The organism is Streptomyces sp. NPDC001493, assembly GCF_053597235.1.
The window spans coordinates 167605-390589 of sequence record NZ_JBSFHV010000003.1 but is presented as its reverse complement, the minus strand read 5'-3'; the positions used below and the strand labels follow the sequence as shown (position 1 = coordinate 390589).

General features: G+C 71.3%; 235 protein-coding genes, 1 tRNA gene and 3 pseudogenes (1 of these 239 cut by a window edge). 148 read left to right on the top strand and 91 right to left on the bottom strand.

Annotation, left to right across the window (positions count from 1 at the left end; all coding sequences use genetic code 11):
- The first annotated feature begins 72 nt into the window (after positions 1–72).
- The gene (locus ACWCWD_RS07220; protein WP_450770831.1) at positions 73–1524 is read left to right on the top strand and encodes a peptidoglycan D,D-transpeptidase FtsI family protein; all 1452 of its coding nucleotides are present in this window, start codon (positions 73–75) and stop codon (positions 1522–1524) included.
- A 79-nt stretch (positions 1525–1603) separates the two neighbouring features.
- Here the strand turns inward: ACWCWD_RS07220 and ACWCWD_RS07215 are convergent, their stop codons facing one another.
- Both ACWCWD_RS07215 and ACWCWD_RS07210 read right to left on the bottom strand, forming a co-directional pair.
- Complete coding sequence (locus ACWCWD_RS07215; RefSeq protein ID WP_450770829.1) at positions 1604–2434, bottom strand: glycoside hydrolase domain-containing protein; 831 nt, start codon at positions 2432–2434, stop codon at positions 1604–1606.
- 204 nt (positions 2435–2638) lie between these two features.
- Positions 2639–4126, bottom strand: a complete 1488-nt coding sequence (locus tag ACWCWD_RS07210; protein WP_450770827.1) for an NCS2 family permease — start codon at positions 4124–4126, stop codon at positions 2639–2641.
- 234 nt (positions 4127–4360) lie between these two features.
- On the opposite strand from ACWCWD_RS07210, the gene ACWCWD_RS07205 reads away from it, so the two are divergent.
- A complete protein-coding gene (locus ACWCWD_RS07205; protein WP_450770825.1) occupies positions 4361–4936 on the top strand; it encodes a SigE family RNA polymerase sigma factor in 576 nt (191 codons plus the stop codon).
- On the top strand, positions 4936–5646 hold the full coding sequence (locus ACWCWD_RS07200; protein WP_450770824.1) for a hypothetical protein: 711 nt from the start codon (positions 4936–4938) through the stop codon (positions 5644–5646). Before ACWCWD_RS07205 ends, ACWCWD_RS07200 begins: the two co-directional genes overlap by 1 nt.
- 136 nt (positions 5647–5782) lie before the next feature.
- Here ACWCWD_RS07200 and ACWCWD_RS07195 read toward each other — a convergent pair whose 3' ends face one another.
- The 14 genes from ACWCWD_RS07195 to ACWCWD_RS07130 all read right to left on the bottom strand — a co-directional run bounded on the left by ACWCWD_RS07195 (position 5783) and on the right by ACWCWD_RS07130 (position 23473).
- Complete coding sequence (locus ACWCWD_RS07195; RefSeq protein ID WP_450770822.1) at positions 5783–7108, bottom strand: pectate lyase family protein; 1326 nt, start codon at positions 7106–7108, stop codon at positions 5783–5785.
- Positions 7109–7215: 107 nt separating this feature from the next.
- Positions 7216–8040 carry a rhamnogalacturonan acetylesterase gene (locus ACWCWD_RS07190; RefSeq protein WP_450770820.1) on the bottom strand — a complete coding sequence of 275 codons (825 nt, stop codon included), beginning with the start codon at positions 8038–8040 and terminating at the stop codon, positions 7216–7218.
- A gap of 139 nt (positions 8041–8179) precedes the next feature.
- A complete protein-coding gene (locus tag ACWCWD_RS07185; RefSeq protein WP_450770818.1) occupies positions 8180–9514 on the bottom strand; it encodes an ABC transporter substrate-binding protein in 1335 nt (444 codons plus the stop codon).
- A gap of 62 nt (positions 9515–9576) precedes the next feature.
- Complete coding sequence (locus ACWCWD_RS07180; RefSeq protein ID WP_450770817.1) at positions 9577–11589, bottom strand: pectinesterase family protein; 2013 nt, start codon at positions 11587–11589, stop codon at positions 9577–9579.
- A 345-nt stretch (positions 11590–11934) separates the two neighbouring features.
- Positions 11935–13485 carry a family 43 glycosylhydrolase gene (locus ACWCWD_RS07175; protein WP_450770815.1) on the bottom strand — a complete coding sequence of 517 codons (1551 nt, stop codon included), beginning with the start codon at positions 13483–13485 and terminating at the stop codon, positions 11935–11937.
- The gene (locus ACWCWD_RS07170; protein WP_450770814.1) at positions 13482–14309 is read right to left on the bottom strand and encodes a DUF6807 domain-containing protein; all 828 of its coding nucleotides are present in this window, start codon (positions 14307–14309) and stop codon (positions 13482–13484) included. The genes ACWCWD_RS07175 and ACWCWD_RS07170 overlap by 4 nt, the downstream gene beginning before the upstream one ends.
- Entirely contained in the window at positions 14306–15466 is a 1161-nt protein-coding gene (locus ACWCWD_RS07165) for a Gfo/Idh/MocA family protein (RefSeq protein ID WP_450770812.1), read from the bottom strand. Before ACWCWD_RS07165 ends, ACWCWD_RS07170 begins: the two co-directional genes overlap by 4 nt.
- A 6-nt stretch (positions 15467–15472) precedes the next feature.
- The gene (locus tag ACWCWD_RS07160; RefSeq protein WP_450770810.1) at positions 15473–16381 is read right to left on the bottom strand and encodes a carbohydrate ABC transporter permease; all 909 of its coding nucleotides are present in this window, start codon (positions 16379–16381) and stop codon (positions 15473–15475) included.
- Entirely contained in the window at positions 16378–17307 is a 930-nt protein-coding gene (locus ACWCWD_RS07155; RefSeq protein ID WP_450770809.1) for a carbohydrate ABC transporter permease, read from the bottom strand. The genes ACWCWD_RS07160 and ACWCWD_RS07155 overlap by 4 nt, the downstream gene beginning before the upstream one ends.
- Positions 17308–17437: 130 nt before the next feature.
- Complete coding sequence (araD, locus tag ACWCWD_RS07150) at positions 17438–19165, bottom strand: L-arabinonate dehydratase (protein ID WP_450770807.1); 1728 nt, start codon at positions 19163–19165, stop codon at positions 17438–17440.
- Positions 19162–20064 carry a dihydrodipicolinate synthase family protein gene (locus ACWCWD_RS07145; RefSeq protein ID WP_450770805.1) on the bottom strand — a complete coding sequence of 301 codons (903 nt, stop codon included), beginning with the start codon at positions 20062–20064 and terminating at the stop codon, positions 19162–19164. Before ACWCWD_RS07145 ends, araD begins: the two co-directional genes overlap by 4 nt.
- Before the next feature lie 26 nt (positions 20065–20090).
- The gene (locus ACWCWD_RS07140) at positions 20091–20768 is read right to left on the bottom strand and encodes a GntR family transcriptional regulator (RefSeq protein ID WP_450770804.1); all 678 of its coding nucleotides are present in this window, start codon (positions 20766–20768) and stop codon (positions 20091–20093) included.
- A 546-nt stretch (positions 20769–21314) separates the two neighbouring features.
- The gene (locus ACWCWD_RS07135) at positions 21315–22517 is read right to left on the bottom strand and encodes a hypothetical protein (RefSeq protein ID WP_450770803.1); all 1203 of its coding nucleotides are present in this window, start codon (positions 22515–22517) and stop codon (positions 21315–21317) included.
- A complete protein-coding gene (locus ACWCWD_RS07130; protein WP_450770801.1) occupies positions 22514–23473 on the bottom strand; it encodes a 5-dehydro-4-deoxyglucarate dehydratase in 960 nt (319 codons plus the stop codon). The genes ACWCWD_RS07135 and ACWCWD_RS07130 overlap by 4 nt, the downstream gene beginning before the upstream one ends.
- Positions 23474–23728: 255 nt before the next feature.
- Here ACWCWD_RS07130 and ACWCWD_RS07125 point away from each other — a divergent pair, with 255 nt between their 5' ends.
- The gene (locus ACWCWD_RS07125) at positions 23729–24538 is read left to right on the top strand and encodes an NAD-dependent epimerase/dehydratase family protein (RefSeq protein ID WP_450771016.1); all 810 of its coding nucleotides are present in this window, start codon (positions 23729–23731) and stop codon (positions 24536–24538) included.
- 136 nt (positions 24539–24674) lie between these two features.
- A complete protein-coding gene (locus ACWCWD_RS07120) occupies positions 24675–25913 on the top strand; it encodes a TerD family protein (protein ID WP_450770799.1) in 1239 nt (412 codons plus the stop codon).
- A gap of 161 nt (positions 25914–26074) precedes the next feature.
- On the opposite strand, the gene ACWCWD_RS07115 is transcribed toward ACWCWD_RS07120, so the two are convergent.
- On the bottom strand, positions 26075–26305 hold the full coding sequence (locus ACWCWD_RS07115) for a hypothetical protein (protein WP_266703095.1): 231 nt from the start codon (positions 26303–26305) through the stop codon (positions 26075–26077).
- Positions 26306–26780: 475 nt separating this feature from the next.
- Between ACWCWD_RS07115 and ACWCWD_RS07110 the strand changes: the two genes are divergently transcribed.
- From ACWCWD_RS07110 to ACWCWD_RS07100, 3 genes are all read left to right on the top strand, one after another.
- Positions 26781–29369 (top strand): S8 family serine peptidase, encoded by a 2589-nt coding sequence (locus tag ACWCWD_RS07110; protein WP_450770796.1) that lies wholly within the window; start codon positions 26781–26783, stop codon positions 29367–29369.
- On the top strand, positions 29369–32323 hold the full coding sequence (locus ACWCWD_RS07105; RefSeq protein WP_450770795.1) for an FG-GAP repeat domain-containing protein: 2955 nt from the start codon (positions 29369–29371) through the stop codon (positions 32321–32323). The genes ACWCWD_RS07110 and ACWCWD_RS07105 overlap by 1 nt, the downstream gene beginning before the upstream one ends.
- An 85-nt stretch (positions 32324–32408) precedes the next feature.
- Complete coding sequence (locus ACWCWD_RS07100) at positions 32409–35774, top strand: ATP-binding protein (RefSeq protein WP_450770793.1); 3366 nt, start codon at positions 32409–32411, stop codon at positions 35772–35774.
- 60 nt (positions 35775–35834) lie between these two features.
- Here ACWCWD_RS07100 and ACWCWD_RS07095 read toward each other — a convergent pair whose 3' ends face one another.
- The 3 genes from ACWCWD_RS07095 to ACWCWD_RS07085 all read right to left on the bottom strand — a co-directional run bounded on the left by ACWCWD_RS07095 (position 35835) and on the right by ACWCWD_RS07085 (position 39893).
- Positions 35835–37319, bottom strand: a complete 1485-nt coding sequence (locus ACWCWD_RS07095) for an alkaline phosphatase PhoX (RefSeq protein WP_450770792.1) — start codon at positions 37317–37319, stop codon at positions 35835–35837.
- 197 nt (positions 37320–37516) lie between these two features.
- Positions 37517–39022, bottom strand: a complete 1506-nt coding sequence (locus ACWCWD_RS07090) for a hypothetical protein (RefSeq protein ID WP_450770790.1) — start codon at positions 39020–39022, stop codon at positions 37517–37519.
- Between the two features lie 181 nt (positions 39023–39203).
- Positions 39204–39893 carry a DUF4232 domain-containing protein gene (locus tag ACWCWD_RS07085; RefSeq protein ID WP_450770789.1) on the bottom strand — a complete coding sequence of 230 codons (690 nt, stop codon included), beginning with the start codon at positions 39891–39893 and terminating at the stop codon, positions 39204–39206.
- A 233-nt stretch (positions 39894–40126) separates the two neighbouring features.
- Here ACWCWD_RS07085 and dapA point away from each other — a divergent pair, with 233 nt between their 5' ends.
- The 3 genes from dapA (at position 40127) to ACWCWD_RS07070 (ending at position 44637) form a co-directional block, all read left to right on the top strand.
- On the top strand, positions 40127–41020 hold the full coding sequence (dapA, locus tag ACWCWD_RS07080; RefSeq protein WP_450770787.1) for a 4-hydroxy-tetrahydrodipicolinate synthase: 894 nt from the start codon (positions 40127–40129) through the stop codon (positions 41018–41020).
- 211 nt (positions 41021–41231) lie between these two features.
- On the top strand, positions 41232–43175 hold the full coding sequence (locus tag ACWCWD_RS07075) for a S53 family peptidase (protein WP_450770785.1): 1944 nt from the start codon (positions 41232–41234) through the stop codon (positions 43173–43175).
- A 280-nt stretch (positions 43176–43455) separates the two neighbouring features.
- Positions 43456–44637 carry a PP2C family protein-serine/threonine phosphatase gene (locus ACWCWD_RS07070; protein ID WP_450770783.1) on the top strand — a complete coding sequence of 394 codons (1182 nt, stop codon included), beginning with the start codon at positions 43456–43458 and terminating at the stop codon, positions 44635–44637.
- Between the two features lie 35 nt (positions 44638–44672).
- Here ACWCWD_RS07070 and ACWCWD_RS07065 read toward each other — a convergent pair whose 3' ends face one another.
- Together ACWCWD_RS07065 and dapD are read right to left on the bottom strand one after the other, a co-directional pair.
- Complete coding sequence (locus ACWCWD_RS07065) at positions 44673–45857, bottom strand: zinc-dependent alcohol dehydrogenase (protein WP_450770782.1); 1185 nt, start codon at positions 45855–45857, stop codon at positions 44673–44675.
- Between the two features lie 137 nt (positions 45858–45994).
- Complete coding sequence (gene dapD, locus ACWCWD_RS07060; protein WP_450770781.1) at positions 45995–46993, bottom strand: 2,3,4,5-tetrahydropyridine-2,6-dicarboxylate N-succinyltransferase; 999 nt, start codon at positions 46991–46993, stop codon at positions 45995–45997.
- A 195-nt stretch (positions 46994–47188) separates the two neighbouring features.
- On the opposite strand from dapD, the gene ACWCWD_RS07055 reads away from it, so the two are divergent.
- Both ACWCWD_RS07055 and ACWCWD_RS07050 read left to right on the top strand, forming a co-directional pair.
- Positions 47189–48430 (top strand): DUF7847 domain-containing protein, encoded by a 1242-nt coding sequence (locus ACWCWD_RS07055; protein WP_450770779.1) that lies wholly within the window; start codon positions 47189–47191, stop codon positions 48428–48430.
- A gap of 188 nt (positions 48431–48618) precedes the next feature.
- The gene (locus ACWCWD_RS07050; protein ID WP_450770778.1) at positions 48619–49086 is read left to right on the top strand and encodes a molybdopterin-dependent oxidoreductase; all 468 of its coding nucleotides are present in this window, start codon (positions 48619–48621) and stop codon (positions 49084–49086) included.
- A gap of 58 nt (positions 49087–49144) precedes the next feature.
- On the opposite strand, the gene ACWCWD_RS07045 is transcribed toward ACWCWD_RS07050, so the two are convergent.
- The 11 genes from ACWCWD_RS07045 to ACWCWD_RS06995 form a co-directional block, all read right to left on the bottom strand.
- Entirely contained in the window at positions 49145–49510 is a 366-nt protein-coding gene (locus ACWCWD_RS07045; protein ID WP_450770777.1) for a VOC family protein, read from the bottom strand.
- Between the two features lie 73 nt (positions 49511–49583).
- Positions 49584–51617, bottom strand: a complete 2034-nt coding sequence (locus ACWCWD_RS07040) for a phosphocholine-specific phospholipase C (RefSeq protein ID WP_450770776.1) — start codon at positions 51615–51617, stop codon at positions 49584–49586.
- A 233-nt stretch (positions 51618–51850) separates the two neighbouring features.
- Positions 51851–53197, bottom strand: coding sequence for a hypothetical protein (locus tag ACWCWD_RS07035; protein WP_450771014.1), 1347 nt, complete (start codon positions 53195–53197; stop codon positions 51851–51853).
- Between the two features lie 214 nt (positions 53198–53411).
- Entirely contained in the window at positions 53412–53750 is a 339-nt protein-coding gene (locus ACWCWD_RS07030; protein ID WP_266703120.1) for a metal-sulfur cluster assembly factor, read from the bottom strand.
- Positions 53747–54202, bottom strand: coding sequence for a Fe-S cluster assembly sulfur transfer protein SufU (sufU, locus tag ACWCWD_RS07025; RefSeq protein ID WP_327175108.1), 456 nt, complete (start codon positions 54200–54202; stop codon positions 53747–53749). The genes ACWCWD_RS07030 and sufU overlap by 4 nt, the downstream gene beginning before the upstream one ends.
- Positions 54203–54228: 26 nt before the next feature.
- Positions 54229–55497: a cysteine desulfurase gene (locus ACWCWD_RS07020; RefSeq protein WP_386889279.1), complete on the bottom strand. Its 1269-nt coding sequence runs from the start codon at positions 55495–55497 to the stop codon at positions 54229–54231.
- A complete protein-coding gene (sufC, locus tag ACWCWD_RS07015; protein ID WP_266703126.1) occupies positions 55494–56258 on the bottom strand; it encodes a Fe-S cluster assembly ATPase SufC in 765 nt (254 codons plus the stop codon). Before sufC ends, ACWCWD_RS07020 begins: the two co-directional genes overlap by 4 nt.
- Before the next feature lie 7 nt (positions 56259–56265).
- Positions 56266–56583: a bifunctional 3-phenylpropionate/cinnamic acid dioxygenase ferredoxin subunit gene (locus ACWCWD_RS07010; protein ID WP_327175110.1), complete on the bottom strand. Its 318-nt coding sequence runs from the start codon at positions 56581–56583 to the stop codon at positions 56266–56268.
- On the bottom strand, positions 56583–57764 hold the full coding sequence (gene sufD / locus ACWCWD_RS07005) for a Fe-S cluster assembly protein SufD (protein ID WP_450770773.1): 1182 nt from the start codon (positions 57762–57764) through the stop codon (positions 56583–56585). The genes ACWCWD_RS07010 and sufD overlap by 1 nt, the downstream gene beginning before the upstream one ends.
- Positions 57765–57835: 71 nt before the next feature.
- Positions 57836–59257 carry a Fe-S cluster assembly protein SufB gene (gene sufB, locus ACWCWD_RS07000; RefSeq protein ID WP_266703132.1) on the bottom strand — a complete coding sequence of 474 codons (1422 nt, stop codon included), beginning with the start codon at positions 59255–59257 and terminating at the stop codon, positions 57836–57838.
- On the bottom strand, positions 59254–60021 hold the full coding sequence (locus tag ACWCWD_RS06995) for a helix-turn-helix transcriptional regulator (protein WP_450770772.1): 768 nt from the start codon (positions 60019–60021) through the stop codon (positions 59254–59256). Before ACWCWD_RS06995 ends, sufB begins: the two co-directional genes overlap by 4 nt.
- Before the next feature lie 173 nt (positions 60022–60194).
- On the opposite strand from ACWCWD_RS06995, the gene ACWCWD_RS06990 reads away from it, so the two are divergent.
- From ACWCWD_RS06990 to ACWCWD_RS06980, 3 genes are all read left to right on the top strand, one after another.
- Complete coding sequence (locus tag ACWCWD_RS06990) at positions 60195–61121, top strand: ABC transporter ATP-binding protein (protein ID WP_450770770.1); 927 nt, start codon at positions 60195–60197, stop codon at positions 61119–61121.
- Positions 61118–61885: an ABC transporter permease gene (locus ACWCWD_RS06985; protein WP_450770769.1), complete on the top strand. Its 768-nt coding sequence runs from the start codon at positions 61118–61120 to the stop codon at positions 61883–61885. Before ACWCWD_RS06990 ends, ACWCWD_RS06985 begins: the two co-directional genes overlap by 4 nt.
- Positions 61886–61975: 90 nt before the next feature.
- Positions 61976–62983 (top strand): COX15/CtaA family protein, encoded by a 1008-nt coding sequence (locus ACWCWD_RS06980; RefSeq protein WP_450770768.1) that lies wholly within the window; start codon positions 61976–61978, stop codon positions 62981–62983.
- Between the two features lie 75 nt (positions 62984–63058).
- Here the strand turns inward: ACWCWD_RS06980 and ACWCWD_RS06975 are convergent, their stop codons facing one another.
- Both ACWCWD_RS06975 and ACWCWD_RS06970 read right to left on the bottom strand, forming a co-directional pair.
- Positions 63059–63424, bottom strand: a complete 366-nt coding sequence (locus tag ACWCWD_RS06975) for a hypothetical protein (protein ID WP_450770766.1) — start codon at positions 63422–63424, stop codon at positions 63059–63061.
- 101 nt (positions 63425–63525) lie between these two features.
- Positions 63526–64479 (bottom strand): heme o synthase, encoded by a 954-nt coding sequence (locus tag ACWCWD_RS06970; RefSeq protein ID WP_450770764.1) that lies wholly within the window; start codon positions 64477–64479, stop codon positions 63526–63528.
- Positions 64480–64882: 403 nt separating this feature from the next.
- On the opposite strand from ACWCWD_RS06970, the gene tkt reads away from it, so the two are divergent.
- Genes tkt through pgl form a run of 5 tightly spaced genes read left to right on the top strand, consistent with a single transcriptional unit; the run spans position 64883 to position 71514 of the window.
- Positions 64883–66970 carry a transketolase gene (gene tkt, locus ACWCWD_RS06965; RefSeq protein ID WP_450770762.1) on the top strand — a complete coding sequence of 696 codons (2088 nt, stop codon included), beginning with the start codon at positions 64883–64885 and terminating at the stop codon, positions 66968–66970.
- 35 nt (positions 66971–67005) lie between these two features.
- A complete protein-coding gene (gene tal / locus ACWCWD_RS06960) occupies positions 67006–68124 on the top strand; it encodes a transaldolase (protein ID WP_450770760.1) in 1119 nt (372 codons plus the stop codon).
- Between the two features lie 5 nt (positions 68125–68129).
- Positions 68130–69662 (top strand): glucose-6-phosphate dehydrogenase, encoded by a 1533-nt coding sequence (zwf, locus tag ACWCWD_RS06955; protein WP_450770759.1) that lies wholly within the window; start codon positions 68130–68132, stop codon positions 69660–69662.
- Positions 69659–70735 (top strand): glucose-6-phosphate dehydrogenase assembly protein OpcA, encoded by a 1077-nt coding sequence (gene opcA / locus ACWCWD_RS06950; RefSeq protein WP_450770757.1) that lies wholly within the window; start codon positions 69659–69661, stop codon positions 70733–70735. Before zwf ends, opcA begins: the two co-directional genes overlap by 4 nt.
- Entirely contained in the window at positions 70732–71514 is a 783-nt protein-coding gene (gene pgl / locus ACWCWD_RS06945; protein WP_450770756.1) for a 6-phosphogluconolactonase, read from the top strand. Before opcA ends, pgl begins: the two co-directional genes overlap by 4 nt.
- A gap of 113 nt (positions 71515–71627) precedes the next feature.
- Here the strand turns inward: pgl and ACWCWD_RS06940 are convergent, their stop codons facing one another.
- Entirely contained in the window at positions 71628–72173 is a 546-nt protein-coding gene (locus ACWCWD_RS06940; RefSeq protein WP_450770755.1) for a hypothetical protein, read from the bottom strand.
- 220 nt (positions 72174–72393) lie between these two features.
- On the opposite strand from ACWCWD_RS06940, the gene ACWCWD_RS06935 reads away from it, so the two are divergent.
- The 3 genes from ACWCWD_RS06935 to ACWCWD_RS06925 all read left to right on the top strand — a co-directional run bounded on the left by ACWCWD_RS06935 (position 72394) and on the right by ACWCWD_RS06925 (position 75104).
- A complete protein-coding gene (locus tag ACWCWD_RS06935) occupies positions 72394–72765 on the top strand; it encodes a VOC family protein (RefSeq protein ID WP_450770753.1) in 372 nt (123 codons plus the stop codon).
- A 309-nt stretch (positions 72766–73074) separates the two neighbouring features.
- The gene (locus ACWCWD_RS06930; protein WP_450770752.1) at positions 73075–73785 is read left to right on the top strand and encodes a peptidase inhibitor family I36 protein; all 711 of its coding nucleotides are present in this window, start codon (positions 73075–73077) and stop codon (positions 73783–73785) included.
- Between the two features lie 2 nt (positions 73786–73787).
- Entirely contained in the window at positions 73788–75104 is a 1317-nt protein-coding gene (locus tag ACWCWD_RS06925; protein WP_450770751.1) for a phosphodiester glycosidase family protein, read from the top strand.
- Here the strand turns inward: ACWCWD_RS06925 and ACWCWD_RS06920 are convergent.
- From ACWCWD_RS06920 to uvrA, 14 genes are all read right to left on the bottom strand, one after another.
- Positions 75080–76696: a PH domain-containing protein gene (locus ACWCWD_RS06920; RefSeq protein WP_450770750.1), complete on the bottom strand. Its 1617-nt coding sequence runs from the start codon at positions 76694–76696 to the stop codon at positions 75080–75082. The two genes, ACWCWD_RS06925 and ACWCWD_RS06920, sit on opposite strands and share 25 nt — an antisense overlap.
- Entirely contained in the window at positions 76693–77196 is a 504-nt protein-coding gene (locus ACWCWD_RS06915; protein ID WP_450770749.1) for a PH domain-containing protein, read from the bottom strand. Before ACWCWD_RS06915 ends, ACWCWD_RS06920 begins: the two co-directional genes overlap by 4 nt.
- A gap of 4 nt (positions 77197–77200) precedes the next feature.
- The gene (gene pgi / locus ACWCWD_RS06910; protein WP_450770748.1) at positions 77201–78853 is read right to left on the bottom strand and encodes a glucose-6-phosphate isomerase; all 1653 of its coding nucleotides are present in this window, start codon (positions 78851–78853) and stop codon (positions 77201–77203) included.
- Positions 78854–79086: 233 nt separating this feature from the next.
- Positions 79087–79422, bottom strand: coding sequence for an RNA polymerase-binding protein RbpA (locus ACWCWD_RS06905; RefSeq protein WP_266703170.1), 336 nt, complete (start codon positions 79420–79422; stop codon positions 79087–79089).
- A gap of 109 nt (positions 79423–79531) precedes the next feature.
- Positions 79532–79768, bottom strand: a complete 237-nt coding sequence (secG, locus tag ACWCWD_RS06900) for a preprotein translocase subunit SecG (protein ID WP_266703172.1) — start codon at positions 79766–79768, stop codon at positions 79532–79534.
- 153 nt (positions 79769–79921) lie between these two features.
- Entirely contained in the window at positions 79922–80698 is a 777-nt protein-coding gene (gene tpiA / locus ACWCWD_RS06895; RefSeq protein WP_266703174.1) for a triose-phosphate isomerase, read from the bottom strand.
- A 5-nt stretch (positions 80699–80703) separates the two neighbouring features.
- Complete coding sequence (locus tag ACWCWD_RS06890; RefSeq protein ID WP_450770747.1) at positions 80704–81915, bottom strand: phosphoglycerate kinase; 1212 nt, start codon at positions 81913–81915, stop codon at positions 80704–80706.
- Positions 81916–82026: 111 nt separating this feature from the next.
- Complete coding sequence (gap, locus tag ACWCWD_RS06885; protein ID WP_266703178.1) at positions 82027–83037, bottom strand: type I glyceraldehyde-3-phosphate dehydrogenase; 1011 nt, start codon at positions 83035–83037, stop codon at positions 82027–82029.
- Positions 83038–83482: 445 nt separating this feature from the next.
- Positions 83483–84472, bottom strand: a complete 990-nt coding sequence (gene whiA, locus ACWCWD_RS06880) for a DNA-binding protein WhiA (protein WP_266703180.1) — start codon at positions 84470–84472, stop codon at positions 83483–83485.
- Positions 84463–85497, bottom strand: a complete 1035-nt coding sequence (locus tag ACWCWD_RS06875; RefSeq protein ID WP_390964157.1) for a gluconeogenesis factor YvcK family protein — start codon at positions 85495–85497, stop codon at positions 84463–84465. Before ACWCWD_RS06875 ends, whiA begins: the two co-directional genes overlap by 10 nt.
- Positions 85494–86477 carry an RNase adapter RapZ gene (rapZ, locus tag ACWCWD_RS06870; RefSeq protein WP_450770744.1) on the bottom strand — a complete coding sequence of 328 codons (984 nt, stop codon included), beginning with the start codon at positions 86475–86477 and terminating at the stop codon, positions 85494–85496. Before rapZ ends, ACWCWD_RS06875 begins: the two co-directional genes overlap by 4 nt.
- Positions 86474–88663, bottom strand: coding sequence for an excinuclease ABC subunit UvrC (uvrC, locus tag ACWCWD_RS06865; RefSeq protein ID WP_450770743.1), 2190 nt, complete (start codon positions 88661–88663; stop codon positions 86474–86476). Before uvrC ends, rapZ begins: the two co-directional genes overlap by 4 nt.
- Positions 88664–88756: 93 nt before the next feature.
- Positions 88757–89185, bottom strand: coding sequence for a Rieske (2Fe-2S) protein (locus tag ACWCWD_RS06860; RefSeq protein ID WP_450770741.1), 429 nt, complete (start codon positions 89183–89185; stop codon positions 88757–88759).
- A gap of 279 nt (positions 89186–89464) precedes the next feature.
- Positions 89465–92503 (bottom strand): excinuclease ABC subunit UvrA, encoded by a 3039-nt coding sequence (gene uvrA / locus ACWCWD_RS06855; RefSeq protein WP_450770739.1) that lies wholly within the window; start codon positions 92501–92503, stop codon positions 89465–89467.
- A 176-nt stretch (positions 92504–92679) separates the two neighbouring features.
- On the opposite strand from uvrA, the gene ACWCWD_RS06850 reads away from it, so the two are divergent.
- Together ACWCWD_RS06850 and ACWCWD_RS06845 are read left to right on the top strand one after the other, a co-directional pair.
- Positions 92680–93369 carry a maleylpyruvate isomerase family mycothiol-dependent enzyme gene (locus ACWCWD_RS06850; RefSeq protein WP_450770738.1) on the top strand — a complete coding sequence of 230 codons (690 nt, stop codon included), beginning with the start codon at positions 92680–92682 and terminating at the stop codon, positions 93367–93369.
- 10 nt (positions 93370–93379) lie between these two features.
- Positions 93380–94036 (top strand): MBL fold metallo-hydrolase, encoded by a 657-nt coding sequence (locus ACWCWD_RS06845; protein WP_450770736.1) that lies wholly within the window; start codon positions 93380–93382, stop codon positions 94034–94036.
- Between the two features lie 115 nt (positions 94037–94151).
- Here ACWCWD_RS06845 and ACWCWD_RS06840 read toward each other — a convergent pair whose 3' ends face one another.
- From ACWCWD_RS06840 to ACWCWD_RS06820, 5 genes are all read right to left on the bottom strand, one after another.
- Positions 94152–95186 carry a TerC family protein gene (locus tag ACWCWD_RS06840; RefSeq protein WP_450770735.1) on the bottom strand — a complete coding sequence of 345 codons (1035 nt, stop codon included), beginning with the start codon at positions 95184–95186 and terminating at the stop codon, positions 94152–94154.
- Positions 95187–95584: 398 nt separating this feature from the next.
- Positions 95585–97534 carry a TerD family protein gene (locus ACWCWD_RS06835; protein WP_450770734.1) on the bottom strand — a complete coding sequence of 650 codons (1950 nt, stop codon included), beginning with the start codon at positions 97532–97534 and terminating at the stop codon, positions 95585–95587.
- Positions 97535–97799: 265 nt separating this feature from the next.
- On the bottom strand, positions 97800–98378 hold the full coding sequence (locus ACWCWD_RS06830) for a TerD family protein (protein WP_450770733.1): 579 nt from the start codon (positions 98376–98378) through the stop codon (positions 97800–97802).
- Between the two features lie 150 nt (positions 98379–98528).
- The gene (gene uvrB / locus ACWCWD_RS06825) at positions 98529–100670 is read right to left on the bottom strand and encodes an excinuclease ABC subunit UvrB (protein ID WP_450770732.1); all 2142 of its coding nucleotides are present in this window, start codon (positions 100668–100670) and stop codon (positions 98529–98531) included.
- 39 nt (positions 100671–100709) lie between these two features.
- On the bottom strand, positions 100710–101615 hold the full coding sequence (locus tag ACWCWD_RS06820; protein ID WP_450770731.1) for an MHYT domain-containing protein: 906 nt from the start codon (positions 101613–101615) through the stop codon (positions 100710–100712).
- 459 nt (positions 101616–102074) lie between these two features.
- Between ACWCWD_RS06820 and ACWCWD_RS06815 the strand changes: the two genes are divergently transcribed.
- Positions 102075–102620: a methylated-DNA--[protein]-cysteine S-methyltransferase gene (locus ACWCWD_RS06815; RefSeq protein WP_450770729.1), complete on the top strand. Its 546-nt coding sequence runs from the start codon at positions 102075–102077 to the stop codon at positions 102618–102620.
- 65 nt (positions 102621–102685) lie between these two features.
- Here the strand turns inward: ACWCWD_RS06815 and ACWCWD_RS06810 are convergent, their stop codons facing one another.
- Positions 102686–103333: a uridine kinase gene (locus tag ACWCWD_RS06810; RefSeq protein WP_450770727.1), complete on the bottom strand. Its 648-nt coding sequence runs from the start codon at positions 103331–103333 to the stop codon at positions 102686–102688.
- Positions 103334–103396: 63 nt separating this feature from the next.
- Positions 103397–104068: a winged helix-turn-helix transcriptional regulator gene (locus ACWCWD_RS06805; RefSeq protein WP_450770725.1), complete on the bottom strand. Its 672-nt coding sequence runs from the start codon at positions 104066–104068 to the stop codon at positions 103397–103399.
- A gap of 84 nt (positions 104069–104152) precedes the next feature.
- Here ACWCWD_RS06805 and ACWCWD_RS06800 point away from each other — a divergent pair, with 84 nt between their 5' ends.
- Positions 104153–105364: a pyridoxal phosphate-dependent aminotransferase gene (locus ACWCWD_RS06800; RefSeq protein WP_450770724.1), complete on the top strand. Its 1212-nt coding sequence runs from the start codon at positions 104153–104155 to the stop codon at positions 105362–105364.
- A 30-nt stretch (positions 105365–105394) separates the two neighbouring features.
- Here the strand turns inward: ACWCWD_RS06800 and ACWCWD_RS06795 are convergent, their stop codons facing one another.
- From ACWCWD_RS06795 to ACWCWD_RS06770, 6 genes and pseudogenes are all read right to left on the bottom strand, one after another.
- Positions 105395–106045: a TMEM175 family protein gene (locus ACWCWD_RS06795; RefSeq protein WP_450770722.1), complete on the bottom strand. Its 651-nt coding sequence runs from the start codon at positions 106043–106045 to the stop codon at positions 105395–105397.
- Between the two features lie 482 nt (positions 106046–106527).
- Positions 106528–106614, bottom strand: a pseudogene (locus ACWCWD_RS06790).
- Between the two features lie 34 nt (positions 106615–106648).
- Positions 106649–107380, bottom strand: a complete 732-nt coding sequence (locus ACWCWD_RS06785; RefSeq protein ID WP_450770721.1) for a DUF7873 family protein — start codon at positions 107378–107380, stop codon at positions 106649–106651.
- 84 nt (positions 107381–107464) lie between these two features.
- Positions 107465–108748, bottom strand: coding sequence for an SWIM zinc finger family protein (locus ACWCWD_RS06780; RefSeq protein ID WP_450771012.1), 1284 nt, complete (start codon positions 108746–108748; stop codon positions 107465–107467).
- A gap of 89 nt (positions 108749–108837) precedes the next feature.
- Positions 108838–111786, bottom strand: a complete 2949-nt coding sequence (locus ACWCWD_RS06775) for a DEAD/DEAH box helicase (protein WP_450771010.1) — start codon at positions 111784–111786, stop codon at positions 108838–108840.
- Between the two features lie 332 nt (positions 111787–112118).
- Positions 112119–113186 carry a slipin family protein gene (locus ACWCWD_RS06770; RefSeq protein ID WP_450770720.1) on the bottom strand — a complete coding sequence of 356 codons (1068 nt, stop codon included), beginning with the start codon at positions 113184–113186 and terminating at the stop codon, positions 112119–112121.
- A 267-nt stretch (positions 113187–113453) separates the two neighbouring features.
- On the opposite strand from ACWCWD_RS06770, the gene ACWCWD_RS06765 reads away from it, so the two are divergent.
- On the top strand, positions 113454–113816 hold the full coding sequence (locus tag ACWCWD_RS06765) for a hypothetical protein (protein ID WP_450770719.1): 363 nt from the start codon (positions 113454–113456) through the stop codon (positions 113814–113816).
- Between the two features lie 26 nt (positions 113817–113842).
- Here the strand turns inward: ACWCWD_RS06765 and ACWCWD_RS06760 are convergent, their stop codons facing one another.
- Positions 113843–114940, bottom strand: coding sequence for an ADP-ribosylglycohydrolase family protein (locus ACWCWD_RS06760; RefSeq protein ID WP_450770717.1), 1098 nt, complete (start codon positions 114938–114940; stop codon positions 113843–113845).
- Positions 114941–115122: 182 nt separating this feature from the next.
- Between ACWCWD_RS06760 and ACWCWD_RS06755 the strand changes: the two genes are divergently transcribed.
- Complete coding sequence (locus tag ACWCWD_RS06755; protein WP_450770716.1) at positions 115123–115416, top strand: DUF6343 family protein; 294 nt, start codon at positions 115123–115125, stop codon at positions 115414–115416.
- A 35-nt stretch (positions 115417–115451) separates the two neighbouring features.
- On the opposite strand, the gene ACWCWD_RS06750 is transcribed toward ACWCWD_RS06755, so the two are convergent.
- The 4 genes from ACWCWD_RS06750 to ACWCWD_RS06735 all read right to left on the bottom strand — a co-directional run bounded on the left by ACWCWD_RS06750 (position 115452) and on the right by ACWCWD_RS06735 (position 119199).
- Positions 115452–115820, bottom strand: coding sequence for a tetratricopeptide repeat protein (locus tag ACWCWD_RS06750; protein ID WP_327175157.1), 369 nt, complete (start codon positions 115818–115820; stop codon positions 115452–115454).
- A 98-nt stretch (positions 115821–115918) separates the two neighbouring features.
- A complete protein-coding gene (gene coaE, locus ACWCWD_RS06745) occupies positions 115919–116539 on the bottom strand; it encodes a dephospho-CoA kinase (RefSeq protein ID WP_450770715.1) in 621 nt (206 codons plus the stop codon).
- Between the two features lie 88 nt (positions 116540–116627).
- Positions 116628–117566, bottom strand: coding sequence for a PAC2 family protein (locus ACWCWD_RS06740; protein ID WP_450770713.1), 939 nt, complete (start codon positions 117564–117566; stop codon positions 116628–116630).
- 106 nt (positions 117567–117672) lie between these two features.
- Complete coding sequence (locus ACWCWD_RS06735; protein ID WP_450771008.1) at positions 117673–119199, bottom strand: flavin monoamine oxidase family protein; 1527 nt, start codon at positions 119197–119199, stop codon at positions 117673–117675.
- 366 nt (positions 119200–119565) lie between these two features.
- Here ACWCWD_RS06735 and ACWCWD_RS06730 point away from each other — a divergent pair, with 366 nt between their 5' ends.
- A complete protein-coding gene (locus ACWCWD_RS06730) occupies positions 119566–120528 on the top strand; it encodes a right-handed parallel beta-helix repeat-containing protein (RefSeq protein WP_450770711.1) in 963 nt (320 codons plus the stop codon).
- A gap of 208 nt (positions 120529–120736) precedes the next feature.
- Here ACWCWD_RS06730 and rpsA read toward each other — a convergent pair whose 3' ends face one another.
- Positions 120737–122245, bottom strand: a complete 1509-nt coding sequence (gene rpsA / locus ACWCWD_RS06725) for a 30S ribosomal protein S1 (RefSeq protein ID WP_390964112.1) — start codon at positions 122243–122245, stop codon at positions 120737–120739.
- Positions 122246–122678: 433 nt separating this feature from the next.
- Here rpsA and ACWCWD_RS06720 point away from each other — a divergent pair, with 433 nt between their 5' ends.
- Entirely contained in the window at positions 122679–123491 is an 813-nt protein-coding gene (locus ACWCWD_RS06720; protein ID WP_450770709.1) for a class I SAM-dependent methyltransferase, read from the top strand.
- Positions 123492–123845: 354 nt separating this feature from the next.
- Positions 123846–126398 (top strand): ATP-dependent helicase HrpB, encoded by a 2553-nt coding sequence (gene hrpB, locus ACWCWD_RS06715; protein ID WP_450770708.1) that lies wholly within the window; start codon positions 123846–123848, stop codon positions 126396–126398.
- Positions 126399–126695: 297 nt separating this feature from the next.
- On the opposite strand, the gene ACWCWD_RS06710 is transcribed toward hrpB, so the two are convergent.
- The gene (locus ACWCWD_RS06710) at positions 126696–128423 is read right to left on the bottom strand and encodes a lytic transglycosylase domain-containing protein (RefSeq protein WP_450770707.1); all 1728 of its coding nucleotides are present in this window, start codon (positions 128421–128423) and stop codon (positions 126696–126698) included.
- Positions 128424–128787: 364 nt separating this feature from the next.
- Positions 128788–131499 (bottom strand): DNA polymerase I, encoded by a 2712-nt coding sequence (polA, locus tag ACWCWD_RS06705; protein WP_450770705.1) that lies wholly within the window; start codon positions 131497–131499, stop codon positions 128788–128790.
- Between the two features lie 155 nt (positions 131500–131654).
- On the opposite strand from polA, the gene ACWCWD_RS06700 reads away from it, so the two are divergent.
- Positions 131655–133928, top strand: a complete 2274-nt coding sequence (locus ACWCWD_RS06700; RefSeq protein WP_450770704.1) for an FdhF/YdeP family oxidoreductase — start codon at positions 131655–131657, stop codon at positions 133926–133928.
- Positions 133929–134022: 94 nt separating this feature from the next.
- Here the strand turns inward: ACWCWD_RS06700 and mptB are convergent, their stop codons facing one another.
- A complete protein-coding gene (gene mptB / locus ACWCWD_RS06695; protein ID WP_450770702.1) occupies positions 134023–135519 on the bottom strand; it encodes a polyprenol phosphomannose-dependent alpha 1,6 mannosyltransferase MptB in 1497 nt (498 codons plus the stop codon).
- 272 nt (positions 135520–135791) lie between these two features.
- Between mptB and ACWCWD_RS06690 the strand changes: the two genes are divergently transcribed.
- The 6 genes from ACWCWD_RS06690 (at position 135792) to ACWCWD_RS06665 (ending at position 142666) form a co-directional block, all read left to right on the top strand.
- Positions 135792–136262 carry a PaaI family thioesterase gene (locus tag ACWCWD_RS06690; RefSeq protein ID WP_450770700.1) on the top strand — a complete coding sequence of 157 codons (471 nt, stop codon included), beginning with the start codon at positions 135792–135794 and terminating at the stop codon, positions 136260–136262.
- A gap of 605 nt (positions 136263–136867) precedes the next feature.
- Positions 136868–138094 carry a branched-chain amino acid ABC transporter substrate-binding protein gene (locus ACWCWD_RS06685; protein WP_450771006.1) on the top strand — a complete coding sequence of 409 codons (1227 nt, stop codon included), beginning with the start codon at positions 136868–136870 and terminating at the stop codon, positions 138092–138094.
- A 111-nt stretch (positions 138095–138205) separates the two neighbouring features.
- A complete protein-coding gene (locus ACWCWD_RS06680; RefSeq protein WP_450770698.1) occupies positions 138206–139135 on the top strand; it encodes a branched-chain amino acid ABC transporter permease in 930 nt (309 codons plus the stop codon).
- A gap of 5 nt (positions 139136–139140) precedes the next feature.
- On the top strand, positions 139141–140946 hold the full coding sequence (locus ACWCWD_RS06675) for a branched-chain amino acid ABC transporter permease (protein ID WP_450770696.1): 1806 nt from the start codon (positions 139141–139143) through the stop codon (positions 140944–140946).
- A gap of 5 nt (positions 140947–140951) precedes the next feature.
- Complete coding sequence (locus tag ACWCWD_RS06670) at positions 140952–141953, top strand: ABC transporter ATP-binding protein (protein WP_450770695.1); 1002 nt, start codon at positions 140952–140954, stop codon at positions 141951–141953.
- On the top strand, positions 141950–142666 hold the full coding sequence (locus tag ACWCWD_RS06665) for an ABC transporter ATP-binding protein (protein WP_386889372.1): 717 nt from the start codon (positions 141950–141952) through the stop codon (positions 142664–142666). Before ACWCWD_RS06670 ends, ACWCWD_RS06665 begins: the two co-directional genes overlap by 4 nt.
- A 131-nt stretch (positions 142667–142797) precedes the next feature.
- Here ACWCWD_RS06665 and ACWCWD_RS06660 read toward each other — a convergent pair whose 3' ends face one another.
- Positions 142798–143454 carry an ANTAR domain-containing response regulator gene (locus tag ACWCWD_RS06660; RefSeq protein ID WP_450770694.1) on the bottom strand — a complete coding sequence of 219 codons (657 nt, stop codon included), beginning with the start codon at positions 143452–143454 and terminating at the stop codon, positions 142798–142800.
- Positions 143455–143550: 96 nt separating this feature from the next.
- Here ACWCWD_RS06660 and ACWCWD_RS06655 point away from each other — a divergent pair.
- Together ACWCWD_RS06655 and ACWCWD_RS06650 are read left to right on the top strand one after the other, a co-directional pair.
- Positions 143551–143633, top strand: a tRNA-Leu gene (locus ACWCWD_RS06655).
- 86 nt (positions 143634–143719) lie between these two features.
- Positions 143720–144508: a helix-turn-helix domain-containing protein gene (locus tag ACWCWD_RS06650; RefSeq protein ID WP_450770693.1), complete on the top strand. Its 789-nt coding sequence runs from the start codon at positions 143720–143722 to the stop codon at positions 144506–144508.
- 7 nt (positions 144509–144515) lie between these two features.
- Here ACWCWD_RS06650 and pyk read toward each other — a convergent pair whose 3' ends face one another.
- On the bottom strand, positions 144516–145952 hold the full coding sequence (pyk, locus tag ACWCWD_RS06645) for a pyruvate kinase (RefSeq protein WP_450770692.1): 1437 nt from the start codon (positions 145950–145952) through the stop codon (positions 144516–144518).
- A 377-nt stretch (positions 145953–146329) separates the two neighbouring features.
- On the opposite strand from pyk, the gene ACWCWD_RS06640 reads away from it, so the two are divergent.
- Positions 146330–148153 carry a bifunctional metallophosphatase/5'-nucleotidase gene (locus ACWCWD_RS06640; protein WP_450770690.1) on the top strand — a complete coding sequence of 608 codons (1824 nt, stop codon included), beginning with the start codon at positions 146330–146332 and terminating at the stop codon, positions 148151–148153.
- 176 nt (positions 148154–148329) lie between these two features.
- Here ACWCWD_RS06640 and ACWCWD_RS06635 read toward each other — a convergent pair whose 3' ends face one another.
- The 5 genes and pseudogenes from ACWCWD_RS06635 to ACWCWD_RS06615 all read right to left on the bottom strand — a co-directional run bounded on the left by ACWCWD_RS06635 (position 148330) and on the right by ACWCWD_RS06615 (position 154975).
- On the bottom strand, positions 148330–149739 hold the full coding sequence (locus ACWCWD_RS06635; protein WP_450770688.1) for a lysine N(6)-hydroxylase/L-ornithine N(5)-oxygenase family protein: 1410 nt from the start codon (positions 149737–149739) through the stop codon (positions 148330–148332).
- Positions 149736–151178 (bottom strand): pyridoxal phosphate-dependent decarboxylase family protein, encoded by a 1443-nt coding sequence (locus ACWCWD_RS06630; RefSeq protein ID WP_450770686.1) that lies wholly within the window; start codon positions 151176–151178, stop codon positions 149736–149738. The genes ACWCWD_RS06635 and ACWCWD_RS06630 overlap by 4 nt, the downstream gene beginning before the upstream one ends.
- A 282-nt stretch (positions 151179–151460) precedes the next feature.
- On the bottom strand, positions 151461–153956 hold the full coding sequence (gene pepN / locus ACWCWD_RS06625; RefSeq protein ID WP_450770685.1) for an aminopeptidase N: 2496 nt from the start codon (positions 153954–153956) through the stop codon (positions 151461–151463).
- Between the two features lie 114 nt (positions 153957–154070).
- Positions 154071–154184 (bottom strand): annotated as a pseudogene (locus ACWCWD_RS06620) (chorismate mutase); the annotation flags it as partial.
- Between the two features lie 254 nt (positions 154185–154438).
- Positions 154439–154975, bottom strand: a complete 537-nt coding sequence (locus ACWCWD_RS06615) for a helix-turn-helix domain-containing protein (RefSeq protein WP_450770681.1) — start codon at positions 154973–154975, stop codon at positions 154439–154441.
- 204 nt (positions 154976–155179) lie between these two features.
- Between ACWCWD_RS06615 and ACWCWD_RS06610 the strand changes: the two genes are divergently transcribed.
- The 15 genes from ACWCWD_RS06610 to ACWCWD_RS06540 all read left to right on the top strand — a co-directional run bounded on the left by ACWCWD_RS06610 (position 155180) and on the right by ACWCWD_RS06540 (position 163008).
- Entirely contained in the window at positions 155180–155389 is a 210-nt protein-coding gene (locus ACWCWD_RS06610; protein ID WP_450770679.1) for a helix-turn-helix domain-containing protein, read from the top strand.
- Positions 155386–155652, top strand: coding sequence for a hypothetical protein (locus ACWCWD_RS06605; protein WP_450770678.1), 267 nt, complete (start codon positions 155386–155388; stop codon positions 155650–155652). Before ACWCWD_RS06610 ends, ACWCWD_RS06605 begins: the two co-directional genes overlap by 4 nt.
- 89 nt (positions 155653–155741) lie before the next feature.
- Entirely contained in the window at positions 155742–156173 is a 432-nt protein-coding gene (locus ACWCWD_RS06600) for a hypothetical protein (protein ID WP_450770676.1), read from the top strand.
- Positions 156170–156931 carry a hypothetical protein gene (locus tag ACWCWD_RS06595; RefSeq protein ID WP_450770674.1) on the top strand — a complete coding sequence of 254 codons (762 nt, stop codon included), beginning with the start codon at positions 156170–156172 and terminating at the stop codon, positions 156929–156931. Before ACWCWD_RS06600 ends, ACWCWD_RS06595 begins: the two co-directional genes overlap by 4 nt.
- Positions 156928–157464, top strand: coding sequence for a hypothetical protein (locus ACWCWD_RS06590; RefSeq protein WP_450770673.1), 537 nt, complete (start codon positions 156928–156930; stop codon positions 157462–157464). The genes ACWCWD_RS06595 and ACWCWD_RS06590 overlap by 4 nt, the downstream gene beginning before the upstream one ends.
- Positions 157461–158297 carry a hypothetical protein gene (locus tag ACWCWD_RS06585; protein WP_450770671.1) on the top strand — a complete coding sequence of 279 codons (837 nt, stop codon included), beginning with the start codon at positions 157461–157463 and terminating at the stop codon, positions 158295–158297. Before ACWCWD_RS06590 ends, ACWCWD_RS06585 begins: the two co-directional genes overlap by 4 nt.
- Before the next feature lie 97 nt (positions 158298–158394).
- On the top strand, positions 158395–158751 hold the full coding sequence (locus ACWCWD_RS06580; RefSeq protein WP_450770669.1) for a hypothetical protein: 357 nt from the start codon (positions 158395–158397) through the stop codon (positions 158749–158751).
- Positions 158748–158936: a hypothetical protein gene (locus tag ACWCWD_RS06575; RefSeq protein WP_450770667.1), complete on the top strand. Its 189-nt coding sequence runs from the start codon at positions 158748–158750 to the stop codon at positions 158934–158936. Before ACWCWD_RS06580 ends, ACWCWD_RS06575 begins: the two co-directional genes overlap by 4 nt.
- The gene (locus ACWCWD_RS06570) at positions 158933–159430 is read left to right on the top strand and encodes a hypothetical protein (protein ID WP_450770665.1); all 498 of its coding nucleotides are present in this window, start codon (positions 158933–158935) and stop codon (positions 159428–159430) included. The genes ACWCWD_RS06575 and ACWCWD_RS06570 overlap by 4 nt, the downstream gene beginning before the upstream one ends.
- Positions 159431–159573: 143 nt before the next feature.
- The gene (locus tag ACWCWD_RS06565; RefSeq protein ID WP_450770663.1) at positions 159574–159918 is read left to right on the top strand and encodes a hypothetical protein; all 345 of its coding nucleotides are present in this window, start codon (positions 159574–159576) and stop codon (positions 159916–159918) included.
- Positions 159918–160643 carry a 3'-5' exonuclease gene (locus tag ACWCWD_RS06560; RefSeq protein ID WP_450770661.1) on the top strand — a complete coding sequence of 242 codons (726 nt, stop codon included), beginning with the start codon at positions 159918–159920 and terminating at the stop codon, positions 160641–160643. Before ACWCWD_RS06565 ends, ACWCWD_RS06560 begins: the two co-directional genes overlap by 1 nt.
- A complete protein-coding gene (locus ACWCWD_RS06555) occupies positions 160640–161467 on the top strand; it encodes a PD-(D/E)XK nuclease-like domain-containing protein (RefSeq protein WP_450770659.1) in 828 nt (275 codons plus the stop codon). Before ACWCWD_RS06560 ends, ACWCWD_RS06555 begins: the two co-directional genes overlap by 4 nt.
- A 10-nt stretch (positions 161468–161477) precedes the next feature.
- Entirely contained in the window at positions 161478–162440 is a 963-nt protein-coding gene (locus ACWCWD_RS06550; protein ID WP_450770657.1) for an AAA family ATPase, read from the top strand.
- On the top strand, positions 162437–162808 hold the full coding sequence (locus tag ACWCWD_RS06545; protein ID WP_450770655.1) for a hypothetical protein: 372 nt from the start codon (positions 162437–162439) through the stop codon (positions 162806–162808). The genes ACWCWD_RS06550 and ACWCWD_RS06545 overlap by 4 nt, the downstream gene beginning before the upstream one ends.
- Positions 162805–163008, top strand: coding sequence for a hypothetical protein (locus ACWCWD_RS06540; RefSeq protein ID WP_450770653.1), 204 nt, complete (start codon positions 162805–162807; stop codon positions 163006–163008). Before ACWCWD_RS06545 ends, ACWCWD_RS06540 begins: the two co-directional genes overlap by 4 nt.
- A 2-nt stretch (positions 163009–163010) precedes the next feature.
- Here ACWCWD_RS06540 and ACWCWD_RS06535 read toward each other — a convergent pair whose 3' ends face one another.
- Entirely contained in the window at positions 163011–163262 is a 252-nt protein-coding gene (locus ACWCWD_RS06535; protein WP_450770651.1) for a hypothetical protein, read from the bottom strand.
- A gap of 181 nt (positions 163263–163443) precedes the next feature.
- Between ACWCWD_RS06535 and ACWCWD_RS06530 the strand changes: the two genes are divergently transcribed.
- From ACWCWD_RS06530 to ACWCWD_RS06445, 18 genes are all read left to right on the top strand, one after another.
- On the top strand, positions 163444–164073 hold the full coding sequence (locus ACWCWD_RS06530; RefSeq protein ID WP_450770649.1) for a WhiB family transcriptional regulator: 630 nt from the start codon (positions 163444–163446) through the stop codon (positions 164071–164073).
- Entirely contained in the window at positions 164073–164534 is a 462-nt protein-coding gene (locus tag ACWCWD_RS06525) for a hypothetical protein (RefSeq protein WP_450770647.1), read from the top strand. Before ACWCWD_RS06530 ends, ACWCWD_RS06525 begins: the two co-directional genes overlap by 1 nt.
- 751 nt (positions 164535–165285) lie before the next feature.
- Positions 165286–165591, top strand: coding sequence for a hypothetical protein (locus ACWCWD_RS06520; RefSeq protein ID WP_450770645.1), 306 nt, complete (start codon positions 165286–165288; stop codon positions 165589–165591).
- Entirely contained in the window at positions 165591–166250 is a 660-nt protein-coding gene (locus ACWCWD_RS06515) for a zinc finger domain-containing protein (protein ID WP_450770643.1), read from the top strand. Before ACWCWD_RS06520 ends, ACWCWD_RS06515 begins: the two co-directional genes overlap by 1 nt.
- The gene (locus ACWCWD_RS06510) at positions 166247–166684 is read left to right on the top strand and encodes a hypothetical protein (RefSeq protein WP_450770641.1); all 438 of its coding nucleotides are present in this window, start codon (positions 166247–166249) and stop codon (positions 166682–166684) included. The genes ACWCWD_RS06515 and ACWCWD_RS06510 overlap by 4 nt, the downstream gene beginning before the upstream one ends.
- On the top strand, positions 166681–166947 hold the full coding sequence (locus tag ACWCWD_RS06505) for a WhiB family transcriptional regulator (protein WP_450770639.1): 267 nt from the start codon (positions 166681–166683) through the stop codon (positions 166945–166947). The genes ACWCWD_RS06510 and ACWCWD_RS06505 overlap by 4 nt, the downstream gene beginning before the upstream one ends.
- Complete coding sequence (locus ACWCWD_RS06500) at positions 166944–167231, top strand: hypothetical protein (RefSeq protein ID WP_450770637.1); 288 nt, start codon at positions 166944–166946, stop codon at positions 167229–167231. Before ACWCWD_RS06505 ends, ACWCWD_RS06500 begins: the two co-directional genes overlap by 4 nt.
- A complete protein-coding gene (locus ACWCWD_RS06495) occupies positions 167231–168061 on the top strand; it encodes a phosphoadenosine phosphosulfate reductase (protein ID WP_450770636.1) in 831 nt (276 codons plus the stop codon). The genes ACWCWD_RS06500 and ACWCWD_RS06495 overlap by 1 nt, the downstream gene beginning before the upstream one ends.
- Positions 168062–168157: 96 nt before the next feature.
- Positions 168158–168526, top strand: coding sequence for a hypothetical protein (locus ACWCWD_RS06490; RefSeq protein WP_450770635.1), 369 nt, complete (start codon positions 168158–168160; stop codon positions 168524–168526).
- 74 nt (positions 168527–168600) lie between these two features.
- Entirely contained in the window at positions 168601–168849 is a 249-nt protein-coding gene (locus ACWCWD_RS06485; RefSeq protein ID WP_450770633.1) for a hypothetical protein, read from the top strand.
- Positions 168849–169664, top strand: a complete 816-nt coding sequence (locus ACWCWD_RS06480; RefSeq protein ID WP_450770631.1) for a hypothetical protein — start codon at positions 168849–168851, stop codon at positions 169662–169664. The genes ACWCWD_RS06485 and ACWCWD_RS06480 overlap by 1 nt, the downstream gene beginning before the upstream one ends.
- Positions 169661–169903 (top strand): hypothetical protein, encoded by a 243-nt coding sequence (locus ACWCWD_RS06475; RefSeq protein WP_450770630.1) that lies wholly within the window; start codon positions 169661–169663, stop codon positions 169901–169903. Before ACWCWD_RS06480 ends, ACWCWD_RS06475 begins: the two co-directional genes overlap by 4 nt.
- Positions 169903–170319, top strand: coding sequence for a hypothetical protein (locus ACWCWD_RS06470; RefSeq protein ID WP_450770628.1), 417 nt, complete (start codon positions 169903–169905; stop codon positions 170317–170319). The genes ACWCWD_RS06475 and ACWCWD_RS06470 overlap by 1 nt, the downstream gene beginning before the upstream one ends.
- 65 nt (positions 170320–170384) lie before the next feature.
- Complete coding sequence (locus ACWCWD_RS06465; protein WP_450770626.1) at positions 170385–170762, top strand: hypothetical protein; 378 nt, start codon at positions 170385–170387, stop codon at positions 170760–170762.
- Positions 170763–170852: 90 nt separating this feature from the next.
- A complete protein-coding gene (locus ACWCWD_RS06460; RefSeq protein ID WP_450770624.1) occupies positions 170853–171482 on the top strand; it encodes a hypothetical protein in 630 nt (209 codons plus the stop codon).
- Positions 171483–171559: 77 nt separating this feature from the next.
- Positions 171560–171844 carry a hypothetical protein gene (locus ACWCWD_RS06455; protein ID WP_450770622.1) on the top strand — a complete coding sequence of 95 codons (285 nt, stop codon included), beginning with the start codon at positions 171560–171562 and terminating at the stop codon, positions 171842–171844.
- A 109-nt stretch (positions 171845–171953) separates the two neighbouring features.
- Positions 171954–172145 (top strand): hypothetical protein, encoded by a 192-nt coding sequence (locus ACWCWD_RS06450; protein ID WP_450770620.1) that lies wholly within the window; start codon positions 171954–171956, stop codon positions 172143–172145.
- Positions 172146–172225: 80 nt separating this feature from the next.
- Complete coding sequence (locus ACWCWD_RS06445) at positions 172226–172579, top strand: hypothetical protein (RefSeq protein ID WP_450770618.1); 354 nt, start codon at positions 172226–172228, stop codon at positions 172577–172579.
- 4 nt (positions 172580–172583) lie between these two features.
- On the opposite strand, the gene ACWCWD_RS06440 is transcribed toward ACWCWD_RS06445, so the two are convergent.
- Positions 172584–172802, bottom strand: coding sequence for a hypothetical protein (locus ACWCWD_RS06440; RefSeq protein ID WP_450770617.1), 219 nt, complete (start codon positions 172800–172802; stop codon positions 172584–172586).
- Between the two features lie 106 nt (positions 172803–172908).
- Complete coding sequence (locus tag ACWCWD_RS06435; RefSeq protein ID WP_450770616.1) at positions 172909–173196, bottom strand: hypothetical protein; 288 nt, start codon at positions 173194–173196, stop codon at positions 172909–172911.
- Positions 173197–173359: 163 nt separating this feature from the next.
- Here ACWCWD_RS06435 and ACWCWD_RS06430 point away from each other — a divergent pair, with 163 nt between their 5' ends.
- From ACWCWD_RS06430 to ACWCWD_RS06245, 38 genes are all read left to right on the top strand, one after another.
- Entirely contained in the window at positions 173360–173665 is a 306-nt protein-coding gene (locus ACWCWD_RS06430; protein ID WP_450770614.1) for a hypothetical protein, read from the top strand.
- Positions 173665–173832 carry a hypothetical protein gene (locus ACWCWD_RS06425; RefSeq protein ID WP_450770612.1) on the top strand — a complete coding sequence of 56 codons (168 nt, stop codon included), beginning with the start codon at positions 173665–173667 and terminating at the stop codon, positions 173830–173832. Before ACWCWD_RS06430 ends, ACWCWD_RS06425 begins: the two co-directional genes overlap by 1 nt.
- Before the next feature lie 74 nt (positions 173833–173906).
- Positions 173907–175049: a hypothetical protein gene (locus ACWCWD_RS06420; protein ID WP_450770610.1), complete on the top strand. Its 1143-nt coding sequence runs from the start codon at positions 173907–173909 to the stop codon at positions 175047–175049.
- Positions 175046–175195: a hypothetical protein gene (locus ACWCWD_RS06415; protein ID WP_450770608.1), complete on the top strand. Its 150-nt coding sequence runs from the start codon at positions 175046–175048 to the stop codon at positions 175193–175195. Before ACWCWD_RS06420 ends, ACWCWD_RS06415 begins: the two co-directional genes overlap by 4 nt.
- Positions 175196–175203: 8 nt before the next feature.
- Positions 175204–175776, top strand: a complete 573-nt coding sequence (locus tag ACWCWD_RS06410) for a hypothetical protein (RefSeq protein WP_450770606.1) — start codon at positions 175204–175206, stop codon at positions 175774–175776.
- Entirely contained in the window at positions 175773–176375 is a 603-nt protein-coding gene (locus ACWCWD_RS06405; RefSeq protein WP_450770605.1) for a hypothetical protein, read from the top strand. Before ACWCWD_RS06410 ends, ACWCWD_RS06405 begins: the two co-directional genes overlap by 4 nt.
- On the top strand, positions 176372–177187 hold the full coding sequence (locus ACWCWD_RS06400; protein WP_450770604.1) for a hypothetical protein: 816 nt from the start codon (positions 176372–176374) through the stop codon (positions 177185–177187). Before ACWCWD_RS06405 ends, ACWCWD_RS06400 begins: the two co-directional genes overlap by 4 nt.
- Before the next feature lie 78 nt (positions 177188–177265).
- Positions 177266–177415 carry a hypothetical protein gene (locus ACWCWD_RS06395; protein ID WP_450770602.1) on the top strand — a complete coding sequence of 50 codons (150 nt, stop codon included), beginning with the start codon at positions 177266–177268 and terminating at the stop codon, positions 177413–177415.
- A 351-nt stretch (positions 177416–177766) separates the two neighbouring features.
- Positions 177767–178111: a hypothetical protein gene (locus ACWCWD_RS06390; RefSeq protein WP_450770601.1), complete on the top strand. Its 345-nt coding sequence runs from the start codon at positions 177767–177769 to the stop codon at positions 178109–178111.
- Positions 178112–178185: 74 nt separating this feature from the next.
- Positions 178186–178749, top strand: a complete 564-nt coding sequence (locus ACWCWD_RS06385) for a VOC family protein (protein WP_450770600.1) — start codon at positions 178186–178188, stop codon at positions 178747–178749.
- 100 nt (positions 178750–178849) lie between these two features.
- Positions 178850–179290 carry a helix-turn-helix transcriptional regulator gene (locus tag ACWCWD_RS06380; RefSeq protein ID WP_450770599.1) on the top strand — a complete coding sequence of 147 codons (441 nt, stop codon included), beginning with the start codon at positions 178850–178852 and terminating at the stop codon, positions 179288–179290.
- A 99-nt stretch (positions 179291–179389) separates the two neighbouring features.
- Positions 179390–179614, top strand: a complete 225-nt coding sequence (locus tag ACWCWD_RS06375; protein ID WP_450770597.1) for a helix-turn-helix domain-containing protein — start codon at positions 179390–179392, stop codon at positions 179612–179614.
- A gap of 71 nt (positions 179615–179685) precedes the next feature.
- Positions 179686–180162, top strand: a complete 477-nt coding sequence (locus ACWCWD_RS06370; protein ID WP_450770595.1) for a hypothetical protein — start codon at positions 179686–179688, stop codon at positions 180160–180162.
- Positions 180163–180179: 17 nt separating this feature from the next.
- Complete coding sequence (locus ACWCWD_RS06365; protein ID WP_450770593.1) at positions 180180–180464, top strand: HNH endonuclease; 285 nt, start codon at positions 180180–180182, stop codon at positions 180462–180464.
- Positions 180465–180477: 13 nt separating this feature from the next.
- Positions 180478–180870 (top strand): hypothetical protein, encoded by a 393-nt coding sequence (locus ACWCWD_RS06360; RefSeq protein ID WP_450770591.1) that lies wholly within the window; start codon positions 180478–180480, stop codon positions 180868–180870.
- Positions 180871–180887: 17 nt separating this feature from the next.
- Positions 180888–181328: an AAA family ATPase gene (locus ACWCWD_RS06355; RefSeq protein WP_450770590.1), complete on the top strand. Its 441-nt coding sequence runs from the start codon at positions 180888–180890 to the stop codon at positions 181326–181328.
- A gap of 242 nt (positions 181329–181570) precedes the next feature.
- Positions 181571–181786: a hypothetical protein gene (locus tag ACWCWD_RS06350; RefSeq protein ID WP_450770589.1), complete on the top strand. Its 216-nt coding sequence runs from the start codon at positions 181571–181573 to the stop codon at positions 181784–181786.
- The gene (locus ACWCWD_RS06345) at positions 181746–183275 is read left to right on the top strand and encodes a terminase (protein ID WP_450770588.1); all 1530 of its coding nucleotides are present in this window, start codon (positions 181746–181748) and stop codon (positions 183273–183275) included. Before ACWCWD_RS06350 ends, ACWCWD_RS06345 begins: the two co-directional genes overlap by 41 nt.
- A complete protein-coding gene (locus ACWCWD_RS06340) occupies positions 183269–183424 on the top strand; it encodes a hypothetical protein (RefSeq protein ID WP_450770587.1) in 156 nt (51 codons plus the stop codon). The genes ACWCWD_RS06345 and ACWCWD_RS06340 overlap by 7 nt, the downstream gene beginning before the upstream one ends.
- Positions 183421–184752, top strand: coding sequence for a phage portal protein (locus ACWCWD_RS06335; RefSeq protein ID WP_450770585.1), 1332 nt, complete (start codon positions 183421–183423; stop codon positions 184750–184752). The genes ACWCWD_RS06340 and ACWCWD_RS06335 overlap by 4 nt, the downstream gene beginning before the upstream one ends.
- A complete protein-coding gene (locus ACWCWD_RS06330; RefSeq protein ID WP_450770583.1) occupies positions 184736–185485 on the top strand; it encodes an HK97 family phage prohead protease in 750 nt (249 codons plus the stop codon). Before ACWCWD_RS06335 ends, ACWCWD_RS06330 begins: the two co-directional genes overlap by 17 nt.
- 67 nt (positions 185486–185552) lie before the next feature.
- Positions 185553–186815, top strand: a complete 1263-nt coding sequence (locus ACWCWD_RS06325) for a phage major capsid protein (RefSeq protein WP_450770683.1) — start codon at positions 185553–185555, stop codon at positions 186813–186815.
- Between the two features lie 23 nt (positions 186816–186838).
- Positions 186839–187222: a hypothetical protein gene (locus ACWCWD_RS06320; RefSeq protein ID WP_450770581.1), complete on the top strand. Its 384-nt coding sequence runs from the start codon at positions 186839–186841 to the stop codon at positions 187220–187222.
- Complete coding sequence (locus ACWCWD_RS06315) at positions 187222–187440, top strand: hypothetical protein (RefSeq protein ID WP_450770580.1); 219 nt, start codon at positions 187222–187224, stop codon at positions 187438–187440. The genes ACWCWD_RS06320 and ACWCWD_RS06315 overlap by 1 nt, the downstream gene beginning before the upstream one ends.
- 12 nt (positions 187441–187452) lie before the next feature.
- A complete protein-coding gene (locus tag ACWCWD_RS06310) occupies positions 187453–188001 on the top strand; it encodes a hypothetical protein (protein WP_450770578.1) in 549 nt (182 codons plus the stop codon).
- Positions 188001–188471 (top strand): hypothetical protein, encoded by a 471-nt coding sequence (locus ACWCWD_RS06305; protein ID WP_450770577.1) that lies wholly within the window; start codon positions 188001–188003, stop codon positions 188469–188471. Before ACWCWD_RS06310 ends, ACWCWD_RS06305 begins: the two co-directional genes overlap by 1 nt.
- Before the next feature lie 25 nt (positions 188472–188496).
- Positions 188497–188721 carry a hypothetical protein gene (locus ACWCWD_RS06300; RefSeq protein ID WP_450770575.1) on the top strand — a complete coding sequence of 75 codons (225 nt, stop codon included), beginning with the start codon at positions 188497–188499 and terminating at the stop codon, positions 188719–188721.
- A gap of 3 nt (positions 188722–188724) precedes the next feature.
- On the top strand, positions 188725–189711 hold the full coding sequence (locus ACWCWD_RS06295) for a phage tail tube protein (RefSeq protein ID WP_450770573.1): 987 nt from the start codon (positions 188725–188727) through the stop codon (positions 189709–189711).
- 13 nt (positions 189712–189724) lie between these two features.
- Positions 189725–190237: a hypothetical protein gene (locus tag ACWCWD_RS06290; protein ID WP_450770572.1), complete on the top strand. Its 513-nt coding sequence runs from the start codon at positions 189725–189727 to the stop codon at positions 190235–190237.
- 9 nt (positions 190238–190246) lie between these two features.
- Positions 190247–190783, top strand: a complete 537-nt coding sequence (locus ACWCWD_RS06285; protein ID WP_450770571.1) for a hypothetical protein — start codon at positions 190247–190249, stop codon at positions 190781–190783.
- Between the two features lie 103 nt (positions 190784–190886).
- Positions 190887–194519, top strand: a complete 3633-nt coding sequence (locus ACWCWD_RS06280) for a hypothetical protein (RefSeq protein WP_450770569.1) — start codon at positions 190887–190889, stop codon at positions 194517–194519.
- Complete coding sequence (locus tag ACWCWD_RS06275) at positions 194516–196819, top strand: phage head spike fiber domain-containing protein (protein WP_450770568.1); 2304 nt, start codon at positions 194516–194518, stop codon at positions 196817–196819. Before ACWCWD_RS06280 ends, ACWCWD_RS06275 begins: the two co-directional genes overlap by 4 nt.
- 8 nt (positions 196820–196827) lie before the next feature.
- Complete coding sequence (locus ACWCWD_RS06270; RefSeq protein WP_450770566.1) at positions 196828–197250, top strand: hypothetical protein; 423 nt, start codon at positions 196828–196830, stop codon at positions 197248–197250.
- Complete coding sequence (locus ACWCWD_RS06265; RefSeq protein ID WP_450770565.1) at positions 197247–197744, top strand: hypothetical protein; 498 nt, start codon at positions 197247–197249, stop codon at positions 197742–197744. Before ACWCWD_RS06270 ends, ACWCWD_RS06265 begins: the two co-directional genes overlap by 4 nt.
- A gap of 62 nt (positions 197745–197806) precedes the next feature.
- Complete coding sequence (locus ACWCWD_RS06260; protein WP_450770563.1) at positions 197807–198592, top strand: peptidoglycan recognition protein family protein; 786 nt, start codon at positions 197807–197809, stop codon at positions 198590–198592.
- A gap of 2 nt (positions 198593–198594) precedes the next feature.
- Complete coding sequence (locus ACWCWD_RS06255; protein WP_450770561.1) at positions 198595–198858, top strand: hypothetical protein; 264 nt, start codon at positions 198595–198597, stop codon at positions 198856–198858.
- Positions 198858–199292, top strand: coding sequence for a hypothetical protein (locus tag ACWCWD_RS06250; RefSeq protein WP_450770559.1), 435 nt, complete (start codon positions 198858–198860; stop codon positions 199290–199292). The genes ACWCWD_RS06255 and ACWCWD_RS06250 overlap by 1 nt, the downstream gene beginning before the upstream one ends.
- Positions 199282–199614, top strand: coding sequence for a hypothetical protein (locus tag ACWCWD_RS06245; RefSeq protein WP_450770558.1), 333 nt, complete (start codon positions 199282–199284; stop codon positions 199612–199614). The genes ACWCWD_RS06250 and ACWCWD_RS06245 overlap by 11 nt, the downstream gene beginning before the upstream one ends.
- A gap of 178 nt (positions 199615–199792) precedes the next feature.
- Here ACWCWD_RS06245 and ACWCWD_RS06240 read toward each other — a convergent pair whose 3' ends face one another.
- Positions 199793–200143, bottom strand: coding sequence for a DUF6233 domain-containing protein (locus ACWCWD_RS06240; RefSeq protein ID WP_450770557.1), 351 nt, complete (start codon positions 200141–200143; stop codon positions 199793–199795).
- A gap of 76 nt (positions 200144–200219) precedes the next feature.
- On the opposite strand from ACWCWD_RS06240, the gene ACWCWD_RS06235 reads away from it, so the two are divergent.
- The gene (locus tag ACWCWD_RS06235; protein ID WP_450770555.1) at positions 200220–200396 is read left to right on the top strand and encodes a hypothetical protein; all 177 of its coding nucleotides are present in this window, start codon (positions 200220–200222) and stop codon (positions 200394–200396) included.
- A 1-nt stretch (position 200397) separates the two neighbouring features.
- Here ACWCWD_RS06235 and ACWCWD_RS06230 read toward each other — a convergent pair whose 3' ends face one another.
- On the bottom strand, positions 200398–200601 hold the full coding sequence (locus ACWCWD_RS06230) for a hypothetical protein (protein WP_450770554.1): 204 nt from the start codon (positions 200599–200601) through the stop codon (positions 200398–200400).
- Between the two features lie 43 nt (positions 200602–200644).
- Entirely contained in the window at positions 200645–200824 is a 180-nt protein-coding gene (locus ACWCWD_RS06225; RefSeq protein WP_450770553.1) for a hypothetical protein, read from the bottom strand.
- Positions 200825–200880: 56 nt separating this feature from the next.
- Here ACWCWD_RS06225 and ACWCWD_RS06220 point away from each other — a divergent pair, with 56 nt between their 5' ends.
- Positions 200881–201543, top strand: coding sequence for an HAD family hydrolase (locus tag ACWCWD_RS06220; protein WP_450770551.1), 663 nt, complete (start codon positions 200881–200883; stop codon positions 201541–201543).
- Here ACWCWD_RS06220 and ACWCWD_RS06215 read toward each other — a convergent pair.
- The gene (locus ACWCWD_RS06215) at positions 201524–202747 is read right to left on the bottom strand and encodes a helix-turn-helix domain-containing protein (RefSeq protein WP_450770549.1); all 1224 of its coding nucleotides are present in this window, start codon (positions 202745–202747) and stop codon (positions 201524–201526) included. The two genes, ACWCWD_RS06220 and ACWCWD_RS06215, sit on opposite strands and share 20 nt — an antisense overlap.
- Before the next feature lie 678 nt (positions 202748–203425).
- Here ACWCWD_RS06215 and ACWCWD_RS06210 point away from each other — a divergent pair.
- Positions 203426–203644 carry a hypothetical protein gene (locus ACWCWD_RS06210; RefSeq protein ID WP_450770548.1) on the top strand — a complete coding sequence of 73 codons (219 nt, stop codon included), beginning with the start codon at positions 203426–203428 and terminating at the stop codon, positions 203642–203644.
- A gap of 47 nt (positions 203645–203691) precedes the next feature.
- Here ACWCWD_RS06210 and ACWCWD_RS06205 read toward each other — a convergent pair whose 3' ends face one another.
- Both ACWCWD_RS06205 and ACWCWD_RS06200 read right to left on the bottom strand, forming a co-directional pair.
- On the bottom strand, positions 203692–203925 hold the full coding sequence (locus ACWCWD_RS06205) for a helix-turn-helix domain-containing protein (RefSeq protein ID WP_450770546.1): 234 nt from the start codon (positions 203923–203925) through the stop codon (positions 203692–203694).
- A gap of 115 nt (positions 203926–204040) precedes the next feature.
- Positions 204041–205120 (bottom strand): LuxR C-terminal-related transcriptional regulator, encoded by a 1080-nt coding sequence (locus tag ACWCWD_RS06200; RefSeq protein WP_450770544.1) that lies wholly within the window; start codon positions 205118–205120, stop codon positions 204041–204043.
- Between the two features lie 28 nt (positions 205121–205148).
- Between ACWCWD_RS06200 and ACWCWD_RS06195 the strand changes: the two genes are divergently transcribed.
- From ACWCWD_RS06195 to ACWCWD_RS06185, 3 genes are read left to right on the top strand one after another with little or no spacing between them, the layout of a single operon-like run.
- Positions 205149–205358 carry a hypothetical protein gene (locus ACWCWD_RS06195; protein ID WP_450770542.1) on the top strand — a complete coding sequence of 70 codons (210 nt, stop codon included), beginning with the start codon at positions 205149–205151 and terminating at the stop codon, positions 205356–205358.
- A gap of 41 nt (positions 205359–205399) precedes the next feature.
- A complete protein-coding gene (locus tag ACWCWD_RS06190; RefSeq protein WP_450770541.1) occupies positions 205400–205609 on the top strand; it encodes a hypothetical protein in 210 nt (69 codons plus the stop codon).
- A 12-nt stretch (positions 205610–205621) separates the two neighbouring features.
- Entirely contained in the window at positions 205622–206878 is a 1257-nt protein-coding gene (locus ACWCWD_RS06185) for a hypothetical protein (RefSeq protein ID WP_450770539.1), read from the top strand.
- A 50-nt stretch (positions 206879–206928) separates the two neighbouring features.
- On the opposite strand, the pseudogene ACWCWD_RS06180 reads toward ACWCWD_RS06185, so the two are convergent.
- Both ACWCWD_RS06180 and ACWCWD_RS06175 read right to left on the bottom strand, forming a co-directional pair.
- Positions 206929–207021, bottom strand: a pseudogene (locus ACWCWD_RS06180) (chorismate mutase); the annotation flags it as partial.
- 254 nt (positions 207022–207275) lie between these two features.
- Positions 207276–207812, bottom strand: a complete 537-nt coding sequence (locus tag ACWCWD_RS06175) for a helix-turn-helix domain-containing protein (RefSeq protein WP_450770681.1) — start codon at positions 207810–207812, stop codon at positions 207276–207278.
- 204 nt (positions 207813–208016) lie between these two features.
- Here ACWCWD_RS06175 and ACWCWD_RS06170 point away from each other — a divergent pair, with 204 nt between their 5' ends.
- From ACWCWD_RS06170 to ACWCWD_RS06100, 15 genes are all read left to right on the top strand, one after another.
- Positions 208017–208226, top strand: coding sequence for a helix-turn-helix domain-containing protein (locus ACWCWD_RS06170; RefSeq protein ID WP_450770679.1), 210 nt, complete (start codon positions 208017–208019; stop codon positions 208224–208226).
- A complete protein-coding gene (locus tag ACWCWD_RS06165) occupies positions 208223–208489 on the top strand; it encodes a hypothetical protein (protein ID WP_450770678.1) in 267 nt (88 codons plus the stop codon). Before ACWCWD_RS06170 ends, ACWCWD_RS06165 begins: the two co-directional genes overlap by 4 nt.
- A gap of 89 nt (positions 208490–208578) precedes the next feature.
- Entirely contained in the window at positions 208579–209010 is a 432-nt protein-coding gene (locus ACWCWD_RS06160; RefSeq protein ID WP_450770676.1) for a hypothetical protein, read from the top strand.
- On the top strand, positions 209007–209768 hold the full coding sequence (locus ACWCWD_RS06155) for a hypothetical protein (protein WP_450770674.1): 762 nt from the start codon (positions 209007–209009) through the stop codon (positions 209766–209768). The genes ACWCWD_RS06160 and ACWCWD_RS06155 overlap by 4 nt, the downstream gene beginning before the upstream one ends.
- A complete protein-coding gene (locus ACWCWD_RS06150) occupies positions 209765–210301 on the top strand; it encodes a hypothetical protein (RefSeq protein WP_450770673.1) in 537 nt (178 codons plus the stop codon). Before ACWCWD_RS06155 ends, ACWCWD_RS06150 begins: the two co-directional genes overlap by 4 nt.
- Positions 210298–211134: a hypothetical protein gene (locus ACWCWD_RS06145; protein WP_450770671.1), complete on the top strand. Its 837-nt coding sequence runs from the start codon at positions 210298–210300 to the stop codon at positions 211132–211134. The genes ACWCWD_RS06150 and ACWCWD_RS06145 overlap by 4 nt, the downstream gene beginning before the upstream one ends.
- A 97-nt stretch (positions 211135–211231) precedes the next feature.
- A complete protein-coding gene (locus ACWCWD_RS06140) occupies positions 211232–211588 on the top strand; it encodes a hypothetical protein (RefSeq protein WP_450770669.1) in 357 nt (118 codons plus the stop codon).
- Positions 211585–211773 carry a hypothetical protein gene (locus ACWCWD_RS06135; protein ID WP_450770667.1) on the top strand — a complete coding sequence of 63 codons (189 nt, stop codon included), beginning with the start codon at positions 211585–211587 and terminating at the stop codon, positions 211771–211773. Before ACWCWD_RS06140 ends, ACWCWD_RS06135 begins: the two co-directional genes overlap by 4 nt.
- On the top strand, positions 211770–212267 hold the full coding sequence (locus tag ACWCWD_RS06130; RefSeq protein ID WP_450770665.1) for a hypothetical protein: 498 nt from the start codon (positions 211770–211772) through the stop codon (positions 212265–212267). Before ACWCWD_RS06135 ends, ACWCWD_RS06130 begins: the two co-directional genes overlap by 4 nt.
- A 143-nt stretch (positions 212268–212410) precedes the next feature.
- The gene (locus tag ACWCWD_RS06125) at positions 212411–212755 is read left to right on the top strand and encodes a hypothetical protein (RefSeq protein ID WP_450770663.1); all 345 of its coding nucleotides are present in this window, start codon (positions 212411–212413) and stop codon (positions 212753–212755) included.
- Positions 212755–213480, top strand: a complete 726-nt coding sequence (locus ACWCWD_RS06120; RefSeq protein ID WP_450770661.1) for a 3'-5' exonuclease — start codon at positions 212755–212757, stop codon at positions 213478–213480. The genes ACWCWD_RS06125 and ACWCWD_RS06120 overlap by 1 nt, the downstream gene beginning before the upstream one ends.
- The gene (locus ACWCWD_RS06115) at positions 213477–214304 is read left to right on the top strand and encodes a PD-(D/E)XK nuclease-like domain-containing protein (RefSeq protein ID WP_450770659.1); all 828 of its coding nucleotides are present in this window, start codon (positions 213477–213479) and stop codon (positions 214302–214304) included. Before ACWCWD_RS06120 ends, ACWCWD_RS06115 begins: the two co-directional genes overlap by 4 nt.
- A 10-nt stretch (positions 214305–214314) precedes the next feature.
- A complete protein-coding gene (locus ACWCWD_RS06110; protein WP_450770657.1) occupies positions 214315–215277 on the top strand; it encodes an AAA family ATPase in 963 nt (320 codons plus the stop codon).
- Positions 215274–215645, top strand: coding sequence for a hypothetical protein (locus ACWCWD_RS06105; RefSeq protein WP_450770655.1), 372 nt, complete (start codon positions 215274–215276; stop codon positions 215643–215645). The genes ACWCWD_RS06110 and ACWCWD_RS06105 overlap by 4 nt, the downstream gene beginning before the upstream one ends.
- Positions 215642–215845, top strand: a complete 204-nt coding sequence (locus tag ACWCWD_RS06100; RefSeq protein WP_450770653.1) for a hypothetical protein — start codon at positions 215642–215644, stop codon at positions 215843–215845. The genes ACWCWD_RS06105 and ACWCWD_RS06100 overlap by 4 nt, the downstream gene beginning before the upstream one ends.
- A gap of 2 nt (positions 215846–215847) precedes the next feature.
- On the opposite strand, the gene ACWCWD_RS06095 is transcribed toward ACWCWD_RS06100, so the two are convergent.
- A complete protein-coding gene (locus ACWCWD_RS06095) occupies positions 215848–216099 on the bottom strand; it encodes a hypothetical protein (protein WP_450770651.1) in 252 nt (83 codons plus the stop codon).
- 181 nt (positions 216100–216280) lie between these two features.
- Between ACWCWD_RS06095 and ACWCWD_RS06090 the strand changes: the two genes are divergently transcribed.
- The 13 genes from ACWCWD_RS06090 to ACWCWD_RS06030 all read left to right on the top strand — a co-directional run.
- Positions 216281–216910 carry a WhiB family transcriptional regulator gene (locus ACWCWD_RS06090; protein WP_450770649.1) on the top strand — a complete coding sequence of 210 codons (630 nt, stop codon included), beginning with the start codon at positions 216281–216283 and terminating at the stop codon, positions 216908–216910.
- Entirely contained in the window at positions 216910–217371 is a 462-nt protein-coding gene (locus ACWCWD_RS06085) for a hypothetical protein (RefSeq protein WP_450770647.1), read from the top strand. Before ACWCWD_RS06090 ends, ACWCWD_RS06085 begins: the two co-directional genes overlap by 1 nt.
- A gap of 751 nt (positions 217372–218122) precedes the next feature.
- The gene (locus tag ACWCWD_RS06080) at positions 218123–218428 is read left to right on the top strand and encodes a hypothetical protein (protein ID WP_450770645.1); all 306 of its coding nucleotides are present in this window, start codon (positions 218123–218125) and stop codon (positions 218426–218428) included.
- The gene (locus ACWCWD_RS06075; RefSeq protein ID WP_450770643.1) at positions 218428–219087 is read left to right on the top strand and encodes a zinc finger domain-containing protein; all 660 of its coding nucleotides are present in this window, start codon (positions 218428–218430) and stop codon (positions 219085–219087) included. The genes ACWCWD_RS06080 and ACWCWD_RS06075 overlap by 1 nt, the downstream gene beginning before the upstream one ends.
- On the top strand, positions 219084–219521 hold the full coding sequence (locus tag ACWCWD_RS06070; protein WP_450770641.1) for a hypothetical protein: 438 nt from the start codon (positions 219084–219086) through the stop codon (positions 219519–219521). Before ACWCWD_RS06075 ends, ACWCWD_RS06070 begins: the two co-directional genes overlap by 4 nt.
- Positions 219518–219784, top strand: a complete 267-nt coding sequence (locus tag ACWCWD_RS06065) for a WhiB family transcriptional regulator (RefSeq protein WP_450770639.1) — start codon at positions 219518–219520, stop codon at positions 219782–219784. The genes ACWCWD_RS06070 and ACWCWD_RS06065 overlap by 4 nt, the downstream gene beginning before the upstream one ends.
- Positions 219781–220068: a hypothetical protein gene (locus ACWCWD_RS06060; RefSeq protein ID WP_450770637.1), complete on the top strand. Its 288-nt coding sequence runs from the start codon at positions 219781–219783 to the stop codon at positions 220066–220068. The genes ACWCWD_RS06065 and ACWCWD_RS06060 overlap by 4 nt, the downstream gene beginning before the upstream one ends.
- Positions 220068–220898 (top strand): phosphoadenosine phosphosulfate reductase, encoded by an 831-nt coding sequence (locus ACWCWD_RS06055; RefSeq protein ID WP_450770636.1) that lies wholly within the window; start codon positions 220068–220070, stop codon positions 220896–220898. The genes ACWCWD_RS06060 and ACWCWD_RS06055 overlap by 1 nt, the downstream gene beginning before the upstream one ends.
- A gap of 96 nt (positions 220899–220994) precedes the next feature.
- Positions 220995–221363, top strand: a complete 369-nt coding sequence (locus tag ACWCWD_RS06050) for a hypothetical protein (protein ID WP_450770635.1) — start codon at positions 220995–220997, stop codon at positions 221361–221363.
- A 74-nt stretch (positions 221364–221437) separates the two neighbouring features.
- Entirely contained in the window at positions 221438–221686 is a 249-nt protein-coding gene (locus ACWCWD_RS06045) for a hypothetical protein (protein WP_450770633.1), read from the top strand.
- Positions 221686–222501 carry a hypothetical protein gene (locus ACWCWD_RS06040; protein ID WP_450770631.1) on the top strand — a complete coding sequence of 272 codons (816 nt, stop codon included), beginning with the start codon at positions 221686–221688 and terminating at the stop codon, positions 222499–222501. Before ACWCWD_RS06045 ends, ACWCWD_RS06040 begins: the two co-directional genes overlap by 1 nt.
- The gene (locus tag ACWCWD_RS06035) at positions 222498–222740 is read left to right on the top strand and encodes a hypothetical protein (protein ID WP_450770630.1); all 243 of its coding nucleotides are present in this window, start codon (positions 222498–222500) and stop codon (positions 222738–222740) included. Before ACWCWD_RS06040 ends, ACWCWD_RS06035 begins: the two co-directional genes overlap by 4 nt.
- Positions 222740–222985, top strand: the 5' portion of a protein-coding gene (locus ACWCWD_RS06030; protein ID WP_450770628.1) for a hypothetical protein. The gene runs 171 nt beyond the window's last position; only the first 246 of its 417 coding nucleotides appear in the window; it begins with the start codon at positions 222740–222742; the stop codon falls past the right edge of the window. The genes ACWCWD_RS06035 and ACWCWD_RS06030 overlap by 1 nt, the downstream gene beginning before the upstream one ends.

The following is a 222985-nucleotide window of genomic DNA, read 5'->3' as shown; positions in this document are numbered from 1 at the left end:
GCCGCCTGAGAAATCGGTGAGAAGCGGCACAACCGGGAACATCCGCCGCTCCCCCGCTCGTCCCTCGACGGGATGAACAAGACGATCAGGCGCACTTCGGTCTTCTGCCTGCTCCTGGTGCTCGCGCTGCTGGCGCGGGCGAGCTGGGTGCAGGTGTACGACGCGAAGGCACTCGCGGAGAACGACAACAACCGGCGGAACACCATCGCGCAGTACGCGCAGCCGCTCGGTGACATCATCGTGGCCGGTTCCCCGGTCACCGGATCGCGGAGGACGGAGAGCGGAGATCTCGCGTACAGGCGCACCTACGAGGACGGCGCGCTCTATGCCGCCGTCACCGGCTACAGCTCGCAGGCGTACGGCGCCACCCAGCTGGAGGGCATCTACAGTTCGGTGCTCGACGGAACGGACGACCGGCTGAAGGACCCCGCCGACGTGATCACCGGCGAGCAGGCCAAGCCGGGCGACGTACTGACGACGATCGACCCGGACGTGCAGAAGGCCGCGTACGAGGCGCTCGGCGACGACAAGGGCGCGGCGGTGGCGATGGACCCGGAGACCGGCCGGATCCTCGGCATGGTCTCCACCCCGTCGTACGACCCGTCGACGATCAGCGGAACGACGGACCAGGACGCCTGGCAGAAGCTGCTGGACGACCCCGACAAGTCGCTGGTCAACCGCGCGCTGCGGCAGCCGCTGGCGCCGGGTTCGACGTTCAAGCTGGTGGTGGCGTCGGCCGCGCTGGAGAACGGCCTGTACGACTCCGTGGACCAGGCCACCGAAAGCCCCGACCCCTACACCCTGCCCGGCACCACGACCGTCCTGCGGAACGAGAGCGCCTCCGCGCCCTGCGAGAACGCCACCCTGCGCACCGCGCTCCAGTACTCCTGCAACAACGTCTTCGCCAAGGTGGCGGCCGACCTCGGCCAGGAGAAGCTGCGGGCGATGGCGGAGAAGTTCGGGTTCGATGTGGAGAAGCTCGACGTGCCGGTGCGCGCCTCGACGAGCGTGTACCCGGAGAAGATGGACAGCGCGCAGACCGCGCTCACCGGCATCGGCCAGTTCGAGGTGACGGCCACCCCGATGCAGATGGCGATGGTCTCCGCGGCGCTCGCCAACGGCGGTGAGCTGGCCGCCCCGCACATGGTCTCCTCGGTGACCGACGCCAAGGGCTCGCCGCTCCAGGAGTACGCGGACGGCGACACCGAGCGCGTGGTGTCGGAGCGGACCGCCGCCCAGTTGCGCAGTGCGATGGTGACGGTGGTCGAGGACGGTACGGGCACCAACGCGCGGATCGACGGCGCCGAGGTGGGCGGCAAGACGGGTACGGCCCAGAACGGCGTGGACAACGGGAACACCCCGTACGCCTGGTTCACCGCGTACGCCAAGGACGACGCCTCCGGCAAGGAGGTGGCGGTCGCCGTGGTCGTGGAGGACTCGGGGGCGGCCCGCTCCGAGGTCAGCGGCAACGGCCTGGCGGCGCCGGTCGCGCAGAAGATGATGAAGGCGGCGCTCGCGGGATGAGAACGGGCCGGCCCCCCTTGTACGGGGGCCGGCCCGTTCTCCGTACGGAGCGGGTCGAGCGGATCGCGCGGATCGCGCGTCAGCCGACGATGGCGACCGGGGCGTCCCAGGCGTCGCGGTCGACGGTCAGGGTGTAACCCCCGCGCGTCTCCTTGCTGTTGACCTTGTACTGGTGGGCCCGGCTGTGGTCGGTGAAGAGCGTCTTGGCCCACGGCCAGTCGGTCGTGGTGGTGGACTTGCCGTCCCAGAGCGCGTACCAGAGGTTGCCCGGCAGGTCGGTCTTGTTGGTCGCCGTGGCGATCGCCTTGGCGCTGGAGCTGCTGAAGCCGTAGAACCCGCCCCGGTAGGTCTTGGCGCGCAGGGTCTTGGTGAACGAGCGCACGTAGGTCAGGACGGCGTCGTTGCACGCCTTGTCCGTGATCGTGTACGGCTCCATGTCCAGGTAGATCGGGCTGCCGGCCTTCATGCCGAGCGCCGCGGCCTTGGCGACCGCGTCGTTGCCGTCCTTGACGCCGAGGGAGGCGGCCGTGGAAGCGGTCAGCTTCTCCGGGTTCGAGCTGGTCTGGCACGGCGGCTGGGCGCCCACGTAGAGCGGGATGAGCTTCCAGCCCGCGGTGTTGACCGACTTGACCCAGGACGAGGTCAGGTTGGGCTGGGCGCAGCCCCGGTTCTTGCCCCCGATGTAGACGGCGGCGCCGCCGTAGAACTTGTCGGCCTTCCACGCCTTCATCGCGGCGAGCGACGGCGCGGTGCAGGTGTCGAAGGCCTGGCCCGTGAAGGTCTTCTGCGCGGGCCAGGTGGTGGCCGCCATCGAGGTCTGGGCGACGACCCCGGATCCCACGACGGCGACGGTGGCCGCCGCCCCCCAGGCGATGTAGCGGCCCTTCTTGGACAAACGGTGCTTGGACAATCCCCCACCCCATTCGGATTCGTGCCTCCGGCCGCGAGTCCGTGCCCGGCGCGACCGGAGCGCGGCAGGAGCACGGAGGGCGGTGCCCGTGGACGGGCGTTCGGAGCGGGTGGCACGATATCCGACTTCACCGGCATGACCGGCGGCGGGTCCGCCCTTGACCGTGGGCGCCCGCCGCCGGGCGGCCGACTGTGCGTCAGGGACCTACTTCACGCCGAGCAGCTGCTCGATCGGGTCGATCGCGAAGTACACGACGAACAGCGCCGAGGTGGCCCAGAGCAGCCAGTGGACCTCCCGCGCCTTGCCGAGGGCCGCCTTGATGACGACGTAGGCGAGGAAGCCCGCGCCGATGCCGTTGGTGATGGAGTAGGTGAACGGCATGACGGCGATCGTCAGGAACGCCGGAATGGCGATCTCGTAGCTCTCCCACTCGATGTGCCGGACCTGCGCCATCAGCAGGAAGCCGACCGCGATGAGCGCCGGGGCCGCGGCCTGGGCCGGGACGACGGTGGCCAGCGGGGTCAGGAAGAGCGCGACGGCGAAGAGGGCGCCGGTGACCAGCGAGGCGAAGCCGGTGCGGGCGCCCTCGCCGACGCCCGCAGCCGACTCGATGTAGGCGGTGTTGGAGGAGGCCGAAGCGGCTCCGCCCACGGCGGCGGCCGCTCCGTCGATGAGGAGGACGCGGCCGATGTTCGGGACGTCGCCCTTCTCGTCGAGCAGCCCGGCCTCCTGGGAGACGCCGACGACCGTGCCCATGGTGTCGAAGAAGTCGCTGAGGATCAGGGTGAAGATCAGCAGGACGATGGTGACCACGCCGACCTGCTGGAAGGCGCCGAAGAGGCTGAAGGAGCCGACGAGCCCGAAGTCGGGGGCGGCGACGAGGTCCTCGGGAACCTCGGGGACGGTCAGGCCCCAGGCGGTCGGCGCGATGTCGGCGATCGAGTTGACCACGACGGCCAGCACGGTGCTGACGACGATGCTGATGAGGATGGCGCCCTTCACCTTGCGGGCCATCAGCGCGACGGTGAGCAGCACGCCGACGCAGAAGACCAGCACCGGCCAGCCGGTGAGGTGGCCGACCGAGCCGAGCTGTACGGGCGTCGAGCCGGTCTCGCCGGGGATGCGGGTGACGAACCCGGCGTCGACGAAGCCGATGAACGCGATGAAGAGCCCGATGCCGACGCTGATGGCCTGCTTGAGGGCGGGCGGGATCGCGCGCATCACGGCCTCGCGCAGCCCGGTGACGACCAGGACGCAGATGATGAGCCCTTCGAGGACGACGAGTCCCATCGCGTCGGGCCAGCTCATCAGCGGGGCGATCTGGAACGCGACGACCGCGTTGAGGCCGAGGCCCGCGGCGATGGCGAGCGGGAGGTTGCCGCCGAGCCCCATGATCGCGGTCATCACGGCGGCCACCAGCGCGGTGACGGTGACGAGTTGGGGCGCGGAGAGGTGGGCGCCGAACTTGTCCTCGGCCGAGCCGAGGATGATCGGGTTGAGGACCAGGATGTACGCCATCGTGAAGAAGGTCGCGAAGCCGCCGCGTATCTCGCGGGCGAGGCTCGATCCGCGGGCGGTGATCGCGAAGTAGCGGTCCAGCGCGTTCTTCGGGGCAGCGGTCCCAAGTGGTGCGGTTGCTGCGGGTACGTCGGGTGCCGCTGGTGCCTGTGGTGCTTCCGGCGTGTCCGGCATGGCGCTCCTCGGGGTGTGAGAGGTCTGCGGGGTTGAGTGACTGAATGCTCCCCCGTGGAAAGGGGGTTCAGGTTTTCGCCGTGTTACGCCTTACTTGGAGTGACACCCGCTTCACGGCGCTTCCGAGGTGCGCTGGTACGCTCTCGCACCGCTCGCACCCCTGGGTGCCGCTGAGGGAACGTACACAGCCACCGCGGTTCGCGTACAGGGATTCGAGAGCAGGGAGAGGTACCCGTGGGCACTGTGGTCGACGCTGCCGCTGCCGCCGAGTTCCATCAGTTCTTCGAGGCGCACTACGCCGAACTGGCCCGTCTCGCACATCTGTTGACAGGTGAGGCGGATGCGGCCGATGATCTGGCCGCCGACGCTCTGATGGCCCTCTGGCACCGCTGGGACCGGATGAGGGAGGCCGATCATCCCGTCGCGTACGCGCGCGGGGTCGTCGCCAACCTGGCGCGCACCCGGATCCGGGGCGCGGTCCGCGAGCGTCGCAGGATCGCACTGTTCTGGGCTCCGCGCTCCGGGGCCGGCGACGGGTTCGCCGTGGAGGATCCCGACGTGACCACCGTGGTCGACGTCCAAGAGGCCCTGCGTAAGCTGCCGTTCAGGAAGCGCGCCTGCGTCGTGCTGCGGCACGCGTTCGACCTGTCCGAGCGGGACACGTCGTTGGTCCTCGGGATATCGGTCGGTACGGTCAAGAGCCAGACCTCCCGGGGCCTGGCGGAGTTGCAGCGGCTGCTCGGCCCCGAGGCGGGTCCGGCTCCGGCACGGGTGGCCGTGGCGGGGCAGCCCGGCGGAGGAAGGCATTGATGGACGAGGATCTGCGGGAGCGTCTGCGCGGTGCGGCGCTGGAGCACCGCCCGGACCGCGAGCGGATGTGGGCGCGGGTCGAGCGCGGGATGCAGGACCCGCCGTCCGGACGCGTCGCCCGCCCGCCGCGCGCGCCGATGCCGAGGCTGCGGATCGCGGCGGCGACGGCGGCGGTCTGCGGGGTGCTCGTGGCGGTCCCGCTCGCCGTCGCGTGGACGGTCCGCGACGGCGGTTCCGGGCAGCCGGTGGCGGCCGCCCCGAGCCGTACGGGGACGGCGCCCGCCCCCTCCGGGGAGCGCGGCGCCCAGCTCCCGGCGGCGAACGGGCCGGTGTCCTCCCGGGGCATGGTGGACCCCGGGTCGAACGCGTTCTGGGCGCAGAGCGACGTGCTGGTGACCGCGTCCCGGCCGCTCACCTCCCTCACGGTGGAGCTGCGGGTCGCGCAGACCGGAGGGGTGGCCAAGACGGACGCGTGGACGTCCGGCCACAAGGAGGACTACACGGTCTCCACGGGCGAGGAGGGCGGCTTCCTCGTGTTCCGATGGACGCTGCGGCCGGGCCGTACCGCCCCGGCGACGACCCTCACCTTCGCGGGGCAGTACAACCACGCGGAGGGCGAACGCGACGCGAGCCGCGACGACTTCACCGTGCACAGCACCTTCGACACCGGTGTGTCGGCGAGCGGCGGGGTGTTCTCGCCCACCGGCTGAGCGGACCCGGCCCGAGGACGGACCGGGCTCGAAGACCGGCGCGGGAGAGGGCGCGGACCCGCACAGTCCGCACGCTCTCCCGCCGGTGGAGGTCCGCCCGGGCCGGCCGTCGGGCGGCGGCCCCGGGCGGACGGGGTCAGCAGTGGCCGCCGGCTCCGGCCTCGCGGTCCACGAGCGCGGGAACGGCGCGCGGCGAGTCGACCTTGGTCCGCAGGACGGGGGTCCAGCCGGCGCCCGAGGCGAGCTGCTCGGCGGGGACGCCCGCGTTGTGGACGGCGATCAGGTCGGTCTTCTTCCCGTTGACGTAGTTGTCGCCGGCCGTCAGCGGGGACTCCTTCCACTTCTTCAGGATGAGCGCCGGGTCGTGGTCCGCGGAGAGCGTGAACGCGTTGTGCTCGGCGACGAGCTGGGACTCGATGCCGATGCCGTAGGAGTAGCCGTACGGGCTGCCCGCCGTGGACACGAAGTGGTTGTTGTACGAGTCGACCTGGCCGAAGCGGACGCGCGGGGCCCGCTCCTTGAGGTTCTGGAAGAGGTTGTGGTGCAGGGTCACCCGGAGCTTGCCCCGGTCGGTGGCGCCCGCACTGTCGCTGTTGCCGATGAGCATCGTCTTGTCGTGGTCCTTGAGGACGTTCCACGAGACGGTGACCAGGTCGGCGCCGCGCACGATGTCGAAGAGCCCGTCGTGCTGCTGGTAGACCGTGCCGAAGTAGTGCGGCTGGGCCGAGTCGGGGCGGTCGCCGTCGCTGAAGGTGTTGTGGTCGACCCAGACGTGGGAGGAGCCGGTGACGACGAGGTTGTCGTACTCGGAGTTCCAGGCCCCGGTCTCGGTGTCGGTCGGGTCCCACTGCGGGAAGCAGTCGTAGGTGTCCTCGAAGGTCAGGTTGCGGACGATGACGTTGGAGACGTCCTTGATCTGCAGGCTGGCCCCGATGACGGTGGCGTCGTCGCCGACACCGATCAGGGTGGTGTTCGAGGGGACCTGGACGTTGACGGCCGCCGCCTGGAGGGCGGCGGAGGCGGCGCGGGCGTCCTCCAGCGGGCCGCTGGGCACGGCGTCGGTGCCCCAGACCGCCGGGTCGTAGGCGGCGAGGTACTTCTCCAGGGTGTAGCCGCCGGTGTAGTAGTCCTCGCAGCCGATGGGGGTGCCGTTCACGTCGGAGTTGCCGTGGACGGTCCCCGCGATCTTGACGATCTTGGGCGCGTCACCGGCGTCCTCGAACGCCGCGATCAGCTCCGCGCGGTTGGTCACCGTGTAGACGTGGTCGCGGGTGGCCGCCGAACCGCCGGTGGTCGAGCCGTCCGCGGCTGCCCAGCCGTCGTGGGCGGGCAGCACGGCGCGCTCGATCGGGTTCGCGTGCGGCCGGGAGGCGGCCTGGGCGGGCAGCGACACGGCGAGGGCGAGGGAGGCGCAGCCCATCACCACGGTGATGGCACGGATGTGACGCATGCGTGCGGGCATGGGATTCCTTCGTTCGTTGCGACGGATGGGGGTGGGGTGTGCGAGGGAGTGGGGGGACGGGCGGTGCGGGAGGTGGTGCCGTTGTCCGGTGGGGCGGAGATCGGGGGTCATGGCTGCGGCCAGGTGATCCACTCGGTGGGGACCGGGGCCCCGAGCCCGCGCACCTCGCCGGGCCCGAGCACGCGGGCGTCCAGAAGGGCGCGGGCGGTGATCCGGGCCACGTCGATGGCGCCGCGCGGCTGGAAGTGCGTGTTGTCCTGCACCCCGTCCGGGTAGTTGGGGGACTCCCCGGGCGCCTGCCAGTCGAAGTACTCCTGGGTGGCGTCCGGACCCAGCTGCTGCCAGCGGGCCAGGGTGAGCGCCTGGGCGTCGATCAGCGGGACGCGTTCCTCGGCGGCCAGGGCCCGCATGGCGGCCGGGTACTCGCCGTGGCTCGGCTTGGCGGTGCCGTCCTCGGCGAAGCGGCGGCGCTCGACCGGGGTGAGCAGGACGGGCCGGGCGTGGCGTGCGCGGGCAGCGGTGACGTACGTCCGCAGATGGTCCTGGTAGGTGGTCCAGGGGTCGGTGCCGCGCAGCGGGTCGGTGGTCTTCTCGTCGTTGTGCCCGAACTGGATGAGCAGGAAGTCACCGGCGCGGACGTCCCCGAGCAGGGCGGCGAGGAGCCCCTCGTCGATGAAGCTCTTCGAACTGCGGCCGTTCATGGCGTGGTTGGCGACCCGCAGGCCGGGGCCGAGGAAGAACGGCAGGGCCATGCCCCAGCCGGTCTCGGGCGCCGCGTCCGCGTACTTCTGGGCCGCCGTCGAGTCGCCGGCGATGTGCAGGGTACGGAGGCGGGGACGCCGTCCGGTGCTCTTCGCCGTCGCCGGTGTGGCGGCGAGGGCCAGCGGCAGGGCGGCCAGTGCGGCCGCGGTCCGTCTGCGGGTGAGTGACACGGTGTACCTGCCTCACTGGACGGGGGGAGGGAACGAGAGGGACGGGACGGGGTGGAGGGAGCCGGCGGCGGTGGGTGGTCCCGGGCCGCCGCCGGCCCCGGCATGCGGGGGTGGCGGGGTGCGGACGGGCGGGCGTGGATCAGCCGTTGCCCAGTTCCTTCCACTCCTTCTGGGCCGCGTTCAGCTCCTTGGCGAGCTTGTCCAGGAAGTCCTTCGCGGAGACCTTGCCGAGCAGCAGCTTCTGGAACTCCGGCTCGTTGTCGGCCTTGCTGATGTTGTTCCAGTCGGGCAGGTAGTAGGGCAGGTTCACGATCTTGGTGGAGCCGTCGGTGAGGGCCTTCGCGGCGAGCGCGGTCGGCTCGGACGCGGTGATCCACGGGTCCTGCGCGGCCTCGGTGTTGGCGGGGATGGCGCCGGCCGACTCGTTCCACTTGCTGTTGGAGGCGTGCGAGGCGGCGAACTCGATGAACTTCCAGGCGGCGGTCTTGTTCTTGCTGCTGCGGAAGAGGCCGAGCCCGTCGACCGGGTTGGAGACCTGGACGCGGGTGCCGCTGTCACCGATCGGGTTGGGGATGCCGGCGAACTTGTCGTTGCCGAGCGCCTTCACGTGGTCCTGGTAGGAGCCGAGGTTGTGGCTGAGCATCCCGATGGTGCCGGTGTCCCACTGCGCGACCATCTTGGTGAAGTCGTTGTTGACGTCCGCGGACGGCGTCGCCTTCTTGAACAGGCCGACGTACTTCTCCAGCGCCGCGACGTTCTTCGGGTCGTTGACCGTCGTCGTGTCGCCGTTCCAGAAGTCCGTGATGCCGGACTGGCCGTAGGCCGCGTCCAGGGCCTGGGCGATGGAGCCCGCCCCGCCTCTGATGGTGTAGCCGAACTTGTTGTTCTTGGAGTCGGTCAGCTTGTCGGCCGCCTCGTAGAACTGCGCCCAGGTGGAGGGGGCTTCCAGGCCCGCGGCCTTGAACAGGTCGGTTCTGTACCAGAGCGTTCCGTTGTTCGCGGAGGTCGGTACGGAGTACATGTCGTCGCCCCGGCCACCGGCGTCCTTGACGCTCGCGACCATGCCCTCGACGAGCTTGCCCTTCAGCGAGGACTTCTCGATCCGGTCCTGGACCGGCTCCAGCGCCTCCTGGGAGACGATGTTGGCGAGATAGGCGGTGCCCACGCCGCCCACGTCCGGCAGGCCGCCGCCGGCGATCGCGGTGTCGTACTTGGACTGCACGTCGGCGATCGGGATCGGGACGTACTTCACCTTGATGTCCGGGTTCTCCTTCTCGAAATCCTTGATGATCTCGGTCCAGATGGCGGTGCGCGGACCGCCGTTGTTGTCCCAGAAGGTGATCTCGCCCTTGCCGCTGCCCTCGGTGCCGGAGCTGCTGCCGTCGTCGCCGCAGGCGGTGGCCGTCAGGGCGAGCATCGCGGTCAGCGAGACCGCTGCCGCGGCGCGCCCCCGGTACTTCTTGAACATGGTCATGGTTCGGCTCTTCTCTGTGGGTGGGTACGGGTGTGCCGTGTACGCCGTGCAGGTGGGGGGCGTCAGCGCCGGCGGTGCGGTGCCCAGCCGTCGTCGCCCGCGAGGTAGTCGTCCACCTCGTGGAGCGCGGCGTCGGCCGGGGACATCTGGGGGCGGTCCGTGGTGGTGGCGGCGCCGGGACCGTGGGTCCGGTACTCGCTGAACCGGGCTTCCCGCCAGGGGAAGCCGCTCATGTCGGACCAGGGGCTCGCCTTGACGGCGGCGGGCAGCGAGGTCTCGCGGATCAGCACCTGGCCGATCGCGTCCGGGTTGCCGCTCGGGTGCCAGGGGCGGCCGAGGTGGAAGGTGCCCGCGGGGGCGTCGCTGATGACCCGGCTGCGGGTGATCAGGATGCCGTACGGGTTCTCCTTCCAGGTCGAAGCGGCCGTGATGTAGCCGTTGTTGGTGTCCGATCCCCGGCTGAGCGCCTTGATCACGGACTTCTCGACGACGGTGGTGGCGCGGCCGTAGAGGAAGTCGACGTCGCCCTCGACGTACGCGCCGGTGAGGTAGACGCGGGCCTTCTGGGTGAGCGCCGGGGTGTCGGTCATCAGGGTGTCCTGGTTGCCGAGGAACGCGGTGTTCTCGAAGGTCAGGCGGTCGCCGGTGGTCTTCACGGCGAGCGCCTGCTCGCCGCTGATCTCCACGGCGGCCTCGTCGAAGTCGTTGGAGAAGGTGAGGTTCTCGGCCGTGAAGTCGTGGCCCTCCACCAGGACGGTGGCGCTGCCGGTGGATCCCTGGGTGGTGCCGTCCGGCTTGAGTTCGCCCTGCGGGGTGTCGAAGACGATCAGGGTGTCGGAGCGGCTCCTGCCGGTGCCGACGAGGGAGACGTACGGCTGGTTCTTGCCGACGCGGACGTGCTCCCGGTAGGTGCCGGGCGCCAGGCGCACGGTGATCCGGCCGTCGTTGCCCTGCGGCACGGCGTCGACGGCCGCCTGCACGGTGGGGTAGTCGGCGGGGACCCGCAGCACGGTGTCGGTGCCGATGTCCTGCTGCGGGCCGGAGTCGCGGGTGACGATCCCCGGCACGTCGGCGGCGCGGTCCAGCCGGTACGGGTAGAAGGCGTGCGGGTCGAAGGCCGCGCCCCAGGCGTCGGTGCGGCCCGTGGTGTTCCTCAGGATCGAGCCGCGCTGGACGAGCTGGGCGGTGGCGTCGGCCTGGTACGGGTGCTGGACGTCCCGGTAGTAGCTGTTCTCGATGACCATCTTCGTGGCGCCGCGCGCCCAGTTGCCGTACGTCCACACCGGGTCGCCGTCCGCGACCTGCGCGGAGACGTAGTTGTTGTAGAGGTGGGCGTAGGCGCAGTTGTCGGCCGAGGGGTTGCGCTGCTTGGTACCGGTGAACCAGTTGTGGTCGATGGTGATCTCGGTGGTGACGTTCGTCGTCCAGCCGATCCCGAACGCTTTGTTGTGGTCGGCGAACTGGTTGTACGAGACGGTGATGTACCGGCTGTCCTTGCGGATGTCGAGCAGCCCGTCGCCCATGTGCGTGAAACGGTTGTGGTCGATCCACACGTGGTCGGCGGTGTCCATCTGGATGGCGTCGAAGTCCGTGGTCTTCCCGTCCCAGTCGCCCTCGATGTACGAGTCGCGGATGGTGAGGTTGCGGATGATCACGTTGTGGGTGCCGGGGTTCAGGTGGAGTTCGCCGTGGACGATCTCGGCCGTGTCCCCGACGCCGACGATGGTCTTGTCCGAGGCCACGTCGATGTCGTGGCCGAAGGGTTCGACGGCCAGCGAGCCGGCGACCCGGATGGTCCAGGGCCCCTCCGCCCCGGCGTACTTCGCCAGGTCGGCGTGGGTGGTGACGGTGACGACCGGGCCGCCCGCCCCTCCGGTGGTCCCGCCGGCCAGGGAGGCGAACCCGTGCGGGGTGTCGGACCAGGCGCCGTGCCGGGCGGAGGGGCCCGCGCCGGCCGGTGCGGATGCCGGGGCCGCCGCGGCTGCCGGGCTCGCGGGCAGGAGGAAGGACCCGGCCAGGGCGAGCACCGCGGCGAGCGTGCTTCCCCGGGTGCGCGAGGTACGGAGGTGCGTCATTGCGGCTCCCATACGTGCGGTGCAGATGTGTCCGTGCTGCGGTGCGGCGTGCCGTGCGGGCGGTGCGGGTGTGGCCGTGCGGGACGTGCGGCAGTGCGGCAGTGCGTGACGTGCGGCGGTGCGGCAGTGCGTGACGTGCGGCAGTGCGTGACGTGCGAGGTGCCGGTGCGAAGGTGCGTGACGTGCGGTGGTGCGGGGCGACCGGTGTGCGGTGGTGCCCGTACGTGCGACGGTGCGCGTACGGGCGGTGGCGCGGGTTCCTCGGGTGGTGCGGGTACGGCGGTGGTGCGGGTACGGCGGTGGCGCGGGTACGACGGTGGCGCGGGTACGACGGTGGTGCGGGGCCTAACGCGGGGCGGGGCCGGGTGCGGGGACGCCGAAGGCGGTGAACTCGGCGGTGCCCGCGGGGCCCGTACCGGCGGGGGCGGTGGCGAAGAGGCCGAGCAGGGCGCCGACCCAGCGCCACGGTTCGGCGGCGAAGACCTGGCCGGAGGGGCGGAAGCCGTCCCCGGTGTCGGCGTGGAAGCGGCAGCGGGCTCCGGCGCTCACCTCGACGCTGAGCCGGACCCGCCCCCCGGGTGCGGGGCGGCCCGGTGCGGCGTCCCGTTCGTGTTCGGCGACGCTCTCCGCGTACCGGTGCACGAACGACACCCCGCCGTCCTCGCCCCGTTCGAGGCCGATCCAGCTGAACGCGTCGCCCAGTACGGCGAGTCCGGCCTTGGCTCCGGGTACGTCGCTGCCGAGGGCGAGTTCCACCTCCACGGTGAACTCCTCGGCGGGCAGCCGCTGGACGAGTACGTTCGGCAGGGTCCGCAGGTCGTGGGCGTTCGGGGTGCGGACGCAGGCGAGGCGCAGCCCGTCCCCGGCGTGCTCGACGGTCCAGCCGGCCCGCGGGTTGGCGGTCCACTGCCACTGCCTGCCGTACCGGCCGCCGGGGAAGCCGTCGGCGAACGCCGGCGCCTCCACCGGCTGTTCGGGGGCGATCGGCTTGGCGTGCCTGAGGACGGGTTCGCCCTCGTCGCCGAGGACCGGCCAGCCCTCACCGTCCCAGCGCATCGGCTGGAGGTGGACCACCCTGCCGTACGCGCCCCGCTCCTGGAAGTGCAGGAACCAGTCCTCGCCCGCCGGGGTGCGGACCCAGCCGCCCTGGTGGGGGCCGTTGACGGAGGTGCGGCCCTGGGCCAGGACGACGCGTTCCTCGTACGGGCCGAAGAAGTCCTTCGACCGGAACGCGCCCTGCCAGCCCGTGGTCACTCCGCCGGCCGGGGCGAGGATCCAGAACTCTCCCTCGTGCCGGTAGACCTTGGGTCCCTCCAGGGTGAACCAGCCGGGGATCAGGTCCCCGTCGATCAACGTCGTTCCCTCGTCGAGGAGTTCACGGCCGTCGGCGCTCATGCGGTGGCCGGTGAGCCGGTTCTTGATCCCTGAGCGGGACTTGGCCCAGGCGTGCACGAGGTAGGCCTCGCCGGTCTCCTCGTCCCAGAGCGGGCAGGCGTCGATCAGGCCCTTGCCCGCCTTCACCAGGTGCGGCGCGCTCCAGGGGCCGCGTACGTCCTCGGCGTTGATCTGCTGGATGCCGTGGTCGGGGTCGCCCCAGAAGATCCAGAACCGGCCCGCGTGGTGGCGGATCGAGGGCGCCCAGACGCCCCGGTCGTGGCGCGGGACCGCGAAGTCGGCGGCCGGTTCCAGGGTGTCGAGGGCGTGCCCGATCAGGGACCAGTTGACCAGGTCCCGGGAGTGCAGCAGCGGGAGTCCGGGGGCGCGGCCGAAGCTGGACGCGGTGAGGTAGTAGTCGTCGCCGACGCGCACCAGGTCCGGGTCGGACCAGTCGGCGTCGAGCACCGGGTTGCGGTAGGTGCCGTCGCCGAGGTCGGCGGTCCAGGGTCTCGGGCTCACGCGGTCACCACCTTGCGGACGAGGGCCGCGGCCTCGTCGCGGCCGAGCTTCCCGTCCGCGACGACGGTGACGATCCGGCGGACGACGGTCGCGCCGGGCTCCACCGGCAGCCGGTCCTCGGCCGCGAGGGAGGAGCCGACGCCCGGGTACTCCTCGGTGCGGACGAACCACGGGTCGCGCCGGGTGTCCCCGGTCGCCCCGGCGAAGACGAGGGTCCAGCCCTCGCCGGCGAGGGCGAGCCAGTCGGCCCGGGCGCCGTGCACCGCCGCCTCGCCCTCGCGGGTGGCGCTGAACACCTCGGGTGCCCGGTCCTCCTTGGGTGCCCGCCAGAAGAAGCCGCCGTACCCGGCGCCGGGGCGGCCGTTGGTGGCGGGACTGCCGATGGACAGGGCGGTACGGCTCCGGTTGGTGAGGGAGAAGGAGAAGTCCAGCGCCCAGGCGGTGTCCGTCAGCGGGACGACGGCCACCGTGCGGTGCTCACGCAGCAGTTCGGTGCCGCCGGCCTCCCAGCCGAGCTCCTCCACGAAGCCGTCCGGGTCGCGGAGCTTCCACCCGAGGTGCCGCTGCACCCCGTGGTTGTCGAGCACGGTGGGGCCCTGGTCGCGGACGAAGGTGCGCCCGCCCCAGAAGTTGTACCCGGCGACGTCGGGCACGGCGACCGAGGCGCCGAGGTGGTGCAGGTGGTCGGCGGGGCGCTCCTCGGTGACGGGGGTGCCCCCGAGGGTGGTGACGGGGTGCAGGTAGGGGCGGCCGTCGTGGGTGTCGGGGCGGTGGCCGTAGCGGCCCACGGGGCGGCCCGCGCAGCTGAGGCGGAGCGTGGTCACGAGGCGCTCACCTCGCGGGAGCGGGCCCAGGGGACGCCGAGTTCGGAGAAGAGGGAGAGGGAGTCGGCGCCCGCGTCGACCACGGCGTCGATGCCCTTGACCACGCGCCGGGGGCCCTGGGTGGCGGGTTCGCTGTACCAGGCGTCGGCGGGCAGTGCGGTGGGCTCGGCTCCGGTGCGTACCGCCTCGACCACGCGCATGAAGGCGCCGGTGCGGTGCGGGGGGACCAGGAGGGGGGTGCCGTCGGTGAGGTGGGCGGCGAGGTTCTCCAGCAGGTCGGTGCGGCCGTGCACGGTCTCCTCGGGGCCGTGTCCGGCGCGCTGGAGGAGGACCCGGTCCTGCTTGTACCAGAAGGTGATCCGGCCCCGGTCGCCGTGGACGACGACGTACGGTTCGGCGGCGCGTTCGGCGCAGAGCGTGACGCAGACCGTGACGGTCAGGCCGTCGGCGGTGGTGACGCGGAGGCTGCTGGTGTCGTCGGCCTCGATGTCGTGGGCCCGGAAGAGCTCGGTCTCGATGTCGGCGACGTCGGCCGCGGTGCCCCGGTCCGCGAGTTCGAGGGAGGTGGCGACGGCGTGGGCGAGCGGGTTGGTGAGGACCCCGTCGACCACGTCGGCGCCGCCGAGCCGGCGGCGCCCGGCCCAGGGCGCGCGCCGGTAGTAGGCCTCCTCGCGCACCCAGGCGCCGGCCGCGCCGATTCCCCGGAGCGACCCGATGGCGCCGTCCGCGACGAGTTCGCGGATGGCGGGCACGGCGTGCGAGCCGAAGGACTGGAAGCCGATCTGGCAGGCGGTGCCCGCCTCCCGTACGCCGTCGCTCATCCGGGTGAAGTCGGCGAAGGTGGCCGCCGGGGGCTTCTCCAGGAGGAGGTGGACGCCGCGCCGCGCGGCGGTCAGGGCGAGGTCCGTATGGGTCGGGATCGGCGTGCAGACGACGGCCGCGCGGGCGCCGGTGGTGTCGAGCAGCGCCCCGAAGTCGGCGGACTGCTGGACGTGCTGACCGGCGAACGGTCCGAGTTCGGTCTCGGTCAGGGGGGTGAGTTCGCAGATCCCGGCGAGCCGGACGGTGCCCTGGCGCTGGAGGCGTTCGATGTTGGCGAGGTGCCAGCGGCCGTGGCCCCGGGCGCCGGCGAGGACGATGGGGAGGGGGGTGGTCATCGCGGGTCAGCCCTTCACCGCACCGGCGCTGAAGCCGGTGATCAGCCATTTCTGGATGAAGGCGAAGACGATCACCACGGGGACCGCGGCGATGACTCCGCCCGCGGCCAGCGCGCCCAGGTCGACGCTGTCCGCGCCGATGAGGGTGTTCAGGCCGACCGGGATCGTCTGCTTGTCCTGCTCGCTGAGGAACATCAGGGCGAACAGGAAGTGGTTCCAGCTGTGCACGAAGGCGAAGGAGCCGACCGCGATCAGCCCGGGCCGCAGCAGCGGGAGGACGACGGCACAGAAGGCGCGGAAGCGCGAGCATCCGTCCACCCAGGCGGCCTCCTCCAGCGTGACGGGCACGTTCTTGATGAACCCGCTGATGAGGATGATCGACAGGGGGAGCTGGAAGACGGTCTCCGCGATGACCACGCTGCCCAGCGAGTTGATCATCTGGAGGTTCTTGAAGATCTCGAAGAGCGGTACGAGCATCAGCGCGCCCGGGATGAACTGCGAGCAGAGCAGCGCCAGCATGAAGGCGCCCTTGATCTTGAAGTCGAAGCGGGCCAGGGCGTATCCGCCGGCCAGGGCGACGAGGGTGGTGGCGATCAGGGTGGCGATGCCGACGATCATGCTGTTCTGGAAGAAGACGGCGAAGCTGCGTTCCGTCCAGACCTTCTCGAAGTGCTCGCCGGTCATCGGCCAGGGCACCAGCGAGGTGGAGCCCGCGGGGCGGACGGCGAAAAGGAGCATCCAGTAGAACGGGATGAGCGTGAAGAGCAGATAGATGCCGAGGGGCACGTAGATCTGCCAGCGCGGGACGTCGTCGTACCCGCGCTCGCGGCCGCGGCGGCGGTTGCCGGCCGGGGGCGGCACGTCGACGGCCGGAGGCGGGGCGGTGCCGGTCTTCTCGGCGAGTGCGGCAGTCATTTGTGGTCGCCTCCGAACTTGCTCAGGCGCAGATAGACGATCGAGCAGAAGAGCAGGATGACGAAGGCGACGGTGGTCAGCGCGGACGCGTAGCCGAAGTCGTGTCCGTCGATGCCGGTGTTGGCGACGTAGAGCGGGAGCGTGGTGGTCACGCCCGCCGGTCCGCCGCCCGTGAGGGTGTACAGCAGGTCCACGTTGTTGAACTCCCAGACCGCGCGGAGCAGTGTGGAGAGGACGATCGCGTCCCGCAGGTGCGGCAGGGTGATGTGGAAGAACTGCCGGAACCTTCCGGCGCCGTCCACCGAGGCCGCCTCGTAGAGCTCCTTGGAGACGGACTGGAGGTCGGCGAGGATGAGGATGGCGAAAAAGGGGACTCCGCGCCAGAGTTCGGAGACGGTGGCGGCCCAGAAGACGGTCCCGGTGTCGGAGAGGACCGAGGTGCCGTAGTCGCCGATTCCGGCGTCCGCGAGGTAACGGCTGAACCCTGTCGAGGAGTTGTAGAGCAGGATCCAGATGGTGCTGGTCAGTACGCCGGAGACGGCCCAGGGCGAGAAGACCATCGCGCGGGAGATGCCGCGGCCGATGAAGGACTGGTTGACGATGAGCGCCAGGGCGAGTCCCAGCACGAGCTGGAGGCTGACCTGGGTGACGACCCACTGGGCGCTGAAGCCGAGGGTCGTCCAGAACTGGTCGTCGTCGGTGAAGATCTTGGTGTAGTTGTCCAGTCCCGCGAAGCCGTTCCGCCACGGCTTGGTGACGTTGTAGTTCTGCAGGCTGTAGTAGAAGACGCTGATGACCGGATAGGCGATGAACCCCACCATCAGCAGACCGGCGGGCGCGATCAGCAGATAGGGCAGCTTGCGGGGGTTCGCCGAACGGCGCCTGGGCACCTTGGGCGGTTTGGCCACGGCGGCAGCTTGTGCCATGACACCTCTCCGTTCTCTCGTGTTTCCGGTCGTGGTGCGGTCCTGCTGCAAGCGCTTTCTCCTTGCCGTGCGAGGCCCCGGAGGGCTTCTCGGAAGGAGGGGGGTGCGCCGGGATGCTGCGGAGCCGGTGTCAGCCGGCGTACGGGTCGGGTACGTCGCCCTCGCGGGCCAGGAAGGCGAAGTCGCAGCCGGTGTCGGCCTGGGTGATCTGGTCCTGGTAGAGCGCGCCGTAACCGCGGCCGTACCGGGCGGGCGGCGGGGTCCAGGCGGCGCGGCGCCGCTCCAGTTCCTCGTCGTCGATGTCGAGGCTGAGGCGGCGGGCCGCCACGTCCAGGGTGATGAGGTCGCCGGTGCGGACGAGGGCGAGCGGGCCGCCGACGAACGACTCGGGCGCGACGTGCAGCACGCACGCCCCGTAACTCGTGCCGCTCATCCGGGCGTCGGAGATCCGCACCATGTCGCGCACGCCCTGCTTCAGCAGGTAGTCCGGGATCGGCAGCATGCCGTACTCGGGCATCCCGGGGCCGCCCTTGGGGCCGGCGTTGCGGAGCACCAGCACGTGGTCCGGGGTGATGGCGAGGGCCGGGTCGTTGATGGTGCGCTGCATCTCCCGGTAGTCGTCGAAAACGACGGCGGGGCCGGTGTGCTGGAGCAGGTGCTGCTCGGCCGCGATGTGCTTGATGACCGCGCCGTCCGGGCAGAGGTTGCCGCGGAGCACCGCGACCCCGCCCTCGTCGGCGAGCGGCTTCTCGCGGTCCCGGATGACGTCGTCGTCGTGCACGAGGGCCCCGTCGAGCTGTTCGCGCAGGGTGTCGTGGGTGACGGTGGGCCGGTCCAGGTGGAGGACGTCGGTGAGCCGGGAGAGGAAGCCGGGGAGCCCGCCCGCGAAGTGGAAGTCCTCCATGAGGTACTTGCCGCCGGGGCGGAGGTTGGCGAGCACCGGCACGGTGCGGGCGATGCGGTCGAAGTCGTCGAGGGAGAGCTTGATGCCGGAGCGACCGGCCATCGCGATGAGGTGGATGACGGCGTTGGTGGAGCCGCCGAGCGCGAGGACCGTGGCGACGGCGTCCTCGTACGCCTCCGGGGTGAGTATCTGCGACAACGTTCGCTGCTGCCACACCAGTTCGACGATACGGAGGCCGGACTGCGCGGCCATCCGGTCGTGGCCGGAGTCGACGGCCGGGATCGAGGAGGCGCCCGGGACGGTGACGCCCAGCGCCTCGGCGGCGGCCGTCAGGGTGGACGCGGTGCCCATCGTCATGCAGTGGCCCGGGGAGCGGGCGAGCCCGTTCTCCAGTTCGGCCATCTCGCAGTCGCCGATGATGCCGGCCCGCTTGTCGTCCCAGTACTTCCACATGTCGGTGCCGGAGCCCAGGACCTCGTTGCGCCAGTGGCCCGGCAGCATCGGTCCGGCCGGTACGAAGACGGTCGGCAGGTCGACGGAGGCGGCGCCCATCAGCAGCGCGGGGGTCGACTTGTCGCAGCCGCCCATCAGCACGGCCCCGTCGACCGGGTAGGAGCGCAGCAGCTCCTCGGTCTCCATGGCGAGCATGTTGCGGTAGAGCATCGGGGTCGGCTTCTGGAACGTCTCCGACAGCGTGGAGACGGGGAATTCGAGCGGGAAGCCGCCCGCCTGCCACACCCCGCGCTTGACGGCCTGCGCCCGGTCGCGGAGGTGGACGTGGCAGGGGTTGATGTCGGACCAGGTGTTGAGAATCGCGATCACCGGCTTGCCGAGGTGCTCCTCGGGGAGGTAACCCAGCTGCCGGGTACGCGCCTTGTGGCTGAACGACCGGAGTCCGTCGGTGCCGTACCACTGGTGGCTGCGGAGCTCTTCGGGAGCGATGCGGGTGTTCACACGGACCACCCGGCGATCTGGTCGGCGACCTCGGCGCGCTGCGCCTCGGGCAGGACCCGGCTGGGGGCGCGGACGTCGCGGCGGCAGAGGCCGAGGACCGCGAGCGCCTCCTTGACCACGGTGACGTTGTTGGCGGACTGCCGGTCGGCGCGCAGTTCCTCGAAGCGGCGGATGCGCTCCCAGACCTTCATCGCGGCGGCGTAGTCACCGGCCCGCAGCGCCTCCAGCATGCCGAGCGAGACCTCGGGGGCGACGTTGACGAGGCCGGAGGTGAAGCCGGTGGCGCCGGTCGCGAAGTACGAGGGGGCGTACAGCTCGGCGAGGCCGGCGATCCACACGAACCGGTCCAGTCCCGCGTCCCGGGCGAAGGCGCCGAAGCGGGCGGCGTCCGGGACGGCGTACTTGACGCCGATCACGTTGGGGCAGTGGTCGGCGAGTTCGGCGAGCCGCTCGCCGTGGAGCAGCGGGTTGCGGATGTACGGGACGACACCGAGCTCCGGGACCGCCTCGGCGATCGCGCGGTGGTAGTCGACCCAGCCGTCCTGGGAGACGTACGGGTGGACCGGCTGGTGCACCATGACCAGTTCGGCGCCCGCGTCCCGGGCGTGCTCGGCGGCGGCGACTGCGGTGGGCACGTCGTGCCCGACCCCCACCAGGACGGTGGCCCGGCCTCTCACCTCGTCGATGGTCAGCTCGGTGACGGCCCGCCGCTCCTTCGGGGTGAGCGCGTAGAACTCCCCGGTGTTGCCGTTGGGCGTGACGATGCGGACGCCGCCGTCGAGGAGCCGCCGCAGCAGCGCCCGGTGGGTGTCCTCGTCGATCGTCCCGTCCTCCGCGAACGGGGTCACGGGGATCGCCACGACGTCGGCGAGGGCCGCCTTGAGCGGGATGAGGTCCATGCCAACTGGCCTTTCGTCGATGTGGTTCACGCCTGGCCGCCCTCGATGGCGTCGGCGGCGGTGCCGGCCGAGCCGTCGGGGAAGGCGCGGCGCACGAACGACGCGATGTGTTCGTGGAGAGCGGCCGCCGCGCCCGGGGCGTCCGCGCCGAGCGCGAGCCGCAGGATCTCCCGGTGCTCGGCCGCCTCGTGCTCCCAGGACGGGTTGCTGGTCCACGCCACGGTGGAGACGAGCGCCGCCTGGTCGCGGACCTCGTCGAGCATCCGGCCCAGCAGCGGGTTGCCGCACGGCAGGTACAGGGCGCGGTGGAAGTCCCGGTTGGCCAGCGAGCGTTCGGCCTTGTCGGGCGCCGAGTCGGCTCGTTCCAGGGCGTCTTGGGCCGCGTCGAGGGAGGCTCCGCAGGCGATCGTGCGGCGCAGCGCCTCCGGTTCGAGCAGCAGCCGTACGTCGTAGACCTCGCGTGCCATCTCGGCGTCCACGAGCCGGACGGTGGCGCCCTTGTACTGGCTCATGACCACCAGGCCGGTGCCGGCGAGCGTCTTCAGCGCCTCGCGTACCGGCGTCTTCGACACCCCGAACCGCGCGGCGAGTTCGGTCTCCACGAGTGCCTGCCCCGGCTGGAGCCGGCCCGTCAGGATCGCGTGCTTGATCGCCTCCAGCACGAACTGCGTCCTGGACGGGATCGGGGTGGGCGCAAAAGTCATGAAGGGCTCTCGCATCTCGCGTATCGCGTCTCATATATGACGTACGAAGTACGACGCGATGAAGCTAAAGCGGGCGAGATGTTTCGTCAACGCTTCGGACAGAAGAAGTTCGCTCGACTTTCCGAGCGCCATGCGGCGCGGCGGGCAGGGACGTTGACCGGGACGTGATCCACGGGACGCCGGGGCGCAGGTCGGAGCGGGCGCGGGCGGGGGGCGCGGGGGCAGGCGCGGGGCGGGCGCTAGAGGGGGCGCGGGAGGGGCGCGGGAGGGGGCGCGGGGCGGGCCCGGGAGGGGCGATGAGGCGGGCGGTGGGGCCGCCGGTCCGGCCGTGCTCAACGGCCGCCTGCAGTGAGGGCGTACGGGCCGCGCGCTCCTCGCCGCGGGCATGCCGACGACCGGCGGGAGGTCAGGTCTCCCGCCGGTCGTCGTGTCGGGGCAGCCGGTGCGGCCCGTACCGGAATCCGGTACGGGCCGTCTCATGCCCCGACGGGCGTCATCCAGTCCGGCACGTGCGGGCCGTCGTCCGGCCCGTCCGGCCCGTCCGGCTCACCCGGCGATACGTCCCAGCGCGCCGGAGACGGCCGCGAGGTCGGAGTCGGAGGCCAGTCCGGCGTGGTAGAGCCGGAGTTCGGTGGCGCCCAGGGACGCGGCGTGGGCGGCGTCGCGCTCCAGCGTGGCGGGGCTGCCGCCCATGCCGGAGACCACGCCGAAGTTGGCGGCGAGCACGCCCCGGTGGTCCGCGAAGGGCCCGAGGACCGCCTCGCGGGCGGCGTCGCCCCCGGTGCACGGCAGCACCACGCCGTCGGCGACGGAGAGGATGTGCGCGGGGTCGACGCCGACGTTGGCGCCGGTCCGGTGGAACGCCGGGTCCGCGTGCAGCAGGACCTGGAAGCCCTCCCCGGCACCTGGTCCGGCCACCGCCCCGGCCGCGGTCTCCCGTACGGCGGCGACGGCGGCCTCCTGGAGGCCGTGGGCGACCTCGCGGCGCCATCCGAGGGTGGCCGCCGCGGTCTCGTCGCCGAGCAGATCCGCCACTCCCGCCCAGCCGGCGGCGGGTTCGGTTCCCGTCCACACCGGTTCCAGCGCGCGGCGGACGGCGGTGCGCAGTCCCTCCGGGTCGAGCCCGTGCCGGGCGTACCCGGCGGCGCACTCCGCGCAGAAGCAGAGCGACATCAGGTACTGGGCCGCCTCACCGAGCGTCACCCCCTGGACCTTGTCGTGGGCGTGCAGGTGCGCGAAGCCGTACCAGCCGCACGACTCCAGCTCGGTGCCGCGCGCGCCGGGGCGGGTGGCCGCCTCGGCGGCCAGGTCGACGAGGAGGGCGCGGACCTCGGGCCGGGCGATGCACGGGGCCCACGGATAGCGGTCCCCGTAGGCGTTGACCACGGACGTCTCCGGGAACTCCTCGCCGAGGCGGGAGTTGTGCGCGAGGACGACCCAACTGTGCACCTGGAGACCGGCGTCGGAGAGCGTCTCGGCCGCCGCCGCCCAAGGGTCCTCGCCGGGAGTCCACTTCTGCCTTCTGGGCGCCAACTCCCGCCCCGCCCACCGCTTCTCGTCCGGCGGGTAGAGCACCGCCGCGTACGAGGCGGTGACGATCCGGGTCGCGGGGTGACGCGGGGTGAGCGCCCGGGTGGAGTGGTACGCCGAGGCGAGGGTCACCTGCTGGACGCCGAGGTCCGCGATACGGCCGGCGGCGTCCGGGTCGCCGACGACGTCCCAGGGGTAGAGGAACGCCGAGGTCTTCACGCGCCGCCTCCCACGGCGCGCTCCGCCAGCAGGGCCCGGCCGTCGTCGATGATCTGGGCGAGCTCCTTGACGTGCGCGGCGGGCGGCTCGGTGAGCGGGGTGCGCACCTCGCCGACGTCGAGTCCCTGGAGCCGTACGGCGGCCTTGACCAGGGAGACGGCGTAGCCGCGCCCCTTGGCGCGCAGTTCGACCAGCGGCCGGTAGAACCGGTCCAGCAGGGCGTCGGCGAAGGCGTCGTCGCCCGATTCGAGCGCGCGGTAGAAGGCGAGCGCGATGTCGGGGGCGAAGGCGAAGACGGCGGAGGAGTAGAGCGTGACCCCGATGCCCCGGTAGGCGAGCCCGGTGAGTTCGGCGGTGGGCAGCCCGTTGAAGTACAGGAAGTCGCCGCCGGGCAGCGCGGTGCGGACGGCGCTGACGATGCGCTGCATCAGGTCCAGGTCGCCGATCCCGTCCTTGAGGCCGATGATGCCGGGCGTGCGGGCCAGGGCGACGACGGTCTCGGGGGTGAAGACGGCGTTGTCGCGCTGGTAGACGATCGTCTCCAGGCTGGTCGCGGCGGCGAGCGCGGTGTAGTGCGCGAGCAGTCCCCGCTGGTCGGCGACGACGAGGTACGGGGGCATGGCGAGGAGCCCGTCCGCGCCGGCCGCCTCGGCGATCCTGGCGTACTCCACCGCCAGCGCGGTGCCGTAGCCGGCCCCGGCGACGACGGGGACCTGTCCGGCGGTCTCCTCGACGGCCGCGGCGACGACCCGCCCGAACTCGGCGGGGGTCAGCGCGTGGAACTCACCGGTGCCGCAGCAGGCGAAGACCGCCGCCGCACCGGCGTCGATGCCCGCCCGGACGTGACGGCGGAACGCGGCGAGGTCCACGTCCCCGTCCGGGCCGTACGCGGTGACGGGGAAGAAGAGCGGCCCGGCGACTGCGGTGAGCCGGGCGGCGAGGGGGGCTGAGGTCACGGGCGCTCCCTGAGCGAGTTCCGGGCGTACACAATTCTGATTGATGTCCATATTCATGAACGACGTCACGCTAGGGCAGCGCCCGGGGGCCGGTCAAGGCGGAAACCGCGACGGGTGGAGCGAGTTCGACGCACCCCCCACCTCTTGACGAGGAACGCCACCCGTCCCTACGTTGTCCACGCATGTGAATGTCGTCCATGGATCTGGCGTGTTGCGGTGCACTCCCCGCCGCGCCGAGGAGGCCCAGTGCCCGGTTTGCCCGCTCCCCGCACGATTCTGCTCACCGGAGCCGCCGGCGGTCTCGGCACGCTGATGCGCGAGCTGCTCCCGGCGTACGGATACGAGCTGCGCCTCTTCGACCTCGTGCCGGTCGAGGGCGAGCCCGACGCGATCGTCGCCGACCTGGCCGACCGGGAGGCGCTGCGCGAGGCGGTACGCGGCGTCGACGCGATCATCCACCTCGCCGGCATCTCGCTGGAAGCCTCCTTCGACAAGATCCTGCGCGCCAACATCGAGGGCACCTACAACCTTTACGAGGCGGCCCGCGAGGAGGGCGTGCGCCGGATCGTGTTCGCCTCCTCCAACCACGCGATCGGCTGGACCCCCGCACCGGCCGCCGGCGAGCCGCTCATCCCCGTCGACACGCCCCGGCGCCCCGACACCTTCTACGGCCTCTCCAAGTCCTTCGGCGAGGACCTGGCCCAGCTCTACCAGGACAAGCACGGCATCGAGACCGTCTCGGTCCGCATCGGCTCCTGCTTCCGCGAGCCGACCTCGGTGCGGATGCTCTCGGTCTGGATGAGCCCCGAGGACGGCGCCCGCCTCTTCCACGCCGCGCTCACCGCCCCGGACGTGGCCCACACGGTGGTCTACGGCTCCTCCGCCAACACCCGGCTGTGGTGGGACCTGTCGGCCGCCCGCGCGCTCGGGTACGAGCCGGAGGACGACTCGGAGCGGTTCGCGGAGAAGCTGGTCGCCGAATTCGGTGAGCTGGACCCGGCCGACCCGGCCCAGACGCACGTCGGCGGACCGTTCGTCACCGACCCGCCGATCTGGCCCTACTGAGCCTCCGGACCGGGCGGCACCGGGGGCGCGCGCCCCCCCTCCGGCGCGCTCCCCCGAACGGGTGCGGGCTCGGAAGGGGGAGGGAAGGGACGGAAGGTAAGGGAACGGCAAAGCCGGGTCGTTCGTTACCCCGGTCATGACCGCAATGACCCCCGGCTCGAACATCCCTCTCTCCGCCGTCCGCGTGGCGGTGGACGTCGCCGCCCCGGTGCGGCTCGACGTCTCGGGCCTGCTGCTCTCCGCCGACGGCAAGGTCCGCTCCGACGACGACTTCATCTTCTACAACCAGCCCTCGGGCCCCGGAGTGACCTACCGCTCCGGCGGCGGCACGGCGCCGGACTCGATCGTGGTGGACACGGCGGCGGTGCCGCCGGGGATCGAGAAGATCGTCGTCACCGCGAGCCCCGACGCGGCGGGCCAGACCTTCCAGGGCATCGAGCCCACCGCCACCGTGCGCGACGCCGACAGCGGCAGCGCCCTCGCGACCTTCACCCCGCCGCGTCTGGGCACCGAGACGGCACTCGTGGTCATCGAGATCTACCGCCGCCAGGGCGCCTGGAAGGCCCGCGCGGTCGGCCAGGGGTACGCCAACGGTCTGGCGGGCATCGCCACGGACTTCGGCGTGACGGTCGAGGAGCCCGCCGCCCAGGCCGCTCCCCCGGCCCCGGCCGCGCAGGCCGCTCCCCCCGCCCCGGCCGCGCAGGCGTATCCGCAGGCCGCTCCCGTGGATCCGAGGATCGCGCCGCCGATGCCGCCGATGCCGCCCGCGCCCCCGGCCGCCGCGCCGGCCGCCTCGGGGAAGATCAATCTCGACAAGGGCCGGGTCAGCCTCCAGAAGAACCAGACGGTCTCGCTGGTCAAGGGCGGCCGTCCGCTGCTCTCGCAGGTCAAGATGGGCCTCGGCTGGGAGCCCGCGTTCCGGGGCAAGGACATCGACCTGGACGCCTCGGTGATCGCCTACGGCCCCGACCGCAAGCACCTGGACAGCTGCTACTTCGGCAAGCTGTCCATCCTCAACGGCGCGATCAAGCACTCCGGCGACAACCTCACCGGCGAGGGTGCGGGGGACGACGAGGTGATCGTCGTGGATCTCGGCCGCATCCCCGCGGAGGCCACCGGTCTCGTCTTCACGGTGAACTCCTTCACCGGCCAGAAGTTCACCGAGGTGGCGAAGGCGTACTGCCGGCTGCTCGACGCGGCCACCGGCGAGGAGCTGGTCCGCTTCGACCTGAGCAGCACGGAGCCGCAGACCGGGGTGATGATGGCCAAGCTGATCAAGCAGTTCACCGGCGAGTGGGAGATGACCGCCATGGGCGAGTACGTGAAGTCACGCACCGTACGCGGCATGGTGAAGCCGGCGGCGGCGGCGCTCTAGCCGTACGCAGGTGGGCCGTCCGCCGCTCGGTGCGCGACGGGAGCGGCCCCGGAAAGGCTTCCGGGGCACCTGGTGTCTCTCAGGTGCCCCGGTTCCGGGTGTCCTCCGGCGGACGGCCGCTCGTGCCCCGGACATGTCCGTCCGACACGTCCTTGGCGCTCTCAGAGCTTGGTCAGCTTGGAGTACGGGCTGAGGATCCTCCCCTGACGCCCGGCGAAGTCGATCAGGACTGCGTCGTTGTCGCCCTCGACAGCGAGAACCCGCCCGAGGCCGAACTGGTCGTGCGACACCCGGTCGCCCACGTCGAAGCATTCGACCGGTGGGGCCGCCTGGGCCGGGCGGTTGAAGGGACTGGAAGGCAGGTGACGCCGGGATCCGGCTGACTGTTTCATTACCTTGAGTATGCGCCACCCGGACGCCCGGCGCTATGCCCGTTCCCGCCCTCGGCCCAGTAGTGCCGCATTCGTGATGCGCCCGCGACCAGGGCCGGTCGCCGCCACGAAGCGCTTCGGACGGCGCGGCCGCCCGGGTCATCGGTCCGGAAAGACCCCCGAAGGTGTGGCGGTTCGGCCGGTGTCCGGCGGAACGCCGGGCCCCCGGCATGCCCGATCCGCCGTGCCCCCGGCGGGCGACGCCCGTACGGCCCCACCCCACCCGGCCGGACCCCACCCGGCCGGACCCCGTAGGCCCGGCCTCCCGCTCCCGGCGTCGGTCCCGCCCTCCACCGGACATCGCAGGGGCCCCGGACATCGCAGGGGCCCCGGACATCGCACGGACCACCGGACGCCGTGCGGGCTGTAATGCCCGAGTAACGGCCTCTGCCTAACGTCCGGGCTCCCCCGTACCGTCCCTGGAGGAGCACCCCCGATGCACCTGCCCCGATCGTCCCGGCGCAGATCCGCCGCGCTGGTGGCCGCCGCGCTCACCGCCGCCGGTCTGCTGATCGGCCCCCCGGCCGCGGCCGCCGACGCCGCGCCGTCCCCGAAGGTCGACTCCGCCCTGCTGGCCGCCGTCGACGGCGGCGGCGACGCGACCTTCTTCGTCACGCTGAAGGACCGGGCGGACCTGTCCTCCGCCAAGAAGCAGAAGTCCCACGCGGCACGCGCCAAGGCGGCCTACGGCGAGCTGCGCGCACACGCCGAGTCCAGCCAGAAGTCGCTCGACTCTTTCCTCGACAAGGAAAAAGTGAGCCACGAAGGTTACTGGATCGCGAACACCGTCAAGGTGACCGGTGACCAGGACCTGATCAATCGGCTGGCGAAGCGCTCGGACGTCGCGAGCATCGTCAAGGAGCAGCACTACCAGCTCGACGACATGGAGACGTCCGACGCGAAGATCACCACGTCGCGCACCAACCCCTCAGCCGCGGGTTCGTCGGCCAAGAGCGCCACGGACTCCTCCGCGAACGGTGACACCACCCCCGAGTGGGGTGTCGCCGACATCAACGCCGACGACGTCTGGAACCAGTACGACGACCGCGGCGAGGGCATCGTCATCGCGAGCGTCGACTCGGGCGTGCAGTTCGACCACCCCGACCTGGTGGCCCAGTACCGGGGCAACAACGGCGACGGCACCTTCACCCACGACTACAACTTCTACGACCCGTCGGGGACCTGCGCCGCCGACGGCACCCCCTGCGACAACAACGGTCACGGCACCCACACGATGGGCACCATGGTCGGCAAGAACGGCATCGGTATCGCCCCGAACGCCAAGTGGATCGCCGCCAAGGGCTGCGAGTCGAGCCAGTGTTCGGACGAGTACCTGCTCGCCGCGGGCCAGTGGATCCTCGCGCCGACCGACCACAACGGGCAGAACCCGCGCCCAGACCTGGCGCCGAACATCGTCAACAACTCCTGGGGCGGCGGCGACACGACGTTCTACCAGGACATCGTCGAGGCCTGGAACTCCGCGGGCATCTTCGAGGCGTTCGCCGCCGGCAACGACGGTGACGGCACCACCTGCTCCACCGCGCACGCCCCCGGCTCGCAGGCACCCTCCTACGGCGTCGGCGCGTACGACTCCAGCGGCACCATCGCCGACTTCTCCGGCTTCGGCCCCTCGCTGGTCGACGGCTCGGCGAAGCCGAACATCTCGGCGCCCGGCGTCGCGGTCGAGTCGACCTGGCCCGGCTCCTCGTACAACACCGAGTCCGGTACGTCGATGGCCACCCCGCACGTCGCGGGCGCGGTCGCTCTGCTCTGGTCGGCGGCCCCGTCGCTGATCGGCGACATCCAGGGCACGCGTGACCTGCTCGACCAGGGTGCCCGGGACGTCGACGACACCCACTGCGGTGGCACCGCCGACATGAACAACGTCTGGGGTCAGGGCAAGCTCGACATCCTCGCCTCCGTCGACAAGGCCCCGCACACCGCCGGCACCGTCAGCGGCAAGGTCACCGACAAGGCCACCGGCACCGTCCTCTCCGGCGTCGTCGTCAAGGCCGTCAACGCCACCTACGGCACCCGCACGGTCACCACCGGCACCGACGGCACCTACCGCCTGTCGCTCAACACGGGAACCTACGACTTCTCGCTCAGCGGCTACGGCTACGCGACCGCCCAGGTCGCCGGCGTGGAGGTCACCGAGAACCAGGCCCTGACGCAGGACCTCGCGCTCTCCGCCGTCGCCTCGCACAAGGTCACCGGCACCGTCCTCGACGTCACCGGCAAGGCGCTCCCCGGCGCGACCGTCGAGCTGACCGGTTCGCCCGTCCCGTCGGTCACCACCAACGCCAAGGGCACGTACACGCTGCCGAAGGTCGCCGAGGGCTCCTACACCCTGACCGTGAAGCCGACCGCGCCGATCCTGTGCAACGGCGTCTTCACCGGCTCCACCACCGTCGCCGCCGCCGACCTGACCAAGGACGTCCAGGTCCCGGCCCGCGCCGACGCCGCCGGCAACAGCTGCGCCCCGGCCACGTACTCCTGGATCGCGGGCTCGAAGAAGGTCGCCCTGACCGGTGACGAGGACGCCACGACGATCTCGCTGCCCTTCTCGGTGAAGCTGTACGGGGTCTCGTACTCCACCACCTCCGTCACCACCGACGGCATGCTGAACTTCCTGGCGCCGCGCATCGGTGACTACACGAACACCGCGCTGCCGACCGAGTACAACCCCAACGGCTTCGTCGCCCCGCTCTGGGACGACCTGACGCTCGACAAGAAGTCGTCCGTGCAGACCGCCACCACCGGCACCAAGGGCAGCCGTAAGTTCGCCGTCGTCTGGAACGACGCGGCCTACGCGAACGGCACCACCGGGCGCGCCACCTTCGAGGCCGTCTTCGACGAGGCCACCGGCGCGGTGACCCTGCAGTACAAGTCGGTCGCGGACCAGGGTGCGGGTGCCACCGTCGGCATCCAGAACCAGGCCGGCACCGACGCCCTCCAGTACGCCTACAACCAGTCGGTCATCACCGCCGGTTCGGCGATCCGCTTCACGCAGGGAGCCAAGTGATGAGAACCCTCCACTCGCGGCGGGGCATTCAGCTCGCCTCCGCCCTCGTCGCCGCCGGGCTCTGCCTGAGCGTCGCCCCGCAGGCCCTGGCCGCCGACGACAGTGCCGGTGTCATGAAGCTGACGGCGGCCCAGGCACAGCGGCTGACCGCCGACGTTGCCCTCGACCCGTACGGTGACGCCGCCGAGAACCAGGTCAGCCCCCAGGCCGAGGACGCGCCCGCGTCCGGCGCCGGCACGGACGCGACGCCCTCCGGCTCCGGCTCGTCGCTGGACGGCGCGTCCACCGACGGCGCCACCGACGCCGCCGCCCCGGTCACCTTCACCGGCACCTCCTCCCTGGAGGGCGTGCGGGGCATGGGCGCGACCGTGCCCGTCGGGAAGAACGGGAACTACCTCACCGTCCACAGCCGGGGCAACGTGCAGCTGCACTCCGCCGACGGCGAGTCCGTATGGGAGCGCACCAACACCTCGTACTACACGGACTGGCAGGTCAAGCCGCTGCGCCCGTGGCAGACCGAGCCGTTCCCGGTGCGGATCATGATGGGCTACAACGCGGTCTCGCCGTTCGCGCCCTCCTCCGACTCCGGTTACTCGACGGGCGACCTGACCGGTGACGGCGTCGACGACATCGTCTTCTCGGCGAGCGTCGGCATCGCGTCCTACCGCCCGTTCACCTCGCCCGGCTCGTCACTGCCCAACGGCACGTTCGTGACGATCCTCGACGGCAGGACCGGCAGGACGGTGTGGTCGAAGCTGTACGACTACGCCACCATGGTCAAGATCGTCGACGGCACGCTGCTCGTCGCCGACTCCCCCCGGATGAACATGAACTCGCCGGCCGCCGACACGGCGAAGCTGTACGGCATCCGCTTCTCGTCCGCGGACGGCAAGCTGACCCCGTCGTCGACGTGGACGTACGACACCGGTGAGGCGGGGGACTCCGCCTGGGGCGACATCCAGGACCTCGGCAAGGGCAGGGTCGCCGTCTCCTGGGACCGCGCCAAGTCCGGCACTGTCGAGGGGCGGGGTCACACCCTCGCCCTGAACGTGGCGGACGGCTCGGTCGCCTGGCAGACCGACAGCGTGCTCTACAGCCGCCAGCTGCGCGTCGACACCGGCCGCAAGCGGCTCGTCGCCGTCGAGCAGGCCGACGTCAACGACGCGGTGAAGTACGAGATCGTCGTCTACGACTTGAAGAACGGCAACCGCTCGACGCTGGACAGCCGCGTCAACGTGCTGCCCACCGCCCTGACGATCGGTGACCTCACCGCCAAGGCGGGCGACGAGTACGCGGTCGCCGAGTCCTCCCTGGACAACTACCTCCAGGTGAACGCCAACACGGTGCGCGTGGTGAACGGCGACGCCCCCGGCAAGCTGCTCTGGTCGCAGACGACCAAGCGCGACGCCGAGAACAACCAGAACGGCCCGAGCGTCTGGCGTCTCCAGGTCGCCGACGGCAAGCTCGTCGCCGCGGGCGAGGACGACCGCGAGATCTCCGGATCGCAGAACCCGGGCGGCGCGCGCTTCGCCGCGACGACCGTGTACTCGGGCAAGGGCGCCCTCGTCTGGCAGAACAAGGGCCTCAGCGGCGCGCCGATGTACCAGGACGTCTTCAGCGACGCCGCGGGCACCCACGTCCGCGTCGTCGACCAGAGCCAGAACATCCGCACCTTCAAGCTCACCAACGGCAAGCAGGAGAACATCACCCCGCTCCAGGCGGACATCTCCTACGCGCAGACCGCGGACGTGAACAAGGACGGCAAGTCCGACGTCGTGATGGCCGGTTCGTCGGACGGCGTGTGGGCCTACTCCGGTCCCTCGCTCCTCTCCGGCAAGCCCGAGAAGCTGTGGCGTGCCACCGTCCCCGGCGCGGTGCACGACATGCGGAAGGGTGACGTCAACGGCGACGGCAAGGACGAGATCGTCGTCGCCGCCGACTCCGCCGTCGTCGTCCTGAACGCGAAGAACGGCAAGACGCTGGCCACCATCGACAGCGGCGGCCAGTTCGTCCACTCCGTCGAGCTCGCCGACCTCGACGGCGACGGCGAGCAGGACATCGTCGTCCCGACGAACACCCTGAACGCCTACTACGGCGACGGGCACAGGATCTGGTCGTACGCGGCGCCCGAGGACCTCGGCGACGTGGTCTTCTCCGACCCGTCGGTCCAGGACGGCAAGGTCTACACCTCGTACTCCAAGGCCGGCTCGATCGGCCTGGCCGACCCGGCGGCGAACGCGGTCGCGCTCAACGCCAAGACCGGCAGGACGAAGTGGAGCATCGCGCCGAAGGCCCCGGCCGTCTCGACCGACGGGGTCATCCACGCCGCGCTCACCTACCAGGGCACCTTCGCCTCCCCGGAGATCCCGTACGCGGACGGCCACGCGGTCGCCTACACGTGGGAGATCCAGGCGCAGCCGTTCGCCAACTCCACCGATAGCCCGTCTCCGCACACCTACCTGGAGATCCGTGACGGCCGCACCGGTGAGGTCGTGCACTCCGCGACCATGGGCGGGCTGTGGACGCACGGCGGCTTCTTCACCGACGGCGGCAGCCTCTACGAGGCGGGCACCTCGTCCTTCCGGAGGTACTCCGGTGAGGGCACCGAGGACGCCCTGGCCTCGGTGATCGGCCAGACCTACAACGGCGCGTTCGCCACCGGGCCCGGCGGTCGGAAGCTGCTGATCGCCGGCAGCGAGGGTTCCATCTCCGCCTACGCCGGGGACGCGGACTTCTTCGAGAGCGGCCAGTCCTTCCAGTCGACCCTCGGCGACGCCGGCCTGATCGGCGCCCGCAACTTCCTCGCCGCCGACCTCGACGGCGACGGCACCGACGAGGTGGTCTCGCTCCAGGGTGACGACTACGGCCTCGACCGGCTCGCCGAGGACCTCGGCGGCCGCTACCTGGTCGACGACAACGGCATCCACCAGGTCGCCACGTACAAGCTCTCCTGACCCACGGGCTGACGCCCCGACGTGACACCGACCCCCCGGGCCTCGCCCGGGGGGTCCACCACGTGTTCGATTACAGTGCATCCTGATGAACGCGCAACGACCGGACAGCACGACTTCCGCCGCGCCGTTGCTGCGCCTGCACCTGCTCGGCGGATTCCACGCCACCCGTGACGGCGGCCCCGAGCTCGCCGACCGGTGGCCGCGCCCCGGTGCCCGCGCGCTGGTGAAGCTCCTCGCCGTCGTCCCCGGCCACCGCCTCCACCGCGAGGAGGCCATCGCCGTCTGCTGGCCCGACGCCGACCCGAAGGCCGCCGCAGGCAGCCTGCGCGTCGCCCTGCACGCCGCCCGCCGCGCGCTGGAACCCGAACTCGCCCCGCGCGCCACCTCCTCGTACCTGGTCTCCGACGGGGCGCTCCTCCATCTCGACCCGGCCACCGTGTGGATCGACGCCGACGAGGCCGAGGCCTCGGCCCGCACCGCCCTCGCCGACGGCGGCGTCGACGAACTGTCCGCCGCGCTCGACCGGTTCACCGGCGAGCTGCTGCCGGAGGACCGGTACGCGCGCTGGGCCGACGACCGGCGCGGCCGGCTCACCCTGCTCCGCGAGCAGCTGCTGCTCCGGCTCGCCGGGCGGCACCTGGAGCGGGGCGCGGCGGCCGAGGCGGCGGCCGTCGCCGAACAGGTCCTCGCGGGCAGCCCCGCCGAGGAGCTGGCCCACCGCATCCTCATCGAGGCCTGGCTGCGCCAAGGGCTGCGGCGCCGGGCCGTGCACCAGTACCACGTGTGCCGCGAGGCGCTCGACACCGAACTCGGGGTACGGCCGGGGCCGGAGACGGAGCGCCTGCACCGGGCCGCGCTGGCCGCCGCCCCCGCGCCGGTACCCGCCACTCCGCTGCTCCCGGCCCCGCTGAGGGCGGCGACCGCGGCGCCGCTGCGGGGCCGCGACGCGGTGCTCGGCCGTCTCCTCGCGGCGAAGGGCCCGCCCCTCACCCTGCTCACCGGTGAGGCGGGGGTGGGGAAGACCCGCCTGGTCGGCGAGGTGGCGCGGCGGGCCGCGTCGGCCGGTACGGCGGTGCTCTGGGGCGGCGGCCAGGACGCCGGGGGTCACACGCCGTACGGGGCGTTCGCGGAGGCGCTCGACGGCTGGCTCGCCGAGCACAGCGCGGACGAGCGGGCCCGGGTCGGCGCCGAGTACCCCGAACTGGCCGCGTTCCTGCCGTCGTTGGGGCAGGTGGGAACGACCGGCGAGCGCAGCCCGGAGGAGGAACGGGACCGGCTGTTCCGGGCGAGCACCGCTCTCCTCGGCGATCTGGCGGCGGTCCGGCCGGTACTGGTGGTCCTCGACGACCTGCACAGCGCCGACTCCGGTTCGTACCAGCTCCTCGGCCATCTGGCCCGGCGGGCGGTGCAGCGGGGGACGGCGCTGCGTTTCCTGGCGACCTACCGCGAGGAGGAGCTTCCCGACGGCGACGCGCGCCGCTCGGTGGTGGCCTCCCTGATGCGCCAGCGCCTCTCCGTGCGCGAGGAGTTGGAGCGCCTCGACAAGGAGGCGTGCCTGGCGGTGGTACGCGACGCGGGCGGCGGGGAACCGCACGACGACGGGGCCCACCGGGTGTGGGAACTCTCCCTCGGCAACCCGCTCTTCGCCCTCGAACTCGCCCGCGACCTGCCCCGCGGCGACATGGGCGACTACGCCCCCGAGGGGGTGCGGGACCTGGTGGCCGACCGGCTCGAACGGCTCGACACGGACGCCCGCCGCCTGGTCGAGGCGCTCTCGGTGGCCGGTGGTGACGCCGCCCTCTCCGAACTGCTCGACGTCGGCGAGCACGGCCTCAACCCGCAGGTCTCCGGCGCGGCGGCGGCCGACGCCCTGGAGCGCGCCATCGCCGCCTCGCTCGTCGAGGAACGGCAGGTGGTGGTGGCCGGACGGCCCGAGGCCGGGGTCGCCTTCCGCCATCCGCTGGTCCGGCTGACCTGCTACGAGCAGCTGGCCGTGGTCCGCCGCAGGCAGCTGCACGCCGCGTTCGCGCAGGCGGTCCAGCGGCGACGGCCCGACGCCGTCGACACCCTCGCCTCCCACTTCGCGCGCGCCGACGACCCGCGCGCCGCCGAGTACCTGCGCCGGGCCGCCGAGCGGGCCGCTGCCCTGTACGCCAACGACGCCGCCGACCGCTACTACCGCGACCTGGTGGCCCGCCTCGACGTCGACGCGGCCCGCGCTCGGCTCGCGCACGCCCATGTCCTGCGCAGGATGGGCCACTTCGAGCAGGCCGCAGGGGCTGTCCGGCTCGCCCTCGCCGAGTTCGAGCGGCGCGGCGACCACGACGACGCGGTCCTCGCGGCGGCGCTGCTCGCCGAGACGCTCGCCAAGACGAGCGGCCCGGACACCGGTCTGCGGATCCTGCGGGACCACCCGGTGACCGAGGACACCGCACCGGAACCGGCCGCCGGCCACTTCCTCGCCCTCTCCCTCATCCGCTGCGTCCAGGGGCGGTACGCGGCCGGGGCGGAGGCTGCCCTGGACGCCCTGGCAGCCGCCCGGAACGTGCCGGGAACCCGCGGCCAGGGCCTGTCGGCCCGCGCGTTCGGCCTGCGGGCCGCCAACCTCGGCCTCGCCGGCCACCTCGACCAGGCACGCGAGGCGGGCGACCGGGCCCTGGCCCCGGCCGAGGCGTACGGGGACCCGACGCTGCTCGGTACGGTCCTGTCGACACTGCGGGAGAACGCGCGGCGGGCCGGCCGGCTGCGCGAGGCCGTCGAGATCGGCGCCCGCGCGCTCGGTCTGGCCAAGCAGTCCGGCGATCCGACGGCCGCCGCGTTCGAGCGCGGGAACCTCGCCGAACTCCGCCTGCTCCTCGAAGAACCCGAACCCGCCCGCGCCCTCGCCGAACAGGCCGTGGCGGGCGCGGAGGCGTACGAGGCCTGGTGCCTCCCCTACGCCCTGGCCACGATGGCCCGGGTACGGGCGTTCCTGGGCGACCCGGCGGAGGCCGCCGCCCTCCTGGACCGCGCCGGCGCGACCGCCGGCGCCCTCGGCGACCGCCAGGCCGAGTACGAGGTGCGCACCGCCCGCGCCGAATCCGCCCTGCGCGCACGCCGTCCCGACGACGCGCTGCGTGCCCTGGACGGCCACCCCGGCGACGCCCCGGTCCTGGTGGCCTGGGCGGAACTCCTGTCGGGACGCCCCGGGAGTGCCCTGCGCCTCGCCCGCGCCGAGGTGACCCGGTCCGAGAGCACCGGGGAACGCCTCGCCGAGGTGGAGGCCCGGATCGCCCTCGGCGCCGCGCTCTCCCTGCTCGCCCGGGAGCGGGAGGGCACCCTCGCCCAGGAGCGGGAGGGCGCCAGGGAGCTGGCCCGCGCCGAGACCCTGGCCGGGACACTGCCGTACCCGGCGGGGGCCAGCAGGACCGGGCGGGCGCGGGCGTGGCTGCGTGAGGCGCGGCGCGGGTGACGAGGCCGGGGCGGGCCGGGCATGAAGCGCCCGGCCCGGCCCGCCTGCGAGCACGGGCGACTACTTGTTCGGCTGACGCTTCCAGGGACCGGTGATGGCGAGCATGATGCCGGGGGTCTGGATGTTGGCGAAGAGCGTCTTGCCGTCGGGCGAGAAGGTGACGCCGGTGAACTCGCTGTACGCGGGCGCCTCGGCCGTGCCCTCGTTCAGCTCGTTGCGCGCGATGGGGTAGGTGGCGCCGCTGTCGGTCGCCCCGAAGAGGTGCTGGACACCCTCGCCGTCCTCGGCGATGACCAGGCCGCCGTAGGGCGAGACGGTGATGTTGTCCGGGCCGTCGAAGGCGCCGTCCTTCGACGGGTCGGGGTTGACGCCGAGGAGCACCTTGAGGGTGAGGGTGCGGCGCTTGGGGTCGTAGAACCAGACCTGGCCGTCGTGCTGGACGGGGCTCTCCGAGCGGGCGAACGAGGAGACGATGTAGACGCCGCCGTCGCCCCACCACATGCCTTCGAGCTTGCGGGCGCGGGTGACCTCCGTGTCGGTGAACTGCTTGCGCACGGAGACCGTCCTGGCATCGCGGTCCGGCACGTCGACCCAGTCGACGCCGTACACGGTGCCGATCTTCGTGGCGCGGGACAGGTCGTCGACGAACGCGCCGCTCTTGTCGAAGCACTTGGTGGCCTGGAGGACACCGGCGTCGTCGGCGAGCGTACGGAGCTTGCCGCGGCCGTGCTTGAAGCCGTGCGGCGGGACCCAGCGGTAGAGCAGCCCGTTCGGGGTGGCCGCGTCCTCGGTGAGGTAGGCGTGGCCGCGCTGCGGGTCGATGACGACGGCCTCGTGGGCGTACCGGCCGAAGGCCTTGACCGGGCGCGGGTCGCGGTTGGCGCGCTTGTCGTAGGGGTCGACCTCGAAGACGTAGCCGTGGTCCTTGAGGAGGCCGTTCTTGCCCGCCTTGTCCTCGGTCTCCTCGCAGGTCAGCCAGGTGCCCCACGGGGTCGCGCCGCCCGCGCAGTTGGTGGACGTACCGGCGATGCCGACCCACTCGGCGGTGTGGCCGCCCGGACGGGTCTCCACGACGGTGCAGCCGCCGGCCGCGACCGGGTCGTAGACGAGGCCCTCGGCGAGCGGGACCGGGTGGGCCCAGCCGGAGCGGACACCGCTCAGCTCGTGGTTGTTGACCAGGAGCGTGACGCCGCGCGGACCCTCGAAGGCGGCGGTGCCGTCGTGGTTGGAGGGGGTGGTCTCGCCCGACTCCAGCTTGGTGACCCCGCTGTGCGTGATGATCCGGTACGAGAAGCCGGCAGGCAGCGCCAGGATGCCCTTGGGGTCCGCGATCAGCGGGCCGTATCCGGGCGCCTTGGAGTGGCCGTGGTCTCCGTGGTCGTGACCGTGCCCGTCGTGGTCGTCGTGACCGCCGTGGCCGTGTCCGTCGTGCTCCGCGGCGAGGGCACCGGGCGCGGTGGCCAGGGTGCCGACCACTCCGGTGAGGGCGATTCCGGCGCCGGCTACGGCGGACTGTCGGTTGAATTCCCTGCGCGTGAACGACATGACGGGCTCCTGTGCGGTGTCCGGGACGTTGGCGCGCTCACATTCGCGGCCCCAGACCAACTCCGCATGAACTCCAGGCGACTTGTGGCCACACCCTTGCCATGCAACGGACTCCCCCGGAGGCGCGAATGCGCGACTACCGCTCGCCGCGCCGGAGTCGGCTGCCGCCCGCACCACGAGCGACAGCCGACGCTCCGTCAGGAACTCTTGCGGGAGCGGGCCTTGAAGGCGGCCTTGCGCGCTTCCTTCGCCGTCTTCTTGTCTCCGTGCAGCCGCCCCATGGCGTCGAGCACCTCGGCGGTCGCCGGGTGGTCGACCCGCCAGATCTGGTCGAAGAAGTCGCCGTCCCGGCTGACGAGCCCTTCGACGAGTCCTTGCAGCTCCGGCACCTCGCCGTCGGCGTCCAGCTGTGCCGCGAGCGTGTCCACGGCCAGCCAGAAGACCATGGCCTCCGGCGGCGGCGGGACGTCCGCGGCGCCGTGCTCGGCGAGCCAGACCCGGGCGAGCCCGCCCAGCTCCGGATCGCCGAGCACCGCGCGCAGGGCGGGCTCGGCGGCGGGACCGGTGAGGGCGAGCGCCTGCTGGCAGTGGAGCCGGCGCAGCGGGGCGCCCTCGTCGTCGCCCCGGGCGGCGGCGAGCAGGTCGGCGGCGGTCGCGACGGCGTCGCCGTCCCCGCGTCCGGCGATCCACAGCCCGATCTCCGCCTGGGCGGCCGCCTCGGGGTAGTACGCGACACCGTCCAGGAGAGCGGCGGCGTCCTTGTCCGCGAGGTCGCCGACGGCGGGCGCGTCCACGCCCGCCTCCAGCATCCGGGACCGGATGCCGTAGAGCCCCAGCGGGGTGAGCTTGACCATGCCGTACCGGCTGACGTCGTCCTCGTCGCCGACAGGGTCGGCCGACGCCTCGCCCTCCTCGGACATCAGCGACTCGTCGACCGGGTGGTACTCGACGATCCCGATCGGTTCCAGCACCCGGAACTGGTCGTCCAGCCGCATCATCGCCTCCGACACCTGTTCCAGGATGTCGTCGGAGGGCTCGCCCATGTCGTCCGGGACGATCATGGACGCGGCGAGGGCGGGCAGCGGTACGGGACCGTCGCCGGGGCCGCCCTCGGAGAGGGTGAGGAGGTAGAGGTTGCCGAGCACGCCTTCGAGGAACTCGGCCTCGGCCTCCGGGTCCCAGTCCAGGGCGCCGAAGTCGACCGAGCCGTCCTCCCCGACCAGATCGGCGAAGTCGTCGAAGACCGGGGCGGTGGCGTCGGCGAAGGCGGCCTCCAGGCCGTCGAGCCAGACGGAGAGGACGTCGGCCGGCGAACCACCGGTCAGCAGGGCGAGGCTCTCCCCCTGCGTGGCGGTGCCCTCGGCGGACTCCGTCGCCCCGTCGCCCCCGTCACCGCCGCCGGCCGAGGAGTCGGAGTCGTCGGACGGATCGGTGACGTCGACCAGCCCGGTGTCCACGGCCAGGCGCCAGGCCTCGCTGGCGAGGGCGGCCCCGTCCTCGTCGGCGGGGAGGCCGAGGTGCTCGGCGGCTGCGGGGAGCTGCGCCTCGACGAGCTCACCGCCGGCGCCGACGCGCGTACCGGGCCCGGCCCAGCGGGCGAGGCGCACGGCCCGCACCAGCAGCGGCGCGGCCAGGGCGTCCCTGGCCAGTTCGGCCTCGGCGGGGAGCCGCACCGGCGGCAGGGTGGGACGCTCTGCGGACATCGGGGGTTCTCCTCGGCGCGTGCTCGGGTGCACGGGTGCGTACACGGTTCAGGCCGTCCAAGCCTAGTGCCGCCGACCGGCAGGGTTCGCCCAGTCGCCCCACGGACGGGAGAACCCCTTTCAGCGCGTTGACGAGCAGGTCCGAGGGGGCGGAGGGCGGGGCGCCGGTCGGCGCTCCCGCTCAGCCCGGCAGCTTCGTCCGCCAGGCCGTCATGTTCAGCTCGTCCATCAGCCGGAGGTCGTGGCCCACCAGCGGGACGTTCCGCGATCCCGTGTCCGGGGCCGCCGCGAGCTCCAGGGAGTCGCTCTCGATGAGGTCGCCGCCCTCCTTGGTCGAGACCCAGGCGAGGACGGACTTCATGGTCCCGCCGGGCTTCAGCGCGACCGACTCGGGGCCCAGGTCGGCGCCGAACATCGAGCGGCCCGGGTTGACCGGGACCGGCAGCCGGTCGCCGTTCTCGTCCAGGACCCGGACCGAGGGGTAGCCGTCGACCTGGTAGGGCTCGGTGCCGCAGTTGACGAGGGTCAGCACGACGGCGCGGGCGAACATGGCCGTCTCCACCGGCCCCATGTCCACCCGGACGCCGGAGTCGGGGCAGCCGCCGGTCGGGGTGGGGGCCGGGGCGGCCGTCGGGGTCGGGGAGGTCGGTGCGATGTCGCCGTACGGTACGGCCGAGGGGTCCAGGGTCTCCGCCGCGACCGGCCCGCCCGAGGAGGCCGGTGCGCGGGTGGCGGTCGGCGTCGGCGAGGGTTCGCCCTCCCCCGCCGGTACGAAGACCCCCGCGCAGCCGGTCAGGGCCAGCGCCCCCGCCCCGAGCAGCGCGGCGGCGCCGCTCCCCCGCCGTATCCGTTCACCCGCACGTGTGCGCATCCGCTCCCCTTGCCACTCTCCCCGACCCTTCCGGATCATGTGAGACGCCACCGCGTACCGAACCGTTCCGCCCGAACCTCCCCGGCGCGCTGAGCCGTTACGCCGTTACGCCCGAAGGTGCCCGATCCGCCCGCCGCGCGCGGGCCGTGTCCGCCATCGTTCAGATCCGCTACATCCTCGCGGCAAGCAGATCTTGCTGGACCCGGGCGCGCGGTCCTGCCGAGACTGCCACCATGACGTCGGACACCCACACCCCCCGGCCCCGCCCCTTCGGCCGCGCGCTCTGCGCGATGGTCACCCCGTTCACGGCCTCCGGCGCGCTCGATCCGGACGCCGCGGGCGCCCACGCCGCCGCACTGGTGCGCGGGGGCTGCGACGGGCTCGTCCTCAGCGGCACCACCGGCGAGTCCCCGACCACGTCCGACACCGAGAAGACGGCGCTGCTGCGGGCCGTACGGGAGGCGGTGGGTGACGGGGTACCGGTCCTGGCGGGCGTCGGCAGCGCGGACACCCGGCACACCGTGGAGCTGGCACGCGCGGCCGAGAAGGCGGGCGCGGACGGGCTGCTGGTGGTGACTCCGTACTACAGCAGGCCTCCGCAGGAGGCAGTGGAGGCGCACTTCCTGCGCGTCGCCGAGGCGACCGGGCTGCCGCTGATGCTGTACGACATTCCCGGCCGCACCGGCACCCGGATCGAGCCGGAGACCCTGCTGAGGCTCGCGGAGCATCCCCGCGTCGTGGCCGTGAAGGACTGCGCGTACGACATGCTCGGCACGACCCGGGTGCTCTCCCGCACGGGGCTCGCATACTACTCCGGCTGCGAGGAGCTCAACCTGCCCCTGTACGCGGTCGGCGGCGCGGGATACGTGAGCACCGTGGCCAATGTCGCGCCCCGTCACACGCGGGCACCGATCGACGCCTTCGACGCCGGACGCACCGGCGAGGCAGCCCGGCTCAACGCCCGCAACGCCCGGCTGACCGAGCTGATGATGGCGTCCGGGCTGCCCGGCACGGTCACCGCCAAGGCGCTGCTGGACCTCGGCCCGGTCCGTGAACCGCTGCGCCCCGCGGGCCGCGAGGCGGCCGAGGAGCTGCGAAGGGCACATGAGGAGCTTCTCGCCGGGTGACCCGGCGACCGGCGAGCATGCGGAACACGCCGTACGCGCCCTCACATTCCGCTCTTCCCTGCACGAACTCCCCGCCCCCGCACTCCTCTTGACAGTTTCTTGGCGAATGCATGCCCCTTACATGAAGGGTTCCTCGCCAGAGTGACGGACTACATGTGCACAGCATCCAGCACATGCTCCGCACGCGAACACCCATATCGCAGGGGGTTACATGAGAATCAGCCGCGCCAGAAGCCGCGCCGGACTGAGCATGGCAGCAACTCTGCCGCTGCTCGCCGGCGCACTCGCCCTGGGCATACCGTCCGCCAGCGCGGACTCCGCCCCGGGTGGGCGCGACGCGCTCCAGGGCACCAAGCCGGCCTGGGCGACCGCCCAGGCGGACCAGGGCGCCACGGCCGACAGCGGCAAGGTGAGCGTCCGGGTCCACCTCGCCGGGCGGGACGCGGCCGGGCTGGCCGCCTACGCCGCAGCCGTGTCCGACCCGCAGTCCTCCTCGTACGGGAAGTACCTGAGCGCCGAGCAGGCGCAGGCCCGGTTCGGAGCGACCCAGCAGCAGATCGACGAGGTCAGCCACTGGCTGACGTCGAACGGCCTGACCGTCACCGGCGCGAACCAGCACTACGTCTCCGCCACCGGTGACGTCGCCGCGGCCGAGAAGACGTTCAGCACGCAGCTGCACAACTACCGCAAGGGCAGCCGGACCTACCGCGCCCCGTCCGCGACGGCCTCCGTGCCCGCCGGGCTGGGCAAGGCGGTGCTGGCGGTGTCCGGTCTGGACAACGCGCCGCACAAGTCGAGCCAGGACGAGGTCCTGCCGCCGCCGGACGCGGTCTTCCGCAACGCGGGCCCCTTCTCCACGTACTACGGCTCGAACACCGCCTCGTCGCTGCCGAGCGCGTACGGGTCCAAGGTGCCGTACGCGGTCAAGGGCTACACCGGCAAGCAGCTGCGCTCCGCGTACGGTGCGGGCAGCTACACCGGCAAGGGCGTGACCGTCGCCATCACCGACGCGTACGCCTCGCCGACCATCGCGAAGGACGCCGCCGAGTACGCCAAGCGCAACGGCGACGCCCCGTACGCGAAGGGCCAGCTCCGCCAGGTGCTGCCGGCCGACTACACGGCGACCGAGGACTGCGGGGCGTCCGGCTGGTACGGCGAGGAGACCCTCGACGTCGAGGCCGTGCACGCCGTCGCGCCCGCCGCGGACATCGTGTACGTGGGCGGCGCCTCCTGCTACGACGCCGACCTGCTGGACTCGCTCAACAAGGTCGTCGACCACCGGCTCGCCGACATCGTCTCCAACTCCTGGGGCGACGTCGAGGCCAACGAGACCCCGGACATCGCGGCCGCGTACGACCAGGTGTTCAAGCTGGGCGCGGTCGAGGGCATCGGCTTCTACTTCTCCTCCGGCGACGCGGGCGACAACGTCGCGTCCACCGGCACCAAGCAGGTCGACGTCCCGTCCAACTCCGCGTGGGTGACGTCGGTCGGCGGCACCTCGCTGGCCGTCGGCAAGGGTGACGCGTACCAGTGGGAGACCGGCTGGGGCACGGTGAAGGCCAACCTCTCCGACGACGGGAAGAGCTGGACCGACTTCCCCGGCGCCTACACCTCCGGCGCCGGCGGCGGCACCAGCTCGACCGTGAAGCAGCCGTCCTACCAGCGCGGTGTCGTGCCTGACTCGCTCGCCAAGGCGAACGGCAAGACCCGGATGCGTACCGCCCCGGACATCGCGGCGGTCGCCGACCCGAACACCGGCTTCCTGGTCGGCCAGACCCAGACGCTGCCCGACGGCTCGCTCGGCTACGACGAGTACCGCATCGGCGGTACGTCCCTGGCGGCCCCGGTCATCGCCGGTGTCCAGGCCCTCGCGCAGCAGGCGCAGCACGGCCTGCCGCTCGGCTTCGCCAACCCGGCGATCTACGCCCGCTACTCCTCGAAGGCGTACCACGACGTCACCGACCACCCGCTGGGTGCCGGCCGTGACCTCGCGGTGGCCCGGGTGGACTTCGCCAACAGCGCCGACGCGACGGACGGTCTGCTGACGTCGCTGCGGAGCCTCGGCAAGGACGCCTCCCTCACGGCGGTCAAGGGGTACGACGACGTGACGGGCGTCGGCACTCCGGCGGCCGGGTACGTCAGCTCCTTCCGCTGACAGCCACGCACGGGCTCGACGCGTGGGACTGCCCCGGGGCTCCGGCCCCGGGGCAGTCGTGCGTCCACCGGGCGGTGCCCGGCCGGCCGCCCACCGAACGGCGCCGAGAAGTGGCGTCACCCGGCCGCCCCGGTTTGTCTGGACGGACGACGGCACGCTCCGGTCCACCCGGTACAGCGGTCGCCGGCGTCTTCCCCCGGCCCCTGGAGTCCGCCATGTCCCGCGGCACAGCACACCGCACCGCCGCCAGGTGGTGTCCGGCGGCACGGGAGGCGCGCCGATGACGGAGTCCTCCGGCGACACCGCCGAACACGTCCTGCACGCCTTCCTGGCGGAGGTGCACTCGACGGCTCCGACCGGCCTCTCCGTCCTCGTCAACCGCTACGCCGCACGCCTCGGCCTCGGCCACGTGGACGTCTACCTGGTGGACCTCCAGCAACGGCAGCTGACCCTTCTCTCGGGCGAGGGCCGGCTGCCGGTGGACGATTCCCTGGCCGGCTGGGCCTACCGCGCGATGTCGCTGCGCGTGCAGAACACCGATGCCCGCACGCTGATCGTCTGGCTCCCGCTGGTCGACGGCGAGGAGCGGCTGGGGGTGGTCGGCTTCCATCTGGAGACGCTGGACGGCACCCTGCTGGAGCGGTGCGGGTCGCTCGCGTCCGTCCTCGCCATGGCGATCACGTCCAAGCGCGCGTTCAGCGACCGGCTCGTGCAGCAGGCGCGCACCGGGACCATGACGCTGCCGGCGGAGATGCTGCGGGCCCTGCTGCCGCCCCGCACCGTCGGCGACGACCGGGCCGTCTCCACCGCCGTCCTCGAACCCGCCTACGAGCTGGGCGGGGACGCGTTCGACCACGCTCTGACGGAGTCCACGCTGCACGCCGTGATCCTGGACTCGATGGGGCACAACCTCGCGTCCGGGCTGACCACAGCGATCGCGATGGCCGGCTGCCGGAGCGCCCGGCGCCGCGGATCCGGGCTGGGCGAGATGGTGAGGACCGTCGACGAAGCACTCGCGGAGTGGCTTCCGGACCAGTTCTGCACCGGGATCGTCCTGCAGCTCGACCTGGCCAGCGGCATTTTGAGCTGGGTCAACAGCGGGCACCCGCCGCCCCTCCTCATCCGCGACGAACAGGTCCTGGAGAGCGCCCTGGAGTATCCGGGCGAACCCCCGATGGGAACGCCCGGAGTGCTCGGCGGTCTCTCCCGCACGGTGCGCGAAGCGGCGCTGGAGCCGGGAGACCGCGTCATCCTCTACACGGACGGGGTGACCGAGGCGCGTCTGGCCGGTGGGTCGCAGTTCGGCCTCGCGGGCTTCACCACCTCCATCATCCGCGCCACCGCGGTCGGCGAACTCGCTCCGGAGGCCCTCCGCCAGCTCATCCACTCGATCCTGGAGCATCAGCACGACCACCTGGCTGACGACGCCACCATCCTCATGATCGAGTGGCGGCAGCCCTAGCATTCGTGAGGGGTGGCCGCACGCCCGGACTCCGGTCAGGGGTTCAACAGCGTTTTGATCATGCCGTCCGCCTTCCGCTGGAAGGCGGAGTACGCCTGAGGCCCCTGTTCCAGCGGCAGGTGGTGCGTCGCGAAGGTGTCGACGCCCAGCGGGTCCGCGTCGGTGAGCAGCGGCAGGATGTCGTCGACCCAGCGCCACACGTTCGCCTGGCCCATCCGGAGCTGGATCTGCTTGTCGAACATCTTCAGCAGGGGCAGCGGATCGACCGCGCCTCCGTAGACGCCGGAGAGCGAGATCGTGCCGCCCCGGCGCACCGCGTCCACGGCGGCGTACACCGCGGAGAGCCGGTCGATGCCCGCCGTCTCCATCAGGCGTTCGGCCACGGCGTCCGGGAGCAGCCCGACCGCCCAGTGGGCCGCCTTGGCCGTCGGGGCGCCGTGCGCCTCCATGCCGACGGCGTCGATGACGGAGTCCGTGCCGCGCCCCTGGGTGAGTTCCCGGATCGCGTCGCCCGGTCCCTTGTCGTACCGGCGCAGGTCCAGGCAGGTGGCGCCGTACGTGCTCGCCCTGGCGAGGCGTTCGGGTACGAGGTCCACACCGACGACGAGTCCGGCTCCCCGGTGGCGGGCGATGCGGGCCGCCATCGCGCCGATCGGGCCGAGGCCCAGGACGGTGACCGTGCCGCCGGGCGGGATCGCCGCGTACTCGACCGCCTGCCAGGCGGTGGGCAGCACGTCGGAGAGGTAGACGAACCGGTCGTCCGGCGGGCCCGCCGGTACCTTGATCGGCAGGCTGTTGCCGAACGGGACCCGGAGGAACTGCGCCTGCCCGCCCGGGACTTGACCGTACAGCTTGGTGTAGCCGAAGAGCGCGGCGCCCATGCCGCGGGAGCGCACCTGAGTGGTCTCGCACTGGGAGTGCAGACCCTGTTCGCACATGAAGCAGCGGCCGCAGCAGATGTTGAACGGAATGACGACCCGGTCGCCCTTCGCCACCGCGGTGACCTCGGGGCCCGTCTCCTCCACGATCCCCATCGGCTCGTGGCCGAGGATGTCGCCCGGGTCGATGTAGGGGCCGAGGACTTCGTAGAGATGGAGGTCGGAGCCGCAGATCCCGGTCGAGGTGATGCGCACGATCACGTCGTCCGGCTTCTCGATCGGGGGATCGGGGACCGTCTCGACCCTGACATCCCGCTTCCCGTGGTAAGTGAGCGCCCGCACGGTGGATCCCCTTTCGAGCGTCGGCAGGTTCTCCTCCCTCCACTCTCCGCGCCAGGTGCCCCCCTGTCGCGTCGGCCGGGTACGGAACAGCCCCCGGGGGCCCCGGGGGCTGTTCCGTACCGCCTGGCCGTACGCGCTCAGTCGTTCGCGTGCAGGATGTCGTTCAGTCCGTCCCAGACCGCGTTGTTCGGGCGGGCCTCGACGGCGCCCGTGACGGAGTTGCGGCGGAAGAGGATGTTCGACGCGCCCGAGAGGTCGCGGGCCTTGACGACCTGGCCGTCCGGCAGCGTGACGCGGGTGCCCGCGGTGACGTACAGACCGGCTTCGACGACGCACTCGTCGCCGAGCGCGATGCCGATGCCCGCCTCCGCGCCGATGAGGCAGCGCTCGCCGATCACGATGCGCTCCTTGCCGCCGCCGGAGAGGGTGCCCATCGTGGAGGCGCCGCCGCCGATGTCCGAGCCGTCGCCGATGACGACGCCCGCGGAGATGCGGCCCTCGACCATGGACGTGCCGAGCGTGCCGGCGTTGAAGTTGACGAAGCCCTCGTGCATGACGGTGGTGCCGGACGCCAGGTGCGCGCCGAGGCGGACCCGGTCGGCGTCGGCGATCCGGACGCCCTTGGGCGCGACGTAGTCCGTCATCCTCGGGAACTTGTCGACCGAGGTGACCTGGAGGTGCAGGCCCTCGGCGCGGGCGTTCAGCCGGACCGTGTCCAGGTCGTCCACGGCGACCGGGCCGAGCGAGGTCCAGGCGACGTTGGCGAGGAGGCCGAAGAGGCCGTCCAGGTTCTGGCCGTGCGGCTGGACGAGCCGGTGCGAGAGCAGGTGCAGGCGCAGGTAGGCGTCGTGCGCGTCCAGCGGCTTGTCGTCGAGCGAGGAGATGACCGTACGGACGGCGACGACCTCGACTCCGCGGCGGGCGTCCACGCCGACGGCCTTGGTGGCGCCTTCGCCGAGGAGGTTCACGGCCTCGTCGGCGGTGAGCCGCCGGGTGCCGGCCGGGCCGGGCTCGGCGGTGAGCTCAGGGGCGGGGAACCAGGTGTCGAGGACGGTGCCGTTACCGGCGATGGTGGCGAGGCCGGCGGCGACGGCGCCGGTGGTACGGGACGAGCCCTGGGAAGTCGTGTCGGTCATGACCAAAACCTAACCGTCCGGGTCCCGCCCGGGCGAACCGGTCTCAGGAACCGGCCGGTCGCGCGCCTGGTCCGCACGTCCCGGCTTACGGCCTCCCGCAGTCCCGCTCCCCGTCCCCGAGCGCTACGGTGTCCCGCACCGACCCTGATCGAACACGGGGCCGCCGAACAATCGAACAATTTCACGGGGGGAACGATGACGCAGGACGCGGGGTGGGGCGGCGGAGCGCCGGGGGGCGCGCCGTACGGCTGGGGAGCTCACCAGGGCTGGGGCGGCCGACGGATGCCACCGCCGCCGGAGCCCGGGGTGATACCGCTGGCGCCCCTGCAGCTCTCGAACATCTTCAACGGCGCCTTCTCCACGCTGGGCCGCTACTGGAAGGCGCTGTTCGGCTTCACCGCGGCGGTGTACGGAACGGCGGCGGTCACGTTCGCGGCCGCCCTGCTCGTCGCCTTCTCCGCCGTCCACGGCCACATCGACAGCCTCAAGGCTTCCACCGAGGAGACGGACGTCCCCTGGGACGACATCACCCCGATCCTGGTGGCGCTCGGCATCGTGATGCTGATCGGGGCCGTCGTGTTCGTCCTGGCCCTCACCCTGGTACAGGCGGCGGTGCCCGCGGTGCTCCAGGGGGCGGTTCTGGGCCGTCCGGTGACCTTCCGCACGGTCCGCGAGACCGCCGTGTCCAGGCTGGGGGCCATGCTGGGCACCGTGTTCCTGACCGGGCTGATCGGGGTGGTTCCCATCGTCCTGGCGCTGGGATTCGAGGCGTCCGTGATCGCGCTGGCCGTGTCGAACGGGGACTCGGACAGCGCCGCCGCGTTCCTGGGGATCTCCGTCCTGCTCCTGCTGGTGGCCGGACCGCTCGCCTCCTGGCTCTGGGTGAAGTTCTCCCTGGCACCGACGGCGGTGGTACTCGAACGCCAGGGACCGATCGCCGCGATGCGCCGCTCGTCCCGGCTGGTGCGCGGCAGCTGGTGGCGGATCCTCGGCATATCGCTGCTGGGCCAGATGGTCGCCGGCATGGCCTCGTCCGTCATCCAGGTACCGTTCTCCGCCTTCGCCATGTTCTCCTCCGCGCTGACCACCTCGAACATGGACAGCGACACGAACCTCTCCACCGTCCTGATCTCCATGGCGGGCATCGTCGCGATCGCGCTGGCCGGTCAGCTGATCGGCCAGATCTTCGTGAGCACCTTCCCGCCGCTGATTCTGGGGCTGCTCTACATCGACCGCCGCATGCGTACGGAGAACCTCGCCCAGGACCTGGCCACCGCGGCGGGCCTCCCCCCGCAGCCCGCCTACGCGCCTCCGCCGTACGGCCACGAGGCCCCGCCGTACGACCACCAGGCCCCGCAGCCCGGCGCCACACCGCAGCCCGGCCCCGCCCCACAGCCCGGCGCCGACCCCGGCCCGGACGGGGATTCCGCGCCCTGACCACCCGTGCGTCCGTCCGGCCCCGGAGGTTCCCGGGGCCGGACGGCCCGCACCCCGGGCGGAACCGCAAATACCAGGCTGAACACCTTCCCCACATCGCATCAGCCGGGCAAGTTCCCCGATGCGGCGGGCATTCGCGTTTGCGTGGGACCGCTTCCCGGGTACCGTCATCCGGGAGGTGGTAGCCCGTGAGTCAACCCCTGGCCGAACAGCCCACCCGCGCGGCGGAGTTCACGTTGACCGGCGATCTCGCCCGGCCCGCCCGGCTGACCGTGCCCGACCTGCTCGCCTGGCCGCAGCACCGGGCCGAGGTCAGCTTCGAGTGCGCGACGAGCGGTGTACGGCACCACGGTTTCGGGGGCCCGCTCCTCCACGACGTACTGCGCGACGCCCGACCGGTCTTCGACCCGGCGCGGCGCAAGGACCGATTGCGCTTCCTGATCGCGGTGACGGGCTCCGACGGACACCGCACCCTGCTGGCCTGGGCCGAGATCGACCCGGACTTCGCCCGCGCGCCGGTGCTGCTCGCGGTGAGCATCGACGGCGCACCCCTCCACCGCACCGGCCCGCAACTGGTCCTACCCCAGGACCGCTGCGGAGGCCGGCACATCAGCGGCATCCGCTCGATCCGGGTGGACGGCCACTACACCGCGTGAAACCGGGCCCACCGGCCCCACCGGGCCATCCCACAGAGCCGGAGAGCCGCAGAGCCCCTCAGTCCCGCAGCGTCCTCTTCGGGCGGAGTACGCAGAACTCGTTGCCCTCCGGATCTGCCAGCACCACCCAACTGGCGTCGCCCCCCTGCCCGACATCGGCCCGCGTGGCACCGAGCGCGACGATCCGCTCGACCTCGGCCGCCTGGTCGTCGGGGCTGAGGTCGATGTGCAGACGGTTCTTGACCGTCTTCCGCTCGGGTACGGAGACGAAGCAGAGGCCGGGCAGGGCTTCCGGATTCGCCCCGATCGTCACCTCGTCCTCGTCCTCGTAGACGACCTTCCAGTCCAGCACCTCGCACCAGAAGCGGGCGAGCGAGGACATGTCGTGGGCATCCACGACGAGCGTGTACCAGGAAGAGGCCATGGCCGTCACTCTGCCAGACCGCCCTGGCCGCCACCGGGCAACGGCGCGGTTCCTCCGGCGGAACCGGCAGGCGTCAGCCGCTGACCCCGGCCGCGCCGGTCTCCAGTCGTCCGGTGAACCTGCGCGACCACGAGTCGTCGGAGTCGACCGTGACCGTGAAGTCGTACCAGCCGTTCGTGAGGGCGACCACGTTGAAGAAGTCCTCCGTGGAGGAACCGGCGGGGACGGTGTAGGTCCACGGACCGTCGCTCCGGTAGTGGGTGGACGTGATGGTGAACTTCACAGCGGCCGAGCCCGAGTTGACCATCGTGAACCAGAGGGCGAGCTTGCCCGTGCCGGTCTCCGTGGCGTACCGGGTGCGGACCTCCGCCGTCCTGCCCGCCTTGGTGGCGTCACCCCGGAACCGGCGCAGGAAGCGGTGGGGGCCGGTCATGGTGAGGTCGTACGCGCCGCCGCCGTATCCGGAACCGATGTTGAAGAAGTCGGCGGCGGTGCCTCCGGCGTCCACCGTGTACTGCCAGGGGGTGGTGTCGCGGTAGGCGTTCGGGTGGATGGAGAAGTGGGCCGCCCGGGTCGCCGGCGCTCCCTGGTTGGTCATCGTGAACCAGGCGAGGATCTTCCCGGAGGTCCCGAACTCCAGCCGGTCCAGGTACCCGTTGGGCTGGTAGGGCAGGGCTCGGGAGGGGCGGGTGCCGGGCTCCTGCGCGGGCAGGGCGTTGTTCGTGGGAACGGGGTTGGGCAGCGGGCCGCACGTCGAGAGCCCGATCACGCCGGTCGCGGGCAGCGCCACCGCGCCCTTGACCGGGTGGGCGAAGTCGAAGACGCCGGTCAGGTCCCCGCTCACCTTGCGCCGCCACTCGCTGATGTTGGGGCAGGCCGCGGGCGTGCCGAGGGCGGTCGTCCAGGTCTCCAGGAAGCGCAGCACCGAGGTGTGCTCGAAGACCTCCGAGGAGACCCAGCCGCCGCGGGTCCAGGGAGAGACGACGGTCATGGGGACGCGGAAGCCGAAGCCGTAGGGCACGCCGTTCAGGAATTCGCCGGGAGTCCCCGCGGGCGGGGCGGGCGGCGGCACGTGGTCGAAGAAGCCGTCGTTCTCGTCGTAGTTGAGGAACAGGACGGTGGAGTCGAAGACGTCCGGGTCCGCCGCGAGGGCCCGGTAGACGAGGTCGACGAAGTGGGCACCGTCGCCGGGCGGGGCGTAGGGGTGTTCGGAGAACGCCTGGTTCGGGACCACCCAGGAGACCTGCGGCAGGGTCCCGGCGAGGACGTCCGCCTTGATGGCGGCGGCGATGTCGTCCGGGGTGGACCCGGTCACCTTCGGGACGGAGGACATGCCCCGGTCGTACAGCGGATCACCGGCCTTGGCGCTCGCGAAGGCCTTGAAGTAGGCGCAGCCGTTGTCCCCGTAGTTGTCCTGGGCGTTCTGGTAGACCTTCCAGTCCACTCCGGCCGCCTGGAGTGCCTGGGCGTAGTTCTGCCAGGTCAGGCCCGACTCGTCGCCGCCGTCGTAGCTGGCGGCGTCGACCTTGCCGCTCCACAGGTAGGTGCGGTTCGGGCCGGTGGCGCTGAGGGTGGAGCAGAAGTAGGCGTCGCAGACCGTGTAGGCGTCGGCGAGCGCGTAGTGGAAGGGGAGGTCCGAACGGTCGAGGTACCCGAGCGAGCGGACGCTGCCGACGCCCGCCACCCAGTTGTCCAGGCGGCCCTTGTCCCAGGCGGAGTGCTGGGAGGACCAGGAGTGCGGCAGGTCCCCGTTGCACTGGGCGAGAGTCTCGCCGTCCTGGCCGCCGGCGGCCGGGGTCGCGCTCAGTTTCCAGGGGAACTGGCGGCCCGTACCGTTGGGCTGGTCGAAGACCGAGCGGTTTCCGGCCAGCGTGACGGTACTGCGGTCGTCGAACCCCCGTACACCCTTCAGCCGCCCGAAGTAGTGGTCGAAGCTGCGGTTCTCCTGCATCAGGATCACCACGTGGCGCACGTCCGTGATGGTGCCCGTCGCGGTGGCGGCGGCCGCGTCCGTGGCCCCGGCGGGGCGCGTTCCCGCTCCCAGCGTCAAGCCGGCTGCCACGGAGGCACCGAGTCCTACGAATCCCCTACGGCTGATCGGTGTCATTCGCCCGCCCTCGGCCTCGCGGGTGCCCGTGCGGCACGCCGGGCGTAAGGATGCCCTCCCCCGGCGGAGCCAACCGGGCGGGCGGATGTTCCCCGGATGAACGGCCCCCGACCCGCGAGGGTCCGTTCATCCGGGTCCGTTCACCCGGGAGCCGTTCCCGAGGTCCGTTCACCCGGGGCCGGCCTCGGGCTCCGCGAGTCCTCCGGCCGGCCGTCCGCCCGCCCGGAATCCGGTCAGCCGCCGACCGTGAACCAGGTGGCGCGGGACTTCTTGAACTCGGCGTGCTCCAGGTCCTTCGCCTCCGTGCCGTCCCCGTAGAGGTCGGCCGCGCCCGCGTCGGTGATCAGCTGGGCGCGGGTGCCCGCGACCGTCAGGTCGGGTACCGAGACGACGGCCTCCCAGCCGCCCGGGTCGGTGGTGGGCAGGTCGGTGCGCTTGACGGGGGCGTGGCCGGCGACGCCGTCCCAGCTGTAGAGGGCGTACGGGTCGGAGTTGTCGTCCGCCTCCCAGGAGCCGGCGACGATGAGGTACTGGTTCGCCGCGTTCTTCCGGATGTCGCGAATCGCGAGACCGCCGAGGTCCAGCTCGATCGGGGTGCCGAAGACCGGCTTGGTGCCGCTGCCGACGACCTTGTCGAAGTTGGTCACCGGCACGATCAGGCCCTTGCCGCCGGACTTCGGCGGCACGAGCGGCGCGCGGAAGCCGACGTACGCGGTGGTGGTGGAGCCGGGCGCGAACTCCAGGCCCTCCACGTTGAACCCGTCGATCTGCTTGGGTACTTGGCCGTCCTCGGTGCCGTCGGCGAAGCCGTACCGGTCGTCGTTCGCCTCGTCCCAGGCGACGAGGTCGTCCCGGAGCTTCTTGTACGAGCTGCCGACGGTGAGCGCGGTGGAGGCGCCGGAGCCGGAGACGGTCGTGGTGAAGACGGTGTTGCGGTCGGCCTTGTACTCGCCGTCCTTGTTGTTGCCGAGCGAGCCGGTCCAGTAGATGGTGTTGCCGACCCGGGCCGCGCCCTCGATGTCGATCTCCTTGTCCGCCCCGAGCTTCGACCCGACGTCCCAGGTCTTCACGGGCGCGCCGGAGACGGCGAGGTTGTAGAGGCGCAGGACGTTCGACTCGTCGTCGGCGACGACCGCGTAGCCGTCACCGACGTCGACGGCGGCCGAGGCGTCGGAGGAGCCGGTGAGGTAGCGGGTGTCGGCGGCGTTCTGCACGGCGGCCGAGGCGGCGTAGTACAGCGTCTTCGTGGCCGTCTTGCCGCCCAGGCCGGTGACCTTGATGGTGAGGTCGGTGTAGCCGCGGGCGTGGGCGGTGACGGAGATCTGGCGGGTCGCGCCGGTGCCGGTCACGGTCACGTCGGAGGTCGCGGCGACCGAGGTCTTGGAGCTGGCGGAGGCGGCGACGGTGAGGGCCGTGGCGTCGGCGCCGCTCTGCGCGACGGTGACGGTCACGGTCGTGTCGGCGGCGCCCGTCGCGCCGACCGCGCCGGAGAGGTACGTCGCCGACAGGGCGATGGTCGGCGTCCCGTAGGACGCGGCGTGCGCGGGGGCGGTGATCCCCAGGGCGCCGAGTGCGAGCATTCCGGCCGCCGCGGCGGCTGCCCGGCGGTGGCGGGGTGAAGGCTGGTGCGTCACTGCGTACCTCTCGTCGGCGGGTCGTCGCCGAGAAGGTTCCGGCTCCAGGGACAACGAGGGGCACACGTCACGGGTACGGCGGGCGAACAGTACGAGGACGGCCCCCCGGTCCACTCGTGGTGGGCCGGGGGGCCGTCCTCAGTACCGCGCGGAGCGATGCTCAGACGTTGAAGCCGAGCGCGCGGAGCTGCTCGCGGCCGTCGTCCGTGATCTTGTCCGGGCCCCACGGCGGCATCCAGACCCAGTTGATCCGCAGCTCGCTGACGATGCCGTCGGTCGCGGACTTCGCCTGGTCCTCGATGACGTCGGTCAGCGGGCAGGCCGCGGACGTCAGCGTCATGTCGAGGGTGGCGATGTTGGCGTCGTCGATGTGGATGCCGTAGATCAGGCCCAGGTTGACGACGTCGATGCCCAGCTCGGGGTCGACGACGTCGTACAGCGCCTCGCGGACCTCCTCCTCGGAGGCCGGCTTCAGTGCCACAGTCTCGTTCTCGCTCATGAGGTCTTCCCTTCGGACAGCGCCTGCGCCGTCGCGTCCTTCCACGCCATCCAGCTCAGCAGCGCGCACTTGACGCGAGCCGGGTACTTGGAGACACCGGCGAACGCGACCGCGTCCTCCAGTATCTCCTCCATCGCGTCGTCGGGCTCCAGCTGGCCCTTGGACTGCATCAGCTCCAGGAACGCGTCCTGGATCTTCCGCGCCTGGTCCAGCTCCTTGCCGACGAGCAGGTCGTTCAGCACCGAGGCGCTGGCCTGGCTGATCGAGCAGCCCTGCCCCTCGTAGCTGACGTCGGCGAGGGTGTCGCCTTCGTACCGCACGCGGAGCGTGATCTCGTCGCCGCACGTCGGATTGACGTGGTGCACCTCGGCGTCGCCGTCCCGCAGGCCGCGCCCGTGGGGGTGCTTGTAGTGATCCAGGATGACTTCCTGGTACATCGAATCCAGTTTCACCCGTCAGCCCTCAGCCACTTCGCCCATCAACCGAAAAAGTTCCGTACGTGCTCCAGACCGTCCACCAGGGCGTCGACCTCGGCGGGCGTGGAGTACAGATAGAACGACGCCCGCGTGGTCGCGGGAATTCCGTACCGCAGGCAGACCGGCCGTGCGCAGTGGTGGCCGACCCGGACCGCGATGCCCTGTTCGTCGAGCACCTGGCCCACGTCGTGCGGGTGGATGTCGCCGAGCGTGAAGGAGATCGTGGCGCCGCGGTTCTCGGCCGTGGTGGGGCCGATGATCCGCAGGTCCGGCACCTCCAGGAGCCGCGCCACCGCGTATTCGGTGATCGCCTGCTCGTGGCGGTGGATGTTCTCCATGCCGATGGCGGTGAGGTAGTCCACGGCCGCGCCGAGGCCGACGGCCTGCGCGATCGGGGGCGTACCCGCCTCGAACTTGTGCGGTGCCGGGGCGTACGTCGACGAGTGCATCGACACGGTCTCGATCATCTCGCCGCCGCCGAGGAAGGGCGGGAGGTCCTCCAGGAGCTCCTGCCGTCCCCACAGGACGCCGATGCCGGTCGGACCGACCATCTTGTGACCGGTGAAGGCCACGAAGTCGGCCTGCAGCGCCTGCACGTCGAGCACCATGTGCGGGGCGGCCTGCGAGGCGTCGATGCAGACCAGCGCGCCGACCTGCTGGGCGCGGCGGATGATCTGCTCGACCGGGTTGATCGTGCCCAGGATGTTCGAGACCAGCGTGAAGGAGACGATCTTCGTCTTCTCGGTGATGATCTCGTCGATGTTGGACAGGTCGAGCCGGCCGTCGTCCGTGATGCCGAACCACTTCAGCTTCGCGCCGGTGCGCTGCGAGAGCAGCTGCCACGGGACGATGTTGGAGTGGTGCTCCATCTCGGTGGTGACGATCTCGGTGTCGCGGTCGACCCGGTAGGGCTCGTCCGCCCAGCCGAGCATGTTCGCGACGAGGTTGAGCGACTCCGAGGCGTTCTTCGTGAAGATGACCTCGTCGCGGCTCGGCGCGTTGATGAAGGCGGCGACCTTGTCGCGGGCGCCTTCGTACAGCGCGGTGGCCTCCTCGGCGATGGTGTACACGCCGCGGTGGACGTTGGCGTTGTGCCGCTCGTAGTACTCGCTGAGAGCGTCGAGAACCTGGCGCGGCTTCTGCGAGGTCGCCGCGCTGTCCAGGTACACGATCTTCTTGCCGTCGTGGACCGTGCGGCCCAGGAGGGGGAAGTCCTTGCGGATCGCCTCGGTGTCGAGGAGGCCGGTCAGCCCCTTGCGGGCGTCAGTCACGCGGAAGCGCCACCCTTCACGTACGCCTCGTAGCCCTCGTTCTCCAGCTTGTCGGCCAGCTCGGCGCCGCCGGACTCGGCGATGCGGCCGTTGGCGAAGACGTGCACGAAGTCGGGCTTGATGTAGCGGAGGATCCGGGTGTAGTGGGTGATCAGCAGGGTGCCGACCTCGCCGGTCTCGCGGACCCGGTTGACGCCCTCGGAGACGACGCGCAGGGCGTCGACGTCGAGGCCGGAGTCGGTCTCGTCGAGGATGGCGACCTTCGGCTTGAGGAGCTCCAGCTGGAGGATCTCGTGGCGCTTCTTCTCGCCGCCGGAGAAGCCCTCGTTGACGTTGCGCTCGGCGAACGCCGGGTCCATCTGGAGCCCGGCCATCGTCTCCTTGACCTCCTTGACCCACGTACGCAGCTTGGGGGCCTCGCCGCGGACGGCGGTGGCGGAGGTGCGCAGGAAGTTGGAGACCGAGACACCGGGGATCTCGACCGGGTACTGCATGGCGAGGAACAGGCCGGCGCGGGCGCGCTCGTCGACGGACATCTCGAGGACGTCCTCGCCGTCGAGGGTGACGGTGCCGCTCGTGATCGTGTACTTGGGGTGACCGGCGAGCGAGTACGCCAGGGTGGACTTGCCGGACCCGTTGGGGCCCATGATGGCGTGGGTCTCGCCCTGCTTCACGGTCAGGTCGACGCCCTTGAGGATCTCCTTCGTGGCGTTGTCGGCCTCGACGGTGACGTGCAGGTCGCGGATTTCAAGCGTTGCCATGGGTGACTCAGGACTCCTGGGTGACGGAGACGAGCACATCGTCCCCTTCGATCTTTACGGGGTAAACGGGGACGGGGCGCGTCGCGGGAAGGCCGGACGGCTTGCCGGTGCGCAGGTCGAAGGACGAGCCGTGCAGCCAGCACTCGATCATGCAGTCCTCCACCTCGCCCTCCGACAGCGACACATTGGCGTGCGAGCAGATGTCGTTGATGGCGAACACCTCGCCCTCGGTACGGACGACCGAGACGGCGGTGCCTTCGAGCTCCACCCGCTTCGGGGTGTCGTCCTCCAGCTCGCTCAGCGCGCACACCTTGACGAAAGCCATCAGACGGACGCCTTCAGCTCTGCCTCGATCTTGTCGAGCAGGCGTGCCTCGACGTCCGGCAGACCGATCTGCTGGACCAGCTCGGCGAAGAAGCCGCGCACGACGAGCCGGCGGGCCTCCTCGGCCGGGATACCGCGGGACTGGAGGTAGAACAGCTGCTCGTCGTCGAAGCGGCCGGTCGCCGAGGCGTGGCCGGCGCCGACGATCTCGCCGGTCTCGATCTCCAGGTTCGGCACCGAGTCGACGCGGGCACCGTCGGTCAGAACCAGGTTGCGGTTCATCTCGTAGGTGTCGGTGCCTTCGGCCTTGGCCTGGATGAGGACGTCCCCGATCCAGACCGCGTGGGCTCCGTCGCCCTGGAGGGCGCCCTTGTACACCGCGTTGGACTTGCAGTGCGGGGTGTTGTGGTCGACCAGCAGGCGGTGCTCCTGGTGCTGGCCCTTGTCCGTGAAGTACAGACCGAACAGCTCGGCCTCGCCGCCGGTTCCGGCGTACGCGACCCGGGGGTGCAGCCGGACCAGGTCGCCGCCGAAGGTGACGACGACGGACTTGAACGAGGCGTCGCGGCCGATCAGCGCGTTGTGCTGGCCGACGTGGACCGCCGTGTCGTCCCAGTCCTGGACGGAGACGACGGTGAGCTTCGCGCCGTCGCCGAGGACGTAGTCGACGTTGGCGGCGAGCACCGCGTCGCCGGTGTGGTCGATGACCACGACGGCTTCGGCGAAGGGGCCGACCTCGACGAGCAGGTGGCCGTAGGCGGTACCGCCCTCGCCGTGCACCGCGATGCGGACCGGTTCGGTGAGCACGGCCTCCTTGGCGACCGTGACGACCGACGCCTGCGTGAACGCGGTGTACGCCTGGGCGGCGACCCGGTCCACCGGGACACCGGCCCGGCCGAGCCGGGCGTCGTCGCGGCCCACGGTCTCCACCGTGACGCCCTCGGGCGCCTCGACGGCGACCTTCACGCCGCCGCCGTTCGCCACCGCGGTGCCGTCGTGCAGCCCGCGCAGCCGCTCCAGCGGCGTGAAGCGCCACTCCTCCTCGCGGCCGTGCGGGACCGGGAAGTCCGCCACGTCGAAGGAGGGCGGGGCGCTCATGCGCGTGGCGACGGTCGACTCGGCGGCCACCGCGATGGAACCGGCGGTGGTGGAGCCCACCGGGGAATTCTGAGCCTCAGCCATGGCTGTCGTAGTGCTCGCTTTCTTAAGTCAAGACGTAGGGGGTCCGGGCGGGGAGTACGGCGGGAGCCGTACTAGCCGACCGAGCCCTCCATCTGCAGCTCGATCAGCCGGTTCAGCTCCAGGGCGTACTCCATCGGGAGCTCCTTGGCGATCGGCTCGACGAACCCGCGCACGATCATCGCCATGGCTTCGAACTCGGTGAGTCCGCGGCTCATCAGGTAGAAGAGCTGGTCCTCGGAGACCTTGGAGACGGTCGCCTCGTGGCCCATCGACACGTCGTCCTCGCGGACGTCGACGTACGGGTAGGTGTCGGAGCGCGAGATGGTGTCGACGAGCAGCGCGTCGCAGAGCACGTTGGACTTCGCGCCCGGCGCGCCCTCGCCGATCTCGATGAGGCCGCGGTAGGAGGTGCGGCCGCCGCCTCGCGCCACCGACTTGGAGACGATGTTGGACGAGGTGTTCGGTGCCATGTGGACCATCTTGGCGCCGGCGTCCTGGTGCTGGCCCTCGCCCGCGAAGGCGATGGAGAGCGTCTCGCCCTTGGCGTGCTCGCCCATGAGGTAGACGGCCGGGTACTTCATGGTGACCTTGGAGCCGATGTTGCCGTCGACCCACTCCATGGTCGCGCCCTCGTACGCCACGGCGCGCTTGGTGACCAGGTTGTAGACGTTGTTCGACCAGTTCTGGATGGTCGTGTAGCGGCAGCGGCCGCCCTTCTTCACGATGATCTCGACCACGGCGCTGTGCAGCGAGTCCGAGGAGTAGATCGGCGCGGTGCAGCCTTCGACGTAGTGGACGTACGCGTCCTCGTCGACGATGATCAGCGTCCGCTCGAACTGGCCCATGTTCTCCGTGTTGATACGGAAGTAGGCCTGGAGCGGGATGTCGACGTGGACGCCCTTGGGCACGTAGATGAACGAGCCACCGGACCACACGGCCGTGTTCAGCGAGGCGAACTTGTTGTCGCCGACCGGGATGACGGTGCCGAAGTACTCCTTGAAGAGCTCCGGGTGCTCCTTCAGCGCGGTGTCGGTGTCGAGGAAGATGACGCCCTGCTCCTCCAGGTCCTCACGGATCTGGTGGTAGACGACCTCGGACTCGTACTGCGCGGCGACACCGGCGACGAGGCGCTGCTTCTCCGCCTCGGGGATGCCGAGCTTGTCGTACGTGTTCTTGATGTCCTCGGGCAGGTCCTCCCAGGACTCCGCCTGCTTCTCGGTGGACCGCACGAAGTACTTGATGTTGTCGAAGTCGATGCCCGACAGGTCCGAGCCCCAGTTCGGCATGGGCTTCTTGCCGAAGAGCTTGAGGCCCTTGAGGCGGAGCTTGAGCATCCACTCGGGCTCGTTCTTCTTCGCCGAGATGTCCCGGACGACCTCCTCCGAGAGGCCGCGCTTGGCCGCCGCGCCTGCCGCGTCGGAGTCGGCCCAGCCGAATTCGTACGTACCCAGGCCCTCGAGTTCGGGGTGGGCAGTCTCCGTAGGGAGCGTCATGCGGGGTTCCTCCCGGCAGTGCTTGCTGATACTGAGGTGGTGGTGGTCTGTGGGGGCGCGCCGGCGTCGGTGGTACCGCCGCCCGGACCGCCCTTGGGTACGTACGTCGTGCACACGCCGTCGCCGTGGGCGAGGGTGGCCAGACGCTGTACGTGGGTCCCGAGCAGCTCGGAGAAGAATTCCGTCTCCGCCTCGCACAGCTGCGGGAACTGCTCGGCGACGTGCGCGACCGGGCAGTGGTGCTGGCAGAGCTGCTCGGCCTGTTGGGGGCCCGGCGCGCTGCGCGCCGTAGCAGCGTACCCGTCCGCGGACAAAGCCCTGGCCAGGGCCGCTGTCCGGTCCTCGGGGGCGGCTGCTTCGACCGCCGCGCGGTATTTCTCCGCCTGGGCGGCCATCCGGGAGCGGGCGAACGCGACGACCGCCTCGTCGCCCGCGGTCTCGGCGATCCAGCGCAGCGCCTCGGCCGCGAGCTTGTCGTACGACTGGTCGAAGGCGTCCCGGCCGCTGTCCGTCAGCGCGAACACCTTGGCGGGCCGGCCGCGGGTCCGCGTCCCGTACACCCGCTGTTCGCGGGGTTCGACGACTCCGTCGCAGGCGAGGGCGTCCAGGTGGCGCCGGACGGCGGCCTGGGTGAGTCCGAGCCGCTTCGCGAGGTCGGCGGCGGTGGACGGGCCGTGGTCGAGGATGGAGCGCGCGATCCGGTTGCGCGTCGGGCGCTCACCGGTCGCGAGTTCCTCCTGCGGAGCCTCGCCAACGTATTTCACAACGCCATTGTTGCGTAATTCGGAGCGGCATGACAACCACGGTCCGGAACGATCAACGGTGTGGTTCGTCACTTAGGGTTACCTAATCTGGGGGTGCGGACCGTGCTCCCGCAAGGGTTTTCGCCCCGCCCCGCCCGCTCTGTCGCACGCCCGCGGACTTAGACTTACCGGCCATGAGCAACGAGCCTGTCGTACGGGTCGAAGGCCTGGTGAAGCGGTACGGCGCCAAGACAGCCGTCGACGGACTCGATCTGAGCGTCGCGGCGGGCACGGTGACCGCGGTCCTGGGCCCCAACGGCGCCGGCAAGACCACCACGATCGAGACCTGCGAGGGCTACCGCCGCCCCGACGGCGGCACCGTCCGCGTCCTCGGCCTCGACCCGGTCGCCGACGCGGCCCGGCTGCGCCCCCGGATCGGCGTGATGCTCCAGTCCGGCGGCGTCTACTCCGGCGCCCGCGCCGAGGAGATGCTCCGCCACATGGCGAAGCTGCACGCGCACCCGCTGGACGTCGACGCACTCGTCGAACGCCTCGGCCTCGGCAGCTGCGGCCGCACCACCTACCGGCGCCTCTCCGGCGGCCAGCAGCAGCGCCTGGCGCTCGCCATGGCCGTCGTCGGCCGCCCCGAGCTGGTCTTCCTCGACGAGCCCACCGCCGGACTCGACCCGCAGGCCCGCCGCGCCACCTGGGACCTCGTGCGCGAGCTGCGCGCCGACGGGGTGTCGGCGGTGCTCACCACCCACTTCATGGACGAGGCCGAGGAGCTCGCCGACGATGTCGCCATCGTCGACGCCGGGCGTGTCGTCGCCCAGGGCAGCCCCGAGGAGCTGTGCCGGGGCGGCGCCGAGAACACCCTGCGCTTCTCCGGGCGTCCCGGGCTCGACCTCGGCTCGCTGATCAAGGCGCTGCCGGACGGCTCCGGCGCCGCCGAGCCGGTCCCCGGCTCGTACCGCATCTCCGGGACGATCGACCCGCAGCTGCTCGCCACCGTCACCTCCTGGTGCGCCCAGCACGGGGTCATGCCGGACGGCATCGCCGTCGAGCGGCACACCCTGGAGGACGTCTTCCTGGAACTCACCGGCAAGGAGCTGCGCGCATGAGCGCCGGTACGTACGCCCCCCGCCCGGGCGCCGCCCCGCTGTCCCGGATGATCGCCGCGCAGACCGCGCTGGAGACCCGGATGCTGCTGCGCAACGGCGAGCAGCTGCTGCTGACCGTGATCATCCCGGCGCTGCTGCTGGTCCTCTTCGGCTCGGTCGACATCGTGGACACCGGCGCCGGCGACCCCGTCGACTTCCTGGCGCCCGGCATCCTCGCGCTGGCCGTGATGTCCACCGCGTTCACCGGCCAGGCCATCGCCACCGGCTTCGAACGCCGCTACGGCGTCCTGAAGCGGCTCGGCGCGTCGCCGCTGCCGCGGTGGGCGCTGATGACCTCCAAGACACTCTCGGTCCTGGTGACCGAGGTGCTCCAGGTGGTCCTGCTGACCGTGATCGCCTTCGCGCTGGGCTGGTCGCCGCACGGCAACCCCCTCGCCGTGCTGCTCCTGCTGGTGCTGGGCACCGCCGCCTTCTCGGGCCTGGGCCTGCTGATGGCCGGGACGCTGAAGGCCGAGGCGACCCTCGCGGCGGCGAACCTGGTCTTCCTGCTGCTGCTGGTCGGCGGCGGGGTGATCGTGCCGATGGAGAAGTTCCCGGACGCGGTGGCCTCGGTGCTCGGCCTGCTGCCGATCGCGGCGCTCTCGGACGGCCTGCGGGACGTGCTCCAGCACGGTGCGGGCGTCCCCTGGGGCGACCTGGGCATCCTCGCCGTCTGGTCGGTGCTGGGGCTCGGCGCGGCGGCGCGCTTCTTCCGCTGGGAGTGACGGGGGGCCGCGGCGCGGCGCCGGTGACTCCGGTCACGGTTCGGGGTGACTCGTCCCCCTCGTGAAAGCTTGCACAAGCTTCCGCCTACCATGGTGCGCGTGCCCAAGCTGACCCGAGCCGAAGTCGCTCAAGCCGCGCGGAACCCGCTCCAGTACATCGCCGAACGGTGGACTCCGGATCCCCGGACCGTCCGCCGTGCCGCCATGTCCGCCGTCGTGATGGCGGTGATCATCGTCGCCACCGGCGGCGCGGTGCGGCTGACCGGTTCCGGTCTCGGCTGCCCCACGTGGCCCAAGTGCACCGAGGACAGCCTCACGACGACCAGCGCGATGGGCTTCCACGGCGTCATCGAGTTCGGCAACCGGATGCTGACGTACGTGCTCTGCGCGGCCGTCGGCTGGGCGATCGTCGCCGCGCGGGCGCTCAAGCCCCGGCGCCGGAGCCTCACCCGGCTCGGCTGGGCCCAGTTCTGGGTGGTCATGGGCAACGCCGTGCTCGGCGGGTTCGTGGTGCTGGTCGGCCTCAACCCGTACAGCGTGGCCGCGCACTTCCTGCTCTCCGCCGCCCTGATCACCGTCGCCGTGGTGCTGCACCACCGGGTCGGCGAGGGCGACAGCGCGCCGAAGCCGCTGGTCGGCAAGGCGGTCTCGCAGCTGACCTGGATCCTCGTGGTGGCCGCGGGGCTGCTGGTCGCCGTCGGCACCGTGGTGACCGGCGCGGGACGGCACGCGGGCGACTCCAGTGACGTGCACCGCATCCCGCTCGACTGGAAGCTGATCAGCCAGCTCCACGCGGACCTGGCCTGGGTCGTGGTGGCGCTGACGCTGGCGCTCTGGTTCGTCCTGAAGGCCGTGGACGCCCCGCCCGGACCGCGCCGCCGCGCCGCCGAGCTGTTCCTGGTGCTGATGGGCCAGGGCGTCATCGGGTACGTCCAGTACTTCCTGGACACCCCGGAGATCCTGGTGGGCCTGCACATGGTGGGCGCGTGCCTGGTGTGGATCGGGGTCCTGCGGGTCCTGCTCTCCCAGCGCGAGCGCCCGGTCGCCGTCGCCGACGCCCCGCTCCCCCGGTCCGGCGAGGCCCTGACGACCGTCTGAGCCCCGTACGCGTACGAAAGCCCCCCGGCGCCCAGAGGTGCCGGGGGGCTTTCGTACGTACGGTGCGGGGACGGGTCAGTCGCGGTTGGCCGGGCCACCCACCTGGATGCCCGCCATCCGGGTCCATTCGTACCGGCCGGTGCGTACCTTCGCGGCGAACTCCCCGTCGAAGCTCTCGTGGAGGGTGAGGCCGGACTTCTCCGCGGCGCTCTCGGCCACCTCGTGCGAGGGGGCCACCAGGTCGCCCCAGCCGCCGTCCTCGCCCACCAGGACGATCCGGGTGCCCGCCTGGCCGATGTACGCCAGCTGCCCCTCGGCGCCGCCGTGCGCCTTGGCGAAGGCACCGATCTCCTTGGCGAGCCGGGCCGCCCTGCGCCCGTCGCGGGCCGCCCGCCTGCTGTCCACCCGCTGGGTCTCATCCGTCTGCGCCATGTCTGCCATGGAACAGGATGCTACCGACGGGTAGGCCAACGGGCGACGGGCGGGTGACGTGGCCTGGACCACGTCACCCGCCCGTCGGCGAGAACAGAACGTCGGAGACGTCAGCGGAGGAAGGGGTCCACCGCGACGGCGACGAAGAGGAGCGAGACGTAGGTGATGGACCAGTGGAACAGCCGCATCTCCTTCAGCTTCGCGCCGGCGATCCCGGCCTTGGCCCGGTTCTGCAGGCCGTGCGCCTCCCAGAGCCAGAAGCCGCCGGAGAGCAGCGCCACCACGGTGTAGAACCAGCCCGTGTAGCCCAGCGGGGTCAGCAGCAGCGAGACCGCGACCATCACCCAGCTGTAGATGACGATCTGGCGGGCGACGACCCGGTTCGAGGCGATGACCGGCAGCATCGGGACGCCGACGCGGGCGTAGTCGTCCTTCACCTTCATGGACAGCGGCCAGTAGTGCGGGGGCGTCCAGAAGAAGATGACCGCGAAGAGGATGACCGCGGCCCAGGAGACCGAGTCGGTCACCGAGGACCAGCCGATGAGGACCGGCATGCAGCCGGCGATCCCGCCCCAGACGATGTTCTGGGCGGTGCGCCGCTTCAGCAGCATCGTGTAGACGACGACGTAGAAGAGGAGCGCGCCGAGGCTGAGCGCCGCGGAGAGCCAGTTGACCAGCAGCCCGAACCAGACGGTCGAGACGACCCCGAGGCTGATCCCGAAGGCCAGGCACTCGCGCGGGCTCACCATTCCGGTGACCAGCGGGCGCTGGGACGTACGGTCCATCAACGCGTCGATGTCGCGGTCGATGTACATGTTGAGCGCATTCGCACCGCCCGCGGAGATGTATCCGCCGACGGTGGTAGCGAGAACGAGCCACAGGTCGGGCACACCCTGAGCGGCCAGGAACATCACCGGAACGGTGGTGATGAGCAACAGCTCGATGATCCGCGGCTTCGTCAGCGCCACGAATGCCTTGATGCGGGCCCCGAACGGGCGATGGCCCACTGGGCTCGGAGTCAAGGCGACCCCTGCGGGTCGGGACTCGACGGCCGTCACGCACACCCCTGACAGAGAAATCCCAGCAAGCACCGGGCGTGAGGGCCCGGTAAAGACTTGCGCGAACCAGACCACTGTAGACGTTGGGGACAGGCCGCCCTTCGCGGGGGTGGACTCGTGTTGGGGTGGCACGTACGAGCGGCTCCGAAACCCTTTCGGGCGGCCCGTCGGACCGAGCTCGGACGAGAGGCCCGCCGCTCGGTCGAGAAGCACAGAAGTACCAGGTCACGCTCATTGGAGAAGCCCAATGGTGAGCCGCCCCGCTCATACGAAAGGCGAAGTCCGCCAATGCCGCGCACCCTGGAATCCAACCGGAAATCCCTTGTTGTCACAGGGGTAGGCTCAACAGCGTCCGGTGCGGTCACCAGCCCCCGGTTTTCCGAACAGTGGAGAGGAGCCCTGACTCAGGGTGAGCACCAAGCCGACCACCACAGACCTTCAGTGGACCGAATTGGACCAGCGGGCCGTGGACACTGTCCGCGTTCTCGCAGCCGACGCCGTACAGAAGGTCGGAAACGGCCACCCGGGCACGGCGATGAGCCTGGCTCCGGCCGCGTACACCCTCTTCCAGAAGGTGATGCGGCACGACCCCGCGGACGCCGACTGGACGGGCCGCGACCGTTTCGTGCTGTCCGCGGGCCACTCCAGCCTGACCCTGTACATCCAGCTGTACCTGGCCGGTTACGGCCTGGAGCTGGACGACCTGAAGTCCTTCCGCACCTGGGGTTCGAAGACCCCGGGCCACCCGGAGTACGGCCACACCACGGGCGTCGAGACCACCACGGGCCCGCTGGGCCAGGGTGTCGCCAACGCCGTGGGCATGGCCATGGCCGCCCGCTACGAGCGCGGCCTGTTCGACCCCGAGGCGGCGCCCGGCACCTCGCCGTTCGACCACAACGTCTGGGTCATCGCCGGCGACGGCTGCCTCCAGGAGGGCATCTCCGCCGAGGCGTCCTCGATGGCCGGGCACCAGAAGCTCGGCAACCTGATCCTGCTCTGGGACGACAACCACATCTCGATCGAGGGCGACACGGAGACCGCGGTCTCCGAGGACACCCTGAAGCGGTACGAGGCGTACGGCTGGCACGTCCAGCGCGTGGAGCAGCTCCCCAACGGCGACCTGGACCCGGCGGGTCTGTACGAGGCGCTGCAGGCGGCCAAGGCCGAGACCGGGCGTCCGTCGTTCATCGCGGCCCGCTCGATCATCGCCTGGCCCGCCCCGAACGCCCAGAACACCGAGGCCGCGCACGGCTCGGCGCTGGGCAACGACGAGATCGCCGCGACCAAGCGGGTCCTCGGCTTCGACCCGGAGAAGACCTTCGAGGTCTCCGACGAGGTCCTCTCGCACACCCGTGAGGCGCTGGACCGCGGCCGCGACGCCAAGGCCGAGTGGGAGAAGTCCTTCGCCGCCTGGCGCACCGCCAACCCGGAGCGCGCCGCCGAGTTCGACCGGATCAACGCGGGCGAGCTGCCCGAGGGCTGGGAGGAGAAGCTCCCCGTCTTCGAGGCCGGCACCTCCATCGCCACCCGCGCCGCGTCCGGCAAGGTGCTCCAGGCCCTCGGTGAGGTCATCCCCGAGCTGTGGGGCGGCTCCGCCGACCTCGCCGGCTCGAACAACACCACGATCGACAAGTCGTCGTCGTTCCTCCCGGTCGGCAACCCGCTGCCCGAGGCGAACCCGTACGGCCGCACGATCCACTTCGGTATCCGCGAGCACTCCATGGCCGCGGAGATGAACGGCATCGCGCTGCACGGCAACACCCGCATCTACGGCGGCACCTTCCTGGTGTTCTCCGACTACATGCGCAACGCCGTCCGCCTGTCCGCGCTGATGCACCTGCCGGTGACGTACGTCTGGACCCACGACTCCATCGGTCTGGGCGAGGACGGCCCGACGCACCAGCCGGTCGAGCACGTCGCGTCGCTGCGCGCCATCCCGGGCCTGAACGTCGTGCGCCCGGCCGACGCCAACGAGACCGCCATCGCCTGGCGCGAGATCCAGCGCCGCTGGACCAAGGTCTTCGGCAAGGGTGCCCCGCACGGTCTGGCGCTCACCCGCCAGGGCGTGCCGACGTACGAGGCGAACGACGACGCCGCCAAGGGCGGCTACGTGCTGTTCGAGGCCGACGGCGGCGAGCCGCAGGTCGTCCTCATCGGCACCGGTTCCGAGGTCCACCTCGCCGTCGAGGCGCGCGAGCAGCTCCAGGCGGCCGGTGTGCCGACCCGGGTCGTCTCGATGCCGTGCGTCGAGTGGTTCGAGGAGCAGACCCCGGAGTACCGCGAGAGCGTCCTGCCGAAGGCCGTGAAGGCCCGGGTCGCCGTCGAGGCGGGCATCGGCCTGACCTGGTACCGGTACGTGGGTGACGCGGGCCGCATCGTGTCGCTGGAGCACTTCGGTGCCTCGGCCGACGCGAAGGTGCTGTTCCGCGAGTTCGGGTTCACCCCCGAGCACGTGGTCGCCGCCGCCCGGGAATCTCTCGACGCCGTCGCGCGCTGACGCGTACATACGATCTAGTAGGAGATGTAATTTTCATGACGGACGCACTCAAGCGCCTTTCCGACGAAGGCGTCGCGATCTGGCTCGACGACCTGTCCCGCAAGCGCATCACCTCCGGCAACCTCGCCGAGCTGATCGACCAGAGCCACGTCGTCGGTGTCACCACCAACCCGTCGATCTTCCAGAAGGCGATCTCCTCGGGCGACGGTTACGAGCAGCAGCTCGCGGACCTCGCCTCGCGCAAGGTGACCGTCGAGGAAGCCATCCGCATGATCACGACGGCCGACGTCCGTGACGCCGCCGACATCCTGCGCCCGGTCTTCGACGCCACCGACGGCCAGGACGGCCGGGTCTCGATCGAGGTCGACCCGCGTCTGGCCCACCACACCGCGCCGACCGTCGCCGAGGCCAAGCAGCTGGCCTGGCTGGTCGACCGGCCGAACACGCTCATCAAGATCCCGGCGACGAAGGCCGGTCTGCCGGCGATCACCGAGGTCATCGCGAAGGGCATCAGCGTCAACGTGACGCTGATCTTCTCGCTGGAGCGCTACCGCGAGGTCGTCGACGCGTACATCACGGGTCTGGAGCAGGCGAAGGCCGCGGGCCTGGACCTGTCGAAGATCCACTCGGTCGCCTCCTTCTTCGTGTCCCGTGTGGACGCCGAGATCGACAAGCGCCTGGACGCCGTCGGCACCGACGAGGCCAAGGCCGCGAAGAGCAAGGCCGCCCTCGCCAACGCCCGTCTGGCGTACGAGGCGTACGAGGAGCTCTTCTCCTCCGACCGCTGGGCCGCGCTCGACAAGGCGCAGGCCAACAAGCAGCGTCCGCTGTGGGCCTCCACCGGCGTCAAGGACCCGTCCCTCAAGGACACCCTGTACGTCGACGAGCTCGTCGCGCCGAACACGGTCAACACCATGCCGGAGGCGACCCTGGAGGCCGCGGCCGACCACGGTCAGATCACCGGCGACACCATCACCGGTGGCTACGACCAGGCGCGTGCCGACCTCGACGCCGTCAAGAAGCTCGGTGTGAGCTACGACGAGGTCGTGGCGCTGCTGGAGTCCGAGGGCGTCGACAAGTTCGAGGCCGCCTGGAACGACCTGCTCAAGTCGACCGAGGCGGAGCTCGCGCGCCTCGCTCCTTCGGAGGGCTGACCACTTTGTCTGGTGTTCCCGGAGCAAACCCGCTTCGTGACCCCCAGGACCGACGGCTCCCGCGCATCGCGGGGCCGTCGGGCCTGGTCATCTTCGGTGTCACGGGCGATTTGTCCAGAAAAAAGCTCATGCCCGCCGTTTACGACCTGGCCAATCGCGGCCTGCTGCCGCCGGGCTTCTCGCTCATCGGCTTCGCGCGCCGCGACTGGGAGGACGAGGACTTCGCGCAGGTCGTCCACGACGCCGTCGCCGAGCACTCCCGCACCCCCTTCCGCGAGGAGGTCTGGCAGCAGCTGAGCCAGGGCATGCGGTTCGTGCCCGGCAACTTCGACGACGACGAGGCGTTCGAGACTCTCAAGGAGACGATCGACGAGCTCAACAAGGCGCAGGGCACCGGAGGCAACTTCGCCTTCTACCTGTCCGTGCCGCCGAAGTTCTTCCCCAAGGTCGTCGAGCAGCTCAAGAAGCACGGTCTCGCGGAGCAGACGGAGGGCGCCTGGCGCCGTGCCGTCATCGAGAAGCCGTTCGGTCACGACCTGGAGAGCGCGCAGGAGCTGAACCAGCTCGTGCACGACGTGTTCCCGCCCAACGAGGTCTTCCGTATCGACCACTACCTGGGCAAGGAGACGGTTCAGAACATCCTGGCGCTGCGGTTCGCCAACACGATGTTCGAGCCGATCTGGAACCGGTCGTACGTCGACCACGTCCAGATCACGATGGCCGAGGACATCGGCATCGGCGGCCGCGCCGGGTACTACGACGGCATCGGCGCCGCCCGTGACGTCATCCAGAACCACTTGCTCCAGCTGCTGGCGCTGACCGCGATGGAGGAGCCCGGCTCCTTCCACCCGAAGGCTCTGGTCGCCGAGAAGCTCAAGGTGCTCACCGCCGTCGAGCTGCCCGAGGACCTGGGCAAGCACACGGTGCGCGGTCAGTACAGCCACGCCTGGCAGGGCGGCGAGGAAGTCCTCGGCTACCTCGAAGAGGACGGTATCGACCCCTCGTCGACGACCGACACCTTCGCGGCGATCAAGCTGACGGTCAACAACCGCCGCTGGGCGGGCGTCCCGTTCTACCTCCGTACCGGAAAGCGGCTCGGCCGCCGGGTCACGGAGATCGCGGTCGTCTTCAAGCGCGCCCCGTACCTGCCGTTCGAGTCCGGCGCCACGGAGGAGCTGGGCGGCAACGCCCTGGTCATCCGCGTCCAGCCGGACGAGGGCGTGACGGTGCGGTTCGGCTCGAAGGTGCCGGGCACCTCCATGGAGGTCCGGGACGTCACGATGGACTTCGCCTACGGCGAGTCCTTCACCGAGTCCAGCCCGGAGGCGTACGAGCGGCTCATCCTCGATGTGCTGCTCGGCGACGCCAACCTCTTTCCCCGCCACCAGGAGGTCGAGCTCTCCTGGAACATCCTCGACCCGATCGAGGAGTACTGGGAAAAGAACGGCAAGCCCGCTCAGTACGCGGCCGGTACCTGGGGTCCGGCCGAGGCTGACGAGATGCTCGCACGCGACGGACGGAGCTGGCGCCGGCCATGAAGATCGACCTTACGGAAACCACGTCCAGCAAGATCAACAACGCACTCATCTCGGCCCGCCGTGCCATCGGCACCCCGGCCATCGGCATGGTGCTCACGCTGGTCGTCGTCACGGACGAGGAGAACGCCTACGACGCCCTCAAGGCGGCGAGCGACTCCTCCCGCGAGCACCCCTCGCGGATCATCGCGGTGATCAAGCGGGTCAGCCGCTCGCCGCGCAGCCGTCGCGACGCGCGTCTCGACGCCGAGATCCGGGTCGGTTCCGACTCGGGCACCGGTGAGACGGTCGTCCTGCGGCTCCACGGCGAACTCGCCAACCACGCCCAGTCGGTGGTCCTGCCGCTGCTGCTGCCGGACGCCCCGGTCGTGGTGTGGTGGGCCGAGGACGCCCCCGCCGACCCGGCGAAGGACCCGCTCGGCGCGCTCGCCCAGCGCCGCATCACGGACGCCTACTCCGCCGAGCACCCGCTCGACGAGCTGGCCGTCCGCGCGGCGACGTACGAGCCCGGCGACACGGACCTGACGTGGACCCGCATCACGCCGTGGCGTTCGATGCTGGCCGCCGCGCTGGACCAGCAGTCCGCCGAGGTCGTCTCGGCGACCGTCGAGGGCGAGAAGGACAACCCGAGCTGCGAGCTGCTCGCCATGTGGCTCACGGACCGGCTCAATGTCCCGGTGGGGCGCACGTTCTCGCAGGGCCCCGGTCTGACCGCGGTCCGCATGGAGACGAAGAACGGCCCGATCGTTCTCGACCGTGCGGACGGCTCGCTGGCCACCCTCTCGATGACCGGTCAGCCCGACCGCGGCGTGGCGCTCAAGCGGCGCGACACGGCCGAGCTGCTGGCGGAGGAGCTGCGGCGCCTCGACCCGGACAACACCTACGCCACCACGGTGAAGGTCGGCGTCGACAAGCTGAGCGGTCCCGGCGAGGTCGCCGCGGCCGCTTCCGCCGTACCCGCGCCGGAAGCCGCGGACGCTCCGGAAGCGGCTGCGGAGGAGGCACCGGACGCTGAGAAGCCGAAGGCCGCCCCCGCGAAGAAGGCCGCCCCGGCCAAGAAGGCGGCGTCCAAGTGAGTGCCCCTCAACTGGTCGTGCACCGCGACAAGGAGCTGATGGCGCAGGCCACGGCGGCCCGGCTGATCACGAAGATCGTGGACGCCCAGACCGCTCGTGGATACGCCTCGGTGGTGCTGACCGGCGGGCGCAACGGCAACGGCCTGCTGGCCGCGCTCGCCGCCGCGCCCGCCCGGGACGCGATCGACTGGTCGCGGCTCGACCTGTGGTGGGGCGACGAGCGGTTCGAGCCGGACGGCGACCCGGAGCGCAACGTCACGCAGGCCCGTGAGGCTCTGCTGGACGCGGTCGCCCTGGACCCGGCACGGGTGCACCCGATGCCGGCGTCGGACGGTCCGTTCGGGAACGACGTGGACGCGGCCGCCGCGGGTTACGCCGCCGAACTCGCGGCCGCCGCACGCCCGGAAGACCACGGGCCCGTTCCGACGTTCGACGTGCTGATGCTGGGCGTCGGACCGGACACCCATGTCGCCTCGCTCTTCCCGGAGCTGCCCGCGGTACGGGAGACCGAGCGCACCGTCGTCGGTGTGCACGGCGCCCCCAAGCCGCCGCCCACCCGGGTCACCCTCACGCTCCCGGCCATCCGGGCGGCGCGCGAGGTGTGGCTGCTCGCGGCGGGCGAGGACAAGGCGGAGGCCGCGGCCATCGCCCTGTCCGGTGCCGGGGAGATCCAGGCCCCGGCGGCCGGCGCGTACGGCCGCGCCCGGACGCTCTGGCTGCTCGACGCGGCGGCGGCCTCCCAGCTGCCCCGCGAGCTCTACCCGCCGGCCTCTTCCTGAGAGACCGTCACCCGTGGTGCGTAAAGGCCCGGTTCCCGCTCATGCCGAGCGGGAACCGGGCCTTTCGCCGTCGCGGGCCTCCGGACAGGCGTGAGGGACGAAGCTCGGACGCCTCACATGTACTCGAAGTACCGGTCGTACCAGTCCGCCTTCCCCAAGTCCTCGTCGCTCTCCTCCGCTTCGGCCACGCCCGCGGCCACGAGCACCGCCGCCAGCTCCACGTCCGCCGCGGCCGGCAGGCGCGACGGTCCCTCGTACGGCTCACGGAGCAGTTCGGCCGGGACGAAGGTGCAGCCCATCGCCGCGCAGACGCCGTCGAGCCACGTCGTGAGCTCCTCGGTCAGCCCGTCCCCGCCGCCCGGGAAGCCCTCGTCGTCCACGACTCGGGCGGTGACGAAGTGGCCGCCGAAGTTGCTCATCATGGCGTGCAGGGGCAGGCCGAGGCCCGTCGCGTCCGCGGGAACGTCGATGACGCCGAGGAAACTGGCGTCCTGGCCCAGGCCGGACGAGCAGGACGGGCCGAATCGTTCCTCGAAGGCGCTCACCAGCAGGCTGAAGCTGTTCACCGACGCCTTCGGGTCGAAGTCCGCGGGGCGTTCCAGGTTGCCGGGATCGTCGTGTTCCAGCAGGAGCGCCCGGATCGGGTCCATCGGGATCATGTCGCGCCCTTCCATCAGCTCTTGGAGAACGGGGAGTTGCTGGGGTTCCGCGCCCAAAACCGGTCCACAGGCGCGGTCTTGGGCCCGCCGCCCGGCCCTCACCACGCCTCTCGGCGTGTACGGGGCGGGGCAACGCGTCGGGGCCCCGTCCCCCTCTCGGACACGGGTGACGATACAGAGGGGACCTCTCCCTCTCCACGGGCGTGACAGGCTGGCCCGCATGACGACGACACGCATCGGCACCGTGGTGATGGGAGCGTCCGACGTCCGTCGGGCCACGGCGTTCTGGAAGGCCGCGCTCGCCTACGTGGAGCGCGAACCCGCGGAGGAGGACTGGGTGGTCCTGGTCCCGGCCGAGGGCCACGGCGTCGGCCTCGCCCTCGGACTGAGCGGCCCGGACAGCCCCGTCCAGGAGGTGCCGCGCGTCCACCTCGACGTCTACACCGAGGACCAAAAGGGCGAGGTGGCCCGCCTGCTCGGCCTCGGCGCCTCCCCAGTGGACTGGCCCCACTACCCGCCGGACCCGGACTTCGTCGTGCTCGCCGACACCGAGGGCAACCGCTTCTGCGTGATCGACACGACCTACGGCTGAGGCGACGCCCGCCTCGCCGCGACCGGCGGCTGCACCGGCTCCCCGGGCTGCCCGCTCACACGGTCAGGAAGGGCGTCGTCGTGCGTACCGGCCACGACTTCGGCGAGAGCGAAGTGGGCCTGCTCGACACGCATCCGGTTGTGCACGCGCACGAAATGGCCCCGGCCGGAGACGCGGAAGCCCCTTACGTCGAGCGGCACATGACGGGCAGTCCGATCCGGACGCACCGACGGCACGTGCGCGGGGCCACCCGGTCGTCGCCCGCACCCGTCCCACTCCGGTCCGGTGCGCCTCTGGCACGATCGCGCGGTGAAAACAACACTGATACGAGGCATGCTCCTCGCCCTTCTCCTCGCCGGATTCGGGGCGTTGGTCACCTACCGGGCAGAGCCCGCCGGGGCGGACGGCTGGCAGGAGTGCGCCACCGGGCAGTTCTGCCTGTACGACGCCGCCGACGGCGCGGGCGCCGCCTGGGCCACCGGGCACACGGACGACACGCAGACGTACCCCGCCGGTCAGGACGACCGGGCGGTCTCCGCGTGGAACAACTCCGCCTACTGGGCGTGCGTGTACGAGGGAGCTTCGTACGGCGGCGCGGTCCAGGCGCTGCGGCCGGGCTTCCGGGGCAACCTGTCGCTCGCCTCCGTCGACCTCACCGGCAAGGTGAGCTCGCACAAGACCGCGAAGTCGAAGGCCGGTTGCTGGACCGGGTTCGAGCGCTGCCCCGACGGCAAGCTGTGCCTGTTCCAGGAGCCGAGCGGCCGGGGCGTGGCGACCGTGTCCACGGCGGACGACGCGGAGTACGGGACCGCGTGGGACAACCAGGTGCGGTCGGTCTGGAACCGCACCGGCCTGCACGTCTGCTTCTACCGCGCGCCCGACTGGACCAGCACGTGGACGGTCGACGGCCGGGACTACAAGGCGTACGTCGTCCTGTCCGGCAGGAGCACCACGATCCCCACCCCCTACGCGCCCACCTTCAGTTCGCACAAGTTCGTCGCCGGAACCTCGGGATGCTGACCATGGACACACCTCTCCTCGCGGCACGGCCGCTCCGACGCGGCGCGACCCTGTTCGCCGCCGGTCTGCTGGCGGCGGGTCTGCTGCCCGCCTCGGCCGCCCGCGCCGACGACCCCACCGCGACCTCGCTGATCACGAGCCCCGGCTACACCAGGACGGTGGAGGAGGTCGGACCGGGCCTCACCCTCATGACCTGGGCGAACCCCGACGACGACCGGCTCGTGCAGGTTCTGCGGGCGGACCCGGACGCGGCTCCCCTGACGGTCGAGAGCACCGCCGGCGTGGGCGGGGCGCTCGCCGAGCCGACCACCGGGATGCTCGCCTCATCGACCACGGTGGCCGCGCGACGGCCGCACGCCGGAATCAACGGCGGCTTCTGGACGAAGCAGGGGGACACCCTGGCGTTCATGGGCGTGTCGGTCCAGGAGGGCGTGGTGCAGAGCGCCTCCTGCGCGGTGCCCGACCGGGCCGAGGCGGTGCTGATCCAGCACGGCCGGCCGTACATGTCGCAGTTCACCACCCATCTGACGGTGACCGCGCCGGGCGTGGCCGCCGAGCCGCTGGACGGCGTCAACCGGCACCCGGGCTGGATGCCGGGATGCGCCCAGGGCTCCGGGGCGACGGCGGACCGTTCGATCGGCGGCGGCATCTTCGCCGACGCCTCCGAGATCGTGGAGTTCACCCCGCAGTACGGGGCGCCGACCCCGCTGCCCGACGGGGACGCCCGGTTCACCGAGGACGACGACCCCGGCGCCGAGGCGGTCGTCGGTCCCGGCGGCACGGTCCTGAGCCTCAACCCCTCCGGCCGGGGCGGCACGACCGTACCGGCGGGCGGCCGGGTGCTCCAGGGCACGGGGACGGGAGCCGACTGGCTGCGCGCCCACGCCGCGCCGGGGACGGCGCTGACCGTCCAGGAGAGCCTGCGGGACGAGCGCTTCGGCGACGACATCCCGCTCGACGCCTCCGTGGACCTGGTGAACGGCCACTACCCGCTCGTGCGGGACGCCCAGTACGCGTACACCGGAGCCAACGTCGACGTGGCGCCTCGCACGGCGATAGCGGTCGACGGCCCGGGCCGGACCCTGTTCGTCGCGGTGACGGGCAAGGCGGGCCGCAACGGCGTCATCCTCGACGGCCTCGCCTCGATCCTGCTGGATCTGGGAGCCGTGGACGCCCTCAACCTCGACGGCGGCGGGTCGACCACCCTGGTCGTGGAGCAGACGGTCCGCAACCGGCCGTCCGACACGGCCGGCGAGCGCGCCGTGGCCGACAGCGTGTACATCGGCTTCGGGGGTTACGGCCTGTACGCCACGTCCTGAGGAGCGCGGCGCCCCTCCCGGGCTCGGGAGGGGACCCGCCGCGAAGGCGTCTCCTCCCACTCCAGGAACGGCGCCAGCAGCCCCGGTACGGCCTCGGCGGCAAAGGTGAGTCCCTCGCCCGCCCCGGTGTCGTACACCGCGTAGGCGCCCGTTCCGGCGGCCGTGGTGGCCGTGATGTCCAGCAGCCCCGCCCGCCGCTGGAAGTACGACTGCCGCACCGTCCAGCCGATCACCCCGGACCGCTCCAGGGCCGCCGTCGAGCGCCGTACGGTGCCGGAGCGGGTGACCAGGTGGCGGCCGGTCAGGGCGTGGCCGAGATTCCGGTACGCGTCCAGGGCGAGCGCCACCGCGAGCGGTACGCCGACCGCCGCGCAGCCCAGCGCGGTCCACAGCAGGACGGGCGTCAGCAGGGCCCCGAGCCCGGCCAGGAGTACCACCGGGGCCAGCGCCACCGCGAGGGCCCGCCGCAGCCGGCGGCCCCGGGCGGCACGCGGGTGGCCGGTGAGGGGAGCGGCGGTCGGGGCGGCCCCCTCGCGGAGCACGGCCGCGACGATCCGGTCCGCCACCGGGCGGGGCACGGCGGGCAGCAGGGTGCTGTGGCTGGCCTCCTTCGCCTCCTCGTCGTGCGCGAGACCGGTGGTGATCGCGTCCACCCGGGCGGCGCCGAAGAGCCGTACACCCAGGGGTTCCACCAGCTCGGCGCCGCGCAGCCGGGCCTCCTCGACGGTGGTGGAGCGGGAGGTCAGCAGCCCGCGGCGGACTCTGAGGGTGCCGCCCGGTTCGCGCTCCAGGCGGTAGTTCCACCACATCTCGGTCCAGAGTCCGAGGGCTCCGGCCGCCCCGGTGAGGAGCGCCGCCGCGAAGAGGACCGCGAGCGTCCAGAACAGCGGGAGGGCGCGGAAGAGTTCGACGGTCCAGTGGATGACGTCGCCCTGCGCGCCGGCCCACTCGCTGAGCTGCATCACCCCGCCGGCCGCCGCACCGCCGAGCATCGGGGCGACGAAGGAGACCGGGGCGTAGCGGATCCAGCGGGGGTCGAGGACGGCCAGTTCGCCGTCGCGTTCCCCGCTGCCGCCGTCCGCCGCCGCGCCGCGCGCCAGCAGCAGCCGTCGCAGCCGTTCGCCCTCGGCGCGGGTGACGGGGTCGAGCTCCAGGGTCGATTCGCCGTCCCGGTGCTCGCCGGTGCCGATCCGTACGGTGACCAGGCCGAGGACCCGCAGCAGCGGGCGCGCGGTGAGGTCGACGGTACGGACGCGGTCGAGGGCGAGCGAACGGCGTCGCACGAGGAGGAGCCCGGAGTGGAGGTCGACGTGTCCGGGGCCGATCCGGTAGCGGGTGCGGCGCCAGCGGACGTGGTCGACGAGGGCCGCGCAGCCGGTCAGCAGGACGGCCCCGGCGGCGGTCCAGAGTCCGGCCCGGGCGGCGCCGAAGTGGCCGAGGAACCCCATGACCAGCGGAACGGCGGTGCCCACCACCACCCCGGCCGTGAGGACCGCGGTGACCAGGGCGGTACGGGGGTCGAGGCGGCGCCAGCCGTCGTCGGAGGTGTCCGGAGCCGGAGCCGGGAACGGGGGCGGGGCCGGGGCCGTCATGTGGCGTCGCCGGGGGTGTCCCGGGTGATGCGGGTCAGCCGTTCGGCGAGCGCGGCGGCGGGTTCGTGGCCGAGCCCGGCGATCCGTACCGCCCCCTTGGCGGAGGCGGTGGTGACGGTGAGCGTGGCGAGTCCGAAGAGCTGCTCCAGCGGGCCGCGGACCGTGTCGACGGTCTGGATGCGCGACATGGGCGCGATCCGCCACTCCTGGAGGAAGAGGCCGGTGCGGACGTAGACGGCGTCCTCGGTGACCTCCCAGCGGTGGGTACGGAACCACCACCGGGGCAGCCACGCGGCACAGGACGCACCGAGCCCGGCCGTGACCGCCGCGGAGAGCAGCAGCCACGGCCGGGCCGGGGCGACGAGGGCGGCGAGGACGCAGAGCACGGCCAGTGGTGCCGCCGTGAGCAGCAGCCACTGGGCGCGCCACCAGCCGACGGCTCGCCGGTCGAGCGAGTGCGCCGGAGGCCTCAGGCGCGGCGTCCCCTCACCCTGGGCCACCGGTTCAGCGACCGCGCAGCGACCGGTAGGTGGCGACGAGGGAGGCCGTGGAGCTGTCCAGCTGCTCGCCGCCGGTGCCCTCGGTGAGAACCGGCTCGATCTTCTTGGCGAGGACCTTGCCGAGCTCGACGCCCCACTGGTCGAAGGAGTCGATGTTCCAGATCGCACCCTGGACGAACACCTTGTGCTCGTACAGCGCGATGAGCTGGCCGAGGACCGAGGGGGTGAGCTTCTCGGCGAGGATCGTCGTGGTGGGGTGGTTGCCCTGGAACGTCTTGTGCGGGACCAGTTCCTCGGGCACGCCCTCGGCGCGGACCTCATCGGGCGTCTTACCGAAGGCGAGCGCCTGGGTCTGCGCGAAGAAGTTGGCCATCAGCAGGTCGTGCTGGGCGATGAGTCCGGGCAGCAGGTCGGCGACCGGGGCGGCGAAGCCGATGAAGTCGGCCGGGATGACCTTGGTGCCCTGGTGGATCAGCTGGTAGTACGCGTGCTGGCCGTTGGTGCCCGGGGTGCCCCAGACGACCGGGCCGGTCTGCCACTCGACCGGATTGCCCTCCCGGTCCACGGACTTGCCGTTGGACTCCATGTCCAGCTGCTGCAAGTAGGCGGTGAACTTGGAGAGATAGTGGCTGTAGGGCAGCACCGCGTGCGCCTGGGCGTCGAAGAACTGGCCGTACCAGACACCCAACAGGCCCAGCAGCAGCGGGGCGTTCTGCTCCGCCGGGGCGGTGCGGAAGTGCTCGTCGACGAGGTGGAAGCCGTCGAGCATCTCGCGGAACAGCTCCGGGCCGACGGCGATCATCAGCGAGAGGCCGATGGCGGAGTCGTAGGAGTAGCGGCCGCCGACCCAGTCCCAGAACTCGAACATGTTGGCCGTGTCGATACCGAAGTCCGACACCTTCTCGGCGTTGGTCGACAGCGCGACGAAGTGCTTGGCGACGGCGTCCTGACCGGCCTTCAGCTCGGTGAGGAGCCAGTCGCGGGCGGAGGTCGCGTTGGTGATCGTCTCGATGGTGGTGAACGTCTTCGAGGCGATGATGAAGAGCGTCTCGGCGGCGTCCAGGTCGCGGACGGCCTCGTGGAGGTCGGCGCCGTCGACGTTGGAGACGAACCGGAGGGTGAGGGAGCGGTCCGTGAAGGAGCGCAGCACCTCGTACGCCATGGCGGGGCCGAGGTCGGAGCCGCCGATGCCGATGTTGACGATGTTCTTGATGGGGCGGCCGGTGTGGCCGGTCCACTCGCCGGAGCGGACCCGGTCGGCGAAGCCCGCCATCTTGTCCAGGACCGCGTGCACGGCCGGCACGACGTTCTCGCCGTCCACCTCGATCACCGCGTCGCGCGGGGCGCGGAGCGCGGTGTGCAGGACGGCGCGGTCCTCGGTGGTGTTGATCTTGTCGCCGCGGAACATGGCGTCCCGCAGCTCGGCGACTCCGGTGGCGGCGGCGAGGTCGCGCAGCAGACGCAGCGTCTCGTCGGTCACCAGCTGCTTGGAGTAGTCGATGTGCAGGTCGCCCACCCGGAGGGTGTAGGCGGCGCCGCGGTCCGCGTTCTCGGCGAACAGCTCCCGCAGGTGGGTCGCGCCCAGCTCCTCGCGGTGCTTGCCGAGGGCCGCCCACTCGGGCGTCTGGTTGAGCTTGGTTCGGCTTTGTGCATTCATCCCGGGTATCAGCCCATTCTTCTCGTACCTGCTCCCCGCTGCACCCCCCAACCTAATTGATCCTGGTCGCGGGTGCCGCGCGGGCATGGCCCCGTGAAGGACATCGTGCGTCCGCGGGCAACAAAACGCTCCGGCCGGCACCCTGGGGGTGGCCGGCCGGTGAACGGGGCGGTACGAAAAAGCGGCGGCTCTCGCCGGAAGGACTTCAGGGGCGGGAGCCGGGCGGGGTGTTCTCAGATCTCGCCGCGGAGCTTGGCGAGCGCCTCGGCGAGAATGGCCTCGCCGTCCGCGTCACTGCGCCGCTCGCGCACGTACGCGAGATGCGTCTTGTACGGTTCCGTGCGCGGCGGGTCGGGCGGGCTGTCCTTGTCCTGGCCCGCCGGGAAGCCGCATCGGGGGCAGTCCCAGGTCTCCGGTACCTGCGCGTCATGGGCGAAGCTCGGCTGCGTCTCGTGCCCGTTCGAGCACCAGAAGGAGATGCGGAGGCGCGGTGCGGACTCGCCCCGCTCGGCCTCCCCCATCGGCCCCGCTCCGACCCGGCTTCCCCGGATCGCGTTGCCACTTGCCACGGTCGTAACTCCCTGCGTGATGCTGCTCGAAGATGCCCCAGTCTACGTAAGGCCCAACGCGCGTCCAGTGATTGGAGTTACACGGTCACCGGCAATCGCGGACGATGCGTCAGCTGTCCAGCTTGATGAGCAGGCCGAGTGCCACAATGCTCGCGAACCAGCACAGGCCGACGACCACGGTGATGCGGTCGAGGTTGCGCTCGGCCACCGAGGAACCGCCGACCGAGGACTGCATGCCGCCACCGAACATGTCGGAGAGGCCGCCGCCCTTGCCCTTGTGCATCAGCACCAGCAGCATCAGCAGCAGGCTGAAGACGATCAGGGCGATCTCGAACGCCAAAATCACGGCTGGTCCCTACTTTCCGGAAATTCCTGGACTGCTTCTGAGAAAAATGCTTCTGAAAACTACTTCTACGCAATGTATGAAGCACAACGGGGGCCGAGGGTGGAACCCACCCCGGCCCCCGCAAGGGTACGACGGATCGGCGCTAGCGCATACTCACTGGTCGCGGAAGCGGACGATCTTGACGAACTCGTCGGCGTCCAGCGCCGCACCGCCGACGAGGGCGCCGTCGACGTCGGGCTGCGCCATGATCGCGGCGACGTTGCCGGACTTCACGGAGCCGCCGTACTGGATGCGGACCGCGTCGGCCAGCTCCTGCGAGTACAGCTCGGCGAGACGGCGGCGGATGGCTCCGCACACCTCCTGGGCGTCCTCGGGGGTGGCGACCTCGCCGGTCCCGATGGCCCAGACCGGCTCGTACGCGATCACGATCGACTCGGCCTGCTCGGCCGGGACGTCCTTGAGGGCGCCGTCGAGCTGCGCGAGGGTGTAGGAGACCTGGTCACCGGCCTTGCGGATGTCCAGGCCCTCGCCGACGCAGAGGATCGGGGTCAGCCCGTGCTTGAAGGCGGCCTTCACCTTGGCGTTGCAGATCTCGTCGTTCTCGCCGTGGTACTGGCGGCGCTCGCTGTGGCCGACGGCCACGTACGCGCACTTCAGCTTGGCGAGCATGGAGCCGGAGATCTCGCCGGTGTACGCACCGGAGTCCTGCGCCGAGATGTCCTGGGCGCCGTACTTGATCTTCAGCTTGTCGCCGTCCACCAGGGTCTGCACGGAGCGCAGGTCGGTGAAGGGCGGCAGGACGGCGACCTCGACCGCGTCGTAGTCCTTGTCGGCCAGCGCGAAGGCGAGCTTCTGGACGTGGGCGATGGCCTCGAGGTGGTTGAGGTTCATCTTCCAGTTGCCCGCCATCAGCGGGGTACGGGTGCTCATCTGGCTCAGTTCTCCAATGCGGCGAGGCCGGGGAGCGACTTGCCCTCGAGGTATTCGAGGCTGGCGCCGCCGCCGGTCGAGATGTGGCCGAAGGCGTTCTCGTCGAAGCCCAGGATGCGGACGGCGGCGGCGGAGTCGCCACCCCCGACGACGCTGAAGGCCGGGGAGTCGACGAGCGCCTGGGCGACCGCGCGGGTGCCCTCGGCGTAGTCGGGGTGCTCGAAGACGCCCATCGGGCCGTTCCAGAAGACGGTGGCCGCGTCGGCGAGCTTCGCCGCGTACAGCTCACGCGTCTTGGGGCCGATGTCCAGGCCCTCCTGGTCCGCCGGGATGGCGTCGGAGGCGACGACCGTGGGGTTGGCCGGGGCCTTCGTCTTGAGGTCCGGGAACTCGGAGGAGACGAGGACGTCGACGGGGAGCACGAACTCCACGCCGCGCTCGTCGGCGCGCTTGAGGTACTCCTGCACCGTGGGGACCTGGTCCTCCTGGAGCAGCGAGATGCCGACCTCGTGGCCCTGGGCCTTGAGGAAGGTGTACGCCATGCCGCCGCCGATCAGGATGCGGTCGGCCTTCTCCAGCAGGTGGTCGATGACGCCGAGCTTGTCGGAGACCTTGGCGCCGCCGAGGACCACGGCGTAGGGGCGCTTGACGTCGCTGGTGAGCTTCTTCAGGACGCCGACCTCGGTGGCGATGAGGTAGCCGGCGAAGTGCGGCAGCCGGGCCGGGAGGTCGAAGACCGAGGCGTGCTTGCGGTGCACCGCGCCGAAGCCGTCGCCCACGTACACGTCGGCGAGGGCGGCGAGCTGGTCGGCGAAGGCGCCGCGCTCGGCGTCGTCCTTGGACGTCTCACCGGCGTTGAAGCGGAGGTTCTCGACGACGGCGACCTGGCCGTCGGTGAGGGCGGCGACCGTGGCCGTGGCGGACTCGCCCACGGTGTCGGTGGCGAACGCGACCTCGGTGCCGAGCAGTTCACCGAGCCGGGCGGCGGCGGGAGCCAGCGAGAACGCCGGGTCCGGGGCGCCCTTCGGGCGGCCGAGGTGCGAGGCGACGATGACCCGCGCGCCGGCCTCGGCGAGCTTGGCGACGGTCGGCTGGACGGCGCGGATGCGGCCGTCGTCGGTGATGGTGGTGCCGTCGAGCGGCACGTTGAGGTCGGCGCGGACGAATACCCGCTTGCCGGCGACCCCTTCGGCGAGAAGTTCGTCGATCGTCTTCATCTGTTCCAGGACTCCTTGGAAAGGACGGATGAGCACGCGAGAAGGCCCGGACGGCGCTACGTCGCGCCGTCCGAGCCCCTCACTACATCGAGATGCCTGCCGATCCGAGGATCAGAGCTGGCCGCCGACGAAGACGGTCAGGTCGACGAGGCGGTTGGAGTAGCCCCACTCGTTGTCGTACCAGCCGAGGATCTTCACCGTCTTGCCTTCCTGAACCATCGTCAGGGAGGAGTCGAAGGTGCAGGACGCCGGGTCGCTGACGATGTCCGAGGAGACGATCGGGTCCTCGGTGTACGCCAGGTAGCCCTTCAGGTCGCCGTCGTCGGCGGCCTTCTTGAACGCGGCGTTGACCTCGTCCTTGGTGACCTCGCGCTGCAGCTCGACGACCAGGTCGGTGGCGGAACCGGTCGGGACCGGGACGCGCATCGCGATGCCGTCGAGCTTGCCCTTGAGCTGGGGCAGAACCAGGGCGGTGGCCTTGGCGGCACCCGTCGTGGTCGGGATGATGTTCTCGGCGGCGGCGCGGGCGCGGCGCAGGTCCGAGTGCGGGAAGTCCAGGATGCGCTGGTCGTTCGTGTACGCGTGGACCGTCGTCATCAGGCCCTTGACGATGCCGAAGTTCTCGTCGAGAACCTTGGCCATCGGCGCCACACAGTTGGTGGTGCAGGAGGCGTTGGAGATGACGTGGTGGTTGGCCGCGTCGTACTTGTCCTGGTTGACGCCCATCACGATGGTGATGTCCTCGTCCTTGGCCGGAGCCGAGATGAGGACCTTCTTGGCGCCACCGGCGATGTGCTTCTCGGCGTCGGCCTTCTTGGTGAAGATGCCGGTCGACTCGATGACGATGTCGACGCCCAGCTGACCCCAGGGGATGTCGGCCGGGTTGCGCTCGGAGAGCACCTTGATGGTGTGGCCGTCGACGGTGATGGTGTCGGCGGTGTGGCTGACCTCGGCCTTGAGACGACCCAGAATGGTGTCGTACTTCAGCAGGTGAGCCGTGGTCGCAGTGTCACCCAGGTCGTTGACAGCCACGATCTCGATGTCCGCACCCTGCTCCAGCAGCGCGCGGAAGTAGTTACGACCGATGCGGCCAAAGCCGTTGATGCCTACGCGGATCGTCACGAACCGATCTCCTCGTTAGGTACGCCGGGTTTCGACGCCGGCGAGTTGTATGGGATGTCCCCGACCGCCTCCGACCCTACCTCTCATGTGGCCCGCGGGTGACATCGAGAGCCCTCGTACGCACCCCGATGAGCCCTACTGACCAGTAGGAACTGGGCGCTCCGCCTCACCGGGCGTTCCCCAGTCGGCCTTCGGGCCACAAACCGGATTCTGTCCGGCGGCGATGGAAATGTGCCCAACGCCCGTACACACACGGACGATCAGGGCATGACGGGCCCCTCGCCCGACCCCGCCGCGTGCCCCGGTCCGCGTCGGGCAATCCGCCCCGAGCTCCGCGCACGCCCCGGCCGGTGTCTTCTCCGGACAGCGAAAAAGCCGCCGCCGGCGTCTCCGTGGAAGGAGCGTCGGCGGCGGCCGTATACGAAAGGGGCCCGCTGTGCCGGTCTCAGCCGACCAGGCCGTCCGCCATCTCCTCGCTGAGGGTGGACTCGGTACCCGGGATGCCGAGGTCCTGGGCCCGCTTGTCGGCCATCGCCAGCAGCCGGCGGATGCGGCCGGCGACGGCGTCCTTGGTCAGCGGCGGATCGGCGAGCGCGCCCAGCTCCTCCAGCGAGGCCTGCTTGTGCTCCATGCGCAGCCGTCCGGCGGCGGCGAGGTGCTCGGGCACTTCCTCGCCCAGGATCTCCAGGGCGCGGCCCACGCGGGCTCCGGCGGCCACGGCGGCGCGGGCGGAGCGGCGGAGGTTGGCGTCGTCGAAGTTGGCGAGCCGGTTGGCGGTCGCCCGGACCTCGCGCCGCATCCGGCGCTCCTCCCAGGCCAGCACGGACTCGTGGGCGCCGAGCCGGGTCAGCAGGGCGCCGATCGCGTCGCCGTCGCGGACCACCACGCGGTCGACCCCGCGGACCTCGCGGGCCTTGGCGGCGATGGAGAGCCGGCGCGCGGCCCCGACCAGCGCGAGCGCCGCCTCGGGACCGGGGCAGGTGACCTCCAGCGAGGACGACCTGCCCGGCTCGGTGAGCGAGCCGTGCGCCAGGAAGGCCCCGCGCCAGGCCGCCTCGGCGTCGCAGGTGGCCCCCGAGACCACCTGCGGGGGCAGCCCGCGGATGGGACGGCCCCGGCCGTCCACGAGACCGGTCTGGCGGGCCAGCTGGTCGCCGCCCGCCACGACGCGTACGACGTACCGGGAGCCGCGCCGCAGCCCGCCGGGGGCCATCACGATCAGCTCCGAGGCGTGCCCGAAGATCTCCAGGATGTCGCGCTTGAGCCGGCGGGCCGCCATCGCGGTGTCCAGCTCCGCCTCGATCACGATCCGGCCGCTCACCAGGTGGAGCCCGCCCGCGAAGCGGAGGATCGCGGAGACCTCCGCCTTCCTGCAGCAGGTCCGGGTGACGGGAAGCCGAGAGATTTCGTCCTTCACCGCTGGCGTCATCGCCATGGGCCGATCCTTCCATGCATCCGAAAAATACGGTCGTACGCGGCGGCCAGCAGCTCCGGATCATGAATCGGAACGCCGTCCGGCGAGGCCACCGGTGCCAGCTCCACTGCGGCACCCAGCCGCTTCGCGGCATCGGCGAGGGACTCGCGGTCAGGCACGGCGGCCTCGTCGGCCAGCACCACGTCCAAGGCGAGTTTAGGGGCGTGTCGCCCCAAAACCTCCAAATGACGCTGCGGGGAGAAGCCATCTGTTTCACCGGGTTGCGGCGCGAGGTTCAGCGAGAGCACCTTGCGGGCCTTCGTCGCGACCAGCGCGTCGAGCAGATCCGGGACCAGCAGATGGGGGATGACCGAGGAGAACCAGGAGCCGGGTCCGAGCACCACCCAGTCCGCGTCCAGGACGGCCTCGACGGCCTCCGGGACGGCGGGCGGGGCGTGCGGGACCACCTGCACGGACTGCACCTCGCCCGGGGTGAGTGCCACCGTCGCCTGGCCGCGTACGGTCACGATCGCGTCGGGGCGGTCCGGTTCGTGGCCCCTGACCTGTGCCTGGAGCTCCAGCGGTACGGCGGACATGGGCAGCACCCGGCCGTGCGCGCCGAGCAGCGTGCCGACCAGGTCGAGGGCCTGGACGTGGTCGCCGAGCTGTTCCCAGAGCGCCACGATCAGCAGGTTGCCGACCGCGTGCCCGTGCAGGTCGCCCCGGGACTCGAAGCGGTGCTGGGTGACCCTGGCCCAGGTCTGCCCCCAGTCGTCGTCCCCGCAGAGCGCCGCGAGGGCCTTGCGGAGGTCGCCGGGCGGGAGCACCCCGAACTCGTCGCGGAGCCGGCCGCTGGACCCGCCGTCGTCGGCGACGGTGACGACGGCCGTCAGATCGCCGGTGATCCGGCGCAGCGCGGTCAGCGAGGCGGAGAGCCCGTGGCCGCCGCCGAGGGCGACGACCTTGGGCGGCCCGCCGCGCCTGCGCCCGGAGCGGAGCGAGCCCGCTCGGCTCAGCCTCCGCAGCCGCAGGTTGACGCTGGTCACTCGCGCCCCATGTCCCGGTGGACGAGGACGGTCTCGATCCCTTCGGCGGCGAGGCGGGCGGAGAGCTTCTCCGACATCGCCACGGAGCGGTGCTTGCCGCCCGTGCAGCCGACCGCGATGGTCACGTAGCGCTTGCCCTCGCGGCGGTAACCGGCGGCGACGAGCTGGAGCAGCTCGGTGTACTGGTTGAGGAACTCCTTGGCGCCCGGCTGGTCGAAGACGTACGCGGACACCTCCTCGTTCAGGCCGGTGAAGGGGCGCAGCTCGGGCACCCAGTGCGGGTTCGGCAGGAAGCGGCAGTCGACCACGAGGTCGGCGTCGACCGGCAGGCCGTACTTGTAGCCGAACGACATCACCGTGGCGCGCAGCTCCGGCTCCTGGTCGCCGGCGAACTGGGCGTCCATCTTGGCGCGCAGCTCGTGGACGTTGAGGCTGGAGGTGTCGATGACCAGGTCGGCGTCGCCGCGCAGCTCGCGCAGCAGGTCGCGCTCGGCCGCGATGCCGTCGACGATGCGGCCGTCGCCCTGGAGGGGGTGGGGGCGGCGGACGGACTCGAACCGGCGGACCAGGGCGTCGTCCGAGGACTCCAGGAAGACGATCCGCCGGGTGACGTGCTTGGTCTCCAGGTCCGCCAGGGACTCGCGGAGGTTGTCGAAGAAGCGGCGTCCGCGCACGTCCACGACGACGGCGATCCGGGCCACGTTGCCCTGGGAGCGCGCGCCGAGTTCGACCATGGTCGGGATCAGGGCGGGCGGGAGGTTGTCGACGACGAACCAGCCGAGGTCCTCCAGACACTTCGCGGCGGTGGACCGGCCGGCGCCGGACATCCCGGAGATGATCACCAGTTCGGGGATGGCCGCCGTGACGACGTCGCCCGTCTCGTTGGTGGTGCCCGTGCTCACGTGTGCTGCTCCGTCTGTTCGGTCCGGGTCCGAGTCCGGTCGGCTGGGTTCCGCGTGGCGGTGGTCATGGTCGGTCATGGCGTGCCCCCGTCGTTCTCGTCAATGATCTCTCCTGTGGCCGTGTTCACGGCGGGTGCGGCCGGGGCGGCCGTGGCGAGGGCCGCGGCCACCGACTCCGCGGTCCTGCGGCCTATCCCCTGGACCTCGCAGATCTCGTCGATTGTCGCCTGCCGCAGCTTCTTGACGGAGCCGAAATGCTTGAGCAGGGCGAGTTTCCGGCTCTCGCCGAGGCCGGGGACGCCGTCCAGCGGGCTGCTGCGCACCCGCTTGGCCCGCTTGGCCCGCTGGTAGGTGATGGCGAAGCGGTGGGCCTCGTCACGGACGCGCTGGAGGAGGTAGAGGCCCTCGCTGGAGCGGGGCAGCACCACGGGATCGTCGTCGTCGGGCAGCCAGACCTCTTCGAGGCGCTTGGCGAGACCGCAGACGGCGATGTCGTCGATGCCCAGCTCGTCCAGGGCCCGCTTCGCGGCGGCCACCTGGGGCTGCCCGCCGTCGACCACGACGAGCTGCGGCGGGTAGGCGAACCGCTTGGGGCGGCCGTCGTCCTCACGCGGCTCGGTGTCCTCGGGGGGAGCGGTGTCCTCGCGGGGGGCGGTGTCCTCGCGCAGGCCGGTTCCCTCGCGCAGGCCGGTTCCCTCGCCGGGAGCGGTGTCCTCGCGCGGCTGCGGCTCGGTGGTGTCCGGGGCGTCGGTGGCGTCCGGGGCATGGGGAGCGTCCGGGGCGCTGTCCTGCGGGGTGTCGCCTCCGTGCGGGCCCGCTTCGGAGGCATCCGCCCCGGGCGTCTCCTCCCACTCCCCCAGGCGCTCCTTCTCCTGGAGGTAGCGGCGGAACCGGCGGCCGATCACCTCGTGCATCGACCGGACGTCGTCCTGGCCCTCGAACCCCTTGATCTGGAAGCGGCGGTACTCGCTCTTGCGGGCGAGCCCGTCCTCGAAGACGACCATCGACGCGACGACGTCGTCGCCCTGGAGATGGGAGATGTCGTAGCACTCGATGCGCAGCGGGGCGGTGTCGAGCCCGAGCGCCTCGGCGATCTCCTCCAGGGCCCGGGAGCGGGTGGTCAGGTCGGAGGCGCGCTTGGTCTTGTGCAGCCCGAGGGCCTGCTGGGCGTTGCGCTGGACCGTGGCCATCAGGTCCTTCTTGTCGCCGCGCTGCGGGATGCGCAGGCTGACCTGGGAGCCCCGGCGGTGGGCGAGCCACTCGGAGACCGCGTCGGGGTCCTCGGGCAGGGCCGGGACGAGGACCTCCTTGGGTACGGAGTCGCCGGTCTCCTCCCCGTACAGCTGCTGGAGGGCGTGCTCGACGAGGCCGGAGGTGTCGACGGCCTCGACCTTGTCGGTGACCCAGCCGCGCTGGCCCCGGACCCGGCCGCCGCGCACGTGGAAGATCTGGACGGCCGCCTCCAGCTCGTCCTCGGCGACGGCGATGAGGTCCGCGTCGGTGGCGTCGGCGAGCACCACCGCGCTCTTCTCCATGGCCCGCCGGAGCGCCCCGATGTCGTCCCGGAGGCGGGCGGCGCGCTCGTACTCCATGTCCTCCGCCGCGAGCATCATCTCCTTCTCCAGGCGGCGCATGTGGGCGCCGGTGCGGCCGGCCATGAAGTCGCAGAATTCTTCGGCGAGTTCGCGGTGCTCCTGGGGGCTGACGCGGCCGACGCAGGGCGCCGAGCACTTGCCGATGTAGCCGAGCAGGCACGGGCGGCCGGTGCGGACGGCGTTCTTGAAGACCCCGGCGGAGCAGGTGCGGACGGGGAAGACGCGGAGCATCAGGTCGACGGTCTCGCGGATCGCCCAGGCGTGGCCGTACGGGCCGAAGTAGCGCACGCCCTTCTTCTTGGCGCCGCGCATGACCTGGACCCGGGGGAACTCCTCGTTGAGGGTGACCGCGAGGTACGGGTAGCTCTTGTCGTCGCGGTACTTGACGTTGAACCGCGGGTCGAACTCCTTGATCCAGGTGTACTCCAGCTGCAGCGCCTCGACCTCGGTGGAGACGACCGTCCACTCCACGGAGGCCGCCGTGGTCACCATGGTGCGGGTGCGCGGGTGGAGACCGGCCAGGTCCTGGAAGTAGTTGGCGAGGCGCTGGCGGAGGTTCTTCGCCTTGCCGACGTAGATCACCCGGCGGTGCTCGTCGCGGAACTTGTAGACCCCCGGGGAGTCGGGGATCTGTCCCGGCTTGGGGCGGTAGCTGGAGGGGTCTGCCATGTCTCACACCCTACTTCCGGCCGGTGACACCCAGGGGTGCCGTCCGCACTGTGCCGTCCGCTGTGCGGTACGCCCCCGCCCCGGCCCCGCGGTTCAGGCGCCGGGCCCGGCGGTGAGCCGGCCGCCCTCCGCGCTGACCGGGACGGCGGGCAGCGGCACGGTGGCCGGGCCGTGGATGACCTTGCCGGTCGTGGTGTCGAAGACGCTGCCGTGGCAGGGGCAGTGGCCCTCGTTGTCCTCGACCTTGTACAGGAGGCAGCCCGCGTGGGTGCACTGGGCGCTGAACGCCTTGTACTGCCCCTTCGAGGGGCAGGTCACCACGAGGCGCTGCTCGGTGTAGAGCTTCGATCCGCCGACCGGGACGGCGTCGGCCGCGCCGAGGTCCACCTGCGCGGTCGGGGTCGGGGTCTCGGCGTGCCCGAGCTTGGACTCGGTCGAACAGGCGGCCGCCCCCAGCCCGGCGGCGCCGGCGAGCGCGGCACCCTTCAGCACGGTGCGGCGGGTGGCGGGCGAGCCGGACATCGCGGTCTCCACGGGGTCGGTGGTACGGGGTGTACAGGGAGACGCACACGGGGTGCGCAGGGCGGTACGGGCGTCGCGGGCCGGTGGGGCGACGGGGCGCTCGGCCGGGGCGCGCGACGACAGAACCGACGATACCGGCGGAGATCGGGACCCCGGCGCCGGGGTCCGGGGCACGGGGTTCCGGGCACGGCCGGCGAGCCCGCAGGACGCCGTACGGCCCGCCGGGGCGCCTCCTCCCGGGCGGGAAGGGGCGGCCCCGGCGGGCCGTACCGGGGCGCGTCAGGCCTTGCGGGCGCGGGTCGCCTTCTTGGCCGCGGGCTTCTTCGCGGCCGGCTGCTTCGCCGTGACGGCAGCCGTGGCCGTCCGCCGGGCGGGGGCTGCCTGGGCGGCGACCGTCTTCTTGGCGGCGGTCTTCCTGGCTGCCGTCTTGCGCGCGGGCTTGCGCGCGGTGGGCACGGCCGCCTCGCTGATCCGGTCGGTGTCCAGGACGTCCTGGAGGAACTTCCCGGTGTGGCTGGCGGGCACGGCCGCCACCTCCTCCGGGGTGCCTTCGGCGACCACCAGACCGCCGCCGTTGCCTCCTTCGGGGCCCATGTCGATGACCCAGTCCGCCGTCTTGATCACATCGAGGTTGTGCTCGATGACGACGACGGAGTTGCCCTTGTCGACCAGCCCGGAGAGGACCTTGATCAGCTTGCTGATGTCCTCGAAGTGCAGACCGGTGGTCGGCTCGTCCAGGACGTAGACCGTGCGGCCGGTGGAACGCTTCTGGAGCTCGCTCGCCAGCTTCACGCGCTGCGCCTCACCGCCGGAGAGCGTCGGCGCGGACTGCCCGAGCCGGACGTATCCGAGGCCGACCTCGTTGAGGGTGCGCAGGTGCCTCGCGATGGTCGGGACGGCCTCGAAGAACTCCAGGCCCTCCTCGATCGGCATGTCCAGCACCTCGGCGATGGACTTGCCCTTGTAGTGGACCTCCAGGGTCTCCCGGTTGTACCGGGCGCCGTGGCAGACCTCGCACGGCACGTAGACGTCGGGCAGGAAGTTCATCTCGATCTTGATGGTGCCGTCGCCCGAGCAGTTCTCGCAGCGCCCGCCCTTCACGTTGAAGGAGAAGCGGCCCGGCAGATAGCCGCGCACCTTCGCCTCCATCGTCTCCGCGAAGAGCTTGCGGACGTGGTCGAAGACTCCGGTGTACGTCGCCGGGTTGGACCGGGGGGTCCGCCCGATGGGCGACTGGTCGACGTGGACCACCTTGTCCACGAGGTCGTCCCCGTCCACCCGGGTGTGCCGGCCGGGGACCGACTTGGCGCCGTTGAGCTCACGGGCGAGGTGGGTGTAGAGGATGTCGTTGACCAGGGTGGACTTGCCGGACCCGGAGACCCCGGTGACGGCCGTGAGGACGCCCAGCGGGAAGGAGACGTCGATGTCCTGGAGGTTGTTCTCCCGGGCACCGTGGACGGTGAGCCGTCGGCTCGGGTCCACGGGGCGGCGGACGTCGGGGACGGTGATCTCCCGCTTGCCCGAGAGGTACTGGCCGGTGATGGACTGCTTGTTGGCCAGCAGCTCCTTCAGCGATCCGGAGTGGACCACCTTGCCGCCGTGCTCCCCCGCGCCGGGGCCGATGTCCACGACCCAGTCCGCGACCTTGATCGTGTCCTCGTCGTGCTCCACCACGATGAGCGTGTTACCCATGTCGCGGAGCCTGACCAGGGTCTCGATCAGCCGGTGGTTGTCGCGCTGATGCAGGCCGATGGACGGCTCGTCCAGTACGTACAGCACGCCGACCAGGCCGGAGCCGATCTGGGTGGCGAGGCGGATGCGCTGGGCCTCGCCGCCGGACAGGGTGCCGGCCGCGCGGTTCAGCGAGAGGTAGTCCAGGCCGACGTCGACGAGGAACCTCAGCCGCTCGTTGACCTCCTTGAGGACCCGCTCGGCGATCTTCTTGTCGCGGGCGTTGAGCTTGAGCCGGCCGAGGAACTCGGCGCAGTCGCTGATCGACATCGCGGCGACCTCGGCGATGGACTTCTCCATCACCGTGACCGCGAGGACGATCGGCTTGAGGCGGGTGCCCTCACAGGTCGGGCAGGGCACCTCGCGCATGTACCCCTCGAAGCGCTCCCGGCTGGAGTCGCTCTCGGCCTCGGAGTGCCGCCGCTTGACGAACTGGACCGCACCCTCGAAGGAGGGGGTGGTGTAGGCGCGCTCGCGGCCGTACCGGTTGCGGTAGCGCACCTCGGTCTTGATCTTGTGGCCGTAGAGCAGGGCCTTCTTGGCGCGCTGCGGCAGGCCTGCCCACGGGATGTCCGTACGGAAGCCGAGGGCCTCGGCGAGTGCGCCGATCAGGCGGCCGAAGTACTCCTTGGTGTGACCGTGCGACCAGGGGTGGATGGCCCCCTCGTCCAGCGACTTCTCCTCGTCCGGGACGACGAGCTCGGCGTCGACCTCCATGCGGGTGCCGATGCCGGTGCAGTCGGGGCAGGCGCCGAAGGGCGAGTTGAAGGAGAAGGAGCGGGGCTCCAGCTCCTCGAAGGAGAGGTCGTCGTACGGGCAGTAGAGGTGCTCGGAGAACATCCGCTCGCGCTCGGGGTCGTCCTCGGGGAGGTCGACGAAGTCGAGCACGACCATGCCGCCGGAGAGGCCGAGGGCCGTCTCCACCGAGTCGGTGAGCCGGCGCTTGGCGCTGTCCTTCACCGTGAGGCGGTCGATGACCACCTCGATGGTGTGCTTCTCCTGCTTCTTCAGCGTGGGGGGCTCGGAGAGCTGGATGGTGGTGCCGTCCACCCGGGCACGGCTGTACCCCTTGGTCTGGAGGTCGGCGAAGAGGTCGACGAACTCGCCCTTGCGCTCACGGACCAGCGGGGAGAGCACCTGGAAGCGGCTTCCCTCGGGCAGGCCGAGGACCTTGTCCACGATGGCCTGCGGCGACTGGCGGGAGATCGGCCGCCGGCACTCGGGACAGTGCGGCTTGCCGATGCGGGCGAAGAGCAGGCGGAGGTAGTCGTAGACCTCCGTGATGGTGCCGACCGTCGAGCGCGGGTTGCGCGAGGTCGACTTCTGGTCGATGGAGACGGCGGGCGAGAGACCCTCGATGAAGTCGACGTCCGGCTTGTCCATCTGGCCGAGGAACTGCCGGGCGTACGAGGAGAGCGACTCGACGTAGCGCCGCTGGCCCTCGGCGAAGATCGTGTCGAACGCGAGGGAGGACTTGCCCGACCCGGACAGCCCGGTGAAGACGATGAGGGAGTCACGGGGCAGGTCGAGCGAGACGTTCTTCAGGTTGTGCTCGCGCGCGCCACGGACGATGAGACGGTCGGCCACGCCGGTCCGCACCTTTCTTGAGAGAAACGGGGGGAACTGAGCCCCCTGTCCAGGGTATGGGGGGCGCCACAGCGGTATGGAAAGGTTTCGACTTCGAGCGTATAGCACGCACATTCGATTTCTGGCCGGTCGTAACCTCCTTCACCCGAACGAGTGGCGGGGCTACGCTCGGTCGCATGAGCGATCATGTGCGCGACCTGGCATCTGTACGCGGAGCTACGGAACGGCTGCTCACAGCCGCAGAATTATGGGACGAATCCACCGTCCCCGAACCGTCCCGACTGCCCGGTTGGAGCCGGGGCCATGTCTTGGCCCACCTGTCACGTAACGCCGACGCGCTCCGAAATGTTCTCCGCGGACTCCCGATGTACGCGGGCGGCGAAATCCGGGACCGCGAGATCGAGGCCGGAGCGCCCCGGCCGCTCGCCGAACAGCTGGCCGACCTGCGCGCGAGCACCGAGCGGTTCCTCGCCGAGGCGGCCCTGCCCGCCGACTGGTCACGCACCGTACAGCTGCGCAACGGGGTGACGGACCTCGCCTCCGAGCTGCCCTTCCGCCGCTGGGCCGAGATCGAGCTGCACCACGTCGACCTCGGCGCGGGGTACGAGCTGGAGGATCTGCCGGAAGAGTTCACGGTCCGGGAGACCGACTTCCTGGCGGAGCGCTTCGTGCGCCATCCGCACGTGGTCTCCACCGGCATCCGGTCCGGGGACGGCCGCGTCCGGACCACGGGCGGCGGCGCGGACGGCCCGCCCGTCGTGGTCAGCGGCCCGGACGCGGAGCTGCTGGGGTGGCTCTCGGGCCGCCGTGACGGCTCGGCGCTGACCGTGGAGGGCGGCCCCCTCCCCGTACTGCCGCCGCTATAGGCTGCCGCCCATGACCTACAGCGGAGCGGTGCGGGTCGGCGGACCCGCGGACGTGCACGAGCTGACCGGCCTGATGATCTCCAAGGTCGCGGTCGGCCCGATGAACAACAACGCCTACCTGCTGCGCTGCCGGGCCACCGGCGAGCAGCTCCTCATCGACGCCGCCAACGAGGCGGACACCCTGCTGCGGCTCGTCGGTGAGGACGGCATCGCCTCCGTCGTCACCACGCACCAGCACGGTGACCACTGGCAGGCGCTGGCCGAGGTGGTGGCCGCCACCGGCGCCGTCACGTACGCCGGCCGGTACGACGCCGAGGGCATCCCGGTCCCGACCGCCGTGCTCGTGGAGGACGGGGACACCATCCGGGTCGGCGAGGTCACCCTGACCGCCCGCCACCTGGTCGGCCACACCCCGGGCTCCATCGCGCTGGTCTACGACGACCCGCACGGGGCTCCGCACCTCTTCACCGGCGACTGCCTCTTCCCCGGCGGCATCGGCAACACCCGCAAGGACCCCGAGGCCTTCGCGAGCCTGCTCCACGACGTCGAGACCAAGCTCTTCGACCAGCTGCCCGACGAGACCTGGGTCTACCCGGGCCACGGCCACGACACCACGCTCGGCGACGAGCGCGGACAGCTCCCGGAGTGGCGCGCCCGGGGCTGGTGACAAGTCGGAAGACGAACGGGGGGGGGCGCCCCGGTACCGAGGCCGGTACCGGGGCGCCCCCCGTTCGTCTTCGTGGAGGCGCGTCGGATGCGAGGCGGAGGCGAGGTCGTGCGGGTCAGCCGCCGACGCTACTGCTGCCCTTGCGGGACTCGGACGCCGGGTCGGCCCCGGACGCCGGGTCGGCCCCGGAGGCTCCGGCCTCCGCCGCCGCCTGCTTCCGGCCCGCGATCAGGCTGGTGATGGTGGTGATCACCAGGACGCCGCAGATGACGGAGAGCGAGAGCGGGACCGAGATCTCCGGGACGTGCAGGCCCGATTCGTGCAGCGCGTGCAGCACCAGTTTGACGCCGATGAAGCCGAGGATCACCGAGAGTCCGTAGCTGAGGTGGACCAGCTTCTTCAGCAGGCCGCCGATGAGGAAGTACAGCTGGCGCAGGCCCATCAGTGCGAAGGCGTTGGCCGTGAAGACGATGTACGGGTCCTGGGTCAGGCCGAAGATCGCGGGGATGGAGTCGAGGGCGAACAGCACGTCGGTGGTGCCGATCGCGAGCATGACGACCATCAGCGGGGTCATGACGCGCTTGCCGTTGTTCCGGATGAAGAGCTTGGTGCCGTGGTAACGGTCGGCGACGCCGAAGCGGTGCTCGATGGACTTGAGGAGCCGGTTCTCCTCGAACTCGTCCTCCTCCTCGTCGGCCCGCGCCTCCTGGATCAGCTTCCACGCCGTGTAGATCAGGAACGCGCCGAAGATGTAGAAGACCCAGGAGAAGTTGGCGATGACGGCCGCTCCCGCGGCGATGAAGACCGTCCGGAGCACCAGTGCGATCAGCACACCGACCAGCAGCACCCGCTGCTGGAGCTGGGAGGGCACCGAGAACTTCGCCATGATCAGAACGAAGACGAAGAGGTTGTCGACGCTCAGCGATTTCTCGGTGATGAAGCCGGCGAAGAACTCGCCGGCGGACTGGCTGTTGCCGAAGACCAGCAGGCCCAGACCGAAGAGGGCCGCCAGCGTGATCCAGACGACCGTCCAGATCCCGGCTTCCTTGGTCGACACGTCATGGGGCTTGCGCCCGATGAAGAAGTCGACGGCGATGAGGGCGGCCAGACCGAGAATGGTCAGCACCCAGAGGGTCCATGAAACGTCCACTGCGCCTCCGGCAGTTCGCTACGGCTACTGATCAGCGTCGTCGCTGCCGGAGGTCTCTTCCACCCGGGCGCACGGGATGTGCGCCGGGCCGACGCCCCGGGACCGGTCACGGTCCGTACTGACGGGAACGCCACGTGTGGGAATACTCCCCTCCGTCCATGAAACGGTACAGGTAGACCCAAGAAAAGGTAAAGAGGATGGCAAAGAAGAATCAAAAGACCCTGGTCCGTGCGGTCCTGCTGCGTTAGCGCAGCCGCCCCTGGTTCCTCGTTCCCCGTGCGTCGGCCCGGCCGCCCGTCCGGCGACCGCGGCCCTGCGCTGCGTCCGGCGCGGCCCTTCCGGCGCCCACGGCCCCACTCCGACGCCGTGGCCCTTCCCCGCCCCGCGGTCCGCGCGCTTCAGCGGCCCCGGGCCCGCCGCGCCTTTGCCACCGCGGCCAGCGTCTCCTCCAGGATCCGGCTGCCCTGCGGCACCCGAGGGGGTTCGTACGTCCACACGTGCCGTACCCAGGGGTCGGCGAGGTGGTCCCCGGCGAGCGGGGTGAGCCGGAGGAGCCCCCGCCAGAACGGTGCGAGGACCGGCCCGTACGCGGACGCCTCCTCCTGGTCCGCGACCAGCAGCAGGTGCACCCCGACCGAGGGGCCCTCCTCGGCCAGGTAGCGCAGCCGGGTGATCGCGCGGTCGTCGAAGCCGTGGGGAAAGTCGTTGACGACGAGCAGCTGTCCGGCGGGGTCGAGATCGGGCGGCAGTGCGTCGGCGGCACCCGCCCGCACCGCCATCTGGACCAGGTCGACGCGTCGGGTGAGGTGATCGAGGACGGCGTCGACCCCGGCGGCCCCCGGCGCCGGCGGCCCGGCGAGCACACCGGCCCGGATCAGCGGTGCGAGGGCGGCGGCACCGGTCCCCGCCGGGTCGATGACCTGGAGCGACAGCTCGTCCGCCGGGTACGCGGCGAGCAGCCGTACGGCGTGGGCGACGGCGCTCTCCAGCGCGAGGCGCTTGCGCTCCGTGCCGTCCAGCAGGAGGTCGGCCCCCGATTCGCTCCGCCCCGCGTCGATCCACAGCCCGCGCTCCAGCGGGAGCCGGACCAGCAGTGGGATGCGCAGCTCCGGGCGCTCGGGCAGATGGACGTCACCGAGCCGCAGGGCCCAGGGCTGTCCGGCCGGGGCCCGGTGGGTGTGCCAGACGGGGCTGTCCCAGTCGGCGCAGGCGGCCGGGAGCGCGGGCTCCACCACCCCTGACTCGGCCACCAGCTGGGCGAGATCCCGGTCGAGCACCTCCCGGGCGCGGGCGACCAGCTCGTCGTGTTTCGCCCTGGCCTCCTCGCGTGCGGCGTCGCCCGCCCCGCCGATGCGGTCGCGCGGGTCGGACAGGGCGCGGTCGAGCTCGGCCTCCAGCCGCGTCCCGGCGAAGTCGACTGCTCCCCGGTAGGCGGCGACACTGCGGGCCAGGTCCTCGAACATGCCCCAGACCTGGTTGTAGAGCCGCTCGTCCAGAGTGTGGCCGGCGGCGTCCCCGGCCACCGGCGCGGCGGGCCCGGAGGGCTCGGCGGAGGGGGCTGAGGAACCGGACGGGGCGGAGGGCGCGGCGGATACGGAAGGCGCGGCGGCCGGGGCGGTCCGGCGGCGCGGGTGCGCGTAGTCGATGCGGCCACCGGGCGGGATCACCGACGCGTCCGGCTCCACCTCCGCACCAGTGCCGGCACCGGCACCGGCGCCGGCACCGGCACCGGCCCACGATTCCGTCCCGGCGTCCGTGGTGGCGTGCGGGACGGCGGGTCCGGCCTGGGCGGGGACGAGGGGTCCCGCGGCCGCCTCCTGGATCAGGGCGGCCAGCGCCTCCGCCCCGGTCAGCCCCTGGTCGGCGAGCATGCCCGCGAGCCCGGAGGCGTACCCCTGGCCCACGGCGCGTACCTTCCAGGCACCGGCGCGGCGGTAGAACTCCAGAGCGCTGACCGCGGTTTCGGTGTCGAGCCCGGTGAGGGTGAAGTCGGCGATCCCGGCGCCGTCGGGCCCGCTCACGGCCACGAAGGGGGCGGCGACCGCACCGAAACCGGCGGGTGTGCCGGCCGTCCGGGGAAGCGCGAGGAGGACGGTGACCCGGTGCACCTCCCCGGGCAGGGCGTCGAGGTCGAGGGCGAGCCGGTGCTCGGCGGCGGCGCGCCGGGGCACCTCGATGCCGGGCAGCCGGGGCTCCCCCGGGTGGGCGACCCGGGCGGCGCCCCGTACGGTGCCCCGCTCGTCGGCGAGGGTGGCTCCGGCCACGACGGGCGAGCCCGCCGACACCCGGACCTCCAGACGGGTGGAGGGCAGCGGGTGGTTCTGCCCCCGGACGAGTTCGGCCGTCATTGCCCTGTCCCCTTGCTGCGTGACCGTGTCGGTGCATGAGCGTATGCGTACGTGAGCCGCGCGTGAGCCTGCGTGTACGTGGGCCTGCGCGCGTGAGCGTGTTCCCTCGCGGGGCGCGCCCCCGGGGTACGAGCAGCTCCCGGCGGCAGGAGCCTCCAGGAGCTGGGTGGGCCCATGGGCCCGTGGGTTCTGTCGGTCCCGCCGGGGCGCCCCGTCCCACCGCACGCGGCGGTGGTCCGGACGGGCCCTTGGTGGCGGGCGGCCGTCAGAGGTGCGGCAGGATCGCGGGCATCAGGTCCTGGAAGGTGCGGCCGTTGGCCGGAGTGCCGAGGGCCGTCATCTGCCAGCCGGCGCCCACCCGGTGCACCTTCGCCATGATCTGCGCGGTGTACTGGCCGCCGCCGTCGAGCGTGTAGCGGGCCAGTTCCTGGCCGTTGGTCTCGTCGACGATGCGGCAGAAGGCGTTCTGCACTTCCTGGAACGTCTGCCCGGTGAAGCTGTTCACCGTGAAGACGATCTGGTCGATGTGGACCGGCACCCTCGCCAGGTCCACCAGGATCGCCTCGTCGTCGCCGCCCGATCCGGCGCCGCCCACGAGGTTGTCACCGGTGTGCTTGACCGAACCGTCGTCGCTCACGAGGTGGCGGAAGAACACCACGTCCACCGGCTGCTTGTCGGCGAACAGGACCGCCGAGGCGTCCAGGTCGATCTCCCGCGTGCGCGATCCGAAGAAGCCGCGGCGCGCCGCCGCCTTCCAGCCGAGCCCCATCCGCACCGCGGTCAGGGTTCCCCCGTCCTGCTTCTGCAGGCTGATCGCCTGACCCTTGGTCATGTTGACCGTCACGCGCTGTCCCCTCTCCGCGTCGCTCCGCGTCGTGCTCCGCAACCATCCGTATGCGGTTTCCCCGCACCCTACGCATCACGCCCGCACCGGAACCCGCTCCGGTGCGTTCTGTGTCGCTCTTGCAACACGGGGAGGACACCTCCCCGCACATCAGGCGATCCCGGCCTCCTTCATCTGCCGCAGCTCCTTCTTCAACTCGCCCACCTCGTCGCGCAGACGTGCGGCCACCTCGAACTGGAGGTCGGCGGCGGCGGCCCGCATCCGCTCGGTCATCTCCTCGATGATCCCGGACAGCTCCTCGGCGGGCCGGTCGCTGGTCAGCGCGCCCTTGGCGCGGGCCTTCCCGGAGTCGGCCTTGGCCTCGCCCGTCTTGCTCGCCTTGCCGCCGAGCGACGGCACCGGGGCCTTGGCGCCCTTGGTCTGCCGGTATCCGGTGCCGAGGAGCTGCTCGGTGTCGACCTCCTCGCGGGCGATGGAGGCGACGATGTCGTTGATCTTCTTGCGCAGCGGCTGCGGGTCGATGCCGCGCTCGGTGTTGTACGCGATCTGCTTCTCGCGGCGCCGGTTGGTCTCGTCGATGGCCTGCGCCATGGCGGGCGTGACCTTGTCCGCGTACATGTGGACCTGGCCGGAGACGTTGCGCGCCGCACGTCCGATGGTCTGGATGAGCGAGGTCGCGGAGCGCAGGAACCCCTGCTTGTCGGCGTCGAGGATCGCGACCAGCGAGACCTCGGGCAGGTCGAGGCCCTCCCGCAGGAGGTTGATGCCGACCAGGACGTCGTACTCGCCGGAGCGCAGTTCACGCAGCAGCTCGATGCGGCGCAGGGTGTCGACGTCGCTGTGGAGGTACCGGACCTGGATGCCGAGTTCCAGGAAGTAGTCGGTGAGGTCCTCGGACATCTTCTTGGTGAGGGTGGTGACGAGGACCCGCTCGTCGCGTTCGGTGCGGGTGCGGATCTCGTGCACGAGGTCGTCGATCTGGCCCTCGGTGGGCTTGACGACGATCTCCGGGTCGACCAGTCCGGTCGGGCGGATGATCTGCTCGACGAAGCCGTCGCCGCGCGAGAGCTCGTAGTTCCCCGGGGTGGCGGAGAGGTAGACGGTCTGGCCGATCCGCTCCTGGAACTCCTCCCACTTCAGGGGGCGGTTGTCCAGGGCGGACGGCAGCCGGAAGCCGTGGTCGACGAGGGTCCGCTTGCGGGAGGCGTCGCCCTCGTACATCGCGCCGATCTGCGGCACCGTGACGTGGGACTCGTCCAGCACCAGCAGGAAGTCCTCGGGGAAGTAGTCGAGGAGGGTGTTCGGGGCGGTGCCGGGCGAGCGGCCGTCGAAGTGCATCGAGTAGTTCTCGACGCCGGAGCAGGTGCCGATCTGGCGGAGCATCTCGATGTCGTACGTGGTGCGCATGCGGAGCCGCTGGGCCTCCAGCATCTTGCCCTGCTTCTCCATGGTGGCCAGCCGCTCCTCCAGCTCCTGCTCGATGCCGGTGATCGCCTTCTCCATGCGCTCGGGACCGGCGACGTAGTGGGTGGCGGGGAAGACGTGCAGCGAGGTGTCCTCGCTGATCACCTCGCCGGTGAGCGGGTGGAGGGTGGAGAGCGCCTCGATCTCGTCGCCGAACATCTCGATGCGGACGGCGAGCTCCTCGTAGACCGGGAAGATCTCGATCGTGTCCCCGCGCACCCGGAAGGTGCCGCGGGTGAAGGCGAGGTCGTTGCGGGTGTACTGGATCTCGACGAACCGGCGCAGCAGCTGGTCGCGGTCGATCTCGTCGCCGACCTTGAGCTGGATCATGCGGTCGACGTACTCCTGCGGGGTACCGAGACCGTAGATGCAGGACACGGAAGCGACGACGACGACGTCCCGCCGGGTGAGCAGGGAGTTCGTCGCGGAGTGGCGCAGCCGCTCGACCTCCTCGTTGATCGAGGAGTCCTTCTCGATGTAGGTGTCCGACTGCGGGACGTACGCCTCGGGCTGGTAGTAGTCGTAGTACGAGACGAAGTACTCGACGGCGTTGTTGGGCAGCAGTTCGCGGAACTCGTTGGCCAGCTGCGCCGCCAGCGTCTTGTTGGGCGCCATGACGAGGGTCGGCCGCTGGAGCTTCTCGATCATCCAGGCGGTGGTCGCCGACTTGCCGGTGCCGGTCGCGCCGAGCAGGACGACATCCCTCTCACCCGCCCTGACGCGCTTGTCGAGCTCGGCGATGGCCGTCGGCTGGTCACCGCTGGGCTGGTAGGGACTGACGACCTCGAAAGGTGCCACCGAACGTTCGATCTTCGAAACGGGCCGCATGCATCCACCGTACGACCCGCCACTGACAACGGCTGGGGATCAGGGTCGCCGGGGCCTGCGGGCGCTGTCGAACGCGGGCTCGGCCGCGGTGTCGCCGCGGCGCTGGACCGGGATGGAGCGCCGGTCCGTCCCGGTCCGGCGGGAGGCGCCGTCCCGGCCGGGGTCGCCTCCGACGATCAGCGGGTCGAACAGCACGATCACCCCCGCGAGCAGCAGGAACGCCAGCGGCCCGACGAGGAGCGGTACGAGGATCGAGCCGATCGGTTCGCTCCCGGCCCCGTCGGGCGCGCCGGAGACCAGGTGGACGCGGAGGGCGGCCATGCCGGTGTAGTGCATGCCGCTCACGGCGGCCCCCATGACGATGCCGGCGCCCAGGCTCGGCAGGAGGCCGTGGAGGGAGACGGCCGCCCAGAGCGCGGCGGTGGCGGCGACCACGGCGATGACGACGGAGAGGGCCACGGTGGCCGTCGAGTACGCGAACCGCCCGTGGAAGGCGATGGCCGCCATGCCCAGGTAGTGCATGGAGGCCACCCCCAGGCCGGTGATGGTGCCGCCGGTGACCAGGGCCAGCGGCGTCGCACCCCGGTATCCCACGATGAAGATGCCGATGCCGACCATGACGATCGCCACGGCGAGACTCGCGTACATCAGCGGCCGGTCGTACGTGATCGGGACTTCGTCGATGCGGAAGCCCATCATCGCTATGAAGTGCATCGTCCAGATCCCGGAGCCGATGGACGTGGAGCCGAGGGCGAGCCATCCGGCCCGGTACGGGCGGCCGGTCCGGTCCACGCCTTTCGTCCGGATCGCACCCGGCTCGCCGGGTGGGGTGCCGACGGACCTGGCGGTGCAGCGCAGTCCCAGCGCGGCACCGAGGCAGGCCATGAGGAAGGCCGCGACGGGAGTCACGAGGCCGTAGGAGAAGCCGTCGACTGTGCCCTGCATGCTGGATACGCCCTTCACGAAAACGCGGTGCTGGTGGTGCTCTGCCGGTCGGCGGGCGGCCCGGGGGCCCGTGGGTCCCGCCGGCCGGAGGGATGCCTCCGGCCGACGCCGGACCGGTGCTGTTCCTAGGTCGAAGGATCGGGGCGCGGGGTCTCCGGTGGCGGCTCCGGGAGGCCCGGAGTTCCGCCGGGACCCGGGAACCCCGGCAAGCGACCACAAGGGCGGCATTTTATCGCCCGTGAGCAGGGGCGGTGCCGAAAAGGCCGCCCATGATCCGGTCCTCACCACTTCTCCCCCGGGTGAGGGTGACCGTCACAATCCTGCGACTCCTTGCGCACCAGGACGTGTGCACCAGAACGTGTGCACCTCGCACCCCGGCGGGCCGTACATACGTACGCACGTGGCCCGGGACGGTCCGTGGCGCCGGCGCTGTCAGTGGTGGGCACTACCGTTTTCGGTATGACGAACGGCGCCCTCTCCGTGGAGTGGTCGGTGGTGGCGAGCCCCATCGGTCCCCTGATGCTCGCCGCGACCGGCACCGGTCTGGTCTCGGTGACCTTCCACGCGCGTCCTCCGGTGCGTGACCGGGCCCTGGCGATGCTGCGGGGCCGGCTCGGGGCGGAGCCGGTGGAGGGCGGCGGTTCCGCCGCGCCCGCCGCTGCGGGACGCCTCCTCGACGCCTATTTCGACGGCACGCTGCGGGCGTTCGGCCTGCCGCTGGACTGGTCGTTGACCTCGGGCTTCCACCGACGGGTCCTGCAGGAGCTCGCCACCGGCGTCCCGTACGGCTCCGTCGTCGGTTACGGAGAACTGGCCGCCCGGGTGGGGAGGCCCGACGGGGCGCAGGCGGTGGGGGCGGCCATGGGGGCCAATCCGCTGCCGGTCGTGGTGCCCTGCCACCGGGTGGTGGAGAGCGACGGCGGGCTCGGCGGGTTCGGTGGCGGGCTGGAGACGAAGAGGCGGCTGCTGGAGCTGGAGGGCGTACTGCCGCAGCCGTTGTTCTGAACCGACCGCGACCTTGATCCGACACCGCCCCAGGCCTTGTACCGACGCCGTCCCGGCCGGGCGCCTCACTCCCGCTTCCTGAGCCCCGTCCATGCCGGGTGGCGGGGGTCGTCCGCGCGGACGGCGGCGTCGGCGTGGTCGGCGGGGGCGGTCTCCTCCTCGTACCGCGCGAAGGCGGGCAGGGTCCACTGGGCCCGCTCGTCCGTGCGGCGCCGCAACGCGCCCGGCGAGAGCCTCAGATGGACCGAGAGGTCGAAGGGGTACCACTGCCCCAGCAGCAGGGGGCCGTGCAGCACCAGCACTCCGCCCTCGGGGAGCTGGTGGTACGGGCTGCGGGTGGCCCGGTCGGTGACTGGGTCCCACAGGTCCGGCAGGACCCGTCCGCTGCCGCCCGCTTCCAGCGGCCCGAACACCTCGCGCCAGAGTGCCCCGGTGTCGAACCAGCCCTGGGCGTACGAGTCCGGGTCCTGTTTGCCGTACTCGTACCGCAGGCTCGCCGGGCGCAGGAATCCCTCGGTGGACACGACGAGTACGGCGCGCCCGCGCAGCCGCAGGGCCTGGGCGAGGCGTTCGGCCAACGGGCCGGTGCCCGCGGCGGGGGCGCCGTCGACGCCGATCCTGAGCCAGGGTCCGCCGCCGTCCGGGCTGAGCCCGTCCGCGTGCGCGGCGAGGGCCTCGGCCAGCCGGTCCCAGGTGATCGCTTCGAATCGCACCCGCCCATCATCCACCGGGCCACGCGCCTGGGGACCGGCGGCCGGTCGCCACCCGGCAGAGCCCTACCGGCCGCCGCGCAGCTCCGTGGCGAGCGGGCTCTCGCCGTGCACCTCGATCAGGCCGTCCTCCACCGCCTGCGCGAAGCCGGTCTCGTCCCGGCCCATGGCCAGGCAGAGTTCGGCGTCCAGCACGATGCGGGCGTCGGCGTGCGGGGCGCCGCCGTAGCCGTAGACCTCCTCGCCGGGCGGCACGGGGCCCGTGCGCACGTGGAACTCGCCCTCGTCCAGGTGCACTTCGACCAGGCCGGAGTGGGCCGTCGCCGCGAGGGAGCGGCGCAGCGGGAGGGCGAACCAGTGGGCGCGGACGGCGTCGGTGGGGCGGCGCTCCTCCAGGGCGGGCGCGCCCCACTGGGCGAGGGCGGTGAGGACCGGGAGCAGTTCCCGGCCCCGGGCGGTGAGTTCGTAGACCGAGGCGGCGGCCGGGGGCGGCAGCTTGCGGCGGAGGGCGAGGCCGCTCTGCTCCATGTCCTTGAGGCGGGAGGCGAGGACGTCCGTGCTGACGCCCGGGAGGTCCGCGTGCAGATCGGTGTAGCGGCGCGGCCCGGCCAGCAGTTCACGGACGATCAGCAGGGTCCACCGGTCCCCGACGGAGTCCAGGGCTCGGGCGGTGGCGCAGAACTGGTCGTAACTGCGTCGGCGTACGGGGCGTGCTGCTGGCTGCTGCTGACGTGGCATACGACGCAGTCTAGACATGTTGTTGGACTTTCCAAGGTCGGGCTTGGTAAAACCAAGTATCGCAATCGGCAGGGGAGGAACCGCATGGAGTTCCGGCAGTCCAGCAAGCTCGACGAGGTCTGTTACGAGATCCGCGGCCCGGTCATCGAGCAGGCGAACGCGCTGGAGGAGGCGGGCCACAGCGTGCTCCGCCTCAACACCGGCAACCCCGCGCTGTTCGGCTTCGAGGCGCCCGAGGAGATCGTCCAGGACATGATCCGGATGCTCCCCCAGGCGCACGGGTACACCGATTCGCGCGGCATCCTGTCCGCCCGCCGCGCGGTCGCCCAGCGCTACCAGGCGATGGGCCTGCCGGACGTCGACGTGGACGACATCTTCCTCGGCAACGGGGTCTCCGAGCTGATCTCCATGGCCGTCCAGGCGTTCCTGGAGGACGGCGACGAGGTGCTGGTACCGAGCCCGGACTACCCGCTCTGGACGGCGGTGATCACCCTCGCCGGCGGCAAGGCGGTCCACTACACCTGCGACGAGCAGTCGGACTGGAACCCGGACCTCGCCGACATGGCCTCGAAGATCACCGACCGCACCAGGGCCGTGGTGATCATCAACCCCAACAACCCCACCGGCGCGGTCTATTCGAAGGAGACCCTGGAGGGCATCCTCGACCTGGCCCGCCGGCACGGACTGCTGGTCTACGCCGACGAGATCTACGACCAGATCCTCTACGACGACGCCGTGCACCACCCGGTCGCCTCACTCGCCCCGGACCTGCTCACCCTCACCTTCAGCGGGCTGTCGAAGACGTACCGGGTCGCCGGGTTCCGCTCGGGGTGGCTGGTGGTCTCCGGCCCGCAGCAGCACGCGCGCGGCTACCTCGAAGGGCTCACCACGCTTGCCTCCATGCGGCTGTGCGCCAACGCCCCCGCGCAGTACGCCATCCAGGCCGCGCTCGGCGGCCGGCAGAGCATCCGCGAACTCGTCGCCCCGGGCGGCAGACTGCACGAGCAGCGCGACCGCGCCTGGCAGAAGCTGAACGAGATCCCGGGGGTGTCCTGCGTGAAGCCGAAGGGGGCGCTCTACGCGTTCCCCCGGATCGACCCGAAGGTGCACGACATCGTCGACGACGAGCGGTTCGTGCTCGATCTGCTGCTGCGGGAGAAGATCCAGGTGGTGCAGGGCACCGGCTTCAACTGGCCCCGGCCCGACCACTTCCGCATCCTGACGCTGCCGCACGCCGACGACCTCGACGCGGCGATCAGCCGCATCGGACGCTTCCTGGAGGGGTACCGGCAGTGAGCCGGGGACCGGTCCCGGGCTCTTCCCTCCTCAGGCGGAACGGAACCTGCGCACCAGCCCCCTGAGCGGGATGTCGGCGAGCCAGAACCAGATGGCCGCGAAGGGGTGCCAGGCGAAGGCGAGCGGGACGGACACGGCGAAGACCAGCGCCCGCGCCCCGAGGTCGACGGAGACCGACCAGGCGGAGGCGGCCGCCGCGCCACCCGGCACCACGCCGTCGGTCGCCGGGCCCGCACCCGGGGCCCGCCGGCCGCGCCGTCCCGTCCTGAGCACGGCCAGCCCCAGCAGGTTGGTGACCGAGACGGTGCCCGCGTAGACCGCCACCGCGAGCGGTTCGGAGGCGTACTCGGAGAGCAGCGAGGTCGGGAAGGGGAGGAAGGCGATGGCGCCGAGCCAGATGAGCGCGAGCCTGAGCGAGGGCCCCTGGAACCGGGGCACCAGCGCCACGATGCGCCGGTGGTCCCGCCAGAAGCCCGCGAGGATGACGAAGCTCAGCGCGTAGGCGCCGAAATCGGGCAGTACGTCCCGGACGGCGTCCCGGAAGCCGTCGTCGTCCAGGCCCCGGGGCACCCGGATGTCGAGCACCAGCAGGGTCATGGCGATCGCGAAGATCCCGTCCGACAGGGCGGTCAGCCGGTCGGTGCCGCTCGCGCCGTCCACCCGTGCCCGCTCGTCGCTCACCGGGTCAGCTTCCCCGGGCCGCACCGGCACCGCGCGGATTACTCCGACGGCGGGCGGGCCGGGAGGGACGGGGCTCCGACGGCGGGCGGGCCGGGGCCGGCACGTTCCCGCGATCCGGTGGGTCACCTTCCGCGAAGGCGCCCCCGGTGAACAGGAGCGGGCCCGGAGGCGTAGCCGGCCTCCGGGCCCTGTGGGTGCCGCCTTCGTCGCACACCGGCACGTTTAAGGACCAGGGTCAGTCATGATGTCGTCGCGTCCTGCCTTTGGACCACCGCAGATCGAGCTCTGCGGGCCAGATTCGAACTGGCATTTCGACGTCGCTGGGCCCTGGCCCGGTCGATCCGGCGATCGGCGGCCCATGCTGAGTCTGGAGCAAGAGTCTGAGATTGATCGCGGTCTGCCTCTGCCTCTTGGGCTACTCCGGCCGGGAGTCGGTGCGTACCGGCTCCACCCCGCCGTCGGGCGGGGCAGGGGCGCCGGGGTGCCGGAGGGAGGAGTCGAACCTCCACTGGAACCGCGTCCGTCACGACAAGCCTCAGTTTCAGCTTGCGCTCCTCGCGCACCCCGGCCGCGGTCGTCCGTGGCCGGGGAATCCATGGTCGGTCACCCGAAGAGGTAACCGAAGACCGCATCACCCACCCGCTGGTCGGTGACCTCGGCCGCATTGGCCTCCTCACGGGCGTACTTCACGGCCTGCTGGAGCTTCTCCACCCGCTCCGTCAGCTCCCGCACCCGGCGGGCGGGGAGGGCGCCGGAGAACTTGACCGTCGTCCAGTAACCGATCGGCACGTCCTCGTAGTACACCTCGACCTGGGCCGGGTGCTTCTCGGTGGCCTCCGCCTTCACGTGGTTGCGGGGCACCTTCTTCGTGCGGAGGGTGCGTACCGGCTCGGTCTTCCACGCATCGGCCGACGGGTCCTGCGCCCACGCCTCGGAGGCGTCCAGCACCGGGAGCTTGCGGACGAAGGTGCCGATGTCGGTGAGCTGCTTCTCCAGGAAGAGGAGGTAGGAGACGGGGGCGTCCGCGACGAGCACCCGGCCGTCGACGGTGACGTCCGCGCGGGCCGCGCAGTTCGCCCAGTCCTTGGTGGCGGTCACGTCGAAGAGACGGGTCAGCGCGGTGGCGGTGTCCCGCAGCACGTCCTCGGCCTTGACCTGCACCAGCGTCGACTCGGGCGGCAGCTGCTCGCCCTCCTCGTCCTTCGGCTGATACGTACGGGAGAGACCGGCCAGCAACCCGGGCTTTTGGAGGCCGTGATGGGCCGCCGTCAGGTCCTGGTGGGCCTTGGACTTGACGCCCTTCTCGACTGCGATGATCTGACTGAGTTTCGCCACGCCACGGAAGCTAGCACCGGCAACAGGCGTGTCTCCAGGGGTTTTTCCGCCCACTGCTCGCCAAGTGCCGCCCCGTGGGCCCGGTCAGCGGCCGAGCAGCGCCAGCAGGAGGCCCACCGGGTCGGTGCCGGGCATGCCGCGGGGCCACCAGTCCTCGCTGCCGGGGTCGGCCTCGTAGCCGTACCAGAGGTTGTCCCGGCCGAAGCGGAGCTGGAGCGTGCCGCCGGGGTGGGTGAGGTGGTTGCGCCAGGGCTGGAAGCGGGGGAAGTCGGCGGCCGCCAGGGCCGGGCGGGCCCGGTCGAAGGGGCCGGCCGGCGGGTCCCAGGGGGTCTCCAGCACGGCGAGGCCCTCCGCGCCGCCCTGCCGCCAGGCGGCCACGGCGCGGGCGAGGTCGGTGGTGTTCCGGCCGGTGGCGTACGCGAGTTCGCGGTAGAGGGCACGGCTGGTGGCGGTGAGCCCGGCGGTGGGGCCGGACGCGGCCAGCCGCACGGCGTCCTGCCAGGCGCTCAGCCCGGCGATCGGGTCGCGGCCGGTGGTGAGGATCGCGTGGGCGCGGGCCGCCGCGTCGGTGGCCAGCTGGTCCAGCGCCAACGGGTCGCGGGCACCGGGCAGTTCGGGGTAAGCCGGCGGCCTGCCGGGGAGGGCGGGTACGGGCGGCGGGGGCGGCAGCGGCGGCAGGTAGCGCTCGGCGAACGCCTCCCGGGCCGCCACGGAGGGTGCTTCGGGAGCCTCGGGGCGTTCGAGGGCGGCGTGCTCGGCGTTGCGCCGGGCGAGCTCGTCCAGGAGTTCGCGCTCACCGCGTCCGCGCAGGAGCAGCAGCACGAACGGGTCGGTGTCCAGCAGACGAGCCGTCTGGTAGCAGAGCGCCGCGACGTGTTTGCAGGGCAGCGCCCGGTCGGGGCAGGAGCAGGTCGGGTCGAGGTCGTCGACGGCCGGCAGCAGCCGGACCCCGGCTCCCTCCGCCGTGTCGGCCAGGGCGTGCGGCATGGTCCTGGCCAGCAGTGCGGAGAAGTGGCCGGGGCGGGCGGCGACCGCATCCAGCAGGGTGTCCCAGCCACTCTCGGTGAAGACCCGCAGGCGGATCTCCGCGCGGTACGGGCGGGGCCTGCTGCCGTGCACGTACGCGACGACCCGGCCGGGGGTGACGGTGATCGCGGCGACGTGGCCCTGGTCCGCGTACGCGCGGCCCCGGGCGAGGCGCCCCTCGTCCAGCGAGAGCCCTTCCAGCGCGTCCACCCAGGCGCGGCCCCACCAGCTGTCCGCGAAGGGCTCGCCCTCGGCGGACGTACGCGCGGGGACGGCCTCGAACGTACGGCGCAGGCCGTCCGGTCCGGGCCGGGCGGCGGGCGCACGGCCGCCGGCCCCCACCGCGGGCGCGCGGACGCCGAGGGAGCGGGCGCCGGAGGGACGGGCGCCGAGGTCGCGGGCGCCAGGGGTACGGCCGCCGGAAGCCGGGCTCACGCGGGCCTCCGGAGCGCGACGAGATCGGCGAGGTCGCGGTCGCTGAGCTCGGTCAGCGCGCTCTCGCCACTGTCGCCGAGCACGGCGTCGGCGAGAGCGCGCTTGGACTCCAGCAGCTCGCCGATGCGGTCCTCGACCGTGCCCTCGGCGATCAGACGGTGCACCTGCACGGGCTGGGTCTGGCCGATGCGGTACGCGCGGTCGGTGGCCTGCTCCTCGACCGCCGGGTTCCACCAGCGGTCGTAGTGCACGACGTGGGCGGCGCGGGTGAGGTTGAGACCGGTACCGGCCGCCTTCAGGGAGAGCAGGAAGACGGGGACCTCGCCCTGCTGGAAGCGGTCGACCATGCGTTCGCGCTCGGCCACCGGGGTACCGCCGTGCAGCAGCTGCGAGGGCACCGCGCGGGCTTCGAGGTGGGCGGAGAGCAGCCGGGCCATCGAGACGTACTGGGTGAAGATCAGCACGGACCCGTCCTCGGCCAGGATCGTGTCGAGCAGCTCGTCGAGGAGGGCGAGCTTGCCGGAGCGGCCGTCCAGGCGCGGGGCGGGCTCCTTCAGATACTGGGCCGGGTGGTTGCAGATCTGCTTGAGGGAGCCGAGCAGCTTCATGATCAGGCCTCGCCGGGCCATCCCCTCCGAGGCCTCGATCCGCGCCATCGTCTCGCGGACCGCCGCCTCGTAGAGCGTGGCCTGCTCCCGGGTGAGGAAGACGGGGTGGTCGGTCTCCGTCTTGGGCGGGAGCTCGGGGGCAATCCCGGGGTCCGACTTCTTGCGCCGCAGCAGGAAGGGGCGGACCAGCCGGGCGAGGCGTTCGACGGCCTCGTCGTTGCCCAGCCCCGCGGCGGTACCGGTGTTCTCGGCGGCCCGCGCGTGCCGGGAGCGGAACGCCTTGAGGGAGCCGAGCAGTCCCGGGGTGGTCCAGTCGAGCAGCGCCCACAGCTCGGAGAGGTTGTTCTCCACCGGGGTGCCGGTGAGCGCGACGCGGGCCGGCGCGGGGATGGTGCGCAGCGCCTTGGCGGTGGAGGAGTGCGGGTTCTTGACGTGCTGCGCCTCGTCGGCGACGACCAGGCCCCAGCCGTGTGCGGCGAGCTGCTCCGCGCCGGAGCGCATCGTGCCGTAGGTGGTCAGCACGAATCCGGCCTCCTCGCCGGGGAGGGTGCGGTCCGTGCCGTGGAAGCGGCGGACGGGCACCCCGGGCGCGAAGCGGTTGATCTCGCGGTGCCAGTTGCCGAGCAGGGAGGCGGGACAGACCACCAGGGTGGGTGCCGGGTGCGCGCGGTGCAGGTGGAGCGCGATCAGGGTGATCGTCTTGCCGAGGCCCATGTCGTCGGCGAGACAGCCGCCGAGGCCGAGCGAGGTCATCCGGTCCAGCCAGGTCAGTCCGCGCAGCTGGTAGTCGCGGAGCGTGGCCTGCAGACCGGGCGGCGGCGCGAGGACGGTGTCCTCGTCGAGGATGCGGGCGCGGAGGGCGGCGAGAGCGCCGGTCGGTACGGCCTCCACCTGCTCGCCGTCGAGCTCGGCGCTGCCGGTGAGGGCGACGGCGAGGGCCTCGACGGGTTCGAGCAGCCCGAGTTCCCGCTTGCGCGCCTTGCGGACGAGGCCGGGGTCGACGACCACCCACTGGTCGCGCAGCCGGACCACCGGCCGGTGCGATTCCGCGAGACGGTCCATCTCGGCCTCGGTCAGCGGCTCGTCGCCGAGGGAGAGCTGCCAGTCGAAGGCGAAGAGGCGCTCGGCGTCGAAGAAGGAGGTGCCGTCGGTGGCCGAGCCCGGGGCGGGGCGGACGACGGCGGAGGCGGTGAGCGAGCGGGCCAGCTCGCGCGGCCAGTGGAGGCTGACGCCGAGGCCAGCGAGGCGGGCGCCGGCCGCGCCGAGCAGCTCGTACAGCTCGTCCTCGGTGAGCGCGAGGACATCGGGGACGGGCTGGTCGAGCAGGCGCTCCAGCGGTGCCCACGCCCGGGCGGCCCGGCGCAGCGCGAGCACGGTGTCGACGCGGGTACGCGGCCCGAACGGCTCGCCCGCGGTGCCGTCCCAGAGGGCTGCGGCGTCGGTGACACGGGTGGGGTCGGCGAGGCTGTGCACCTGGACGACGGCCGCGGCGGCGTGCCGTACGGCGGGGTCGTCGGGCCCGCCGGACATGCCCTCGGGGGCGTGGCTGTCCGAGCTGTCGAAGAGCTCGAGGGCCGACAGGTCGAGCCGGAGGGAGATCTGCACGCCGGCGTCCAGCCCGGCGGCGACCTCGACCGCCCAGGCGGCGACGCCGGGCAGGTGCTGGGCCCCACGGGCGGCGAACGGCGCCCCGGAGGCGAAGGCCGCGGCGGGGGTCCGGGGCAGGGTGTCGGCGACCGCGTCCAGGAAGGCCCCGACGAGGAACTCCGGGTCGGCGAGGCGCAGCGGGGTCGTGCCGGGCAGCGGGACCGCGTACCCCTCGGGCGGCAGGGCGGCGGCGACGGCCCGCAGGTGGGCCACGTCCGTGGCGTCGCGCGGACCGGCCCGCCAGGCGTCGTGGTCGTCGGGGGTGAGCCCGGGCAGCAGCCGTCCGCGCGCCACGAGGCTCAGGGCGTGCAGGGCTGCCGCGCCCCAGCAGCGGGTGGACGGGTGCGCGGAGGGCAGGTGCCGGGCTCCGGCGAGCAGTGTCACGGCGTCCGCGACCGGCAGCAGCAGGGCGGGCACGTGGTGGCGCCGGACCCCTTGCGCGCCGGTGGTCCGCGTGCCGTGGGCGCGGACCACGGTGATCTCGGCGACGACGGGGCCGTCACCGCTGCGGGGCTCCGACGCGGAGGCCGCCGCCCCGTCCCCGTCCAGGTGGTCCGCCGGGTCCCAGCCGCTGTCCTCCGGGTCCCAGAACGCGATCCGTCCGTCCCTCGGGAGCGCGGCGGGCAGGAAGACGGCGGCACGCCGCAGCAGGCGGCCCGTCTCCGTGTCGGACAGGTCCCGCACCGCCATACCGGCCACCCCCTCCCGCTCTCGTCCCGGCGCGTCCGCGCCTCGTCCCGATGTCACCGCCGGTGTCCTTCCCGGCTCCGACGAGTCTAGGCGGGCGGTCTGACAGAGCCGGCCACGTCCGGAATCCGACCAGGTCAGCTGGGGTACGGGAGTGCGGATACGGGGGCGTCCACGCGCGGAGACGGCCCGGGCGGCCCCGCCCGGGCCGTACACAGGGTGAGGCCGCCCGGACCTCAGTTCCGGGCGGCCCCGCTTCGGGTGATCGCACCACCGGGCGGTCTCAGCGCCGGGCGATCCCTCGCGCCAACCGGTCCCCCGCACCGGCCGGCGTCTCAGTGCCGGGTGAGCCGGTCCGGCCGGGGCTGGGCACCGGCGTCGGCGGGCGGTGCCGGGCGCGGGCGGGCGGAGGACCGGGGCGGGGGCGAGGGGTGCGGCCGGGCGGCCGGGGCGGACGGGGTGCCCGCGCCGGACCCGCGCGCCGACGCGGGCTGACGCCCGTTCGCGGCGGCGGACGGTGCGGGCCCCGCGCCCGGCCGCGTACCGGAGGCGCCACGCTCCGCCGGACGCGTACCGGAAGCGCCGGGCTCCGCCGGACGCGCACCGGAGGTGACGGGAAGCGGTTGCCCGTCGCCCGCCTGCGGCTGCTGTGCCCGTTCGAGGAAGCGGAGGAGTTCCACCGGGAAGGGGAGCACGAGCGTGGAGTTCTTCTCCGCCGCGACCGCGACCACGGTCTGCAGCAGTCGCAGCTGGAGGGCGGCGGGCTGTGCGGACATCTGGCCCGCGGCCTCCGCGAGCTTCTTCGAGGCCTGGAGTTCGGCGTCGGCGTTGATGACTCGGGCACGGCGCTCACGGTCGGCCTCCGCCTGCCGGGCCATGGAGCGTTTCATCGTCTCCGGCAGGGACACGTCCTTGATCTCGACCCGGTCGATCTGGACGCCCCAGCCGACGGCCGGGCTGTCGATCATCAGCTCCAGGCCCTCGTTGAGCTTCTCGCGGTTGGACAGCAGGTCGTCCAGGTCGCTCTTGCCGATGATCGAACGGAGTGAGGTCTGCGCCATCTGCGAGACCGCGAAGCGGTAGTCCTCGACCTGGATGACCGCGCTCGCCGCGTCGATCACCTTGAAGTAGATGACGGCGTCCACCCGGACGGTCACGTTATCCCGGGTGATCCCGTCCTGTGCGGGGACCGGCATCGTGACGATCTGCAGATTGACCTTACGGAGCCGGTCCACTCCGGGCACGATCATCGTGAGCCCGGGTCCCCTGATCTCGTTGCGGAGCCGGCCGAGCCGGAGCACCACCCCTCGCTCGTACTGCCTGACGACGCGGACCCCCGCGACTGCGAACAGACCGCAGACGGCGAGCACCGCGACGATCGCGATCACTAGCACCTGGACCATGACGGCCCCCTGCCACTGGCACGGCACACAACGGCACCGGGGCGGAACCGTTGCCTATTAACACGTTATGCCCTTTTCGCGCCCCTGTGGAACCCGAGACGCTCCCGGATGTCGCCCGGTCGGCCCTCCCCGGGTGCCGGGACGCGCGGGAGCGGGCAGCGTGGCATGCGCCCGTACGGAACTCCGTACCGGCATCCGCCGGACCGGCACCTTCGCGCCGGTCCCGTACCGCCCTGACGATCCGGACGAGCAGACGAGGACCCGCCCATGTCCGTGACAGCGACGCTCCACCGCCGACTCCGCCGCCCCCGCGTCGCCGCGGGTGCCGTTCTGCTGGCCCTCACCGCGCTGGGCGCCTCGGGCTGTTCGGGTCTCGGCCGCACCGCGGTCGGGCCGGTCACCTACACCACCGAGCGTGACCTCGAGGTCAGGGAGAACAGCCCGCTGGTACGGGGCTGTCACCCGCTGCCCGGGGGCGCGAAGGAGGTCGACAACAACACCCTCATCGACATGGTTCTCTACCGCTCCCGCGACTGCACGGGCGAGGGCAGCACCTACCTCTCCACGCGGGCCGCCGACGTGGACGCTCCGAGCACGCCCGTCTGGCGCAGCTACACCCTCGTGCACTGAGCACCACTCCGGCCGGAGGCCGGGGCTCAGTTTCCGGGGTAGCGGTCCGCCGGCCAGTCGACCGGCCCTTCGCACTGGCGGGAGAGGTCGTCGGCGATCCGGGTGATCAGGGTCAGCCCCTCGGTACGCACCAGCCAGTCGGCGGGCAGCGCGGCGTCCCCGTGCAGCGCGCCGAGCAGATTGCCGCAGACCGAGCCGGTGGAGTCGCTGTCCCCGGAGTGGTTGACGGACAGCAGCAGTGCCGCCGCCACGTCCTCGGGGCCCGGCAGGGCCAGCGCACAGTACACGGCGATGGCGAGGGCCTCCTCGGCGACCCACCCGGCTCCGAGCGACTCGACGTCCTCGGCGGTCGGGGTGCCGTCGGCGGCGCGGTCGACGGCGGCGCGCAGGGCCGCGGTCGTCTCCTCGTGGCCCGGGTGGCGCGCGGTCAGCTCCATCGCCCGCAGCACCGCACCGGGCATCGACTCGCCGGCCAGGAGGTACGCGACGATCGCGGCGAACGCCCCGGCCGCGAGCGCTCCGGTCGGATGGCCGTGGGTGATCTTCGCGCAGTGGGCGGCCAGCGCGAACGCGTCCTCCGGTGACTGCCCGGTCAGCCCGAAGGGGGCGGACCTCATCACGGTGCCGCAGCCCTTGGAGCCGGAGTTCACCGGCCCGGGGGCACCGGGGGCGTCCCTCTCGTCCGGGACGTGACCGGCGGCGAGACCGGTCAGGCAGGCGCTGCCGGGGGCCCGGCGCGCGTAGAGCAGCTGTTGCCCGCGCAGCCATCCGGTGCGCGTCGTGTTGTCGCCGCCGCGGGCCGGTGGCGACGGGTGGTTCTGGGTGTCGAGCCAGCGCAGATAGGCCGTACGCACCGCACCCACGCGTCCGGCGCGGCCACCGCCGTTCGCCGCGCGGATCAGCCCCTCCACCGTGAAGAGGGTCATCTGGGTGTCGTCCGTGATGCGGCCGGTGACCCCCTCGGAGTCCGGAGCGAGGCCGCGTACGCCGAGCGGTCCGTGGGCCCGCTGGATACCGGCCAGCGAGAGGAACTCCACCGGGTTGCCCAGGGCGTCGCCGACGGCGCCGCCCAGCAGACATCCCCGCACCCGTGCCCTGCGGACCGCACTTCCGATACCCGACACGAACGTCCCCCTCCGGTGTTCCGCGCGCCCGGCGACGTGCCGTACGCGCACGGGTTCGCCGCGCGTACGACGACGCGCCCGCGCCCCCGACGGCGCCCGCGGCGGTGTTTCGCACCGCGCACGGCGGTGTTCCGCACATACGGCGGCACGGGTCCATGCTGGACGTGAGGTGGTGATGCGACATGCGTACCGGCAGTGAACCCGTGACCGCGCGCAGTCCACTGCGCATGCGGCTCTGGCTGAGTCTATGGGGCATCGCCTGGACCCTGTTCGGGGTGGTCGCGTTCTCGCTCGCCGACCGTCCCGGCTGGGCCGCGGCCTGCGGCGTGCTGCTGGCGGTGACCGCGGCGGACTTCGCGGTGATCGTCCACCGGATGCACCAGGGCTCCCGTTTCCAGCCGGGCAGGGAGGTCCCGCCGTACGAACCCGGCCACGGCGACGGGCGGACGCGCCGGCCGTGGACGAGGACTCCGTGAGCGCCGGGGGCCCTGCCCCGGCCCCCGCGTAGGGCTCAGTCCCTGCTGTCGAAGCGCGCGGCCGTCAGGTACTCCGGGTTCGGGTCGAGGGCGGCGGCGAGCCGGAAGTGGCGGGTGGCCTGCTCGGGTCGCCCGGCCCGCTGGAAGGTGCGGGCCAGCGCGAAGTGGGCGAAGGCGTTGTCCGGCTCACGCTCCAGGACCAGCTCGAACTCCAGCTCGGCCGGGCGGAGTTGGGCCGCCGCGAAGAAGGCCCTGGCGCGCAGCAGCCGGGCGGCGGTGTTCTCCGGGTGGGCGGCGATCACCGAGTCGAGGAGCTTCACCGCACCCTGGGGGTCCCGCGCGGCCAGCAGTTGCTCGGCGGCGCGGAAGTCGATCACATGGGTTTCCGGGTTCCGTTCGGGCACGGTCGGATCCTTCCCTTCGCTCGGGCGTTTGCAACGTCGGGCGGGGCCGCGCTATTCCGCGTCCCGCCAACTCCCCGCGCCCGCCCTTCGGAGTGCCGCTATTCCTTCTGCCCCGCAGGGCCGGAGGCCGCCCGCCGGGACAGCTCGTCCCACACCTTGCGCACCTGCGGTTCCAGGTTTTCGAGGGGGCCGTCGTTGTCCACGACGAGATCGGCGACGGCGAGCCGCTCCTCGCGGGTGGCCTGGGCCGCCATCCGGGCCCGCGCGTCGGCCTCCGTCATACCGCGCAGCCGGACGAGCCGGTCGAGCTGGGTGGCGGGGGTGGCGTCGACGACGACGACCAGGTCGTAGAGGGGGGCGAGGCCGTTCTCGGTGAGCAGCGGGACGTCGTTGACGACGACGGACCCGGGGCCCGCCGCGCGCTCCAGTCCGGCGGTCCGGTCGCGGACCAGGGGGTGCACGATCGCGTTGAGGGCGGCGAGCCGCTCGCTGTCGCCGAAGACGACGGCGCCGAGGGCGGGCCGGTTCAGGCTGCCGTCCTCGTGGAGGACGCCGGCGCCGAACTCCCGCACGACGGCGGCGAGTCCTGGCGTTCCGGGGGCGACGACCTCCCGGGCGAGGCGGTCGGCGTCGATCAGTACCGCTCCGTACGAGACGAGCAGCCGGGACACTTCGCTCTTGCCGGCACCGATGCCGCCGGTCAGGCCCACTTTCAGCATGGGCGGCAGCCTACGGGGCCGGGTGGGCGCGGGTACCACCCGGTGGCGGCTGTCCGGTGCACCGGGGCGGCGTACCGGACAGCCGCCGTCAGGCGTCGCCCTCGCGCTCGGCGAGGAAGCGCTCGAATTCAAGGCCGATCTCGTCGGCCGACGGCAGGTCCACCGGTTCGGCGACGAGGTTGCCCCGGGTCTCGGCGCCTGCGATCGCGTCGTACTGGTGCTCAAGTCCCTCGACGAGCGCGACGAGTTCTTCGTCGCCTTCGCCGATCTGCCGGTCGATCTCGGTCTGGGTGCGGTGCGCGGCGGTGCGCAGGGTGTGCGCGACGGTGGGCAGCACCAGGCCGGTGGCGGCGGTGATCGCTTCGAGGCTGGTGAGCGCCGCGTCCGGATAGGCGGAGCGGGCGACGTAGTGCGGGACGTGCGCGGCCACGCCGAGCACGTCGTGACCGGCCTCGGCCAGCCGGTACTCGACGAGCGCGGCGGCCGAACCGGGGACCTGCGCCTCGTCGAACGGGGTGCTGTGGCCCGGCATCAGGTCGACGCGGTTGCCGTGCGGGGTGAGGCCGACCGGGCGGGTGTGCGGGACTCCCATCGGGATGCCGTGGACGGTCACCGAGAGCCGGACGCCGAGGCGTTCCACGATCTGCTCGACGGCTGCGGCGAACCGCTCCCACTCCACGTCCGGTTCGGGCCCGGAGAGCAGGAGGAAGGGGGCGCCGGTGGCGTCCTGGACGACGCGGACGTCCAGCGTCGGGGTCTCGTACGCCGTCCAGCGGTCGCGCCGGAAGGTGAGCAGCGGGCGCCGGGCGCGGTAGTCCACGAGGCGGTCGTGGTCGAAGCGGGCCACCACCTGGTGGGGCAGCGACTCCAGCAGTCCGTCGACGACCTGCTCGCCGGTCTCACCGGCGTCGATGTACCCGTCGAAGTGATAGAGCATGACCAGACCGGCCGACTCCTGGGCAAGCGCCATGTCGACGACGGCCAGCCCCTTCGGCTCCCATTCGTACAGACTCTGCGGATCAGGCACAGTTACCGCTCCTTCTCGTATTCCTGAAGGAGAACGCCCCTGGGGGCACGGACATTCCCCGTCCGTGCCCCGTCATCGGGTGTTTACGCGGGCGCGGGCACCGGCGTCACGCGAGCACGCGGCTGTGCAGCGCGGTCACGGCCTTGCGGGCCGAGGTGAACGCCCCGTGCTGCCAGGCGTCGGTGTTGCTCAGGTAGTCGCCCGCGAAGTAGACGCGGCCGGCCGCCTTGTTGAGCGGGGCGAAGGCGGCGGACTCCGGGCCTCCGGCCAGCGAGTGCCAGGCGGCTTCGAGGTGAGGGGTCTGGCGCCAGTGGTGCGAGAAGGACGAGGAGAGTTCCGTACGGTACTTCTCGCCGTGGATCTTGACGCCCTGGGCGAGGGCGCGGGCTTCGCGGTCCTTCGGCGCGAGCGCCGCGTAGGAGTCGGCGTTGGTGCCGGTGTTGTAGTAGCCGATGATCAGGCCGCGGTCGCCGTTGTGGCCGTAGGACGGGTACCAGATGTGGGAGAGGTCCATGTCGGTCTCGGTGATACCGCCGTAGATCCGGTGGTCGGTCTCCCACCAGCGGCTCTTGTACTCCAGGCCGATCTTTCCGGCCGAGGAGGGCTTGCATCCCTCCAGCGCGGTCTGCACGGCGGATCCGAGGTTGTGCGAGGTCTTGGCCAGGATGTTCGGGGGCAGCGCGGCGATGCAGTAGTCGGCGTCGATGGTGCGGGTGCGGCCGTCCTGCGTGTAGGTGACGGTGACGCCGTGCGGGGTGTCCCGGATGTCGGTGACGGCGGCGCCGGTACGGATGCGGCGGCTGCCTATCGCCTTGGTCAGGGCCGCCGGTATGCGGTCCATGCCGCCGACCGGCTGGAACATCAGCATGGCCTGGTCGTATTCGAATTCGAAGGAGAAGTAGCGGCCCACATTGGTCGAGAAGATCTCGGAGGCGGTCGGTACGTCCCCGAGCAGCTCACCGGGAGTGCCGACGGCGGCGGGATCGACGCGGTAGCCGCGGCGGGGGCTGCCGGTGTATTCGAGGGTGTCGCCGATGTCGCCGAAGTCCTTCAGGAACTCCAGGAGCTTCTCCTGGTCCTCGGCGGTGATCTGACGGTCCAGGGCGCCCATGTCGGTCGCCTTGGCGAGGAGTTCGGAGACATAGCCGTACATGTCGGCCTTGGCGGTGCGGTAGCGCATCGGGGCCTTCATCCCGTTGCGCTCGTTGAAGATATAGGCGTTGGCGTTCACGTTGGTGAACACCTCGACGGGGACGCCGAGTTCGCGGCAGTAGTCGAGCGTGACCATCCACTGGGGAATCCGGCCGGGACCGGCGTTCATGTACTGCCCGTCGTGGAACTTGGCGGTCTGCTTGTTCCCATACAGGTCGGTGGTGGTGTCACCGCCGCGGATCGTCGTGTTGCGGCCACCGGTGAAGGCCCGGGCCTCCAGGATCGTACAGTCGTAGCCCGCCTTGCCGAGCTCGTAGGCGGAGGCGAGACCGGCGATGCCACCGCCGACGATGACGACCTTCGCGGCCGCCCGGCCGCCCTTCAGGTTGAAGTCGCCCTTGCTGGGGGCGTGGAACACGGGTTCACGGCCCGCGGCCTGGGCGGTGGGGGCCAGACCGAGCGCTCCCATGGTGGCGAACATGGCACCGGCCCCACTGGTGAGACCGACCTGGCGCAGGAAGTTACGGCGGCTCGAACCGGACGCGGCACCGTTCGGCGTGCTGGATATAGAGGTCATGTCCCGACTCCTCCGTGGATCTTGTCGATGTCGGGATACTGGCAAGTGCGTGTTACGACCCGTCAGTTACTCGTGTATCTCACATGTTTCTCTCGAAGAGGAGTGCGGACCGATATCCGGGCAATGGTCCAGACCTTGACGCTCTCCGCCCGCGCCCCTAACGTCTCGGGGCAGCACGCGTCCCGGGACAGCACGTCTCGGGGCGGCACGTTCAGGTCCTCGCCCCCGATTCACGTACGAGACGTCTTGACTCTCCGGGAAGGCACCTCCATGCGCACCCGCACCCCCCTTGCCCCGCTGCTCGCCGCCGCCCTCGTCACCTGCGGCCTCACCCTCGTCTCGGCGGGACCGGCCGACGCGGCCGGCGTCGTCGACGTCAGCACCGCGAAACAGCTCAAGGCGGCGCTCCTGGCAGCTGTTCCCGGCGACACGATCCATCTCGCGGACGGCACCTACACCGGCAACTTCAAGGTGACCGTCCCGGGCACCGCCGACGCCCGCATCACCCTGACCGGCTCTTCCGCGGCGGTCCTCACCGCGAGCGGCGGCTACGGGCTGTACCTGAACGGCGCCTCGTACTGGACCGTGCAGGGCGTCACCGTCACCGGCGGCCAGAAGGGCATCGTGACGGACTCCGCGAACGGGGTCGTCATCGACTCGGTGACCGTCCACGACCTCGACATGGAGGGCGTCCACTTCCGTACGTCCAGCAAGAACGGGATCATCCGGAACTCGCGGATCTACGACACCGGGCACGACGGGCGCGGCATGGGCGAGGGCGTCTACGTCGGCACGGCGGGCGACCTCACCGACAACAGCGACGGGGTCCTGATCACCGACAACGTCATCGGCCCGGGCGTCGGAGGCGAGAACGTCGACATCAAGGAAGGCACCACAGGCGCCCGGATCATCGGCAACACCTTCGACGGCAGCGGGCTCACCGGCGCGAACTACGACGACTCCTGGGTCGACGTGAAGGGCAACGGCGTCCTCGTCCAGGGCAACACCGGCTCCCGCACGACCAACACCGGCTACGAGACCCACACCCAGCAGCCGGGCTGGGGCTGCGGCACGGTGTTCCGGGACAACTCCTCGGACCTCACCGGCGCGACCGGGGCCCTGCGGCTGGCGATCAACGTCACCGCGAACACGCCGAGCTGCACCACGACCGTGTACTCCGACAACACGGTGACCGGTGGCGCGGGCCTGACCAACATCGGCGTCACCCCGTAGGACACACGGCGGCAGCCTCCTGACACGCCCGAGGAGGGGAGCCGCCGCGGACACGCGCGTCGGCCCACCGCGCGAGAGCCACCACGGACTCGCATGTCGGTCCACCACGAACACGCGTGAGGCCCGCCCCCCGAAGGGGACGGGCCTCGTGCGTACCTACTCCTGCTACCGCCGTCCGTCAGCGGTCGCCAGGGTCAGAGCTGGAGCTTCAGCTCTGGCCGCCGGCCAGCTTCTCGCGCAGAGCGGCGAGCGCCTCGTCCGACGCCAGGGCGCCGGCGTTGTCCGCCGACTCCGAGGAGTACGAACCGCCACCGCTGCCGCCCGAGGCAGCCGGGGCGCCGGCCGGGGCAGCAGCGCCCTCGGCAGCGGCGGCCTCGTCGGCCTCGCGGGACTTGATGACCTGGGCCTGGTGCTGCTCGAAGCGCTGCTGCGCCTCGGCGTACTGGGTCTCCCAGACCTCGCGCTGCGCCTCGAAGCCCTCGAGCCAGTCGTTGGTCTCGGGGTCGAAGCCCTCGGGGTAGATGTAGTTGCCCTGGTCGTCGTAGGACGCGGCCATGCCGTACAGGGTCGGGTCGAACTCGACCGAGGCCGGGTCGCTGCCGAAGGACTCGTTGGCCTGCTTCAGCGAGAGGCTGATCCGACGACGCTCCAGGTCGATGTCGATGACCTTGACGAAGATCTCGTCGTTGACCTGGACGACCTGCTCCGGGATCTCCACGTGGCGCTCGGCCAGCTCGGAGATGTGGACCAGGCCCTCGATGCCCTCGTCGACGCGCACGAACGCACCGAACGGAACGAGCTTGGTGACCTTACCCGGGACGACCTGACCGATCTGGTGCGTACGGGCGAACTGCTGCCACGGGTCTTCCTGCGTCGCCTTCAGCGACAGGGAGACGCGCTCGCGGTCCATGTCGACGTCGAGAACCTCGACGGTGACTTCCTGGCCGACCTCGACAACCTCGGACGGGTGGTCGATGTGCTTCCAGGACAGCTCGGAGACGTGGACGAGACCGTCGACGCCACCCAGGTCCACGAAGGCACCGAAGTTGACGATCGAGGAGACGACGCCGGAGCGGACCTGACCCTTCTGCAGGGTGGTGAGGAACGTCTGGCGAACCTCGGACTGGGTCTGCTCCAGCCAGGCGCGGCGGGACAGGACCACGTTGTTGCGGTTCTTGTCCAGCTCGATGATCTTCGCCTCGAGCTCCTTGCCCACGTAGGGCTGGAGGTCGCGGACGCGACGCATCTCGACGAGCGACGCCGGCAGGAAGCCACGGAGGCCGATGTCGAGGATGAGACCACCCTTGACGACCTCGATGACGGTACCGGTGACGATGCCGTCCTCTTCCTTGATCTTCTCGATGGTGCCCCAAGCACGCTCGTACTGCGCGCGCTTCTTCGAGAGGATCAGGCGGCCTTCCTTGTCCTCCTTCTGGAGAACCAGGGCCTCGATCTCGTCGCCGACCTTGACGACCTCGTTCGGGTCGACGTCGTGCTTGATCGAGAGCTCGCGGCTCGGGATGACACCTTCGGTCTTGTAACCGATGTCGAGGAGGACCTCGTCGCGGTCGACCTTGACGATGACACCATCAACGATGTCGCCGTCGTTGAAGTACTTGATCGTCTCGTCGATCGCCGCGAGGAACGCGTCCGCGTCGCCGATGTCGTTGACCGCAACCTGCGGAGTGGTGGCGGTGGTCTCGGTGCTGCTCGTCATGTGGGAAAGGGCTCCGGTACGGACAGAGAGTCGTAGGTACTGCTACGCCGTGAACCCGTATCGCCTCTGCAGAAGCCGGACAGCCTGGAAAGTGTCTGACCCGTCTCCGGGAGACACCTCGACAACCGAGGGGACATGCAACAGACGCGAGCGCGGCCTGCTAGGTCTGAGGCGCGCAGGCTCGCAGCGCAACTTGTAGCATACGGGGGCAGCCGGACACGGTCAATGCGCGAAGGGGCACACGCGGGGCACACCGGTCCATATCCGGCACAACTCGGCCGCGTCGGGGCGGTATCCGGCCAGTTTCGGAACGTGGAACTTCCTCGCGCGCGCGTCGCCGGAAGCCGCCGCCCGGGGTCGGGTACGGCCGCACGGACACTCCCCGCACCCCACCGCACGCGGTGGGTACAGGCAAACTACAACGACGGACACGATGAGCCAAGAGACCTACGGAACCGAACCGGAAGCGACCCGCCGCGAGGCGGACGACACGGAGAGCAGCCGGGCCAGTCGCGGCTGGTGGGACCGGAACGCGGACGAGTATCAGAGCGACCACGGGGCGTTTCTCGGCGACGACCGGTTCGTCTGGGGTCCGGAGGGACTCGACGAGGCGGAAGCCGGGCTGCTCGGGCCGACCGCCTCCCTCGCGGGCCGCGACATCCTGGAGATCGGCGCGGGCGCGGCGCAGTGTTCCCGCTGGCTGGCCGCACAGGGAGCCCGCCCGGTCGCCCTGGACCTCTCCCACCGGCAGCTCCAGCACGCCCTGCGGATCGGCGACGAGGTGCCGCTGGTGGAGGCGGACGCCGGGGTGCTGCCCTTCCGGGACGGCTCCTTCGACCTCGCCTGCTCCGCCTACGGTGCCGTCCCCTTCGTCGCCGACCCGGTGCGCGTCTTCCGGGAGGTCCGCCGGGTGCTGCGGCCCGGCGGCCGCTGGGTCTTCTCGGTGACCCACCCGATCCGCTGGGCCTTCCCCGACGAGCCGGGTCCTGAGGGCCTCTCCGTCGCCGCGTCCTACTTCGACCGCGTCCCCTACGTGGAGCAGGACGATTCGGGCGAGGCCGTCTACGTGGAGCACCACCGGACGCTGGGCGACCGGGTCCGGGACGTGGTCGCGGCCGGCTTCCGCCTCGCCGACCTGGTGGAACCCGAGTGGCCGGAGTGGAACCACCAGGAGTGGGGCGGCTGGTCGCCCCTGCGCGGAAACCTCATCCCGGGCACGGCGATCTTCGTCTGCGAACGGGACTGACCCCGTCCCGCTCCGGCTGTACCTCATCAGTCCCCCTCTGCCCGTGGCCGGCCGAGTCCTCCTGACTCCGCCGCCCGACTCACACTGCCGCCCGACTCCGCTGCCGGCTGACTCCGCTGCCGGCTGACCCGCCCGACTCTGTCGTCCGGTTCTGCCGTCCGGTTCTGTCGTCCGCTTCTGCCGTCCGGTCCTGCCGGCTCTGGCGCCCGACCATGTCGGCCGGTTCTGCCGTCCGGTTCTGCCGACTCCTGCGACTCTGCCGGACGCCCTGCCAACGCCGCCTCCCCCGCACGGGGGAAGTGGCTCCCCCGTGCGGGGGTGGGGGCGTCCGGCTGCCCGTACGACACTGGGTGCGTGATCCGAACCGATGCCCTGGTCGACCTCCCCGTCCGCACCGCCGTGCCCGCCCTGCGCCGGGCGCTCGACGAGCGCGGCACCGCCGTGCTCTGCGCGCCGCCGGGCACCGGCAAGACCACGCTCGTCCCGCTCGCCCTCGCGGGGCTGACGGGCGAGGGTCCGCCGCGCCGGGTCGTGGTCGCCGAGCCCCGCAGGATCGCGGCGCGCGCCGCGGCCCGTCGCATGGCGTGGCTCCTCGGCGAGCGGCCCGGGGGCCGCGTCGGCTTCACCGTGCGTGGCGAGCGGGTGGTCGGCCCGGACACCGTGGTCGAGGTCGTCACCACCGGGGTGCTGCTCCAGCGCCTCCAGCGGGACCAGGAGCTCTCCGGCTCCGACGTAGTGCTCCTCGACGAGTGCCACGAACGCCACCTGGACGCGGACACCGCCGCCGCGTTCCTGCTGGACGTGCGCGAGACGCTCCGCCCCGACCTGCGGCTGGTGGCCGCCTCCGCGACGACCGACGCGGAGGGCTGGGCCCGGCTGCTCGGCGGTGCCCCGGTGGTCGAGGCGACCGGCGTCTCCCATCCGGTGGAGGTCGTCTGGGCGCCGCCCACCGCACCGGTCCGGCCGCCGCACGGGATGCGGGTCGATCCCGCGCTGCTGGCGCACGTCGCTCAGGTGGTGCGCCGGGCACTCGCGGAGCGGGACGGCGACGTGCTCTGTTTCCTGCCCGGTGTCGGTGAGATCGCCCAGGTCGCCGGCCGGCTGGCCGGGGCCGGGGCGGAGGTGCTCCAGGTGCACGGACGGGCTCCCGCCGCCGTGCAGGACGCGGTCCTGGCAGGGAGCTCCGGCGAAGGACGGCGGGTGGTGCTGGCGACCTCGGTCGCGGAGTCCTCGCTGACCGTGCCCGGGGTGCGGGTCGTGGTCGACAGCGGCCTCGCCCGGGAGCCCCGGACCGATCACGCCCGGGGGCTGAGCGCCTTGACGACCGTGCGTGCCTCGCAGGCGACCGGGCGGCAGCGGGCGGGCCGTGCCGGACGGGAGGCTCCCGGTGCGGTGTACCGGTGCTGGACGGAGGCGGAGGACGGGCGGCTCGCCCGGTTCCCGGCGCCGGAGATCCGGGTCGCGGACCTGGCGGCGTTCGCGCTCCGGGCCGCGTGCTGGGGCGACCCGGGGGCGGTGGGCCTGGCGCTGCTCGACCCCCCGCCGGCCGGGGCGATGAGCGCGGCCCGCGAGGTGCTGACGGCGGTCGGCGCGGTGGACGGGGACGGGCGGGTGACCGGGCGCGGCACACGGATGTCCCGGCTCGGTGTCCATCCCCGGCTGGCGCGTGCCCTGGTCGACGGAGCCCGTGAGGTGGGCGGGCGCCGGGCGGCCGAGGTGGTGGCCCTGCTGAGCGAGGAGCCGCCCCGCGAGTACGGCGACGATCTGGCGGCGGCCCTGCGCACCGCGCGCCGGGGCGGTGACGGGTACGCCGCGCGCTGGCGCCAGGAGGTGCGCCGGCTGTCGTCGTCGCTCGGCGACGGGACGGGGGCGGGGCGGGCATCGGCCGACGGCCCGGTGGGCGGGGCCGCCGCTCCGGTCACGGACGACGCCGCAGCCGGACTGGTGGCCGCGCTGGCCTTCCCGGAACGGGTGGCGCGCGCCCGGGGCGGGGAGGCGTTCCTGATGGCGTCCGGGACCGGGGCGGAGTTGCGGGACGGCTCTGGGCTGCGCGGCTCGCCGTGGCTCGCGGTCGCCGTCGCGGACCGACCCACGCACGCCGTGTCGGCCCGGGTACGGCTGGCCGCGGTGATCGACGAGGACACCGCGGTGCTGGCCGCGGGGCACCTGCGGTTCCGGGGCGAGGAGGTCCGCTGGAGCGAAGGCGACGTGGTGGCGCGCGTGGTGGACCGGCTCGGTGCGGTGGAGCTGGTGGTGCGCCCGCTGAAGCAGCCGGCCCCGGAGCTGGTGCGCACCGCGCTCCTGGAGGGGCTGCGCCGGGAGGGCACCGGGCTGCTGCGGTGGACCCGCGACAGCGAGCAGTTGCGGGCCCGACTGGCGTTCCTGCACGGCGCTCTGGGGGCGCCGTGGCCCGAGGTGTCGGAGGGGGCGCTGCTGGCGCGCGCCGGGGAGTGGCTGGAGCCGGAACTGTCGCGTGCGCGGCGCCGAGCGGACCTGGGGCGGATCGACGCGGGGCAGGCGCTGCGCCGGTTGCTGCCGTGGGCGACCGGCGAGGCGTCCCGGCTGGACGAGTTGGCGCCCGAGCGGATCGAGGTGCCGAGCGGGTCCCGTATCCGGGTGGAGTACGGCGGTGAGCAGCCGGTCCTCGCGGTGAAGCTCCAGGAGCTGTTCGGCCTGGCCGAGACGCCCTCGGTGGCCGGGGTGCCCGTGCTGGTGCATCTGTTGTCCCCGGCGGGGCGGCCGGCGGCGGTGACTGCGGATCTGGCCTCGTTCTGGCGGGAGGGGTACCGCGCCGTCCGCGCGGAGCTGCGGGGACGCTATCCCCGGCACCCCTGGCCGGAGGACCCCACGACGGTGGCGGCCACCCGGTTCACTTCGGCACGGCTGAAGCGGGAGCAGCGGCCATGACCGGGTGAGCCGCGCGCCTGGGCGACGGGGCGGGCGCGCGCCTGCACGGCGGCAGTGCACCACGGCACCCCGCACCAGGCACCACGCACCACGCACCACGCACCACGCCTGCACGGCAGCACGGCAGCACGGCAGCACGCCTGCACGGCACCACGCCTGCACGGCAGCACCGCAACACGCCTGCACGGCAGTACGCCGATACCCCGGCACGGGACAACGCGGGGCCGGTACGGCCCGCGCGCCCGTACCGGGAGGTGCTCGGTACGGGCGCGCGGAGGGTGCTGTTGCTGAGCGGCGTCAGGCGGCGGGCGGTGCCTCGACGGTGAGCTCGATGTCGAGGACGGCGCCGCCCTCGGTGGTGATCCGCAGCGTGTAGGTGCCCGCCGTGTCGCCCGCGTGGATCTGCGGGAGGGTGAGCAGGCCGTCCGCGTCGGTCGTCAGACCGGTGAGCGTGCTGACTGCGGTGCTGTTCGCGCCGGTGAAGCGGGGGCCCTGGCCCTCCGGTACGGGCTGCCCCGCGCTGTCGAGGATCGTGGCGGTGACGGCGACGCCGGAGGCGACGGCCCCGCCGAGGGTGGCCTTGACCTGGACGTCCTCGGTGAACTCGCCGCCTTGGGCGGCCGTCAGCGCGGTGCTGGTCGTCCGGGCGACGGCGTCGGCCCGGCGGGCGGTGACGGTTGCCGTGAAGGAGAGGCTGAACTGCCCGGTGGTACCGGCGGTTGCGTGGACCTGGAAGTCGCCCGTGGTCTCGCCCGCCACCAGCGCCGGGGCGCTGGCGGTGCCGTCCGCCGAGGTGACGACCTCGGCGCTGGTGGCCCCGCCGGCGAAGCGGGCGTCGGTGTCACCGCTGATCGTGAAGGTGACGGGGGCCTCGGCGAAGCTGTCGCCCTCGCCGTCGACGGCCCGGACGGTGACGTCTCCGGCGAAGTCCTGGCCCGCCGTGGCGGTCAGCGTGCCGGTGCCCGCGTTCTCGATCCCGGCGAGCTTGGGTACCTCGGAGGGCGCCGGGGGCGTGGTGGTCGTGGGCGGCTTGGTGGTCTGGGTGCCCCCGGGCTTGCCGCTCGGCGTCTCGCTGGGGCTCGGGGACGGCGAGGCGGTCCCGGGCTTTCCGTCCGGGGACGGCGAGGGCGAAGGAGTGGTGGAGGGCGAGGAGGACGGCGAGGTCGAGGCCGGGCCGGTCGTGGTGTCGGTCGCCGGGCCGGGCGTGGTCGGTAGGACGCCGGTTCCGTCGGGCACCGAGTGCGTGCCGTTGTTGTAGTACTCGAACCAGGACCGCACGGTCGACAGGTAGGCGGTGGAGTGGTTGTAACTCAGCACCGCGCGGTCGATGTCGGTGTCGATGGACAGGTCCCGGGTACCGGCGCAGAGGTAACGCCCGGCGGCGAGCGCCGCGTCGTAGACGTTGTTGGGGTCCTTGCGTCCGTCGCCGTTGGCGTCCTGGCCCCAGGTCGCCCAGGTGGACGGGATGAACTGCATCGGCCCGACCGCACGGTCGGTGACGGTGTCGTTGTCGTACGCGCCGTTGTCCGTGTCCGGGATGAGTGCGAACCCGTTGCCGTCGAGGGCGGGGCCGAGGATCGGGCTGAGCGTGGTGCCGCTCGCGTCGACCTTGCCGCCGCGCGCCTGGCCCGACTCCACCTTGCCGATGGCGGCAAGGAGTTGCCAGGGCAGCCGGCAGGCCGGGTCGGTGCCGGCGATGGTCGACTGGGCCTGCTGGTACGCGGCGAGGACCGAGGCCGGAATGCCCGACTCGGCACTGGTGGCGGGCAGACCGACGGAGGTGCTCGGAGTGCCCGGGGCGACCGGGGTCGTCAGCGGCGGCAGGTCGGTGTGGTACTGGTCGTTGCCGGTGGCGGCGCCCTCTTCGGGTTCGGCCGCGGCCGGCTGGTCGTTCCCGCCGGGCTGCGTGGCCGAGCCCAGGGTCACGCCGGGTGCCTGAGAGGCGGAGAGTGCCGCGACGACGGCGGCTGCCACCGCGGTGCTGGTGGCCCCTCTGCGCAGGCGACGGCCGAATTGCGCTGCCATATGGTCTGGTCCCTCCCCGACGACGGCTGTTCGCGCTCCCCAGCGCGAGGACTCCCGTGACCCTACGGCAACTCCTGATACTTCGACACAGGCGTCTGACCGGTTCTTACTGGTTTTTCACGATGTTCAACCGAAGTTGTACTGCGCCTCGCTTCCGGGGTGCGCGGCCCACCCCTCGCCGCCGATCCAGCCCCTGCCCTCCCCCTGCCCTCGCCCTGTCTCGCGCCCGCCTCGCCCCTGCCCCTACCCCTACCCCCGCCGCCGCCCCCGCTCCCGTTCCCGTTCCCGGACATGGCGGAGGCCGGGCACCTCGTGCCCGGCCTCCGCCATGTGGGAAAGCGCGCCCCGTCGGGTCGAGCGCTCGTCAGTGCGCCGCGGACTCCCAGTCGGTGCCCACGCCGACCGACACGTCGAGCGGGGCGCGCAGCGACACGGCCGAGGCCATCTCGTGGCGCAGGATCCCCTCCACCTCGGCGCTCTCGCCCGGTGCGATCTCCAGCACGATTTCGTCGTGCACCTGGAGCAGCATCCGGGACTTCAGCTTCGCCTGCGTCAGCGCCCGGTCGACGTGGAGCATCGCGACCTTCACGATGTCCGCGGCGGTGCCCTGGATCGGGGCGTTGAGCGCCATGCGCTCCGCCATCTCGCGCCGCTGGCGGTTGTCGCTGTTGAGGTCGGGGAGGTACCGGCGGCGGCCGAAGACCGTCTCGGTGTACCCGGTGGACCTGGCTTCCTCGACGACCCGGTGGAGGTAGTCGCGCACCCCGCCGAAGCGCTGGAAGTACGTGTCCATCAGGCCACGCGCCTCGCCCGCCTCGATGTTGAGCTGCTGGGAGAGCCCGAACGCGGAGAGGCCGTAGGCGAGTCCGTACGACATGGCCTTGATCTTGCGCCGCATCTCGGGGTCGACGGCCGACTTGTCGACGCCGAACACCTGGGAGGCGACCGTGGTGTGCAGGTCCTCGCCCGAGGTGAACGCCTCGATCAGACCGGCGTCCTCGGAGAGGTGGGCCATCACCCGGAGTTCGATCTGGCTGTAGTCCGCCGTCATCAGGGTCTCGAAGCCCTCTCCGACGACGAAGCCCCGGCGGATCGCGCGCCCCTCGTCCGTACGGACCGGGATGTTCTGGAGGTTGGGGTCGGTGGAGGAGAGGCGTCCGGTCGCCGCCACCGTCTGGTTGAAGGTGGTGTGGATACGGCCGTCCGCCGCGATCGTCTTGATCAGGCCCTCTACGGTGACCCGCAGCTTCGCCTGCTCGCGGTGGCGCAGCATGATCACCGGCAGCTCGTGCTCGGTCTGCGCGGCGAGCCAGGCCAGTGCGTCGGCGTCGGTGGTGTACCCGGTCTTCGTCTTCTTCGTCTTGGGCAGGCCCAGTTCACCGAAGAGGACTTCCTGGAGCTGCTTGGGCGAGCCGAGGTTGAACTCCCGGCCCACCGCCGCGTGCGCCTCCTTTATGGCCTGCTGCACGGCGCCCGCGAACTGCTGCTCCATCGCCTCCAGATGGGCGCGGTCGGCGGCGATGCCGTGCCGCTCCAGCCGGGCCAGCAGGATCGAGGTGGGCAGCTCCATGTCGTGCAGCAGGTCGAGCGCGCCGACCTCCCTGAGCCGGGTGCTGAACGCGGCGCCGAGGTCGAGCACGGCGCGGGCCTGCGTCATCAGGGCGTCCGCCTCGGCGCGGTCGTCCGCGCCGAACGCCAGCTGTCCGTCCGTCGCGGCGGCCGGGGCCAGCTCGCGGCCGAGGTACTCCACCGCGAGCGCGTCCAGCGCGAACGACCGGCGTCCCGGCTTCACCAGGTACGCCGCGAGCGCGGTGTCCATGGTGACGCCCTCGATGTGCCAGCCCAGCTCGGGGAAGACCCGCATGGCCGCCTTGGCGTTGTGCAGGACCTTCGGCCGCTCCGGGTCGCAGAGCCAGGCGGTGAACGCCTCCTCGTCCGAGGCGTCGAGCTCCGTCGGGTCCAGCCAGGCGGCAGCCCCGCCGACCGCCGCAAGGGCGATCTCGGTGACGGTGCCGGCGCCCAGCGCCCAGGTGTCCACGGTGGCCATGCCCAGCGGCTGCGCGCCGTGCTCGGCCAGCCAGCCGGCGACCTGCCCGGTGCCCAGGACCGTGCCGTCCAGCTCGACCCCGGCGGCCGGGGCGGGTGCCTCCTCCTCGGCCGCGCCCGGGTCGACGGCGAGCAGCCGTTCCCGCAGGCTCGGGTTGCGGATCTCCAGGACGTCCAGCACCCCGGTGACCGCGGCACGGTCGTACGGGGCGCGCTCGAGCTCGGCGGGGCCCTTCGGGAGCTCGACGTCGCGCACCATCTCGGTCAACAGGCGGTTCATCCGCACCGAGTCCAGGTGGTCGCGGAAGTTCTGCCCGGCCACGCCCTTGACCTCGTCGGCGCGCGCCACCAGTTCGTCGAAGGAGCCGAACTGGTTGATCCACTTCGCGGCGGTCTTCTCGCCCACCTTGGGGATGCCGGGGAGGTTGTCCGACGGGTCGCCGCGCAGCGCGGCGAAGTCCGGGTACTGGGCGGGGGTGAGGCCGTACTTCTCCTCGACCTTCTCCGGGGTGAAGCGGGTCAGCTCGGAGACGCCCTTGGTCGGGTAGAGGACCGTGACGTTCTCGGTGATGAGCTGGAAGGAGTCGCGGTCGCCCGTGACGATCAGCACCTCGAACCCGGCGGCCTCCGCCTGGGTGGCGAGCGTGGCGATCACGTCGTCGGCCTCGAAGCCGTCGACGGCGAACCGGTCCGCGCGCATCGCGTCCAGCAGCTCGCCGATCAGCTCGACCTGCCCCTTGAACTCGTCGGGGGTCTTGGAGCGGTTCGCCTTGTACTCGGGGAACTCCTTGGAACGCCAGGTCTTGCGGGACACGTCGAACGCCACCGCGAAGTGCGTGGGCGCCTCGTCGCGCAGCGTGTTCGCCAGCATCGAGGCGAAGCCGTACACGGCGTTCGTCGGCTGCCCCGTCCCGGTCGTGAAATTCTCCGCGGGCAGGGCGAAGAACGCCCGGTACGCCAGGGAGTGCCCGTCCATGAGGAGCAGGCGCGGTCGGTTGTCTGCCGTCTTCTTCGATGCTGTCTCAGCCACATACACGATCCTGCCACGGCCCACCGACATCACGGACCGCACGCGGGCGCCGCACCCCTCTCCTTCCGGTTGTGCCCTTCTCCTTCCGGATGCGCCCCTCAATGACCATGACAGGATCGGACGAGAGGAACCCACGCGCTCGAAGGGGAGCAACCATGGCCACGAAGCCCCCGACCGGAGACCCGGTCCAGGACGCCCCGCAGGTCCAGGAGGCCCAGCACGCCGCCGCCGGGCTGCCCGCCGTCGCCCACTCGCTGCTCATGGCCCAGCAGCAGATGGGACTGGGACGCACCGCGCGGACCCTCCTCAAGGTCAACCAGAAGAACGGCTTCGACTGCCCCGGCTGCGCCTGGCCGGAGGGCGACAAGCGCCACACCGCGGAGTTCTGCGAGAACGGCGCCAAGGCCGTCGCCGAGGAGGCCACGCTGCGCCGGGTCACCCCGGAGTTCTTCGCCGCGCACCCGGTCTCCGACCTCTCCGGCCGCAGCGGGTACTGGCTCGGCCAGCAGGGCCGGATCACGCAGCCGATGTACCTCCCCGAGGGCGAGGACACCTACCGGGCGATCGGCTGGGACGACGCTTTCGCAATCATTGCCGAAGAACTCCGTGCGCTCGGCTCCCCCGACGAGGCCCTCTTCTACACCTCGGGCCGCACCAGCAACGAGGCCGCGTTCCTCCTCCAGCTCTTCGCCCGCGAGTACGGCACGAACAATCTGCCGGACTGCTCCAACATGTGCCACGAGTCGTCCGGCTCGGCGCTCGTGGAGACCATCGGCATAGGCAAGGGCAGTGTCTCCCTGGAGGACCTGCACCAGGCCGATCTGATCATCGTCGCCGGGCAGAACCCCGGCACCAACCACCCGCGCATGCTCTCCGCCCTGGAGAAGGCCAAGCACGCCGGGGCGAAGATCATCTCGGTGAACCCGCTGCCCGAGGCCGGCCTGGAACGCTTCAAGAACCCGCAGACCCCGCAGGGCATGTTCAGGGGCACCGCCCTCACCGACCTCTTCCTCCAGATCCGCCTCGGCGGCGACCAGGCCCTCTTCCGCCTCCTCAACAAGCTGATCCTTGAGACGGAAGGCGCCGTCGACACCGCGTTCGTCGATGAACACACCCACGGATACGAGGAGTTCGCCCGGGCCGCCCGGGAGGCCGACTGGGACGAGACCCTCACCGCCACCGGACTCGACCGCGCCGACATCGAGAAGGCCCTCGGCCTGGTCCTCGCCTCGGAGCGCACCATCGTCTGCTGGGCGATGGGCCTCACCCAGCACAAGCACTCCGTGCCCACCATCCGCGAGGTCGTCAACTTCCTTCTGCTGCGCGGCAACATAGGACGGCCGGGCGCCGGTGTCTGCCCGGTGCGCGGACACTCCAACGTCCAGGGCGACCGCACCATGGGCATCTACGAGCGCCCCGCGCCCGCCTTCCTCGACGCCCTGGACCGGGAGTTCGGCATCACCTCGCCGCGCCACCACGGGTACGACGTGGTCCGCGCCATCCGCGCCCTGCGCGACGGCGACGCCAAGGTCTTCTTCGCGATGGGCGGCAACTTCGTCGCGGCCACCCCCGACACCGACGTCACCGAGGCGGCGATGCGCCGCGCCCGCCTCACCGTTCACGTGTCGACCAAGCTCAACCGCTCGCACGCCGTCACCGGCAGCCGCGCCCTGATCCTGCCGACCCTCGGCCGCACCGACAAGGACGTCCAGGCCGGCGGCAAGCAGTTCGTCACCGTCGAGGACTCCATGAGCATGGTGCACGCCTCCCGCGGCAACCTCACCCCCGCGAGCCCGCACCTGCTCTCCGAACCCGCCATCGTCGCCCGCATGGCACGCGCGGTTCTCGGACCCGGCTCAAAGACCCCCTGGGAGGAGTTCGAGAAGGACTACGGCACGATCCGCGACCGCATCTCCCGCGTGGTGCCCGGCTTCGAGGACTTCAACGCCCGCGTCGCACGCCCCGGCGGATTCACCCTCCCCCACGGCCCGCGCGACGCCCGCCGCTTCCCGACCGCCACCGGCAAGGCCAACTTCACCGCCGCACCCGTGGAGTACCCCGAACTCCCCGAAGGCAGGCTGCTGTTGCAGACCCTGCGCTCCCACGACCAGTACAACACCACGATCTACGGGCTCGACGACCGCTACCGCGGCATCAAGGACGGCCGCCGCGTCGTCCTCGTCAACCCCGACGACGCCCGTGGACTCGGCCTCGCCGACGGCTCGTACACCGACCTCGTCAGCGAATGGAAGGACGGCACCGAACGCCGCGCCCCCGGCTTCCGCGTCGTCCACTACCCGACCGCACGGGGCTGCGCCGCCGCCTACTACCCCGAGACGAACGTCCTGGTGCCGCTCGACTCGACCGCCGACACCAGCAACACCCCCGCCAGCAAGTCGGTCGTGGTGCGCTTCGAGCCGGCCGGCTGACCCGGCGCACAGGGCGGTCCGGCAACCCGGTCCCTCCCGTACGGGTGCCCTCCCGGCTCAGGCCCGGTCCCTCCAGAACGGGTACCCTCCCGGCTCAGACCGGGGCCGCTCCCGTACGTACCCCGTCGCGCACGCTGTCGGCGCGGCGGGGACCCGGCACTCCGGTCCCGACGCCGCCCCCGCTCCCCGTCCGGTCCGCCGCTGCCTCCCGGCGCAGCAGCAGCACCCCCGCCACCGCGACGGCCCCCGCCACCGCGAAGCCGATGGCGGGGGTCGAGCCCGAGGGATGCGTCTCGTACACCAGCGCCGCCGAGAGCACCGCGAGCCCCCGCCCGGCCGGACCTCGGCAGGCCCGTACGGCGACGAACGGCACGCCCCACAGGACGTACCACGGCTGGACCATCGGCGAGAGCACCACCAGTGCCGTCAGCGCCAGGCCCAGCGCCAGTACAGGGTCCAGACGGCCGGTCGCCGAGCGCCACCCGAGGCGTGTGATCAGGGCTCCCGCCGCGGCGAGTCCGAGGAGCTGCACGGCCGACTTCACCGTGCCGCTGTCCGCGCCCGCCGCCAGGTGGGCGAGGGCGCCGAGGCCGGCCCCCAGGTCGCTGGAGAGGGAGAGCCAGGTGTGGATGGCCGCCGCCACGCCCTGCGTGTGCAGCCAGCCGAAGCCGGTGCCGCTCACCGCGGAGACCAGGAGCACCGTCGCGGCGGCGACCAGTCCCGGCCCGAACGCTCCGAGCGCGATCCGTCGCGCGGGCGACCCGGCGGAGGATCTCCCCACCACCACCCCGACGAACAACAGGGCCAGTCCGGCGGGGGACTTGACCATCATCGCCAGTCCGATCAGGACGGCTCCGAGGACCCAGCGGCCGCGCAGCGCGAACACCGTGCCGGCGAGCGCGAGCCCGGCCATCAGGCCGTCGTTGTGGACCCCGCCCACCACGTGGATCAGCAGCAGGGGGTTGAGCGCCGCGAGCCGGAGCGCCCCGCTCTCGTCGGCCCCGTACTCGCGTGCCAGGCGCCGCACGGCCCACACGATCAGCAGCAGCGCGGCCACCGCGACCAGCCTCAGCACCAGGACCGCGGGGACCAGGGTGCCGCCGGTGAGCGCGGCCGCGCCCCGCGCCAGCAGCAGGAAGAAGGGGCCGTACGGGGCGGGGGTGTCGGTCCAGTGCCGGCCGACGCTCGCCGCCGCGTCGCCCGCGAAACCGGCCGGGTCGAGGACCGAGGGGCCCTGGCTGTAGACGTCGTGGCCTTCGAGGACCATCGCCCCCTGCGCGACGTAGCTGTACACGTCCGCGCTGTACAGGGGAGGCGCCAGCAGCAGCGGCGCGGCCCACCAGGCGAGCGTCACCAGCGTGTGCCGTACGGAGGCGCCGGCCCGGCCGTACGCCCACCAGGCGGCGACGAGCGCGGTGAGCCCGGCGTACGCGAGGACGGTCCCGGCGGTGGTCACGGCGGGGCCCCGCTCCGTCCACCAGCCCCAGGGGTCGTGCACCGGCAGCTTCCCGGCGACCCAGCCGCCCGCGCCGACCCCCAGCGAACCGGCCAGTCCCAGCCGACGACATCCCACGACACCCAGTCCCCGCATCCGGCCAACCTACCGAACCGCGGCGAACGGCCGCCCTCCCCCGTACGAACAGCCGGGAACGCCCTGGTCCGGCCACCCCGCCCACCGATGCGGCCCGGTCCGCTCGCCGGGACCGGCCCCGATCCGCCGGGGCCCAGTCCCCGCGACCCCGGCCCCGCGACGCCGACCCCGATCCGCCGGACGCCCGGACTCCGCCTAAGCATCCGCTCAGTGGTCTCTGGTAAGAACGGACCGCACAGCGAAGACACCACCGGACGAACGGAGCCGAACCCATGGGCGACCAGAACGCATCCGCACCCGTGTTCCCGCAGGAGGTCATCGACGAGTACGCCTCGCTCGGCATCGACCTTCCCGCCCTCTTCTCCGCCGGGCACCTCGGCGAGCGAATGGGCGTGCGGATCACCGAGGCGTCGGCGGAACGCGTCGTCGGCACCATGCCGGTCGAGGGCAACACCCAGCCCTACGGCCTCCTGCACGGCGGGGCGTCCGCGGTGCTCGCCGAGACCCTCGGCTCCGTCGGCTCCATGCTCCACGGCGGCGCCGGGAAGCTCGCGGTCGGCGTCGACCTCAACTGCACCCACCACCGGGGGGCCCGCAGCGGGCTGGTGACCGGTGTCGCCACCCCCGTGCACCGCGGACGCTCCACCGCCACGTACGAGATCGTCATCACCGACGACCACGACAAGCGCGTCTGCACCGCCCGCCTCACCTGCCTGCTGCGCGAGGCACCGGCCGCGGGCTGACCTTCCGCGCCCCAGCACCTCCGCTCCCCCACTGCCCGGCCGGGCCCGAACCACCCGGCCGGGCATCTTCATGCGCACTACACGTAACGGAAGTTGACCATGGATTTCAGCCAACTACCCTGACACGACACGGGGTTCAATGCGCCAGTTCACGCCATACCGCGAGGGTGGCGGGACGGCGAACCGTCCGACGTAACACTGCGTAACAGGCACGCAATGAACGCGACCTCCACCCCACCCCTCTTCCGCGCCCCCCGGCCCCCTCCTCCGGCCACCCCGCACGGCCCCGTCCGTCAGCACCAAGATCGCCCCAAGCCCCTTAGCAGAGCTGGGCGTTCTCACCATGCGAGAAGAATCCGCGGAGCCCGAATCAGCCCAGGTCCCGGCGCCACCTCAAGCTTTCCTCAAGTCATAACAAGACAGTCACATAGTTGCCCACACCCGTCCACGATCCCACCGCCTGCGCCTAGAGTCACCGCCAGTCACCGCGCCGCCGGGCGCGACAGCAGCACGCCTTGTACCCAACACGTACGGCTTGGCGGACGACAGGCACCTCAACGGAGGAGGCCGCGCCAGGGAAAGGACTTTTCGTGCGACACCGTTCATTGCTCATACTCACCGCAGTGCTCACCACCGGAGCACTCACCCTCACCGCCTGCGGGTCGCGCGACGACAAGGGCGGCAGCGACGGCGCGAGCGGCAGCGGGGATAGCCAGACCGTCGTCATCGGCCTCGACGCCCCCCTGAGCGGCGACCTCTCCGCCCTCGGCCTCGGCATCAAGAACTCCGCCGACCTCGCCGTCAAGACGGCGAACAAGGAGAAGACGGTCCCGGGCATCACGTTCGAGCTCCAGCCGCTCGACGACCAGGCCCAGCCCTCCGTCGGTGGCCAGAACGCCCAGAAGTTCATCGGCAACAAGGACCTCGTCGGCGTCGTCGGCCCGCTGAACTCCAGCGTCGCCCAGTCGATGCAGAAGCCCTTCGAGGACGCCAGCCTCACCCAGGTCTCGCCCGCCAACACCGGCACCGAGCTGACCCAGGGCGACAACTGGAAGGACGGGGACGCCGCCAAGAAGCGCCCGTTCAAGACGTACTTCCGCACCGCCACCACCGACGCCATCCAGGGCGCCTTCGCCGCGAACTACCTGTTCAAGAACGCGGGCATCAAGGACGTCTACCTGATCGACGACCAGAAGACGTACGGCGCAGGCCTCGCCGCCTCCTTCAAGACGACCTTCACCGGCCTCGGTGGAAAGATCGTCGGCAGCGACCACGTCAACCCCGACGACCGCGACTTCAACTCCGTCGTCACCAAGGTGAAGAGCTCCGGCGCCAAGGCCGTCTACTACGGCGGCGAGTACCCCGCCGGCGCGCCCCTGAGCCAGCAGCTCAAGGACAGCGTCCAGATCCCGCTCATGGGCGGCGACGGCATGTACAGCGCCGACTTCATCAGCCTCAACAAGAAGGCCCAGGGCGACATCGCCACCTCGGTCGGCAAGCCCGTCGAGGAGCTCGACTCCGCCAAGAAGTTCATCGCGGACTACTCGGCCGCCGGCTACAAGGACGCCTACGAGGCGTACGGCGGCGGCACCTACGACGCCACCTGGGCCATCATCGAGGCCGTCAAGATCGTCGCCGCCGAGAACGACGGCAAGCTCCCCGACGACAGCCGCGAGAAGGTCCTCGCCGCCATGGCCAAGGTCCAGTTCGACGGCGTCACCGGCCCCGTCGCCTTCGACCAGTACGGCGACACCACCAACACCATGATGACCGCCTACCAGGTCGACGGCGGCAAGTGGGTCTCCAAGCTCAGCGAGGCCGTCACCAAGTAGGCGTCACCACGCCCCACTTCTGGTCGTCACCAGGCACGGCCAACCGCGCGGGAGCGACACCATTGCTCCCGCGCGGTGTCATATCCGAACCACTCCAACGGAGGCCCTGCGGTGCATGAACTGCCGCAACAGCTGGCCAACGGACTCATCCTCGGCGCGATGTACGGACTCATCGCGATCGGTTACACGATGGTCTACGGAATCATCCAGCTCATCAACTTCGCACACGGCGAAATCTTCATGATCGGAGGCTTCGGGGCACTCACCGTGTACCTCTGGATGCCCTCCGGTTGGAACCTCCTCGCCATCGTCCCCCTCATGATCGTCGGCGGCGTGATCTGCTCCGTCGCCGTCAGCGTCGCCGCCGAACGCTTCGCCTACCGGCCCCTGCGCAACGCCCCCCGCCTCGCCCCGCTCATCACCGCGATCGGCCTCTCCCTCGCCCTCCAGCAGGCCGTCTGGAAGTGGTACCCGGACGGCAAGGCCGACCGCTCCTTCCCCCAGTTCAAGGGAAGCGCCTTCGATCTCCTCGGCGCCCACGTCCAGCGCGGCGACCTCTTCGTCCTCATCGCCGCACCCGTCTGCATGCTCGCCCTCGGCCTCTTCGTCTCCAAGACCCGCGCAGGCCGCGGCATGCAGGCCACCTCGCAGGACCCCGACACCGCCAAGCTCATGGGCATCAACACCGACCGGATCATCGTCATGGCCTTCGCCATCGGTGCCGCGTTCGCCGCCGTCGCCGCCGTCGCCTACGGGCTCAAGAACGGCCAGATCGGCTTCCGCATGGGCTTCCTCATGGGCCTCAAGGCCTTCACCGCCGCCGTACTCGGCGGCATCGGCAACATCTACGGCGCCATGCTCGGCGGCGTCGTCCTCGGCCTCGCCGAAGCACTCGCCACCGGCTACATGAGCGACGTCCCCGGCATGGACCTCTTCGGCGGCGGCGCCTGGAAGGACGTGTGGGCCTTCGTGCTCCTCATCGTCGTCCTGCTGCTGCGGCCACAAGGACTGCTCGGCGAACGCGTCGCGGATCGGGCGTGACAGCGATGACCACACACACCAACCGCGCGCCCCTCAACCTGCCCCCCGCGACCGCCCGCGCCCTCACCACCGCCGGCACGGCCATCGCCCTCGCAGGCACCTTCCTCGCCTGGACCTGGACCGACGAGTTCCCCGGCGACCTCACCGTCACCGGCTACCCCGGCGGCCTCCAGCTCCTCACCCTCGTCGGCTCCCTCGTCACCCTCCTCCTCACCCTCTCCGGATACGGCCTCCGAGGACTCCGCTGGCTCACCCCCGGCGGCACCAACACCTCCGTGCGCTACGCCGCACTCGCCGTCCTCGCCACCACCGGCTACACCGTCGGCGCCATCACCGTCGACCTCGGCGGCGTCGTCAACCTCGAACCCGGAGCCTGGGTCAGCCTCGCCGGTGCGCTCATCGCCACACTCGCCGCCTTCGGCCTCCCCGCCGACCAGGCGCTCGCCGGCGACAACCCCAGCGGCCTCGCCGTCCTCCGCAACAGCCTGACCGCCCCCGCCCCGGCCCGCGCCCGCGAACTCCCCTCCTGGGCCGAAATCCTCATCATCGCCACCTCCTTCGGCCTCGCCCTCTACCTCTTCTCGTTCATCATCGACACCGAGTACACCGAGCTCTTCATCGGCTCGCTGCTCACCTTCGCCTTCGGCTTCACCGCCCTGCACCGCGCCGGCCTCATCGGCCGCCTCACCGCGCTGACGGTCAAACACCGCAACGTCACCCTCACCGCCGCACTCCTCGCCGCCTTCTGCTTCCCCTTCACGCAGTCCACCGGGGAATTCACGCTCATCGGCACGAACATCCTCATCTTCGCGGCCGTCGCCCTGGGCCTCAACGTCGTCGTCGGCCTCGCGGGCCTTCTCGACCTCGGATACGTCGCCTTCCTCGGCGTCGGCGCCTACACCTCCGCTCTCGTCTCCGGCGCGTCCGCCTCCGCGATCGGCATCCACTTCCCGTTCTGGGCAGCGGCCCTCACCGGAGCAGGCGTCTCCCTGATCTTCGGCGTCTTCATCGGCGCCCCCACCCTGCGGCTGCGCGGCGACTACCTCGCCATCGTCACCCTCGGCTTCGGAGAGATCTTCCGCGTCACCGTCAACAACCTCAACGGCAACAGCGGACCCGACCTCACCAACGGCTCCCAGGGCATCCCCTCCATCCCCGACCTCGACCTCTTCGGGTTCGCCTTCGGGGAGAGCCACGACATCGGCCCCTTCAGCCTCAGCAGGTCCGCCAACTACTTCCTGCTGATGCTCCTCGTCACCGCCGTCGTCATCCTCGTCTTCCGCCGCTCCGGCGACTCCCGCATCGGCCGCGCCTGGGTCGCCATCCGCGAGGACGAGACCGCCGCCACCGCCATGGGCATCAACGCCTTCAGGCTCAAGCTGCTCGCCTTCGCCCTCGGCGCCACCCTCGCCGGCCTCGCCGGGACCGTCCAGGCCCACGTCAACTACACCGTGACGCCCGAGCAGTACCAGTTCGCCGGCGCCGTACCCCCGAACTCCGCCTTCCTCCTCGCCGCCGTCATCCTCGGCGGCATGGGCACCCTCAGCGGACCCTTCGTCGGCGCCGCGCTCCTCTACCTCATCCCGGCCAAGCTCCAGTTCATGCAGGACTACCAGCTCCTCCTCTTCGGCATCGCACTCATCCTGCTGATGCGCTTCCGCCCCGAAGGCCTCATCGCCGACCGCAGGAAGCAACTCGAATTCCACGAGTCCGACGCCGACACCGCGAGCACCCTGAACGACCAGCCCGACGTACCCGAACCACGGCAGTCCGAGGACACCGGCGCCGGCATCGCCAAAGCGGGGGCGTGACCACCATGACCACCACCACGAACACCACCGAAGACTCCGCGACCCCCACCACCCGCACCACCGTCCTCGACGCCACCGGCGTGACCATGCGCTTCGGCGGCCTCACCGCCGTACGCGACGTCTCCCTCACCGTCGACAGCGGCGAGATCGTCGGCCTCATCGGCCCCAACGGCGCCGGAAAAACCACCTTCTTCAACTGCCTCACCGGCCTCTACGTCCCCACCGAGGGCAAGGTCAGCTACAAGGGCACCGTCCTGCCGCCCAAACCCCACCTCGTCACCCAGGCAGGCATCGCCCGCACCTTCCAGAACATCCGGCTCTTCGCCAACATGACCGTCCTGGAAAACGTCCTCGTCGGCCGCCACACCCGCACCGACGACGGACTCTGGTCCGCCCTGCTGCGCCTCCCCAGCCACACCCGCGCCGAGAAGGCCAGCCGCGAACGCTCCATGGAACTCCTGGAGTTCATCGGCCTCGCCCACAAGGCCGACCACCTCGCACGCAACCTCCCCTACGGGGAACAGCGCAAGCTGGAAATCGCGCGCGCCCTCGCCAGCGACCCCGGACTCCTCCTCCTCGACGAGCCCACCGCCGGCATGAACCCGCAGGAAACCCGCGTCACCGAAGAGCTCATCTTCGCCATCCGCGACCAGGGCATCGCCGTACTCGTCATCGAGCACGACATGCGCTTCATCTTCAACCTCTGCGACCGCGTCGCCTGCCTCGTCCAGGGCGAGAAACTCGTCGAAGGCACCCCCAGCACCGTCCAGGGCGACGAACGCGTCATCGCCGCCTACCTCGGCACCCCCTTCGAAGGAGCCCCCGGCGCCGACGAGGTCGCCGAGGTCGAGGCCGCCGAAGCCGGAGCCGGCCACAACACCCCCGCGGACAGCACGACCGGCCACAACACCCCCGCGGACAGCACGACCGCCGACAGCACGACCGCAGCCACGACCACGGCGGGCGCAGCCGCGGAGAGCACCACCGCCGAGGAGGAAACCTCATGACCGCGCTCCTGGAAGTCGAGGACCTCCGCGTCGCCTACGGCAAGATCGAGGCCGTCAAAGGCATCTCCTTCAGCGTCGAAGCCGGCCAGGTCGTCACCCTCATCGGCACCAACGGCGCCGGAAAGACCACGACGCTGCGCACCCTCTCCGGGCTCATCAAGCCGGCCGGCGGGCGCATCCTCTTCGACGGGAAACCCCTCACCGACGTCCCCGCCCACAAGATCGTCGCCCTCGGCCTCGCCCACTCCCCCGAGGGACGCCACATCTTCCCCCGGCTGACGATCGCCGAGAACCTCCTCCTCGGCGCCTACCTGCGCAGCGACAAGGCGGGCATCGAACAGGACGTCCAGCGCGCCTACGACCTCTTCCCCATCCTCGGGGAGCGCCGCAGGCAGTCCGCCGGAACCCTCTCGGGCGGCGAGCAGCAGATGCTCGCCATGGGACGCGCCCTGATGTCCCGGCCCAAGCTCCTCATGCTCGACGAGCCCTCCATGGGACTCTCCCCGATCATGATGCAGAAGATCATGGAGACCATCGTCGAACTCCGGGCCTCCGGTACGACGATCCTCCTGGTCGAGCAGAACGCCCAGGCGGCCCTCTCCCTCGCGGACCAGGGCCATGTCATGGAGATCGGCAGGATCGTCCTCTCCGGCACCGGAGCCGACCTCCTGCACGACGAGTCGGTCCGCAAGGCCTACCTCGGCGAGGACTGACCCCCGCGCACGTACGCGCATCCACGCCACAGGGCCCACACCCCGAGCGATCGGAGTGCGGGCCCTGTGGCGTACCGAAGCGCACGGAAAGCGTGCGCGCAGAGGCGTACGGAACGGAGAAGGACGAGCCGCTACTCGGCGGCCTTCTTCTTCTCCTCGGCGTCCGCGATCAGCGCCTCGGCCAGCTGCTGCATGGACAGCCGCCGGTCCATCGACGTCTTCTGGATCCAGCGGAACGCGGCCGGCTCGGAGAGGCCGTAGTCGGTCTGCAGGATGCTCTTCGCCCGGTCGACCAGCTTCCGCGTCTCCAGCCGCTGCGCCAGGTCCGCGACCTCGTTCTCCAGCGCCCGCAGCTCGGCGAAGCGGGACACCGCCATCTCGATCGCGGGGACGACGTCGCTCTTGCTGAACGGCTTCACCAGGTACGCCATCGCCCCGGCGTCGCGGGCACGCTCCACCAGGTCGCGCTGGGAGAACGCGGTGAGCATGAGGACGGGGGCGATGGACTCCTCGGAGATCTTCTCGGCCGCGGAGATCCCGTCGAGCACCGGCATCTTGACGTCGAGGATGACCAGGTCGGGCTTGTGCTCGCGGGCCAGCTCGACGGCCTGCTGGCCGTCTCCGGCCTCTCCGACGACCGCGTACCCCTCTTCCTCCAGCATTTCCTTGAGGTCCAGGCGGATGAGCGCTTCGTCCTCGGCGATGACGACGCGGGTCGTCAGCGGCGGAACGTGCGACTTGTCGTCGTCGACGGCGTCTGCGGGCTCGGGCGACTCGGGCGTGGTCACGGGGGCTCCTCGTTAAGGACAGGGGTACTGCTCCCAAGAGCCTACCTAGCAGCGCGCGAGGGCGGTTACCCGGTACACTCCTCGGCAGTAACCCTGGCCGGGTTGGTGGAATGGCATACACGGATGTCTCAAACACATCTGCCCGAAAGGGCTTGCGGGTTCGAATCCCGCACTCGGCACGCGGATGTGCAAGCGGATGTTCACCTTCTCGTGAACATCCGCTTTTTCATGTCCGGCGGCAGCCACCGCGACTGATCGTGGTGGGATGAATGTCCACAGTTCGGAGATCCGGCACGCCGCGCTGACCCTGCTACGGGGTGGCGCCAGGAACGCCGACGTCGCCAGGAAGCTCGGCGTACCCGCGGGCACCATCAGCTACTGGAAGCACACGGACCGCGCCCGACGGGGTGAGTGCCCGGGACGGCACGCACCGAGGTGTCATCGGTGCGACGGCACACCGCTCGACACCGTCGCGTACACCTATCTCCTGGGCCTGTATCTGGGCGACGGGCACATCAGCCAGGCCCCCTCGCACCGCGTGACCAGCCTCATCGTCACCCTCGACGACGCGTGGCCGGGTCTGCAGGATGCGGCCGAGGCCGCGATGCGCAGGGTGTTTCCCGAGAACACCACCTGCCGGGTCCGGAAGACCGGGTGCCACAACATCAAGGTCTACTCCAAGCACCTGCCCTGCCTCTTCCCCCAGCACGGCCCCGGCAAGAAGCACGAGCGCCGTATCGCCCTCGCTCCCTGGCAGCGGGAGATCGTCGCCGCGCACCCCTGGGAGCTGGTGCGCGGGCTGGTCCACTCGGACGGTTGCCGCATCACGAACTGGACCACCCGGACGGTCGGCGGGGCGGTGAAGCGGTACGAATACCCGCGGTACTGGTTCACCAACGTCTCGGACGACATCCGGCGGCTCTACACGGACACGCTGGACGTGCTCGGAGTGGAGTGGAAGCACTGCACGCGGTCGGGGCGGCGGTACAACGTCTCCGTCGCCCGACGGGCGTCCGTCGCGCTCATGGACGCGCACGTCGGGCCGAAATACTGAGAGCGGGCTACTTCGGGCTGTCGTCCTCGCCCACGTGGTGCACGCGGACCAGGTTGGTGGAGCCCGCGACGCCGGGCGGGGAGCCGGCGGTGATGACGATGACGTCGCCCTTGGAGCAGCGGCCGATGCGCAGGAGTTCCTCGTCGACCTGGGCGACCATGGCGTCGGTGGATTCGACGTGCGGGCCGAGGAAGGTTTCGACGCCCCAGGTGAGGTTGAGCTGGGCGTGGGTGGCGGCGTCGGGGGTGAAGGCGAGGAGGGGGATGGGTGAGCGGTAGCGGGAGAGCCGTTTGGCGGTGTCGCCGCTCTGGGTGAAGGCGACGAGGAATTTCGCGCCGAGGAAGTCGCCCATTTCGGCGGCGGCGCGTGCGACGGCGCCGCCCTGGGTGCGGGGCTTGTTCCGGTCGGTGAGGGGTGGCAGTCCCTTGGCGAGGATGTCTTCTTCGGCGGCTTCGACGATGCGGGACATGGTGCGCACGGTTTCGATGGGGTATTTGCCGACGCTGGTCTCGCCGGAGAGCATCACCGCGTCGGTGCCGTCGATGATCGCGTTGGCGACGTCGGAGGCTTCGGCGCGGGTGGGGCGGGAGTTGTCGATCATCGAGTCGAGCATCTGGGTGGCGACGATGACGGGTTTGGCGTTGCGTTTGGCGAGTTTGACGGCGCGCTTCTGGACGATCGGGACCTGTTCCAGGGGCATTTCGACGCCGAGGTCGCCGCGGGCGACCATGATGCCGTCGAAGGCGGCGACGATGCCGTCGATGTTCTCGACGGCCTGGGGTTTCTCGACCTTGGCGATGACGGGGAGGCGGCGGCCTTCCTCGGTCATGACGCGGTGGACGTCGTCGATGTCCTTTCCGCTGCGTACGAAGGAGAGGGCGATGACGTCGGCGCCGATGCGCAGGGCCCAGCGGAGGTCGTCGATGTCCTTCTCGGAGAGGGCGGGGACGGAGACGGCGACGCCGGGGAGGTTGAGGCCCTTGTGGTCGGAGACGACGCCGCCTTCGAGGACGGTGGTGCGGACGTGGGGGCCGTCGACGGCGGTCACCTGGAGTGCGACGCGGCCGTCGTCGACGAGGATGCGTTCGCCGGGGGTGACGTCGGCGGCGAGGCCGTCGTAGGTGGTGCCGCAGATGTTCTTGTCGCCGTCGGCGAGGGGCTCGACGGTGATGGTGAAGGTGTCTCCGCGTTCGAGGAGTACGGGGCCTTCGCCGAAGTGTCCGAGGCGGATCTTCGGGCCTTGGAGGTCGGCGAGGACGCCGACGCTGCGGCCGGTCTCCTCGGAGGCTTTGCGGACGTGGTGGTACCGCTGTTCGTGCTCGGCGTAACTGCCGTGGCTGAGGTTGAAGCGGGCGACGTCCATTCCCGCTTCGACCAGGGCTTTGATCTGGTCGTACGAGTCGGTCGCGGGTCCCAGGGTGCAGACGATTTTCGCTCGGCGCATGGTTCGAGCCTAGACCTTACCTACGGGTAGGTAATTGGCTCGGCATGACTGTCCAACGTCCTTTCGGTTAAGGGATGTTGACAAGTGTCGAATTGGGCACGGGGTCGCTCCGACGAGCGTTTTCCGGTGTGCGGAGTACTGCTCCGGAGGTGGTCCCGGCTCTTCGGGTGGACTTCGGGGTGTCCAGGAGAGCTGATAATCGACCGGATGTTCCGTCAGGGACAGATGTTCGTGCGCAGACAGTCACCAGATCGAAATGTGAACAGGGTGTTCTGTATGCGCCGAGTGCGTCAGAATCTACGCGCGTCATGAACGCGGAACGACCCGGCTGGGCGCCGGTCGCACGCGTCGTCCGAGTGAACGAGGAGTCAAGAAAGATGCCGTTGAACCGCAGGACGTTTCTGGGCCGTTCGGCAGCCGCAGGTGCGGGTGTCGCTCTGGCGGGCGGACTTGTCGCGGGAGAGGCCCAGGCCGCGCCTTCGGGCCACGCTCAGGGTCACGGGCACGGCGAGAGCCACGAGAAGCGGTACTCGTTCACCGTCATGGGCACGACGGACATGCACGGCAATGTCTTCAACTGGGACTACTTCACGGACAAGGAGTACGACGACGCCGCGCACAACGACGTCGGTCTGGCGAAGATCTCGACGATGGTGGACCAGATCCGCAAGGAGCGGGGGCGTGGCAACACGCTGCTGATCGACGCCGGTGACACCATCCAGGGCACCCAGCTTTCGTACTACTACGCGAAGATCGACCCGATCACCGCCAAGCGCGGCCCGGTGCACCCGATGGCGCAGGCGATGAACGCGATCGGTTATGACGCGGCGGCGCTCGGAAATCACGAGTTCAATTACGGCATTCCCGTGCTGCGGAAGTTCGAGGAGCAGTGCGACTTCCCGCTGCTCGGCGCGAACGCGCTGGACGCGAAGACGCTGAAGCCGGCGTTCGCCCCGTACGTGATCAAGAAGGTGCGGACGCCGCACGGCAAGGACGTGCGGGTGGCGGTGCTGGGTCTGACCAACCCGGGCATCGCGATCTGGGACAAGGCGAACGTGAGCGGGAAGATGGTGTTCCCGGGTCTTGAGGAGCAGGCCGCCCACTGGGTGCCGAAGCTCCGCTCGATGGGCGCGGACGTCGTGATCGTCTCGGCGCACTCGGGTACGTCGGGCACGTCGTCGTACGGCGACCAGCTCCCGTACGTGGAGAACGCGGCCGGTCTGGTGGCGGAGCAGGTGCCGGGGATCGACGCGATCCTGGTGGGTCACGCGCACTCGGACATTCCCGAGTACTTCGTGACGAACAAGCAGACGGGCAAGCAGGTCGTGCTCTCGGAGCCGGCGAAGTGGGGTCAGCGTCTGACGCTGTTCGACTTCGACCTGGTGTGGGAGAAGGGCCGCTGGACGGTGGAGAAGGTCGGCGCCCAGGTGCTGAACTCCAACACGGCCGCCGAGGACAAGAAGATCACGCGGCTCCTGAAGGACGAGCACGCGAAGGTGGTGGCCTATGTGAACCAGGTCATCGGTACGTCGGTGTCGGCGATGTCCACGGTGAGCGCGCCGTGGAAGGACGAGCCGATCATCGACCTGATCAACCAGGTCCAGGCGGAGACGGTGAAGGCGGCGCTGGCGGGCGGGGAGTTCGCGTCGCTGCCGGTGCTGTCGCAGGCGTCGTGCTTCTCGCGTACGGCCTCGATCCCGGCGGGCGACGTCACGATCAAGGACGCGGCGGGTCTGTACCCGTTCGAGAACACGCTGGAGGCTCGGGTCATCACGGGCGCCCAGGTGAAGGACTACCTGGAGTTCTCGGCCCAGTACTACGTGCAGACGGCGGCGGGTGCCGCGGTGGACACGTCGAAGCTGACGAACGCGGGCGGCACGCCGGACTACAACTACGACGCGCTGTCGGGCGTGACGTACGACATCGACATCGCGAAGCCGGTGGGTTCGCGGATCGTCGGGCTGTCGTTCGAGGGTGCGGCGATCGACCCGGCCGCGAAGTTCGTGCTGGCGGTGAACAACTACCGGGCCAGCGGTGGCGGCAACTTCCCGCACGTTCCGGCCGCGCAGCAGGTGTGGGCGAACTCGGACGAGATCCGGAACACGATCATCGCCTGGGTGACGGCGAAGGGCGAGATCGACCCGGCGGAGTTCGCCACGGTCGGCTGGCGTCTGACGCGGGACGGCGTGCCGGTTTTCTAGGCGCTGTCCGTACGTAGGACTGTCACCACGTAGGACTGTCCGCGCATAGGACTGTCCGTTCGCAGGACTGTCCGTACGTCGTACGAGATGTGTGGGGCGGTCGCTCCGGCTTTCGGGTCGGGGTGGCCGCCCTTTCGTGTGCCCTGACGCGGGTCGTCGGTGTGCTCCGGCGCGGGTCAGGTGTCCTGGCGTACGGGGGCGCGGGGGGTGTGCTGCGGGGGGACGGCGGGGTGGGGGGTGAGGCCGAAGGTGGTGAAGGCGGTGCGGTCGGGGAGCGGGTAGGGGGTGGTGCCGGTGAGGTGGTTGAGGATGGTGGCGCTGCGGTGGGCGGCGAGGCCGAGGTCGGGGGCGCCGACTCCGTGGGTGTGGCGTTCGGCGTTCTGGACGTAGATGTTGCCGGTGATGGCGGGGTCGAGTTCGAGGCGGTGGTGGAGGTCGACCCGGGGGCGGCCGGCGGCGTCGCGGCGGATGTGGGGGGCGAGGGCGCCGAGGAGGGTGTCGAGGGGGCGTTCGCGGTAGCCGGTGGCGAGGACGACGGCGTCGGTGGTGTGGCGGGTGCGGGTGCCCTGCTCGATGTGTTCGAGGTGGAGTTCGACGCGCTTGTCGGCGAGGCGTCCTGCGGTGCGTACGGCGACGCCGGGGGTGAGGGTGGCGTCGGGCCAGCCGCCGTGGAGGGTGCGGCGGTAGAGCTCGTCGTGGATGGCGGCGATGGTGTCGGTGTCGATGCCCTTGTGGAGCTGCCACTGCCGGGTGACGAGGCCGTCGCGGGTCTGTTCGGGGAGTCCGTGGAAGTAGCGGGTGTAGTCGGGGGTGAAGTGTTCGAGGCCGAGTTTGGAGTATTCCATCGGGGCGAACGCGGGGGTGCGGGCGAGCCAGTGGAGTTTTTCGTGGCCGTGGGGGCGGGCGCGCAGCAGGTCGAGGAAGATCTCGGCGCCGGACTGTCCTGAGCCGATGACGGTGACGTGTCCGGCTCCGAGGAGTTCCTCGCGGTGGTCGAGGTAGGCGCTGGAGTGGATGACGGGGGCGTCGTCGGATGCGGCGAGGGGTTCGAGGGGTGCGGGGACGTGGGGTGCGGTGCCGACGCCGAGGGCGAGGTGGCGGGTGTGGGCGCGGCCGAGGGCTTCGGTCTCTCCGTCGGGGTCGAGTTGGGTGAAGTCGACTTCGAAGAGGGCGCGTTCGGGGTTCCAGCGGATGGCGTCGACGTGGTGGCCGAAGTGGAGTCCGGGGAGTTGGTGGGTGACCCAGCGGCAGTAGGCGTCGTATTCGGCGCGTTGGATGTGGAAGCGCTCGGCGAAGTAGAAGGGGTAGAGGCGGTCGCGGGTGCGGAGGTAGTTGAGGAAGGTCCAGGGGCTGGTGGGGTCGGCGAGGGTGACGAGGTCGGCGAGGAAGGGGACTTGGAGGGTGGCGCCTTCGATGAGGAGGCCGGGGTGCCAGTGGAAGTCGGGGCGTTGGTCGTAGAAGGCGGTTGTGAGTGGGGTGGGGTGGAGGTTGTGGGCGAGGGCGGCGAGGGAGAGGTTGAAGGGGCCGATGCCGATGCCGATGAGGTCGTGGGGCCGGCCGGTGGCGGGGGTGGTGCGGTCGGTCATCGGTGGGTGCAGCCTTCCGTGAGGTGGGCGCTGAGGCGGGTGACGTGGGCGAGGAGGGTGGTGAGGTCGGCGGGGGTGGTGCGGGGGTTGAGGAGGGTGGCTTTGAGCCAGAGCCGGTCGTCGGCGTGGGCGCGGCCGAGGACGGCGTGGCCCTGGTCGAGAAGGGCGCGGCGGAGGGTGGCGACGGTGCGGTCGTCGGCGTCGGTGGGGCGGAAGAGGACGGTGCTGATGGTGGGGGGTGCGTGGAGTTCGAGGCCGGGGGTGCGGGTGATGAGGCCGGCGAGGTGGTGGGCGGCGGCGAGGGTGCGGTCGATGAGGTCGGCGAGGCCGTCGCGGCCGAGGGCTTGGAGGGTGACGGCGATTTTGAGGGCGTCGGCCCGTCGGGTGGTGCGCAGGGAGCGGCCGAGGGTGTCGGGGATGCCGGCTTCGGTGTCGTCGTCGGCGTTGAGGTAGGGGGCGAGGTGGTGGAGGGGTGAGAGGTGGTGGTGGTCGGGGACGGCGAGTATGCCGGCGGGGGCGGGCTGCCAGCCGAGTTTGTGGAGGTCGAGGGTGACGCTGTGGGCGCGGTGGAGGCCGTGGACCTTGGCGCGGTGGGTGGGGCTGAGGAGGAGGGTTCCGCCGTAGGCGGCGTCGATGTGGAGTTCGGCGCCGTGGGTGTCGCAGAGGTCGGCGATGTCGGTGAGGGGGTCGATGGCGCCGCTGTCGGTGGTGCCGGCGGTGGCGGTGACGAGGTGGGGGCCGGGGGTGGTGGTGAGGGCGTGGTGGAGGGCGGTGAGGTCCATGGTGCCGGTGGGGGCGGGGACGACGTGGGGTGCGGGGAGGCCGAGGAGCCAGGCGGCGCGGGTGATGCTGTGGTGGGCGTTGGTGGCGTGGATGGTCTGGACGGGGCCGTGGCGTTCGCGGGCGAGGAGGAGGGCGAGTTGGTTGGCTTCGGTGCCGCCGGTGGTGATGACGGCGTCGGGGTGGGGGTGGTGGGGGTAGATCTCGCGGGCGAGGGTGTCGGTGAGTTCGGCTTCGAGGGTGGTGGCGGCGGGTGCCTGGTCCCAGGAGTCCATGGAGGGGTTGAGGGCGGAGGCGGCGAGGTCGGCGGCTGTGGCGAGGGCGAGGGGCGGGGTGTGGAGGTGAGCGGCGCAGTGGGGGTGTGCGGGGTCGGCCGCGCCTTCGGCGAGGGCGGTGACGAGGGTGCGCAGTGCGTGGTGGGCGCCGGTGCCTTCGTCGGGGAGGAGTGTGCCGATGGCGTGGCGGGTGCGGGCGGTGGTGGCGGTGGGGCCGCCGGCGGGGAGGGGGCCGGCGCGGCGGGTGGCGCCTTCGTGGAGGGCGGCGAGGACGGTGTCGAGGAGGGGGCGGAGGTGGTCGGGGCCCGTGGTGCCGCCGGCGAGGGGTGGGGTGGAGGACATGGGTGTGGGCTGCCCCTTCGTTGGTGTGGTGGCGGTGGACATGCGGGCGTCTCTTTGTTCGGGTTGTGGTTGGGCCGCCCGGTCCAACGATGCCGACCTTAAAGGGGTATGGGCGTGTGTCGCGGCGCACGCGTACGTATTCCCCATCCCTGTACGAGAGTTCGAGCCGATCGGGTACGTACCGAGGGGTGGCGGAGGTACGCACGGCGTGCACTCTCACCACCAACTGTCCATGCCAATACGGTGGTTCACGAGCGCATCCGGACATGAAGGCGCCCGGCACCTCCCGGGTGGAGGGGTGCCGGGCGCGGGTGGTGCGGAAGGTCAGTGGGCGTCGCGTACGGCCAGGGCGCGGCGCAGGTCGTCGAGTTCGTCGATGAGCTTGCGCCGGAGGGCGGGGGTGAGGGTCGTGTCCTCCAGGGCGCGGTGGCCGAGCGCGAGGGCGTCGGCGTCCACGTCGTACACGGGGAACGCGGATCGGCCGGCGGCGGTGGCGATGGCGGGGCCCCGGCGGGCGGCGAGGGCGGCGGCGTCGGGGTAGTAGCGGGCGACGTAGTCGCGGGTGAGGTCGGTCTGTTCGGGCTGCCAGAAGCCTTGGGCGGTGGCGGTGAAGAGGTAGTTGGACAGGGTGTCGTCGTGGAACAGGGACTGCCAGGCGGCGGCCTTGGCACCGGGGTCGGGCAGGGCGGCGCGGCAGCGGGCGGCGCCTTCCTGGCCTGCGGCGCTGGGGTCCTGGGCGAGTTCGGCGGCGATGGCGGTCTCGTCGGTGGCGCCGAGGACGGCGAGGCGGGTGAGGACGCGCCAGCGCAGTTCGGGGTCGAGTTCGGGGCCGCCGGGTGCGGTGCCGTCGGCGAGCCACTGCTGGAGGGTGTCGGGCTGGGTGGCGGCGTCGACGAGGTGGCGTACGGCGACGAGGCGCAGTCCGGGGTTGCTGCCGTCCTCGGTGCGGCGGACGAGGTCGCGGCAGAGGTCGGTGAGGGTGGCGAGGGCGGCGGGGCGCTCTTCGGGGGTGAGGTAGCGGTCGGTGAGGAGGGCGGCGAAGCCGAGGACGCCCTGGACGAGGGCGAGGTCGGTCTCGTGCGGGAGGTGGGTGCGGGCGAGGGTGAGGTGGGCGGTGGGGTGGAGGTCGCCGTCGCGGACCATGTCGCGGGCGGTGTTCCAGATGACGGCGCGGGTGAGGGGGTCGGGGATGCCGGAGAGGCCGTGCTCGACGGCTGTCCAGGAGTCGGGGTCGAGCCGGACCTTGGCGTAGGTGAGGTCCTGGTCGTTGGGGACGACGAGGACGGGGCGCCGGCCGGGGAGGGTGAGGGGTTCGCCGGTGCCGGGGACGTCGACTTCGAGGCGGTCGCGCAGGACGAGGCGGTCGGGGCCGGTGCCGAGTTCGTGGTCGTAGAGGCCGACGGCGATGCGGTGGGGGCGGCTGCCGAGGTGGTCGACGGCGAGGGTCCACTCGTTGCCGCGGTCGTCGACGCGGGCGGTGAGGGTGTCGGGGCCGGTGGTGCGCAGCCAGGTGTCGGCCCAGCCGTGGACGTCGCGGTCGGTGGCGGAGGCGAGGTTGTCGATGAAGTCGGCGAGGCCGGCGTTGGCGAACTTGTGGCGGGCGAAGTGGGCGTTGATGCCGGCGAGGAAGTCCTTCTCGCCGATCCAGGTGACGAGTTGGCGGAGTGCGGAGGCGCCCTTGGCGTAGGAGATGCCGTCGAAGTTGACGAGCGCGGAGGCGGTGTCGGGGACGGCGGCGGGGTCGGGGGCGACGGGGTGGGTGGAGGGGCGCTGGTCGGCGTCGTATCCCCAGCCCTTGCGGGCGACGCCGAAGTCGACCCAGGTGTCGGTGAAGCGGGTGGCTTCGGCGATGGTCTGGTAGCCCATGTATTCGGCGAAGGACTCGTTGAGCCAGATGTCGTCCCACCAGCTGAGGGTGACGAGGTCGCCGAACCACATGTGGGCCATCTCGTGGGAGATGACCATGGCGCGGGTCTGGCGTTCGGTGTCGGTGACGGCGGAGCGGTAGACGAACTCGTCGCGGAAGGTGACGAGTCCGGGGTTCTCCATGGCGCCGGCGTTGAACTCGGGGACGAAGGCCTGGTCGTAGGAGTCGAACGGGTAGGGCTCGTCGAACTTCTCGTGGTAGCGGTCGAAGCAGGCGCGGGTGATGTCGAGGATCTCGTCGGCGTCGGCGTCGAGGTAGGGGGCGAGGGAGCGGCGGCAGTGGATGCCGAAGGGGATGCCGGCGTGCTCGGTGGTCACGGAGTGCCAGGGGCCCGCGGCGACGGCGACGAGGTAGGTGGAGATGAGGGGGGTGGGGGCGATGGTCCAACGGCCGTCGCCGGTGGGGGTGGAGATGCCGTTGCCGAGGACGTTCCAGCCGTCGGGGGCGGTGACGGTGATCTCGAAGACGGACTTGAGGTCGGGCTGGTCGAAGGCGGGGAAGACGCGCTGCACGTCGTCGAGGAAGAGCTGGGTGTAGACGTAGCTCTCGCCGTCGGTGGGGTCGGTGAAGCGGTGCATGCCCTCGCCGGTGCGCGAATAGCGCATGGTGGCTTCGGCGCGGAGCTCGTGGGGGCCGGCCGTCAGCCCGGTGAGGGGGTAGCGGTCGTCGGCGAGGAGGGCCGGGTCGAGGGGGTGTCCGTCGAGGCTGAGCGCGTGCAGCTCTGCGGGCTTGAGCTCGATGAACGTGTCGCCGGCGGTGCGTGCGGTGAACCGGATGGCGGTGCTGGACCCGAAGGTCTCGTCGCCGGTGGTGAGGTCGAGGTCGACCGTGTATCGCTGGACGTCGATGGTGCGGGCTCGGGTCTGCGCTTCGTCGCGCGTCAGTACGGACATTTCTCCATGCTGCCGTACGGCTCCGAGGGCGTGCGACGGGGTTCTCCCGGGGCGGGTGTACGGGCGGTCCGCGCGTACACCCGCCCGGCGGGATCCCCGGGTCTTCGGGGCGGGTCACGCCTCCTGCGGGTCGCCGCCCCCGGTCGCCCGGTCGCCGCCGGTCGCCTCCTCCGCGATCCGTTCGTGGTGGCGGATCACCTCGGCGACGATGAAGTTGAGGAGCTTTTGGACCCCCTCCCCCGCCCCCAGGTGACAGCTCCGGCGAGGGCATCTGAGCTGGCAAAAGTCCGGCGCTCGGCAGCCTTGCCCCCATACCCGTGCACTTTGGCTACACCTTGAGATCACTCTGACTACACCCTCGGCACCACGGGTGGGCTACTAAATCTCCACTAAATGATCATGGAGAAAGGGCAGGTCAGGGCATACTCAGCAGGCAGAGAAGCGGCCCGCCCCTGTTGAGGGGCGGGCCGCTTCTCTGCGTTCTACGCGCCGGCCGCCGCCGGGGGCTCCTCGCGCAGCCACTCCTGCAGGCGCGGGGATGTCCGCTTCCACGCGTCCATCGCAGCCTGGAGTTCTTCGGGCGAGGAGTCGACCTGCCCCTTCAGTACGACCACCGCCTGCACGCCGCCAGGGAGAACGACGACTGCAGTGTCGAGGACTGCGCCGGGCGCGTTGAGGTCCGACACGATCCGCAGGGGCAACTGCCCTTCGATTGCCGGGACTGGCGCCGCCGGGGCGCGCTTCACCTCGCCGACCGACTCCCGTACAGAAATGGACTCGACGGTCCCGGGCTGCGGCGGCTCACCTCCCGCAAGCACGTTCTCCACGGCGCCCCGCGGCCAGCCAAGGGCGGCTGCATACGACCGCATGGTTGCGCTCACCCGGGCGCGAGGGATGCCACGCTCGATGCCCTGCACCGTCGAGTAGCCCACGTTGAGCCGGGACGCAGCCTCGCGCTGCGTCCACCCTGCGGCCTCGCGGGCCCTCTGTAGCGCCTGCCCGAGCGCATGCCAGTCCATGGGCACACATCATGCCGCATTGAGTGCAACCACGGGAAGCGCAGATCCCGCCCATGACCTGCGCATCTGCGCCACATCTGCGCCTTTTGGGTTGCATTTTGCGCCGTGCATATGCCAGTGCGCCCCCCATCGACACCTCGAAATGAGGCATAGGGGTCCTCAAGATGCTTGCGCGCGTAGTCAAAGTGCGCTTCAATTTGAGGTGTGAGACCGAACGGGCAGGCAATACGGGCCATCCGTGAAGCGCGGCGACTGAGCCTTCGCGTCATGCAGCAGCGGACGGGCCTGGACAGGGGCTACCTCTCCCGCATGGAGAGAAACCTCATCCGGAATCCGGCCGACGCGCCCGTCCTGACGATCGCCACCGCCCTCGACGTCACACCCGACGCCATCACCCACGAGGAGTTGCCGTGACCGCCAAGGCGCCCACGCAGATCAGGAAGAAGAGGCCGACGCCGCTGCCGCCGCGTACCGCCGAGGAGCTGGAGCTCCGGCGCTGGACCCCCGAGGAGGTGGTCGAGCTGCAGCTCCTGCCGTACCGGAGCGTGCGCGTGCTGAAGAGCAAGTGCTACCGCCGCGAAGTCCACTGCCACCTCGACGGCGGCCGGATCACCTTTACCGCCGACGACCTTCGCCGCGAGAACGACCGCACCGCCGTCGTCCCCTTCGCCGCCTGACGGCGGCAAATGAGGCCGCCCCGCAACTCGCCAGTCCGGGACGACCTCGGATCCACCCACACCAACCTCCAGAAGGAGAAGGGCAGATCATGTCTGCATCATCTCAGACCCCGAATGAACCCACGAGCCCCACGCTCGGCTCGCAGACCGGCCCGATCGGGCTCCTCGCGTACCTCCACGCCACGATGCCGGGCCTGCCGGCCGTGACGGTCCACCTGTTCGCGCACGCTCGCGACGAGCTGTCGATCAGCATTCAGGGCAACCTCAACAGCTTCACCGCCTGGCGGTCCGCCCTTGGTCTGGGCGCCCCGGTGGCGGCCGAGCACAGCGACACGGCGTGGGTGACGGCCTCCGGCGAGGTCGCCGACGTCCCGGTGAAGCTGACCTGCTTCGCCCCGGCCGCCGAGATCGCCGCGTACCTGCAGCCCGCCGCCGGCACTCCCGCCGAGGTGGCCGCCGCACTCACCGCGATGGCAGCCACGACCGCCGCTGCGGTGCAGCAGCAGGGCGGTGCCGCATGAGCACCGAAAGCGCGGCACGGTTCGCCGCTGAGACTCCGAACCACCTGATGACCGTGCTCCACGAGGACGGCCTGTACCGACACCTCGTGTTCAACGACCCGGCGGGCGACTTCTACCGCTTCGACCTGGTGACCTGGCCGCACAACCTGATGTTGCGCGGCGACGGCTTCAGCTTCGCGTTCTCCATCTACCCGACGGCCGACATGTTCGACCTGTTCAAGGGATCGCGCTCCGACGGCATCAACCCCGGCTACTGGCAGGAGAAGGTAACCGCTGGCCGGAGTGACGTAAAGGCGTGGTCCGAGGATCTGTTCCGGGCCTGGGTCACGGAGGAGGCTGCGGCGAACGAGACCCGCTTCCCGGGTGCGCTCGACGCGGTCGCCACGCAGATCCTGCACAGCGACGACCACAGTCTCGAATACCGAGGGACCGCCGAGTACGCGGTCGCGTCGTTCGACCACGGTGACTTCCGGCTGCGAATCCCGGATCAGTGGGAGCAGTCCTTCGAGGACTTCTCGTGGGAGTTCCTGTTCGCCTGCCACGCGATCCTCTGGGGCATCGACGTGTACGACGCCGCCCGGAAGGACCAGCAGGGCACCATCACCGCGATCCGCTTCGACCGGAAGCCGGCCGGTGGGTGGCTGGTCCGGTGGCGCGTGGACGGGAAGCGCCGTCAGTGCACGGTCGGCTCCCGCCCGGAGGCCTTGGGTTACGCCCGCTACCTGCACGCCGAGGCCCGCGCGGCGGTGACGGCATGAGCGCCCGCGACGAACTGTTCGCCCATCTGGCGACGCTGGCCGAGCGCCCGTTCATCCCGGAGCTCCACCACGACGACTGCGACGACAGTTCGTGCGTCCGCTGCCGGGTCCTGACCCCGGCGAACCTGTACGAGATCGATACCTGGTTGGACAACGCGGGCGTGTTCGCCAAGCAGTTCTGGGAGCAGGACGCTGACGGCGCGATCGTCATCACCGGTCTGAGGATCGGGGAGGGCAAGGACCGGGTGGTCGCGAAGTTCGGCAACACGATCGTCCGCCACTTCGACGGCAGCCACACGGTCCGGCCGACGCAGGAACCGACGGGTGAACTGTCCTCCGCCGAGTGGAACGCCAAGTTCCCGGTGGGCACCCGCGTGAAGGCGTACCCGGGCGTGTACGGCGAGGACGGGTTCACGACCTGGACGACCAGCAAGGCGTGGACGCTCGGCGGCCACACCCCGGTCGCGATCGTCGAGGGCTACTCCGGCGGCATCGCGCTCACCCACCTCGACGTGATCGAGGTGACCGCATGAGCGCCATCGACACCGTGCGCCGCTCGCTCCTAGCCACGGGCCGCACCCCGGCCGAGGCGCAGCAGCTGCTCGACAGCGTCACCGGGCCCACCGCCCCGGTGATCGACGAGCGCGACACGTTGCTGGCCCGGGTTGCCGAGCTGGAGAATCTCGTGCTCCCCGACCGCGACCGCGAGATCCAGCACCACAAGAACGGCAAGGCGCGGTGGCGCGGCCGGGCAGAGTCGGCCGAGGCCAAGTTGAAGGCCGCCCCTGAGCCGCTCGTCGTGTCCCGGTTCGACGTAGTGATGGAGTCCGCACCCGAGGACGAGCCGACGCTGACCATCGGCGCCATCGCCGAGGACGGGCGGCCCGTCGCGATCGTCCTCACCCCGGAGACCCGGGCGCAGATCGCCGGGTGGCTGGCACCGGACCAGGCCAACGAGAGGCAGTTCCTCCTCGACCGGGTCGCCGAGTTGGAGGCGTTCGCCTACGGGTGCGACGGCGAGGGCTGCACCCTCCCGCACTCCTCGTGGTGCGACGAGGCGCAGCAGGCCGCCGCCGAGAACGGTGGGTGCACCTGCGCGCAGTCCGAGCACGCCGGGCACTGCTGGTTGGTCAGTCCGCCGCGCGCCGAGGTCGACGAGATGCGGAAGCGGATCGCCGAACTGGCCGCAGCGCAGGCCAACGCCGCGTCTGCCGCGCTCCTCAACTTCGCGGAGCGGTTGACCGCGAAGGCCGCGTTGATGGGTGCCGCCTACCTCCCGGTCGACGAGGTGTGCACGGCGCTCCGCACCGTCGCCGCCAACCCGACGCCGGCCGTGGCCGAGCGCCCGGCGGGCGGTGCCCTGTGACGACGAACCCGATCGCCGCCGAGCCCCTCTTCGTCGCCCCGCAGCCGGAGCCCGCCACCTTCCGGCGCTTCCTTACCAGCCTCTCCCGGGGGACCCGATGACCGACATGGTGGCCGCCGTCCGGATCGATCCGGACGGCACGCAAACCGACGTCGCCCTCCCCGCACACGCGCCCGGCGACGTCCTGGCGGAACTCCTGGGCGGCTGGCCGGAGTACGCGCACTACGGCACCCCGTCCTCGGCAGTCTGCGTGGTCGTCCACGAGACGAGCATGCTCGACGGCCACGCCGACAACCCGGTCGTCACCCAGCTTGTCGAGCGGGTCATCGGCGGGCCGCTCTCCTACACCCTGTGCGGCACGGCCGTCGTGCTCGGCTACCTGCCGGGCTCCGACGAGCTGGTCGATCTGACGGCCAAGCACCGGCTCCTCCTCGACGAGGCGGCCACCCGGTGACCGACCTCGCCATCCAGATCCTGATCGGCGCGCTCGTGCTCGCCGCGGTCGCCGCCCTGGTCCTCATCGGCCAGCGCGACGACCGCCGGCGGCGCGAGTACCGCACCGGCACCGGGCCGTGGGCCATCAGCGGCCACGGCCACCACCTCCAGCACCACCACGACACCACCAGGGGGACCCGATGACCGCGATACTCGACCGCCTCCGCCCGGCCGGTGCCCACCGTGCCGTCGACCGGGCGGAGGCCCTGGCCGCGAAGGTCCGCGCGCTGGAGACCGAGCTCCGGCACGGGGCGGACGCGCTGCGGGAGGCCACTGCGGTGGCCGACCGGCTGCGGGTCCGCGCCATCGAGGCGGAGACCGTCGCCACGTGCTTCCACCGGGACCTTGACGACGTGACCGCCGAGCGGGACCAGCTGCTCGCCGAGGTGCTGCCGCTCCGGGCCCGGGTCGCAACCGTCGACGCGGTCACCGTCCCGGCCGCCGGGGCCCCGCCGCGGCTGGCCTTCGAGGACCAGGTGACGCAGCCGATACCGGTCCTCCCGCTGTGGCAGGCCTACGGCATCGGGCCCACCATCCGCGTTGCCGACGCCCCCGAGCCCGCCGACCCGCGCACCCCGACGTGGGTGCCCGGCTCGGACAGCGAGACGACCCAGTCGCTCCGCATCCGGGCCGCCTGACCCGCCGGGGCCGGTCGTGCCCGAGACCGGCCGACCCCGGCGACCAACGCGGCGTTGAGCACCCCCTCGCTCCGCCGCCCCGGTGCCCGCCCCCGCCTCCCCCACGGGGGCGGGCACCCACCAACACCTCACAGGAGCAGGACATGCAGACCACGACGAAGCCCGTCATCGGCACCGAGACCGCACGCCACGTCCTGTGGCACTTCGGCTACGACGGCGGCATGCAGCCCGGTACGTACGCCAGCCAGCTGATGCGCACGATCGGCGCCGCGGACCGGGTCCACACCGAGATCCTCCGCACCGTGTACCCGGAGCTGGTCTCCGCGATCGAGTTGGCGCAGAACGACAAGCACGACATCGCCAAGCTGCAGCAGATCGCGGCCGGCCTCCGGTGCGGGCGGTGCGGCACCGCCGACGGCCCGCTCGCCGGAGGCCCCGAGCAGTCGCTGTGCGCGCCATGCCGCAACTCAGCTAAGGCGGCCGTCTGATGACCAAGCTCAAGCCCCTCGCGTTCGTCGACACCGAGACCACCGGCCTCGACCCGCGCAGGCACGACGCGTGGGAGATCGCCGTAATCCTGCGCGATGCCGAACACGCTGCCGCAGGCGACGGCAGCTACGACCGCGAGGTCGTCTGGCAGATCCCCGTCGACCTCACCGTCGCCGACCCGACCGCCCTGCAGATCGGCCGCTACCACGAGCGGTTCCGCGTCCCGGCCGGCACCGAGGCCGTCGAGATGAACGCCGACGGCACCATCTACCAGCGCCTCGGTCTCGGCGAGTTCTTCTACGACCTGCAGGAGGTACTCCGAAACGCCATGCTCGTCGGTTCGAACCCCGCCTTCGACGATGCCTTCCTGAAGAAGCTGCTGCAGGGCGGCGGCCGCCGCGTCGGCTGGCACTACCGCACCGTCGACATCGCGACGATGGCCGTCGGTCACCTCTACGGACAGGCGCACACGCTCACCCAGCAGCAGGGCGACCCGGCACCCTACGTCCGCGTCGACGCCCTGCTCGCCGACGGCTGGCGGTCCTACGAGCTGTCGCGGCTGATGGGCATCGACCCGCCGACCGAGGACGCGGCACACACCGCGCTCGGCGACGCCCGCTGGGCGCGTGACGTGTACGACGCGATCACCAAGGCCGATGCCATGCGCACCCCCACCGGCGCCCACCCGGCCAACCCGGCGCTCAACAGCGGCAGCCAGCGGTGAACGCCCCGGTCGACGAGACCGTCATCCCCGGCGTCTACGACATCCCCGCCGAGATGTACCACGCCGACCCCATCCCGGGCGGCAGCCTCTCGTCGACCGGGGCCCGCACCCTGACCTCCCGCTGCCCGGCAAAGTTCCGCTACGACCTCGACCACCCCCAGCCCTACAAGGCCGCGTTCGACTTCGGGACCGCCGCCCACAAGCTGATCCTCGGCGACGGCCCCGAGCTCGTCCTCGTCGACGAACTGATCTGGAACACCGACGCCACGAAGGCGCGGGTCGCCGAGATCCGGGCAGCCGGGAACATCCCGCTCAAGCGCGCCGACCTCCAGCGTGTCCACGACATGGCGACCGCCCTGGCCCAGCACCCCGAAGCTGCGGACCTGCTCGACCCGAGCAGCGGCCAAGCCGAGCAGACCCTGTTCTGGCCGGTCGGCAACGTGTGGTGCCGGGCCCGGGTCGACTGGCTTCGCGACGACCAGCTCGTCGACTACAAGACGGCCCGGTCGGCCCACCCCGACGCCATCGAGAAGGCGATCGCCGAGCACGGCTACCACGTTCAGGAGGACTGGTACCGCCGTGGCGCCGCCGCGCTCGGCCTGCTGCCGCACGACTGCGCCTTCCCCTTCATCTTCCAGGAGAAGGACCCGCCCTACCTGGTGACCGTGGCCCGCCTCGACCTGTGGCGAGACATCGGCCACCAGGTCAGCGAGCAGGCCCTGTTCCTCTACGAGTCCTGCCGGGCCGCCGACCACTGGCCGGCCTACTCCACCGATCCCGCATACGTCTCGCCGCCCACCTGGCTTGAGCGCCTGTACGCCTAGGAGCATCGCCGTGACCCAACTTCCCCCGCCCACCCGCGTCGGCCGCCCACCCGCGTCGGCCAGCAACGAGTACGACGACGGCCCGTTCACCTTCCGGCCCGCCACGAAGGACGGCTTCACCGCCACGGTCGCACTGCAGGGCCCGTCCGGCTCCGGCAAGACGTGGACCGGGCTGTCCATCGCCAGCGGCCTCGCCGAGGGCGAGCGCTTCGCGGTCATCGACACCGAGCGCGGTGCCGCCGCCCTCTACGTCAACGACCTGGGCGTCGCCTTCGACACACTGCCGATGCACCGCTACGACCCGCGCGACCTGCAGAAGGCGCTGGCTGCCGCCGCGGCCGCCCGCTACCCGGTCGTGATGGTCGACTCCCTCAGCCACTTCTGGAAGGGCACCGACGGCACCCTCGACCAGGTCGAGCGCGCCAAGTCCAAGTACGGCGGTAACCGGTTCGCCGGCTGGAAGGACGGCACCCCGATCCAGAACGAGATGATCGAGGCGCTCATGGCGTACCCGGGCCACGTCGTCGTCACGATGCGGTCCTACGTTCACTGGGCCCTCGAAGGTGGGGCGCCGGTCAACAAGGGGATGCGCGCCGAGCAGCGCAAGGGCATCGAGTTCGAGTTCGGCGTGGCCGCGGAGTTGGACGACGGCAACCGGCTCCGCTTCATCAAGTCCCGGTGCCCGGCGTTCCGGGGCCTCGTGCTGAACCAGCCGCACGGCGCCCGCGACATCGCGCGGCCGTACCTCGACTGGCTGCGGGACGGCGCGAAGGAGGTCGACCCGAACGTCTGGATCGCCGCGGCTACGGATCCGGACGCCACGCCGGACGGCCTGTTGGCGCTGTACCGGGAGGTCGAGGCGGCCAGCGCGCTCGCCACCCCGCTGGAACACCCGGAGACTGGCGCCCCGATCAGCCTCGGCGACCTCATCAAGGAGCGCGGCACAGCGCTGAGGGCGGGGGCCGGCCGATGACGCGACAGCTGCAGCTCTCCGCCCCGATACAGGGTGCTGTCGACCCGGCGGCGGGCGAGCGCGCGAAGGACGACGGTCTGGCCGCCACCCGGGCCGCGACCGCCCCGGACTGGGCCACCGCGTGCCGGACCGCCATCGAGGAACTGGCCCGCCGCGGCGAGGTCTTCCAGGCGGCCGACCTGATCGCCGAGGGACTGGTCGGCGAGCCCGACCACCCGTCGCGGTGGGGCGGCGCCCTCGGGTCCGCCGCCCGGGCCGGCCTCATCGTGGAGGCGGGCTACGTCCCGTCGAAGCGCACGACGGTGAGGCGCTCCATCTGCAAGGCGTGGGTCGGCGTCGGCACCCAGCAGGGGAGGGCCGCCGCATGACCGGTCTGCTGATCCTCGCCGCCGCCCTGGCCCCGAGCGTGGTGTTCGTCGCCCGCCAGCTGTGGGTCACCCGCGGTCCGGCGCTGCCCGCCGACGCCCGGCCCGGGCGGCGCGACGCCACCTGGGCGCTACTCGAAGCCGCGTACCGGCTGCCGGAGTACCGCGAGGAGCGCTGGCGCCCCGAGGCGGACGCGGCGTGAAGTCAGCTGGAGTCGCCGAGACGGTCAAGGCGTCGCTGGATCGCACCTTGCCGGGACTTCTTCGGGTCGGGAGCGATCTTCGAGATCCATTCGCGGGTGAAGCCCGTGAGTACGGACATTCGCGAGGGCCCCAGCCCTTCCGCTCGGCCCTTGACCAGCAGTTCCTTCAGCCGCCGGTCGGCGAGCAGGAACGCGTCCTCGGCGCTCTGCCGGGTGACGGCGGCTTCCTGAATCTCCTTCTCAAGGGCGTCCATGCGGCCCATCGTGGCACACCCTCCGGTGACCGCGCTACGTGGACGCGCCTTGTGGTTGCGAACTGTGAACGCTATTCTCATTCACATCGCGAACTTCCGTCGCCACCTTTCCCGGCGCAGAAAGTTCGTCGCCGCGTAATTGCAAATGACATTCCGCATCCAAATGCGTGAGGAGAAGCAGGTGAACAATCGCAACTGGCGCGCTCGCGCCGCCTGCTCCGACCCGGTATTCGACCCGGAGATGTGGCACCCCGTCGGTACGTCGCCCGCCGCGCAGCAGCAGGCCGCCGACGCGAAGAGCGTCTGCTACCGGTGCCCGGTCGTTGACGCCTGCCTGCGGTGGGCGCTCGACCAACGCGAGGACGTGGGGATCTGGGGCGGCCTCGACGAAGACGAGCGGCGCCGCATCCACCGGCGCAAGACGCCCGCCGCCGCACCGGCCGCGCCGCGAACCTTCGAGTCCGTGCTCGACGCCCACTCGCAGCGCACCGCCGACGGGCACGTCACGTGGTCCGGAGGATCGAACGACGTGTCGTTCAAGAACCGCTCGTACACGCCGACCCAGCTCGCCTGGATGGTCGCCTATGGCGGGCCACCGGAAGGCCGGATCAGCGTCGACTGCGGGCACCCCGGGTGCATCAACCCGGACCACCTCCTCGACGCGATCGGTCGCCTCGGCCGGCACGGCACCGCGGCCGCGCACAAGGCGCACGAGCGACGGGGCGAGGACCCGTGCGCCGCCTGCAAGGCCGGTCGCCGCAACGAAGTGCGCGCGGCCCGTCGCCGCAACACCGAACGGAGCGCAGCCTGATGGACCACGAGATCCCCACCACCCCGCAGAACAACCCGGCAGAGACCATCATGGCGGCGCTCGCCCACGGTATGACCGGCAACCGGGAGACCGGCGCCCGGCTCCTCGGCTCCTTCGTCGAGCAAGGCCACGTCGCCACCGTCTCCATGTGCGCCTCGCTCGCCGAGACCTGCGCCCTCACCTCGAGGAACTACCTGCCGGCCAACGGGGCCTTCGGGCTCCTCGTCGTCCGCGGAGACGGCACGCAGGTCAGCGTCAACGACCTGCCGCCGGGCGTCCGGTTCGCCGCCCAGTTCAGCACCGCGTGGGCCAACGGCGAACGCGACACCGCCTACGCCCTGTTCAACGCGATGGTCCACGAGGACACCGACGCGCAGGCTGCGGCACTCGCAGAGGGCATCCACGCCCTGTTCGACATGGCGGTGCAGTCCGTCCGCGAACTCTCCGGCCACACGGCCTGACCTCCGCCCCGGGGCCGTCGCGCCCCGGGCCGCCACGGACACAGGGTTTGCGCACGCCGCGGCGACTCGCAAACGCCTTACGGCGTCCAGCGGTTGCGTCGCCCGGAGAGCCACGATCCACCTTCCGCACCACCACGACCGAGAGAAGCCGTACATGCCCAGCCGGTTCGAGTACGAGCGAGCAGTCCGCCACAGCGACCTCCCGTCGCTCTCCCGGCTGCTCGCGCTCACCGTCGCAACGTGGGCAGACGTTCGGACCGGCGCCATCCCTGACCGCCTCCAGCCGTCGCTGACCACGCTGGAAGCAGCTACCGGGATGGTGCGCGCCTCCGTGCGCACACACCTCAACAAGTTGGAGGCCGGCGGCTGGCTGGACCGGAACCGTCCGGCGGTCGCCGAAGCCCGCTCGAAGAAGGCCCGGACGAAGTACACGCTGCTCATTCCGCAGGGCGCAGTCGTGCCCGAATCGGACGGGATTGAGCTAGGGCAGGAGCTGCCCAACTCTGGGGCAGGAGATGCCCTAGTCCCTCAGACGCTAGGGCAGGAGCTGCCCCAACCTAGGGCAGGAGATGCCCTAGAGCTAGGGCAGGAGATGTCCATGGCTAGGGCAGGAGCTGCCCTCAAGAGTTCCTGTAGTTCCAGTAGTTCCGTTGAGTACCAACTTCCCGAGCTTCCCCCCGCCGCGGCCAGGCCCGGCACCACCGTGGCCACCACGAGTGGAAAAGGGGACGTTCAGCCGCTCATCGACGCGATGGGCGCCCGACAGATGCGCGTCTCCTGGTCGCTCCAGACCCACGAGTGGATCGACCTCCGCGACGCAGTACGCCGAGTCGGAGTCCCCGCCCTCGTCGAGCACGCCGCCCGCGCCTGGCAGGCCGCGAAGACCACGCCGTACAGCGCGCGGTACTTCCTCGCCGGATGGACCGGCCTCCAGGACGCCCCCACCTACACCGGGCCCCGCGCCGTGGCCCCGCCGTCCGCCACCACCACCTACGTGCAGCAGATGGCCGCCCACGCCGAAGCCCTCCGCCAGCAGAAGCAGAACCGAGGTGCCTGATGGAACCCGAACAGATCCCCCAGCTCATCGCCGAGATCGCTCTCGCTGATTCCCGCATCCGCCGCACCGACGAGATGGAGCAGGTCGCCCAGATCAGCATGTGGGCCGGCATCCTCGCCGACGTCCCCTACGGCTTCGCGGTCACCGCGGTCCACAAGCACTACGCCACCTCGCAGTGGCCGATCCTCCCCGCCAACATCGCCACCCGGTGGCAGGCGGTCGTCCGCGACCGCATGGCCCGCGACGTCGACCCCGCCCCGCCCGTCGACCCGGACAACGAGAGCGCCTACCGCCACGCCCTCGCCGCCCGCCGCCGAGCCGTCGCCACCGGCCAGGTGCGGCCCGTCGAGCAGAAGATGCTCACCGGGCCCGCGGCCGAGGACGTTCAGCGGCGGATGGCGGAGCTCGGCGACTACCTGCCGACCTCGGTGCGCGAGGCGCTCGCCCCATACCGTCCGGCCGCCGCCGCCCGGATCGTCGCGATCCGCACCGGCCAGCCCGACGCCTACGCCGTCCCCTGCCCCGTCGAGACCTGCCGGGCCGACGTCCGGTTTCCCTGCACGTCGACCCGGCGGAACGGCGGGCGTCGGACCCTCAAGGTCGCCCACCCGTCCCGCGTTGACGCCGCTGCCGCGCGAGACAGGGCGGCAGCGTCATGAAGATCCGTGCCGACATTGCCGAGATGCTCCAGGCCGGGCACTCCCACGTGGAGATCATGCGGACCCTGCACGTGGGCCCGCTGATCGTCACCGCGACCCGGAACGCCCTCAACATGCCCGCCCCGGCCCGCGGCGGGAAGCCGTTGCGGCCCATCGCCGAGACGTTTGCGGAGCGCACCGAGCCGGTCGGCGGTGGGCACCTGCGCTGGACCGGCCACGTCTGGCGCGACACCACTCCGATCCTCGGTCGCCAGGGGAAGGGGCTCAGCGCCTACCGGGTCGCGTTCGAGCTGCGGCACGGTCGGCGCCCCGTTGGGCACGCCCGCCCCGGGTGCGGCTACCCGCAGTGCGTCGCCCCGGACCACATCGAGGACAAGCCGATGCGCGAGCGGCTCCGCCAGCAGCTGGCCGCAATCCTCGGAGGTGCGTCTTGAAGACCACCGTCCGTACCGCCCGCGCCGACATCGACGCGCAGGCGATCTGCGCCCAGACCGACCCGGAGATCTTCTTCCCCGAGCGGGGAGAGAGCCCCCGCGCGGCGAAGGAGATCTGCTCCGGCTGCCCCGTCCGTCGGGCCTGCCTCGCCGAGGCGCTCGCCGTCGAGGGAGACGTCGCCTCGACCAGTCGCCACGGCGTCCTCGGCGGGCACACCCCGCGGGAGCGGGCGCGGATCGCGAAGAGCTGGAGGGCCGCGTGATGGCCCGCGAGTTCGACGCGATCAACCTCGGGGCGCCCTCCCCGTGGGACGTGCTCACCGAGGCGTACCGCACCCAGCCCGGGGAGTGGGACCTGGACCGCGCCGATCAACTCCTTGCCGAGGCCGGGTTCCACGTCCGTCGCAACGACGTCTGGGGGCTGCTGCGGTACCTCAAGGACCCGCCGCCGCCCGCTTCCGCGCTACCCGAGGCCGAGCCCGACCAGATTCCCGGGCAGGACGCACTGCCCCTCCGCCCCTTTCAGCCCACCCTCTGGAGCCTCTGATGGACTCATCCACCCTGGCGCCGCCGCTGCGCTCGATCAGCTACGGCGGTGGCGTCCAGTCGACCGCGCTGCTCGTCCTCGCCGCGCAGGGCCGCATCGACTTCCGCACCTTCCTCATGGCGAACGTCGGCGACGACAGCGAGCACCCCGCGACCTTGCGGTACCTCGACGAGTACGCCCGGCCGTTCGCCGCGGACCACGACATCGAACTGACCGTCCTGGACCGGGTCATGGTGCGCAGCGGTGAGACCCGCACGCTGTACGGCCAGCTCACCAAGGAGGGTTCCCGATCTCTGGCGATTCCGGTGCGCATGTCCAACGGTGCTCCCGGGACTCGCAGTTGCACCGCCGATTTCAAGATCAAGGTGATCGGTCGGGAGTTGAAGCGGCGCGGCGCGACGAAGGAGCACCCGGCCACCATCGGAATCGGGATCAGCCTCGACGAGATCCACCGGGCCAACGCGCGTCGCTGCGAGCCGCACGAGGAAATCTTCTACCCGCTGCTCGACCTCGGCCTGCGCCGCAGCGACTGCGCCCGGATCATCCGCGAGGCCGGCCTACCCGTACTGCCGAAGAGCAGCTGCTACTTCTGCCCGTTCCACCGGCCCGAGACCTGGCACGACATGCGGCGCAATGAGCCCGACCTGTTCGAGAAGTCGTGCCAGCTCGAAGAGCTCCTCAACGAGCGCCGGGACGAGCTGGGCAAGGACCACGTGTTCCTGACCCGGTTCGGCCGGCCGCTGCGCGAGGCCATCCCAGATGGCGTCGACTTGCTGCCGGGGTTCGACGAAGCCGACGGCGCCTGCGACTCCGGCTGGTGCATGACCTGAGTGCCGCACAACACGCAGTACGGCCGCCCCGCGCGCTAACGACGCGCGGGCCGGCCGCCCGCCCACATCCCACCACACCACCAGGGAGACACCCTGATGACCAGTGACCGCATCCTCCGCGTGATGGCCCTCATGCGCGACATCGAGAAGCCGTCCGGCCGGTACTTCCGGGCCGTGCGCCGTGCCTGGCAGACCGACACCGACAGCCCGGAGAACAAGGCAGCGCAGGCCCGCGGCAACGCCGCCCTGCTGGAGATCGAGGGCAGCGTTCGCGCCTGGGTGGCCAAGCACCCCGACACCGTCCAGCCGCCCGCGCCGCTGACCGAGGCACAGCGGCAGTTCCTGAGCTTCGCCCTCGACCTGGCCTTCGACCAGATGGTCTCGAAGGGCGGGTTCGACGACGAAGACGACGCCGCGCTGGCCCACTTCCGCCTCATGGCCAACCCCGCCGCCCCGACCCCGTGACCTCACACGCTGCCCGGCCGGCTGCTATCCGGCCGGGCAGCGCCCACATCCCACCACACCCGGAGGACCACACCATGACCAGCACGCCGCACACCATCGTCGCCTTCATCGACCCGCAGCCCCCGCGCTACCACCACACCGACCCCGACGGTGACCGGCTGCTCATCACCACCGCCGACATCCCCGGCGTCGGCCCCGGCATCTACTTCAAGACCGACGAGCAGGGCAGCGGCGTTCCCCTCGCCGAGCTGGACGCGCTGATCGCCTCCCTGCACGAGATCGCCGACGCCGTGCGCCCCGCCGTCACCGAGGAGACCGTCTGATGCCCGCGCCCACGCCCGCCGAGACGCTCCGGGCCGCCGCCACCCGCGCCCGGGAACTCGGCGACCCGCGCTGGTCCGCCGTCGCCCGCCTGCTGGACGGCTACGGCACCGACTGGGACATGTGCCCCGCCGACCACCCCGGGACCGCCCTCGACGAGTACGCCCTCGCGGTGGCCCGGGTGGTTCTCGGCGAGGACGAGGCGGTGGTGGCCGCGCAGCCCGAGGCCGTGCTGGACACCGACCTCCGTGACCGGATCGCCGACGTGCTCTGGCCGCTCACCGACTGGGACGGCGACGAGGCCAACGCACGGTCCGCCGCCGCCGCGGTCCTCGCCGTCCTGCCCGCGCCCGCCGAGCGTCCCCTGTCGCCGTACTACGAGCACCCCGAGTGCGGCTTCCACTGGCACGGCCGCGACGGCATGGACGTACCGCTCCGTGACGGGCAGCCGGTGTGCCCGCGCTGTGAACTCCGCCGCCTGGCCGACGAGGCGCAGCAGCCCGAGGCGCACCGTCCGGCGACGGAGTTCATCGCCGAGGTGCTGGAGAGCGACGGCATGTGGATGTACCTCGGCACCGTTCCCGACCGTGCCGCCGCAGAGAAGCGCTGCGCGAGCGTCACCCGCCGGCACCCGGGCACGGAGACCCGCATCGTCCGGAAGGCGACCACGTACACCGTCGAACCTGCCGGACCCGTCACCCACCTCTCGGCCGGGACGAACGCCGAGGGCTGCCCCGCGTGCAAGGGCACGAACCCGCCGTACCCGTTCCTCTGCCCCGGGCAGGACGCCGCCTCCGCAACCGAGGAGCCGAAGTGACCGAGCAGCCTCTCCCCGTGGGCACCCGAGTCCACCACTACGGACAGCAGTGGCTGGCAGCCCGGCACGGCACCGCGACCATCCGAGAGATCCAGGGGCCCTGGCCCGACGGGACCTACGAGTACCGGGTCGACGCCACCCAGGACTTCAGCCGTCGGCCCAGCCCCGACAACCCGGAAACCCGACCCGCTTGGTGGTCGTCCACCGCCACGATCCCCGTTACCAAGGAGCCGACCTGATGAGCGACCGCATCCCGCTCGACGACCTCACCAGCGACCAGCTCGACGCGCTGTACGACCGGATCAACCTGCTGGAGCGCGGCGCCCGCGAACGGTCCGCGCTCCTCGAGGAGGCTCGGGACGCGTTGGAGGCCGCCGGGGCCAGCGAGGCGCACGGCGGGGAGCACTGGCCGCGGCTCGTCCCCGCGATCGAGCAGCTCGCCGCCCGGATCACCGAGTTGGAGGCGGAGGCCGTCGAGCACTTGGCCGCGCACGAGCAGGAGGTCGCCAACACGGTCGCCGAGATCGACCGGGCGGTCGCCTCCGAGGCCACGCTCGCCCGGGTGCGCCGGCTTCTCGAACGGGGCCCGATCGGCACCTGCTGCGACCGGTACGTCAGGGCCGCGCTCGACGCGCCGCCGCCCACCACCACCTGACACACCCGCCGGCCGGGCATCGTGTGCCCGGCTGGCAACCCAACTCCACCTCACGAAAGACGATCATGGCCACTGTCTACGTAGTACTGCTCGCAGGGATCCCCGTCACCGTCACCCACACCGCCACTGACGCCGAAGACGCCGGGCGGGAGGCCGCGAAGCTCGACTCCACGGACATCTTCCGGTGGGAGCACCGTCGTGGCGAGAGCCGCCTCCTCAGGCGGGCGTCGACCGGCCGCTACGTGCTGACCGGATGCACCTACCGGGAGGTACCCATGATCGCCAGGAGTGGCGGCGTTGCAGGCGCCACCTCTGTCGAGCCTGTGGCCAGCCAGGTTCCCGCCGCCGCTCCCGGGTGTGACATCTGGCGCCGCGAGAACGGGCGTGCCGACCTTTGCGCGTCGCTGCTCTGCCCGCGGTGTAACTACCTCCGCCGCCGGTAGCACCACCACTCCGCACCGCCGGCCGGGACGCCCTCCAGCGTCCCGGCCGGCACCACCACCCTCGCCCCACCGCACGACCAGGAGACCGCCGTGAACACTGCCGCCTGCATCATCTGCCTCTCCACCCTGCACGCCGCCGAGGCCAGCACCTATGCCTGCCAGCGGTGCACCGACCGCGTCGACGGCCACCTCCGCGCCATCGGCGGACCCAGCGGGCTGTACGTGCAGCTCTCTACCCGGCTCGCCCCCGGCTCCACCGGTGGCGGCCCGGCGGTGTCCGGCGGCGGCGCGACCGCCCCCGTGCCGGTCCGGCTCGACGTGCTCAACCTGATGACCGCGGGCGGGCCGGTCCTCGGGCCCCTGGAGGGGTGGGTGCAGGACTGGGCCACCCACGGGCGGGCCCGGGTCTGCGCAGGCGGGACGCTCCAGCAGCGCGTCGACCACGCGGTCAGCACGCTCCGGTTCAACCTCCGGTGGGCGAGCGAACGGCACCCCGCCGTCGACGAGTTCGCCCGCGAGATCGGCAGCATCCACCGGGCGCTCACCGCGCGCATCACCGGCGAGCGACCGGTGCGCACCGTCCCCGTCGCCTGCCCGTGCGGCACCGTCCTCCGCGTCGGCCTCGACACCCCCGGCGCCCGGTGCCGCGGATGCGGCGAGCAGTACGGGCACGCGGAGGTGCTCCGGCTCCCGCTCGCCGGGCGGCAGGTCGCCGCGTAGGCCCGGACGCCCCCTACCCCTTTCGTCGCCCGTCACCATCCCGGTGGCGGGCGTTCGCCATACCCGAGGAGACCACCGTGCACGTCGACTTCATCCACCTCGCCACCCCAGCCACCATGACGCGTGACGCCTACCGCGAACTCTGCTGGGGAGCGGACCTGCCCGAGCGCCCCGCCGGGTACGGGCTGCTCCTCGGCCACACCGACGACGGCGAGCTGCACACCGCCGTGCTCGACGACACCGAGTACGTGCGGCTCCTCACGCAGGCCGGCGGCGGAGTGGACGTCCCCGCCGAGAAGGTGGTGGCCACAATCGCCGACTGGCCGTGCCTCCGCTCGGATGCCGACAGCGTGTGGGACTGAACGTGCCGTCACCGAACCGTGACCTGGGCAACCGTGGGACTTCCACGCGCACCACCCCATAAACCAAGTAGCGGCGGACTCGCCGCCGCCACGAACCAGGGAGCATCACATGTCTTACGCCGCCGACCCGCAGCGCCTCGCCCGCCTCCTCCGCGACCTCGCCACCGGCCTTGTCGCAGCGGGCACCGACCCGTCCGGGAGTAGCAGCATCCGGCTGCTCGCCGCCGAGGCGCTCACGGCCGCCCGGGGGTTGGAGGAGCCGCCGCCCCTGCGGAAGCCGGGGCGTCTCGTCTGCTTCTGACACGGAGCGGAGGCAGCGCTGTCGGTCCCGCGCCGTACTCTGTGAGTGGGCGCGGGGCCTGCATGTCCTAGGAGGACGAAATGCGCTCTGCCCACGTGAACGCCGCGAAGTTCATTGGGCCCGTACTGCCCGAGCCCTACGAGTCCATGCTCGGCGGCCACAACCCAGCGGCCACCCACCACCTGCTGGCTACCGTCTTTGCTGACGTCGTCTGCCCGCCCACAGGGCACCGCATCCCGTGGCAGGACTGCTACGACTCCGCGCAGATGCGCCCCCTGCCGCACAAGGCTGGCTTCCTGCTGGAGCACGGGGGGCCGCGCCCGATCCCCGCCCACCTCACCGGAGCGGCAGCGCGCCGGTACCGGGCGGCCGTGCGGATCGCGATCCGCATCGAGTGGGCGGCCCGCTCGATGCCGCTCGGCAACCAGGGCTGACGGTTCAGGGGGCGGACCAGGCGTCGGGCCCGCCCCCACGCCAGTCGATCAGCCCGGACGCGGCGACGTCGTCCTCGGTGACGTCGTCCATCCCCGCCCGCCGCAAGAATTCGGCGACGTCCCGCAGTGAGTGGGCGAGCCCGAGGATCGTCCCGTCGACCCGCACGCGCCGGCCGCCCGTCGGCGAGACGGGGTACACGACGACGGGCAGGTGACCGGACATAGCACCAGCGTCGCCTACGCCCGCGGGCCCCGCGCGGCAGGGTAGCCCGGACAGCGCGGCGCCCCCGAGCCGGTGACCCAGTACGGGGGCGCAAATGCGTGCTGAACTACCCGGCCGCGCGGGGCCGGTTCTTCCCAGATCCGGTGTAGCCCCGCTCGATGTCCTGCACGGTGGCCAGTGAGATCTTGAGCGCGGCGGCGATCTTCCGGTAGGAGATCGGCGGGTCCTGTGCGCGCATGTCGAGTACGACCTGGCGGCGCATCTCCCGCCACCGCTTCCCTCTCTCCGCCTGGTCTGCCATCACCTCCCCGATCGCCCGAGCCCGGCTTTGCGGGTCGGCCATTTCCTCCACAGCCTGCATGGCGTCGATCACGCGTTGCGCCTCCTCGGTCACGCCCGGCCTCATCTCTTTTGGGCGAGGCACTTGCCCGGAGTGTACGGGGCCCCGTACAGTCTGGGGAAGTAGCCCAGCTACGAACGCAGAACGGCCCCGATCGGAGTGCTACCTCCACATGACCGGGGCCAGCCATCCACCTGAGCAACCAGGACGGACAGCCATGGACAACCGTACCCACTCCACCACCACGCTGGCACGCGCCCTCACCGGCCCCACCCACGCCCAGCAGATCCTCGTCGCCACCGCCAACGCCCTCCAGGCCACCTGCGACCCCTTCGAGCCCATCAGCCTCGCCGACGTCAACGCGACCTTCTTCGGCGCCGCCCGCGGCACCATGGCCGCCCACCCCGACGTCGTCACCCTCGCCGCCATCGAGGCCGCCGCCCACGCGCTCCCCACGATCCACGACGGCGAGACCGGCGACGCCTACTCGCTCCGCGTCCACCACGCCGCGAAGGCCGCCTGATGGCCGCCCAGCCGAAGGTCACGCCGCAGCGCGAACCCGGCTCCGTCGTTGCCGAGCCCGCCACCGTCGACGCCTGCCGCCGCGACTACGACGCCGCCAAGGACGCCCGCGCCAGCTTCGACGAGCACGCCCAGCGGTACTACCGCCGCCCCGCCAGCGACCGCTGACCGACGGGCCACCAACCGGCCGGGCCCGGCTGCAGACCGGGCCCGGCCACCTATCGCTCCTGGAGGGGCACCTCGTGAAGCACGAACTCTCGCCCGGCCAGACGGCCGTGCTCGTCGCCGCCGCCGTACCGATGGCCGCCGCAGGCGGCATCGGCGGCTGGGGCACCTACACCAACATCGTCACCGAGTTCCATCGCGCCGCGACCGCCCTCGGAGTCGTCGCCGCCGGAGAAGGCGTCACCCTGATCCTCGCGCTCCTCATGGTCGGCCTCACCATGCTCGGCCAGGCCGCCCCCACGCCCGTCCGGCTCGGCCTCTGGCTCGCGCCTGTCGTCGCCACAGTCACCGGCCTTGTCGTCGCTGACGACGCCACCGAGGCAGTCGTCTACGCCATGACCCCCATGGCCATGTCCGCCTCCGCCGAGGGCCTCGGACTCCTCGCCCGACGAGTCGTCATCCACCGCACCGGAGTCGACGCCGAAGCACAACGGCGCAACGCGACAACGATGCAGCGGCTCGCCGTCGCCCGTGCCATCGCCGCCAACCACCCCGACAAGAAGGTACGCACGAAGGCCGACCTGAAGGCGTGGGACCTCGCGAAGAGGGTCGGCGTCGGTGACACCCAGCTCGGCGCCCACCTTGTCGAGGTGCAGCGCGACCGGCTCGGCGACGGCGCCGACGCGGCACTCGCTAGCATGCTGGCCACCACCCCGGACCGTCCGCCGGCCGCTCCAGAAGCGCCCGTCCGGCACTCGGCGACCGAGGCGCTGCGGCCCCGCTTCTCCTCGATGGACCCGGCTGACGCGATCCGTGTTGCACATGATGCGCAGCCTGATATGCCCCCGGCCGAGCTGGCCGCGCTCCTCGTTACCTATGGCGTAATCGTGGACGCGGTACAGGTCGCCCTGGTGCTCCACGGCCAGCCGGAGCGCATCACCGTCGACCGCGATGACGCGGATGACGCGGACGATGACGCGCCCGCTGATACGGGTGATGCGCCACAGGTCACGCCCTTGGCGCTTACCAAGAAGCAGGCCGTTCTCGACGCGGTCACCGCGCTCGGCCCGGCCGGATTCACTCCCAAGGACGTCGTCGACCGCGTGAAGCGCATCAACCGCATCACCGTGCAGCCGGCGTACGTCCGCACCGTCCTCAGCCGCGAGAAGAAGGCCGAGCAGCCCCAGGGCGACGACCACATGGAGGGCGGCTTCCTGTGACTGCCATGGCCCTGTTCTTCCCGGTCGCCGCCGTCGGCTCTGTGGTCGCGTTCGTCGTGCTCCTCTCCGGCGAGACGCCCCGCTTCCGCGCCACCCTCGCCCTGCTGCTCACCGCCGCCGCGCTTACCGCGGCACTCCTCCGCTGAGGACTCACATGCCCAAGCCGATCACCCCGAGCCGGATCTTCCCGGCCGGGGCACCACTCCCCGGCGGCAGCATCCCGCCGCCCCCGCCCCCAGCGCCGCCGGTCTTCCCGCCCATCCCGGCCCCCGGAGGCGAGTGGTGGCGGCGACCCCCGCCACCGGCCCCCGTCGCCGTGCCGCCCCCGATCGATATCACCATCCACATCGACCCGGCCGCCTGGCTCCCCGCGCAGCCGGAACCCGCCCCCGGGCCCCCGTGGTGGAGGCGGCTCCGCCTCGGCTACAACGCCGCCTGCATCCTCTGCGCGTTCCCCGCAGTCGGGCTCTGGGCCGACGTCCTCCGCTCCGTCCGCGACGCAGACGCCCTCGCAGGCGCCTGGGTCATCGCCACCGTGCCGTTCGGCCTGGCGGCGTTCGCCGACAACGTGCACCGCATCCGCGCCGCCCACGCCGACCCCGACTTGTGGGCCCCGAAGGTGCGCGCGGCCGCCGCCCGGACCGCCCTCTGGACCACGATCCTCGGCCCCGCCATCGCCCTCCCGATCGTCACCATCACCTACCTCATCACCGGAGTACGCCCATGAGCGTCACCCTCGCCGCCGGACTCAGCGGCACGACCTCGGCCACCATCACCTCCGCCGGCCTCGCCGTCGGCCTCGCCCTCCTCGCCGTCGAACACGTCACCTGGTGGCGCGGCGCCACCGCCGGGGGAGGGGGCAAGGGCGGCCCCACCGAGGGCGGCGGGAAGGCCAAGGATCCGAAGGAGTTGATCCCGTTCTGGTTCGGCGTCGCCTTCGGCACGCTCGCGGTCGCCTGCCCTGCCGGGCTCCTCGGCTACGGCGCTGGCGTCCTGCGATGGGGCGGCAACGGGATCGGCGGCACCGTCATGGCATGGATGACCGGCGCGACTGCCCCGACCGTCGCCACCGGCGGTGCCCCCAGCCTCGATGGGAACGGGGCCCTCGTCGTCACCGCGCTCGTCATCGGCCTCTGGCTGCTGCGCAAGCGCTTTGGCAAGGTCGTCAAGGGCAAGTGGAAGAAGGGCGTGTTCTGCGGCGTCTTGATCGCCATCGGCACCGGGGTCTTCGCCATGGTCGGCGACCTGGTCGTCCCCGGCGCCAACGACCTTGGGAACTGGCTCCTCGCCTCCCTCCTCCATGGCGACCTTGGGAGCCTGGTGTGAGCGACCAGACCACCGCCCAGTGGCTCCGGACCGCCGTCGAGCGCATCGCCACCGGCTCCAGCAGGATCTGCCTTGTCTGCGCTCGCCAGCTCGCCCAGCGGCTGCTCAGCAAGGGCCGAGCCTGGAAGGAGGGTGTCACCGACTGGGTCGGCGAGGCAGAGGGACACGACAAGGTGTTCCGCATCGGACTCCTCCTCGGTGGCGCGCTGATCCTCCGGAGGGCCGGCGGCGGACTCCTCGTCCCCCTCGGGCACGCCGTCCAGTCACCCACCGCCCGCTGGCTCCTCTGGCCGGCCGCCGCAGTGTGGATCGTCGCCGCGTACCGGATCGGCCACCCCGACTGGACGCCGAAGGCCTCGCCGACCCAGGACCGCGGCGCGGACGAACCGGCGGAGGCGCCAGCCGAGGACGACGCAGTGGAGCCGGACGAGCCGACCGCCCCCGAGGCTCCCCCGGCACCTGCCGGGCCGTCCCTTCGCGACCTCCACAACGCCCTCGCCCGCATCGGCACCCCGCACGCCCACATCACCGCCCTCGCCGAGGCGCTCGACACCACCCCCGAGCTCGTCCGCGAGGCCCTCGGCGCGGCTGGCGTGCCGGTCGAGGCGGTGAGGATGCGCGGGCGCGGCTCCTCCACCGGCGTCCGCGGCGGCAGCATCCCCACCCCGCTCCCCGCTCAGAAGGGGGCCTCTGACGACGTTGTTGCCGCAGGTCAGCCCGCCAACAACAACGACAACAACACCGAGAGGGGCTTCCGGATCGAGCAGGACCCCGACAACCCCGTCCGGCATCACGTCCAGCACGTCGCCTGACAGCTGCCCGATCCGCCCGAGTGAGACGGGCGGTGAGGGGAGCCGGACAGCCCGGCCCGAGACCCAGGAGTACTCCCCGTGGACTTCACCCGCTACCGCGTCGTCGACCAGGACGGCACCTTCCTCGACGAGTTCACCACCAACTCAGCCGACTTCGCCGAGGAGCGCATCGGACGCATCCGGCGGTACCGCCCCGACCTCGTCGTCACCGAGACACCCGACAACTGACTCCACGCCCAGGGCGGCCGACAGCTGCCAGGCCACCCGGCCGCCCCGGACGCGGACCCCATCCCAACCACGAGACAGGACCACCAGCATGGCACTCCCGAACATGAGCCTCGAAGAGCTGAGGCGGAAGAACGAGGCGAGCCGGGCGGCCCGGGACGCCGAGAAGAGCGCGGGCGCCGCCAACGGCCAGGAGAAGACGGGGCGCTGACGCTGGCCGGGCGCTCCAAATCCCTCGGAAGAGACCTCACAAGGAGGCTTGCAAAGTATGGGTCGAGTCCTGTAAAGTAAGTGATGTCGGAAGGGGGGAGCACCCCGAACGACTGGCAGATTCCCAACTCAAAAGAGGTAGCCGTGACAGACGGACAGAGACTCTCCATCGGAGAACGACTCAACATCGTCTACCAGCGCCTGACGGCGCTGCCCCCGGCAACAGGCCCCGAGGAAGCCCTCCGCCAACTCGCCGAAACGCTCACCATCGTCGAGAACGAACACAGCGGAATCCCCGAGGACCCGAACCCCGGGCTCGCCTTCGACGGCCGGATGTACCCGCCCCGCGCGGACTACACCACCCGAGAAGACGACGGCACGCTGGTAGCAGTCACCAAGGGCAACGTGATCTACGCGAAGCCCGACGGGGAACTGATCATCACCAGCAGGCGGAACGGCGAGACGGTCTACCAGCGCCCCGGCGCCTAGACCAACCGCCCGCCCCCGGCAGCCAGCCGGGGGCGGGCCCCCTCTGCCACAGCTACCGCCCCAGGAGACACCCGATGCACCCCGACCTCATCGTCATCTACACCGACCGCCTCGACGCGTGCCGCGACTTCTACACCGGCCTTGGCCTCGCCTTCGTCAAGGAACAGCACGGGTCCGGCCCCGAGCACTACGCCGCCGAACTCGACAGCGCCGTGTTCGAGCTCTACCCGGCCAGCGCGCGCCGCCCCGCCACCGGGTCGCTGCGCCTCGGCCTCACCCTCCCCGCCGGCCCCCACACGGCCCCCACGGGCCGGCACACGCACACCGACCCGGACGGGCGCACCATCGTCCTCACCGTCACCCAGGAGACACACCCCATGACCACCGCACAGGACGCACAGACCGCGATCCGCCACGCCTTCGGCGACGCGGCGCACGCCGACATCACCACCCTGCCCGCCGGGAACCTGGCCATCACCCTCACCAAGGGCGACCACGCCGCCACGATCGACGGCCACGACGACAGCGGCTGGGGCTGGACCGTCGACCCCGCCGACGACGACGGCTTCACCGGCCACGAGAACATCGCCGCCAGCCTCGACGAGGCGCTCACCGCCGTCCGCGCCGCCCTGCTCTGACCGAGAAGGGCCGACGGGGCGGGGCCCGAAGGCCCACCGCCTGAGGCGGGGAGCACGCCCCGTCGGCCGCAGCAGATTCCCCAGAGGAGAACCACTACCGATGGTAGCGACCACGCCGCCCGAGCCGCCCGAGGGGCGGACGGGCGTCACCTACGCCGAGATCGCCGCGCACTACGGCCTCGCCCCCCGCTACGTCGCGGAGAACCCCCGGTGGGGCCGCCACCCCTCGTGGCCGCCCCGCGTCGCCAAACGGGGCCGCAACGGCGAGTTCGACCCACAGGCGGTCCACTCCTTCGTTCAGGACCACCACGCCCGGCAGGTGCCCACGCTCGACCCGCAGCACGCCTACACCGTCGCGGAGATCGCCACGGCCACCGGCCTCGCGGCGGACACCATCTATGCCGACATCAGCCGAGGCCGCTGGCCGGAACCCGACCGCACCACCCCCGACGGCGTGCGCACCTGGCACGGCTCCACCATCACCACCGCGCTCGCCGGACGGCGCGGATACCGCCAGAGCGGTGATGCCACCGGCACTTGACAGATCACCAGCGCCGAAGTCATGATCTGTCTCACTAGGACTTCTGCGCGCAAGGGCCACCCACCGGGTGGCCCTTCGTCGTTCCACCGGGAGGTGCCCATGCCCCCACGCCTCGTCACCGCCGCCGACGCCGCCGTCTACACCGGCCGCGCCACCGGCACCATCTGGCGGTGGGCCTCCGAAGGGCGCATCAGTCGGCACGGACACGGCAAGGGCGTCCGGTACGACCTCGGCGAACTGCCACGCGCGGTACGGGACCCCTGGACCGACGAGATCACCCTCGGCGACCCGCCCCCGCTCCCCGCCGGGGCCCGCGCAGCCTGAACGCAGGACACGGCAACCCCAGGTGGCCGATGATGTCCCCCTCATCACGCAACGTCCGGGGGGACACGCACATGCACAGACGCATCGCCACCACGCTCATCGCGGCTGGCCTGCTCGCCACGCTCACCGCCTGCAGCAGCAGCGACACCGCGAGCGCACGGGCGACCACTCCAACGGCGACCACCGCCTCACCGGCTGCGGAGTACGACGCCAACGACTGCAAGGCTCTGCTGGAGCGCAACTACACGGATGAGGAAGTGCACGACGCCTCGGGCGACCCCGAGTGCGCGGACCTCACCCACGACGAGTACGTTGCCGCCGCCAGCGAGGTCGTCGCCGCGCACAAGGACGACTTCCTCGACCAGGCCACCAACGAGGTCGCTTGGGACAGCGCATGGGACCAGACGCCCGCCGAACAGCAGCAGGTCATCTGCGACCGGGTGGCGATGGACGGCGCTGACGCCGTGGCGCTGGAGATGGCCGCCGCCGGCAGCCCGTCGGGCGACGAAGCAGAAATGCTCCAGTACTTCGCCGACAAGAAGTGCTGACCTGATGGGAGGCGCCCGTGGCCGGTAACCCGCGCACCGGGCGCCCCTACCGCGCCCTATGCGACTGGCTGCGGGCCCAGCGCCTCCCGTGCTGGCTCTGCGGCCACAACATCCGGTACGACATCCGGGGAGTCGAGGCGGGCAAGCACCCTGACGCGTTCACCCTCGACCACGAGCAGCCCCTGTCGAAGGGCGGCGATCTTCTCGACCGGGCCAACGCGCGGCCCGCGCACCGCCGGTGCAACTCGGCGCGGGGGAACCGGGCGAGCGTCCCGCAGCAGCGAGCCTCACGGAGGTGGTGACAGCATGGCGACCATGACCGAGCCGACCCTGACCCTATTCAGCGCTGACCTGCTGTCCAAGTGGGGCTTCAACGACGGCAACACCCCCGATGTCTGGCTTGACTGGTGCGACAACCAGGACGTCGCCCACGAGGCGCTCGGCTTCCCGTGGGCCGCCATCGTCCGCGCCCACCTCGTCCCCGCCATCGAGCAGGACGTCACCACCGTCGACATCGAGACGTGCCACAACCCCATCAGGGTGGACGCCGTGAACGGGGTAGACGTCACCGAGGCCTGGTACGGCAGAGCCGAAGCACCCACGCTCTCACCCGACCACGTGGATGTCCCCATGGCCGAGGTGCTCCGGATGGCCCTGGCAGAGGCAGGACTGACAGACGCGCCACGCAGTGGAGGCGCGAGGCTCTGACCGTTGGAGGTGACGCCGTGCTCATCGTCGTCACCGGCCCGCCGGGCGCGGGGAAGAGCAGCTACATCCGGGCCAACGCCAAGCCCGCCGACATCGTCATCGACCTCGACCTGATGGCCCTCGCCATGGCCGGCCCCGGCGCCGACCACCACGACCACCACCCCGCGCTCCTCCGGGTAGTGCACCGGGCCCGGCAGGCGGCCATCCATGAGGCTGAGCGTCACCTGGATGTGGTCGACGTCTATCTGATCCACACGATGCCGCAGGCGAAGGCCCGCGCGCACTACAAGCGACTTGGCGCGCGCATCGTCACCGTCGACCCGGGCGAGGCGATCGTCCGTCAGCGGGTCCGGGACATGCGCCAGCCCGCCATGGAAGCCGTGGTCACCCGCTGGTATCGGGACCGGCGCAAGGGCGGGTCACGTCCGGTGACCAGGCAGGCATCACGCACCTGGTGACCACCGGCGGGCCGCTCGGCCAGGCGCCGGCGGGGAGAGAGTGGATCAAAAGTTCAGGGCATGAGGGGGCGACCCAAACGCCCTTCTCGCCCTGTTTTTTGCGCGAGCGATTCCAAAGACGATCTTGACCGAAGCCTCACACCTAACCCCAAGATCATTATCACGCACGGTAACGTCACGCAGGGTGATGGGGGTGGCTCGTGATCGCGGATGAAGTTGGCGACGAGCTTGACAAACTCGGCGTGACCAGCATCGCTCCCGGGCGGGCAGCCGTCGCCCTCAAGCTCGCGCGGGCCCTCGACCAGATCGCCGATGGTGACGCTCCGACATCACAGGCCGTCCTCGCCGACAAGCTCGACGCGATCATGACCAAGCTGCGTGCGCTCGCGCCGCCCGCGACGGAGGGGGACGTCCTCGATGACCTCGCTGCTCGACGGGCCGAGCGCCGCGGCGCCTGACCTCGTACACGTTTCCGACGTCCGGGGCGCCCAGCGCCCGCGGGTGTTCACTGCCCCGCCGTACACCTCGTCGGCCGGGCAGGAGGCCGTCGAACTTGCTGCACACGCTGAGCTGGTCCTCGACGAGTGGCAGCAGTTCGCCATGCACGTCGGCCTGGGCGAGCGTCAGGACGGCAGCTGGTCGGCGTTCGAGGTCGCCGTGAATGTCGCCAGGCAGAACGGCAAGGGCGGGATCATCGAAGCCCGCGAGCTGGCGGGCCTGTTCCTGCTTGGCGAGCGATTGATCTTGCACTCGGCCCATGAGTTCAAGACCTCGATCGAGGCGTTCCGCCGCATCGTCGCGCTGGTCACGAACACCGACTCGCTGCGCAAGCGCGTGAAGGCCGTGCGCCGGACGACCGGTGAAGAGTCCATCGAACTCCTCACCGGTCAGCGGCTGCGGTTCCTGGCCCGCTCCGGAGGCTCCGGTCGTGGCTTCACTGGGGACTGCAACATGTTCGACGAGGACATGATCCTGGGCGACGACGCGATGGGCGCGTTGATGCCGACTATGGCGGCCGTGAAGAACCCGCAGGTCTGGTACCTCGGGTCCGCGGGAATCGGGTCTCCGTCGCAGCAGCTGGCGCGCCTGCGGCGCCGGGCTCTCGCCGCGATGGAGCGGGGCGAACCGGACCCGTCGCTCGCGTACCTGGAGTGGAGCATCGACCCGCACGTTCGGGAGTGCCCGCCCGGGTGTACCGACCACGACGACCCGCTGTCGCCACTGTCCGTAGCGAAAGCCAATCCGGCCCTGGGCTACCGCCTGACGCTGGAGCACACGGAGCGGGAGCGGCTGACCATGTCTCCTGAGATCTTTGCCCGTGAGCGGCTTGGCGTCGGCGACTACCCGACGGACGGGGAGGACACGTGGCGGGTTATCGACGAAGAGGTGTGGCGGGCGCTGGCGGACGGCACCAGCTCGATGGCTGACCCGGTGAGCTTCGCGGTCGACATGACGCCGGAGCGGTCGCACGCGGCGATCTGCGCGGCCGGCCGATCCGGCGAGGCTGTGCACGTCGAGGTGGTGGACCACCGGCCGGGCACCGGCTGGGTGGTGGAACGGCTCGTCGAGCTGGTGGAGAAGTGGAGTCCGTGCGCGGTCGTCATCGATCCGGGCGGTCCGGCCGGCTCACTGATCCCGGCGGTGCGCAAGGAGCTGGAGCTGCTCGGCATGCCGGACCTGCTGCTCGAACCGAAGACCCGGCAGATCGCGGGCGCTACCGGGCAGTTTTTCGACGCGGTCGCCTCGCAGGCGATCGTGCACCTGGATCAGGCGCCGCTGTCGACCGCCCTTGCCGGGGCGGACAAGCGGCCGGTGGGCGACGGCTGGGCGTGGGCGCGTCGTGGGGTGTCCGTAGACATCAGCCCGCTGGTGGGCTGCACGCTCGCCGTGTGGGGCCATGCGGAGCGCGCGGACGCCGAGCCGGAAGGAGCGCCGAACCTGTGGTGATTCTCCTGGGAGTCGTTGAAGTGCTGTTCCTGCTGGCCGGGCTGGCTGGGGTGGCGATGTGGTCGGTGCCGGCCGGGCTGGTTCTGGCCGGTGTGCTCGGGGTGCTCGCGGTTGAACGGGAGCAGGCGCGACGGAAGGGGACGGGATGAGCCTCTTCGGGTTGTTCGAGAGCAGGGCGACGGTGGAGAACCCCACGGTCCCGCTCACCTCGTCGTCGCTGTCCGCGCTGCTGGGTGGCGGGACGCCGGTCGAGGCGGGCGTTGCCGTCACGGAGACGGGCGCGCTGCACATGCCAGCGGTGTGGCGGGCGGTGTCCGTCGTGGCGAACGTGTCCGCGTCCCTGCCGCTGCACACGTACACCGTGGGCACGAAGGACCGGGTCGCGGTGACCCTGCTGGAGGACCCCCACCCCGAGCTGACAAGGTTCGAGCTGTGGCGCCTGGTGTACGTGCACCGGCTGCTCTGGGGCAACGCCTACCTGCAGAAGGTGGTCAACGGGGCTGGCGTCGTCGTGCAGTTGTGGCCGATTCGCCCGGACAGGGTGCAGGTCGACAAGGAGCAGCCGACCGCGGGGAACCCGAGCGGCAAGGTGTTCTGGATCCAGATCGAGGACGGCGCTCGAGTGCGGCGCACGCCGACGGAGATCCTGCACCTGCCCGCACTGGGGTACGACGGGGTGACCGGGTGTTCTCCGATCCGCGCCGCAGCACAGGGCATTGGTCTGGGGATCGCCGCCGAGCGTGCGGCAGGCCGCCTGTACGGCAGCGGCAACATGATCTCCGGTGTACTGCAGACCGAGCAGCGGCTAAACCCGGACCAGGCGGCGGCGCTGAAGGCTGGGTGGAAGGCGCGATACGGCGGCGGCCAGTCGGCACACGACGTGGCGATCCTCGACTCTGGGGCGTCGTTCCACCCGGTGACGATGCCGTACAAGGACTCCCAGTTCTTGGAGTCCCGCATGTTCCAGGTCACCGAGGTGAGCAGGATGTTCGGCGTGCCGCCGTTCCTGCTGATGTCCACCGAGAAGTCCACGAGCTGGGGCACCGGGCTGGAACAGCAGGCGCAGGGGTTCGTCACCTGGGACCTCGCGCCGACGTGGCTGACCCCGACCGAGCAGCGGGTCACGAAGGAACTGTTGCCCAAGACGATCTATGCGAAGTACCAGTTGGGCGGGCTTCTTCGCGGGGACAGTGCCGCGCGAGCAACGTTCTACCGGGCGATGCGTGACGTCGGCGCGTTCTCCGCGAACGACATCCTCGGCCTGGAGGACCGCCCGCCGCTCACCGGCCCCGAGGGCGACATGCGACTCCAGCCGCTGTACATGGCGCCGCTGGGCTACGACCCCAGCGTCAAGGCGCCGGCAGACCTTCCGCCGGATGTGGACCGGGCGGCCCGTGCCGCCGACCACCTCACCAAGGCCGCCGCCCTGTTGGCCGGTTCTGAGACGAAGGAGGGCAGCGATGCCGAAGACGACTGAGCGCCGAGATCTGACGCTCGCCACGGCGGGCCTTCAGGTCCGGGATGCCGACGAGAGTGGATCGCGCGGCTTCGCCGGTCACGCTGCGGTGTTCAACTCCCGCACCGCGATCGGCAACCCGCTGACCTGGGGATTTTACGAGGAGATCGCCCCCGGCGCGTTCACGAAGACCATCAGCGAGGGGGACGCCCGCATGCTCGTGGATCACGACACGAGCCTCGTCGTCTCCAGGGTCTCCGCCGGCAGTCTGCGCCTGGCCCAAGACCAGGTCGGTCTGGCCGTCGACGCCGACCTCGACACGCGCCTCTCCTACGTCAGCGACCTGGTGGTGAACCTCGACAACCGGAACATCACCGGCATGAGCTTCGGGTTCCGGGTCGTGAAAGACGAGTGGGAGCCGCTGGAGATGGAAACGGTCGACGGGGACAAGGCCGAGGTCGAACTGCGGGTCATCCGCGAGGTACAGCTCTTCGAGGTCAGCGCCGTCACCTTCCCCGCCTACGAGGACACCGACGCCGGCCTCCGCTCGGTGGGGGTTGCCTTGGCCGCGCGCGGCGACGACGCGGCCTTCGACCGCCGGGCCGCGTACCGGCCCGAACTTCTGAACTTCCGCCGCGAGCCGGGCCCAGCGCCCACTCGCAGCGGCGACGCAACCCAGCCGGGAGAGACCACTGGGGCCCGTCAGGCGATGCGCATGGAGGCGCTCGCCGCCCGCTACCTCCTCGCGCGGTAGCCGCTCTCACATCCCTTTCCAGCCCCCCGCTCAACGGCGGTCGGGGCTCTTCGTGCTGGGAGGCACAATGCCGAACCTTCAGGGCCTGCTCGACAAGCGGGCCACCGCGTGGGCCGCCGCCCAGGACTTCCAGTCCCGGGGCGACGACACCCCGCTGTCCTGCGAGGACCGGGCGGCGTGGGAGGCGGCGCTCGCGGACGTCGAGCGCCTGTCCGTCGAGATCGAGACCGAGGAGCGCCACTCCCGCCTCGCTGCCGTCGACTACTCGCAGATCGTCGCCCCCGGGGCGGACACCGCGGAGGCCGAGGAGGCCCGCGCCCGCCACGGCGGGGAACGCGGCGTCACGGCGTACCAGGACGCGTGGCGGTCCTGGCTCCGAGACGGCACCCAGGACCTCACCTCGGAGGAGCGCAACGTGCTCCGCACAGGGTGGGTCGACGGCAAGGAGTTGCGCGCCCAGGGCGTGGCGACCGGCGCCGCAGGTGGCTACGTCGTCCCGCCGGCGTTCCGCGCGACCATGGTGGAGACCATGAAGTTCTTCGGCGCGATGCGCCAGGTCTCCGAAGTCATCACCAATGAGACGGGACAGACTCTCCCGTGGCCTACAAACGACGACACCTTGAACGTCGGCGCGATCCTGGCCGAGAACACCCAGGTCACCGAGCAGGACGTAACCCTCGGCCAGCAGGACATCGGCGCGTACATGTACACGTCGAAGCTGGTCCGGGTCTCGCTCCAGCTGCTCCAGGACAGCGTCCTCGACTTCGAGAACTGGCTGGCCCGCAAGCTCGGTGAGCGCATTGGCCGCATCCAGAACACGCACTTCACGACCGGCACCGGCACCGCTCAGCCCGAAGGCGTCCAGACTAACGCGATCATCGGCAAGACCGGCGGCACCGGCCAGACGACCAGCGTCACCTACGACGACCTGATCGACCTCGTCCACTCCGTCGACCCGGCGTACCGCAACTCCGGACGCGTGCAGTTCATGCTCGCTGACTCCACGCTCGGATCGGTGCGCAAGCTGAAGGACGGCCAGGGCCGGCCGCTGTGGGAGCCCTCCGTCCAGGCCGGGGTCCCCGACAAGGTGCTGGGCTACGGGTACACCGTCAACCAGGACATGCCGGCGATGGCGGCCAACGCCAAGTCGATCCTGTTCGGCGACTTCTTCGCGGGCTACCTGATCCGCGACGTCTCCGACATCCAGACCCTGCGCCTGGCCGAGCGCTACGCCGACTTCCTGCAGGTCGGCTTCCTGGCGTTCTCGCGCGCCGACGGTACCCCCCAGGACACGGCCGCGATCCGCGCCTACCGCAACTCCGCAACCTGATCGACCGAGAGAGGACACCGACCATGGCGAACACGCCGAAGCCCAGCACCACCGACTCCGGGGTGCTCCAGGAGAAGCCCTCCGCCGCCGCGGCAAAGGGCGGTGACCATGACCGGATCGTCATGGCGTCGCGCCGCGCGGACGGCAGCATGGACCAGGTCGCCCCGGAGTTCATCGGCGACAAGGACGTGGCCATCGCCGCGGCGAAGCAGCAGCTTGGCCAGCAGGCGGCCAGCGCGGTGGACGTCGCGGCCCGCGGGGTGTCGTCCGCCCCGGAGGGTGCTGGTCCGTCCGAGCCGGACCCGGACGTCGCGGCACTGAAGGAGGCGCAGGACAAGGCGATCGAGAGTGCCGAGTCCCAGGCGGAGCGCGAGGTCAACGATCTGCACCAGGGGCTGAGTGGCTGATGGCCCGCATCCGCATGCTGACCAGTGTGTCGGGGCGGGGCTTCGCGTGGGCGCCGGGGGAGGTCGTGGACCTGCCCGGCGCCGAGGCGTCCGTGTGGGCTGACGGAGTTCGAGCCGTCATGGTCCGCGACGAACAGCCCGAGACCCCGGAGTCCGGTGGGGCCCGGCCGGAGCGCACCCGCAAACGGCCGGTCCGGCGCGAGACCCGCACTACGTAGAGGAGGTGGGTCGTGGCTCTGCTCACGCTCGACGAAGCGAAGGCGCAGACCGGCACCCGGGGCAGCGGCTCGGACGCCGAGATCCAGATGTACATCGACGCCCTCACCTCGGTCATCGAGGGGTACGTCGGCGTCGTTGAGCAGCGGGAGATCTCGGAGACCGTGACCGGCCAGGGAACGGCCGTCGTCCTGCTGAGCACGCCGGTGCTCGCCATCGCCTCGCTCACCCCGGTGGAGACCGGCGGTACGGCCGTGAACGTGGCTGGGCTGCACGTGGACGGCCCGTCCGGGGTGGTCGCCTACGCGGACCGCTCCCAGTTCACCGGGGGCCCGTGGACGGCCGTCTACACGGCGGGCCGGGACGAAGCCCCGCCGACCATCCGGCTCGCGGCGCTGCTGCTGTTCCAGCACCTGTGGCGCACCCGCAACGGTCCGGCCCGGGGCGCCAGTTCGGACGACAGCTACTCGGTCAGCGAGCCCATCCCCGGGTTCGGGTACGCCGTACCGAACCGGGTGCTGGAGTTGCTGGAGCCGTTCAAGCGTCCGCCGGGGATAGGCTGATGGCGACGTCAGCAGTACCCGCTGCGATCTCTGCGCTGCTCGCCGCGCTCGGCCCTGCGCCGGAGCTGGCCGAGGTCCGGGTCATCGACGGGCCGCCGCCAAACTCGAACCTCTCCGAGCCGGACCGGCTGTACGTCGGCTGGTCTCCCGGGGCCGAGCAGGCGGCTGAGATTCAGCAGGCCTTCGCCGTGGTTGGCGCTCGGCGCCGCAACGAGGACGCATCCATCGCCTGCTACCTGGAGACCCGCGACGGCGGCGGCGACATGGCGTGGTGCCGGGGGCGCGTCTTCGATCTGCTGGCCGTCGTGGAGTACCGCCTCCGCGCCACCGACGCGGCACCGGACGCGCCGACGCTCGGCGGTGCGGTGCTCTGGTCGGAGCTGACCGCCGGGTCCCTGGTCCAGGAGCAGGGCCCGGATGGCGCGTATGCCGGACTCGCCTTCACCGTGGCGTACCGCGCCCGCATCTGAACACCCCACCATCAGGAGGAACGCCATGGCGCGAGTGCGCTACATCGGCGCCGAGCCGGTCACCGTGCCGGAGCTCGGCAGCAGGACGATCCACCCGGACGAGCTGGTCGAGGTGCCCGACGCCCGGTACGACGGGTACGTCTGCCAGACCGCGACGTGGGAGGCGGTCGAGGAGCCCAAGGGCGAGACCCCGGCTGCGAGGAAGACCACCCCCACGGCGAAGCCCGCCATCACCTCGAAGGAGGGCTGACCCATGGCGATCGGTTCCGGGCTCGGTGCCCAGATCGGCATCGCGGCAGAGGCGTCCTACGGGACGTTCCTCGCGCCGACGAAGTTCATCGAGTTCACCAAAGAGTCCCTCCAGCTCAAGAAGACGACCGCGCAGTCCGCCGGCATCGCTGCCGGTCGGCTGGTCCCGCTGTCGTCCCGCCGTGTGGTCACGCAGCGGCAGGCGTCCGGGTCGCTGGACATGGAGGTCACCAACAAGGCGATGGGCGTTCTGCTCCAGTCGCTGATGGGCACGACGGTGACCCCGGTGCAGCAGGCAGCCACCGCGGCGTACCTCCAGACGCACATCCTGGCGGACACCGCCGGGAAGTCCTTGGTGATCCAGAAGGGTGTCCCCCTCACCACGGGCACCGTCACCGACAAGACGTTCCTCGGCTGCAAGGTCATCTCGGCGGAGTTCTCGTGCGAGGTCGGCGGCATGCTGCTGGCCACGTTCGAGATCGACGCCAAGGACTGCGACGAGACGCAGACGCTGGCCGTCGCCACGTACCCCTCGATGTCCCCGTTCCACTTCGGGCAGATGTCGGTTAAGACCGGCACGTACAACTCCGAGGTGGCCCTGGACGGCATCCGCAAGGTCTCGGTGAAGATCGAGCGCCCGCAGGCCACAGAGCGGTTCTACGCCGGACAGGCCGGGTTGAAGAAGGAGCCCATCTCGAACGACCAGGTGAAGATCACCGGGTCGCTGGAGGGCGACTACGTCTCCACCATCCTCGACGACCTCCACACCTCGGATGCGGCCACGTCGTTCGTGTGGGACTTCACCGGTCCGATCATCGCCGCGGCGAACGCCGAGCGGTTCACCATCAAGATTCCGGCCATCCGGCTCGACGACGCGCCCCCGGTCGTGGAGGGCTTCGACGTGGTGAAGCCGACGTTCAACTTCACCGGTTTGTACGACGGCACGAACCCCACGCAGATCGAGTACATGAGCACGGACATCACCCTCTGACGGGAGATCCGGCGTGCCGTCCTCCTTTCAGATCGTCGGCACCGGCCAGCTGCTGGAGCTTCAGCGGCGCCTGCGGTCGGCCGGGCACGAGAACATCCGGTCGTCCATGCAGCGCCGGGTGCGGCGCGCAGCCGAACCGCTGCGGGACGACCTGCAGTCCACGATCCGCGGCCTGTCGATCCAGTCGGCCGGCCGCAGCTCGGGGAAGCGCGGCGGCCGGTCCCCGACGACCCGGCCGCTGCGCGCGTCGATCGCCGCCGCGATCCGGATCAGTGTCCGCACCTCCGGCAACCCGGGTGCCCGGGTGTTCGTCGACAAGGGCCTGCTGCCGCGCGACATCCCGATGGGCGTCCTGGACCGGCTGAACGACGGCCGACTCCGGCACCCCGTGTTCGGCAACCGGAAGCGCTGGGCCACCCAGACCGCGACGCCCCTGTGGTGGGACAAGACCGTCCGCCGCCACACCCCCCGTATGCAGTCCGAGGTGGCCCGCGTCGTGGACGACGTGCGCCGCCGTATCGAGTAGGAGCCCGCTTTGATCATCAGGTACACGCCCGCCGGTGGGGCGCCGGAGGACTACGACGCAAGGTCGCTGCTGACGTCGGAGGCGTCGATCGTGGCCCGAACCATCGACCAGAAGTGGCCGGAGGTCAAGCAGGGCCTGGTCGACGAAGACCTCGACGCGATGCGCGCGGTCGTCTGGGTGCTGCGCAAGCGGCAGACCCCGACCCTACGGTTCGCCGAGTTCGACCCCGGGGTGGACGAGATGGTCACCCGGTATGACAAGGGCGAGATCGAGACCTGGATCGACGGCGCCTTCGGCCTGCTGGGCACCGACCCCGAGGTGACGGCCGAGGGGATCGCGCACGCGCTGCGCGAGGTCCCGGCCGCCGCCGCTGACCCGGAGCACGCTCGTGCGTACATCGGGAAGCGTCAGGCCGAGGCGACCGAGGGAAAAGCCCTCGAGGAGCCGGAGCCCGTGGCGGAGTCCGTACCCGGGCCGACGAGCTCTGCGACCGGGACGTCAACGCTCTCCGCAGTGAGTACCTCGGACTCTTCGCTCACCTCCTGAACATGCCGCCGGACGTCGTCGACCGGCAGCAAGTCGAGGACTTCTACTCCCTCGTCTGCTGGCTGGACGCCCACCAGCAGGCCCAGCAATCCGGAGGTGAGTGATGGCAACTCGCCTTACGTTCCTGATCGACGCCCGCGACGGTGCATCCCGCGTCCTCGACCGGATCGGCGACAATGCGACCCGCCTCGGCCGGCGCATGCTGACTGCGTCGATCAACGGCGAGGCGGCGATGAACCGCCTCGGGCGGTCGACCACGGACCGTATGGCCGCGATGGAGAGGAGCACCGGCCTCGGGGAGAAGGCGGCGTCCCGGCTGAAGGGCGCCCTCATTGCCCTGGGCCCGGCGGCGATCCCGGCTGCCGCGTCCCTTGCCCCGCTCGCGGCCGGAGCCGGTGCCGCCGCGGTGGCGGCTGGTGCCTACGCGGCGGCGCTCGGTCCGCAGATCTCCGCGATGACCGAGGCCGCCGAGGCGGAGAAGAAGTACACCGACGCGGTCGAGGCGTCCGGCGAGCGGTCCGAGGCGGCGGTCACCGCACAGCTGGACTACCTCCGCACCCTGGCCACCATGCCGCCAGAGACACGGCGCGCGGCGGCAGCTCAGTCTGTCCTGACGGATGAGTACAACGCGTGGTCGGACTCGCTGTCCGGAGACACGATGGGGCCGGTCATCAAGGGCATGGGCATCCTGACGGCCCTGCTGCCGAAGACCAGCGGGCTGGTCAAGGGGACCAGTGGCGAGCTGGACCGGATGGTCACCATCCTCGCCGGGGGCATGGAGTCCCCCGGGCTGGACGGACTCAACAGCAAGTTCACCGCGTTCGCCACGGGCGCGCTGGACCGCGTCAACGACGGTCTCGTGCGCCTGATGCGGACGGGCTCCTCGGGCAGGGTCGGCACCGGCCTGACCGAGTTCATGGACTACGCCCGCGAGCAGGGCCCAGTCGTCGCGGACACCGTGCACAACGTTGCCGACGCGCTGGTCAACGTGCTGCGTGCCAGTTCCGATGTTGGCGTCGGCATGCTCGACGTCGTCAACGCGTTGACCGGCATCGTCGCGGCCGTACCCCCGGAGGCCATCGCGGCGGTGCTCCAGCTCGCCCTCGCCATCAAGGCCGTGCAACTCGCAGCTGTCGGCATGGGTGCCGCACGAACCGCGATGGCCTCATTCGGTACCCAGCTCGTCGCGATGCGAGTAGCAGCAGCGGCAGCTCCGGGTCGGCTGGCTGCGGTCGGCGCCGCGATCGGCGCCTTGTCGAAGGCGGCCAAGCTGGCGGTGGCAGGCACGGCTATCGGGCTCCTGGTCCTGGCCGTCACCCAGCTGTCTCAGATGGGCAAGCAGGCGCCGCCGGACGTCGACCGGCTGACCACGTCTCTGGGGAAGCTGGCCCAGACGGGCAAGGTCAGCGGCGAGGCGGCCCGCGCTTTCGGGTCCGACCTCGGTGGCCTGGCCGACTCGCTGCGCGACCTGTCGCGCCCCGCGAACTACGACAAGTTCGAATCGTTCATGGCCGGCCTGATCGGCATGGACTCGGCGACGATGCGGGACGCGAAGGCGGATCTCGACTCCGTCGACAAGGCGCTCTCCAACCTGGTGCAGGGCGGGAAGACGCAGCTGGCCCAGGCCGCCTTCGATCAGCTCGCGGCGGCCATGCGCAAGAACGGCATGAGCGCGGGCGAGCTCCGCGGCAAGCTCGACGACTACCAGGCGGCGCTCGCCGACCAAGCCTTCGAGGCGCAACTGGCGGCACAGGCGCAGGGGCTCTTCGGGGCGCAGGCGCAGCAGGTGCAGGCGAAGCTTGACACCCAGAAGGCCAGCGCGGACGGGCTCCGCCAGTCGATCCAGGCGTTGAACGATGTGAACCGCGCTGGCCTCGGCGGGATGATCGGGTTCGAGGCCGCCATCGACGCTGCGGCGAAGGCGGCGAAGGACAACGCGGGCGCGCTCTCGATGTCGGGCGGCCAGCTCAACCTGAACTCGGAGAAGGCGCGGACCGCGGCCACCGCGCTGTCCGACCTCGCGGCCCGGACCGACGAAGCAACTGCGGCGGCCCGGCAGTCGGGCGCCGACTGGTCCGAGGTGAACGCGATCTACGACCGGGGCCGGTCGAAGTTGCTCGCCTCAGCGCAGGCGATGGGGCTGACCAAGGCGCAGGCGGCCGAGCTCGCGGACCAGATCCTGGCCACGCCGGACAAGACGGCGCGGATCAAGGGCAACCTGGAGGATCTGGAGGCGAAGCTCTCCTCCGCGAAGGCGCGGCTCCAGTCCGTTCCGGACTCGCGCCGGGCGGCGATCCGGGCGGAGATCTCCGACCTGCAGGCCAAGGTGGCGCAGGCCCGGGCGGCGCTCGGCACGGTGCAGAGCAAGACCGTCAGCGTGATGGTGCAGTACCGCTCGTCGAAGAACCCGAGCTCCTTCGCAACCTCGATCGGCGGGTACGCCTCCGGAGGCAAGCCGAAGCCGGGCGAACTCGCCTGGGTTGGCGAGGAGGGCCCGGAGCTGATGCGCTTCGGGTCTGGCGGGGCGGAGGTGTACTCCCACCGCGACAGCATGGCCATGGTGTCGAGCGCGGCGTCGGCCGGCCGTGACGCTGGGCTGGGGCTCCGGCGCGGCATGGCCGTGTCGACCGACGGCGTCGAGTCCTCCGGTCGCTCTCTCGGAGCGGCCATCCTCTACGGTGTGCGCGACGAGCTTCAGATCGCGTCCCCGTCGAAGAAGACAAAGGCGCTCGCGGCCGACGCGGGCAAGGGCCTCATCGTCGGCATGACCGGCTCGAAGGCGCAGATCAAGGCGACGGCAGCGGACCTGGCGAAGGACATCTGGGCTGCCTGGTCCGGGACGAAGAGCACGAAGGACAGTCGCCTCGTCGCCATGGTCAACCGCGACACGGCCAAGCTCCAGGGGCTGGCCAGCAAGCGGGACTCCCTCGCGGCCCAGATCACCGCGGCGCGGGCATACTCGGCCGAGCTGAAGACGTCCGCCCGGGACGACGCCAAGCTGAGCAACCTCGGCCTCTCCGACGAGGAGGTGACCGCCGGGTCGATCCAGGCCGGGCTCCAGCAGAAGCTGGCGAAGATGCGGCAGTTCACCAGCTACGTCACCACCTTGGCGAAGAAGGGCCTGTCCAAGGGTCTGCTCCGCCAGGTCCTCGACATGGGCCCGGACCAGGGGTACGCCTACGCGTCCGCGCTGGCCGGGGCATCGAGCACGGCGCTGAAAGCGATCAACGCCACCCAGTTGGGCATCGACCGTGCCTCGACCACCCTCGGGAACACCGGCGCCGACCTGCTGTACGACTCCGGGGCGAACGCCGGGAAGGGCTACCTCAAGGGGCTGCAGTCCCAGCAGGCGGCGATCGAGAAGCAGATGCTCACCATCGCCAAGGGCATGGACAAGGCGATCCGCAAGGCGCTCGGAATCAAGTCGCCCAGCACCGTCGCGGCGAAGAGCGGCGGGTACTTCACCCAGGGCCTCGGCGTGGGCGCCCTCGCTCAGGTGCCGTTCCTCGACCGGGCCATGGCCACGGTCACCGGCCGTATGGCGGCGGCCCGGCCGGTCGTCGGCCGCCCGGCGGTCACGGGCGGCAGGGCATCGGGAGACCAGCAGGTGATCAACCTTGGCGTCACGTTCTCCGGGGTCATCGACCGGATCGGCGCGGCCAAGGAGATTCAGAGGCTGCTTGCAGAGCTGGCCCTGACCACGGGCCAGCCCATTCGATTGGGGGTGACGGGATGACGCTCATCGTGGAGGCGGCGTTCGGCAGCACGCTTGCCGACGCCGTCGCCGGGTTTGTCGCCTGGACGGATATCACCCAGTGGGCTGGCACGGTCTCCATCACCCGGGGCGCCGAGTCTCAGCTGTCCCAGACGCAGGCCGGGACGTTGAGCCTGCCGCTCGACAACGCGGATGGCCGGTTCACCCCGGAGAACAGCGGATCTCCGTACTACCCGAACGTGGTGGACGGGGTGCCGATCCGGATCAGCGTAGCCACGGCCAGCCTGAACCTCCTGAGGAACCCGTCCCTGGAGGGGGACCAGGACACCGCCATGGACACCTGGGAGTGGGTCCAGTGCACCCCGGTCTCCGTCGGCACACCGGTCCAGTCCGGCAGCCGGGCGGCCCGCGTCGTCTGGGACACTGGGGCGGCGGGCGCGTCGTTCCAAAGCACGGTGTACGGACTGACCGTCGGCGCCCGGTACACGGCGAGCGTGTACGTCCGCGTCCCTGCCGGGGACGTGGCGGTGCGCATCCGGATGGGCGGGGTCACCTCGTCCGCGTCCGCAGTGAACGACACCTACACCCGGCTCAGCGTCACGTTCACCGCCACCTCCGTCGTCCTGCCGCTCCAGGTCATTCCGTCGACCGCGCCCGCCGCCGGTGACCTGGTGTACGTCGATGCCGCGCAGGTCGAAACGGGCGCAGTGGCCACCACGTTCGCTGCGACGGGCGCGCAGCTGCACCGGCGGTACTGGGGGCTGATCAACCAGTGGCCCGTCCAGTGGGAAGGCCTGCTCGCCGCGTCCGCCATCACGGCCACAGACATCTTCTCGGTGCTGTCCCGGGCCGAGGATCAGATGCGCCCGATGCTGGTCCAGGAATCCCTGGTGTGGGGGCCGCAGGCCCTGTGGATGCTCGACGAGGTGGCTGGCTCCGCGTCGGCCGGCGACGAGGCGGGATCGGGCGGCGCCGGAACGCTGGCCGTCACGCAGGCAGGGGCGGGCGGGACGTTGGCGTTCGGGTCGTCGTCCGCCCCGCTCGGCCTCGACGGCGCCCCGATGCTCACTCCGGCCAGTTCCACCGCCGGCCAGTTCCTCCGGGGCGCGACCGGCGCCGACTTCCGAGCCGGGACGTTCAGCCCGTGGCTGTGCGAGGTCTGGTTCCAGACCTCGCTCGCCGGTCGTGCGATTCTCACCCTCACCTCAACCGCTGGCGACTCCGTCCTGCTGATGTACCTCAACGCCACTACGGGGTACCTGACGATCGAGACGCAGCAGGCTGGCACGCTGGTCACCACCACCGTGACCAGCGTTTCCCTTGCAGACGGCCGGTGGCACCACGTGGTGTACAGCAGCGCCCTCGGCGAGGTGTACGTCGATGGGGCCAGCCTCGGCGCCTACGCCGGAATTCAACAGGTCAACGACCTGACCACCATCACCGTCGGCGCGACCCACACCGACAAGGCCATCTGGTCCGGTTCGCTCGCCGGGATCGCCCTGTACGCCGACCCGACGATCACCGCCTACGACCTGGCCCTGCACTACGCGTGCGGGACGACCGGGTACGCGGGCGAGACCGCCGACGAGCGCGCGCACCGGCTCGCCGCCTACGCCGGGATCCCATTGCGGGACACCGGCATTTTCACCACGGGGATTGCCGAGCAGGCGGCGCTCGGCTCGACCGCCCTTGATCACCTGCGGGGCGTCGAGACCACCGAACAGGGTGTCCTCGTGGCCGACAGGGACGCACCGTGGCTGTGGCTCCAGGGCCGCAGCGTCCGCTACAACCCGAACGCCACCCTGGCCATCGCGTGGGCTGATCTAGAAACCGGGGATGTCGAGCTGGCCTACGACACCCAGCGCGTCATCAACTCGGTGACCGTCACCCGGCCCGGAGGCGCAACCCAGCGACTCGTCAACGCCGCGTCGCGCGCCGCCCGGGGGCCGATCGGCCGGACCGTCGACACGCTCGCCATGGACGACCTGGTCACGTCCGACCTCGGGTCCTGGCTGCTCCAGCGGTACGCCGCCCCGCACCCCGAACTCCGCTCGCTGACAGTCGAGGCGTACACCCTCGGTCTGACCGCGTACCGGCAGTGGCTCGCCGTGGACATCGGCACCCCGCTGACCGTGACCGGCCTGCCCGCGCAGGCGCCCACCTCCTCGATGGGCGTCACCGTCGAGGGCTACACCGAGACCATCGGCGACCAGCAACACCGCCTCGCGTTCCACACATCACCCACCGCGCTCGCCACCGTGTGGGTCCTCGATGACCCCGTGTACTCCGTCCTCGGGTCCACGACCCGATTGGCATTCTGAGGAGCCCCATGCCCCGCATCGTCCCTGTCGTCCGTGCCGAGACGGTCTACACCCCGCCGGCACCGCAGCCGCTCAACGCCTGGGCGGACGTCCCTGGCGCCGAGCTGGTCTACTTGTACATGGAGTCCCGGACCGGGCGCCCCATAGAGCGGCCCGTAGAGGACACCGGCGACACCTACTACGCCCGGATCAACCAGAACCGATGGCTGGCCGACTGTGACTGCGGGTCCGCGCAGGTCATCTCCCCGACCGACCCGCGGTACGGGTGCGTGGTCTGCGGGTGGGGCTGGGTGACGCTGGTCTTCCCCGAGGACGTTGCGGCCGTCGAGGCGCAGATGCTGCTGGAGCCGAAGCCTGCGTACCGGAACTGGTGGCACCCGGACGACCCGCGCAACCCGGACCGGCCGATCGAGCCGGAGGTGACGCCGTGACGTTCTCTCCGAGGACGTGGACGGTCGGCGAGACTGTCACGGCCGCGCAGTTGAACCAGGAGATCCGCGACCAGTTCGCGTCGATCCTCGACGCGTGGACCGCGTACACCCCGACGTGGACCGCAGCCACCACCAACCCGGTCCTGGGGAACGGAACGATCGTCGGCCGTTACCTCAAGGTCGGCCGGACAATGCAGATCCACATCGAGCTGACGATGGGCTCGACCACGACCTACGGGTCCGGGGCCTGGACGATCAGCCTGCCCGTCGCCGCAGCGTCCGGCTCCGGCACCCGCGTCGGCGTCGCCCACGCCCTCGGGTCCATCCGCGTCGCCGGGAACACCCAGGTCGGCGCGACATCAACGTCCATCACCACGTTTTTCCCGGCCAGCACCTCGGTCAGCAACCTCTCGAACGCAGGCGCCACGAATCCCTTCACGTGGGCGGCGACCAACACCCTGCGCATCGATCTGACCTACGAGACCGCGAGCTGACCCAGCCCAACCGTTCCGCCCCGCGCCGCTGGCCCGGGGCCTCCTGCATGTCTGGAGACCTGATGGCCTGGTATCCGAGAGCCACGAAGTACGAGCTGCAACCCGAGTCGGACGCCCAACCGGCGATCCGGCCGACGCAGTTCATCGTGCACTCGATCATCGCCCCGTGGACGGCGAAGCGCGTCTTCGAGTACTGGCGTGACAGCACCAACCTGGAGTCCCACTTCGGCATCGGCTACGAGGGGGACGTCGGCCAGTTCATCGGCACGCAGACCCGGGCCGACGCGAACGCCGGCGCGAACCTGCGGGCCGACGGCACCGGGGCCGTGTCGGCGGAGACCGCGTCGAACACCGAGGGCACCGACCCGTGGACCGACGCCCAGGTCGAGGAGCTGATCCAGCTCGGCGTGTGGCTGCACGAGACGCACGGCATCCCGCTGCGGATCTGCCGCACCCACGATGACCCGGGGTTCGGCTACCACTCGATGTTCCCCCAGTGGTCAACGTCCGGGACCGCGTGCCCCGGTGCCGTCCGCATCGCCCAGTTCAAGACGGTCGTGTTCCCCGGCATCGTCGCCCGCGCCACCGGCGCCCCCGTACCCACCAACACCACGTCCGAGGAGGACGAGATGACCCCTGCCGACATGGCGAAGCTGGCCGACCTCGTGGTCGACCGACTGCTTGCCGCCGACAAGTTCGACGCCCCGGCGGACGCCGCCGACTACAGCGCGGACAAGAAGTCCCCGCAGCACTTCTGGTCCGGGCGGAGCGTCTTCAGCGACCTCGTCACCCGGGTCCGCCGCATCGACAAGACCCTGATCGCCCTCGCCAAGAAGCTGGAGGCCTGACCATGTCCGAGACCCCGTTCCCGCTGCCCAGCACCGAGACCGTCCTGAAGACCGCCGGGACCTACGCCCGCGACCTCGGCGAGCGCGTCGTGTCGACCGGGCTGGAGGCGTTCGTCGGCGCCCTGGTCGTCACCGCCCCGTTCGACCTGTCCATGTGGGAGTCCGCCGCGACCGCCGGGGCCGCCGCCGGGTTCGCGGTGCTGAAGGGCGTGGCCGCCCGGCTCCGCGACGTGCGCAACAGCGCCAGCCTCGCCCGGGGCGTGTAGTGCGGGCCGCCCTGTGGCGGCACCTCGGCTGGCGTGGCCTCGCCCTGGCTGGGACCGGCGCTGCCTGGGTGGTCGTCGGTCTCGGCCTGCTCCTTACCGACCGGCCCGCGGTGCGCGCGGGCGCCGGGCCGCTCATCGACCTCATGTGCATCCAAGGTTGGGGCGGGGTGTGGATCGGCTGCGGGCTCCTCGGCCTGGCCGCCGGGCTCCGTCGTCCCGGCCGGGACGTCTGGGGGTTCGGCGCGGTCGCCGGGCCGCCCGCGTGGTGGGCATTGGCCTACCTCGCGGCGGCCGTCAGCGGCCGGTACCCGCCCGGGTGGGCGACCGTCCCGGTGTACGGGGTCATCCTGCTGCTGCTGGTCATCGTCGCCGCGCTCACGGGGAGGCAGAGGCGCATCTGTACGTGCGAGAGAGGAGGGCGATGTGGGCGGTGAGGACTCGGTCTTCGGCGTCATCGCAGCGGCGATCGGGGGCCTGGCCGCGATCCTCGTGGCGCGGATTTCCCGGCCGGGCCCCGGGGAGGATGAGGACGAGCTGAAGGTGTCCCCGGAGATCTGGCAGCGGTTCGAACGGCTGGAGCGGAAGGTCGACCATTTGACGGCGCTGGTCGAGACGAAGAAGGCGGAAGTCAGCGCGCTGGAGAAGCTCCTCCGGTCCGCCATGCGGATCGTCCGCCGGCAGCAGCGCCGTCTCCGCGCGCACGGCGACCGGCCCGAGGAAGTCCCGCTGGAGCTCATCCCGTACAGCATCGACTGACCACCACCACGCCCCCGTCCTGGCCACCTCGGCCGGGCGGGGGCGATTCGTCGTGCCTGACCTGCGGTTCTGCCCTATAAGAATGCGCGGAAAGTAACCGCACCTCGCGGCTCAGCCAGCGCACCCTGGCGCCGGTGGCGAACCGCAGGCCGCAAAACCCCGCAGCTACAGGGACGGGTCAGTCCCGCCGGAGGAGCACCCGCTCGGGCTGGCAGACGTCGCACGGGGGCGTCCCCGCCGCGAGATGGGCGGCCGCGTCCTCCCGGGTGAGCGGGCGCATCTCGGCGCCGGACGCCCAGCAGTCGCCCCGGTGGATCTCCTCGTCCGGGCCGAGCCCGATGCGCGCGGCGCCGAACGCCGGGGTGGCGGCGCGCCGGGGCGCGGACGGCGCGGCGGCGCGGGCGGGTTGCTGCACCGGGGCTGCCTGCCGCTCGGCCGCCGCGAGCGCCCGGTCGACCTCGGCGAGCTGGAGCGCGAGGTAGGTACGAAGGACGCGGAGGCGGTCGGCATCGGGTGGCAGATCGGGCATATGTTCGAGTCTACGACCGGGTGCAGACTCCAGCATTCCGCTCCGGGGTCGCCGCCCCGCCCGGCACCATGAGCCCATGACCGACACCACCGTCGCCCCCGCCGGCCGCGCGCTCTGCCTCGACTGCCTCGGTGCGGGACGGGTCGCCAACCCCTACGCGCACACGTGCAACAGCCCCGCCTGCCAGGACCCGGCGGTCGTCCAATGCCCCGAGTGCGACGGGCAGGGCACCGTGGCCGCGCAGAGCGCGTAGGTCAGGCGTCCGACTCCTCCGGGTGCCGCACGAGCCGCTTCAGCGACTTCTCCACCTCGTACCGGTTCTGCCCGGTCGCGGCGGCGTGCGCGGTGATCGCCGCCTGCACGGCCGCGGCGGTCGACACGGTCAGCCGCCCATCCTGCTGCTCCGCCCAGGCGGCGCGTTCCAGCTCGATCAGTTCGTCGGTCAGTTCGATTGCCACGAGGCGGATCGTAGCCGCGTCACTCCGGCCACTCACCCGCAGGTCATGCCGCTTCGGCGGTGTCCCCTCGGACGGCCGCAGTCCACTCGCCGAGGAGCCGCTCGTACTCGCGGCGCCCCTCCGGCGAGAGCCGCCCGCCGCCGCGCTGCCACAGCGCGCGGATGTCCGCGTTGACCGCGGGCAGCGGGCGCGCAGGAGCTGCGTCGGACCGGAGTGAGGGCATGCGGTCAGGATAGGGGTCGGCTCCGGCTCTACGGGAGAGGTGCATAGGATCCCGCCATGATTCGAGCAGTCGTATTTGACGTCGGCGAGTGCCTGGTGGACGAGACCAGGGAGTACGGCACCTGGGCTGACTGGCTCCACGTGCCCCGTCATACCTTCGCGGCGATGTTCGGCGCCGTCATCGCCCAGGGCCGCGACTATCGGGACGTGTTCCAAGAGTTCCAGCCCGGCTTCGACCTCTACGCCGAGCGCCAGGCCCGCGCGGACGCGGGCCAGCCCGAGCACTTCGGCGAGGACGACCTGTACCCCGACGTCCGCCCCGCGCTCGCACAGCTCCGGGCGGACGGCCTCTGGCTCGGCATCGCGGGCAACCAGACGGTGCGCGCCGGCGGAATCCTCCGAGAGTTGTTCACTGCCGACGTCGACCTGATCGGCACCTCGGACGACTGGGGCGCGAGCAAACCGGACCCGGAGTTCTTCGTCCGCGTCGCCGAGGTCGTCCCGGCCGAGCCCGGCGAGATTCTGTACGTCGGCGACCGCGTCGACAACGATCTGAAGCCGGCCATCGCGGCCAGGATGAAGACGGCTCTCATCCGCCGGGGCCCGTGGGGAACCATCCAGTGGTCCACCCAGGAAGCTCGCAACCTGCCGACCTTCCGCATCGAGTCTCTCGCCGAACTCGCCGACTGCATCGCCAAGTTCAACGCGCAAGGGCGCTGACGGTCGTCGACCACCCGTAGAGCCTGTCATCGAGGTCACGGACGCACTGCTCGTGCTGGTGCGGGGCCAACGTCCGCCGGACCTCGCGCACCCGGTCCATGCCCGTTGCGTACCAGGTGATCTCCAGCTGGTCGAGGGCCTGGCAGGCGTAGGTGCAGGCGGCCTCCGGCTGTCCAGCGGCCGCCTCCACGGCAGCAAGGTCGCCGAGGAGGACGCTCCGCTGCTTGTCCTCTGCGGCAGGCAGCTGGTCCAAGGCCTGATGCAGGGTCGCCCGCGCCTGGGGCAGGTGGCCGGCGGCGAGTTGGGTGTTCCCCTTGAAAGCGAGCAGCCGGACAGGTGAGAACCAGTCCAGCCAGCTGGGCGACTGCTCGTCGCCGCCAGCCGCGAGCACGTCCTCGCCGTGCGCGATCAGGTGCAGCGCGGTGCGCGTGTTCCCGGCGCGGGTCTCGCACTCGGCCTCGACCGCGTCGAGCCAGGCGAGGAGCTCGGCGCTGGCCGGGCCGCGCCGGGCATAGGTCCGGGCAGCCACCATCCGCTCAACCGCGTCCTCGCGGCGGCCAACCCAGGCGGGGATGAAGGCGGTGTGCGCGAGGATCGCGGCGCCGAGGAGCGCGTCGTCCGCCTCGCCCGCCGCCTGGAGCGCGCGGAGCCAGGTGGCCGAGGCACGGTCCGGCTCGCGCAGGTCGAAGAACTCAATGCGGCCGGCCAGCAGCCACGTCTCCGCAAGGGCTTCCGCCACCGTGGCACGGGTCTGCCCGGCGGTTTCAGGGAGCAGCGCGCACCCCAGGGTGGCGTGCGCAATGGCCGCCGGGTGCAGGGTGGCTGGGGCGACGGACCAGTAGAGGCGGCGGTGCGAGCGGGTCACGGCCGCGAAGTCCTGCGCGACCGAAGCAGGTTGCATCGTGGCGACCGCCTGCGAAGGGACGGCCGCCAGGCCAACGGCGGCGACCGTCGCCCCGACGAGACGCCGGCGCACGGGGTCGACCCCAGGCGGAGGGGTGAAGCCCAGACCGTCGAGGTCTTGGCCAAGGACGCGGACGAGCGCCTGCTGCATGTCCGGGCGCGGCCACGGTGGGGTAGCACCCTCCCATCGGCGGACCTGTCGGACGTCGACGCCGAGAGCTTCAGCGAGGGCCTTCTGTGAGCGGTAACCCGCAGCAAGGCGGGCCGACTTGAGACGGTGGTTACTGGACGTCGGTGGCACTCTGCTCCTCCTGGGTAGCTCGCTGCTCCCAGTGTCACAGCACGTCCTCACCCTGACCACTCATCACTCGAACTGCCGTATCAAAGTCCTTTTCTGCGCAGTCAAGAGTCCCCCCAAAGTCCTCGGAATGAATCTCGTTGCGGGCAATGCTGAGCTCCCGTCACCGAGACCGAGGAGATGCGATGCCACGACCCGCCGCCCGAGAAGAGTGGGCCGCAATCCGCGTACCCCGCAGCGTTGGCCTCGACGCCGTCGGCATCCTCGGCATCCGCTCCGGAGCGGTCCTCGCGCACGATGAGGCCCTCTACTGGTTCGTTTCCCCGGCCATCGTGCCCGACTGGGACGTACCCGGGACTCGTCCGATCGGCGTTGCGGCCCACCTCGTCATCCCGCCCGAGCGTCGGACGGAGGGGCCGGGCCCACACTGGCGCGTCTGTCCCGGACCCGGGGCGTGGACGACGGATGCCGCGGCCCTGCGCGCCGCACTGGAGGACGCGATGAGCCCGCGGGCGACACGAGCGGCGGTGGCACGATGAAGCCACACGCTGAGCAGCTTGGCGCCGGGGACCGCGCGTACCGCGCTTGGCTCTTCCACACTGAGCAGTGTTCGACGTGCCGCGCGAACGCGGCTTGTCCCACCTCGGTACGCCTCGGCCGCGCCTGGCGGAAGGTTCGCCGATGACCTTCCCCCGGTACTGCGTCGACTGCGACCGCACGATCGCCAGCAACGCCATCGTCGTCTCCGAGGGACACTCGGCGTCGGGCGCCCGCGAGGACGCCTACGCTCACCCGGCGGGCGACCCGGCGTGCACCGTCCGGCGGGCGTCGCCCTCGATGCTGCACCAGCAGCTCGACGCGATGCCAGCCCCGGCACCGAGGCCTGGGCCGCGCCGCTGAGCTCCTGCCCGCACCCGAGGTCGGCGGCGGCCGGGGTGCAGGCAGGGTTACCGCACGAGGTCGCTGAGCCGGATCTCCAGCGCGCGGCAAATACGGAGGAGGTCCGAGAAGCGCGGGTCGTTCGTCCCGCGCTCTACGCGGTGGACGGTGTCCCGAGAGATGCCCGCTCGCTCGGCAAGCGCCTCCTGGGTCAAGTTCTGCCGCATCCGCTGCTCGCGGGTCCGGTCGCCGAGGAGTCGGCGCTCGGAGAGGAGCCAGGGCGGATGATCTTGGGACGGCACTCGACATACGCTTGCCGCCGCATAAGCTGATGTCAGTAGCTACGTAGCTGCTTTTTTTGATCTTGAACGGCGCACCGCTCCGCAGCAAGATCGCGAGGTGAGGGGGTGCCGGATGCTACGAAGGCTGCCGATCCCTGCTGCTCGCCCACCATGCCATCACCTGGTACAGCGTGCGCATCCCCAACTTCTCCCGCAGTTGGCTCAGTTCACCAGTCACGGTGCGCTCGGAGATCCCCAGCCGCTTCGCTGCCTGCTGCTTGTTCCAGCCAGCCTCAAGCTCACCAAGGATCTGACGCTGCCGATCGGTCGTCACGCTGCCTGCCCGCGGTTTGGCGTCGCCCCACCGGACACCCCTGTCCCACAGGGCCTCGAAGACGCGCTCGGCCCACGCCACGCTGGCCCGGTCGGAGACGTGCCAGCCCGCGTCGGGACCCGCCCCGCTGACGACGTGGTTGTCGACAAAGAGGTGACGCCCATCGACGATCATCAGCCGAGGGAAGACCCCGCTGAGTGTCCGCACTTCGGCGCCAGCGTCGATAATCTCGGAGACGTAGGACGCCGTCTGGTTGTGGCTGACGGCCGCACTGGCGTAGAGGCTTCGCACAGAGACCCCCGCCTCCAGGGCGCCCACCACACGCCGTGCACCCATTGCCACGACCGCAGGGTCTCGATCCGCCGGAGCGCCCGGCTGGGCTGTCAAAACGGACTCGGCGGCACTCGCCGAGACGTCCCCTATGCGGGCATTCATCCCATCCCTGCTGGGGAGGAATTCGGAGGCGGGGCCACCGTACATACGGTGTGGGTCGTAGGCGTCCGTGAGCGACTCCAAGGCGGGGACGTTGTGTATCCGGTCGACCAGCGCCCGGAGGTCGTCCAGTGCGCCGCCAAGCAGGTCGTGAGCCACGGCGCGCGGATCATGCGCGACCCAGGTGCCGTGCGGCTGGCGCTCAATGAGGCCGAGTTCGGCAAGCCGATCGGTCACGGGGCCGGGCTCGACGGAGTCGCCAGCCGCCACGGCCTGGTATGTCGCAGCCTCAAAAGTGCTCAAACTTTTTCTCAACATCCGCACATCCCCCATGTGTTGCGCTTGCGTGAATCGGCAAGTGCCCATTCTGGCACGAGGAAACCGACCAAAGCCCTGGTTTCTCACGCCCGCCGCATGCCAGTATTTCGATGCCGCAACATCATCGAGCATATGTTCGAGTCACTTGGAGGGCGTCACCATGAAGACCCGCATCCGCATCCTGGCCGCGAGCGCGATCCTGGCCGCCGGCCTCGCCGCCACCGCCATCCCGGCCTCCGCCGAGGAGACCAGCACCACCACCCCCGTCGCCACCCCCGCCGACCTCGGCTGGGGCAGCACCGGATCCGACGCGGCCACCCCGTCGCCCACCCCCACCACCGTCCACCCGCTCGACCTGGGCTGGGGCTGACCTACCGCACGACCACACGGCAACGGGGAGATCGAATGTGTGTGCACGTCCTTATCGCTGACCTTCCGGCCGGCATCCTCGCCTCGGCGGATCGGCAGCCCGTGCACACGCAGGTGTACGCGGACACCTCCCTCCTCGTCGGCGGTCAGATGACCGCCGACGGGCGGGTCGCCATCGAGCAGGCTCTCGCCGCAGTCGGCGGCGAGAGCCTCGCCTCGGCCAGCCCCTGCTCCCTCCGCCTCGCGAGCTGAGGGGAGACGGCGATGGCGTACGCGGAGAAGGTCTACAAGGTCCGCAACGGGGTCAAGACGAAGGCATTCACCTGGCGGGCGGTCTACAAGAAGCCCGACGGAAAGCCCGGATTCAGGCCCGGCTTCCCCACCGCGAAGTTGGCGAAGGAGTGGGGTGGGGAGCAGGAGACTCTGATCCGCGCCGGGGCGTGGGTCGATCCCAAGCTCAGCCAGACGCAGCTCGGCGAGTTCGTACGCGAGTGGATGGCGGTGCAGACCCCGCGCGGGCGGACGACGATGAACCGCTGGGAACGCCTCGACGCACACATTCTTCCGAAGTGGGAGCACACTCCCCTCATCGCGTTCAACTGGTTCGACGTTGAAGCGTGGGCCCGAACCATGACGTGCGCCCGCAGCACCACGAAGGACAGCGTGCAGCTGCTCACGAGGATCCTGAACGGTGCGGTGGACAAGCGGTACCTCCAGGTCAACCCATTGGCTGGCCGACGCCTCACCGGCCTACCGCCTGACCCCGCCCCGAAGAAGTCCGAGGAGGAGTTGTGGGCACCCACCGAGGTGGTGCTCCAGCTGGCGCGACGCCTCGGCCCCGCCTACGGCCTCCACGTGCTGACCACTGCCTTCACGGGCCTCCGGTGGGAGGAGCTGGCCGGCCTGCACCGCGACAACGCGCTTCTGGAGCGACAGCAGCGGTACGCGGGCGGGACGTTCACGTGTCCGATCATCCGGGTCGACCCCGATGTGGGCGCCCTGGCCGAGTACTACAAGCGGACCGAGGAGGGGAAGCGGAAAACCTTCCGCGGGTTGGAGCCTCCCAAGAATCCGAAGTCGGCGCGCGCCATCGACGTGGCGCCGTTCCTCCGTATCCTCCTGGAAAAGCATCTGGCGGAGTGGCCGTATGAGTGGGTGTTCTGCACGCCCACGGGCAAGTGGTGGTGGAGAAGCGAGTGGTTCCGGATCATCCGGCCTGCTGCCGACGGGCGGGACCCCCGGCCGAAGGCGCGGGGGACCGCCCTGAAGGAAGGGTGGGACCCGATCATGCCGGGCCTCACGATGCGGGCGCTGAGGCACACTCACGACACGTGGCAGGCCGAGGACGAAGTGAATCCAGTGCTCGCCCACGAGCAGTCGGGGCACAAGTACCCTGGCATCAAGGGCACCTACCAGCACCCGACGCCGACGATGCGACAGCATCGGCTGGATGCGTTCGAGCGTCGCTTCGTCAGGGCCATGGAGACGTTGGGGTGGCAGGAGATCTGGCCCGGAAGTTGATCTCCTAAATTCCCCCTAAACGGCCCCCTGGGAACGGGATCTGATCTTACTCAGAGGCCGTCCTCCCCTTTGCTTACAGCCTCCTCCGCGATCCGCTCGTGGTGACGAATTACTTCAGCGACGATGAAGTTGAGGAGCTTTTGGACCCCCTCCCCCGCCCCCAGGTGACAGCTCCGGCGAGGGCATCTGAGCTGGCAAAAGTCCGGCGCTCGGCAGCCTTGCCCCCATACCCGTGCACTTTGGCTACACCTTGAGATCACTCTGACTACACCCTCGGCACCACGGGTGGGCTACTAAATCTCCACTAAATGATCATGGAGAAAGGGCAGGTCAGGGCATACTCAGCAGGCAGAGAAGCGGCCCGCCCCTGTTGAGGGGCGGGCCGCTTCTCTGCGTTCTACGCGCCGGCCGCCGCCGGGGGCTCCTCGCGCAGCCACTCCTGCAGGCGCGGGGATGTCCGCTTCCACGCGTCCATCGCAGCCTGGAGTTCTTCGGGCGAGGAGTCGACCTGCCCCTTCAGTACGACCACCGCCTGCACGCCGCCAGGGAGAACGACGACTGCAGTGTCGAGGACTGCGCCGGGCGCGTTGAGGTCCGACACGATCCGCAGGGGCAACTGCCCTTCGATTGCCGGGACTGGCGCCGCCGGGGCGCGCTTCACCTCGCCGACCGACTCCCGTACAGAAATGGACTCGACGGTCCCGGGCTGCGGCGGCTCACCTCCCGCAAGCACGTTCTCCACGGCGCCCCGCGGCCAGCCAAGGGCGGCTGCATACGACCGCATGGTTGCGCTCACCCGGGCGCGAGGGATGCCACGCTCGATGCCCTGCACCGTCGAGTAGCCCACGTTGAGCCGGGACGCAGCCTCGCGCTGCGTCCACCCTGCGGCCTCGCGGGCCCTCTGTAGCGCCTGCCCGAGCGCATGCCAGTCCATGGGCACACATCATGCCGCATTGAGTGCAACCACGGGAAGCGCAGATCCCGCCCATGACCTGCGCATCTGCGCCACATCTGCGCCTTTTGGGTTGCATTTTGCGCCGTGCATATGCCAGTGCGCCCCCCATCGACACCTCGAAATGAGGCATAGGGGTCCTCAAGATGCTTGCGCGCGTAGTCAAAGTGCGCTTCAATTTGAGGTGTGAGACCGAACGGGCAGGCAATACGGGCCATCCGTGAAGCGCGGCGACTGAGCCTTCGCGTCATGCAGCAGCGGACGGGCCTGGACAGGGGCTACCTCTCCCGCATGGAGAGAAACCTCATCCGGAATCCGGCCGACGCGCCCGTCCTGACGATCGCCACCGCCCTCGACGTCACACCCGACGCCATCACCCACGAGGAGTTGCCGTGACCGCCAAGGCGCCCACGCAGATCAGGAAGAAGAGGCCGACGCCGCTGCCGCCGCGTACCGCCGAGGAGCTGGAGCTCCGGCGCTGGACCCCCGAGGAGGTGGTCGAGCTGCAGCTCCTGCCGTACCGGAGCGTGCGCGTGCTGAAGAGCAAGTGCTACCGCCGCGAAGTCCACTGCCACCTCGACGGCGGCCGGATCACCTTTACCGCCGACGACCTTCGCCGCGAGAACGACCGCACCGCCGTCGTCCCCTTCGCCGCCTGACGGCGGCAAATGAGGCCGCCCCGCAACTCGCCAGTCCGGGACGACCTCGGATCCACCCACACCAACCTCCAGAAGGAGAAGGGCAGATCATGTCTGCATCATCTCAGACCCCGAATGAACCCACGAGCCCCACGCTCGGCTCGCAGACCGGCCCGATCGGGCTCCTCGCGTACCTCCACGCCACGATGCCGGGCCTGCCGGCCGTGACGGTCCACCTGTTCGCGCACGCTCGCGACGAGCTGTCGATCAGCATTCAGGGCAACCTCAACAGCTTCACCGCCTGGCGGTCCGCCCTTGGTCTGGGCGCCCCGGTGGCGGCCGAGCACAGCGACACGGCGTGGGTGACGGCCTCCGGCGAGGTCGCCGACGTCCCGGTGAAGCTGACCTGCTTCGCCCCGGCCGCCGAGATCGCCGCGTACCTGCAGCCCGCCGCCGGCACTCCCGCCGAGGTGGCCGCCGCACTCACCGCGATGGCAGCCACGACCGCCGCTGCGGTGCAGCAGCAGGGCGGTGCCGCATGAGCACCGAAAGCGCGGCACGGTTCGCCGCTGAGACTCCGAACCACCTGATGACCGTGCTCCACGAGGACGGCCTGTACCGACACCTCGTGTTCAACGACCCGGCGGGCGACTTCTACCGCTTCGACCTGGTGACCTGGCCGCACAACCTGATGTTGCGCGGCGACGGCTTCAGCTTCGCGTTCTCCATCTACCCGACGGCCGACATGTTCGACCTGTTCAAGGGATCGCGCTCCGACGGCATCAACCCCGGCTACTGGCAGGAGAAGGTAACCGCTGGCCGGAGTGACGTAAAGGCGTGGTCCGAGGATCTGTTCCGGGCCTGGGTCACGGAGGAGGCTGCGGCGAACGAGACCCGCTTCCCGGGTGCGCTCGACGCGGTCGCCACGCAGATCCTGCACAGCGACGACCACAGTCTCGAATACCGAGGGACCGCCGAGTACGCGGTCGCGTCGTTCGACCACGGTGACTTCCGGCTGCGAATCCCGGATCAGTGGGAGCAGTCCTTCGAGGACTTCTCGTGGGAGTTCCTGTTCGCCTGCCACGCGATCCTCTGGGGCATCGACGTGTACGACGCCGCCCGGAAGGACCAGCAGGGCACCATCACCGCGATCCGCTTCGACCGGAAGCCGGCCGGTGGGTGGCTGGTCCGGTGGCGCGTGGACGGGAAGCGCCGTCAGTGCACGGTCGGCTCCCGCCCGGAGGCCTTGGGTTACGCCCGCTACCTGCACGCCGAGGCCCGCGCGGCGGTGACGGCATGAGCGCCCGCGACGAACTGTTCGCCCATCTGGCGACGCTGGCCGAGCGCCCGTTCATCCCGGAGCTCCACCACGACGACTGCGACGACAGTTCGTGCGTCCGCTGCCGGGTCCTGACCCCGGCGAACCTGTACGAGATCGATACCTGGTTGGACAACGCGGGCGTGTTCGCCAAGCAGTTCTGGGAGCAGGACGCTGACGGCGCGATCGTCATCACCGGTCTGAGGATCGGGGAGGGCAAGGACCGGGTGGTCGCGAAGTTCGGCAACACGATCGTCCGCCACTTCGACGGCAGCCACACGGTCCGGCCGACGCAGGAACCGACGGGTGAACTGTCCTCCGCCGAGTGGAACGCCAAGTTCCCGGTGGGCACCCGCGTGAAGGCGTACCCGGGCGTGTACGGCGAGGACGGGTTCACGACCTGGACGACCAGCAAGGCGTGGACGCTCGGCGGCCACACCCCGGTCGCGATCGTCGAGGGCTACTCCGGCGGCATCGCGCTCACCCACCTCGACGTGATCGAGGTGACCGCATGAGCGCCATCGACACCGTGCGCCGCTCGCTCCTAGCCACGGGCCGCACCCCGGCCGAGGCGCAGCAGCTGCTCGACAGCGTCACCGGGCCCACCGCCCCGGTGATCGACGAGCGCGACACGTTGCTGGCCCGGGTTGCCGAGCTGGAGAATCTCGTGCTCCCCGACCGCGACCGCGAGATCCAGCACCACAAGAACGGCAAGGCGCGGTGGCGCGGCCGGGCAGAGTCGGCCGAGGCCAAGTTGAAGGCCGCCCCTGAGCCGCTCGTCGTGTCCCGGTTCGACGTAGTGATGGAGTCCGCACCCGAGGACGAGCCGACGCTGACCATCGGCGCCATCGCCGAGGACGGGCGGCCCGTCGCGATCGTCCTCACCCCGGAGACCCGGGCGCAGATCGCCGGGTGGCTGGCACCGGACCAGGCCAACGAGAGGCAGTTCCTCCTCGACCGGGTCGCCGAGTTGGAGGCGTTCGCCTACGGGTGCGACGGCGAGGGCTGCACCCTCCCGCACTCCTCGTGGTGCGACGAGGCGCAGCAGGCCGCCGCCGAGAACGGTGGGTGCACCTGCGCGCAGTCCGAGCACGCCGGGCACTGCTGGTTGGTCAGTCCGCCGCGCGCCGAGGTCGACGAGATGCGGAAGCGGATCGCCGAACTGGCCGCAGCGCAGGCCAACGCCGCGTCTGCCGCGCTCCTCAACTTCGCGGAGCGGTTGACCGCGAAGGCCGCGTTGATGGGTGCCGCCTACCTCCCGGTCGACGAGGTGTGCACGGCGCTCCGCACCGTCGCCGCCAACCCGACGCCGGCCGTGGCCGAGCGCCCGGCGGGCGGTGCCCTGTGACGACGAACCCGATCGCCGCCGAGCCCCTCTTCGTCGCCCCGCAGCCGGAGCCCGCCACCTTCCGGCGCTTCCTTACCAGCCTCTCCCGGGGGACCCGATGACCGACATGGTGGCCGCCGTCCGGATCGATCCGGACGGCACGCAAACCGACGTCGCCCTCCCCGCACACGCGCCCGGCGACGTCCTGGCGGAACTCCTGGGCGGCTGGCCGGAGTACGCGCACTACGGCACCCCGTCCTCGGCAGTCTGCGTGGTCGTCCACGAGACGAGCATGCTCGACGGCCACGCCGACAACCCGGTCGTCACCCAGCTTGTCGAGCGGGTCATCGGCGGGCCGCTCTCCTACACCCTGTGCGGCACGGCCGTCGTGCTCGGCTACCTGCCGGGCTCCGACGAGCTGGTCGATCTGACGGCCAAGCACCGGCTCCTCCTCGACGAGGCGGCCACCCGGTGACCGACCTCGCCATCCAGATCCTGATCGGCGCGCTCGTGCTCGCCGCGGTCGCCGCCCTGGTCCTCATCGGCCAGCGCGACGACCGCCGGCGGCGCGAGTACCGCACCGGCACCGGGCCGTGGGCCATCAGCGGCCACGGCCACCACCTCCAGCACCACCACGACACCACCAGGGGGACCCGATGACCGCGATACTCGACCGCCTCCGCCCGGCCGGTGCCCACCGTGCCGTCGACCGGGCGGAGGCCCTGGCCGCGAAGGTCCGCGCGCTGGAGACCGAGCTCCGGCACGGGGCGGACGCGCTGCGGGAGGCCACTGCGGTGGCCGACCGGCTGCGGGTCCGCGCCATCGAGGCGGAGACCGTCGCCACGTGCTTCCACCGGGACCTTGACGACGTGACCGCCGAGCGGGACCAGCTGCTCGCCGAGGTGCTGCCGCTCCGGGCCCGGGTCGCAACCGTCGACGCGGTCACCGTCCCGGCCGCCGGGGCCCCGCCGCGGCTGGCCTTCGAGGACCAGGTGACGCAGCCGATACCGGTCCTCCCGCTGTGGCAGGCCTACGGCATCGGGCCCACCATCCGCGTTGCCGACGCCCCCGAGCCCGCCGACCCGCGCACCCCGACGTGGGTGCCCGGCTCGGACAGCGAGACGACCCAGTCGCTCCGCATCCGGGCCGCCTGACCCGCCGGGGCCGGTCGTGCCCGAGACCGGCCGACCCCGGCGACCAACGCGGCGTTGAGCACCCCCTCGCTCCGCCGCCCCGGTGCCCGCCCCCGCCTCCCCCACGGGGGCGGGCACCCACCAACACCTCACAGGAGCAGGACATGCAGACCACGACGAAGCCCGTCATCGGCACCGAGACCGCACGCCACGTCCTGTGGCACTTCGGCTACGACGGCGGCATGCAGCCCGGTACGTACGCCAGCCAGCTGATGCGCACGATCGGCGCCGCGGACCGGGTCCACACCGAGATCCTCCGCACCGTGTACCCGGAGCTGGTCTCCGCGATCGAGTTGGCGCAGAACGACAAGCACGACATCGCCAAGCTGCAGCAGATCGCGGCCGGCCTCCGGTGCGGGCGGTGCGGCACCGCCGACGGCCCGCTCGCCGGAGGCCCCGAGCAGTCGCTGTGCGCGCCATGCCGCAACTCAGCTAAGGCGGCCGTCTGATGACCAAGCTCAAGCCCCTCGCGTTCGTCGACACCGAGACCACCGGCCTCGACCCGCGCAGGCACGACGCGTGGGAGATCGCCGTAATCCTGCGCGATGCCGAACACGCTGCCGCAGGCGACGGCAGCTACGACCGCGAGGTCGTCTGGCAGATCCCCGTCGACCTCACCGTCGCCGACCCGACCGCCCTGCAGATCGGCCGCTACCACGAGCGGTTCCGCGTCCCGGCCGGCACCGAGGCCGTCGAGATGAACGCCGACGGCACCATCTACCAGCGCCTCGGTCTCGGCGAGTTCTTCTACGACCTGCAGGAGGTACTCCGAAACGCCATGCTCGTCGGTTCGAACCCCGCCTTCGACGATGCCTTCCTGAAGAAGCTGCTGCAGGGCGGCGGCCGCCGCGTCGGCTGGCACTACCGCACCGTCGACATCGCGACGATGGCCGTCGGTCACCTCTACGGACAGGCGCACACGCTCACCCAGCAGCAGGGCGACCCGGCACCCTACGTCCGCGTCGACGCCCTGCTCGCCGACGGCTGGCGGTCCTACGAGCTGTCGCGGCTGATGGGCATCGACCCGCCGACCGAGGACGCGGCACACACCGCGCTCGGCGACGCCCGCTGGGCGCGTGACGTGTACGACGCGATCACCAAGGCCGATGCCATGCGCACCCCCACCGGCGCCCACCCGGCCAACCCGGCGCTCAACAGCGGCAGCCAGCGGTGAACGCCCCGGTCGACGAGACCGTCATCCCCGGCGTCTACGACATCCCCGCCGAGATGTACCACGCCGACCCCATCCCGGGCGGCAGCCTCTCGTCGACCGGGGCCCGCACCCTGACCTCCCGCTGCCCGGCAAAGTTCCGCTACGACCTCGACCACCCCCAGCCCTACAAGGCCGCGTTCGACTTCGGGACCGCCGCCCACAAGCTGATCCTCGGCGACGGCCCCGAGCTCGTCCTCGTCGACGAACTGATCTGGAACACCGACGCCACGAAGGCGCGGGTCGCCGAGATCCGGGCAGCCGGGAACATCCCGCTCAAGCGCGCCGACCTCCAGCGTGTCCACGACATGGCGACCGCCCTGGCCCAGCACCCCGAAGCTGCGGACCTGCTCGACCCGAGCAGCGGCCAAGCCGAGCAGACCCTGTTCTGGCCGGTCGGCAACGTGTGGTGCCGGGCCCGGGTCGACTGGCTTCGCGACGACCAGCTCGTCGACTACAAGACGGCCCGGTCGGCCCACCCCGACGCCATCGAGAAGGCGATCGCCGAGCACGGCTACCACGTTCAGGAGGACTGGTACCGCCGTGGCGCCGCCGCGCTCGGCCTGCTGCCGCACGACTGCGCCTTCCCCTTCATCTTCCAGGAGAAGGACCCGCCCTACCTGGTGACCGTGGCCCGCCTCGACCTGTGGCGAGACATCGGCCACCAGGTCAGCGAGCAGGCCCTGTTCCTCTACGAGTCCTGCCGGGCCGCCGACCACTGGCCGGCCTACTCCACCGATCCCGCATACGTCTCGCCGCCCACCTGGCTTGAGCGCCTGTACGCCTAGGAGCATCGCCGTGACCCAACTTCCCCCGCCCACCCGCGTCGGCCGCCCACCCGCGTCGGCCAGCAACGAGTACGACGACGGCCCGTTCACCTTCCGGCCCGCCACGAAGGACGGCTTCACCGCCACGGTCGCACTGCAGGGCCCGTCCGGCTCCGGCAAGACGTGGACCGGGCTGTCCATCGCCAGCGGCCTCGCCGAGGGCGAGCGCTTCGCGGTCATCGACACCGAGCGCGGTGCCGCCGCCCTCTACGTCAACGACCTGGGCGTCGCCTTCGACACACTGCCGATGCACCGCTACGACCCGCGCGACCTGCAGAAGGCGCTGGCTGCCGCCGCGGCCGCCCGCTACCCGGTCGTGATGGTCGACTCCCTCAGCCACTTCTGGAAGGGCACCGACGGCACCCTCGACCAGGTCGAGCGCGCCAAGTCCAAGTACGGCGGTAACCGGTTCGCCGGCTGGAAGGACGGCACCCCGATCCAGAACGAGATGATCGAGGCGCTCATGGCGTACCCGGGCCACGTCGTCGTCACGATGCGGTCCTACGTTCACTGGGCCCTCGAAGGTGGGGCGCCGGTCAACAAGGGGATGCGCGCCGAGCAGCGCAAGGGCATCGAGTTCGAGTTCGGCGTGGCCGCGGAGTTGGACGACGGCAACCGGCTCCGCTTCATCAAGTCCCGGTGCCCGGCGTTCCGGGGCCTCGTGCTGAACCAGCCGCACGGCGCCCGCGACATCGCGCGGCCGTACCTCGACTGGCTGCGGGACGGCGCGAAGGAGGTCGACCCGAACGTCTGGATCGCCGCGGCTACGGATCCGGACGCCACGCCGGACGGCCTGTTGGCGCTGTACCGGGAGGTCGAGGCGGCCAGCGCGCTCGCCACCCCGCTGGAACACCCGGAGACTGGCGCCCCGATCAGCCTCGGCGACCTCATCAAGGAGCGCGGCACAGCGCTGAGGGCGGGGGCCGGCCGATGACGCGACAGCTGCAGCTCTCCGCCCCGATACAGGGTGCTGTCGACCCGGCGGCGGGCGAGCGCGCGAAGGACGACGGTCTGGCCGCCACCCGGGCCGCGACCGCCCCGGACTGGGCCACCGCGTGCCGGACCGCCATCGAGGAACTGGCCCGCCGCGGCGAGGTCTTCCAGGCGGCCGACCTGATCGCCGAGGGACTGGTCGGCGAGCCCGACCACCCGTCGCGGTGGGGCGGCGCCCTCGGGTCCGCCGCCCGGGCCGGCCTCATCGTGGAGGCGGGCTACGTCCCGTCGAAGCGCACGACGGTGAGGCGCTCCATCTGCAAGGCGTGGGTCGGCGTCGGCACCCAGCAGGGGAGGGCCGCCGCATGACCGGTCTGCTGATCCTCGCCGCCGCCCTGGCCCCGAGCGTGGTGTTCGTCGCCCGCCAGCTGTGGGTCACCCGCGGTCCGGCGCTGCCCGCCGACGCCCGGCCCGGGCGGCGCGACGCCACCTGGGCGCTACTCGAAGCCGCGTACCGGCTGCCGGAGTACCGCGAGGAGCGCTGGCGCCCCGAGGCGGACGCGGCGTGAAGTCAGCTGGAGTCGCCGAGACGGTCAAGGCGTCGCTGGATCGCACCTTGCCGGGACTTCTTCGGGTCGGGAGCGATCTTCGAGATCCATTCGCGGGTGAAGCCCGTGAGTACGGACATTCGCGAGGGCCCCAGCCCTTCCGCTCGGCCCTTGACCAGCAGTTCCTTCAGCCGCCGGTCGGCGAGCAGGAACGCGTCCTCGGCGCTCTGCCGGGTGACGGCGGCTTCCTGAATCTCCTTCTCAAGGGCGTCCATGCGGCCCATCGTGGCACACCCTCCGGTGACCGCGCTACGTGGACGCGCCTTGTGGTTGCGAACTGTGAACGCTATTCTCATTCACATCGCGAACTTCCGTCGCCACCTTTCCCGGCGCAGAAAGTTCGTCGCCGCGTAATTGCAAATGACATTCCGCATCCAAATGCGTGAGGAGAAGCAGGTGAACAATCGCAACTGGCGCGCTCGCGCCGCCTGCTCCGACCCGGTATTCGACCCGGAGATGTGGCACCCCGTCGGTACGTCGCCCGCCGCGCAGCAGCAGGCCGCCGACGCGAAGAGCGTCTGCTACCGGTGCCCGGTCGTTGACGCCTGCCTGCGGTGGGCGCTCGACCAACGCGAGGACGTGGGGATCTGGGGCGGCCTCGACGAAGACGAGCGGCGCCGCATCCACCGGCGCAAGACGCCCGCCGCCGCACCGGCCGCGCCGCGAACCTTCGAGTCCGTGCTCGACGCCCACTCGCAGCGCACCGCCGACGGGCACGTCACGTGGTCCGGAGGATCGAACGACGTGTCGTTCAAGAACCGCTCGTACACGCCGACCCAGCTCGCCTGGATGGTCGCCTATGGCGGGCCACCGGAAGGCCGGATCAGCGTCGACTGCGGGCACCCCGGGTGCATCAACCCGGACCACCTCCTCGACGCGATCGGTCGCCTCGGCCGGCACGGCACCGCGGCCGCGCACAAGGCGCACGAGCGACGGGGCGAGGACCCGTGCGCCGCCTGCAAGGCCGGTCGCCGCAACGAAGTGCGCGCGGCCCGTCGCCGCAACACCGAACGGAGCGCAGCCTGATGGACCACGAGATCCCCACCACCCCGCAGAACAACCCGGCAGAGACCATCATGGCGGCGCTCGCCCACGGTATGACCGGCAACCGGGAGACCGGCGCCCGGCTCCTCGGCTCCTTCGTCGAGCAAGGCCACGTCGCCACCGTCTCCATGTGCGCCTCGCTCGCCGAGACCTGCGCCCTCACCTCGAGGAACTACCTGCCGGCCAACGGGGCCTTCGGGCTCCTCGTCGTCCGCGGAGACGGCACGCAGGTCAGCGTCAACGACCTGCCGCCGGGCGTCCGGTTCGCCGCCCAGTTCAGCACCGCGTGGGCCAACGGCGAACGCGACACCGCCTACGCCCTGTTCAACGCGATGGTCCACGAGGACACCGACGCGCAGGCTGCGGCACTCGCAGAGGGCATCCACGCCCTGTTCGACATGGCGGTGCAGTCCGTCCGCGAACTCTCCGGCCACACGGCCTGACCTCCGCCCCGGGGCCGTCGCGCCCCGGGCCGCCACGGACACAGGGTTTGCGCACGCCGCGGCGACTCGCAAACGCCTTACGGCGTCCAGCGGTTGCGTCGCCCGGAGAGCCACGATCCACCTTCCGCACCACCACGACCGAGAGAAGCCGTACATGCCCAGCCGGTTCGAGTACGAGCGAGCAGTCCGCCACAGCGACCTCCCGTCGCTCTCCCGGCTGCTCGCGCTCACCGTCGCAACGTGGGCAGACGTTCGGACCGGCGCCATCCCTGACCGCCTCCAGCCGTCGCTGACCACGCTGGAAGCAGCTACCGGGATGGTGCGCGCCTCCGTGCGCACACACCTCAACAAGTTGGAGGCCGGCGGCTGGCTGGACCGGAACCGTCCGGCGGTCGCCGAAGCCCGCTCGAAGAAGGCCCGGACGAAGTACACGCTGCTCATTCCGCAGGGCGCAGTCGTGCCCGAATCGGACGGGATTGAGCTAGGGCAGGAGCTGCCCAACTCTGGGGCAGGAGATGCCCTAGTCCCTCAGACGCTAGGGCAGGAGCTGCCCCAACCTAGGGCAGGAGATGCCCTAGAGCTAGGGCAGGAGATGTCCATGGCTAGGGCAGGAGCTGCCCTCAAGAGTTCCTGTAGTTCCAGTAGTTCCGTTGAGTACCAACTTCCCGAGCTTCCCCCCGCCGCGGCCAGGCCCGGCACCACCGTGGCCACCACGAGTGGAAAAGGGGACGTTCAGCCGCTCATCGACGCGATGGGCGCCCGACAGATGCGCGTCTCCTGGTCGCTCCAGACCCACGAGTGGATCGACCTCCGCGACGCAGTACGCCGAGTCGGAGTCCCCGCCCTCGTCGAGCACGCCGCCCGCGCCTGGCAGGCCGCGAAGACCACGCCGTACAGCGCGCGGTACTTCCTCGCCGGATGGACCGGCCTCCAGGACGCCCCCACCTACACCGGGCCCCGCGCCGTGGCCCCGCCGTCCGCCACCACCACCTACGTGCAGCAGATGGCCGCCCACGCCGAAGCCCTCCGCCAGCAGAAGCAGAACCGAGGTGCCTGATGGAACCCGAACAGATCCCCCAGCTCATCGCCGAGATCGCTCTCGCTGATTCCCGCATCCGCCGCACCGACGAGATGGAGCAGGTCGCCCAGATCAGCATGTGGGCCGGCATCCTCGCCGACGTCCCCTACGGCTTCGCGGTCACCGCGGTCCACAAGCACTACGCCACCTCGCAGTGGCCGATCCTCCCCGCCAACATCGCCACCCGGTGGCAGGCGGTCGTCCGCGACCGCATGGCCCGCGACGTCGACCCCGCCCCGCCCGTCGACCCGGACAACGAGAGCGCCTACCGCCACGCCCTCGCCGCCCGCCGCCGAGCCGTCGCCACCGGCCAGGTGCGGCCCGTCGAGCAGAAGATGCTCACCGGGCCCGCGGCCGAGGACGTTCAGCGGCGGATGGCGGAGCTCGGCGACTACCTGCCGACCTCGGTGCGCGAGGCGCTCGCCCCATACCGTCCGGCCGCCGCCGCCCGGATCGTCGCGATCCGCACCGGCCAGCCCGACGCCTACGCCGTCCCCTGCCCCGTCGAGACCTGCCGGGCCGACGTCCGGTTTCCCTGCACGTCGACCCGGCGGAACGGCGGGCGTCGGACCCTCAAGGTCGCCCACCCGTCCCGCGTTGACGCCGCTGCCGCGCGAGACAGGGCGGCAGCGTCATGAAGATCCGTGCCGACATTGCCGAGATGCTCCAGGCCGGGCACTCCCACGTGGAGATCATGCGGACCCTGCACGTGGGCCCGCTGATCGTCACCGCGACCCGGAACGCCCTCAACATGCCCGCCCCGGCCCGCGGCGGGAAGCCGTTGCGGCCCATCGCCGAGACGTTTGCGGAGCGCACCGAGCCGGTCGGCGGTGGGCACCTGCGCTGGACCGGCCACGTCTGGCGCGACACCACTCCGATCCTCGGTCGCCAGGGGAAGGGGCTCAGCGCCTACCGGGTCGCGTTCGAGCTGCGGCACGGTCGGCGCCCCGTTGGGCACGCCCGCCCCGGGTGCGGCTACCCGCAGTGCGTCGCCCCGGACCACATCGAGGACAAGCCGATGCGCGAGCGGCTCCGCCAGCAGCTGGCCGCAATCCTCGGAGGTGCGTCTTGAAGACCACCGTCCGTACCGCCCGCGCCGACATCGACGCGCAGGCGATCTGCGCCCAGACCGACCCGGAGATCTTCTTCCCCGAGCGGGGAGAGAGCCCCCGCGCGGCGAAGGAGATCTGCTCCGGCTGCCCCGTCCGTCGGGCCTGCCTCGCCGAGGCGCTCGCCGTCGAGGGAGACGTCGCCTCGACCAGTCGCCACGGCGTCCTCGGCGGGCACACCCCGCGGGAGCGGGCGCGGATCGCGAAGAGCTGGAGGGCCGCGTGATGGCCCGCGAGTTCGACGCGATCAACCTCGGGGCGCCCTCCCCGTGGGACGTGCTCACCGAGGCGTACCGCACCCAGCCCGGGGAGTGGGACCTGGACCGCGCCGATCAACTCCTTGCCGAGGCCGGGTTCCACGTCCGTCGCAACGACGTCTGGGGGCTGCTGCGGTACCTCAAGGACCCGCCGCCGCCCGCTTCCGCGCTACCCGAGGCCGAGCCCGACCAGATTCCCGGGCAGGACGCACTGCCCCTCCGCCCCTTTCAGCCCACCCTCTGGAGCCTCTGATGGACTCATCCACCCTGGCGCCGCCGCTGCGCTCGATCAGCTACGGCGGTGGCGTCCAGTCGACCGCGCTGCTCGTCCTCGCCGCGCAGGGCCGCATCGACTTCCGCACCTTCCTCATGGCGAACGTCGGCGACGACAGCGAGCACCCCGCGACCTTGCGGTACCTCGACGAGTACGCCCGGCCGTTCGCCGCGGACCACGACATCGAACTGACCGTCCTGGACCGGGTCATGGTGCGCAGCGGTGAGACCCGCACGCTGTACGGCCAGCTCACCAAGGAGGGTTCCCGATCTCTGGCGATTCCGGTGCGCATGTCCAACGGTGCTCCCGGGACTCGCAGTTGCACCGCCGATTTCAAGATCAAGGTGATCGGTCGGGAGTTGAAGCGGCGCGGCGCGACGAAGGAGCACCCGGCCACCATCGGAATCGGGATCAGCCTCGACGAGATCCACCGGGCCAACGCGCGTCGCTGCGAGCCGCACGAGGAAATCTTCTACCCGCTGCTCGACCTCGGCCTGCGCCGCAGCGACTGCGCCCGGATCATCCGCGAGGCCGGCCTACCCGTACTGCCGAAGAGCAGCTGCTACTTCTGCCCGTTCCACCGGCCCGAGACCTGGCACGACATGCGGCGCAATGAGCCCGACCTGTTCGAGAAGTCGTGCCAGCTCGAAGAGCTCCTCAACGAGCGCCGGGACGAGCTGGGCAAGGACCACGTGTTCCTGACCCGGTTCGGCCGGCCGCTGCGCGAGGCCATCCCAGATGGCGTCGACTTGCTGCCGGGGTTCGACGAAGCCGACGGCGCCTGCGACTCCGGCTGGTGCATGACCTGAGTGCCGCACAACACGCAGTACGGCCGCCCCGCGCGCTAACGACGCGCGGGCCGGCCGCCCGCCCACATCCCACCACACCACCAGGGAGACACCCTGATGACCAGTGACCGCATCCTCCGCGTGATGGCCCTCATGCGCGACATCGAGAAGCCGTCCGGCCGGTACTTCCGGGCCGTGCGCCGTGCCTGGCAGACCGACACCGACAGCCCGGAGAACAAGGCAGCGCAGGCCCGCGGCAACGCCGCCCTGCTGGAGATCGAGGGCAGCGTTCGCGCCTGGGTGGCCAAGCACCCCGACACCGTCCAGCCGCCCGCGCCGCTGACCGAGGCACAGCGGCAGTTCCTGAGCTTCGCCCTCGACCTGGCCTTCGACCAGATGGTCTCGAAGGGCGGGTTCGACGACGAAGACGACGCCGCGCTGGCCCACTTCCGCCTCATGGCCAACCCCGCCGCCCCGACCCCGTGACCTCACACGCTGCCCGGCCGGCTGCTATCCGGCCGGGCAGCGCCCACATCCCACCACACCCGGAGGACCACACCATGACCAGCACGCCGCACACCATCGTCGCCTTCATCGACCCGCAGCCCCCGCGCTACCACCACACCGACCCCGACGGTGACCGGCTGCTCATCACCACCGCCGACATCCCCGGCGTCGGCCCCGGCATCTACTTCAAGACCGACGAGCAGGGCAGCGGCGTTCCCCTCGCCGAGCTGGACGCGCTGATCGCCTCCCTGCACGAGATCGCCGACGCCGTGCGCCCCGCCGTCACCGAGGAGACCGTCTGATGCCCGCGCCCACGCCCGCCGAGACGCTCCGGGCCGCCGCCACCCGCGCCCGGGAACTCGGCGACCCGCGCTGGTCCGCCGTCGCCCGCCTGCTGGACGGCTACGGCACCGACTGGGACATGTGCCCCGCCGACCACCCCGGGACCGCCCTCGACGAGTACGCCCTCGCGGTGGCCCGGGTGGTTCTCGGCGAGGACGAGGCGGTGGTGGCCGCGCAGCCCGAGGCCGTGCTGGACACCGACCTCCGTGACCGGATCGCCGACGTGCTCTGGCCGCTCACCGACTGGGACGGCGACGAGGCCAACGCACGGTCCGCCGCCGCCGCGGTCCTCGCCGTCCTGCCCGCGCCCGCCGAGCGTCCCCTGTCGCCGTACTACGAGCACCCCGAGTGCGGCTTCCACTGGCACGGCCGCGACGGCATGGACGTACCGCTCCGTGACGGGCAGCCGGTGTGCCCGCGCTGTGAACTCCGCCGCCTGGCCGACGAGGCGCAGCAGCCCGAGGCGCACCGTCCGGCGACGGAGTTCATCGCCGAGGTGCTGGAGAGCGACGGCATGTGGATGTACCTCGGCACCGTTCCCGACCGTGCCGCCGCAGAGAAGCGCTGCGCGAGCGTCACCCGCCGGCACCCGGGCACGGAGACCCGCATCGTCCGGAAGGCGACCACGTACACCGTCGAACCTGCCGGACCCGTCACCCACCTCTCGGCCGGGACGAACGCCGAGGGCTGCCCCGCGTGCAAGGGCACGAACCCGCCGTACCCGTTCCTCTGCCCCGGGCAGGACGCCGCCTCCGCAACCGAGGAGCCGAAGTGACCGAGCAGCCTCTCCCCGTGGGCACCCGAGTCCACCACTACGGACAGCAGTGGCTGGCAGCCCGGCACGGCACCGCGACCATCCGAGAGATCCAGGGGCCCTGGCCCGACGGGACCTACGAGTACCGGGTCGACGCCACCCAGGACTTCAGCCGTCGGCCCAGCCCCGACAACCCGGAAACCCGACCCGCTTGGTGGTCGTCCACCGCCACGATCCCCGTTACCAAGGAGCCGACCTGATGAGCGACCGCATCCCGCTCGACGACCTCACCAGCGACCAGCTCGACGCGCTGTACGACCGGATCAACCTGCTGGAGCGCGGCGCCCGCGAACGGTCCGCGCTCCTCGAGGAGGCTCGGGACGCGTTGGAGGCCGCCGGGGCCAGCGAGGCGCACGGCGGGGAGCACTGGCCGCGGCTCGTCCCCGCGATCGAGCAGCTCGCCGCCCGGATCACCGAGTTGGAGGCGGAGGCCGTCGAGCACTTG

Coding starts and splice junctions, on each gene's coding strand:
- ACWCWD_RS07220 (WP_450770831.1), top strand. CDS start 73: ATGAACAAGACGATCAGGCGCACTTCGGTCTTCTGCCTGCTCCTGGTG.
- ACWCWD_RS07210 (WP_450770827.1), bottom strand. CDS start 4,126: ATGCCGGACACGCCGGAAGCACCACAGGCACCAGCGGCACCCGACGTA.
- ACWCWD_RS07200 (WP_450770824.1), top strand. CDS start 4,936: ATGGACGAGGATCTGCGGGAGCGTCTGCGCGGTGCGGCGCTGGAGCAC.
- ACWCWD_RS07195 (WP_450770822.1), bottom strand. CDS start 7,108: ATGCCCGCACGCATGCGTCACATCCGTGCCATCACCGTGGTGATGGGC.
- ACWCWD_RS07185 (WP_450770818.1), bottom strand. CDS start 9,514: ATGACCATGTTCAAGAAGTACCGGGGGCGCGCCGCGGCAGCGGTCTCG.
- ACWCWD_RS07180 (WP_450770817.1), bottom strand. CDS start 11,589: ATGACGCACCTCCGTACCTCGCGCACCCGGGGAAGCACGCTCGCCGCG.
- ACWCWD_RS07165 (WP_450770812.1), bottom strand. CDS start 15,466: ATGACCACCCCCCTCCCCATCGTCCTCGCCGGCGCCCGGGGCCACGGC.
- ACWCWD_RS07160 (WP_450770810.1), bottom strand. CDS start 16,381: ATGACTGCCGCACTCGCCGAGAAGACCGGCACCGCCCCGCCTCCGGCC.
- ACWCWD_RS07155 (WP_450770809.1), bottom strand. CDS start 17,307: ATGGCACAAGCTGCCGCCGTGGCCAAACCGCCCAAGGTGCCCAGGCGC.
- ACWCWD_RS07145 (WP_450770805.1), bottom strand. CDS start 20,064: ATGGACCTCATCCCGCTCAAGGCGGCCCTCGCCGACGTCGTGGCGATC.
- ACWCWD_RS07140 (WP_450770804.1), bottom strand. CDS start 20,768: ATGACTTTTGCGCCCACCCCGATCCCGTCCAGGACGCAGTTCGTGCTG.
- ACWCWD_RS07120 (WP_450770799.1), top strand. CDS start 24,675: ATGACCGCAATGACCCCCGGCTCGAACATCCCTCTCTCCGCCGTCCGC.
- ACWCWD_RS07115 (WP_266703095.1), bottom strand. CDS start 26,305: ATGAAACAGTCAGCCGGATCCCGGCGTCACCTGCCTTCCAGTCCCTTC.
- ACWCWD_RS07110 (WP_450770796.1), top strand. CDS start 26,781: ATGCACCTGCCCCGATCGTCCCGGCGCAGATCCGCCGCGCTGGTGGCC.
- ACWCWD_RS07105 (WP_450770795.1), top strand. CDS start 29,369: ATGAGAACCCTCCACTCGCGGCGGGGCATTCAGCTCGCCTCCGCCCTC.
- ACWCWD_RS07100 (WP_450770793.1), top strand. CDS start 32,409: ATGAACGCGCAACGACCGGACAGCACGACTTCCGCCGCGCCGTTGCTG.
- ACWCWD_RS07095 (WP_450770792.1), bottom strand. CDS start 37,319: ATGTCGTTCACGCGCAGGGAATTCAACCGACAGTCCGCCGTAGCCGGC.
- ACWCWD_RS07090 (WP_450770790.1), bottom strand. CDS start 39,022: ATGTCCGCAGAGCGTCCCACCCTGCCGCCGGTGCGGCTCCCCGCCGAG.
- ACWCWD_RS07085 (WP_450770789.1), bottom strand. CDS start 39,893: ATGCGCACACGTGCGGGTGAACGGATACGGCGGGGGAGCGGCGCCGCC.
- dapA (WP_450770787.1), top strand. CDS start 40,127: ATGACGTCGGACACCCACACCCCCCGGCCCCGCCCCTTCGGCCGCGCG.
- ACWCWD_RS07075 (WP_450770785.1), top strand. CDS start 41,232: ATGAGAATCAGCCGCGCCAGAAGCCGCGCCGGACTGAGCATGGCAGCA.
- ACWCWD_RS07070 (WP_450770783.1), top strand. CDS start 43,456: ATGACGGAGTCCTCCGGCGACACCGCCGAACACGTCCTGCACGCCTTC.
- dapD (WP_450770781.1), bottom strand. CDS start 46,993: ATGACCGACACGACTTCCCAGGGCTCGTCCCGTACCACCGGCGCCGTC.
- ACWCWD_RS07055 (WP_450770779.1), top strand. CDS start 47,189: ATGACGCAGGACGCGGGGTGGGGCGGCGGAGCGCCGGGGGGCGCGCCG.
- ACWCWD_RS07045 (WP_450770777.1), bottom strand. CDS start 49,510: ATGGCCTCTTCCTGGTACACGCTCGTCGTGGATGCCCACGACATGTCC.
- ACWCWD_RS07040 (WP_450770776.1), bottom strand. CDS start 51,617: ATGACACCGATCAGCCGTAGGGGATTCGTAGGACTCGGTGCCTCCGTG.
- ACWCWD_RS07035 (WP_450771014.1), bottom strand. CDS start 53,197: ATGCTCGCACTCGGCGCCCTGGGGATCACCGCCCCCGCGCACGCCGCG.
- ACWCWD_RS07030 (WP_266703120.1), bottom strand. CDS start 53,750: ATGAGCGAGAACGAGACTGTGGCACTGAAGCCGGCCTCCGAGGAGGAG.
- sufC (WP_266703126.1), bottom strand. CDS start 56,258: ATGGCAACGCTTGAAATCCGCGACCTGCACGTCACCGTCGAGGCCGAC.
- ACWCWD_RS07010 (WP_327175110.1), bottom strand. CDS start 56,583: ATGGCTTTCGTCAAGGTGTGCGCGCTGAGCGAGCTGGAGGACGACACC.
- sufD (WP_450770773.1), bottom strand. CDS start 57,764: ATGGCTGAGGCTCAGAATTCCCCGGTGGGCTCCACCACCGCCGGTTCC.
- sufB (WP_266703132.1), bottom strand. CDS start 59,257: ATGACGCTCCCTACGGAGACTGCCCACCCCGAACTCGAGGGCCTGGGT.
- ACWCWD_RS06990 (WP_450770770.1), top strand. CDS start 60,195: ATGAGCAACGAGCCTGTCGTACGGGTCGAAGGCCTGGTGAAGCGGTAC.
- ACWCWD_RS06985 (WP_450770769.1), top strand. CDS start 61,118: ATGAGCGCCGGTACGTACGCCCCCCGCCCGGGCGCCGCCCCGCTGTCC.
- ACWCWD_RS06980 (WP_450770768.1), top strand. CDS start 61,976: ATGGTGCGCGTGCCCAAGCTGACCCGAGCCGAAGTCGCTCAAGCCGCG.
- ACWCWD_RS06975 (WP_450770766.1), bottom strand. CDS start 63,424: ATGGCAGACATGGCGCAGACGGATGAGACCCAGCGGGTGGACAGCAGG.
- tal (WP_450770760.1), top strand. CDS start 67,006: ATGACGGACGCACTCAAGCGCCTTTCCGACGAAGGCGTCGCGATCTGG.
- opcA (WP_450770757.1), top strand. CDS start 69,659: ATGAAGATCGACCTTACGGAAACCACGTCCAGCAAGATCAACAACGCA.
- ACWCWD_RS06940 (WP_450770755.1), bottom strand. CDS start 72,173: ATGATCCCGATGGACCCGATCCGGGCGCTCCTGCTGGAACACGACGAT.
- ACWCWD_RS06935 (WP_450770753.1), top strand. CDS start 72,394: ATGACGACGACACGCATCGGCACCGTGGTGATGGGAGCGTCCGACGTC.
- ACWCWD_RS06925 (WP_450770751.1), top strand. CDS start 73,788: ATGGACACACCTCTCCTCGCGGCACGGCCGCTCCGACGCGGCGCGACC.
- ACWCWD_RS06920 (WP_450770750.1), bottom strand. CDS start 76,696: ATGACGGCCCCGGCCCCGCCCCCGTTCCCGGCTCCGGCTCCGGACACC.
- pgi (WP_450770748.1), bottom strand. CDS start 78,853: ATGAATGCACAAAGCCGAACCAAGCTCAACCAGACGCCCGAGTGGGCG.
- tpiA (WP_266703174.1), bottom strand. CDS start 80,698: ATGAGCACCCGTACCCCGCTGATGGCGGGCAACTGGAAGATGAACCTC.
- ACWCWD_RS06890 (WP_450770747.1), bottom strand. CDS start 81,915: ATGAAGACGATCGACGAACTTCTCGCCGAAGGGGTCGCCGGCAAGCGG.
- whiA (WP_266703180.1), bottom strand. CDS start 84,472: ATGGCGATGACGCCAGCGGTGAAGGACGAAATCTCTCGGCTTCCCGTC.
- rapZ (WP_450770744.1), bottom strand. CDS start 86,477: ATGACCGACCATGACCACCGCCACGCGGAACCCAGCCGACCGGACTCG.
- uvrC (WP_450770743.1), bottom strand. CDS start 88,663: ATGGCAGACCCCTCCAGCTACCGCCCCAAGCCGGGACAGATCCCCGAC.
- ACWCWD_RS06860 (WP_450770741.1), bottom strand. CDS start 89,185: ATGTCCGGCTCGCCCGCCACCCGCCGCACCGTGCTGAAGGGTGCCGCG.
- ACWCWD_RS06850 (WP_450770738.1), top strand. CDS start 92,680: ATGAGCGATCATGTGCGCGACCTGGCATCTGTACGCGGAGCTACGGAA.
- ACWCWD_RS06845 (WP_450770736.1), top strand. CDS start 93,380: ATGACCTACAGCGGAGCGGTGCGGGTCGGCGGACCCGCGGACGTGCAC.
- ACWCWD_RS06835 (WP_450770734.1), bottom strand. CDS start 97,534: ATGACGGCCGAACTCGTCCGGGGGCAGAACCACCCGCTGCCCTCCACC.
- uvrB (WP_450770732.1), bottom strand. CDS start 100,670: ATGCGGCCCGTTTCGAAGATCGAACGTTCGGTGGCACCTTTCGAGGTC.
- ACWCWD_RS06820 (WP_450770731.1), bottom strand. CDS start 101,615: ATGCAGGGCACAGTCGACGGCTTCTCCTACGGCCTCGTGACTCCCGTC.
- ACWCWD_RS06815 (WP_450770729.1), top strand. CDS start 102,075: ATGACGAACGGCGCCCTCTCCGTGGAGTGGTCGGTGGTGGCGAGCCCC.
- ACWCWD_RS06805 (WP_450770725.1), bottom strand. CDS start 104,068: ATGCCACGTCAGCAGCAGCCAGCAGCACGCCCCGTACGCCGACGCAGT.
- ACWCWD_RS06800 (WP_450770724.1), top strand. CDS start 104,153: ATGGAGTTCCGGCAGTCCAGCAAGCTCGACGAGGTCTGTTACGAGATC.
- ACWCWD_RS06775 (WP_450771010.1), bottom strand. CDS start 111,786: ATGGCGGTGCGGGACCTGTCCGACACGGAGACGGGCCGCCTGCTGCGG.
- ACWCWD_RS06770 (WP_450770720.1), bottom strand. CDS start 113,186: ATGGTCCAGGTGCTAGTGATCGCGATCGTCGCGGTGCTCGCCGTCTGC.
- ACWCWD_RS06765 (WP_450770719.1), top strand. CDS start 113,454: ATGTCCGTGACAGCGACGCTCCACCGCCGACTCCGCCGCCCCCGCGTC.
- ACWCWD_RS06755 (WP_450770716.1), top strand. CDS start 115,123: ATGCGTACCGGCAGTGAACCCGTGACCGCGCGCAGTCCACTGCGCATG.
- coaE (WP_450770715.1), bottom strand. CDS start 116,539: ATGCTGAAAGTGGGCCTGACCGGCGGCATCGGTGCCGGCAAGAGCGAA.
- ACWCWD_RS06735 (WP_450771008.1), bottom strand. CDS start 119,199: ATGTTCGCCACCATGGGAGCGCTCGGTCTGGCCCCCACCGCCCAGGCC.
- ACWCWD_RS06730 (WP_450770711.1), top strand. CDS start 119,566: ATGCGCACCCGCACCCCCCTTGCCCCGCTGCTCGCCGCCGCCCTCGTC.
- rpsA (WP_390964112.1), bottom strand. CDS start 122,245: ATGACGAGCAGCACCGAGACCACCGCCACCACTCCGCAGGTTGCGGTC.
- ACWCWD_RS06720 (WP_450770709.1), top strand. CDS start 122,679: ATGAGCCAAGAGACCTACGGAACCGAACCGGAAGCGACCCGCCGCGAG.
- ACWCWD_RS06710 (WP_450770707.1), bottom strand. CDS start 128,423: ATGGCAGCGCAATTCGGCCGTCGCCTGCGCAGAGGGGCCACCAGCACC.
- ACWCWD_RS06700 (WP_450770704.1), top strand. CDS start 131,655: ATGGCCACGAAGCCCCCGACCGGAGACCCGGTCCAGGACGCCCCGCAG.
- mptB (WP_450770702.1), bottom strand. CDS start 135,519: ATGCGGGGACTGGGTGTCGTGGGATGTCGTCGGCTGGGACTGGCCGGT.
- ACWCWD_RS06690 (WP_450770700.1), top strand. CDS start 135,792: ATGGGCGACCAGAACGCATCCGCACCCGTGTTCCCGCAGGAGGTCATC.
- ACWCWD_RS06675 (WP_450770696.1), top strand. CDS start 139,141: ATGACCACACACACCAACCGCGCGCCCCTCAACCTGCCCCCCGCGACC.
- ACWCWD_RS06670 (WP_450770695.1), top strand. CDS start 140,952: ATGACCACCACCACGAACACCACCGAAGACTCCGCGACCCCCACCACC.
- ACWCWD_RS06665 (WP_386889372.1), top strand. CDS start 141,950: ATGACCGCGCTCCTGGAAGTCGAGGACCTCCGCGTCGCCTACGGCAAG.
- ACWCWD_RS06650 (WP_450770693.1), top strand. CDS start 143,720: ATGAATGTCCACAGTTCGGAGATCCGGCACGCCGCGCTGACCCTGCTA.
- pyk (WP_450770692.1), bottom strand. CDS start 145,952: ATGCGCCGAGCGAAAATCGTCTGCACCCTGGGACCCGCGACCGACTCG.
- ACWCWD_RS06640 (WP_450770690.1), top strand. CDS start 146,330: ATGCCGTTGAACCGCAGGACGTTTCTGGGCCGTTCGGCAGCCGCAGGT.
- ACWCWD_RS06635 (WP_450770688.1), bottom strand. CDS start 149,739: ATGACCGACCGCACCACCCCCGCCACCGGCCGGCCCCACGACCTCATC.
- ACWCWD_RS06630 (WP_450770686.1), bottom strand. CDS start 151,178: ATGTCCACCGCCACCACACCAACGAAGGGGCAGCCCACACCCATGTCC.
- pepN (WP_450770685.1), bottom strand. CDS start 153,956: ATGTCCGTACTGACGCGCGACGAAGCGCAGACCCGAGCCCGCACCATC.
- ACWCWD_RS06615 (WP_450770681.1), bottom strand. CDS start 154,975: ATGGACTGGCATGCGCTCGGGCAGGCGCTACAGAGGGCCCGCGAGGCC.
- ACWCWD_RS06600 (WP_450770676.1), top strand. CDS start 155,742: ATGTCTGCATCATCTCAGACCCCGAATGAACCCACGAGCCCCACGCTC.
- ACWCWD_RS06595 (WP_450770674.1), top strand. CDS start 156,170: ATGAGCACCGAAAGCGCGGCACGGTTCGCCGCTGAGACTCCGAACCAC.
- ACWCWD_RS06590 (WP_450770673.1), top strand. CDS start 156,928: ATGAGCGCCCGCGACGAACTGTTCGCCCATCTGGCGACGCTGGCCGAG.
- ACWCWD_RS06585 (WP_450770671.1), top strand. CDS start 157,461: ATGAGCGCCATCGACACCGTGCGCCGCTCGCTCCTAGCCACGGGCCGC.
- ACWCWD_RS06580 (WP_450770669.1), top strand. CDS start 158,395: ATGACCGACATGGTGGCCGCCGTCCGGATCGATCCGGACGGCACGCAA.
- ACWCWD_RS06570 (WP_450770665.1), top strand. CDS start 158,933: ATGACCGCGATACTCGACCGCCTCCGCCCGGCCGGTGCCCACCGTGCC.
- ACWCWD_RS06565 (WP_450770663.1), top strand. CDS start 159,574: ATGCAGACCACGACGAAGCCCGTCATCGGCACCGAGACCGCACGCCAC.
- ACWCWD_RS06560 (WP_450770661.1), top strand. CDS start 159,918: ATGACCAAGCTCAAGCCCCTCGCGTTCGTCGACACCGAGACCACCGGC.
- ACWCWD_RS06545 (WP_450770655.1), top strand. CDS start 162,437: ATGACGCGACAGCTGCAGCTCTCCGCCCCGATACAGGGTGCTGTCGAC.
- ACWCWD_RS06540 (WP_450770653.1), top strand. CDS start 162,805: ATGACCGGTCTGCTGATCCTCGCCGCCGCCCTGGCCCCGAGCGTGGTG.
- ACWCWD_RS06535 (WP_450770651.1), bottom strand. CDS start 163,262: ATGGACGCCCTTGAGAAGGAGATTCAGGAAGCCGCCGTCACCCGGCAG.
- ACWCWD_RS06525 (WP_450770647.1), top strand. CDS start 164,073: ATGGACCACGAGATCCCCACCACCCCGCAGAACAACCCGGCAGAGACC.
- ACWCWD_RS06520 (WP_450770645.1), top strand. CDS start 165,286: ATGGGCGCCCGACAGATGCGCGTCTCCTGGTCGCTCCAGACCCACGAG.
- ACWCWD_RS06515 (WP_450770643.1), top strand. CDS start 165,591: ATGGAACCCGAACAGATCCCCCAGCTCATCGCCGAGATCGCTCTCGCT.
- ACWCWD_RS06510 (WP_450770641.1), top strand. CDS start 166,247: ATGAAGATCCGTGCCGACATTGCCGAGATGCTCCAGGCCGGGCACTCC.
- ACWCWD_RS06495 (WP_450770636.1), top strand. CDS start 167,231: ATGGACTCATCCACCCTGGCGCCGCCGCTGCGCTCGATCAGCTACGGC.
- ACWCWD_RS06490 (WP_450770635.1), top strand. CDS start 168,158: ATGACCAGTGACCGCATCCTCCGCGTGATGGCCCTCATGCGCGACATC.
- ACWCWD_RS06485 (WP_450770633.1), top strand. CDS start 168,601: ATGACCAGCACGCCGCACACCATCGTCGCCTTCATCGACCCGCAGCCC.
- ACWCWD_RS06480 (WP_450770631.1), top strand. CDS start 168,849: ATGCCCGCGCCCACGCCCGCCGAGACGCTCCGGGCCGCCGCCACCCGC.
- ACWCWD_RS06470 (WP_450770628.1), top strand. CDS start 169,903: ATGAGCGACCGCATCCCGCTCGACGACCTCACCAGCGACCAGCTCGAC.
- ACWCWD_RS06465 (WP_450770626.1), top strand. CDS start 170,385: ATGGCCACTGTCTACGTAGTACTGCTCGCAGGGATCCCCGTCACCGTC.
- ACWCWD_RS06450 (WP_450770620.1), top strand. CDS start 171,954: ATGTCTTACGCCGCCGACCCGCAGCGCCTCGCCCGCCTCCTCCGCGAC.
- ACWCWD_RS06445 (WP_450770618.1), top strand. CDS start 172,226: ATGCGCTCTGCCCACGTGAACGCCGCGAAGTTCATTGGGCCCGTACTG.
- ACWCWD_RS06440 (WP_450770617.1), bottom strand. CDS start 172,802: ATGTCCGGTCACCTGCCCGTCGTCGTGTACCCCGTCTCGCCGACGGGC.
- ACWCWD_RS06430 (WP_450770614.1), top strand. CDS start 173,360: ATGGACAACCGTACCCACTCCACCACCACGCTGGCACGCGCCCTCACC.
- ACWCWD_RS06425 (WP_450770612.1), top strand. CDS start 173,665: ATGGCCGCCCAGCCGAAGGTCACGCCGCAGCGCGAACCCGGCTCCGTC.
- ACWCWD_RS06410 (WP_450770606.1), top strand. CDS start 175,204: ATGCCCAAGCCGATCACCCCGAGCCGGATCTTCCCGGCCGGGGCACCA.
- ACWCWD_RS06405 (WP_450770605.1), top strand. CDS start 175,773: ATGAGCGTCACCCTCGCCGCCGGACTCAGCGGCACGACCTCGGCCACC.
- ACWCWD_RS06385 (WP_450770600.1), top strand. CDS start 178,186: ATGCACCCCGACCTCATCGTCATCTACACCGACCGCCTCGACGCGTGC.
- ACWCWD_RS06380 (WP_450770599.1), top strand. CDS start 178,850: ATGGTAGCGACCACGCCGCCCGAGCCGCCCGAGGGGCGGACGGGCGTC.
- ACWCWD_RS06375 (WP_450770597.1), top strand. CDS start 179,390: ATGCCCCCACGCCTCGTCACCGCCGCCGACGCCGCCGTCTACACCGGC.
- ACWCWD_RS06370 (WP_450770595.1), top strand. CDS start 179,686: ATGCACAGACGCATCGCCACCACGCTCATCGCGGCTGGCCTGCTCGCC.
- ACWCWD_RS06360 (WP_450770591.1), top strand. CDS start 180,478: ATGACCGAGCCGACCCTGACCCTATTCAGCGCTGACCTGCTGTCCAAG.
- ACWCWD_RS06345 (WP_450770588.1), top strand. CDS start 181,746: ATGACCTCGCTGCTCGACGGGCCGAGCGCCGCGGCGCCTGACCTCGTA.
- ACWCWD_RS06335 (WP_450770585.1), top strand. CDS start 183,421: ATGAGCCTCTTCGGGTTGTTCGAGAGCAGGGCGACGGTGGAGAACCCC.
- ACWCWD_RS06330 (WP_450770583.1), top strand. CDS start 184,736: ATGCCGAAGACGACTGAGCGCCGAGATCTGACGCTCGCCACGGCGGGC.
- ACWCWD_RS06325 (WP_450770683.1), top strand. CDS start 185,553: ATGCCGAACCTTCAGGGCCTGCTCGACAAGCGGGCCACCGCGTGGGCC.
- ACWCWD_RS06320 (WP_450770581.1), top strand. CDS start 186,839: ATGGCGAACACGCCGAAGCCCAGCACCACCGACTCCGGGGTGCTCCAG.
- ACWCWD_RS06315 (WP_450770580.1), top strand. CDS start 187,222: ATGGCCCGCATCCGCATGCTGACCAGTGTGTCGGGGCGGGGCTTCGCG.
- ACWCWD_RS06305 (WP_450770577.1), top strand. CDS start 188,001: ATGGCGACGTCAGCAGTACCCGCTGCGATCTCTGCGCTGCTCGCCGCG.
- ACWCWD_RS06300 (WP_450770575.1), top strand. CDS start 188,497: ATGGCGCGAGTGCGCTACATCGGCGCCGAGCCGGTCACCGTGCCGGAG.
- ACWCWD_RS06295 (WP_450770573.1), top strand. CDS start 188,725: ATGGCGATCGGTTCCGGGCTCGGTGCCCAGATCGGCATCGCGGCAGAG.
- ACWCWD_RS06280 (WP_450770569.1), top strand. CDS start 190,887: ATGGCAACTCGCCTTACGTTCCTGATCGACGCCCGCGACGGTGCATCC.
- ACWCWD_RS06275 (WP_450770568.1), top strand. CDS start 194,516: ATGACGCTCATCGTGGAGGCGGCGTTCGGCAGCACGCTTGCCGACGCC.
- ACWCWD_RS06270 (WP_450770566.1), top strand. CDS start 196,828: ATGCCCCGCATCGTCCCTGTCGTCCGTGCCGAGACGGTCTACACCCCG.
- ACWCWD_RS06260 (WP_450770563.1), top strand. CDS start 197,807: ATGGCCTGGTATCCGAGAGCCACGAAGTACGAGCTGCAACCCGAGTCG.
- ACWCWD_RS06255 (WP_450770561.1), top strand. CDS start 198,595: ATGTCCGAGACCCCGTTCCCGCTGCCCAGCACCGAGACCGTCCTGAAG.
- ACWCWD_RS06240 (WP_450770557.1), bottom strand. CDS start 200,143: ATGCCCGATCTGCCACCCGATGCCGACCGCCTCCGCGTCCTTCGTACC.
- ACWCWD_RS06235 (WP_450770555.1), top strand. CDS start 200,220: ATGACCGACACCACCGTCGCCCCCGCCGGCCGCGCGCTCTGCCTCGAC.
- ACWCWD_RS06225 (WP_450770553.1), bottom strand. CDS start 200,824: ATGCCCTCACTCCGGTCCGACGCAGCTCCTGCGCGCCCGCTGCCCGCG.
- ACWCWD_RS06220 (WP_450770551.1), top strand. CDS start 200,881: ATGATTCGAGCAGTCGTATTTGACGTCGGCGAGTGCCTGGTGGACGAG.
- ACWCWD_RS06210 (WP_450770548.1), top strand. CDS start 203,426: ATGACCTTCCCCCGGTACTGCGTCGACTGCGACCGCACGATCGCCAGC.
- ACWCWD_RS06200 (WP_450770544.1), bottom strand. CDS start 205,120: ATGCTCGATGATGTTGCGGCATCGAAATACTGGCATGCGGCGGGCGTG.
- ACWCWD_RS06195 (WP_450770542.1), top strand. CDS start 205,149: ATGAAGACCCGCATCCGCATCCTGGCCGCGAGCGCGATCCTGGCCGCC.
- ACWCWD_RS06185 (WP_450770539.1), top strand. CDS start 205,622: ATGGCGTACGCGGAGAAGGTCTACAAGGTCCGCAACGGGGTCAAGACG.
- ACWCWD_RS06175 (WP_450770681.1), bottom strand. CDS start 207,812: ATGGACTGGCATGCGCTCGGGCAGGCGCTACAGAGGGCCCGCGAGGCC.
- ACWCWD_RS06160 (WP_450770676.1), top strand. CDS start 208,579: ATGTCTGCATCATCTCAGACCCCGAATGAACCCACGAGCCCCACGCTC.
- ACWCWD_RS06155 (WP_450770674.1), top strand. CDS start 209,007: ATGAGCACCGAAAGCGCGGCACGGTTCGCCGCTGAGACTCCGAACCAC.
- ACWCWD_RS06150 (WP_450770673.1), top strand. CDS start 209,765: ATGAGCGCCCGCGACGAACTGTTCGCCCATCTGGCGACGCTGGCCGAG.
- ACWCWD_RS06145 (WP_450770671.1), top strand. CDS start 210,298: ATGAGCGCCATCGACACCGTGCGCCGCTCGCTCCTAGCCACGGGCCGC.
- ACWCWD_RS06140 (WP_450770669.1), top strand. CDS start 211,232: ATGACCGACATGGTGGCCGCCGTCCGGATCGATCCGGACGGCACGCAA.
- ACWCWD_RS06130 (WP_450770665.1), top strand. CDS start 211,770: ATGACCGCGATACTCGACCGCCTCCGCCCGGCCGGTGCCCACCGTGCC.
- ACWCWD_RS06125 (WP_450770663.1), top strand. CDS start 212,411: ATGCAGACCACGACGAAGCCCGTCATCGGCACCGAGACCGCACGCCAC.
- ACWCWD_RS06120 (WP_450770661.1), top strand. CDS start 212,755: ATGACCAAGCTCAAGCCCCTCGCGTTCGTCGACACCGAGACCACCGGC.
- ACWCWD_RS06105 (WP_450770655.1), top strand. CDS start 215,274: ATGACGCGACAGCTGCAGCTCTCCGCCCCGATACAGGGTGCTGTCGAC.
- ACWCWD_RS06100 (WP_450770653.1), top strand. CDS start 215,642: ATGACCGGTCTGCTGATCCTCGCCGCCGCCCTGGCCCCGAGCGTGGTG.
- ACWCWD_RS06095 (WP_450770651.1), bottom strand. CDS start 216,099: ATGGACGCCCTTGAGAAGGAGATTCAGGAAGCCGCCGTCACCCGGCAG.
- ACWCWD_RS06085 (WP_450770647.1), top strand. CDS start 216,910: ATGGACCACGAGATCCCCACCACCCCGCAGAACAACCCGGCAGAGACC.
- ACWCWD_RS06080 (WP_450770645.1), top strand. CDS start 218,123: ATGGGCGCCCGACAGATGCGCGTCTCCTGGTCGCTCCAGACCCACGAG.
- ACWCWD_RS06075 (WP_450770643.1), top strand. CDS start 218,428: ATGGAACCCGAACAGATCCCCCAGCTCATCGCCGAGATCGCTCTCGCT.
- ACWCWD_RS06070 (WP_450770641.1), top strand. CDS start 219,084: ATGAAGATCCGTGCCGACATTGCCGAGATGCTCCAGGCCGGGCACTCC.
- ACWCWD_RS06055 (WP_450770636.1), top strand. CDS start 220,068: ATGGACTCATCCACCCTGGCGCCGCCGCTGCGCTCGATCAGCTACGGC.
- ACWCWD_RS06050 (WP_450770635.1), top strand. CDS start 220,995: ATGACCAGTGACCGCATCCTCCGCGTGATGGCCCTCATGCGCGACATC.
- ACWCWD_RS06045 (WP_450770633.1), top strand. CDS start 221,438: ATGACCAGCACGCCGCACACCATCGTCGCCTTCATCGACCCGCAGCCC.
- ACWCWD_RS06040 (WP_450770631.1), top strand. CDS start 221,686: ATGCCCGCGCCCACGCCCGCCGAGACGCTCCGGGCCGCCGCCACCCGC.